Below are 230,686 nucleotides of genomic sequence, written 5' to 3'. Positions count from 1 at the left end.
ACCAATAAAAGGTGCTTTGCCAATTGCCATTAAAGCCAAAGAAGAAGGTTTTAAAGGATTTATTTTACCAAAACAAAATGCAAAAGAAGCTGCAATTGTAAGTGATTTAAAAATCTATGGAATAGAAAATATTACTGAAGTTATTAATTTTTTTGATGAAAAAGCCGAGTTAGAACAAACTATAATAGATTCACGCGCCGAATTTTATAAAGATTTAGACAATCCAGAATTTGATTTTTCTGATGTAAAAGGACAAGAATCTGTGAAGCGTTCTATGGAAATTGCAGCAGCTGGCGGACATAATATAATTCTTGTTGGACCTCCAGGAAGTGGAAAAACAATGTTAAGCAAACGACTATCTTCTATTTTGCCTCCAATGACATTACAAGAAGCGTTGGAAACAACTAAAATACATTCTGTTGTTGGCAAGGTAAAAGAAAGTGGTTTAATGAATCAACGTCCGTTTCGTTCTCCTCATCACACAATTTCAGATGTTGCACTTGTTGGTGGAGGGCAATATCCTCAACCAGGTGAAATTTCATTATCTCACAATGGCGTTTTATTTTTAGATGAATTACCTGAATTTAAACGTTCTGTTTTGGAAGTGATGCGACAACCTTTAGAAGACCGAGAAGTAACAATTTCAAGAGCAAAATTTACAGTAACTTACCCAAGCAGTTTTATGTTGGTTGCAAGTATGAATCCCAGTCCAAGTGGATATTTTAACGATCCCGATGCTCCAGTAACTTCTTCACCTGCTGAAATGCAACGTTATTTAAGCAAAATTTCAGGTCCACTTTTAGATAGAATAGATATTCATATTGAAGTAAATCCAGTTCCTTTTGAGAAACTTACAGAGGAGCGACAAGCTGAACCAAGCAAAATAATTAGAACTCGTGTTACAAAAGCACGCGAAAAACAATCTGAACGATTTCTAGAACTTGAAAATGTACATTATAACGCGCAAATGAGTGTCAAACAAATTCGAAAATTTTGTGTTTTAACGGAAGAGAGTAAAACACTCTTAAAAAATGCTATGGAAAGGCTAAACCTATCAGCCAGAGCTTATGATCGGATTCTAAAAGTATCAAGAACAATTGCCGATTTAGAAGGTGTCCCTGATATTTCTTCAAATCATATTTCTGAAGCAATTCAATATCGTAGTTTAGACAGAGAAGGTTGGTTGGGGTAAATGCTTTCCTTAAATTTCTTTTTAAAATATCACGATTCTTAATAATTTCTTATTTAAAATCTCAACCTCAAATAGGTGACTGATTGCGTTTTTTTTCACTTGAAATGCGAAATTTAAGAGTTATCAATGCGATCCAAAAATAAATTAGAGCTAATAACCATAAATGATTCCATTCGCTTAAAACTTCTGAAAAGGAGGCTTCCATTTGAGTTAATTTTACAAATCCATTCATTCCGGGTGTAGAAGGAATTAACTTTGCAAGTTGCTGGTAAAAGTTTGAAAAACCTTCAGTAGGAAATGACAAGCCACTTAACATAAGTGACGGCACTGATAAAAGCACTAAAAATACAATGGAATCTTCTCTTCTTTTAAAAAACGAACTTATAGCAATTCCTAAAAAAACCACTGAAAATAAATACGGAACTGAAAACAAGTAAATAAGAATCAATGAAGAACGAATTGGAATTGAAAAAATGGTATAAACTATTCCAATCTGTAATGGCAGTATTACTGCAAAAATTAGTGAATATAAAAAAGCTTTTCCTAGTAAAACCGGGATAGCTCCTCCGTTATGATGAAGTTCTGGGAAGTTTTTTTGTAATAAATTATCTTCTCTTCTAGAACCATTAATAATTCCAATTCCCATTAGTAAAACTAATTGAACTATTAAAGCTGTTAGCATTGGTATAATATAAGTTGCATAGCCCGAAGAGGCGTTAAATAAACTAGTTGAGATAATTTTAATAGGACTATAATTTTGACTAGCCACAGCTATTGAATTTCCTTTTGCCATTTCTTTTTTAATAACAATGCCTGCATTAAAATACCCGGTTGTTACCGAAACATCAACCAATACTTTTTTATAAAATATCATGTTTGAAGCATCAGCAAATGTGGTAATGGTTGTTTGTCTTCCTCTTCTTATATCTTTTCCAAAATCTTTAGGAATAATTACAATTCCCATCACTTTTTTAGCAAAGTAATCAGTTTTAGCTTGTTGTAAATCGGAATAAGTTGATATTGACTTAATGCCATCAGATGCATCTAGCATTGAAATATAATCTCTGCTGGCTTTAGAATTATCCTGATTTACAATTGCTACTGGAACTTCATGAATAACTTCGTTAGAATAGATATAAGTGTAAACAATAAGTATTACAAATGCAACTGAAAAAAAAGCACTTATTACTGCTTTGTCATATTTTATTGCTTTCCATTCAGTTGAAACTGTATTCCAAAATGAAGTTTTCGCCTGCTGGTATTTCTTGAAAAATGATTTCATTTTATATACGTTGTAGAAATGAGCCTTGTTTTAATAAATTTCTTAATTTTTTAGCTACTAATAAAACTGGAATAATAGTAAGAAGTACTAAAATTATGATTGGTTTAATCGAGTAAAATAACGGAAAGCCTCTTTGAGTTTGATCTAAAAATAGTTCGAAAAAATGTGTAAAAGGGAATATTTGACTCAACCATTGTAATACTTTTGGCATTCCAAAAATTGGAAAAGTTATCCCCGAAAATGATAAACTTATAGCGGCAAAACCAGAACCATAAGTTAAAGATTCTCTAAAGCTTTTACTTATTGAGATAAAGAATATAGCAACAGCCTGTGTTGAAATAATTAACAAAAGTAAAGCTACTAATACAGCCCATTTACTTCCAAATAAAGGAAAATCTTGAAATACAAACATGCTGAAGTACATTACTAATCCAACAAAGTAAAACCACAATGTATAAGGCAAGGTTTTACCCAATATTATAGTTAACAGATTTCCATTTCCAATGTTATATAATTTCTCTCCCTTTTTATATTTTAAGTCGGTACCAAAACAATAAATAGTTGTTAAAATAACGAATATTTGAAAAAATAAAGTTAAAAATCCTGAGTTTAAATAGTAAGAATAATTGGTGTATGGGTTTGATAAAATATGATTATTAGACGTTACTGGTTGAAGATTAACTTTTGCTTGTTTTATATACACTCCATTTTTTAATTGCTTTTTAATATTTAGCCCTGCAGAGAGTTCCCCAATAACGCGGTTAACAGCTTTAATTTCTAACCCTGATGGTAAAAGAAGACTACTATTATATTGATTTAAAACGTAAACTTGTTTTCCTTGGTTTAAATCACTTCCAAAATTTTTAGGAATGGTAACCAATCCATAGACTTTAAGTTGTTGGATTAAATTTTCACCCTCTAATTGACTTATAGGCTGATTGCTAACCTCTAGTTCTGGAGTTGCATTTAATTGGCTAATTACATTTCTTGAAACAGATGAATTATCTAAATCAACTACAGCAATTGGCAAATTTCTAGCAACACCTTCACTTAAAAGTGTATTAAAAAATAAGATGGAAATAAAAGGTAAAACAACCGAAAAAATGAAAATTGATTTGTTATGAAATAATAATCTAATTTCACGTTTAGCAATAAGAAGAAATGATTTCATTCTAATTTTTAAATTGTGAATAGTCAATTAAAATACTCATACCTGGGCGTAATTCAATTTCTTTATTAACAGGCAACGCTTTAATTTCAAACGTACGAATGTCAAAATCACCAGATGATTTGGTGGCATTCCAGGTTGCGTAATCTCCTAAAGCAGCTACATAATAAATTTTGAAAGTAACATCCTTATTTTCTAAAGCAGGAATAGTTGCTGTAAACTCAGATCCTTTTTTAAAATTGTAAAGGTTGGTTTCTTTTACATTTACAATAGCATATGAATTTGAAAGGTCAACCAAATGTGCAACAGGGTAACCAGCTCCAATTAATTCGCCTTCTTCAGGTAAAAAATTTAAAACTTCAGCATTTATTGGGCTGATAATAAATCGTTCACTTTTATAACTCTCCAATTCTATTATAGCACCTTGAGCTCTTCTTAAAAGAGCGTTTGCAGCTTCAATATCTTCTTTCCTCGCGCCTTTTAAGGCTAACTGATATTTGTTATATGCTGCATTTTTATCACTCAAGGAAGCTTCTTTTTTTGCCAAAACTTCATCTCTTTTTTGTTCAGAAACTACACCATCTTTAAATAAATTTTCAATACGTTCATATGTTTTTTCCATAACATTGACACCCGCAACAGCTTTTTCATAAATACTTTTGTATGCATTAATCTCTTCCTGTAAAGCTCCATTTTTTGCTTTTTTTACCTGTGCATTTGCAGCATCTTTAGCTGCATTTGCTTGCAACTCTTTTGCGTCGATCTCAGGACTTTCAAGAGTTGCTAATAACTGACCTTTAGTAACACTTGTTCCTTCCAAAACTTCAATCGTTTTTAAACGAGTTGGAATTTTGGAAGAAAGGTAAATTTCCTTCGCCTCTATTCGACCTTGCAATACCACTTCCTTTGGCTTGCTAATAAACCAAAGACTTATTAATAGCAACGTTGCAATAACAATAATGCTTATAACGGATTTTATATTATTTGATTTTTTCATTTCAATATTAAATTTGATTTAAAAATGTTTCTGTTTTTCCTAAACTTACCATTAACTCTCCATAAGCAATATTATAATGGTAGAGTGCGTTTAATTTGTGCAATATAATTTGGGTTTGTTTTAAAGTTGCATCTATAACTTCTAATGAAGTTCCTGTTCCTTCTTCAAACGCACGTACTCGCATAAACTTTAATCTTTCAGCTAATTTTTCATCATTATTCAAGCTTAAATATTGTTCCTGCTGTTTAGCCATTTCATTGTATAATTTTTCAGTATATGTATTTAGATTAAGTTGTGCTTGTTTTTCTAACATCTTTACTTGAGAAACTTTGTACTTGGCGGCTTTTATTTTGTGATCTCTTTGAAAACCATCAAACAAATCCCAAGTAACACCTGCACCAACAGCCCAATTGGTTTCAATTAAAGGCATGTTATCTTTCCATAACTTATGAGAACCCATTAATGCTACTTTAGGGTAATAGTCGCTTTTCTCAACCTTAACACCTACTTTGGCTAACTTTTTATTTTGTTCTAAAAAATGAAGCTGTTCATTACCTTGTAGCATTTGCTGTTGAAATTCATTTAATGAAGCCAAAATGGTTGGTTCAATAAAACTTGTTGAAGTTGAACTAAATGTTGAGCCTCCCACTAAATTTTTAATAGCTGATTTAGCCAATGAAACATCTTTTTGAGCAGCCAATAATTCTCTTTTTGCATTTGACAAAGCTACTTTAGCATTTAAAGTTTCAACTTCAGGAATAATACCATTTTCATATAATTTTTCAGCGTGGTGATAGTGAATTTTAACAGTTTCATATACTTTCTTTCTTAAGTTTTCGGCTTCCTTTGCCAGTTTTAAAGAATAGTAATAATTGATTAGGTTTACGGTTAAACTATTCTCTTTTATTTGATGATGATTTTGAGACAGTTCGAACTTAATTTCTGCAGCTTCATAGGCAGCCTTTATTTTTCCACCTGCAAAAATGGGCCAATTGATACTTGAGAATGCAAACCCAAAGTTTTTATCTTGTAATGTAATATCCCAATTCCCAAGAGTTTCTGCCGGATTGGAAATTTCCAATAAACCACCAGCTAAATCACGGGTATGATTTAAATCCACACTAATGTCTTTATCTAAATTCATATAAGTTCCAGAAATACTTATTTTCGGATAAAACAATCCTTTAGTTGCTTTCATTTCTTCTTTTGAAGCATTTACTTCATAATGAGAAGCTTTTAAGTCTCCATTTTTTTGAAGCATTAACTGATGAGCTTCTTTTAAGGAAAGGTCCTGCGAATAACTTATGTTACTACTTAATAATACTATTAAATAAATAAAACTTGTAGCTGATGTTAAAACTATTTTTTTGAAATAAAGTTTCATTAATTATCTTTTTTGAAAATGCTTAAAATATTAATTACTAAATAATCAATTACTGTAGTATTGAGTTCTTGATTTTCAAAAAAATTGGATCTAATAAATTGAATATAGTCAACTACATATACTAAAATATGATAATGTATTTGTGTGAGATTTGTACTTTTAGATATTTCTCCAGATTGAACTCCAATTTGTTTTATATTTTCTATAATATCGATAGTTTCTTTTTTTATCTCCCCTGTTAAAGTAAAATTATCATTATGAAGAAGTTGATAGAAAAATTTTGAAGCTATAGGTTCATTTAGAGCGAATAACAATCTGTTCTGTATAAAAGTTTCTAAAATTGAAGTAATGCTCGTTGGATTCAACCCAATTAAAAATGAAAGCTCGCTATTTAAAGAAGATACCTTATCAAAATACAATTCATCTATTAAAGCTTGTTTACCACTATATGTTCTGTATAAATAACCGCCACTAACCTTAGCACTTTTGGCTATCATTGCAATCGTAGTTTTTTCAATTCCACAATCAACGATTGTTTTCATCGTAGCATTTTTAATTCTTAACAATTTATCTTCATCAATTTTACGTGCCATATCTTCTTTTTTAAATACGGAGCAAATATATGAATAAATATTCATTCATTAATAAGTATTGTATTTATTTTCTTTCACCTTAAATTGAATTTCAAAAACAAAACGTCTTCAAAAAATTGAGATAAATGAATTTAATAACATCTAATCTGCATTTTCTATTTTATACTAAAAACTTTAATTAATGCTTAAAGAACAATTGCCGATTTAGAAGTTTAGACAGAGAAGGTTGGCTTGACTAAAATCATCTAATAATTAGTGCAAAATTAAATACCTCAAATTAAAAGGGGGTTTTTCCCCTTCATTTTTAGGCTTACACCCCTAACCAATATTAAACCTCAACCCTATATTTGCAATAGAAAAAGATTATATATTGTTCTGAATTATAGGAGAATTGCAAACAAAAAAACCATTCAAATTTGAATGGTTTTTTTTGCTATATAAACTACTAAAATTAGTATCTGTAATATTCAGGTTTAAATGGCCCTTCAACTTTTACACCAATATATTCTGCTTGGTCTTCACGTAAAGTTTCTAACTCTACTCCTATTTTAGCTAAGTGCAAACGCGCTACTTTTTCGTCTAAATGTTTTGGTAACATATATACTTCATTTTGGTAGGCATCTCTGTTATTCCAAAGTTCTAATTGCGCCAATGTTTGGTTTGTAAATGAATTACTCATTACAAAACTTGGGTGACCAGTTGCACAACCTAAATTAACTAAACGACCTTCCGCCAATACCAAAATTTCATTTTCACCAATAGTATATTTATCAACTTGTGGTTTGATTTCAACTTTTGTTGAACCATATTTTCCATTTAACCAAGCCATATCAATTTCATTATCAAAATGTCCAATGTTACAAACAATAGTTTTGTCTTTCATTGCTTCAAAATGTCTTGCTTGTACAATATCTTTATTACCTGTTGTAGTAATTACAATATCTGCATTACCAACAACCGAGTCTAATTTTTTAACTTCAAAACCATCCATTGCAGCTTGCAAAGCACAAATAGGATCAATCTCAGTAACCGTTACAATAGAACCTGCTCCTTTAAATGAAGCGGCAGTACCTTTTCCAACATCTCCATAACCGCAAACAACTACACGTTTTCCAGCTAACATTACATCAGTAGCTCTTCTAATAGCATCAACAGCGCTTTCTCTACATCCGTATTTATTATCAAATTTAGATTTGGTAACAGAATCATTTACATTAATTGCTGGCATTGGCAATGTTCCAGCTTTTACTCTATCATATAAACGGTGAACACCAGTTGTAGTTTCTTCTGATAAACCATTAATTCCTGCAGCTAATTCTGGATATTTATCTAACACCATATTCGTTAAATCTCCACCATCATCTAAAATTAAATTTAGTGGTTTTTTATCTTCACCAAAGAATAAAGTTTGTTCAATACACCAGTCAAATTCTTCTTCACTTAAACCTTTCCAGGCATAAACCGAAACTCCAGCAGCAGCAATTGCAGCAGCAGCTTGGTCTTGTGTTGAAAAAATATTACAAGAACTCCAAGTTACCTCAGCACCTAAATCAACCAAAGTTTCAATTAAAACTGCAGTTTGAATTGTCATATGTAAACAACCCGCAATTCTAGCCCCTGCTAAAGGTTTTTGCCCTTTAAACTCTTCTCTTAAACTCATTAATCCTGGCATTTCTGCTTCGGCTAAATGAATTTCTTTTCGTCCCCAATCTGCAAGATTGATGTCTTTTACCTTATATTTTACGTAAGTTGATGTTTCTGAACTCATATTTATTAAATTTGTATTTTTATTTAAAACAAGTTTAATTTTGTTTTAAAGTTTTGCAAAAGTACAAAATCCATTTGAGAATATAAATGCCTTTATATAAAACCATTAATGTAAATAAACATACAAAAGTTTTTGTGTGGAAAATTGAAGAATCTTTTGAAGAGCTTTCAAAAGGGATTTCTCTAACTGAAAGAAGTGAAAATAGATTGCTTTCTATGAAATCTGAATTGCATCGTCGTGGCTTTTTAAGTGTGCGTCATTTACTAATAGAAGCTGGTTATACCGACTTTGATTTGTATTATAATGGTAATGGAAAACCTCATTTAACTGATGGAAAACACATTTCTATAACACATTCATTTACGTTTTCGGCTTTAATAATTAGTGACAATGAAGTTGGTATTGATATTGAAATGAACCGAGAAAAAATAAAAATCATTCAACATAAATTTGTCAATTTTGAAAGAGGTTTTATTCACAAAGATGATGATTATATAGAGCAACTAACGGTTATTTGGGGTGCAAAAGAAAGTTTGTATAAAATTTTTCCTCACGGTGGGTTAACATTTAAAAACGATATTGATATTAATTCTTTTCAAATTGCTGATAAAAAAACTACCGGATATATTAAGGTTGAAGGCTGGGATAAAAATTATGATATTCGTTTTGAACAAATAGATGGTTTTACCTTAGTTTATGCTATAGATCCTTCAAAAAATGACTAAATCAGTTTTAGAACATATCAAAAAAGTTTCTGAAAAAGGTATAAAATTATTGGCTATTTTATTGGATCCTGATAAAACAACTATTAAAGAAATTCCTGCTATTTCAAAAAGAATAGAAAAATTAAAAGCTGATTTTATTTTTGTTGGTGGAAGTCTTATTGAAAACGGTATTACAGATCTTTTTGTTAAATCTTTAAAACAACATACTAAAATTCCTATTGTTTTATTTCCTGGAGATTATACCCAAGTTACTAATAATGCGGATGCTTTATTATTTTTATCCTTGCTTTCAGGTAGAAATCCTGAATATTTAATTGAACAACAAATAAAGTCTGTTCCCTTTTTAAAAAATTCAACATTAGAAATTATTCCTACAGGTTATATTTTAATCGATGGTGGTACAAATTCTTCAGTATTAAAAGTAAGTAAAACAACAGCTATTTCTCAAAACGACATTCAATTGGCGGTTGACACGGCTGTTGCGGGAATGTATAAAGGCAAACAATTAATATATTTAGAAGCTGGAAGCGGAGCCAAAACCGTTGTTAATGAAAAGCTAATTTCAGAAGTAAAAAAAAATATTTCAATTCCTCTAATTGTTGGTGGAGGAATAAAAACGAAAGAACAACTAAAAGCAGCTTATAATAACGGTGCTGATTTAGTGGTTATTGGAACCGCTTTTGAAAATAATATTGATTTATGAATGAAATTATAGACTTTTTTACTGGGCCTTATCAATCTGCAAGCACCATAAAAATTTTGTTAGAATTAATTGCCGCAATTTTTGGTGTAGCAAGTGTTTTATATGCTAAAAATGAAAATATTCTAGTATTTCCAACAGGAATTATAAGCACTGTAATTTATGTGTATTTATTATCAAAATGGAATTTATATGGTGATTTAATCATTAATATATATTATACTATTATGAGTATTTACGGCTGGTATATGTGGAGTAAAATAATTGATGATGAAAAACATCACATTCCAATTTCCAGAACAAATAAAACTGATAAATTGAAGGCTTTTGGTATATTTCTATTTACTTCCATATTTGTAATTATTGTATACCGATATTACAATGTAGTGCCAAACAATTTAAATTTTACTGAAAGCATAAACTATGCATATACAAATATAAATTCCGGTAGTCTGGAAAATTTTAGAAAAATAACTCCATTTTTAGATACATTTACGACAGGAATATTTTTTGCAGGAATGTGGTTAATGGCAAATAAAAAAATAGAAAACTGGACATTTTGGATTGCGGGTAATATAGTTTCTATACCTTTATATTTTATAAAAGGTTATGGTTTTACCGGCATACAATACACAATATTTTTAGTGTTAGCAATACAAGGATACTTAGAATGGAAGAAGCGCTTAAACAAGACGACATAAATATTATTAAGGTAGTGTTATTTGGACCAGAAAGTACGGGAAAAACAACTTTATCTAAACAACTAGCCAGACATTATAATACTGTTTGGGCACCAGAATACGCAAGAGAATATTTACAAGACAAATGGAATAACGAACGTAAAACTTGCACAAATAAAGACCAAATGCCAATAGCATATGGACAAATGAAACTTGAAAATATGCTAGCTAAAAAAGCTGATAAAATTTTAATTTGTGATACCGATCTATTGGAAACTAAAGTTTATTTTGAAGAATATTATAAAGGATCTGTTGATCCAAAATTAGAAGAAGCAACATTAAATAATAAATACGACTTATACTTACTGACATATATTGATACTCCCTGGGAAAAGGACGATCTAAGAGATAAACCACATAAGCGTTTAGAGATGTTTAATTCTTTTGAAAGCTCTTTAAAAAAACACAACAAGAATTATATTATACTTAAAGGTGACTTGAAATCAAGAATGAAATTTGCAATAAGCGAAATTGATAAAATATTAAAGTCAAAACAAAATTTACAAAGTTTTTCTGATAATTTATTTGATTTAGACTTACATTTTTTACATCAACAAGATCACAATTCTCCAATTCAATAATTATGAATACTGAGAAAATCATAAAAGAATTGAAATTTAAAGCTGTTAGAAGTAGCGGAGCTGGAGGGCAACATGTGAATAAAGTTTCTTCAAAAGTGGAGTTGATTTTTGATCTTCAAAATTCTGAAGAATTGTCTATTGAAGAAAAAGAATTGCTGCTTAAAAACTTAAAATCAAAACTTACCAAAGAAGGATTTTTTTTGTTACAATGTGATGAGAGCAGGAGTCAGCATAAAAATAAAGAAATTGTTATTAAAAGATTTTTAGATCTAATTACAAAAGGGTTAAAAGTTCCTAAAGAAAGAAAAGCCACTAAACCAACCAAATCTAGTATTCAAAAAAGATTAGAGAAAAAGAAAAAAACAGCCTACAAAAAGGCTTATAGAAAAAGACCTGATCTTGATTAATTTATTCTAATTCCTTCAATAAATTTTCAGCAGATTGTGTAGCTTTTTTGTAATGTTTTAAACCCCACTTTGAAAACACCAACATAAAAACTATTAGAACAGGAACATAAAAATACCATAGTTTATTCTCTAAAAACAAATCTTTATTACTTAGTAATTTACCTGAAATTGGTAATATGGTAATTATAAAAATAAAACTCAAATAAAAACCTACGCGCTGCACTAACCAAAATTGTTTTTTACTTCTTGCAAAATCAATTAAATTTTGTGCTATACTTTTATTGGAAATATTGATACGCTGCATTTTTTTAACTGAACGCATCGACTTAACTGGAAGAATTATAAGATACAACATCGAAAAGACTCCACAAACTACTAAATACCAAGTATCTAATTTATTAAAATGCACTAAAATGTAAAACGCAGATAAAAAGCAAATAACAGTTCCAACAGTTTCTGGAATTGAAATAGATTTTAATTTATTTTTATATTTTTCTTGAGTCATTTCAATAATTAATTTATCTGTTAATAATTGTTGCCTTTCCATTTTTTTAGACATTTCCTGCCATTCATTTCTCATCTCTTCTAATTCCATAATCTTACTATTTAATAATTTGTTCTTTTAATTTTTGCTTGATTCTATTTAAACGAGTCCCAACATTACTCACCGTAAATCCTGTAATTACACCTATTTCTTGATAGTTTTTCCCCTCCAAATACAGTAAAATCACACCTTTTTCAATAGTATTTAATTTTTTTATTTGAGCATATAAAACTTTAATTCGTTCTTCCATAATCGTATCTAATTGATCAATTTTATTTGAAAGAACTGAATTTAGCGAAACTCTATTTCCGTTTCTCTTTTCCTTTTTTAAATATGTAATTGAAGTGTTTAAAGCAATTCTGTAAAGCCAGGTGCTTATTTTAGAATTTCCTCTAAACGAATCAAATGACTTCCAAAGCTGATAAACTATTTCTTGATACAAATCTTTTTGATCTTCCTCATTTGAGGAATAAACCAAGGTGATTTTAAAAATAATCCCTTCATTCTCTTTAATTACTTTAATAAACTCTTTTTGTTTCTGCATCAAAAATTAATTATATCTAATTAGTATGGCTATGGCTTAATAAATCACAAAAATTTAAATATTTTTTAAAACTTAACTAAAATAAGTAAATATTAATTAGCTTTGCATCGTCTCAAAAGGGGTGCCTAAAACGGCTGAGATCAAACCCAATGAACCTGAACAGATAATGCTGTTAAGGGAAAAACTAAACACAAAAAGTGTTTAATGGAACAATAGTTAATTATTCATAACATCGATTAATTACCTCTTTTTAAATCGTTTTATTTTTAAAAAAATGAAACAATATTTAAAATTAAACTTTAAAAAAGTAAAAAACTTAGTAGCTTTTTTAATTATTGCATTTTCAATAAATGCGAACGCACAAGAACTATTTACGCTTTCAGGAAAAGTAACTGATGGAACCAATCCACTTCCAGGAGCAAGTATTCTAGTAAAAGGAACAACAAATGGTGTAACTTCAGATTTTGATGGAAAATTTTCAATTTCTCTAAAAAAAGGAAGTTATACGTTAGTCGTAAGTGCTATTAGCCAACCAAAAGAAGTAAAAGTAACTTTAACAAAAGATACTTTTATCTCAATAAATATGGCAGATAGTTTTGTAAATCTTGATGAGGTTTTAGTATCGGCAGTTCGAGTTAAATCCACATCTCCTGTTACCCACAGTAACGTTTCAAAAGAAGATTTGGAAAAACGTAATTTAGGACAGGATATTCCAATGTTACTAAATTATCTACCTTCTGTTGTTACCACATCAGATGCGGGAGCTGGTGTCGGGTATTCAGGAATAAGAGTACGTGGAAGTGACGCTACAAGAGTAAACATTACAATAAACGGAATTCCTTATAACGATGCTGAAAGCCAAGGTACTTATTGGGTAAATATGCCTGATTTCACCTCTTCCACAGAGAGTATGCAGTTACAACGTGGAGTTGGAACTTCTACTAATGGATCTGGTGCTTTTGGAGCGAGTTTAAATTTACTAACAGATGCTGTTTCAAAAGAAGCTTTTGGAGAAATCAGTAATTCTTTTGGTTCTTATAATACGAGAAAACATACAGTTAAATTTAGTACAGGTAAAATTAACGATCATATCGAATTTTCAGGGAGGCTTTCAAAAATAGATTCAGATGGATATATAGACAGAGCCTGGTCCGATTTAAAATCATATTTTTTACAAGCTGCATATGTAGATGATAACACCTTGATTAAAGCCCTAACATTTGGAGGGCACGAAAAAACGTACCAAGCTTGGTATGGTGTTACCACTGACGAAATGGAAACCTTAGGAAGAACATACAATCCATATACTTATGAAAATGAAATTGATAACTACAAACAAGATCACTATCAATTTCATTGGAACGAGAAAATTTCAGAAAATTGGGCTACAAATATTGGATTAAATTACACATACGGCCGTGGTTATTTTGAACAATTTAAAGATGGAGAAGATTTCGCTGATTATGATTTAACTCCAATTACTTTAGGAGGTGAAACTATTGACCAAACAGATCTAATAAGAAGACGTTGGTTAGATAATGATTTTTATGTTTTTAATGCAAATGCAACTTATAAAAACAGTGATTTAGAGTTTATTTTTGGGACTTCATTAAGCAATTATAAAGGGGATCATTTTGGAGAAATAATTTGGGCTGAATATGCCAGTAATTCTGAAATAAGAGATCATTATTATGATAGTGAATCCAAGAAAAATGATACCAATATTTTTGGAAAACTGACCTATAATTTAGACGATTTCTGGATATTATTTACTGATTTGCAAGCTCGTTTCGTAAAATTTGAAACTACTGGATTAACCTCTGATAGATATCCAATAAATGTTGATGAAAGTTATTCATTTTTCAATCCTAAAGCTGGTTTAACTTATAAATTGAGCAATAATAACAGTTTCTATTTATCTTATGCAAAAGCCAATAAAGAACCTAATAGAAATGATTTTGAAAATGGTGTAAATACCTCAGAAAAATTAAATGATTTTGAATTAGGATGGAGATTTAATAACCAAAACATAAAAGTAAATACTAATATTTATTATATGTTGTATAAAGATCAGTTAGTTTTAACTGGCGCCATTGATGATACCGGAGCACCATTAAGAGCGACTAGCGGAAAAAGTTATAGACTTGGTTTAGAAGTTGATGCTTCTATTAAGCTTTCAAATAAATTAACACTACAACCAAATGTTGCAATTAGTAGTAATAAAAATGTTGATTTTGTAACTTCTTGGAATGGAGAATTGGTAGATTTAGGAGATACAGACATTTCTTTTTCACCTAATTTAATTGCAGCAAATGCAGTTGTTTTTCAGCCTTCAAAAAATGTCCAATTTTCATTATTATCTAAGTTTGTTGGAGAACAATTTATGGGGAATATTGATAATTCAAACTCAAAATTAGATAGTTATTTTGTGAATGATTTTAATGCTTCCTACGAAATAAAACCAACTAAAATTGTAAAATCAATTGTTCTAAGTGCCTTAATAAATAACATTTTTAATACCGAATATATTTCAAATGGTTATTATTACACCTATGATGATACTTGGTCGGTTGCTGGGCAAACCACTACTTTAGATGGAGCTGGTTATTACCCACAAGCCACAACTAACTTTTTAATTGGAGCTACATTAAAGTTCTAAAAACAATAAACCGAGGCCAAGCCTCGGTTTATTTATACTTTACATAACCTGTTTTTCAGGTTATTTCGTCCATTTTATAATATTTTCTAATACGTTTTCTTACGTAAAAAAATCGTACTATTCCAATACAAAGAAGTATTGGTGCAATAATTAAAAAGTAATAACCAAGTGCTTTAAGTTCTTGTAAAAATTCTAATTTTAGTATAGCAAAACCAGAACTTAAAAAAACAATAAAAGTTCTAAAATAAGCCAAAAAAGTTCGTTCATTAGCCAGCTTTGTTCTTTCTAATGCTAAAAAATCTCTTAAAATAATTTTTTCCAACTTAAAAAGTTATTGTGACATTTTACCAGTTGCGCAACTTACAAACGATTTTGCCTTATGAATTATAGTATTTGAATCACCAACTTCTGGATAACCCATCATTGATAATTTATTTTTTACTTTGGTTAAAACAGAATTATCTTTAGTATCAATAGTAATTTTGGAAGCTTCTACATCTACAGAAACATCCGTAACTCCATCTATTGACAAAATTCCTTTTTTTATTGTATTGGCACAACCACCACATTTTAAATTTAATATTTCTAAAGTTGTCATATATTTTTATAATTTGAGTCGTTATTTATTTGACAAAATTACTACTTTTAAATTACTTATTAAATGTAATACTCCAAACACCTCTTAAATCTCCTTCACTATAGCCTGTTGCAATATCAAAAGGATAAATTGATTTTATAATAGAATCTGTTTGTACACTTAAAGTTTCATTCAGTTTTCCATGACAAACCAAGCAATTGGCTTTAATTTTTATTGGAGCATAAAAATGTTTTTTGTTGTCTAAATCAATTTCAACAATAGGCTCTAATTCTTTTTCTTCTGAAATTAGTTTTTGATATCTATAAATAATCTCCAATTCTCTTTCCGTTGGCTCTATTTTACAACTTCTTAATAAATCGGATGATCTTTTAATTGTCGCATCATATTTGTTAGAAAGTTCTCCTAAAATAACAGTAGCATTTTCTTTACAAAAAGGTACTGCTTGTGCTGGACCACCTTCTTTCATTTGGGACATTAATTGAGAACTTAACTCATTAAAACTTGCTTCTGCAATCTCCTTTCCTTTTGAAATATATTTTTGCTGCTCCTTTTCTGAAAAAGAATTATCACAAGCTACTAAAATTATTAATGAAAATAATATGAATACTTTTTTAATCATTTCTATAATTATTTAACAATTTTATTTTTGTTTTTAGCCCAATTCATAATTCCTCCTTGCAAATCTGCTACCTCACTAAAACCTTGGTTTATCATTTTTTTTGAAGCCGAAGAGGTTCTGCTTCCAGATCTACAATAAATAAAAATGGGTTTATTCTTATCAAATTTAGAAACTTGCTCTAAAAACGACCTATCAAAATAATTAATATTAACAGCGCCTTCTATGTGTCCTTGAGCAAATTCCTGTGGAGTTCTAATATCAATAATTGTTTGACTTTGTGATTTTTCTTTAAACTCTTTTGGTGATAATTTTATTATCGCTCCTTGTTGTGCTTTTGACTTTGTTGATTGGCTATTATTACAATTTAAACTTAAAACAGAAATAAAAATTAATAATGATAGTTTTAGAGTAGTTTTCATTTGTTTGATTTTTTTGCAAATGTAAATTTACATTTTAACTCATATAGTAACCTAAGTTACGGATTTTTTTAAATAAAAAAAGGGAGTTTTAAAAAACTCCCTAAGCATTAAATTAAAAAAGAACATTTACAATAATGTTGTTGGACAAACATAATCTGTTAGTTTTACACCAGTATCTTTAATATCTTTAAATCCACCTCTAACATCTGTCACATTTTTTACACCATTAGCTTTAAAAATTGATGCCGCTATTAAAGAACGATATCCACTTGCACAGTGTAAAACATATTCTTTATCTGGGTTAATTTCCGCAAAATTTGAATGAATAAAATCTAAAGGAAAATTCTCAACACCTTCCACATGTTCTGATAGGTATTCCGATTCTTTTCTAACATCTAATGGTACTTCTATTTCTCCTTTTTTTAATCTGTTAGCAAATTCAACTGCAGAAATTGATCCAATTTTATCAACTTCATGTCCCGCTGCAAGCCAAGAATGGATACCTCCACGCAAATACCCCAAGGTATTATCGTAACCAACACGAGAGAAACGTGTAACAACTTCATGCTCTCTTCCTTCTTCAGCAATAAAAATTATTTTTTGATTGATATTTGAAATCAAGGCTCCAACCCATGGTGCAAAACCACCTTCAACACCAATATACCAAGCTCCAGGAACTGTTCCTTCTTCTGCATACAATTCTTTTGTACGTGTATCAACAACTAATATATCATCTTGCTCACTCATTTCTTTAAATGAATCGGCATCAATTGGAGTTGTACCTCTTTTTAAAATTTCATCTATACTAGTATTTATACCTTTGTTCATACGAACATTATTTCCAAAGTACTGAGGCGCTGGCTTTAAACCAGTTGTAACTTCTTTAATAAATTCTTCTTTTGTCATATCTGCTCTTAAAGCATAGTTGGTTTTCTTTTGATTTCCTAAGGTATCAAAAGTTTCTGAACTCATGTTTTTACCACAAGCTGAACCGGCACCATGATTTGGATATACAATAATATCGTCTGGTAAAGTCATAATTTTATTTCGTAAAGAATCAAATAAATGACCTGCTAAATCGGCTTGAGTTAAATCTGATTTTACAGCTAAATCCGGTCTACCTACATCTCCTATAAATAAACAATCACCTGTAAACACATATGGTGTTTTACCATCTTCATCAATTAACAAATAAGATGATGATTCCATTGTATGTCCAGGAGTATGCAATAACTTAAGTGTAAGATCTCCAATTTTAAATTTCTCGCCATCTTTTCCTTGGTGAATATCATAATTTGGTCTAGCATTTGGTCCAAAAACAATAGTTGCTCCAGTTTTTTTTGCTAAATCAACTTGTCCAGAAACAAAATCAGCATGGAAGTGTGTTAAAAATACATATTTAATTTTAGCTCCATCCGCTTTTGCCATTTCTATATATGGTTCAGTTTCTCTTAAAGGGTCAATAATTGCTGCTTCTCCATTTGAATGGATGTAATAAGCCATCTCTGCCAAGCAGCCCGTAAATAATTGTTCTACTTTCATAATAATCTGATTTTAATATTATTAAACTTGATTGTAACTTTCCAAATCTACATGAAACACATTATCTTTTTGTAATCGAGGTTACATAGTTGATAATTTTAAGAATATTTTAATTATTTGTTTGTTTAAGATAATCAAAATATTTCACTTCAATATCTTTATTTTTTTTACTATCTTCATAAGTGTCTATGGCTTCCTGAATACTCATAAAACAGTTACTATAGCTTATTTTTTTCATGATTCCACTTTTATCCAAAATATCTCGAACAGGTCCTTTCATTCCGCTAAAAGCAATCTCGATATTCATCCTTTTATATTTATTTATTACATCTCTCAACATATAAATACCCGAACTATCAATACTATTAATGCTTTCTCCATCAATGATAATAAGTTTTATTTTATCCCCTTTTTCAATTACAAATTCTTCTAATTTATCTTTGAAAAATGCCACATTTGCAAAAAATATTTGAGCATCAAATCTTACAATTAAAATATCTTCCTTTACTTCCAACAAGCCTTCAAATCTTGAAACATTTCTATAAAAATGTGTGTCAGGAACTTTTCCCAAAATTGCAATATGTGGCTTTGTACTTCTATAAATTAACATTGCCATAGACAAGATAATCCCTATTAAAATTCCTTCTTTTATGCCAACCGTTGCAGTTACTATAAGTGTTGTATTCAAAATAATAAGTTCTCTTCTTGAATATCTTAATAATTGTTTTGGTACTGAAAAATCTAACAATCCAATTACCGCAACTATAATTATTGCACCAAGAACAGCTTTTGGTAAGTAATAAAATAATGGTGTTAAAAATAACAAGGTTAACCCAACAATTAACCCAGATATTATTGCTGCTAAAGGCGTTTTCGCTCCAGCCTGATGGTTTACAGCTGTTCTAGATAAACCTCCCGTTGCCGGATATGTTTGAAAAAAAGAGCCGACAATATTACCTAATCCAATTGCAATTAATTCTTGATTTGGATTAACTTTATAATCGTTATGTTTTAATTCAATTGCTTTTGCAACTGATATAGCTTCTAAAAAAGCAATTAATGATAATGTTAACGCAATTGGAAATAATTTAATTAATGTGTCTTTTTCAAATTTAGGAACAACAAAATCTGGTAATCCTTTTGGTATTTCTCCAAGTATTTGAACTCCTAACTGCTCTAAATGAAATATTCTAACAGCTAAAATACCTAAAACAACAACAACCAATGCTGCCGGTATCTTTTTCGACAATCGTTTAAAATAAAGCAAAATAAGTATTGAAATTATTCCTATTACAGCTGTAATCCATTCAATATCTTTTATATTTTGAAATGCATCTATAAGAATACCCTGAATTTTATTATCCCTTTGAATATTAACCCCTAATAAATGTTTCAATTGATTTAAGCCTATTATTAAAGCTGCCGCCGAAGTAAATCCACTTATAACAGGTCTCGATAAAAAATTAACCAAAAAACCCAACTTAAAAAAACCAAAAAACACCTGTAAAACCCCCATCATAAACGCCAAAAGAATAGCAAATTCAATAAAATGCTGAGTTCCAATTTGAGCCAATGCCACAACTCCAGAGGCTACTATAAGTGAATCCATTGCGACAGGTCCAACTGCTAATTGACGAGATGTTCCAAAAATAGCATACACAATTTGAGGAATCATTGCTGTATACAAACCGTAAATTGGGGGTAAACCCGCAATCATTGCATAAGCAATTCCTTGTGGAATTAACATAATTCCAACAGTTAAACCCGCCCCAAGATCTCCTTTTAGCCAAGCGTTTTTATAATTTGGAAGCCACTCTAAAATTGGCAAAATGTTTTTAAGATTCATTAACCTTCAACTTTTACGTTACACTCCTCAAAAACTTTAAATTCGCAGGGTTTATTAATTCTTTTATGAATTTCTGCAATAGCAGTATTTTTATCTTTAAAGAAAATATCCTTTCCAATTTTATCAATAAAACCTCCTTTTTCTAAAACATCCTGACTTATTATTTTTAATCCTGAAATATAAATCCCTCCCCTGTTTTTTTGCCATTTTAGAATTTCATTAGATAACCATTCTGCCGCCGCCAAATCAATAAAATTTATTCCTTCTCCTGCAATTAAAACATGCTGAATTTTATTCTCATCATAAAGTTTTGATAAGAAATCTGAAATCTTTTCTATTGAACCAAAATATATAGATCCATCAATTCTAATAATTTTTAAATTTGAACATTCAACAGCATCTAAATCCCTAATTTTATTTACAAATCTCTTTTCCTTATTAAGTGCAATTACGGCAATGTTTGGTTTTGAAGTTCTATCTAAATAAAAGAAAAAAGAAGTAATAATTCCGGCCAATAATGCAAACTCAAGATCAAAAAACAGCGTTCCTAGTAAGGTGATAGCTAAAATTATTAATTCTTTACCACTACTTTTATATACTTGTTTTATATGATGAAAGTCTATTAAGTTGTATCCCACCAATAAAATAATACCTCCCATTGCGGCTTTTGGTAAATAAGAAGCATAATTAGCCAGGAGCAACAACACTATCATTAAAAAAATAGATGCAAAAATAGCAGATAACGGGGTTTTTGCTCCTGCCTGATGATTAACACCCGATCTTGTAAATGAACCCGAACCCGCATAACTTGAAAAAAAACTGGCTACTAAATTCGATACTCCCTGACCTATAAATTCTTGATTTCCATCAATTTTTTGATGTGTATGTAAAGCAATTGACCTTCCAATAGCAACAGCTTCAATTAATCCTAGTAGGGCTAACACCATTGCTCCCGAGCTCAATGTGTTAACATTATCATAACTCAAATCTGGTATTCTAAATGGTGGTAAGTTTGATGGTATTTCTCCAACTGTTTCAATTCCATTAACATCGCCGCCTAATAAAATGGCCAAAACACTTCCTAATACCATTGCTATTAGCATATAATATTTTGACAAAGGTTTTATTAAAAACCTTATAATCAATGCAATAAATAATGTTCCGGTCGCTACAATAAAAACATACCAATTTGTTTCTGAAAGATGATTGGCTATATATGCTAATATCTCAAGAATTGTACTCCCTTGAGGTACTTTTATTCCAAATACATGTTGCAGTTGTTTAAAAGCAATTAAAATTCCTGCTCCAGCGGTAAATCCTATTATTACCGAATGAGAAACGAAATTTACTAATTTACCCATTCGCAGTATTCCCATCATAAATTGAAAGAAACCAGCTAAAAAGGTAAGAACTAAAGCCAGTGAAATATAGGTTTCTAATTCCGTTTCCGGACTTACAAACTTAACTAATGTTGAATAAACCACAATTGAAATAGCTGTAGTTGGTCCAGATATCAAGTGATATGAAGATCCAAAAAGTGCAGCAATTATTGGTGTTATCATTGCGGTATAAAACCCATAAACTGGTGGTAAGCCCGCAATCATTGCAAAAGCAACTGCTTGAGGTATAACAATAATTGTACCTGTTATTCCTGCAATTAAATCATCTTTCCAGGTCGTTTTGGTTAATGGTAACCAAATTAAAAAAGGGAATATTTTTTTTAAACTCATATAGATATATTTAGAGTTTTTAGTACTACAAAAGTAATATGATATTAATTTAGTATTGTGACATAAGTCACAATACATTTAAAACAATTCTCCCTGTGAAGTACCTTTAATTCTTCCTAAATGTTTATACGCTAAGTCTGTTACTTCCCGACCTCGTGGAGTACGCATAATAAAACCTTCTTGTATTAAAAAAGGCTCGTAAACTTCTTCAATTGTTTCTGAGTTTTCACCTACCGCAGTAGATAAAGTACTAATTCCAACAGGCCCTCCTTTAAATTTATCAATTAAAGTTGTTAAAATTTTATTATCCATTTCATCTAAACCATGTGCATCCACATTTAAAGCGTTTAAAGCATATTTTGCAATTTCAATTGTAATTGTACCATCACCTTTAATTTGTGCAAAATCACGCACTCTACGAAGTAGCGCATTCGCAATTCGAGGGGTTCCTCTACTCCTTCCTGCAATCTCTATTGCAGCTTCCATTGAAGTTGGCACTTTTAAAATGATTGAACTTCTTTGAACAATTGTAGTTAATAATTCTGTATTATAATATTGTAATCGGCTACTAATTCCAAAACGAGCACGCATAGGTGCCGTTAACAATCCGGAACGTGTAGTAGCTCCAATCAATGTAAAAGGCTCCAAATCTATTTGTACAGTTCTAGCATTTGGTCCAGACTCAATCATAATATCAATACGATAATCTTCCATAGCTGAGTACAAATATTCCTCCACAATTGGACTTAACCTATGAATTTCATCAATAAATAAAACGTCACGCTCACTTAAATTTGTAAGTAAACCCGCTAAATCCCCTGGTTTGTCTAATACAGGTCCGGAAGTAATTTTTAATCCAACATTTAATTCATTTGCTAAAATGTGTGCTAGTGTAGTTTTTCCAAGTCCAGGTGGTCCATGAAATAAAGTATGATCCAATGCTTCCTCACGTAAATTTGCAGCTTCAACAAAAATCTTTAAATTTTCTAAAACTTGTTCTTGTCCTGTAAAATCCTCAAAACTTAAAGGTCTCAATTTTTTTTCTACATCCAATTCTTCGGATGAAAAATGTTCTTTATCAGGATTCAAGTTTTCGTTCATAAAAACAAAGATAGCAGAAATAAAAAAACCTTTCTAAAAAAATTAGAAAGGTTTTCAATATATTATTTAATCTTTTAAGATTCCTCTTCGCCTTCGTATAACGGTACTACTTGAGATACAAAATCTTCATCGTGACCTGGTTTACTATAATCATATGGCCAACGGTGAACAGCTGGTATTTCTCCTGGCCAGTTTCCATGTATATGTTCAACCGGAGTTGTCCACTCTAAAGTATTAGATCTCCAAGGATTTTGTTCTGCCTTTTTTCCTTTGTATATACTAATAAAGAAATTTGCTAAGAATATGATTTGCGCAGCACCACCCAGAATTGCAAATAGTGTAATTACAATATTTACATCAGCTACGTCATCAAATAAAGGAAAAGCTGTATTTGAATAATATCTACGTGGTAAACCTGCCAATCCAATAAAATGCATTGGGAAGAAAACTCCGTAAGCTGCAACAGCAGTTATCCAGAAATGCCAATAACCTAATGTTTTGTTCATCATTCTTCCATACATTTTAGGAAACCAGTGATAAACTCCGGCAAACATTCCATAAATAGCAGATACACCCATTACTAAATGGAAGTGAGCCACAACAAAATAAGTATCATGAACATTAATATCTAAAGCGCTATCTCCAAGTACTAAACCTGTTAAACCTCCAGATATAAATGTAGAAACCAATCCAATTGAAAACAGCATTGCCGGATTCATTTGAAGGTTTCCTTTCCAAAGTGTAGTTATATAATTAAATGCTTTAACCGCCGAAGGAATTGCAATTAATAATGTTGTAAATGTAAATACCGAACCTAAAAATGGATTCATCCCTGAAATAAACATATGATGACCCCATACAATTGTAGATAAAAATGCAATTGCTATTATAGAACCAATCATAGCTCTATAACCAAAAATTGGTTTTCTGGAATTTGTTGATATAATTTCAGACGTTATACCTAATGCTGGTAATAATACAATATAAACTTCTGGATGACCTAAAAACCAAAATAAGTGTTCAAATAAAACTGGTGATCCTCCTTGATAATGTAAAACTTCTCCTTGAATAAAAATATCTGATAAAAAAAATGACGTTCCAAAACTTCTATCAAAAATTAATAATAAGGCAGCAGATAATAATACTGGGAATGAAACAACCCCTATAATTGCAGTAACAAAAAACGCCCAAATTGTTAATGGCAATCTTGTCATTTTCATTCCAACAGTTCTCAAATTAAGAACGGTTACAATATAATTTAAAGCTCCTAATAATGAAGAAGCTATAAATATTGCCATTGAAACTAACCAAAGAGTCATTCCCATACCTGATCCCGGAATTGCCTGAGGCAACGCACTTAAAGGCGGGTAAATAGTCCACCCAGCTGATGCCGGACCTGCTTCAACAAATAAAGAAATAACCATTATTACACTAGACAAAAAGAATAACCAATATGAAACCATATTTAAAAATCCAGATGCCATATCACGTGCTCCAATTTGTAATGGAATTAATAAGTTACTAAAAGTTCCACTTAATCCTGCTGTTAATACGAAGAATACCATTATAGTACCATGTATTGTTACAATCGCTAAATAAATATCTGGAGACATAACACCTCCATCTTGATGACGGCCTAAAAACGCTTCAATAATACTAAATGAAGTATCTGGCCAAGCAATTTGTAAACGGAATAACATTGACATGAATACCCCAATAACTCCCATAAAAATACCAGTAACTAAATACTGTTTAGAAATCATTTTATGGTCAGTACTAAAAATGTACTTCGTTACAAATGTTTCTTTATGATGATGATCTGACATAATATATTTTATTTTAGTAGTATAGTAGTTAATTTTTATTGAACAACTTGTGCCATTGTTTTCTGGTTGCTTAACCAAGAATTAAATTCACTTTCTTCTTCAACAATAATTTTCATTTGCATATTATAATGTGATGATCCACAGATTTTATTACATAACAATAAGTAATCAAATTCATATGGGTCTTCACCTTTTTCAGCTCTAATTTTATTAATCCCATCAACCTTAGTAATGGTCTTGTCATTTAACCTCATTTCTTCAGTTGTCATTGAAGGTGTAAATGCAAATTGAGTAACCATTCCAGGCACACAATTCATTTGAGCTCTAAAATGGGGCATATATGCAGAGTGTAAAACATCTTGCGAACGGAATTTAAATATTACTTTTCTTCCTTTTGGTAGATGTAGTTCTCTTACCGGAACATCATCTAACGCATTCTTATCTGTCATATCAACACCCATTGTGTTAATTCCTTTAATATTTCTAACATTTGCCAATCCTAATTCATTATCCTCTCCTGCATACCTAGCTTCCCATTGAAACTGTTTTGCATATACTTCTACAATTAACGGGTTTTCAGCATCTGAAGGATCCATAACATCAATCCAAACAGAAAGTCCGTAAAGAACTAAACCTGCAAGCACTACTGCTGGAATAATTGTCCAAATCATTTCTAATTTATGACTGTCGGCATAAAACAATGCTTTTCTTCCTTTTACACCTCTATATTTAAAGGCAAAATAGAATAATAAAAATTGGGTAATAGCCTGAACTACTAGAATTAATACCATTGTAACCATATACAACGTATCATATTTTTCTCCTTCAAGAGACGCCGAATCTGGTAATAAAATTGATGAATATTTCACAAAAGAAAATATCATTAATCCATAAAAGAAAATTCCAAAAGCTGCAAATAAAATACCTTGTGTATTATTATCTTTTTCTGTAGCAATTACACTTTTTAAATTTAATATACTTGCAACCTGCCATATAGCTACGGCAACAACAATTGCCAATAAGATGTAAAGTAATGCTGTCATTTTTTTATTTTGATTTTTTTAGTGGTGTCAAATATAAAAAAAATCCTGAATAAATTGAATTCAGGATTCCTTTCTATATTAATATTTTAACATTTAGTAATGAAATTGTTCGCTTTCTTTAATAAATGGGTTTCCTTTAGCTAATAATGGTGCTTTTGATAATGCCGTAAATACTACATAAATAAAAATTCCAAGAACTAATAATACTGAGCTTATTTCAGAAATCCCAATAAACCATTGATCTCCAACAGTTGCAGGCATCACCATTACATAAATATCTATATAATGTCCTATTAGAATTACAATACCAGTACAAACTATAAACCAGTTTACTCGTTTAAAATCACTATTCATTAAAACCAATAAAGGGAATACAAAATTTAACACTAACATTCCTAAAAATGGAATTTTATATTCATTAAATCTAGAGACGAAATAAGTAACTTCCTCTGGAATATCTGCATACCAGATTAACATGAACTGTGAAAACCATAAGTATGTCCAAAAAATACTGAATCCAAACATGAATTTTGCTAAATCATGTAAGTGACTATTATTTACAAATTCCAAATATCCTTTTCCTTTAAGGTATATTGATACCAATGCAATTGTTGTTATTGCAGAAACAATCATACTTGCAAATACATACCATCCAAATAAAGTACTATACCAATGTGGATCTAAAGACATTATCCAATCCCAAGACATCATAGATTCTGTTACTAAGAAAAATACTAGAAAAGCAGCAGAACGTTTAAATAATTTCGTATAATTACTAATATCTGTAGCATTGTCTTGTGCCAAAGTTAATTTTCTTGAATGTTGACGATACCATACCCATCCTGCCATATAAATTGCAGCTCTTATTAAAAAGAAAGGCACATTTAAATATCCTGCTTTATTTTGAATTAATTCATCATGAGCAACAACCTCAGGATCCATCCATACAAATAAATGATTCATATGTAAAGATGATAACACAAAAAACACAAACAATAAAATAGCTCCTACAGGTAAATAAGCTGTTATTCCTTCCATAACTCTAAATAACACAACCGACCAACCGGCTTGTGCCGCATGTTGAATTGCATAAAAAGCTAAGGCCCCTAATGAAATCATAAAAAAGAAAAATAGCGCAACATATAATGCCGACCAAGGTTTATTTTTTAAATAATGAAATGCGTGTTCAGCATGTGTATCATCAGAGTGAGCTGATTCAGTTTGTTCAGCACCATGAGCATCTGCCTCAACAACATGAGTATCAACATCATGATTTGCAGCAACTTCACCATGAGAATCATGGCTGTTTTGTAACATCACTTTAACATCTTCTACCGAACTTGGCGTAGACAAAAAACCGTAAGCAACACCAATTAAACCTAAAATCATTAAGGCAAATGAAAATGTTTTTAATTTACTTGAAAAGGTATACATATTAATAAATTCTATCTTAGTAAAAGTGTTATTTTAATAATTCTGTTCTTAACTCTTGAACATACATTGTAACTTGCCAACGCTCTTGAGCTGTTAATTGAGATGAATGTGATCCCATCATATTTCTTCCATACATTATAACATGATAAATACTACCTTCTGTTATATCTCTATCCTTATAATTTGGAATTCCTAAAAACTTATCTCTTTGAACTAATATCCCATCTCCAGCACCAGTTTTCCCATGGCAAGAAATACAATAAATATCGTACATTTTTTTTCCATTTGACAAATTGGCTTCGTTAACTTCCAAAAGGTTTTTAGAATTTAATTTTGCTGCTTCATACCCTTCATTTGAATTTTCATAATCATAAGGTACTTTTCCTCTTGCTATTGTTCCATCAACAGGAAGTTGAGTTGTCATTCCATTTGCATAATTAGGATTTTCACTATAAGTCTCATATCCTACAGATTTATACATATCTGGCATATATTGGTAATTTGGTTTTGATTTATCACTCCAACAAGATGATAACGTAAATAGGAAAACCAATACAATTGTAATTTTTAAAATGTTTTTCATTTTAATTAATGCTTTTCAGTTACTTTAATTTCAACAGTTCCTGTTTTTTCTAAAAATGATACTAAATCACTTTCATTCCCATCAACTGCAACCTCCATCACAAACATATCGTCCGTAGTTCTTGGATCAGGATTTTCAGCTTCTTTAAAAGGCCATAATCTACTACGCATATAAAAAGTAATTACCATTAAATGCGCCGCAAAAAATACACTTAGTTCAAACATAATTGGAACAAAAGCCGGCATATTTAGAAAGAAACTAAAACTTGGTTTCCCACCAATATCTTGTGGCCATTGTTCTATCATCATATAATTCATCATCCAAACTGCAAATGAAAAACCAACACATCCGTACATAAAAGCAGTAATTGCAATTCTTGTACCTTTTAGCCCCATTGCTTTATCTAAACCATGAACCGGAAATGGTGTATAAACTTCTTCAATATGATAATGAGCCGCACGAACTTCTTTTACGGCATCCATAAGGATATCATCATCATTATACATTGCTTGTATTACTTTTGAGCTCATAATTACTCTTTATTTTTTTAAGTTTTTAGCTTGACCTGCCCAATCATCACGTTTTGCTCTTCCTTTAAATGAATCTAAAATAGAATCTAGCAAATCATATTCAGTATCAGTCATTTTACTTACTTGTTCAAAACTATAAATTCCAATAGTATTTAATGTTTTTTCCAATTTAGGACCAACTCCACTTATCAACTTTAAATCATCTGCTGTTTGAGTTTCTTTATCAAATACTCCTAAAGTACCTAGTAAACTATTTTTATTAGCATTTGAATCAACTACAGTTTCAGTTTTTACATTTATAGCGCTTTTTGTAACTGTAGGAGCTGGATTTTTACCTCCTGCATCTCTATGTAATTTATAATTTTCTCCTGATGATTTCAATATAGATTTCACCTCTGCCTGAGCAATTACAGGGAAAGTTCTTGCATACAATAAGAATAATACAAAGAAGAAACCAATTGTTCCAACATAAATACCAATATCAACAAATGTTGGTGAGAACATTGTCCAAGATGATGGTAAATAATCTCTGTGTAATGAAGTTACAATAATTACAAATCTTTCAAACCACATTCCAATGTTTACAACAATTGAAATAATGAAAGAGAAAGTAATACTTGTTCTTAATTTTTTAGACCACATAAATTGTGGAGAGAATACATTACAACTCATCATTAACAAATAAGCCCACCAGTAAGGTCCAGTTGCTCTATTTAAAAATGCATATTGTTCATATTCTACACCTGAATACCAAGCGATAAATAACTCAGTAATATATGCACAACCTACTATAGAACCCGTAATCATAATTACAATGTTCATTAATTCAATGTGCTGTTTAGTAATGTATGCTTCTAAATTCGAAACTTTTCTCATTATAATTAACAAGGTGTTTACCATTGCAAATCCAGAGAAAACGGCTCCTGCCACAAAATAAGGAGGAAATATTGTTGTATGCCATCCTGGTATAATTGATGTAGCAAAATCAAAAGATACAATTGTATGTACTGAAAGTACTAAAGGTGTTGCTAAACCTGCTAACACTAAAGAAACTTCTTCAAAACGTTGCCAATCTTTTGCTCTACCAGTCCAACCAAAACTTAATAAACTATATATTTTCTTTTGGAAAGGTCTCACTGCTCTATCACGTAGCATTGCAAAATCAGGTAATAAACCAGTCCACCAGAAAACTAACGATACTGATAAATAAGTAGAAATGGCAAAAACATCCCACAATAATGGTGAGTTAAAGTTTGTCCAAAGTGTACCAAATTGATTAGGAATTGGTAATACAAAGTGAGCATTCCAAACACGTCCCATATGAATTACCGGGAACAATCCTGCTTGAACAACTGAAAAAATTGTCATCGCTTCTGCAGAACGGTTAATACCCATTCTCCATTTTTGACGGAATAACAATAAAACAGCAGAAATAAGTGTACCAGCATGACCGATACCTACCCACCAAACAAAGTTTGTAATATCCCAGGCCCAACCTACGGTTTTATTTAAACCCCAAACTCCAATTCCTGTTCCAATGGTGTATATAATTGAACCTATACCCCAAAGAAAGGCTAAAAGTGCAATTGTAAATGCTGTCCACCATAATTTATTTGCTTTACCTTCTACAGGAGCTGCTACTTCCACGGTAATGTCATGGTAGCTTTTATCTCCAATAATTAAAGGTCTTCTAATAGGTGCTTCGTAATGAGACGACATAATCTAATCTAATTATTATCTTTTATTAATATTTTATCCTTCTTGTATATTTCTAACCTTAACATGATAAACCACATTTGGTTTTGTACCAATGTGCTCTAATAAATGATAAGCTCTTTTATCTTGAGTTAAACTTGTAACAGTATCTTCTTTGTGATTGATATCCCCAAATACCATAGCACCAGTACTACAAGCATTAGAACAAGCTGTTTCAAATTCATTTGTATTTACTGGTCTACCTTCTCTTTTAGCTTTTAGAATAGTGGCCTGAGTCATTTGCATACACATTGAGCATTTTTCCATAACTCCACGAGAACGAACAGTAACATCTGGATTTAATACCATTTTACCTAAATCATCATTCATGTTATAATCAAACTCACTATTATTTGGATAATTAAACCAGTTAAATCTACGAACTTTGTATGCACAGTTATTTGCGCAGTAACGAGTTCCTACACAACGGTTATATGCCATTTGGTTTTGACCTTGACGACCATGAGATGTTGCAGCTACCGGACAAACTGTTTCACAAGATGCATGATTACAGTGTTGACACATTACTGGTTGAAAAGCAACGGAAGGGTTTTCAGATGGATCTTCTAATTCAGACATTGCTGTTTTATATCCAATTACTCCTTTTCCATTTTCTTTCTTTTCATTATCACCCTTAAAATCTTCTTCGTGAGAATAATATCTATCGATACGCAACCAGTGCATATCACGAGATTTTCTAATTTCTTCTTTACCAACTACAGGAACATTATTTTCAGCGTGACAAGCTATTACACAAGCTCCACATCCTGTACAAGCATTTAAATCAATAGATAAATTAAAATGATGCCCAATTGATCTATCAAATGAATCCCATAAATCAACAGTTGTGGCTTCAACTTCATTATGATCCAAAGATACCATTGGAACACTATTCCATTCCTTGGAATCTACATTATTATAGTCTTCAATTGTAGTTTCTTTAATAATATCACCTCTACCCATTAAAGTATTGTGTAACTGAACACAAGCAAATTCATGCTCTCCAGTAACAACTTTTAATGAAACATCCGATTGATAATTATTAAAGTCCTTATAAAATTGATAAGCATTCTTACCTGTTTGCATTTCAGTTTTTAAACCTTGAGTACGTCCGTAGCCAAGCGCTAATCCAATAGAACCTTTTGCTTGACCTGGTTGAATTAATGCAGGTAAAACTTCTGAAACCCCATTTACTGTAATTTCAACTAAACTTCCATTTAATGCACCATTTGCAACATTATGATTAACAGCACCAATTACTTCAGCATCTGCTTTAGAAATTGTTAAGTAATTATCCCAAGAAGTTCTTGTAATTGGGTCTGGAAATTCTTGTAGCCAAGGGTTATTTGCCATTTGACCATCACCCATTCCAGTTTTAATATACAAAGCAAGTTCTAAATCACTCCCTTTAACTTTTGCTAATTCTGAACCTGCAGCATCAATATCTACTTCATTGATAATAACTTCTTGTTCCTCAACTTCAGCTGTAAATACTCCATCATGTAAAGCTTGATTCCAAGATTTACCAGCTAATACTTCATCATTCCAAGATTCTTTTAAGAAATCATAATAAGTAGTAGAACTGCCAGTCCAAGCTAATAATGCATCTTGAAACTGACGTGTATTAAACAATGGTTTAATAGTAGGTTGCATTAAGCTATAGTGTCCCTTTTTAATAACAACATCTCCCCAAGACTCTAAATAATGTGGTGTAGCTAAGGCGTATTGAACAGCGTTTGCTGTTTCGTTATCTTGCATTGAAAATGCTATCGATAACTTTACTTTTTTCAATCCTTCAACAAAATCAGCTGAATTTGGTAAAGAATATACTGGATTTGCATTATTAATAATTACAGCACCAATTTTACCAGCATTCATATCTGAAATTAATTTTGCAACCTCAGCATCATTTCCTTTTCTAATATTTTTAGTTGCAACAACGTCAATTACTTCACTGTTAATAGCTTGGTTTATTGCCAATGCTAATAATTGTGCATTTTTATCCTGAATTCCAGTTAATACAACTGCTTTACTTCCTGCTTTTTTAATTTGAGAAACAGCTTTCTGAACTGCATTACTTAAAGGAGTAGCTTCTTTTGTTGAAATCCCTTTAACAACTGCATTGTATAATTTAATAAGTGCTAAATTTTGTTCAGATGGTTTTACCATTAAACGTTTATCTGCATTAGCACCTGTTAATGTCATATTAGATTCTATCTGAATATGGCGAGACATTTTTCCATGATTTGGAACACGCCCTTTTGCATATCCAGCTTCAAAACCTCCACCTTGCCAATCTCCCAAGAAATCTGCACCAATAGAAACAATAACTTCAGCATTTTCTAAATTATAATCTGGTAAAGCTCTAGTTCCATACATTTCTTCAAAAGCATCTAATGCTGATGATTCCGAAACTGCATCATAAACTACATGGTTTATTGTTCCAAAAGTTTCACCTAATTTAGTTACTAGCTTTTTTGTAGATGGACTCGCACAAGTTCCTGTTAAAACGGCAATGGCTAATCCAGACTCTTTAACTTCATTTAATTTTGAAATTATTTGAACGTCTGCATCTGCCCATGAAATTTCTGAACCATTTGCTTTCGGCGCTTTTAAACGAAGACTATCATACAATGACAAAACTGAAGCTTGCACACGTGCATTTGTACTTCCGTTTGCATCTTTATTAGGTTCTATTTTTATTGGACGCCCTTCTCTAACCTTTACTAATACATTTGCAAAATCAAATCCGTCAGCCATTGTTGTTGCATAATATTCTGCAACACCAGGAATAATATCATCTGGTTTAATTACATAAGGAATTGATTTTACCACAGGACCTTCACAAGCAGCTAACGATGCAGCCGCTGTTGTAAACCCAACATACTTTAAAAAGTCTCTACGCGTTGTTGATGAAGTTTCTAAACTCTCTTTATTACCTAAAAATTCATCCGTTGGAATTTCTTCAACAAACTCGTTCTGTTTTAACGTATCAACAATAGAGCTGTTTGCATTTAGCTCCTCAACACTTTTCCAGTATTTTTTGTTTGATGCCATTTTATATTCTGTTATTTACTTCGTAATTAATATTAATAGTGACATTTTCCACATTCTAAACCACCCATTTGAGCAGCTGTCACTTTTTCTACACCATACTTTTTAGCCAACTGATCGTGAATATTTTTGTAATATCCATTTTCTGTTAAATCAACTTCAGTATCTCTATGACAATCTATACACCATCCCATTGTAAGTGGTGAGAATTGACGCATTTCGTGCATTTCTTCAACAGGACCGTGACATTTCTGACAATCTAACCCTGCTACAGTTACGTGTTGAGAATGATTATAATAAGCAAAATCTGCTAAATTGTGAATACGCACCCATTCAATAGGTTTTTGTTCATACCCCTCTATGTACTTTACATTTTCTTTATCCCAACCAACTGCATCGTAAATTTTTTGAATTTCATTATCTAAATCTTCTTTAGAATGACCATCAAATAATTCTCCGTTATATTCTGAAATAGACTTATGGCAGTTCATACAAACATTAGCTGTTGGAATCCCAGAAGCTTTACTATGTTTTGCCGAAGAATGACAATACTGGCAATCTATTTTATTGTCACCTGCATGAACTGTATGAGAAAATGCTATTGGCTGAATTGGTTGATATCCTTCATTAACATCTATTTGTAACAACCACGCAAATAATAACCAAGCACCAGCTAACAATACAAAAATTACACCTAAGAAACGTAAGAAAGGGTTAAAAATCAACGATTTTAACATACTTCCCGTTCCCTCTTCACCTTCAACTACTTTTTTATTGGTAGTCGCAGCAACTATTAATGATAATAATAAAAATGCTAGAATTGTTAAACCAAGTGTAGGTAAAATTCCTATTCCAGGTTTGTTGAAAATTTCATCGTCTTTTGCTGATGTTGTAGTTGCAGCAGCAGGTTTTACATCACCTACAGCAAAATACTTTAATAGATCTTCAATATCTTCGTCAGATAACTGTGGAAAAGCTGTCATCGCAGCTGGATTGCTTTCCGAAACTTCTTTTGCCAATTTATCTCCAGATGCAACTAAAGCGTTATTATCCTTAATCCATAGCTTTAACCAATCAGCATCACGCTTATCCCCAATTTTCAAAAGCTCAGGACCTATTAATTTCCCTTCTAACTTGTGACATGCTGCACAATTTGCTTTAAAAATTTTCTTACCGCGTTCTACTCCTGGATCTACTTCTTGTGAAACAACAACTTCTTTTGAAGCTGCAGGTTCCCCTTTTGTGTAAGCTAAAATATCAACAATATCTTGATCAGATAAATGCGGATTAGCTGTCATTGGCAATTTATTGTTTTCTTCAAAAACTTGAATTGCTAATTTGTCTCCTGATTTAATCATTCCTGGACTATCTTTAATCCAGGCAATTAACCACTCTTGTTCTCTTTTTTCCGTTATACCCTTTAATGCAGGGCCTACTAATTTTTTATCTAATTTATGGCAAGCTGCACATGTAGACTTAAAGAGCTTTTCTCCATTAGCTACATCGCCCTCTTGAGCCGACAAATTAATTGAAAATAATAAAAGGAAAGCAAGACTATTAATGACTAATCTTGATAATGGACTGTGTTGTTTCACACTTTTCATACTTAAAAAAAATCTTTTCTTTCTTGTTTGGTACAATATTTTCATATAAAAATATATGACTTATGTCATTTTTTAAATGATTTGACAAAAGTACTATTAATAACTAAAACTAAAAATGTAAAAATTATGTTAAAGTTAATTTATATTGATTCTAAATAATAAAATTTAACATTTACATTAGAATGAAATATTATAAATTTGAAAAAAATAAAATTATTATGAATATTTTATCAAAAAAAATATTAATTGGGGCTTTTTTAATGTTTCTTTTAAACATTTCTTTTTCTTATTCTCAAAGTGAAAATGAGAAAATAAATAATTTGATTGAAAAAAAGAGAAGTTTTAATAAGCAAAACAAGAATTCTACTATATTTAAAATACAACTTTATAACGGAAGTGAGTCACAAGCCTATAAAATTAGAAATAGTTTTCAGTCTTCTTTTCCTGAATATAGAACAGATATTATATATAAATCACCTGAGTGGAAAACACAAGTTGGTAATTTTGAAACAAGGTTAGAGGCTGATCGCGCATTTTTAATTATTAAAGAAAAATTCTCTGGAGCAATTGTTTTAGAAGATAAAATTTAAACAACTCTATTCAATCTTTCAAATAAACGCTGTTTTAAACCTGTATAATTAACTACAGATTCTAAAATTTGCTCACGCTCATTTTCATCTTTAACATTTGTAATTAAAGAGTTGATTTTTTGTTCAATAAGTACACGGCGTAAATTATAAATTGCATCTAAAACCATTTTAGAAAGATCACTTTCTTTACTTTTAACAACAATATCTTTTCGGTCCCAATTACTTAATACATGTTTTTCATCATCCATTAAAATATTGGTTACCAATGTTGAAACTTCAGAATTTGGATGATTTACCAATACATCAACAGAAATACTTTCACTTTGATTTAGCTGATGAATTACATCATAATAAATATGCTTAAATGTTTCATCCGTAAATTCTATCTCATCATCTTGCAAATTCAAATAAATTTCTTTGGAAACCACATTTTGAAAATGTTCCTTTTTTAAAGAATGAAAATCGCCACTGGTTGAATCTTCCCCTGCAACGAAATCTACAAAATCCACTTCGTTATTTCCATACAACAATAAAATCTTTATAATTTCACGTTCATACTTTTTAAGTTCATCAACTTTTTCAAACTTTGAAGTTTTTTGAACTTGAAACGCTTCTGGGTACAAAACATCAAGTGGTGGTTCGTTTGGATCTGGTCTGTTGGGTTTATATGATGGTTTAGCAGCATCTCTTTTAACCTTGTTATTTATCTGAGCCAATTCGCTAAACAATACACTTTCTGAAATATCCATTATTCTGGAACATTCCTGAACATAAACTTCTTGCTGAATCCTATCTGGAATTTTTGAAATACTAATTACAATATCTCTAATTAATCCCGCCTTTTTAACTGGATCATTTTTTGCTTCATCCATTAACAAGGAAACCTTGAAATTAATAAAGTCTTGAGAATTATTATTTAGATATTCTTTTAACTCTTCATTTGAAACTTTCTTAGCAAAACTATCTGGATCATCACCATCAGGAAACATTAGAACTTTAACGTTCATTCCCTGCTCCAAAATTAAATCGATACCTCTTATAGATGCTCTAATTCCAGCTGCATCACCATCAAAAAGAATGGTAATATTTTTAGTTAATCTATTTATTAATCGGATTTGATTTTCAGTAAGTGCAGTTCCAGATGAGGCAACCACATTATGAATCCCCGATTGATACATAGAAATTACATCGGTATAACCTTCAACTAAAAAACAATTATCTTCTTTTGCAATGGTTTGTTTTGCATAATGAATACCATATAACACATTACTTTTATGGTAAATATCGCTATCGGGTGAGTTTAAATATTTAGCAGCTTTTTTATCTTGCGTTAAAATTCTTCCTCCAAACCCCAGTACCCTTCCACTCATACTATGAATTGGAAACATAACACGGCCTTTAAACCTATCAAATTGTTTGGTGCCATTTGACGCAAGGATATCTTGCTTAACAATTGTAAGACCCGTTGATTCTAAATGCTTAAGATTATAACCTTTATTTAGGGCTTCTGAAGTAAAAGCTTCCCATTCATTTAATGAATATCCTAATTGAAACTTTTTAATTATTTCATCGGTAAAACCACGTTCTTTAAAATAACTTAACCCAATTGCTTTTCCTTGCTCATTTTCAAACATAATATTTTGAAAATAATCTCGTGCATATTCTGAAACCAAAAACATACTTTCACGCTCATCTGCCTGATGCTTTTGCTCATCGGTTTGTTCAATCTCGTCAATTTCAATATTGTACTTTCTTGCTAAATACCGAATTGCTTCTGGATAAGAGTAGTGCTCTTGTTCCATTAAAAATGAAACTACGTTACCTCCCTTACCAGTACTAAAATCTTTCCAAATTTGTTTTACTGGAGACACCATAAATGATGGTGTTCGTTCTTCTGAAAACGGGCTTAATCCTTTAAAATTACTTCCCGACTTTTTTAACTGAACAAACTCACCAATTACCTCCTCAACTCGAGCAGTTTCAAAAACTCTATCTATGGTACTTCTGGAAATCAATTTTTAATTTGTGTTTTAAAGTTTTCTAAATTACAAAATTTAGATAAAAAAAGAAGCTCTCTAAAAAATCAAATTACTGTCCTTCTGAATTTATTTTCAGATTGACCTTTTCACGACTTTTTAAATAGCTTCTTTTAAAATATTTTATTTCTTATTAATATTAAGAAACTGCTTTTAACTTTTTTAAAGTTGACTTGTTAATTTTATCTTCAGCGTATTTCGCAGTTATTTTTAATTTGCTTTCTTCAGTTCCTGGCAATTCAAACATTGCATCTGTTAAAATAGCCTCACATAGTGAACGCAAACCTCTTGCTCCTAATCTGTATTCAACAGCCTTAGAAACAATGTAATTCAGCGCTTTTTCGTTAATCGTGAATTCAATGCCATCCATTTTAAACAATTTTTGGTATTGTTTAATAATGGAGTTTTTTGGTTCAGTTAAAATAGCTCTTAACGTATCTGCATCTAATGGATCCATATGAGTTAATACTGGTAAACGACCAATAATTTCAGGAATTAGTCCAAAAGTTTTTAAATCACTTGGAATTATATACTGTAAAAGATTCTCTTCATCAACTTTATCTACTTTTATAGATGCGCTATAACCAACTGCCTGACGATTTAAACGTTTACTTATTACTTTGTCAATGCCTGAAAAAGCACCACCAGCAATAAACAAAACATTTTTAGTATTTACCTCAATAAATTTTTGATCAGGGTGCTTTCTTCCGCCTTTTGGCGGAACATTTACTACAGATCCTTCTAATAATTTAAGCAATGCTTGTTGAACTCCTTCTCCTGAAACATCGCGTGTAATTGAAGGATTATCACCTTTACGAGCAATTTTATCTATTTCATCAATAAAAACAATGCCTCTTTCTGCTTTGGAGACATCATAATCTGCAGCTTGTAATAAACGAGTTAAAATAGTTTCAACATCTTCACCAACATAACCAGCTTCCGTTAAAACAGTTGCATCAACAATACAAAAAGGCACATTTAGCATTCTTGCAATTGTACGGGCAATTAATGTTTTTCCTGTACCGGTTTCACCAACAATAATTATGTTACTTTTTTCAATTTCTACTTCCTCCTCATCTTTTGATTCAGGTTGTAGTAAACGCTTATAATGGTTGTAAACTGCCACAGCCATTACACGTTTTGCTTGATCCTGACCAATCATATATTGGTCTATAAAAGCTTTTATTTCTTTGGGTTTGTTTACAATTAATTCAGAAGTTACGGTATTAGATTTGCTTTCTGCAATTTCTTCCATAACAATTCCGTGAGCTTGCTCAATACACTTATCACAAATATGCGCATCTAAACCTGCTATTAATAAATCCGTTTCTGGTTTTTTTCTTCCACAAAACGAACATTCTAAAACTTCATCTTTCGCCATTTATTCAATATATTAATTTATAGTTTAGAACTATTATTTTTACTTTCTGACTAATATTTCATCAATCATACCATATGTTTTCGCTTCTTCGGCTTTCATCCAATAATCACGATCTGAATCTCCATGAACTTTTTCCATAGTTTGACCAGAATGTTTTGAAATTATTTGATATAATTCATCTTTTAATTTCAATATTTCACGAGCAGTAATTTCAATATCACTTGCTTGACCTTGAGCCCCACCTAATGGTTGATGAATCATAATACGTGAATGCGGCAAAGCTGAACGCTTTCCTTTTTCACCTGCACACATTAAAACTGCCCCCATAGATGCAGCCATCCCTGTACAAATTGTTGCAACTTCTGGTTTTATAAATTGCATTGTGTCATATATTCCTAATCCTGCATAAACACCTCCTCCTGGAGAATTTATATAAATTGAAATATCTTTAGAATTATCAACACTTTCTAAAAATAATAATTGTGCCTGAATAATATTAGCTACATAATCGTCAATTCCAGTTCCTAAAAATATAATTCTGTCCATCATTAAACGAGAGAACACATCCATTTGTGCAACGTTTAATTGACGTTCTTCAATAATATATGGAGTAACGCTGCTTACTATTTTATCGTAGTACATACTACTTATTCCTTGATCTTTAGTCGCAAATTTTTTAAATTCTTTTCCGTAATTCATTTTATAGAGTTTTATAAAATTAAGGGTGTAAAGATAAGAAGTATTCATGAATTATTACCTAATTAAAAAATAGAATGAAATTTAACCAAATTTAGAATGATTTTATATAAGGATATTTTAATAAAATAGTTAAATTTTGTTATGCGCGCATAGTATTTATTTAGTATCTTTGATTAGGAATTTCAATATTGAAAAATTTTAAAAGCAACACACAATGAAATCGAAATTAACAGTAATCTTATTATTTATTTTTACAATAAGTATTTACGGACAGGAATTTGAAAATGGAACTATTGTAACGCAACGTTACGACACAATTACTAACGTGAAAATTAAAAAAGTTAGTGATTCAAAAAGCTTATTACACATAACTTATATTGATCAGGATGGCGCAGAGCAATCTCCTGAAATTGAAACTATTAAATGCTATTCCAGAGGGGCAGAAATTTTTTGTCGTATTTACAATTCTGGGGAAATGATTATGGCAAAACAACTAGTTGATGGTAAAAAATTAAACTTATATGAAAGAGATGTAGACGGTAGAGCAACTTTTTATATTGAAAAAGTATATGATGAATTAATTAAAGTACCTTCATCAAATAAAAAATTTAAAAAAGTTATTGGTTCATTTTTAAGTGATGCTCCACAAATTTCTGATAAAATTGCATCTCAGGAATTGAAAGACATTAAAGAAATTGTTAACCTTTATAATGAAGGTTAATCATTAGTTTTTAGTTTTAATGAAAAAGTCTGAAGGTATAAATCTTCGGACTTTTTTATTTTAAATCAACTTTGTTTTTAAGTATATTTGAACTCTTTAAAATTATGTCAATATGAAATTAGTGCACAAATTAATTATGCTTTTTTTGGGGTTAAATACAATTCTTACAGCTCAAACCAACAACAAACTTTTTAGCGTTTTAGATGTGCAACATTACAAACTTGCAATTGAAGTTAATGATTCTATCGACAGTATTGATGCTACAATGGACATTACAATTAAATTTAAACAACATACAGCACCATTTTATTTTGATTTAGTTAAAAAAGATTCAACTGGAAAAGGAATGCACATTGAATATATTCTACAAAATAACGATACAATTCAATTTACTCATTCGAATGATAAAATAAACTTAGCACCAAATAACATCAATACGGATAGTATTTTCAATTATAAAATAAAATATAATGGAATACCTAAAGATGGTTTAGTTATTGGTAAAAACCTTTATAACGATCGTACTTATTTTGGAGACAATTGGCCTAATCGAGCACATAATTGGTTTCCTTGTATAGATCACCCATCAGATAAAGCAACCATAGAATACATTATAAAAGCACCAAATCATTATCAAACTATCGCAAATGGTTTTCAAATTGAAGAAACTAATTTAGATAACAATTTAAAATTATATCATTGGAAAACTGAAGTTCCTTTACCAACCAAAGTTATGGTTGTTGGAATTGCTAAATTTGCGGTTCAAAATATTGGTGAAACTCACAATATTCCAGTTTCTACCTGGGTATATCCTCAAACTAAAGCAGCAGGTTTTTATGACTTTTCAATAGCTAAAGAGGTTCTAAATTTCTTTATTGAAAATGTTGGAGAATATCCATTTTTAAAACTTGCAAATGTGCAATCAAAAACTCGTTTTGGCGGAATGGAAAATGCTGGAAATATCTTTTATTTTGAAAAATCTGTAACCGGAAATCAAGATCATAAAGATTTAATAGCGCACGAAATAGCTCACCAATGGTTTGGAAATTCAGCAACAGAAATCGATTGGCCTCATATTTGGCTAAGCGAAGGATTTGCAACTTATTTAACCGATCTATATATTTTAAAAAGTGATGGAGAGGATGCTTTTAAAAAACGTTTAAACGAAGAACGTGAAAAAGTTTTAAATTTTTATAAAAAACAACAAACTCCTATTATTGATACAAAAACTAAAAACTATATGAGTTTGTTAAACCCAAATTCATACCAGAAAGGCGGTTGGGTTTTACATATGTTAAGACTTAAAATTGGTGATGAAAATTTTTGGAAGGGCATTCAAACATATTACAATAAATATAAGTTAAGTAATGCTTCAACTTCCAATTTTAAAAATATTATGGCTGAAGTTTCTAAACAAAATTTAGACAAGTTCTTTATGCAATGGTTAGAAAAATCGGGGCAACCGATTTTAAAAACAAGCTGGTTATATAGCCCTAATAAATTAAGGCTATTAGTACATCAAACTCAAGATTATACTTTTGAATTTCCTCTGGATATAGAATTAATTTATAAAGATGGATCTTCTGAAATAAAAACTATAAATGTTACAGAAAAAATGGCTCCTTACGCTATTGAAACAAATGGAGAAGTAACAGGCATAAAATTAGATCCAAATATGTCTTTATTATTTGAATCTTTTGTTGAATAATTAAAGTTGATTATTAACCTTTAAAACATTGACTTCTTTTTATTTAATAAATTAAAATTCAGGATTTTCAACGGGTTTTGTGAATATAAATTATATACCTTTTTTAGTTTAATTTAAGCTGTATATTTGCAAAAACTAAAAAAATGACTTTTGCCGATTTAAATCTAAACCGCTTTTTATTAGATGCCCTAGATGAAATGGGGTTTGTTACTCCTACTCCAATTCAAGAAAAAGCTTTCAATGTTATCATGAGTAGTAAAGATGTTGTTGGTATTGCTCAAACCGGGACAGGAAAAACCTTCGCATACTTATTACCTATATTACGACAACTGTCGTATTCTGAACAAAAATTTCCACGTGTTTTAATTGTGGTTCCAACAAGAGAATTGGTTGTGCAAGTTGTTGACGAACTCGAAAAATTAACTCCATATATAAATGTTCGGTTTACTGGTGTTTATGGTGGAACCAACCTTAATAAACAAAAACAAATAGTTTATCAAGGACAGGATATTATTGTAGCAACTCCAGGAAGATTGTTAGATTTAACTTTGGATGGTATCTTAAAACTAAAACAAATTCAGAAATTAGTTATAGATGAAGTTGATGAAATGATGAACCTTGGTTTTAGAGCACAATTAATAACTTTATTGGACTTATTACCTAAAAAACGTCAGAATATTTTATTCTCAGCAACTTTAACTAAAGAAGTAAATTCTTTATTAGATGACTTTTTTAAATCTCCAATAAAAATTGAAGTTGCAAGTAGCGGGAGTCCATTAGACACCATAAAACAGCTAGCGTATCCGGTCCCTAATTTTTATACAAAAGTGAGTTTCTTAGTAAATTTATTAAAAGATAAAGACACTTTTAATAAGGTATTGGTTTTTGTAAAAAACAAAAAACAAGCCAATATTTTATATGAAGAATTAGAAATTGCATTACCAAATGATGCCGATGTAATTCATTCAAATAAAACTCAAAATTACAGGTTACGCTCCGTTAAAAACTTTGAAATGGGATTTTTCAATATATTAATTGCAACTGATATTATTGCTCGTGGTCTGGATTTAACCGATGTAAGCCATGTAGTTAATTTTGACATTCCCGAAGAACCAGAAAATTATATTCACAGAATTGGAAGAACTGGAAGAGCAGAACAAGAAGGAATCGCAATCTCATTTTTCACAGAAGAAGAAGCTGATTATTTAGGTGAAATTGAATTATTAATGGTTAAAGAAATTGAGGTATTAGATTTGCCTGAAACTATTGAAATTTCCACAAGATTGATTGATGATGAAATACCTAAAGCGGAACTTGAGAGAAACAATGAAAAGAAAAGGGTTGAAGAGCCAAGAGGAGCTGCATTTCACGAGAAAAAAGAAAAAAACAGCCGTGTTAATTTAGGAGGTTCTTATAGAAGAGAAATTGCCAAAAAATATAAAAAACCCAAAACAAGAGGGCAAAAACGCAAGTAAATTTGTTCTCTTTTAGTTCAAAATAACCCATAAAAAAACTCCTTAATTTTAAAATTAAGGAGTTTTTTATATATAAATTATTCTATTTGTAAACTTCTTTTACAAAACTCTCATAATTCATTTCTTTCACTTTAAAAGTGATATTTTCTTTATAAAAAGTCAATAATTTTTGACTCATTAATTGCTCTTGTAAACGTTTAGCTTCCTCTTGATTGCTTAAAACCCTTTGAACAATATCATCCAATTCTTTTTCTTCAGGATTTAATTGTCCATATTGAGCCATTTGAGCTTTTACAAAACCTTTTGTAAAGTCTTTCAATTCTTCAAAATCAAGTTTTATTTCGTTATCTTTTAAAACTTTACCTTCAATTAATTGGTAACGTAATCCTTTTTCAGATTTTTCAAATTCCTCAGCAGCTTGTTCAGGAGTCATTGGTTTTTCACCAGCAACAGCCAACCATTTTTTCAAGAATTCTGCAGGTAAATCAAACTTTGTATTTTCAACTAAATATTCAGTTACAGCGTTTAATAATTGCTGATCTGCTTGCGTTTGAAATTGCTTTTCAGCATCTTCTTTTATTTTTTCTTTTAATTCTTCTTCAGATTTTACAATATCCGGTCCAAATACTTTGTCAAATAATTCTTGGTTAACCTCAGCAAGCTCAGTAACAGTAATTTCCTCTATTGTAAATGTTAATGGAATATCAAGATCGTGAATTTCATCATGTGACATTCCTAAAGCTCCCATTAATTTATGGTCATCATCAAAAAGTCCTTTTGATTTTAATTCAATTACATCACCAACTTTAGCACCTAAAAATTTCTTTTGATTTGCTTTTCCTTTAATTGAAGCTAATTCAATAGTTGATTTTTTTTCTAATTCTTTTTCTTCATTTACAAAAGTTCCTGCAATATTTACTCCCTCTACAACAACTTCTTGAGGAACAATCTTACCAAAACGTTTTTGAATATTTTCAACTTCTTTTCCTAATAATTCCTCATCAGCAATAATATTATACTGTGTGATTTTCTTTTTAGCAGATAAATCAACATCAAATACAGGAGCTAATCCTAATTCAAATTCAAATGCATAGTCTTCAGCATCCCAATTAAAATCGTCTTGCATTTTTGGCAATGGATTTCCTAAAATATCTAATTTTTCTTCAACTAAAAAGTTATTTAATGATTCTTGAAGTAATTTATTAACTTCATCAATCATAATAGATTTTCCATATTGTTTTTTTACCATTCCCATTGGCACTTGTCCTTTTCTAAATCCTGGGATATCCGCTTTTTTACGATAATCTTGTAAAATCTTCTCTACATTTTCTTGGTAATCTGCAGCTGAAATCTCAACTTTCACTACTGCGTTTAAAGCATCAACACTTTCTTTTGTAATATTCATCTTATGCTATTTTTTAACTTAAATAATTCAAAATTGGCTGCAAAAGTACTATTTTTTAAGCACTTGGCAAATATTTAATTCGTTCTATTTCAACTATTTTTCTTTACTTTCTTTCAAAAATGAATATAATATAGATTGAAATATGGATAACAATAAACTAAATAGTAATGCTGTCCAAAATCCGGAAACTGTAAACCCATCAACAAAATAACCTGCCAACAATATTATTACTGCATTTATAACAAGTAAAAATAAGCCGAGCGTTACAATGGTTGCGGGTAACGTAAAAAATATAAGCAACGGTTTTACAGTTACTCTTAATATTCCTAAAACAATTGCAACAATAATTGCACTTTTATATCCTTCAGTTAATGTAATTCCTGGTAAAAACTCAGCTAAAACAACTACAGCTATTGCAGTTAATAATATTCGCAAAATTAATTTCATGTGTTTATTCTTTATTGTTTTTTAATAGTCACATGTTGTTCGCTAATAATCATCCACTTAAATGATAAACTTTTTAACATGCTCGTTTCATCTTTTAATATTTATAATGAAATTTAAATTTAACTATAATTATGCCAAATTATTAATTAGGCTAAAAAGCTGACAACTTCGTGATAAAACTGGGTAGGATTCTCTGCATGAAGCCAATGTCCTGCATTTTTGACAGTTACAATTTTCGAATTTGAAAAATGCGCTGTAATTAGTGGAATATCTTCTTCTAAAATATAATTTGAGTTTTCTCCTTTTAAAAATAATGTTTCACCATCAAAATGAGTAAACGATGGTAAAGCTGCACCAACTTCGCTATTATTCTCTGTTAAACTTTGCAGATTAAATCTAAAAGCTAATTGATTTTTTGTTTTTCTAAATACATTTTTAAGTAAAAACTGTAAAATTCCAGGTTCCGAAATGTAAATTTTTAGCACATCTTCAATTTTATTTCTCGTATTTTGAATTGAAAAATTAACAGCATTTAAAGCTGCTAAAATATTTTGGTGATGTGGTTTAAAATATTTTGGGCCAATATCTGCAATTATTAATTTATCAACCAATTCTGGATAGGTGACTGCAAATAACATTACTACTTTTCCACCCATTGAATGACCCAATAAATGAACTTTTTCTAAATTATAATGAAGAATGTAATTGTATAAATCTTCAACCAATAATTCATAGTCAAATTCATCTGAATGAAAACTACGTCCGTGGTTACGTTGATCTATTAAATGCACTTCAAAATTTTCAGCAAATTTATTTCCTAGTGATTTCCAATTATCACCCATTCCAAAATACCCATGCAATATGAGTAGTGGATATCCTTCACCTAATATTTTTGAATGTAGCAATTCCATTATCTATTAGCTACACTTAATTTGTACTTATACATATTTATAACATTCTCCAAACCTAAATACAAAGATTCAGTTATTAAAGCGTGCCCAATTGAAACTTCTAATAAATTTGGAATATTTTCAGCAAAAAACTGAATATTATCCAAGCTTAAATCGTGCCCGGCGTTAATTCCTAAACCTAATTTGTTTGCCAAAATAGCACTTTCAGTATATGTTTTTATTGCTTCTTTATTTCCAAGTGCGTATTGTGTGGCAAAATCTTCAGTATACAACTCAATTCTATCTGCTCCGGTTGTTGCAGCAGCTTCTATAAGTTTAAAATCCGGATCAATAAAAACTGAAGTTCTTATTCCTTTTAATTTAAATTCAGCTATAACTTCCTGTAAAAAAGATTGATGTGTAATAGTATCCCAACCCGCATTTGAAGTAACCGCATCTATTGAATCTGGAACCAAAGTAACTTGTGTTGGACGAATAGCCAATACCATATCCATAAATTTCCGGATTGGATTTCCTTCAATATTAAATTCGGTAGTAACTATTTTTTTTAAATCGTATGCATCTTGATATCTTATATGTCGTTCATCTGGCCTTGGATGGATCGTAATCCCTTCTGCACCATATTCCTCAATATCAGAAGAAACTTTAACAACATTTGGATAATCTGCTCCTCTGGAATTTCGTAAAGTTGCTATTTTGTTAACATTTACACTTAACTTTGTCATTTCTAAAACCCTTTAAATTTAAATGAGTGCGCAAATTTACGAACTAAGAATATGTTTTTGGTTTTATTTTTGATTAATTTGTAGTATAATAACAAACAACATGGAAATAGCCCCATACATTTTAAAAGAATTTAAACCTTTCACCTTAGATAAAAAGGTTGGAGAAGTTAAGTCGTTTTTTTATAAAACCGCTTTTTCTCATTTTCCTATTGTAAAAAATAATATGCTAATAGGTTTAATTTCTGAAATTGACATTCAAGGAATTGATGAAGATGAAAAAGAAATTGGAGATTTTCAATATTTGTTTAACCTTTTTTTTACCGAGGAAACAAACAATTTATTAGATCTCCTAAAAGTTTTTGCTTCAAGTGAAGCAAATATAATACCTGCTGTTGACGATAAAAAAAACTACTTAGGGTATTTTGACTTAATTGATATTTTGCATCTTTATAATGGCACTCCATTTTTAAATAGTGAAGGAACTGTATTATTGTTAGAAAAAGAAATTAAAGATTTTTCATTTAGCCAATTATGCCAAATTGTTGAATCTAATAATGGGAAAGTTTTAGGAACCTATATTTCAGAAACATCTGCTACAACAGTAAAAATTACCCTTAAATTTAATGCGCAAGATATAAATGAGATTATTCAATCATTTAGACGTTACCAATATAATGTACTATCTAAGCATGAAGAAGATTATTATTTAGAAGATTTAAAAGATAGGTCTGAATACTTACAAAAATACTTAAACATTTAAGGATGAAGGTTGCTGTTTACGCACAATATTATAAAACTGAAGATCAAAGTTATGTTGAAGATTTATTTAAAATTTTCCACAAATATAATATTGACTATATTATTGAACATACTTATTATTTAGAATTAAAAAATCATATTAATATAGATAGTACAAAAACCTTTTCTTCTCACAAAGAATTAGATGATTCTTTTGATTTTATGTTTACAATTGGTGGCGATGGCACCATTTTAAGAGCTGTAACATTTGTAAGAGAATCAGACATTCCAATTGTTGGTATTAATACTGGTAGGCTTGGCTTTTTAGCAACCATTCAAAAAGAGAATATTTCTAATGCTGTAGAATTACTTCTAAAAAAAGAATACATTATTAAAAAACGTACACTTTTAAGTGTAGAAACTTCTCCAAAAATTGAAAGTTTAGCCTCATTAAATTTTGCATTAAATGAAGTTTCAGTAAGTAGAAAAAACACAGCTTCTATGATTACTATTAAAACTTTTTTAGATAATGATTTTTTAAATTCATATTGGGCAGATGGTTTAATAATTGCAACACCAACCGGCTCAACGGGTTATTCTTTAAGCTGTGGCGGACCAATTATAACTCCAGAAGCTAAAAGTTTTGTTTTAACACCAATTGCACCACATAATTTAAATGCAAGACCACTTGTAATACCAGAAGATACAACTATAAATTTTACGGTAAGCGGTAGAGAGGATGAGTTTTTAATGTCTTTAGATTCCAGAATTACAACCATTAATAATAGTACAGAAATTTCCGTGCAGAAAGCTGATTTTAATTTAAAAATGGTTCAATTCAAACAACAAACATTTATAAAAACGCTAAGAGACAAACTACTTTGGGGGCAAGATACACGCAATTAGTTTAACCGTTTACTTTAAAAAAGTAATACGGTTTATATAACAATATTTTCATTTATAAGCAGTTTATCAAAAAAGACTTTGTTTAACTTCTATAAGCAAATAGAATTAATTATATTTGCACGCTATTTTATATATGAAAAAATTAATTTTCTTTATCGCATTTATCTGTATCACAACAACTTCCATTTCTCAAATAAATGAAATTGGAATTATTGCTGGTGGTAGTAATTATATTGGAGATATAGGTCCGGAAAATTACATTAACCCAAATAATTTAATGGGAGGTGTAATTTATAAATGGAATAAAAACCCAAGAATTGCTTTAAGAGGTACCTTTACATTTGCAAAATTAACTTCAGATGATGCTAATGCGACCAATAATGAACGTCACTTAAGAGGAATTAGTTTTACAAATAGTTTAAAGGAAATAGCACTAGGCCTGGAGTTTAATTATTTTGAATATAATTTAGATGATTATAGCAAAACCAGAACTCCATACATATTAATAGAAATAGCCGCATTTAATTATAAAACAATAATTGATGGAACGGATCCTTCTAATTATGAATACGGAACAAATACATCATTTGCTGTGCCTTTTGGTATAGGTTATAAAACAAAACTATTTGGTGACTTTGCCTTAGCTTTAGAAATAAAAGCCAGATATACTTTTGTTGATGACTTAGATTATAATAACAGTGAAATACCATCTTTAAATTTTGGAAATCCAAATAGTAACGACTGGTATGTTTTTAGTGGATTTTCCTTAGTTTATTCTTTTGGAAGACCTGCATGTTACTCAACACCTTATTAATGGAAGCATTAAAAAATAGCATACTTAAAAATAAAGTACCAAATCATCTTGCCATTATTATGGATGGTAATGGAAGGTGGGCAAAACTTAAAAATAAACCCCGAGTCTTTGGACATAAAAATGGGGTTAGTTCGGTTCGTGAAACAATAGAAGGCTGTAGAGAATTAGGAATTAAATATCTAACATTGTATGCCTTTTCAACAGAAAACTGGAATCGCCCTAAATTAGAAGTTAAAACATTAATGTCTCTATTAGTTTCATCACTAAAAAAAGAATTAAAATCACTTCAAAAAAATAACATTCGTTTAAATACAATTGGAAACCTTTTAGATTTGCCCGAAAATGCAAGAAAAGAGCTAAATGAAGTTATTGAAAAAACAAAAAACAACACCGCTTTAACCCTAACTTTAGCTTTAAGTTATGGATCTAGAGATGAAATTGTTAATGTTATCAAAAATATATCAAAAAAAGTTGTTAATAATGAACTTCAGGTAGAAGAAATTAATGAAAATATTATAAATAATCATTTATATACGTTTTCTTTGCCTGATGTTGATTTTATGATCCGTACAAGCGGTGAAAAAAGAATCAGCAATTTTTTATTATGGCAAATAGCTTATGCCGAATTGTACTTTACAAATACACTTTGGCCAGATTTTAAGAAAGAAAATCTTTTTAATGCAATTGTAGAATATCAGAATAGAGAACGACGGTTTGGAAAAACCAGTGAACAAATTGAAAAAATCAATGACTAAATTAAAAATAGCCCTTTTACTTTTTACTGTTATTTTAGGTTTTAACTCAGCAAATGCTCAGGAAGAACAAAACAATAATGATAAAACTGTTGAAATTAAGAATGCAGAGATTACCAACGATACTATCAAAAAAGATACTATTACTCCCGTTAATTTAAATACTGCTTATGTTAAAGATAGCTCCTACGAACTTGGAGGAATTACTGTTAAGGGACTTAAAAAGTTTGAAGAACAAACTGTAAAAGTTTTTAGTGGTTTAAAGGATGGACAAGAAATTAAACTTCCAGGAGATAAACTAACAAGTGCTATTAAAAAATTGTATGAAACAAAGCAATTTAGCAACGTTGAAGTATATATCGCAAAAATTGATGGAAATGTAGTTTATTTAGAGATTGAAGTTGAAGAACTTCCTCAACTTAATAAAATCACAATTCAAGGTGTAAAAGAAAGTAAAGCTAAAGAATTACAAAAGGATGCTGAGCTTAAAAAGGGTGCTATGGTAACAGACAATTTAATTGTTACTACTACAAACTATTTTAAAAAGAAATATCAAGAAAAAGGATTCTTAAAAACTAAAGTTACTTTAGACACTAAAGCAGATACTTCAGATGTAAATATTGTTAATATGTTAATTCATATTGACAAAGGCGAAAAAGTAAAAATTAAAAATATAACCTTTGATGGGAATGAAGCATTTAGCGATAAAAAGCTAAGAAAGGCTATGAAAAATACTAAAAAATCAATGTTTGGTAGATTTTGGAAAGGCTCCAAATATATAGATGCAGATTTTAAAGAGGATTTAGAAAAAATAATTACTACTTATAGCGAACAAGGACATAGAGATGCCAGAATAATTGATCACTCAATGACTTGGAACGATGACAATACTTTAAACCTAAACTTAAAAGTAGAAGAAGGTAAAAAATACATTTTTGGAGACATTAAGTTTATTGGAAATAGTAAATATACCGATGAACAACTTCAAAGAATTTTAAGAATTGAAAAAGGAGACACCTATAATGGTAAAGTTTTAAAAGAACGAGTTACCGGAGATGGATCTCCAGATTCTGAAGATATTTCAACAGTATACCAAAATAACGGTTATTTATTCTCTAGAGTTTTACCTGTTGAAACTAGAATTAATAACGATTCTATTGATGTTGAAATTAGAATTTATGAAGATCAACAAACAAAAATCAGAAAAGTTACGGTTAATGGTAATGATAGAACTAACGACCACGTAGTTTATAGAGAAATAGCAACTAAACCAGGATATTTGTACAGTAAAAGTGATATCATTAGAACTATTAGAGAAATTGGACAACTTGGCTTTTTTGATGCTGAAGCAATAACACCAGATATTAATCCTAATTATACAGATAAAACTGTTGATATAGATTATACGGTTGCCGAAAAAGGGTCTAGCCAAATAGAATTGCAAGGTGGTTATGGTGGTGGATCTTTTATTGGAACTTTAGGATTGTCTTTTAATAACTTTTCAACTAGAAATATATTTAATAAAAAAGCATATAGACCATTGCCAATGGGAGATGGACAAACGCTTTCTTTACGTTTACAAAAAAGCAGGTATTATACAACATCTAGTTTTTCTTTTACAGAGCCTTGGCTAGGTGGTAAAAAACCAAGATCATTATCTTTTTCGGTTTACAATTCTAAACAATTTAGATATGATTATTTTTCAAATAAAGTAGATAAAAGCCAACGATTAAATATTGTTGGAGCAACAATAGGATTAGGACAACGATTACAATGGCCAGATAACTATTTTACATTATCACAAAGTATTAGTTACCAATTATACGATTTAAAAGATTACCCAATTTCAACATTTTCATTTTCGACAGGGCAATCAAATAACTTAGCTTATAATATTACACTAGGAAGAAGTTCAGCAGGACCAAATCCAATTTTTCCAAAATCAGGATCTGATTTTAGTATAGGAGCTAAAATTACTTTCCCATATTCTTTAGTGAATAATAAAGACTATTCAACGCTGGAAGATCAAGAAAAATATAGATGGTTAGAGTATTACAAAGCAAGTTTTAAAGGAAAATGGTACACTGCTTTAACCAAGGACGTAGTATTAATGACAAACGCTGAATTTGGTATATTAGGTAATTATAACAAAAAACTAGGAGATTCTCCTTTTGAACGGTTTTTTGTTGGAGGAGATGGAATGGCTTCATACCAATTAGATGGTAGAGAAACTATAGCATTAAGAGGTTACGAAAACGGAAGAATCTCTTCAATTGCAGGTGGAACTATTTACAATAAATTTCAAATGGAGGTTAGATATCCTATTACATTAAAACCTTCGGCTTCAATTTATGCTTTAGGGTTTTTAGAAGCTGGTAATTCTTATGATGGCTTTAGCAACTTCAACCCTTTTCAATTAAAAAGATCAGCAGGAATGGGACTTAGAATCTTTATGCCAGCCTTTGGTTTATTAGGAATTGATTTTGCTCACGGTTTTGATCCTTTACCTGGAGGCATTGAAAAATCTGGATGGCAAACTCACTTCATAATTGGACAACAATTCTAATGTAAATCTGTTATATTTGTATATGAATAATAAATTGGCACGGTTTTTTCTAAATACATTATAGATATGATAAAAAAAGTTCTTTTATTTGCATTTTTAATTTTAAGCTTTTCGTCAATAGCACAAAAAGCTCAAAGAATTGGATATATAGATATGGAATATATTTTAGAAAATATTCCTGAATATAATGAAGCTCAATCTAAATTAAATTCTAAAGTTATTACATGGCAAAGTAATATTGAAGTTCAACAAAAAGAAATAGAATCTTTAAAGTCTGAATTAAATATTGAAAAAGCCTTATTAACAAATGAATTAATTTTAGAAAAGGAAGAAGATATTCAAATTAAATCTTTAGAATTAAAACATCTTCAAGATTCATATTTTGGAACTGATGGAGATTTATTTTTTTTAAGACAACAATTGGTGCAGCCAATACAAGATTTAGTTTACAATGCTATTCAAGAAATTGCAGTTAAAAGAAAATATGATTTTGTGTTAGACAAATCAAGTGATTTAATAATGCTTTACACAAATAAGCAATACGATATTAGTGAATTAGTAATTAATAGCATTACAAGAACTAAAAAAATTGATGCAGCTAAAGAAAAACAAGCTGGTGGCAAAAAAGAAGATGGCACAAATGAAACTATCACTAAAAAAGACGAAAACGCAGTAAAAGTATTAAGCGAACGTGAAGCTAAAAAAGCTGAATTACAAAAAAGAGTTGCGGCTAAAAGAGCTGAACAATTAAAAAAACGTGAAGAACTTAAAAAAGCTATTGAAGAAAAAAGACAAAAAAGAATAAAAGAAATTGAAGACGCTAAAAAAGCAAAAGAAGAAAAAAACAAGAATAATTAATTTAAATAACACCAATAAAATGAAACAATTTAGAACTTTATTACTAATTGCAATAATTACTTTAGGATTTAATTCAATTCAAGCTCAAACTAAAGTAGGTCATATAAGTACTGATTTATTACTAAGTCTTATGCCTGAAACTAAAACTTTAAATGCTGATTTAGAGAAACTAAGTAAAACTTATGAATCTGAATTAAAAGCAGAAAATGATAAGCTTACTGCTAAATTAAAAAGATATGAAGCAGAAGTAGCTTCTCAAACCGACGAAGTAAATCAACAAAGACAAGTAGAGGTTCAACAAGATCAACAAAGTTTATATCAAGCATCTCAAATTGCTCAAGAAGAAATTAGAAAAAATAGAGATGAAAAGTTAAAACCAATTTTAGAAAAAGCGAGAAAAGCTATTGAAGATGTTGCCAACGAACAAGGTTTTACTTATGTTTTAGACGCTTCAAGTATTATTGTTGCTAATGGTACTGATTTATTACCAGCAGTAAAAACAAAGTTAGGTATTCAATAAAAAATTAAATATCATATAAAATTAAATCCCGCAATAGCGGGATTTTTTTATACATTTATAATTCAAAAATTTTATAATTTAAAGTGAATAATCAACCCATTGGTTTATTTGATTCTGGTATAGGTGGCACTTCAATTTGGAAAGAAGTTGTTAAGCTATTACCAAATGAAAATACCATCTATTTAGCTGATAGTAAAAACGCTCCTTATGGCGAAAAAACTACCGAAGAAATTATTGAATTATGTATTAAAAATACTGAATTTTTGATTTCAAAAGGTTGTAAGCTTATTATTGTGGCTTGTAATACTGCTACCACAAATGCCATTGATTATTTAAGAAACCACTACAGCATCCCATTTATTGGAATAGAACCAGCAATTAAACCTGCAGCACTTTACAGCAAAACAGGTGCAATAGGTATTTTAGCAACAAAAGGAACTTTATCCAGTAAACTTTTTGAAAAAACAACAAGAGAATACGCTAAAAATATTATTACAATAGAACAAGATGGTGAAGGTCTAGTTCCACTAATTGAAGCTGGAAAATTAAATTCAGCAGCACTAAATCAATTACTTTCCAAGTATTTAAAACCGATGCTACAATTTAATATTGATCATTTGGTGTTAGGCTGCACGCATTACCCCTATTTAATTCCACAAATAACAGAAATTATAGGTTCAACAGTAAATATTATCGATTCTGGTGAGGCAGTTGCTAAACAAACCAAAGCTATTTTAGAAAAAAATAATATGCTTTCAAATAATCAAAATATCAACATTCATCAGTTTTATACTAATACACAAACCGAAGTTTTATCGACAATACTAAGTGATGTTTCGCTAAATTTTAAGGTTGATAAACTAGATTTTTAAAAACCTTTATTTATACCAACTCGAATATTTTACATAATTATCAGCAATTCTATTTATTTCACCAGAAATTAATTCCTGACTGATATCTTTCACTTTTTTAGCAGGAACACCTGCATAAATAGTTCCAGACTCAATATGAGTGCCTTTTGTAACAACAGCTCCAGCAGCAATAATACTGTTACTTTCTACAACACAATCATCCATAACAATTGCTCCCATCCCAATTAATACATTGTCATGAATGTTACAACCATGAACCATTGCATTATGCCCTATTGAAACGTTGTTTCCAATATTTGTTGGATGTTTTTGATAAGTTGCATGTATCACCGCTCCATCTTGAACGTTCACCTTATTACCCATTTTTATATAATGAACATCACCTCTTATCACCGCATTATACCAAATACTGCAGTTATCCCCCATTTCAACTTCTCCAATAATTACAGCATTTTCAGCTATAAAGCAATCTTCTCCTAAAACAGGTTTATTGCCATTTAATTCTTTTATTATCATCTTTTAAATTCTAATTGCACTAAATAATTAAAACATTCTATTTGTTTTTCCACCACGTTCGTTCCAAAATTTTCTTGGACTAAAACAGCCAAAATCAAATCCTAAAGTTATTTGATGATAGCCCGCATCGTCAAATAATATTTCACCAGATTGTTTGGTATAAGTATACGAAATCATATATTTCTCAAAGTTAACCCCTACAATAGGAGTTAAATAATTTAACTCTTGGGTATCTCCACCATCAAAACCTCTTCTATAAGAAAAAGCGGCCCACAATTTCGCTGTTGGTAATTTTTTATACACCTTCATATTAAAATCAACAAATTTCTCATTGGTTCTTTCAATATATTGAATCATTATTGATGGCTCAATCTCTACTGTTTTACCATTTTTATAATAGTCAAAATAATAACCCAGCGACAATAAATATCGTCTTAAATTTAAGGATTCATAATCTGCATTGTACAAATTTCTTGCACTTAACATAATGTTTTTTGCCGTGAAATAAGCGAAAAAATCAACGTCATGAAAAGCCATACTAAAATCGGCATTAAAATAACCAGCACTTTTCACAAATTGATCAGCAATAGGATCATCAATTACAAACTCACTTATATCTAACTTACTACTAACTGTCATTAAAGAAAGTCCAAACGATAACTGACGTGAATATTCAAGACGCCCCAATTCTAAATGGTAAGCATAAGTAGCCTGAATTCCTTGCTGGCTATGATACCCGTTTTTATCATTAAAAACAATTAAACCCAGCCCTGCTTTTTCTCCAAATTTTGAATGAATATTTATTGTTTGTAATGATGGCGCATCTTTAATACCGCTCCATTGGGTTCTACCAGTTAATCTAATTTTACTACAATCTCTAAATCCGGCAGCAGAAGGATGCACCAAATAAACATTATCTGACAGATAATCTGAATAAATTGGAAGTGTTTCCTGAGCTTCAACTGAAAATCCAGAAATTAATAAACATAGAAAAATATAAACCCCGTAATTTTTCATTATTGCAAATAAACTACCAAATATAAAGTATTTATGGCGATTAAAATATTGTATGATTTAATAAAAAGTTAAAATTGAACCATTCAAACAATTATTATCTTATTCTGCATAGATTTATTAAATTTCACAAATTATCCATATTCTTTTAGAAAGTAAAGAACAACAAATGAAATATCATTTAACATGGTTTTAATATACTCTAATTAAAATTTTATAACTTTGTGAATTATTATGAAACAAGTATTTAAGAAAATATCAGCTATTTTAATGGCATTTGTAGTATTGTTTTCTACAATGTCATTTAGTATAAGTGAACACTATTGTGGTGATCACTTAGTGGATAGTGCATTATTTTCAAAAGCTGAATCTTGTGGTATGGAAATGCAAAAACCATCACCAACTGACAATTGTAATATTGATAAAAAAGATTGTTGTAGTGATGTTGTAAAACAATTTGAAGGTCAAACAAATTTAAAAACTGATCTTTCTAATTTAACTTTTGAACAACAAGTTTTTGTTGCCTCATTTATTTATTCTTATGTAAATTTATTTGAAGGATTAGACCAAAACATTATTCCTTTTAAAAATTATTCTCCCCCATTTATAGTCAGGGATATTCAAACACTTGACGAAGTATTCTTAATTTGATTTTAAGTTTTTAGTTAAAAACCCAATTAGCACTTCTAATTCGGGCTTGTTTTGCTGTACGTTTTTATAGCAATATTTATTTTACTAAATACTTAATATCAAATAGTTATGCTAAATAAAAGCATTAAATTTTTAATAGAAAACAAACTAGTAGCTGTATTATTATTAGCACTATTTATTGGATGGGGAATCTCAACAGCCCCGTTTGATTGGGATACCGGACTTATTCCTAGAAATCCTGTGGCTGTTGATGCCATTCCTGATATTGGAGAAAATCAGCAAATTGTTTTCACAAAATGGAGCGGAAGATCACCACAAGATATTGAAGATCAAATTACCTACCCTTTAACAACTTCATTATTGGGAATTCCTGGAGTTAAAACAATTAGAAGTTCTTCTATGTTTGGATTTTCAAGCATCTATATAATTTTTGAAGAGGATATAGAATTTTACTGGAGTCGCAGTCGGATTTTAGAGAAACTAAATTCACTTCCTAATGGATTATTACCAAATGATGTTCAACCTGCTTTAGGTCCAGATGCTACTGGATTAGGTCAAATTTATTGGTATACATTAGAAGGCCGGGATGAAAACGGAAATGTAACAGGTGGATGGGATTTACACGAATTGCGTAGCATTCAAGATTACTATGTAAAATATGGACTTTCGTCAGCATCAGGAGTATCTGAAGTTGCATCTATTGGTGGTTATGTTCAAGAATATCAAATAGATATAAATCCTGAAATTTTAAAAGAATACGGCATTTCTTTACAACAAGTTGTAAATGCAGCACGTAATAGCAATAAAGATATTGGGGCAAAAACCATTGAAATAAATCAAGCTGAGTATTTAGTTCGTGGATTGGGGTATATAAAATCTGCTGAAGATATTGAAAATACAGTGGTGACTTCAAAAGATTTCACTTCTATATTAATTAAGGATGTAGCTAAAGTTTCATTAGGCCCAGCAGAACGAAGAGGAATCTTAGATAAAGAAGGAGCTGAAGTTGTAGGTGGTGTTGTGGTTGCTCGTTATGGAGCAAATCCAATGGAAGTAATAACCAATGTAAAAAAGCAAATAGCAACAATTGGTGCTGGGTTGCCTTCAAAAGTTTTAAAAGATGGACGTACTTCTCAAGTAACTATTGTGCCTTTTTATGATAGGACTGAACTCATAAAGGAAACATTGAACACTTTAGACGAGGCATTAACCCTTGAAATTTTAATTACAATATTAGTAATTATCGTAATGGTTTTTAACCTTAGAGCTTCCATATTAATTTCTGGTTTATTACCTATTGCTGTGTTGATGGTTTTTATCTCTATGAAACTATTTAATGTAGACGCTAATATTGTTGCTTTGTCAGGTATTGCAATTGCAATTGGAACTATGGTTGATGTTGGTGTAATTCTATCTGAAAATATCATTCGACATTTGGATGAAGATCGTAATAAAACACCTATTAATAAATTAGTTTATAACGCAACTACAGAAGTTTCCGGAGCAATTGTTACTGCAGTTATGACTACCATTATAAGTTTTATTCCCATATTTACAATGATAGGTGCCGAAGGTAAATTATTCAGACCCTTGGCATTTACCAAAACAATGGCTTTAACTTCTTCTTTAATTGTAGCTTTATTTATAATCCCTGCCTTTGCCGCTTGGTTATTCGGTTGGAAACCATCCCTTAAAAAAGGAAAATCTATAGGTAGTATTGGTTTAATTATAGCTGGTATTATTGGAGTATTTGGTGGTTACTACATAGCTTTATTGCTAATTGCCTTTGGAATTTCCAACATTTTAAAATTAAGAAGAATTCTTTCTGATGAAAAGGCAAACCTTGTAAATATAATTATTTCATCATTTACTATAGTTGCATTTTTAAGTATTTATTGGCGACCATTGGGAGTTGATAATTCAATTTTTACAAACCTACTATTTGTTGGTGTTATCTGTTTTGGACTGCTGGGAGGTTTTATTTTATTTAGAAGGTCTTATGTGAGCATTTTAAAATGGGCACTAAACAATAAACTACTATTTTTAAGTATTCCAACTTTAATAATTGTTCTAGGTGTTGGAGTTTGGAAAAACACGGGAAAAGAATTTATGCCAGCCTTAAATGAAGGTTCCTTTTTATTGATGCCAACCTCCATGCCTCATTCAGGAATTGCTGAAAATAAACGTGTTTTACAACAATTAGATATGGCTGTTGCAACTATACCTGAAATTGAAACGGTAGTTGGTAAAGCCGGAAGAATTGAAAGTGCATTAGATCCAGCTCCATTATCTATGTATGAAAATATTATAATTTATAAGCCGGAATACAAACTAAATGAAGATGGAAAACGATTGAAATTTAAAGTAACTAATGGTAATTTGTTTGAAACAACTTCAGGCCAATTTATTGCATCAGGAACAAAAGTTGAAACCAATAAATTAATTGAAGATTCAGCTGGGGAGTATTATAGAAACTGGCGTAAAACTATAAATTCCGCTGATGATATTTGGAATGAAATTGTTCGAGTTACAAAATTGCCAGGAGTAACTTCAGCACCAAAATTGCAACCTATTGAAACTAGGCTAGTGATGTTGCAGACTGGTATGCGTGCGCCAATGGGGATTAAGGTTAAAGGACAAGATTTAGCTCAAATTGAAGCTTTTGGTTTAGAATTAGAAACTGTTTTAAAACAAGTTTCTGGAGTTAAAAAAGAAGCTGTATTTGCAGATAGAATTGTTGGAAAACCATACTTATTAATTGACATCAACAGAGAGAAATTAGTCCGTTATGGTCTAAACATTAATGATGTTCAAAGTGTTTTAGAAGTTGCTATTGGCGGTAAATTACTTACTCAAACTGTAGAAGGTAGAGAACGCTATGGAGTTAGAGTTCGTTACCCAAGAGAACAACGTACAAGTCCAGAAGATTTCGAAAAAATCTATGTTCCAACACCAAATGGGAACCCAATTCCCCTATCGGAAATTGTAACTATTAAATATGAACAAGGCCCACAGGTTATAAAAAGTGAAGACACTTTCTTAGTGGGTTATGTATTATTTGATAAATTATATGGCGAAGCTGAGGTAACGGTTGTTGAAAGAGCTCAGGCAGCAATTCAGGGTAAAATAGAGAGAGGCGAGTTAGCAATACCAAAAGGATTAAATTATCAATTTACTGGAACGTATGAAAATCAAATTAGAGCAGAAAAAACATTATCCGTTGTTGTACCTCTAGCATTGGTAATCATCTTTTTAATACTGTATTTCCAATTCCGTTCTGTAACAACTTCACTAATGGTTTTTACAGGAATTGCTGTTGCATTTGCAGGTGGTTTCATGATGATTTGGTTGTATGGAGAATCGTGGTTTTTAAACTTTGAAATATTTGGTATTAACCTTCGTAATTTATTTCAAATACATCCAATTAATTTAAGTGTGGCTGTTTGGGTAGGGTTTATTGCCTTGTTTGGAATTGCAACTGATGATGGTGTTGTTATGGCAACCTATTTAACACAAACTTTTGAAAGAAATGAACCAATAACTAAGCAAGAAATAAGAGCTTCTATTGTAGAAGCAGGTGAAAAAAGAATCCGCCCTTGTTTAATGACAACAGCTACTACAATACTGGCATTATTACCTGTGCTAACATCAACAGGTAGAGGGTCAGATATAATGATTCCAATGGCTATACCAAGTTTTGGAGGGATGTTAGTAGCCTTGATAACGCTATTTGTAGTACCCGTTTTGTTCAGTTGGAAAAAAGAAGTTTCATTAAAAAAATTAAACAATGAAAATTAAAATAGGATATATAATAGTATTTTTTATAACTATCTCTAGTTATGGCCAATCCATGAAAGAGTACTTAAATATTGCAGAAAAAAATAATCCCGAATTAAAAGCTATGCAATATAAATATGAAAGTGCTTTGGAGAAAGTAAACGAAGAAGGAAGCTTGCCTAATACAACAATTGGAGCTGGGTTTCTTATTCAAGAAGCAGAAACGAGGGTTGGTGCTCAAAAAGCGAAGCTTTCAGTATCACAAATGATGCCTTGGTTTGGAACTCTACAAGCTAAAAAAGAAAGCGCTTCTTTTAAAGCTGATGCACAATCAAATTCAATTGATTTATCAAAAAGAAAATTATTTCTAAACGTTAAAACTGATTATTTTCAATTGTATGAATTAAATGAAAAAGAGCGGATAATTAAAAAAAACATTAATATTCTTAAAACTTTTGAAGATCTAGCATTAAATGAATTGGAGAATAACAGATCCACAATGGTTGATGTGCTCAAAATTAGAATGGAAAAAAATGAGCTTTCTAATAAATTAAGTGAGATTGTAGAAAATTTAAAAACCGCCCAAATTACTTTTAATTTAATTCTTAACCGAGAAGAGAATCTTTTAGTGAACATCCCAAAGAATATTGAAATTATAGATGACAGTAATCTATTTAAAAAAGAAATGATTTCAGATAATCCACAACTATTGAAACTAGACAACCTGCAAAATGCAATAGAAAAAGCTGAATTAGTTTCTAAAAAAGAAGGACTGCCAACTATTGGAATTGGTTTAGATTATGCTATTGTTGAAAACAGGGCTGTTGAAAATTTATTGGATAATGGTAAAGATATCATTATGCCTATGATTACTGTTTCAGTTCCATTATTTTCAAAAAAATACAGTTCCAAGCAAAAACAATTACAATTAGATCAAAAAGCTATTGAAACTATCAAAATTAATGCAAAAAATCAACTATATACAATTTTTGAAAAAGCAAAAAGTAAAATGGTAAATGCTAAAACCTCAATTAAAACTCAAATTGAAAACATAAAAGAGGTTGATAATACTAAAAAATTATTATTTGTTGCCTATGAAACTTCAATAATTGATTTTGATCAACTTTTAGAAATTCAACAATTAAAACTAAAATTTCAATTAAAAAAAGTGGTTTCAGAAAAAGAATATGCAATTCAGAAATCGACTTTAGAATTTTTAACTAAAAATGAATAAGAAATGAGACTAAATTATAAAATATCTGGAATGACTTGCGATGGTTGCAGAACCAACGTTGAAAAAGCATTAAACAATGTAAATGGAGTTGAAAAAGCAACTGTTAATTTAAAAAATGAAGAAGCAATCATTGAAATGGAAAAGCAAATTCCAATTGAAATATTTCAAAAGGAGATTTCAAATAAATATACTATTAAAATAAAAGAACTTAAAGTAACAGAGATAGTTTCAAACCAAATTATTGAAAAACCTAAAAGTGGATTTAGGCAACTGCTCCCATTATTTTTAATTATTGGATATATCTCAATTGCTTCGCTGCTTATAAATAGAACTAGTCTTAACTTAAACTCATTTATGCTAGATTTTATGGGTTTATTTTACATTGTCTTTAGCTTTTTTAAGCTTTTAGATTTAAAAGGGTTTCCAGATTCTTTTAGTATGTACGATCCTATCGCAAAAAAAATTCCAATATATGGTTGGATTTATCCTTTCGTTGAAACTGCATTAGGATTGCTATTTTTATTGCGTTTTAAAATTGAATTAGCGCTAATTATCACAATTATAGTTTTAGTAATAACAACTATTGGAGTTACAAAAATATTAATCGATAAAAAATCTATCCAATGTGCTTGTTTAGGAACTGCATTAAAATTACCAATGACCAAAGCCACGTTTATCGAAAATGCTATTATGTTATTTATGGCATTTTGGATGTTATCTAACTAAAAAAAGAAATCATGAAAAAATATATAATTTACATTGGAATATTAGCTGCTGGCCTAGTTTTAGGCTGGTTGATATTTGGAAATTCTTCAACCTCGGCAGATAAACACAATCACGAAACTTCTGAAACAAAAAAACAACAATGGACTTGCTCTATGCATCCGCAAATTATTCAGCCAGAACCTAGTGATTGCCCAATTTGTGGAATGGATTTAATTCCCGCAGAAACTTCGGCAGATGGGCTAATTGCAAACGAGTTTAAAATGACTGTAAATGCAATGGCATTAGCTAATATTGAAACAACAGTAATAAGCACTATTTCAAATGAAGTAAGCGGTTTAATGCTTTCAGGAAAAATTAAGGAAAATGAAAAAACAAATTCAATTCAAACAGCTCACTTTGGAGGAAGAATAGAAAAATTATTTGTGAATTCTACCAGTGAAAAAATATACCGAGGTCAACAATTAGCATTGATATATTCTCCTCAGTTAGTTACTGCTCAAAAAGAATTATTAACTGCTTTAGAATCAAAATCACGAGATATTTCTTTATACAATGCCGTTAGAAATAAGTTAAAACTTTGGAAACTTTCTGAACAGCAAATTGATAAAATTGAAGCATCTAAAACCATTATTACAAACTTCCCGGTATATTCAAATGTGAGTGGAATTGTTACAAAAAAAATGGTTGAAGAAGGTAATTACGTAAAAGAAGGACAAAGTTTACTCATGATTTCAAATTTGAATACTGTTTGGGCAGATTTTGATGCTTATGAGAAACAACTTTCCTTAATAAAAGAAGGTGATGAAATAAGTATTACGACCAATGCAAATCCAAACAAAGAAATTAAAACCAAAATTTCATTTATTAATCCTGTTTTAAATACTTCAACCAGAACTGTAATTGTTAGAGCTGAATTAAACAACAGCAAAGGCAAATTAAAACCTGGAATGTTTGTAAAAGGTGCGTTGACACCTCAAGAAATGGATCAAAAATATTTACTCAAAATTCCTAAAACGGCCGTTTTATGGACAGGAAAAAGATCTGTAGTTTACGTTAAAAAACAAGGAAATGAGCCCATTTTTGAAATGAGAGAAGTTACATTAGGTAATGAAATTGCAACAAATTATGAGATTTTAGATGGGTTATCTGAGAACGAAGAAATTGTAACCAATGGTACTTTTACAGTGGATGCTGCAGCACAATTACAAGGTAAAAAAAGTATGATGAACAATGCTGGTGGAAAAGTAATGACCGGACACGAAAATCATATTGGAATGCAAGAGCCAATAAATTCAGAAGAAAGTAAAATAATGATTGAACGCCTTAAAGTATCTTCGAAATTTCAAGATCAACTTAAAATAGTATTTACAAATTACATTGAATTAAAAGAAGCCTTGGTAAATGATGATAGCAATTTAGCTCAAAAATCTGCTGATTTAATAGTTAGCAACTTAGATAAAATAGACATGAAATTATTAACAGATTCAAAATCTCATAATCTATGGATGTCACTTTTAAAAGAGTTAAAATCCTCTTCTAAAAAAATAGCAATATCAACAGATATTAAAAATCAAAGAACACATTTCATCACTTTATCAAATACAATTACAAAAAGTGTTACAATTTTTGGAGTTAATCAAAAAGTTTACAAACAATTTTGCCCAATGGCAAATAATGATAAAGGAGCTATTTGGTTAAGTACTGAAGAAAATATTGAAAATCCATATTTTGGTGAAATGATGCTGAAATGTGGTACTATAAAAGAAATAATAAATTAATAATTAAATATTTAACAAATGAGAAAACTAATTTTAGGAGTAGCAATTTTTGCTGCAATTGGCTTAACCACTGGATACAGTCAAACACACAAAGAAATAATGAAAACCGAGCAGGTATCCTTAAGTAGGATAACTTTTGGGGTTAGAGGTAACTGCAATATGTGTAAAAAAACAATTGAAAAAGCGGCAAACAGTGTTAAAGGTGTTTCAAAAGCAAATTGGAATAAAGACAAAAAAATGATAATGGTATCATTTGACAGCTCAAAAACCAATGAGATGGAAATTCAAAAAGCAGTAGCCGCTTCGGGTTATGATACCGAAAAAGTAAAAGGAAATTTAGATGCTTATAGTGGTTTACCAGGATGTTGTAAATACAACCATTCAATGGAAATGAATCAAAATACTGAAGCAAATAAAGAAGATCATAGTGGTCACAATCACTAAATATTAACTATTTAAGAAAATAACATTATGAAAAACACCTTAAAAAATATTGGACTACTTTTTTCATTTACACTACTAACATTTATAGTTTCTTGTGAGAAAAGTGATGATTTAATTAATAATGATGTTGCTGGGACCTACGAAGGTACTTTAACAATTGATTTAGGTAAAAAAACAGATAATTCTAAAACTACAAATAACATAGCTACAGCTATTGTTAGTATGGTTGGGGATCAAATTGAAGTTCATTGTTTTGGAGATAATTTTGATACTACAATAATGCTCGATATTTACGAGAATGGAAGTGATATTAGTGTTTGTTTAACAGGTACTGAATTTGAAAATATGTATGGACATATGGTGGGACAATCAAATATGAATGGGAATATGCAAAATATGGATTCTGAGTGGATGCAACATCTAAACAACGATCACCAATCTGGAGATGAGCATTTTGGTGGTTTTGATATGCAGCATCATTCTTTTAACTATACTTTTACAACAGACCACGGTAATTATCATTTTGAAGGAACAAAAAAATAATAATTTTTAAATAATAGAACATAAAAAAAGCCATTTTTAAGTTGAAAATGGCTTTTATATTTTAAATAACTATTAGAGTTCTCTTCTATTATCCTCAGAATTATTGTCTATTAATTTATTATAAGGATCTACTCCAACTTCAGTCGGTTTTTTATCAACAATAATACTTACTTTATTATTTATTGAAGTTATTTTATGCTTCTTTAGATAGAGTTCAACTTCATCTTTTTCGCCATCAATTTCTTCTTGATAAAAAATACCTATTTCAACATAATCTTCTAAAGGAAGTGACATTTCTGGCTTTTTCATTTTTTCGGTTTTAAAAGAAAGTGTATCTCCAACTTTTTCTCCATAGATACGTTTTCCTTTATCACTAAGTCTATATTTACTTACGTTAAACTCTATATCAACCTGATATTTTCCGTTTTCTAATTCAGTTGATTTCACATCTACAACTCTATTTTTATAGAGTGTAATTGTTTCAAACATGTCTTTAATTACATATTGTAACGAATCTGGTGTTGCTTGTCTTATATAATCAACCATTTCAATTGAAGTTGTGTAAGGAGGTTCTTGAAACTTCACTTTTTCAACATATTTTTTAATGGCTGCATTTAAATTTTCTTCACCTATAAAATCGCTTAAAGCATAAAAAACCAGAGAACCTTTTTTATAATGAATGTACATTTGACCATCATTATACATTAACGGACTTTCGCCTTTTTGTTCCAGCGTTCTACCTTGCAAATATTCATCTAAAGATTCTTTTAAATACTTACGCATTTTCTTTTTTCCATGTTGATGTTCCAACACTTTCAGCTTCACATAATCGGACATGCTTTCGGATAGCATTGTAGCACCTTTTACATCGGCTCCAATTACTTGATGCGCCCACCATTGATGTGCCAATTCATGCACTGTTATTGCAAAACCATAATCAACACCACCTTTATCAGAATCATCAACATCTGCAATAAAACCTACTCCTTCAGAAAAAGGAATTGTATTTGGAAATGATTGGGCAAAACTCCCTTCGGTTCTGGGAAACTCAATAATACGTGCTTGTTTATGTTGATACGGACTAAAATAGTTAGAATTGTAATCCAAAGAAGCTTTCATCCCTTCTAACATTCTGTCTAAATTATATTCGTGTCCTTTATGGTAATAAATTTCTAAATTAACATCGTTCCAAGTGTCTTTTTTAACTTCATATTTAGCAGAATTAAACGCGTAAAAATTTAATATTTTACTATCCATTTTATAGTGAAAATATCGTCTTCCATCTTCTTCCCATTCTTTTTGTAAATATCCTGGAGCAATTGCAATTTGATCTTTAGAAGTACTTACAGTTGCTTCAAAATCAATCCAGTCAGAATCTTTTGAAATATAAGTACCGCCCAAAGCTGATGAATCGGTTGGAAATGGTCTTAATTCATTTTTAGGCAACTCGTACTTTTCACGAACTTTATCATCTCTTAATTCTCCTCCGCTTGCATAACCCAAAGAAGGAAACAGTACTTTGTTGTTAATAAATGTTCCATTTTCATTTACATCTGAATGAACTCTAAGAAATGTATTTGGTTTGTTTTTTACTTCAAAAGTTAACTGTAAACTATCACCAGGCAATAATTCTTTTTCTAATTTATAAATATCAAAATTATGAATGGTATCCTCTAAAACTAGTGTATTCTTTTTATTAAAAGTAAAAGTGCTCGGGTATTTATTATGATTTAATAAAATACTGTCAATTTTCTCTGAAGATTTATTTACCATAATATAGGTTCCTGTTGCATTGAAATCTAATTCTTTTGGAAAAATATTCATGGCAACATTTACGGCAACAATTCTAGGCTGTGTTTTATTTTCAAACTTCCTATATTTTTTCTCCCATTCAACTTGTAATAATTCTCTTTCTTTTATTGAAGTTCTATCATTCAGCACATTGTTTTCGTAATAAATTCTGAAACCCAGCGATAAAAATGCAACTAAAAACACAACAAAACCAATTAAATAGGCCCCTTTAAATCGAGATTTAGCAATTGATAAACGTTCTTTAAATGAATGAGGCAAGCCTCTAACCCAAAATAAGGCTGAAACAATAAGCAATACAATCCCTGCAAAAACCCAATAAATTTTATAGGTCATATACCTACTAAAAAATGAACCATAACCGTTCATATCTGAATAAGAATAACCAGGTGCTTGGTTGTATTTAAATATAGATTGTTCTATACCTGCAAAACTTAAAAATGGTAGGCCTATAGAAATCACCAACAATATAAATAACCCTAAATAAGCATTGCCAACTAGTGTTTGAATAAACAATGCTAAAAATGCCCAAATTGCAAAATGAATAAATTTTATAATTAATAATTCATACAAATATTGGTCTATTTCAAAATTATAATAACCTCTATAAATTTGAAAAATAATTCCTCCAACCATAATTACAAAAAGCAGTACTACTTGCATTTTTAATAAGGCTACAAATTTTGATAGTAATAAGCTCCAATTTGGAATTGGAGTTACATCAATTAAATGGTTAGATTTTGCCATTTTTGCTCTTTGAACAAGCATTCCTGCATACAAAAAGGTAAGAATATTTATAAATAAAGAAAAGGTATTTCCAGGATATAATAACATTTGCCAAGTAGTTGGGTATGTTTTTGTCCCTGAAATTTCACCTAAAGAAATAGACATTATTAAAATAAAAATAAGTCCGACAAGTAAAATGCTTAAAAACGGCCAACTTTTTATAATAAATTTAAAATCTAAATTTGATAATTTCCAAGATGTTTTTAAATTTTGTATAAATGAAAAATCATACGAAACTTTTGGAAGTTCAATTCTAGTAATACCTCCAAAATTACTTTTTGTAACGCGTTCCGCCTTTTGTTTTTTAAAACTAAATGACAATGCATTTTGACTAAATGAGAAATATTTGAACACCAATCCAAAAATAACTGTTGCAATTGCCAACCATAATAAACGATTGTAAATAACAACTCCTTTAATAGGAAGTAATAATTCATTTTGTTCGGCAACAGTCCAATAACGTGTATAATAATTAGCCGCTTGAGACCCAAATGGGTCTAACATTGCAGAAAGGAATCTGTTATCAATATCGTTCAATAAACTTTCAGAAACACCTTGTATAAGCATTAACATTACAACAACAATAAATCCTGCCGAAATATTTCGAGTAAAAGTTACAGTTGCAAATACAATAGCACCAAACAAAAATACATTTGGAATTATGTAAATAAAATATGCTTGTAAATAAGATGCAAACCTAAAAGAGCTAATAATTTCTGAATTTGTACCTGGCAGTCTAAATCCAATAAACATTCCAAAACCAATAGCTAGCACAATTAGAGTAACTATTAAAAATGAGCTAAAAAATTTGCCAAATAAGTAATCTGATTTTGTAAACGGGTAAGAATATAAAATGGTGTGCATTTCACTTTTAAAATCTCTAAAAATAGACACACCTATTATTGAAGGAAATAAAAAGTAAATTAAAATGGTTAATGCATTAAACATTCCATTTAAATTTATTGGAGAGTTTACAATTTTTGAAGAGCCCGTGCTCATAGTAAGCGAGTCAAATATACCCGCTGAACTAGCTGTAACAAACATTGAAATTACAAAAAAGATAGCTAGATATATATAGAATGATGGTTTTTTAAACCAATATTTTAATTCGTGTTTAAATATTGTGGAAAACATATATGTACATTTAAATTGTTAAAAAAAGGACTTACTCTGAAACTAAATTTGCTTCATCTTCTTTTAAAGCGATAAAATACACATCGTCTAACTGAGGTTGTGCCTCTTTAAAATCTTCTGCTGGTTTTTCTAAAGAATGGACTCTAATATTTAGCGTATTATCTTGGTTATAGTTTGAAGATAATATGTTGAAATTTGCTTCCATTAATTCCAATTCGTCTCGTTCAATTACTTTAGTCCAAATTTGATCTTTCACTTCTTGAACACAAGTTATTGGAGTTGTATGTTTTAAAATTCTACCTCCATTAATAATTACCATTTCATTACATAATTCCTTTACATCGTCAACAATATGCGTAGAAAATATTACAGTACAATTTGTACCAACTTCGCGTAATATATTTAAAAACCGATGACGTTCTGCTGGATCTAATCCCGCCGTTGGTTCATCAACAATTATTAATTTTGGATTGTTTAATAATAATTGAGCAATTCCAAAACGTTGTTTCATTCCTCCAGAATAACCTGCTACGTGTTTTTTTCTAACTTCATATAAATTAGTAATCTCTAAAACTTCTTTAACTAACTTTTCTCTATCAAGTTTAGAACTTACTCCTTTTAAAGTGGCAAAATAATCTAATAGTTCTTCGGCAGACATTTTTGGATATACTCCAAAAGATTGCGGTAAATAACCCAACACTTTTCTTAATGCCATATTATCATCCAACACATTAATATCTCCAAAAGTTATGGAACCTGAATCTGGACTTTGCAATGTTGCAATAGTTCTCATTAAAGATGATTTTCCAGCTCCATTTGGACCTAATAGTCCAAACATTCCTGTTCCAATTTCAAGACTTAAATTATCTATAGCTTTTACTCCGTTTTTATAAGTTTTTGATAGATTTTGAATAGTTAATTTCATAGATGTTTTATTTTTAGGTTACAATATAAGTAACTTCTTAGTTTTATTTGTTACAAAAAAAGGTTACAAATAAAAAAAGCCATTTTCTTAAGAAAATGGCTTTTACAAATTTTATTTATAAAATAGTTTACAAATTAGCTACCAACCAATCCCCTACTTCACTTGTTTTATAAGACTTATTTTTACCTGATAAATCTTCAGTAACAACACCTTCATCCAATGATTTATTAACTACAGCTTTTATAGCTTCAGCTTCTTCTTTTAAACCAAACGCCATCTCAAACATCATTGCAGCAGATAAAATAGTTGCTAATGGATTTGCAATATCTAATCCAGTAGCTTGTGGATATGAACCGTGAATTGGCTCAAACAATTGATTTTCTGAACCAACAGAAGCACTTGGCATTAATCCCATAGATCCTGAAATTACAGAAGCTTCATCAGTTAAAATATCTCCAAATAAGTTTTCTGTAATTAAAACATCATAAGAATTTGGCCATTGAACCAATCGCATTGCAACTGCATCAACAAATTCATAAGAAACCTCAACTTCTGGATAGTCTTTTTCCATTGCTTGTACTGTTTCTCTCCATAATCTAGAAGTTTCCAACACATTAGCTTTATCAACACAACATAATTTTTTTGTACGTGTCATTGCTAATTCAAACCCTTTTTTAGCCAGACGTTGTACTTCAGCTCTTGTGTACACACAATTGTCAAAAGCAGTTTCTCCACCGTCTCTTCTTCCTTTTTCACCAAAGTAAATTCCACCAGTTAATTCTCTTAAAAAAACTAAGTCAGTACCTTCAATACGTTCTCGTTTTAAAGGCGAATTATCAATTAAAGAAGGAAATGTAAATGTTGGTCGAACATTGGCAAATAAGCCTAATTTTTTACGCATTTTTAACAAACCTTGTTCTGGACGAACTTTTGCTGAAGGATCATTATCGTATTTTGGATGACCAATAGCTCCAAACAAAACGGCATCTGCATTTAAACAGATTTCGTGCGTTTCATCAGGATATGGTTCTCCACAAGCATCAATTGCAGCTGCTCCAGTTAATGCAGGTGTCCAGTTAATATCATGTCCAAATTTTGTTGCTACAGCATCACAAACTTTCACAGCTTGATCAATTACTTCAGGACCAATTCCGTCTCCTGCTAAAAGTGCAATATTTAATTTCATTTTTTTTAAGCTTTTGGCTGTTCGATTTTGGCAATTTGCTCAATAAACAGCTATAATTTATATTAATTTAATTTGTATTTAAGCTAATAGCAAAAGGCTAAAAGCACTATCTAAATATTTAACATTCGTTGAGTGGCTTTAATTGCAGATACTGTTTGATCTGAATCTAAACCTCTTGTTATAAATCTTTTATCTTTGTTTTGCCACGTAATTATTGTTTCACACAATGCATCCGATGTACTTCCCGGTGGTATTCTTACCGCATAATCTACCAACTTAGGTAACACCATTTTTTTCTTTTTATATAATTTTCCAAGTGCATTCAAAAAGGCATCAAATTGTCCATCTCCTTGTGCATGTTCTTCAAAACGCTCCCCATCAATTAAAACCGAAACAGTTGTTGATGGTTGTAAGCCTTTTGAATGTGTTAAAACATAAGAATCAATAGTAATTTTTTCTTGAATTAAATTACTATTTAAAACATCTGATATTATATATGGTAAATCTTCTTTTGTAACTTGTTCCTTTTTATCACCCAACTCAATAATACGTTGTGTAACTTTCTTTAAATCTTCATCGTTTAATTCAAGGCCTAATTCCTGAAGATTTTTTTCAATATTTGCTTTTCCTGAAGTTTTACCTAAAGCATATTTACGTTTTCTACCAAAACGCTCTGGCATTAAATCGTTAAAATATAGGTTATTTTTATTATCTCCATCGGCGTGAATACCTGCGGTTTGGGTAAAAACATTTTCACCAACAACTGGCTTATTTGCCGGAACTCCAAAACCAGAAAATGCTTCAATTAACTTACTAACTGAATATAAAGCGGTTTCTTTAACCTGAATTTCAATCTCATCTTTAAAGAAATCATTTATTACTGCAACTACACTTGCTAAAGGAGCATTTCCAGCTCTTTCACCCATTCCATTAACAGTTAAGTGTAAACCGCTAGCTCCTGCTTTTATGGCTTCCATAACATTCGCGACACTTAAATCGTAATCGTTATGTGCGTGAAAATCAAAATGTGTATTTGGATATTTTGCGGTTATTTTAGAAAAATATTCATACGTCTCAGTATGAGTTAAAACGCCTAACGTATCTGGCAATAAGATTCTAACAACTGGTTGAGTTACTAAAAAATCTAAAAATTGAAACACATATTCCTGAGAATTTCGCATTCCGTTACTCCAATCTTCTAAATAAACATTGGTTGCAATTCCTTCTTTTTGAGCTAATTCAATAACTTCTTTTATTTCAGAAAAATGTTGTTCAGGTGTTTTTTTAAGTTGATGCGTTAAATGATTTAAAGAACCTTTGGTTAATAAATTTTGAACCTTTGCTCCTGCTTCTTTCATCCAATCTATAGACCTTCCTCCATCAACAAACGTCAATACTTCAACCTTATTAATATAATTGTGTTCACTTGCCCAACTAGTAATGTTTTTAACTGCTTGAAATTCTCCCTCTGACACTCTTGCTGATGCAATCTCAATTCTATCAACGTGCAATTCTTCTAACAAAAGTTTTGCAATCGTTAATTTTTCAGGTGAAGAAAATGATACTCCAGATGTTTGTTCTCCATCTCGAAGCGTAGTATCCATTATTTCAATTTTTCTTTTTTTCATTTTAAAAACAGTCGTTTTATGTAAAAAAGTATTTTATAATTTATTTTCAAACTGAGCTTGTTAAAGTTGAATCTAATTTCTGCTAATTAAAATATTTCGACAGGCTCAATATGACAAAGGTTTTGCTTTTTTAATTAATTATTTTAATGGCACCAATAAAAATATTGATTCCTGCCTTCGCAGGAATGACAAAACAACATTTAATTAAAACGGTCTTGTTGCAGCAAAGCTTTGAATTTCTTCTTTCATTTTTGTTAAATAGTCGATATCATCAAAACCATTTAACATATTTTGTTTTTTATAATCATTAATTTCAAAAGATTCCTGCTCTCCAGAAACTAAAATTGTAATCGTTTGTTTTGGCAAATCAATTTCGATTTCAGTTTTTGGATCAGCTTCAATTGCTGTGTAGATTTTATCTAAAAATTGAGCACTTACCTGAACTGGTAATACTCCAATATTTAAACAATTTCCTCTAAAAATATCTGCAAAGAAACTAGAAACTACACATCTAAATCCATAATCGTACACCGCCCAAGCAGCGTGCTCTCTAGATGAACCTGATCCGAAGTTTTTACCTCCAACTAGTATTTTACCAGAATACATTGGATTGTTTAAAACAAACTGTTCTTTTGGAGTATTGTCTGGATTGTATCTCCAATCTCTAAATAAATTATCTCCAAATCCTTTACGCTCGGTTGCTTTTAAGAAACGAGCTGGAATTATTTGATCTGTATCTACGTTTTCAATTGGTAACGGAACCCCAGAACTTTTTAATATTTCGAATTTATCGTAAGCCATATTATTTGCTTTTGGCTACTAGCTGTTTGCTTTTGGCTATTTACTAGTAGTATTTATTTTACTAATTAATTTATTTAAACTTCTTTTTAGCTGATCTACTTTACTTGCTAGATTGTTAATTTCTATTTCTGAAACCAATTTTAAATCATTCACAAGAATTAAAAAATATTCCAATTCTGCTGCTGAGCCATTTGAAATAACAAGAAATCTTTTAAACTCAACTTCACTTTCTCTTCCACATCCTTCCGCAATATTTGCAGGAACTGATGATGAAGCTCTTCTCATTTGACTTGCTAAGCCATATTGTTCATCTTTTGGAAAACTAGTTGTTAATTTATAAACATCCAATGTAATTTGATGTCCTAATTCCCAAACTTGATATTTTCTAAAATTTCTCAATGAACTAAAATTAAAGGCCAATAGCAAATAGCTAAAAGCCAACAGCTTTTATAACAACGTTCTAGGATCTGTTACAACTCCGGTTACCGCTGTAGCAGCTGCAACTAACGGACTTGCCAATAATGTTTTTGATCCTGGTCCTTGACGACCTTCAAAATTTCTGTTTGAAGTACTTACTGCAACTTTACCTGCAGGAACTTTATCATCATTCATTGCTAAACAAGCTGAACAACCTGGCTCACGTAATACAAACCCAGCTTCGTGGAAAATATCTAATAAACCTTCTTCTTTTATTTTTGCTTCAACAATATGTGAACCTGGCACTAACCAAGCTGTAATATTATCTGCCTTTTTTCTTCCTTTTACGATAGATGCAAATGCTCTAAAATCTTCAATTCTACCGTTGGTACAACTTCCAATAAATACATAATCTACATGTTTACCAATAATAGCGTCTCCTTCATTAAAGCCCATATATGCTAAAGACTTTTTGTAAGTAGCCACACCACCTTCAACATCTTCAGCATTTGGAATATGTTGTGAAATACCAGTTCCCATTCCTGGGTTTGTACCATAAGTAATCATTGGCTCTATTTCACTTCCGTCAAAAGTCAACTCTTTATCAAAAACCGCATCTTCATCTGTTTTCAATGTTTTCCAGTACTCCATTGCTGTATCCCAAGCTTCACCTTTAGGAGCAAATAAACGACCATTTACGTATTCAAAAGTCTTTTCATCTGGAGCAATAATACCTCCACGAGCACCCATTTCAATACTTAAATTACAAACCGTCATACGGCCTTCCATAGACATTTGCTTAAATACTTCGCCTGCGTATTCAACAAAATAACCAGTTGCACCTGAAGTTGTTAATTTTGAAATAATAAATAACGCTACATCTTTTGGAGTAACTCCTTTTCCAAGGCCTCCTGTAATGTTAATTCTCATTTTCTTAGGTTTTGGCTGCATAATACATTGCGAAGTCAATACCATTTCAACTTCCGAAGTACCAATACCAAAGGCAATAGCTCCAAAAGCTCCGTGCGTAGATGTATGCGAATCTCCACAAACAATAGTTGCTCCTGGTAATGTAATTCCGTATTCTGGTCCAACAACATGTACAATACCATTTTTTTCATCACCTAAACCCCAGTGAGAAATTCCCCATTCGGCTGAATTTTCTTCTAAAGCTTTTAGTTGATTTGCTGATAACGGATCTTCAACAGGCAAATGTTGGTTTATTGTTGGTGTATTATGATCTGCTGTAGCAAACGTACGAGACGGATATATTACTGAATTGTTTCTCTGTTTTAACCCTAAAAAAGCAACAGGACTTGTTACTTCGTGAATTAAATGTCTGTCAATAAAAAACACATCTGGTCCATCTTTAATTTTACGCACCACATGCGAATCCCAAACTTTGTCAAATAATGTAGAACTCATATTTTTTTAATCTTGTTTTGTCATTTACTAATTAGAGCTATTTTGTTAGCTCCAATTTTGAATTTGCAAATTTACAAAATAATGAGCGCTTAATAGGGATAAAATATAGAAACTCCCCAATTATTGTAAGATTAAAATCTTTTTAGGATATTATTTACACTTTACTTAAAAAAGTTAACTTAATCACAGCTATATTTAAAAATCTACAATCAAAAAAATGAGCGTACAATTTAAAGTGTAGTATATTTGCACAACTAAAAAATACATGAGCTATACACTTTTATCATCACCACTTCAAGGATTTACCGATTTTAGGTTTAGAAATGCTTTCAACAACTACTTTGGTGGTATTGATACGTTCTATTCTCCATACATTAGATTAAATGGAAAATTAGTAATAAAACGTGCTTATGAAAGAGATATTCTTCCTGAAAATAATATTGGTTTAGAAGTAATACCTCAAATTATAACCAATGATGCAGATGAATTTTTATTTGTTGCCAACTACGTACAACAACTTGGATATAAGGAATTAAACTGGAATTTAGGTTGTCCGTATCCAATGGTTACAAAATGCGGAATGGGTTCTGGGCTTATTAACGATGCTGAAAAAATTAACCAGATTTTAAACAAAATACATTCGGAATCTGATATTATAGTTTCAATGAAAATGCGTTTAGGCTATGAAAATACCGAAGAAATTTTAAATGTATTGCCAATTTTAGATACTTACCCACTTAAAAATATTGCCATACACGCTCGTATTGGAAAACAACTTTACAAAGGCGGTGTACATTTAGATGCTTTTCAAAAATGTATAGACCTTACAAAACATAAATTATATTATAATGGGGACATTACTTCGGTAGCCAAATTTAGGGAAATGCAACAGCGGTTTCCAACAATAGATTACTGGATGATTGGAAGAGGACTTATTGCAGATCCTTTTTTACCAAGTATGATAAAAAACAACACTACAGATTATCCTGAAAACAGGCTGGAGTTATTTAGAGCATTTCATGACACACTTTACCAAGGCTACGGAGAATCGTTATCTGGACAAACTCACTTACTTTTAAAAATGTATCATTTGTGGGAATATTTTTCAACTACTTTTAATAATCCTCACAAAACTTTAAAGAAAATTAAGAAGGCAAAAAATATTAAAAAATACGACCTAGCCATTAAGGAGATTTTTGCAACAGAGCGAGATTTAAGGTGATTTTTCACTAATATTTCATAAACTATTAAAAAAATTGCAAACTGATAAATAAAACAAAAACACGCTTTTATCCTGAAGTAAATAATGACCGTCTCAAATTAAAAATTTAATCCGAAATTAGGGTAGAAAAATATACTAATTATCAACTAAGTAAATCGTATATAATTATACCTACACCCATCCGGTAACAAATGAGTTAAAAAGTATTATCAAAAGTTACCCGCTTATTTTAATCTTTATTAAATTAGCTTTACTATGTCTTATCATTATTGTTTAACAATTAATACTTTTAAATTATGACACTATTTTTACAGGCAGCTTTAATAATTTTATTTCTTGTAACATTGTTATGGGTATGGAGTGTTTTTATTAAAAATGCAAGTATTGTCGATATTTTTTGGGGCTTTGGGTTTGTAGTTGTTAATTCGTTTTACGTATTTATGTCTGGGGAACTTAATGCTAGAAAAATATTGGTTTTAGTCTTGGTTAGCATTTGGGGGTTTAGGCTTTCCATTTATCTTGCAATTAGAAACATTGGCAAAGGAGAAGATTTCAGATATCAGGAATTTAGAAAAAATTATGGGCCAAAACGTTATTGGTGGTTTAGTTTTTTCCAAACTTTTTTATTACAAGGAGTCTTAATTATGATTGTTTCTTTACCTCTTTTAGGAATTAATTCTAGTGCCAATTCCGGGAACCTTAAGGCGCTGGATTACATAGGAATTGCGGTATGGCTTATTGGATTTACTTTTGAAGCTGGTGGCGATTTTCAGTTGGCGCGTTTTAAAAAGGATATAGCAAATAAAGGAAAAGTTTTAAATATAGGGTTTTGGAAATATACTCGACATCCAAATTATTTTGGTGACTCTGCAGTGTGGTGGGCATATGCCATTTTTAGTATCGCAGCAGGTAGTTATTGGCAGATTATAGGTTCTATTGTTATGACATTATTGATAATTAAAATATCAGGAGTCGCATTGCTTGAAAAAACTTTAAACCATACAAAACCGCAGTATAGAGAATACATCCAAAAAACCAATTCTTTTTTCCCATGGTTCCCAAAAAATAAATGACAATGGATTTTATCATTAAAAATAGTTGGTTTATACTTTTTGTAGTTTGGGGTTTACCATTAGGTTATTACAGGAGCAAATTCCGAAAAATAATCTATAAAACAGATAGTTGGATAATAAACATTCAACCATTTTTCTGAAAAGAAATTAAGGGTCTTTTTATAAATATCTATCCTGAAAATCTGAAATATAAAAGGTTTAGAAACTTCTACTTATTCTATCTGACTATCTATATATTGTTATTTATTGCTTATCTAATTTTTGATACAAATTTTAAAAAAAATGAGTTGAAAAGCAAAAAAACTAAATTTAAACATTCTAACATTATGTTTTTAAACTCTTGTTTTTCATCTTGTAAACCGTTATCTGCAATTTTGACCAAAATTAATCAATAATAAAATTATTTTCAAAATTATACAAAGATTGCTTACTGAAAATAAATTCAACAACTACCTTTTTCATGTAATTAAAACAATTGTTAGGCAACTAATTTATAGATGCCATGTTTGCAAATGTTGCAGGTGGATTTTTCACATTACCCAATTCCTTTAGCCTACGGAAATGAGAAGCGAGTGCACTAAAAACATTAGGCTTCAGGTTATATGTAAATCCATATTCTTCAGCAGTTGTTTTAATAATACCAGCAATGGCGGGATAATGTATATGACATATATTTTGAAAAATATGGTGCTCAATTTGAAAATCTAAACCACCTATATACCAACTGAATAGCCCGTTTTTTCTACCAAAATCTGATGTGGTATTAAGTTGATGTACCAACCAATCGTTTTTAATTTGGTGATCTTTATCAGTAATAACCTGATTTGTTCCTTCTACCACATGTGCCATTTGAAATACCGTGCTCATGATCATACCTGCGGTTACGTGTAAAACAATAAAGCCAATTATTATTTGCCAGAAAGTGAAATCTGTAAAATATAAGGGAAGGCCAAGAATAACTGCAAAGTAAACTATCTTAATGGAAATAAGTTTCAGCAGTTGCCAAGTTGGATTAACATTTTGCTCTCTGGTGATGCCTTTTTTGTTATACTCCAGCAATACTCCAATTTCACCAAACAATCTAGAAAATGTCATGAGACCATATAGTGGAAAGGCATAAATATGCTGAAAACGATGGTACTTTTTAAGTGGCCCATATTGGCACAAACGAATAATTTTTAAGTTAGAAATATCAGGGTCATAATTGTAAATATTGGTAAATGTATGATGCTTAATGTTATGCTGTATTTTCCAATTAAAAATATTGCTACCTAAAAGAAACATGGTAGACGAAGCGAGATCATTTACCCATTTTTTTGAAGAATATGCATGATGTACCCCATCATGCATAATTGACATTCCCACACCAGCTTCCCCAATACCCATAATAACAGCTAAAAGCAATGCAATCCATGGAGATAAAGGTCTAGTGAGCAACACGATAAAAGGCACTAAATAAATACTTAAAATAACAACCGATTTTAAATACATGTTAAAGTTACCATAAATAGACTTATTATTATCTTTAAAATAGGCGCGTACCCGTTTTCTCACCTGATAGGCAAACTCTCGTTCCTTAATGGTTTGCCTTACGAATTTAACACGTTCCATAATAGTAGTTTAAATTATAATTACACCTATTAATTTACTTAAAAACTACAACACTAAGAAATGATTTTGGTCAGTTTTAGAAAAAAAGTTGTGCATTTTTTAAATATTCTGATTATTACCTTCACAAAATTAATTATCTCCAATATTTCCTATATAGCCAAACATTATAGCAAATAATCAATGATACACATTAATATTTTTGGAATTTATAGTTTAACTCCAAATAGACCTTTTATATCTTGAAACGATTTAATAAATATGTATATCTGTTTCTTAGAAAAAGAGTTATTATTTCTTTGGGTAGAGGATGCGAAAGGTTAAGAATCTAAATTTAAGACTTTGTAAACTTAAGATGTATAAAATTTATTCTTACTTTTAAACTAAATTCAAATCAACATAAATTCAATAACCGAATTGCTGCAAGCTAAAATCTTTGATTTTCTAGTTGCGCAAATTATTCATAAGCCCTTTGCTCCATTATAGAACCAGGTATATAAACCAATTATGATTGAAATCTATTTTAAAAATAATATTATAAAAAAATACAAGTCTATTGATGAAATTGAATATTTACCAAAAAAAATATTTAGTATTCGCTTTATTGATTTCACTGATTCAAATTTGGAATTAATTTCTATAAAATTTAATCTTGATCTAACTTCTTTTGCCAAAAAAAAGGATTTAGAGATAAGTTCACATTATATTGAATCAACAGACCAGCTATCTTTGAACTTTAAGATTCCAAACTATTCTTCAAATAATTTTTTTATGGAAAAGGATATTTATATTTTAATCAAAAACGATATAGTATTTACATTCCTTTCATCTGAAATAGAAGAAAGTTTAAATCAGTTAACTCAATTTATTTATAATTTTGAAAACACAAAATTTAACACATATCATCAACTTTTTATTTTTCAAATTGGAGTAATCTCTGATTATTATGCCGATATTGTAGAGTTGATTTCCAAAAAAATTAAAGAACTTTTCCTAAAAACACTAAAATCTAAACAATTTAAGGAGAACGACTTGGATTATATTGCGGAATTAAGGTATAATAATCTACTTATAAGGGAATCTCTTTCTGAGTTTCAAAGAATTCTGCTACTTTTAAAAAAGAGTGATAAAAATGGAAAAGACACGTTTGGTGAAATTAGTGAAGAAATTGATGACCTTAGTGTAATAGCAGATTATTTACAATATAATTTTAATAGACTAGATGACTTAAATGGGAATATAAATAGTAAGATAGAATTAGAACAAAACAATATCTTTAAAATCCTGACTATAATTACTGTTTGTATTTCATTACCCACTTTAATTGTAGGAATCTATGGAATGAACTTCAAAAATATGCCCGAATTAAAATGGGCATTTGGATATCCAATTATAGTTATTGCTTTGATTTTAAGTTTTATTTTCCCTTTAATTTATTTTAAAAGAAAAAAATGGTTCTAACACAATAATAAAGTATAAAATGAAATTTAAAATAGCACTCTGTATTTTAATTCTATCGCTTAGTTTTTCTTGTAAAAAAACAGATAACAACACTATTTCAAAAAACACAGAAGAGGTTTCTTTAGTAGATTATGTAAACCCTTTAATGGGTACCGATTCAAAATACAGCTTATCAAACGGGAACACCTATCCTGCAATTGCAACACCTTGGGGAATGAATTTCTGGACTCCTATGACTTCAAAAATGGGTGATGGCTGGACTTATAAATACAACGAAAATAAAATAAGAGGTATTAAACAAACCCATCAACCAAGCCCTTGGATTAATGATTATGCCGCATTTTCCTTTATGGCTATAACTGGTGATTTAAAATATAAGGAAGAAGAAAGACAATCTTGGTTTTCTCATAAAGCAGAAACCGTAAAACCATATTATTATAAAGTTTATTTAGCAGATTATGATGTTATTGCTGAAGTTGCTCCAACTGAAAGAGCTGCGCATTTTAAATTTACGTTTCCAGAAGCGGACTCCTCTTATATTATGCTAGATGCTTTTTTTAAAGGTTCTATGGTGAAAATTATTCCTGAAGAACGAAAAATCATAGGTTATTGTAGAAATAATTCGGGTGGTGTACCTGATAATTTTCATAATTATTTTGTTGCTGAATTTGATAAAGATTTTGAAATACAACACACTTGGAAAGACGATTGGGAATTACAAGAAAACAGACTTAATAGTGAAGGAAAACATGTTGGTGCTATTATTGGTTTCAAAACAAAAAAAGGAGAAGTTGTAAATGTAAAAGTTGCATCTTCATTTATTAGTCCGGAACAAGCACAACTAAATTTAAATAGAGAAATAGGGAAAGATACGTTTGAACAAACCAAAGAAAAAGCACAATTAGCTTGGGAAAAAGAGTTAAATAAAATAAGAATAGAAGACGATAACATTGCAAATATTGAAACATTTTATTCTTGTTTGTATCGGGTTTTATTGTTTCCAAGAAAATTTTATGAATTTAACGAGAACAATGAAGTTGTTCATTACAGCCCATACAACGGAGAAGTGTTACCTGGATATATGTTCACAGACAACGGTTTTTGGGATACGTTTAGAGCCGTGTATCCATTTTTTAATATGATGTATCCAGAATTGAATGGAAACATTATGGAAGGATTGGCAAACACATACCGAGAATCTGGTTGGTTACCAGAATGGGCAAGTCCTGGCCATAGAAATTGTATGATTGGCTCCAACTCTGCTCCTATAATTGTTGATGCCTTTTTAAAAGGCGCTTTAGATGTGGATAGTGAAATTTTATTTGAAGCAATCATAAAAAATGCAACAATAGAGGAAGGTAGACCAAAAGGTTCAGTTGGAAGAGAAGGTTTAAATTATTATAATAAACTTGGATTTGTTCCATATAATGTTGGTATTAATGAGAATGCTGCAAGAACTTTAGAATACGCTTTTGCTGATTTCACCATTGCTAAAATGGCTGAAAAAATGGGTAAAAAAGACATTGCAGAAAAGTATTTCAAACAATCTTTAAACTATAAAAACGTATTTGATCCTTCAACAAATTTAATGAGAGGAAAAAATGAAGATGGCGCTTTTCAAACTCCTTTTAATCCCTTAAAATGGGGAGATGCTTTTACAGAAGGTAATAGTCTTCATTATACTTGGTCGGTATTTCATGATGTACAAGGTCTAATTGATTTAATGGGAGGAAACAATGCTTTTACTGGTCAACTGGATAATGTTTTTAATATGCCTCCAGACTTTGATGATTCTTATTATGGTGGAACAATTCACGAAATAAGAGAAATGCAAATTGTAAATATGGGGAATTATGCGCACGGAAATCAACCAATTCAGCATATGATTTATTTATATAATTACGCGAATACTCCTTATAAAACACAAGAAAAAATTAGAGATGTATTAACCAATTTATATGCAGCAACACCAGATGGATATTGTGGTGATGAAGATAATGGCCAAACATCGGCCTGGTATGTTTTTAGCTCTTTAGGATTTTATCCGGTAACTCCTGGCGTTGATCAATATGTAATTGGGAGTCCGCTATTTAAAAAAGCAATCTTAACTTTAGAAAATGGAAATACATTTATAATTAATGCTGAAAATAATTCAAGTAAAAATTATTACATTCAATCTACTAGTTTAAATGGCAAGAATTATTCTAATAATTTTTTAACTTTTGATGCCATTCAAAATGGAGGAGAATTTAAATTTGAATTAGCAAATGAGCCAAATAAAGAATGGGGAAGCCAACCAGAAAATGTGCCGTATTCTTTATCTCTTAAAAATAAATAATTTTAAGTTGCTAACTATTAAATATAAAGAAAAATGATTAACGGAAAGGAACCAAATCAACTTAGAAATGATTGTATTAAATTACCGTTTGTATTTGATACTGATAAAATGCTCGCTGAATTTAATACTTTAGATTTAGATAATTTTGAATACTATAATGTGATTCCTTTGAGGGCTCCTGCACATATGGTAGACCATACAATTCCTTTCCCGCAACCTTCAAATGATTATGCCGATGGTTCTTGGACAAATTGGCTTGATACTTCTTATTTGAAAAACTCGCCATACTTAATGAGTGTGATAGATACTTTTAGAAAAAATACTACAGTTACCTTGGTTAGATTACTGAGATTAGCCCCAGGTTCAATTGTTAAGGAACATACAGACCCTACTCTTGGATTAGAAATTGAAAAATCTGTTATAAGACTTACAATTCCAATTCTAAATAATGACAAGGTAACATTCTTTTTAAATGGGATTCCAGTTCCAATGAAACAAGGAGAATGCTGGTATTTAAGACTTACCGACCCCCATAAAATAACAAACTTCGGAGAAACGGAACGAATAAATTTAACTATAGATATGATTCCAAATAATTGGATTAGAAAAATTATTGAAACCTATTAATTTACATCAAATGAAAAAACTACTAATTCCTATGTTTTTAATATAACTATTCTTAAGCTCTTATTATAAAAATAAAGTTGAACAAATAACGGTTGTTACTTTGGCTAAAACTACCAAAAGTTGGAATGGAGAAAAATCATACTTTACACTTAAATGCAGGAGATCCAATTGCTGTTCTAAAATAATAAGTTTTCTTAAAAAATTAAAATGATTATATTTAAACATCAGAAAAACAGCATCTTTTATTTACCTATTATTCTTTGTCTAAACTATTAAAAAAATGAATTCAACAGTAAAAAACATTCTTGCAGTAATTGTCGGTTTAATTATTGGAAGCGCTATAAATATGGGTATTATATCAATAAGCGGTGCAATTATTCCACCTCCAAACGGAGCAGATGTGACAACTATGGAAGGTTTAAAAGAAACGATGCATTTATTTGAACCCAAGCATTTTATTTTCCCATTTTTAGCCCACGCTTTAGGAACCTTTTTTGGCGCGCTAATTACGGCTCTAATTGCTGCCAATTATAAACTGAAATTTGCATTAAGTATTGGAGTTCTTTTTTTAATTGGTGGAATTACAAATGTTTTTTTACTTCCTTCACCAACTTGGTACACAATTGTAGATTTAATTGGAGCATATATTCCAATGGCTTGGCTTGGTGGAAAATTGATTCAAAGAAAAAACTAAAAATACTATGAAAATATTAGGTTTGATAGGCGGAACAAGTTGGGTTTCTACAGTTGATTATTACAAACTAATCAATCAAGGAATAAATGAACAATTAGGTGGAAATAATTTTTCTGAATGTATCATTTATTCTTTCAATTTTCAGGACATTAGAAACAATCTTGATAAAAACGATTGGAATGCTATTTTAAAAATGGTTGTAACCGCTTGTAAAAAATTAGAAAAAAGTGGTGCCAAAGGAATTGTTCTTTGCGCCAATACAATGCATTATATTGCCGATAAAATACAAAGTGAAATTAACATTCCTATCATTCATATTGCTACTGAAACTGCCATTGAAATTAAAAAATCTAAACTTAAAAAAGTGGCACTACTTGGAACCAGATTTACAATGGAGTACGATTTTTTTAAATCTAAACTTAAAGAATTTGGAATTGAGGCCATAGTACCTAAAAATCCAGAAGACATAAATTTTATGCATTCAACAATTTTAGATGAATTAGGAAAAGGAATCATTAAATCTAAAACAAAAGCACTATACTTATCAATAATCGAAGAATTAAAACACGAAGGTGCGGAAGGTGTTATAGCTGGTTGTACAGAAATTCCATTGATTATTAATCAAACCGATATTGATTTACCATATTTTGACACAACGCTAATTCACGGAAAATCAGCAATTGAATTTGCATTAGCAGAATAACTAATTAATAAATTCTAACATCATAAACTTAAATTGAACAAGAAATTAGCATTCTAGGATTTAGCTGGTTAGGAATATCATTAGAATCAAATTTGGTCAAAAAAACATTTCCCATTAATATATCCATATCAAAATAATTATAACCTTTTACAAACTAAAAGATTATCGTATTTTTACCACTTAAACTTAAAAAGCAGAAATGTTTTCTAATTAATGAAAAAATTCTTTACCTCACCGTAACAATTAATTCAAGATACACAGATTTGCTTTAGATATTTTTATTATTTGAACATCATGTAATATGGATTACCAAAATAAAACAAAAGAAGAAATAATTGAGGAGCTCCGAGAATTACAGCAAAAGTACAACTCTCTTAAGGAGACTTCCAATAAAGGAGAAGAGCAGCTCTTTAAATATATTTTACAAAACTCCATATCTGTAATTTATAATTTCAATTTAATAACAGGAAATTACGATTATGTTAGTCCAGCAGTAATAGAAACCTATGGATATTCACCTGATTTCTTTACGTCGGGTAGCATTGTAAATGTATTTGAACAAATGCATCCTGAGGATGCCATAAAAATGCAAAGTTATGCAGAAAATATTTTCGCAAAAAATTTAAATGGATTCCCAACTACTGTAGAATATCGTTTTAATCATCCCAAAAAAGGCTACCGATGGATTAGTGACACACGAATTGTAATTTTAAATGATGATGGAATGCCATTTTCAATTATAGGTACAGCTTATGATATAACTGATAGAAAAGAGTCCGAAAATGAATTGGTAATTGCCAAAAATAAAGCCGAAGAAAGTGATAAATTAAAATCTGCATTTTTAGCAAATATGAGCCATGAAATAAGAACTCCAATGAATGGAATAATGGGCTTTGCTGAATTGTTAAAAACACCTAATTTATCGGGTTTTGAACAACAGAATTATATTAAAATTATTGAAAAAAGTGGAACTCGAATGCTTAATATTATTAATGATATAATAAGTATTTCAAAAATTGAATCTGGACAGATTGATATTAATTTAACAGAAACAAGCATAAATGAACACCTTGAATTTATTTACACCTTTTTTAAACCAGAGGTGGAAGCTAAAGGATTGCAACTATCTTATAAAAATCCACTGCCTTTAAATGAATCAATTATTAAAACCGATAAAGAAAAATTACTTGCTATCTATACTAATCTTGTAAAAAACGCTATTAAATTTAGCGAAAATGGTTCCATAGAATTTGGCTACAACAAAAAAGGCGAATATCTTGAGTGTTTTGTGAAAGATCATGGTATTGGAATTCCAAAAGAGCGACAAAAAGCTATTTTCAAAAGGTTTATTCAGGCAGACATAAAAGATACAATGGCGAGACAAGGTGCTGGTTTAGGTTTAGCTATTTCCAAGGCATATGCGGAAATTCTTGGAGGAAAAATATGGGTTGAAAGTGAAAAAGAAAAAGGATCAACCTTTTATTTTACAATTCCTTACAAAACAAGATTTAAGCCAAAAACCAAGAGTACAAATATTGTTACTAATGAAGAACTTGATCACAAAATAAAAAAACTAAAAATATTAATTGTAGAAGATGATGAGGCATCGGATTTACTTATATCGATTATGCTGGAAAATATAAATCGAGAAATTTTACATGCAAATAGTGGATTTGAAGCAATTGAAATCTGCAAAAAAAATCTGGATCTCGATTTAATTTTGATGGATATAAAAATGCCCGTAATGGACGGATATGAAGCTACCAATAAAATACGAGAATTTAACAACAATTCAATAATTATTGCACAAACGGCTTATGCACTGGAAGGTGATAAAGAAAAGGCTCTTAAATCTGGATGCAATGAACATATTTCAAAACCAATTATAAAAAACAATTTTATGTCTATACTTACAAAGTATTTTTCTAATTAAAAATAAATAAAACTATAAAATTAAATTGAAACAAGAAATTAGCATTTTAGGATGTGGCTGGTTAGGAATGCCCTTGGCATCTAGTTTGGTAAAAAAAGACTTTAAAATTAATGGCTCAACTACTTCCATTAACAAATTAAGAACACTTAAAAAGGAAGGTGTAAATCCCTATTTAATTGATTTAAGCAACCTAGAAAAAAGTAGTTCTGAAATTTTAAATGCTGAAATTTTAATTATTTCAGTTACAACCAAAAACATCGATAATTTTAAAGAATTAATTCAGCAAATTGAAAAATCTACTATAAAAAAAGTGTTGTTTGTTAGTTCTACATCCGTTTATAATAACGCTAATAAAACTGTAACTGAAGAAACACCAACCAAAGATTGTCCGTTAAAAACTATTGAGCAATTATTTACAGAAAACACTCATTTTAAAACAACTGTTTTACGATTTGGAGGTTTATTTGGTTACAATAGAAAACCTGTAAATTTTATTCCGCCAAACAGAGAAATTAAAAATCCGGAAGGATTTATAAATTTTATTCATAGAGATGATTGCGTTGAAATAATAGAACAAATTATTTTGAAAAATGTTTGGGGTGAAGTATTTAACGCTTGTTCTGATTCGCATCCAAAAAGAAGAGATTTTTACACCAATGAAAACCACAAATTAGGAAGAAAAACACCTTTGTTTGATGAAAACTCAATAAATGAGTATAAAATTGTAAGTTCCGAAAAATTAAAAATTCTATTAAATTATAGATTTAAATATTCAAACCTTCTTGACTATAAAGAATAAATTAACTTTAATAAGAATTAGTTAGAAAGAGAAACTAAAATAAAGATAGAAGTCAAAACAGTGAAAAATAGCGTAAATCTTGGCCTAAAAGAAAACTGGAAGCAATTTACAATTTTGGTAGTTGTAAATGCATTTGTTGGTGGTATGGTTGGTTTAGAACGTACCATTTTCCCAAAGTTTGCCGAAATAGAATTTGGGATTGCTTCTAAAACTGCTATTCTATCTTTTATAATTGCTTTTGGAATAACCAAGGCGATTACAAACTACTTTACAGGAAAACTAGCTAATAAATTTGGCAGAAAAAACTTATTGATTTTAGGCTGGCTCTTTGCTATTCCAATTCCATTTATTTTAATAACTGCAACTTCATGGAATTGGGTAATTTTTGCAAACATTCTTTTAGGAATCAATCAAGGGTTAACCTGGAGTAGCACCGTAGTCATGAAAATTGATTTGGTAGGTGAAAAAGACAGAGGTTTGGCAATGGGAATAAATGAATTTGCTGGTTATTTTGCAGTTGGAATTGTTGCGTTTCTTACTGGTATTATCGCTCAAAAATATGGAGTTACACCTTATCCATTTTATTTAGGTATTGGTATTTCTGTTTTAGGATTATTACTAACATTATTTTTTGTTAAAGACACAAGAAAGTTTGTTCATAAAGAACAACAATCAACTCAAACAAATAAATTAGGCAATGTATTTGTTGAAACTTCTTTTAAAAACAAAACATTAAGCTCGATTACCCAAGCTGGTTTAGTTAATAATTTAAATGATGGAATGATATGGGGCCTCCTGCCTATTCTTTTAATTTCTCTCAATTATGATTCAAAAAGCATTGGAATTATTGCTGCCATTTACCCTGCAGTTTGGGGGATTGGTCAACTTATAACAGGCCGAATGGCTGATCTTTATTCAAAAAAAAAGATGCTTTTTTGGGGAATGTTTTTACAAGGAATTGCCATTTTATTGATTCCTTATTTCACAGATTTTTATCAACTAGCAATTATAGCATCTGTTTTAGGTTTTGGAACAGCGCTCGTTTACCCAACGTTTTTATCTGCAATTGCAGATGCTACATCTCCAAATCAAAGAGCCGAAAGTATTGGTGTTTTTAGACTTTGGAGAGATTTAGGTTATGCTATTGGTGCAATTGTTTCTGGTATAATTGCAGATTTATTTGGCGTAGAATATGCTGTATTAGCTATAGGGATAGTTACCATTTTATCTTCATTTGTCATACAATTTAGGATGCCAAATAATCAAACCCTATAAATTGACTTTCCAAAATTCCCCTATTCAAAAACCCAACAATTAGTTGTACTTTTAAGCCTTCAACTGTTAAATAATTTAGGTTTCCTTTTCAAAATTATTATGATAAAAAGAATAAATAAAATATTAAAAGAGGTAGTAAATATATATCAAGAAAAAGCATTATTATCAAAATTATCAATTACAAACCAACATTTAATTGCAGAAATTCGTGATAAAAAACTTACCTATCTAACTAATAAAAAATTGGTAAATATCACATCAACTTGTAATGCCATAAAAGAGGCTAATTTACCTGGTATTTTTATTGAAGCCGGCTGTGCTCTAGGTGGTTCTTCAATTTTAATTTCGAAACTAAAGTCAAAAGAACGTCCATTCCTTATTTATGATGTTTTTGGAATTATACCGCCTCCCACAGAAGATGATACAAAAGATGTACACGATAGATACAAAACAATAACCCAAGGAAAATCTAAAGGGATTAAAGGCGACAAATATTATGGTTATGAAGATAATTTGTATGAAATAGTTAAAATCAATCTTCATAATTTTGAAATTGACAGAAAATCTGAGTCAATTTATTTAATAAAAGGTTTGCTGCAAGACACCATGAAAATTGAAGAAAAAGTGGCTTTTGCCCATATTGATGTGGATTGGTATGAGCCCGTTAAAACTTGTTTAGAACGTATTTTCCCAAATCTTGTTATTGGAGGCAGCATTATTTTAGACGATTACCATGACTGGGGAGGATGCCGGAAAGCAACAGATGAATTTTTGACTAAAATTGCTGGGGAATATATTTTAGATGATTCCTTTGGATCCATGAAAATTACTAAAATTGTTGTGTAAAAACTTTTCTCAGAACAAATTTTTATTCATCAATTTACCCGTTTTTATAAAAAAGAAGGTAAATACTCATTAACAAATGGTTAATTCTCTAAATTTCAGGTGCTAATTGTGAAAAATCATCGATTTCAGTTTGATTATTAAGAATTTCTTTCTTATTTTTAAATCTTTAAAAACCAACTGTTAACCTCTAATTTTTTTTTCTAAATGGAAAGTACAAAAAAAGATGATAAAAAATCTTCCTCATTTATTAAAGAATTTGCTTTGAAAAACTATAAAACCTATGTAGCACATTATGAATCTCGGCAATTAATACCAATTCCGTTTCATGAATTTTTGAAAAATTATAATTCGTAATTTGCTTCAAAATAAAAAGCTTCTCAAAAAATGAGAAGCTTTTTATTTTTAAATTCTACTTTGATACGTATACAAATCAAAATACCTTCCTTTTTTAGCTAATAATTCATCATGTTTTCCACTTTCTACAATATTTCCTTCTTCAATAACTAAAATTTGGTCTGCCTGTTGTATAGTACTTAATCTATGCGCAATTACAAAAGTGGTTCTGTCTTTCATTAAAGTATGTAAACTTTTTTGAATAAAAGATTCACTTTCAGTATCCAAGTTTGAAGTTGCTTCATCTAAAATTATAACTTTCGGGTTTGCCAAAATCGCTCTGGCAATTGAGATTCTTTGACGCTGACCACCTGATAATTTAACACCTCTTTCACCAATAACAGTTTCTAAACCATCATCAAACCTATCCGTAAACTCGTTTACATAAGCACCTTCTACAGCATTTAATAACTGTTCTTCAGTTGCATTAGGTCTTGGAAATAAGATATTCTCTTTAATAGTTCCTTCATATAAAAAATCATCTTGCAACACTACCCCCAACCTACTTCTAAAACTACTTAAATTAACAGTAGACATATCTATTCCGTCTATAGAAACTTTCCCTTCTGAAGGGTTTAAAAAAGTAGCAGCCAGACCGGCAATTGTAGATTTACCAGATCCAGAAGAACCAACCAATGCGGTTACACTTCCTTTTGGCGCTTTAAATGTAATATTATGCAACACTTCTTTGCCTTTTTCATAACTAAACGAAACATTTTCAAATATGATATCGCCTGTGATTTTATCTAATTGAACAGTTCTAACTTCAGGATTGTCTTCTTCTGTCATATTCATTAACTCCTCTGTGCGATCTAAACCTGCCATCGCTTCTGTTAACTGACTTCCAATATTACTCATTTGTACAATTGGAGCAATCATAAAACCTAAAAACAACGTAAAAGACACAAACTCACCATAAGTCATTGTATTTTTCATAATAAAATACCCTCCAATTCCCATTATCCCAGCTGATGCCAATCCTAATAAAAAAGTTGAAGAACTTGTCATAAGTGCAGTTGCGGTTAAACTCTTTTTTACATTTAAAAACAATTGCTCCACTCCTTTTTCAAAACTTTTATTTTCCTGATCTTCAGCATTAAAACCTTTTATTACACGAACTCCGTTTAAAGTTTCTGTTAACCTACCTGTTACTTCTGCATTAATTTTTCCACGCGCTCTAAAAATAGGTCGTATATATCCAAAAGCCTTAAGAGCCACCACTGCAAAAATTGCAACAGGAGCTAATACAAATAAGGTCATTAACGCATTTATTTTTAATAAAATTACCAAGGAAATTATTGCAGTAATAGTACCTCCTACCAATTGAACTAATCCGGTTCCAACTAGATTACGTACACCTTCAACATCTGTCATTACTCTAGAAACCAGCGCTCCTGATTTATTGTTATCGAAAAAACTTATGGGTAAGGTTAATAATTTTCTTTGAACTTTTGCTCTTAGCAGCGATATCAAATGTTGTGCCTCTACACTTAACAAACGTGTTAAAGAAAATGAAGTTACCGCCTGAATAAGAATGGCAGCACATACAATAATAATTAACGTAGTTAATGCATTCATATCCCTTGAAGGAATTACATCATCTATTAAGTTTTTACTTGCATAAGGCAATACAAGGCTGGACAAACTTTTAGCCATTATTAAAACCAACCCTATAAAAATAATTCTCTTTCTCGGCCAAATAAATTCTTTAAAGGCCCACCAAAATGATACTTTTGTTTTACTCATACTTCTTGTAGACGAATATTAAGCCAAAACTTTACAATTGCCAAATAGGCAGATAAAGTTATGAATTGATATTTTTATATATGTTTAAAATAATTATTTATTCTATCGCAAATTACTATAAAGTTCCCTATATTTCATAATTCATTTGCAAATACAATTTTATTTTATCTAATAGTTCACTCAACAAAGTAAGTAGGATCTATTTTAATATTATCTCATAAATATTGGTAAATTATGTTAAAAAAAATAGCGTCAAGTGCATTTATTTTTAGTCTCATATTTATTTCATCAGCTGTTTTTGGTCAAATAAAATTGCCGCCAATTAGTAATTTTAATGCTAACGATTATGGTGGAGGAAATCAAAATTGGAGTATAGATACTGACGAATTTCATGTGTATGTAGCAAATAACGAAGGACTCTTAGAATTTGATGGAATAAACTGGTATTTAAATAAACTTCCTAATAAGACCATAATTAGATCTTTAAAAGTTGTTGATGATAAAATATTTACAGGCTCATATGAAGAATTTGGCTATTGGACACGGTTAAATAACGGAAAATTAGAATATACCAGTTTAAGTAAAACTTTATTACCCTCTCAAATCGTATCTCAGTCTATTTGGGGAATTTACAAGGTAAATGACCAAATTTTGTTCAAATCTTTTGGTACACTATTTACATATGAAAATGGGAAAATCGAAATTTTAAAGGCAGATTGCACTATAATGGCTGGCTTTGTAATTGATAATCAATTTATTGTTCAAGGTATTGGAAAAGGATTACTTAAGTTAATAGGTAATAAATTAGAAGTCATTAAGAATACCGAGCAAATTGCAAATGATCGAGTACAATCTATTTGTTTATATAAAAATAATGAACTTTTAATTGGCACTTCTCTTCACGGATTATATACGTTTTCTAATAACGAATTAGTACAATGGGAAAACCCATTTAATAATTTATTAAAAGAACATCAATTAAATTCATTGCAATATTTTGAAGGTAAAATTTATGCCGGAACCATAAAAAAAGGAATCTATGAATATGATATAAATTTAAATACGTTTATTAATTTAACAGTTAAAAACGGCCTTCAAAACAATACTGTTTTAGCATGTACAATAGATTCTTCCAAAATTTTATGGCTCGCTTTAGATAATGGAATTTCAGCAATTCCAATAGATTTTTATGCATATTATTTAAATCCATTTAAAGAAGATATTGGAGCTGTTTACGACATTGTTCAATTAAATAATGAAGTTTTTTTAGCAACAAATACGGGAATTTATAAATCAACCTCAAAAGGAGTGAGTTTTATTGAAGGTTCTCAAGGCCATATTTGGTCGCTAAATTTAGTGGGAAATGAAATTATTTGCGGACATAATTCGGGAACTTATAAAATTTTAAACGACCAATTATCTTTGGTAAGTCCTAAAAATGGTGGGTATGTTTTTAAAATAATACCAGGATATCCAAACAAATACATACAAGGAAATTATTCAGGATTAACTATCTATGATAAGAATGGTGAAAATTGGCAAGTGAGTGACGTTAAAAATATTAATATTCCAATTAAAAATATTGCTTTTGAAAAATCGCATGTAGCCTGGGTGTCTCATGCTTCTAAAGGAGTTCACAGGGTGTCTTTTTCAGAAAATTATGATAAAATTTTAAAAATTGATGAACAGTACAATAGCTTTTTTAAAAATGTATACGATATAAAACTATATAATGTAGAAGGTAATATAGCATTTTATAGTGATGATAAATGGTATGCGTACAATTCTTTAGAAGATAAAATTGAAGATTTCAAATCACTTAATAAAGTACTTGGAAAGGACAAGAATTCTATTATTTTAAATAAAGATTCAGGTAGTTCAACTGTATTTAAAAGAAGTGATAACACCATTTTTATTAGAAAAAACATTCAGGATAGTTTATCCCAGATTTATTTACCCGTTAAATATTATAACGGTCGTTTAGTTCGTGGAGAAGGAGATCAAAGAGCTGTAGTTGTAAATGATAGCTTAATTTATATTTCCCTTTACAACGATATCTTAGTTGTGAATCCAAATAAATTGAGTCAGAACACTAAAATGAATGCACCTTCAGTAAGTAGGTTGTATTTAAACGGCAAAGAACAAAATTTACTTTCTGAAGTTTCCTTAGAACAAAAAGATACCGTTTTAATTGAGTTAAACTCACCCCTATTATCAAATAATTCCATCGAATATTCTTTAGGGAACAACCATTGGACAAGTACAAATGGTAAAATTGAACTTACTGGATTACCATATGGTTCAATTAATTTAACAATTCGTTCTTTTTTAAATTTTAAAGTATACAGCGATACAAAAACGATTAAATTATATATAAATTCTCCCTGGTATTTAGGTTTTGGGGGCGTTCTCATTTTATTAGCTTTTATTTCACTTGTAATATATTTAATAACCACCATAAATAAATATGTACTTATAAAGCACAAAAATTATTTAGATGAACAATTTAAACACGAACAAGAAATTCATAGAAAAGAAGAAGCGTTAAAAAATGAAATTAAATTAAATGAACTTCAAAAAAAGCAACATGAAATTGAGTTAGATTCCAAAACAAAAGAATTAGCAAATACTGCAATGGGTATGACTAAGAAAGATGAACTTTTAGAAACCATTAAAGGAGAGTTGCATTATTTTAAAAAGGAAATTATTAACAAACCTAAACTTGATAAATTACTGTCAACCATTAATAAAAACATAAACACTTCAAAAGACTGGGAAGTATTTGAATCTAATTTTAACGAAATACATGACTCATTTTTTAAATCATTGATAAAAAACCACTCCCAATTAACTGCAAAAGATCTAAAATTATGTGCTTATTTAAAAATGAATTTAACAACAAAAGAAATTGCCCCTCTTATGGGAATTTCTGCACGTGGTGTTGAAATTCACAGATATAGATTGCGCAAAAAACTAAATATTGATAACAATCAAAATTTGAACGAATATTTCATGAAAATCTAATTTTTGGTTAAATTAGATCACTTATCTATTAATTTTGACCATAAAAAAGCATAAAATTAAAATATTCACTACATCAATACTACATCAAAAAACGTTTTCGTAATATTTAGTTATGCATCATAAGCTTATATAAACATATTTAAAATTGCTATTTTAGAGGCTTTTTTTTAATGATGTAGTTAAGAAGTGGATATTTTTTATACTTCATAAAAATTAAAGATACATTTACTTTAATTAATTTAAAATTTCACACAATGAAGAACAAAGTAACATTTTTACTCCTTCTACTATTTAATTGTGCAACTATTTTTGCACAACAATTAAAAGTTACTGGAACAGTAAGTGATGAAAGTGGAAATCCACTTCCAGGAGCTTCCGTAATTGTAAAAAATTCAACAATTGGTGTCCAAACCGATTTTGATGGAAAATTCACAATAGATAATTTATCCAATTCAGCAACTCTTGTTATTAGCTATTTGGGTTACATTTCTATTGAACAAAATGTAAACGGACAAAGCACTATTAATGTAACACTTAAGGAAGATTCTCAAGCATTAAATGAGGTAGTGGTTATAGGTTATGGAAAAATGAATGTTAAAGATTTAACTTCTTCAATAACAACTATCAAGTCTGATGAAATTTCAAAAACGCCCACAGGTGCAGCAATGCAAGCTTTGCAAGGAAAAGTTGCAGGTCTCCAAGTAGTAAGTGTTGGTAGCCCGGGTGAAAGTCCAACAATTCGTGTTCGTGGTATTGGTTCTTATCCAGGAAGCGGAAGCACGTCACCTTTATATGTTGTAGACGGTATGTTTTTTGACAATATTGATTTTTTAAACACTTCAGATATTGTTTCTATTTCAGTATTAAAGGATGCTTCTGCATCAGCAATTTATGGTGTTAAAGCTGCAAATGGCGTTGTATTAATTGAAACTAAATCTGGTGGGTACAACCAAAAAACAGAAGTTGTTTATGATGGATATTCTGGTGTTCAGGTTGCACAAAATGTTTTAAAAATGGCAAATGCTGAACAATTTACAACAATGGCAATTGAATCCGGTTCTGCTGCTGACGTTAGTTTTATTAATAATGCAATGCAACGTTTTGGAAGAAGCAGAATTAATCCAAATGTACCAGATGTAAATACAGATTGGTATCAGGAAATTTTACGTGCTGCAACAATTCAAAACCATAGTATTAGCATTTCAGGAGGAAGTGAAAATGCTTCTTATGCAATTGGAACAAATTATTTTGCACAAGAAGGTGTTTTAGATACAAAAAATGAATATGAACGTTTTAACCTCCGTTCAAAAATAGCCTTTAAAGCTACTGATTGGTTAACTGTTGGAGGCAATATGATTTTGAGCAATGCAACAAAGTACAGTCCGGAGTCCAGTGCTTGGAATCAGGCTTATTTTGCAGTGCCAATACTACCTATTCATGACGAAGCAAATACAGAAGCTTGGCCAATTAATTATGCAAGTGCTCAAAGTATTGGATATAGGGGTGGTCAAAACCCTTTTCCTTCTTTGGACTACAATAATAACCGATCTAAAAACAGAAAAATATTAGCTAATTTTTATATGGAATTTAATTTAATTCCTAAAAAATTAACGTTTAAAACAACTTATAATCATAGTAATTCAACATTTAACACTAGAAATGTAGACTTGCCATATTATATTACAGACGGTTTTCAAAGACCAATTTCGGCAGTTACCAAAAGAGCAGAAAATTTTTCAAACCAAATTTGGGATAATGTACTTACATATACCAATAAATTTGGAGATCATGACTTAACGGTTATGGCTGGAACCTCTTTTAGAGATGATGCCTGGGATATGCTTACCGCCAGGGGAGAAGAAATTCCTTCAATTGATCAAGAAGTTGCCTGGTACATTAGTCAGGCAGGAACTATTAATGTTGATAGCGTAAATGATGGAGGAAGTAGACAATATGGGCTTTCTTATTTTGGAAGAGTTTCGTATAATTTCAACGACAAGTATTTATTATATGGAACATTAAGAGCAGATGGTTCTTCTAAATACCAAGAGAAATGGGGCTATTTTCCAACAATTGGTGCTGGATGGATACTTTCTGAAGAAGATTTCTTAAAAGAAAACGATATTTTAAATTATTTAAAATTACGCGCTAGCTGGGGACAACTTGGGAATAGCAATGTACCTGCAAGTGATGGCGCAAACACAACAAGTATAGTTGATACAGCAATTGATGGCGTACTTGTTTCCGGAACAGTATCTTCAAGTACTTTCTCTTCTTTAAAATGGGAACTTACGGAAGAAACAAATGTGGGGATAACTTCAAGATTATTAGATAATAGATTATCTATTGATGCCGATTATTTTATACGTGATACTAAGGAAGCGGTTATTCCTGTTGGGTTTCCACTAATTGCAGGAAGTGTAAATAAAAGTGTTGGTTCTATTAGAAATTCTGGTTTTGAATTAGCAATGAATTGGAACAGTTCTGTATCCGATAATTTTAAATATACCATTGGTGCAAACATTTCAACACTTAAAAATGAAGTGCTTGATTTATACGGACAAGAATATATAGATGGTGGTTCTGCAGAATTCCGTCAAAGATCTTACGTAGGTGAACCTTTACTTGCCTTTTATGGACGCGAAGTAGTTGGAGTTTATCAAAATGATGCACAAGTACAAGCAGATCCCGCTGCAGTAGCAAACGGATTGGTTCCAGGAGATTTAATTTACAAAGATCAAAATAATGATGGTTTTATTGATGATGAAGACCGTGTAGTATTAGGCTCTTATTTACCTTCATTTATGTATGGACTAAACATTGGTTTTACTTATAAGGATTTTGAGTTTTCAACAAGTATGATGGGACAAACAGGAAATAAAATTTTAAACCGTAAACGTGGTGAATTAATTTGGACTTCTGATGGGAATTTAGATGCTGATTTAGCAATTAATCGCTGGCATGGTGAAGGAACTTCTAATTCTTATCCATCATCCGCAGGATTAAGAAAAGGCTGGAATCAAAAAATGAGTGACTATTTTGTTGAAGATGGTTCGTTTTTTAGAATTCAAAACATCCAAATGGCCTATAATATTAAAACTATTAATATGCCAAATATAAGAGTTTCATTAACGGCAGAACGACCTTTTACTTCTTTCAAGTATAATGGTTTCAACCCTGAAGTAGCAAATGGTATAGACACGCAAACATATCCTATTCCAGCTGTATATACGCTTGGAGTGAATATTAAAATTTAATTCTTAAAAATATCATTATGAAATATAAAATTAATTTAACAAAACTCATAGCTGTACTTGCAGTACTATTTTTTACTACTGCCTGTAATGATAAGTTAGATGAGTTAGCAGAGAACAGATCATTTACTGAAGATATAGATTATACCATTTCATCAGACATGATTTTACCTCTTATTGGTGCATACTCAGAATTTCAATCTAGAGCCTGGGAAGAATTTCCATTAATTTCAGTTAGAGGAGATGATGTTAATGCAGGAGGATTAGGAGATCAACAAGACTATGCAGAAACAGATAAATTCAATTATAATAAAGATTATTGGATGTACAATTCTGTATGGCAAAACTATTATGGAGATATTTTAACAATGCATTCTGCAATGGAGCAAATTGAATTGTATAAAGAAAATGGAGCAAATGCAACAACTGCAAATCAGTATATTGCAGAAGCAAAAACACTCCGTGCATTTTTATTATTTCAAATAGCACGTGTTTGGGGAGACGTTTTTATCACTACAAGTTCCGATCCTTCTGAACTTCTTGTTGCAAATGTATCTTCTAAAGATGAAGTAATGCAACACATTTCTGACCAAATGGATGAAGCAATTTCTTTATTGCCAGATATGCGTCCAAATGAACGTACAGATATTAGAGGAGGAATTACAAAATATACAGCACTGGCAATAAAAGCACTGGCTAATCTTGAATTAAAAAATTATCAGGCTGTTGCAGATGCAACTTCAAAAATTATAACTTCTAATAAATTTGATCTTGAAATTGATTTTTATGAACTTTTTAAATTAGATGGAAAATTGAATAATGAAAATTTGCTTGAATTTCAATATTCTGACTTTGGTCAAGGAGCTGGAAGTACAAAAAGTTACTTATTTGCATTTTTTGGACCAGAAAACTGGACTCCAAGTATAACTGGTGCAGGAAGTGGATGGGGATTTTACGAGCCAAGTATAAAGTATGTTAAATTTATGCTTGATAGAAATGAAACAGTTCGTTTAGAAACAAGCGTATTATTTACCGATCGTGGTATCAATGAAATAAAAGCAGATCCTGCTTACGCAACATTACCAGCCTGGATTTCTAATACAACTAGAGATGGAGATAAAATAAATGATTATGCACGTGCTTTATTTGCAAGTGGTAAGCAGTATTTACCTTCCAACCAACTTACTTCAGGAAGAACAGATTATGGTACAAATAAAAACTTTACGTGTATCCGTTATTCAGAAATTTTGTTGATGCATGCAGAAGCGTTGACCCAAGGTGCTTCAGGTACAGGAATGACTGCGGATGAAGCTGTTAATGCTGTAAGATTAAGAGCTGGATTGGCTTCAATATCTGGTGTTACCAATGCGCAAGTAATGGATGAAAAATTTGCTGAACTAGCAATGGAATGGGGTACTCGTTATTATGATATGGTACGCCTTGAAAACTATAACGAGCTAAGTTATGATGGAAGAACTTTTTCAGAGGACAAAATATTCCTTCCTTATCCACAAGCTCAGGTTGACAAGTTGCCAATATTAAAAGGTAACTAATAAAATTTGATCACTAAAAACAAAAAAAATGAAAATATTAAAAAATATATTTCTTGGAATTCTAACCATTGTTCTTGCAACAGCTTGTAATGAAGGAATAGATGATATTACCAAAGTTGATCCGGGTGCAGATCTTTCTGCGCCAATAATTAAAATTATATACCCTTCTGAAGGAACTACTATCAAGGTCTTTGAAGAAGTTACATCAATAAATATTAAAATTGAAGTAACAGATGATATTGAAATTGCTGATATCTCTGTACTTATAGATGATTCTGAAATTACTTCTTATACTTCTTTTTTAGATTATAGAAGAGCTTTAAAAGAATTTACTTATGATAATTTAGTTGATGGAACTCATAAATTAACAGTTATGGCTACCGATTTAGAAGGTAAAATATCAACTAAAGAGATTAACTTTATCAAAGAACCACCTTATACATCAATGTTTGATGGCGAATCTTTATATATGCCATTTGATGGAGATTATATGAATTTAATAGGATTTGATTTTGCTTCTGAAATTGGAACCCCAGGATTTGCTGGCTCTAGTTACGCTGGCGCAAATGCATATAAAGGTGCTACAGATTCTTATTTAACATTACCCGCTCAAGAATTACTAAGTAGTGAATTTAGTGCTGCATTTTGGTATAAAGTTGACGCAAATCCAGATAGAGCTGGAATACTTGTTGTTGGTAATGATATTCCAGAAAACAGAAATCAAGGATTTAGATTATTTAGAGAAGGAAATACAACGGAGCAAAGAATTAAGCTTAATGTTGGAACAGGTGCAGGTGAAAGTTGGAATGATGGGGGCGTAATTGATGTAAATGCAGGACAATGGGTTCACGTAGCTTTTACTATTTCTCAAACAAAAAGTACCATTTATTTAAATGGGATTGAAATGAATTCAGCCGATTTACCTAATGGTATTGATTGGACAGGATGTGAAAATTTAACTATTGGTGCTGGAGGAGAAACATTTAGCTATTGGAATCATAAATCTGATAATAGCAATATGGATGAGTTACGCGTATTTAATAAAGCACTTTCTCAAAACGATATTCAATTAATGATAAATGCTTTCAATCCTTACTTTCCAAAGTATAGTGGAGAGTCATTTTACATGCCTTTTGATGGTGGTTATTTAAATTTAATTGGAAGCAAAGCAGCTGAAAAAATTGGGTCTCCTGAAATAACAAATGATTCTTATGAAGGATCAGGAGCTTATTTAGGAGCTTTAGACTCTTATATAACGTATCCTGCTGAGGGTTTATTAACCACTGAGTTTAGCACAACATTTTGGTATAAAGTAGATGCAAATCCAGACAGAGCTGGAATATTAGTTGTAGGAAATGACGTCCCTGAAAACAGAAATCAAGGATTTAGATTGTTTAGAGAAGGAAATGCAACCGAGCAAAGAATTAAAGCAAATATTGGATTTGGAACAGGTGAAAGTTGGAATGATGGTGATGTAATTGATGTTACGGCTGGAGAATGGGTACATATTGCACTTACTATTTCTAATTCAAAAAACACTATCTATTTAAATGGTGTTGAAGCAAGATCTTCAGATATGCCAGCTCCAATTGATTGGACTGGTTGTGAAAAATTCACAATTGGATCTGGTGGTGAAACCTTTAGTTATTGGGGACATGCTTCCGATGGAAGTGAAATTGACGAATTACGATTTTACAATAAATCCTTAACTCCTGAAGAAGTATCAGATGTTTCTGGAGGTGTTTATGTTCCTAAAAATTATGGTTCAACATTTTATATGCCGTTTGATGGAACAACTACTGAAGTTAACAACAATATAAATGCAACTGTTGTTGGTACTCCTGATTTTGCAGGTGAAAGTATTATTGGTTCAAACGCCTATGCCGGAGCTGTAGATTCATATTTAACGTTCCCAACGGATGGTTTGTTTGCAAATCAATTTAGTGGTGCTTTTTGGTACAAAGTAAATGCAGATCCAGATAGAGCAGGCATATTAACAGTTGGACCACCAATGAATGGCGTAGATAATGTATTAACATCTGGCTTTAGACTGTTTAGAGAAGGTAGTGGTACTGAACAACGAATAAAACTGCATCTGGGAACTGATGGCGGAGATGTTTGGAATGATGGTGATGTGATAGACGCTACTGTTGGAGACTGGGTACATATAGCTTTTACCGTTTCTGAAACTGAAACTTTAATCTATTTTAACGGTGTAGCAGCTACCAATAAAGGTGATATGACAGGTAAACTTATAGATTGGACAGGCTGTGATATCCTTTCAATTGGTTCTGGAGCACCTCGTTTTTCAGGATGGAATCATTTATCCGATATAAGTTATATAGATGATTTATTCCTTTTTGACAAAACACTTTCAGTTGAAGAAATTCAGACCCTAATGAATAACTAATTAGTTTTTTATAATAATTTGAGATTAGGTTTTATTTGAGGTTGCACACCTATTGTGTGCAACTTTAGATAAAAAAATAAGGAAATAATAATTTATGAATTTCTCAAAAACAATAGTTGCAAGTTTTGCATTTATTTTAATATGCAGTACAAGTTGTAACTCAAAAAAAGATAAGCATCCAAAAGATAACATTACTGAAGTTGCTTCAGATAATGAAGATCTTTTAACTTTAGTTCAAAAACAAACGTTTAATTATTTTTGGGAGGGTGCCGAGCCAACTTCTGGTATGGCACGTGAAAGAATTCACTTAGATAATATTTACCCTTCAAATGATAAAGATATTGTAACAACTGGAGGAACTGGATTTGGTTTAATGGCAATTTTGGTTGGCGTTGAAAGGGGGTTTATTTCTAGAGAAGATGCATACAACCGATTTATAAAAATTACTAATTTCCTTGAAAAATCGGATCGATTTCACGGAGCATGGCCACACTGGATAGATGGAAAAACTGGTAGAATTAAGCCTTTTAGTAATAAAGATACTGGTGGAGATTTAGTTGAAACTGCTTTTTTAGTACAAGGTTTATTAACAGTTTCCGAATATTTTAAAGATGGCAATGAACATGAACAAGAATTGGTTTCCAAAATTGATAAACTTTGGCGAGAGGTTGAATGGAATTGGTACACTAAAAACGGAGAAAATGTACTTTATTGGCATTGGTCTCCAACTGATGGTTGGGATATGAATTTTCCTGTAGGTGGTTATAATGAGTGTTTAATTATGTATGTTTTAGCCGCAGCATCGCCAACATATTCAATAACTAAAGATGTCTATGAAAAAGGATGGGCATTAAATGGAAATATTGTTTCAAAAGATTCTTTATATGGTGAAGCATTGGTTTTAAATTATTTTGAAGGCAATGATGCACCAATTGGACCTTTATTTTGGGCACATTATTCGTATTTAGGCTTAAATCCAAATGGGTTATCTGATCAATATGCTGATTATTGGAAGCTTGCACAAAATCAGGCTAAAATTCATTATAAATATTGTGTTGAAAATCCTGAAAACCATACAGGTTATGGAGAAAATGTTTGGGGTTTAACATCAAGTTATTCTATGAAAGGATATGCAGGACATAGACCTGGAAATGATTTGGGTGTAATTTCTCCAACTGCAGCGCTGTCTTCTTTTCCATATACTCCAAAAGAAAGCATGCAAATGCTGAAGTACTTATATAAAGATGCTGATAGTTTGGTGGGTAAATATGGACCGTATGATGCTTTTAGTATTGAACATAAATGGGTTTTACCAAGATATTTAGCAATTGATCAAGGTCCAATTCCGGTAATGATTGAAAATTACAGAACAGGTTTATTATGGAATTTATTTATGCAAAATAAAGACCTTCAAAATGGTTTGAAAAAATTAAATTTCAAAAGTAAGTTAATTCAATAAAAATAATGAAGAACATTTCTCTAATATTAGTTGTTATTTTATTTAGTTTTAATTCGTGTGGTGATGATGGCTATGTTTATGAGCCAATTGAATTTCCTACAGATCAAGAAAACCCAGATGAAACACCTTCTTTAAGTGATGAAGAATTGTTAGATTTAACTCAAAAAGAAACTTTTAAATACTTTTGGAATTTTGCTGAAACTAATTCTGGAGCGGCTAAAGAACGTTACCATCCAACTAATCCAACTTTAAACCAAAATGTAGTTACAACTGGAGGAACCGGTTTTGGATTAATGAGCATTTTGGTTGGAATTGAAAGAGGTTTTATAACCCGAGAAGAAGGCTTCAATAAATTACAAAAAATCTTAAATTTTTTAGAAAACGCAGATCGTTTTCATGGTGCTTGGTCGCATTGGATTGATGGAACAAATGGGAATGTAATTCCTTTTAGTGCAGATGATAATGGTGGTGATATTGTTGAAACTTCCTTTTTGGCGCAAGGTCTTATTTGTATAAAAGAATATTTTAAAACAGGAAATACGAGTGAAAAAACTTTAGCTAATAAAGCAGATGTGTTGTGGAAAGGCATTGAATGGAATTGGTATACTCAAAATCAAAATACTTTATATTGGCACTGGAGTCCAAATTTTGGATTTTCTAAAAATTTAAAATTAAAAGGATATAATGAAGTGCTTATAACCTATGTTTTAGGGGCAGCATCTCCAGATTATGCAATTTCTAAAGAAGTTTATTCAAATGGTTGGGCTTCTAATGGAGGAATTAAATCTGCAAATATTAAATATAATTATCCGCTTTTAGTGAATCACGCTGGATCCGCAGAATACGGCGGACCACTTTTTTGGGCACATTATTCTTATTTAGGATTAAAACCAAAAGGCCTATCCGACGAGTACGTGAATTATTGGAATGTTACTACAAACCACTCTAAAATTAATTATAATTATTGTGTAGAAAATCCATTAAATTATAAAGATTACGGTGCAGATTGTTGGGGGTTAACGGCAAGTTATTCCAGAAATTCAGACGGTAGTATTGGCTATGCAGCGCATAAACCTAACAACGATCTTGGTGTAATTTCACCAACTGCAGCATTAAGTTCTATGCCATACACACCAACAGAATCGTTAAAAGCACTCCGGTATTTCTATAAAAATAAAGACAAACTTTTGGGTCCTGCAGGATTTTATGATGCATTTAGTCCACAAAATAATTTTTGGGTTGCCAATGCTTATTTGGCAATTGATCAAGGCCCAATAATTATTATGATTGAAAATTATAGAACAGGACTTCTTTGGAATCTTTTTATGCAAAATGAAGATGTTCAAAAAGGGTTAAATAACTTAAATTTTAACTATGAATAAAAAAATAATTTTTAGCTGTTGCCTATTTCTTAGTTTTTTTGGTGCCATTTCACAAATTGCTGAAGTTTCTTTATTTGAAAAAAAACAATTTATTAAAGAGTTGGATACTTTGCAATATAGAATTATGTATCCTTTAAATTTTTCAGAAGAGAAAGTATATCCACTGGTACTTTTTTTACACGGCGCTGGTGAACGAGAAAGTGATAATGAAACTCAACTTACACATGGAAGTGCTCTTTTTTTAACGAATGAAAGCAGAACTAATTTTCCGGCAATTGTTGTTTTTCCTCAATGTCCAAAAAATGATTATTGGGCTAATTTAACAGCTGACAGAACTACCAAACCAATTACTTTTGAATTTAAAAATGGTGAAAAACCAACAAAATCTCTTGGTTTAGTAATAGGTTTGTTAGATGATTTATTAACCAAATCATACACCAATAAAAAACAGGTTTATGTTATGGGACTTTCTATGGGTGGAATGGGAACATTTGAAATTTTAAATAGAAAACCAACAACATTTGCCGCTGCAATTCCAATTTGTGGCGGAGGAAGTCCAGAAACTACAGCTTCATATGCAACAACTACAGCACTTTGGATTTTTCATGGAGCAAAAGACGATGTAGTAAGTCCGCAATTATCAATCGGAATGGTTTCAGGTATTTTAAATGCTGGAGGCAATCCAAATTTCACATTATATAGTAACGACAATCATAATAGTTGGGATTCCGCATTTGCAGAACCTAACCTATTACCTTGGTTATTTTCAAAAAAATAAAATTAAAAGATGAAAAACCTTATAAAAACAAAGCTTTCAATTAGTTGTTTAATTATACTTCTAACAGTTGCTTGTACCAATAAAACCCCAGAAGTAACAATCAATAGTAAACCTTCTTTTGAAGCGAAAGTAGATTCTATTTTAAGTTTAATGACGTTAGATGAAAAAATAGGTCAGTTAAATTTACCAAGTGCCGGACAATTTACAACCGGTCAGGCAACAAATTCAGATATTGGAGGTAAAATTGAAAAAGGACTTGTTGGAGCTCTTTTTAATATAAAATCGGTTAAAAACATTAACGAAATACAAAAAATTGCTGTTGAAAAAAGTCGATTAAAAATTCCTTTAATTTTTGGTATGGATGTTATTCACGGTTATGAAACAACATTTCCAATTCCATTGGGATTGTCTTGCTCCTGGAATATGCCATTAATTGAAAAAACAGCGCGTATCGCAGCAATTGAAGCAAGTGCAGATGGAATAAACTGGACCTTTTCTCCAATGGTTGACATTTCAAGAGATCCACGATGGGGACGCGTTTCAGAAGGTTCAGGTGAAGATCCATATTTAGGAAGTGAAATTGCTAAATCCATGGTTCTTGGTTATCAAGGTAATAATTTAAATAGCAATAACACTATTATGTCTTGCGTAAAGCATTTTGCATTGTATGGAGCTCCTGAAGCAGGTAGAGATTATAACACCGTGGATATGAGTAAAATACGTATGTATAACGAATACCTACCGCCGTATAAAGCAGCAGTTGATGCAGGAGTTGGCTCTGTAATGGCTTCATTTAATGAAATTGATGGAGTTCCAGCAACTGGTAATAAATGGTTGCTAACAGATCTTTTACGAAATCAATGGAAATTTAATGGTTTTGTAGTTACAGATTATACAGGCATAAATGAAATGATAGAACACGGAATGGGAGATTTACAAACTGTATCGGCCTTAGCATTAAATGCAGGTACAGACATGGATATGGTTGGTGAAGGTTTTTTAACAACTTTAAAAAAATCTTTTGAAGAAGGGAATGTTTCTATTGAACAAATTGATGCTGCTGTAAAAAGAATATTAACAGCTAAAAATAAATTAGGTCTTTTTGAGGATCCTTATAAATATTGTGATGAAAACCGAGCTAAAACAGAAATATACACTTCTGAAAATAGAAAATTCTCAAGAGAAGTTGCGGCAGAATCAATGGTATTATTAAAAAATAACGATCAGTTGTTACCTCTAAAAAAATCAGGTACTATTGCTCTAATAGGACCATTGGCAGATGCAAAAGAAAATATGGCAGGAACCTGGAGTGTTGCAACAAAGCAAGATCAATCTATTTCTGTTTTAGATGGAATCAAAAAAATTGCCGGTGACAATGCAAAAATTCTATATGCCAAAGGAAGTAATTTAGATCATGATGCCGAGTTTGAAAAAATTGCAACCATGTTTGGTAAAGAACTAAACCGAGATACCAGAACAGCAAAACAATTATTAGATGAAGCCTTAAAAATAGCTTCAAAGGCCGATGTTATAGTAGCTACGCTTGGAGAATCTGCAGAAATGAGTGGAGAAAGTACCAGCCGAACCACTATTGAAATTCCACAAGCACAAAAAGATTTATTACAAGCATTGATAAAAACTGGAAAACCAGTAGTTTTAGTGTTATTTACAGGAAGACCTTTGGTTTTAACAGAAGAAAATAATACGGTTAATTCAATATTAAATGTTTGGTTTCCAGGAAGTGAAGCTGGATTAGCTATTTCTGATGTTTTATTTGGAGCTGTAAACCCTTCAGGAAAACTAACCGCAACATTTCCAAGAAGTGTTGGTCAAATTCCAATTTTTTACAATCATAAAAATACAGGAAGACCTTTGGTAAATTCCGAAGGTAAATTTGAGAAATTCCGTTCAAACTACATTGATGAAAGAAATGAACCTTTGTTTCCATTTGGTTTTGGGTTAAGTTATACTACTTTTAATTATGAAGATTTAAAATTAAGCACTTCTAAAATTTCAAAAAACGAAACAATAGATGTTTCCGTAACTGTAAAAAATACAGGAAATTATGATGGTAAAGAAATTGTACAATTGTATATTCGAGATTTGGTTGGCTCAGTAACAAGACCCGTTAAAGAACTAAAAGGATTTCAAAAAATAGCTTTAAAAAAGGGCGAAACTAAAACCGTAAATTTCAAAATAACTGTTGAGGATTTAAAATTTTACAATTCAAATTTAGATTTTGTTGCTGAACCCGGAAAATTTGAAATTTTTGTTGGAACCAACTCAGTAAGTAATTTAAAATCAGAGTTTGAACTTATTAATTAAAGATTTATTTTCTATAAAAAACATTTAAAATGGTATTAAAAACCGAATTTAAAAAAACAGTTTGGGCAACTTTACTATTGATTTCATTTTTTTCATTTCAAATAAATGCACAACAAAAAACATATTGCAACCCTATAAACATAGATTACGGTTACACGCCAATTCCTAATTTTGCTGAACAAGGAAAACACAGAGCAACTGCCGATCCTGTAATAGTAAATTTTAAAGGTAAATACTTTTTATTTTCAACAAATCAATGGGGATATTGGTGGAGTGATGATATGTTAAATTGGAATTTTATTTCAAGAAAATTTTTATTACCGCAACATAAAGTTTACGATGAATTATGCGCTCCAGCAGTATTTGCTATGAAAGATGAACTATATGTTATTGGATCTACTCACAATCCAACGTTTCCTATTTGGAAAAGTAAAAACCCAACAAAGGATGAATGGGAAATTGCTGTTGATTCCTTAAAAGTTGGCGCCTGGGATCCTGGTTTTTTATATGACAATGAACTTGATAAACTATTTTTATATTGGGGATCAAGTAATGAATATCCGCTTTTAGGAACTGAAATAAATACAAAAACTTTACAATCTGATGGGCTTGTAAAACCATTAATATCTTTACATCCAGAAGATCACGGATGGGAGCGTTTTGGAGAATATAATGACAATACTTTTTTACAACCATTTATGGAAGGTGCTTGGGTAACTAAATATCATAATAAATATTACTTACAATATGGAGCTCCGGCAACTGAATTTAGTGGTTATGCAGATGGTGTTTATGTAAGTGAAAGTCCGTTAGATGGTTTTGCTTATCAATCTCATAATCCATTTGCTTATAAACCTGGTGGCTTTGCAAGAGGTGCCGGACACGGTGCAACCTATCAAGATAATTTTGGTAATTGGTGGCACGTTTCAACAGTTATTTTAGGTGTTAAAAATAATTTTGAGCGAAGAATTGGTATTTGGCCTGCTGGTTTTGATAAAGATGATGTTTTATTTTGCAATACGGCTTATGGAGATTATCCAACTTTTTTACCAACCAAAAATGCCAATCATATTGATGGTTTATTTAGTGGTTGGATGTTATTAAATTACAATAAACCTGTTCAAGTTTCATCTACATTAGGCGGTTTTCAGGCAAATAATGCTGTTGATGAAAATATGAAATCCTATTGGTCTGCAAAAACTGGAGCTAAAGGAGAATGGATTCAAACTGATTTGGGAGAGATTTCAACTATAAATGCAATTCAACTTAATTATGCCGATCAAGATGTAGCATTTTTAGGCAAAACATTGGATAAATTTCATCAATATAAAATTTACAGTTCTAACGATGGTAAAAGATGGAAACTACTTGTTGATAAAAGCGAGAATAAAACCGATGTTCCTCATGAATACGTTGAATTAGAAAAACCTATAAAAACTCGTTATTTAAAATTAGAAAATATAGCAATGCCAACAGGTAAATTTGCCTTAAGCGGTTTTAGAGTTTTTGGTTTTGGAAATGGAGAAAAACCTAAAGAAGTAGAAAAATTTATAGTTTTACGTGCAGATCCTAAAAAATATGGAGAACGAAGAAGTTCTTGGATTAAATGGCAACAAAATAATGACGCTGATGGCTATGTAATTTATTTTGGAAAATCTCCCGATAAATTATACGGAAGCATTATGGTTTATGGTGTAAATGATTATTTTTTCACAGGAATGGATAGAACCGATACTTATTATTTTCAAATAGAGGCATTTAATAACAACGGTATTTCTAAAAGATCGCCTATTGTAATTTCTGAATAATTTTAATAAGTGTCTAAAAAAATGAGTTAGAAATTTAACAGATTCCCGTGTTTTTTTAAACGGAAAAATTAAAGTAAATTTATTGTTTTTTATACTTTATAATTCCTTTTTAAAACCATGAGAAAAACACACTATTTTCTATTTCTTTTTATTTTTATAAACACACTAATTTCAGCACAAACTTCCCAAGAACAATTATTAATTAACACCTACAACAGGCCTTCACAAAGTTTAAATGGAACTTGGAATTACATAGTAGATCCATATGAAAACGGCTATTACAATTACAGAAGAGATGCTTTTGATCAACAAGAAAATCCAGATGTAAGTGCTTATTTTTTAAATTCAAAACCAAAAGACAGGTCTGATAGAATTGAATATGATTTTGATACTTCGAAAGAAATTCAGGTTCCCGGAGATTGGAATACACAAGACGATAAACTGTATTATTATGAAGGAACTGTATGGTATAAAAAATCGTTTGATTACACAAAAACCGACATAAATAATCGTGTTTTTATTTACTTTGGAGCAGTTAATTATATTGCAGAAGTTTATTTAAATGGTAAAAAAATTGGAATGCACGAAGGTGGTTTCACTCCTTTTAATTTTGATGTTACTAATTTAATAAATGAAAAGGATAATTTTTTAATTGTAAAAGTTGACAACAAACGTAAAAAAGAAGCGGTTCCAACTTTAAATACAGACTGGTGGAATTATGGTGGAATTACCAGAGATGTTAAAATAATTGAAACACCAAACACATACATTCAAGATTATTTTATTCAACTAAATCCTGATAACAACAAACAAATAAAAGGGTATGTAAAACTTAAAGGAGAAGACATTGCAAATAAAAAAGTACAAATTAATATTCCTGAACTTAAAATAAAAACTCAAGTTACCACCAATATAGAAGGAATTGCACCACTTGAAATTAAGTTGAAAAAAGTAACTTATTGGTCAGATACAAATCCATACTTATACAATGTTACCATTAAAGCTTCCCAAGATGAACTTACCGACCAAATAGGGTTTAGAACTATTAAAACAAGTGGACAAGACATTCTATTAAATGGTGAAAATATTTATTTAAAAGGTATTTCTATTCACGAAGAAAATCCAATTAAAGGTGGAAGAGCCAATACATTAGAAGATGCAAAATTATTACTGACCTGGGCAAAAGAATTGGGCTGTAATTATGTGAGACTAGCACATTATCCACATAATGAACATATGTTGAGACTTGCCGATCAAATGGGTATTCTGGTATGGGAAGAAAATCCTGTTTATTGGACAATTCAATGGGAAAACGAAGCTACTTATCAAAATGCCAAAAATCAATTAACTGAAGTTATTAGCAGAGATAAAAACCGAGCTGCAACTATTATTTGGTCAATGGCAAATGAAACCCCGGTTAGTGAAGCCAGAACTGAATTTTTAATAAAATTAATGAAAGTTGCTAAAGAATTAGATCCAACCAGACTTATAAGTGCCGCATTGGAACAAAATACCAACAAAAACAATTCTAATGTTATGCATATTGAAGATCCATTTGCTGATTATGTAGACATTTTAAGCTTTAATCAATACATTGGTTGGTATGTTGGTTTACCTGAAAGGTCTAAAGAGATTATTTGGAATATTAAACAAGACAAACCTGTACTTATTTCAGAATTTGGAGCTGGTGCAAAACAAGGTTTACACGGTGATAAATTAGATAGATGGACAGAAGAATATCAAGAATATTTATATGTAGAAACGTTAAATATGATAGATAAAATTCCTCAATTAAGAGGTTTTTCACCTTGGATATTGGTTGATTTTAAATCTCCAAGAAGACATTTACCTGTAATACAAGATGAATGGAATAGAAAAGGGCTTATTTCATCTGAAGGCAAAAAGAAAAAAGCCTTTTTTGTATTAAAAGATTTTTACGATAAGAAATAAAAAAATTGAAAAACTAAAATCATCGGTTTTCAAAAATAAATCACTCAAAAATCCATTTATGAATATGAAAAAATCAATCATTCTTTTTTTAATTTGCAGTTGCATTTCACTTCAAGTATTTTCTCAACAACAATTTAAAGCACTGCTCTTTACAAAAACGGCTGGATATCATCATGAATCCATTAATGAAGGTGTTACTGCAGTTAAAGCTTTGGCTGAACGACATAATTTTGGAGTAGAATGGCATGAAGATGCGAAAAAATTTAACAACAAATTTCTAGCACAATTTGATGTTATAATTTTTCTAAATACAACTGAAGACATTTTAAATGATGAACAACAAAATGCTTTTAAAGCATTCATCCAATCTGGTAAAGGTTTTGTTGGCATACATAGTGCTTCAGATACTGAATACGACTGGCAATGGTATACTAAATTAGTTGGAAGAATGTTTCATATTCACCCAGCTCAACAAACAGCAATGTTAGAAGTTACTGATAGCAATTTCCCCGGAATGGAAATTTTCCCTAAGCGATTTATGTGGACTGATGAATGGTACGAATTCAAAAAAGAAGAATACTCTAAAAATTTAAAAGTATTACTTACTATAGATGAAAACACCTATAATCCAAATGCACAATGGGGAGAAAAAATTGGAAAAGGTATGGGATACCACCCAATTTCCTGGTATCAGGATTATGATAATGGGAGATCGTTTTACACAGCTTTAGGTCATATTCCTTTAATATATAGCGACCCTTGGTTTTTACATCATATTTATGGTGGAATCTACTGGGCAGCAACTGGAAAAGGGATTAAAAAATAATATTTTACGATCAAATTACTCTTCTCAAATTTTAATAAATACTACCAAAAATTAATTATGATTAATTTCTGGTAGTATTTGTTTTATTTCAGTATTTTTACAAGTGTATTTTAAACACTTACTTATGAAAAACAGCATCATTTTACTCATTACAAGTATCTTATTACTTTCCTGTAACATTAAAAAAAACAATACAACTTTTGAAAACTCCACCAAAACTATTAAGGTTGAATTCAATTTAAATGCCGATAAAACTCCTTTTTATCAGGTTTTTTATAATAACAAAATTGTTCTCGATTCTTCTAAATTAGGGTTAATTAGAGAAGACGCTAATTTTTATAACAATTTAAAAGTCAAAAGTATTTCAGAATCCATTCCGGTTTCCGATACATATTCTATGGTTCAAGGAAAACAAAAAAACATAGAATACAATGCAAATAAATATATCGTTCATTTAGAAAATGAAACTGGAAATTTAATGGATATTATTTTTCAATTATCAGATGATGGCGTTGCTTTTAGATATCACTTTCCTGAAACTTCAGAAGAAAATAAAAAGATTACCGAAGAAAAAACAACTTATAATTTTAATGAGAGTACAAAAGCTTGGCTACAACCAATGTCTAAAGCAAAAACAGGATGGAGTGAAACAAACCCTTCCTATGAAGAAAATTATATGATGGACATTCCAGTAAATACGGCTTCTCCTATTGGTGAAGGCTGGGTATATCCAGCTTTATTTCATACAAATGAATCTTGGGTTTTAATTACCGAGGCTGGTTTGCATGAAAAATATTGTGGAACTAGATTAAAATATAACGATGAAATGGAAGCTTTACAAGTTACATTTCCACAAACAGAAGAAATTTTTCCAGAAGGAGAATTAAATCCTGAATCGAATTTACCTTGGTTTACACCTTGGAGAATTATTACAATTGGAAATTTAAATACTATTACCGAAAGTACTTTAGGTACGGATGTAGCAGATAAAGCCATTGAAATGGATACTTCATTTATAAAAAGTGGATTGTCTTCCTGGAGTTGGGTGCTACTAAAAGATGATTTTACAACTTTTGAAACTTCCATAAAATTTATTGACTACGCTTCTGAAATGAATTGGCCTTATTGTCTGATTGATGCAGATTGGGATACTAAAATTGGGTATGAAAAAATGGAGGAATTAACTAAATATGCGACTTCAAAAAACGTAAAAGTTTTGGTTTGGTATAATTCTTCTGGTTCTTGGAACAGTACACCATATCATCCAAAAAGCAAGCTACTAACACAAGAAGATAGAATTCATGAATTTACAAAACTTAATGAAATTGGTGTTTCAGGAGTTAAAATTGATTTTTTTGGCGGTGACGGACAATCTATGATTGCCTATTATCACGGTATCTTAAAAGATGCTGCTTCACATAAATTATTAGTGAATTTTCACGGGGCAACTTTACCAAGAGGTTGGCAACGTACATATCCTCATCTATTAACTATGGAAGCCATAAAAGGGGAAGAGTTTATAACGTTTGTTCAAGAAAATGCTGATACTGCACCAAGCCATTGTACTGTGTTACCATTTGCCCGAAATGCATTTGACCCAATGGATTTTACCCCAATGGTGTTAGATGTTATTCCAAATATTACAAAAAGAACTACAGCTGGTTTTGATTTGGCTTTACCTGTATTATTTTTATCTGGTATTCAACATATTGCTGAAATCCCTGAAGGAATGGCGAAACAACCTCAATATGTTATAGACTATTTAAAAGACATTCCAACAAATTGGGATGCTGCTAAATTTATTGAAGGTTTTCCTGGAAAAGATGTAATTATGGCTAGAAGAAAAGGCGATACATGGCATATTACAGGTATAAATGGTGAGAATATGGATAAAGAATTTACTATTGATCTATCTTTTATTTCTAAAGATGGCTTTATCATTTCTGAAAATGAAAATGGATTTGTTCAAAATACAATTACACCAGATGCCAAGCTATTAGTGAAAATGAAACCTTATGGTGGATTTGTGATGAAGTTTTAATTATGAATTAAACTCTTATGTCATACTGAGCATGTCGAAGTATTATAATTAGTTGAAATTAAAATCAACTTCGACACGCTCAGTTTAACATATTTATTATCATTTCGCACAAAATCAATTGAAATATTGCAATCACCCTTACCAAGAGGTTAAATTACTTTCTTCTTAATTCAAAAATACAATTACAACAAATTCTAAAGTATTAGAAAAAATGAAACTTCATCCTAGATTTATAATAAATTTTTAATATAAAATTCTTATGTCATACTGAGCCTGTCGAAGTATTATAATTCGTTGAAATTAAAATTAACTTCGACAGGCTCAGTATGACATATTTCACATAATTGTCAACGAAATACTCTAAAACCTATCAACATTCTGATTGATTTGTCATTGTGAACAAAACGCAATGAAGTGAAGCAATCTGTTCTTTAGGTTATTTATCAACAAGAAAAGAGACCTTTTAAAAGTGAAAATCACATTTCAAAAAGCCTCTTTAAAACCAAATCAAATATATCGTTAACTTATTTCCCGTTAAAGAAAATCATTACCGCTACAACTAAAGCCACAACTAAAACAGAAATTATTATATCTATTAAACCATAACTACTTTTATTTTTAATTTTTTCTACTTCTGAAATTGTTCCAAAAGTTAAATTTTCTACTTTTTCATCTGTTGGTGCTTTAGTAACTAAACTCACTACAATTGTAAGTACAATACAGAATAAGAAGAACCAAGCTCCAAAAGTTAAGAAGTTCATATCTCCAAGTTTAAATAAGAAACTACTTGTATCTAACGAACCTTTTATCAACTCTAATACAATTCTAAACGCAGCTACCACAAAACCAACAACTAAAGTCACAAAAGCACCTTGTGCATTAATTCTTTTATGGAAAATACCTAATAAGAACACCGCAGTTATTGGAGGCGCAATGTACGATTGAACCTTTTGCAAATATTCATACAACACTCCCGAAATATTTGCCATAATTGGAATCCAAATAATACCAATAATTACAACAACAACAGTTGCTATTTGTCCAGTTCGAACTAATTTTTTTTCTGACTCATTTGGTCTTAATTTTTTATAAATATCAACTGTAAATAAGGTAGAAACTGAATTAAATACAGAAGCTAAAGAACTCATTAAAGCAGCTAACAAACCAGCAGCAACTAAACCTCTTAATCCTGAAGGTAATAAATTACTCATTAATACAGGAAATGCCTGATCTGGACTGTCATATTCTAATTCACCTCTCATTTTTAAAGTCACTGCAATTACACCAGGTATTAAGAATAAAAATACTGGAAGTAATTTTAAAAGCGCACCAAAAATAGTTCCTCTTCTACCTTCTTTAATATTTTTAGCAGTTAAAGTTCGTTGCACTATATATTGATCAGTACACCAATACCAAACTCCAACTATAGTACTTGTAATAAATAAGGCCGGCCAAGGAAACTCAGGATCTGAAGCAGAACGCCACATATTTAAGTATTCTGGTGTTACCGTTTCTTTCATACTTTCCCAACCACCTACGTGTTGTAAACCTATAAATGTTAATGCTCCTGCACCTATTACTAAAATTATAGCTTGTAGTGTTTCTGTATAAACTACGGCTCTCATACCCCCTAAAACAGTGTATAAACCGGTTAATAATACCGTTGCAATTGCACCAGTCCAAAAATCAATTCCAAGTAAAGCAGAAACCACTATTCCACCTGCATAAATTGTAACCGAAATTTTAGTTAGTACATATGCTATAATTGAAAATACTGAAAGTATCCAGCGAGAGCGCGCATCAAAACGTTTTTCTAAAAATTCAGGCATTGTAAACACACCACTTCTAGCATAAAAAGGAAGGAAAACCCAACCCAAAAGCAACACTACCCAAGCCTGAATTTCATAAATAAGCATTGGTAATTTATTTCCTGCTCCCGCTCCTGCTAATCCAACAACGTGTTCCGATCCAATATTTGAGGCAAAAATAGATGCTCCAACTACAAACCAACCAACATTTCTACCTGCTAAAAAGTAATCTTCGGTATTTGCCTGTTTTTTTCGAACAACCCAAACAACGATACCAATCAATATTAGAAAGTAAATACTTATGGAAATCCAATCAAATGTGTCTAATGTTTTCATATTATTATTTTACAGAGAATTTAAATGAAGTAGTTGTTTTATATTTTTCTCCTGGATTTAATACCACTGACGGAAAGTCTTTCTGATTTGGAGAATCTGGATAGTGTTGAGTTTCCAAACAAAAACCTGTTCTATGCCCATAAGTTCCTCCCTGCTTATTAGGCAAAGTTCCGTCTAAGAAATTCCCTGTATAAAGCTGAATTCCTGGTTCATCCGAAAAAACTTCAAGTAACCGTCCGCTTTCTTTATGATAAGCAGATGAAGTTAATCTTATCCCTTCATTTTGATTATTTAAAACCCAACAATGGTCATATCCTAAACCTCTTTTAAGTTGCTCATTTTCTACTTCAATATCTTGCCCAACTGATTTTGCTACTCTAAAATCAAAAGGAGTATTCGCTACATCTTTCAATTCTCCCGTAGGAATTAAAATAGCATCAACTGGAACAAATTTATCTGCATTAATTGTTATTTCGTGATCTAAAATAGGCTTAGAAAAATCTCCGGATAAATTAAAATAAGAATGTTGCGTAAGATTAACAATGGTTTTTTTATCAGTAGTTGCTTCATAAGAAACTTCTAATTCATTATCATTAGTTAATTTATAAATAACCACAGTTTCCAAATTTCCAGGATATCCTTCTTCCATATCTTTACTTAAATAAGATAGTTTTAAAGAACCTGTATCTTCTAAAACTTCTGCAGTCCAAACTACTTTATCAAAACCTTTAACACCCCCGTGTAAATGATTTGAGCCATCATTTGCAGCTAAAGTATATTCAATTCCATCTAAAGAAAACTTACCCTTTGCAATTCTGTTACCATACCTACCAATTAATGCTCCAAAATATGGCGTGCTTTTTTGATACTCCTCAATTGAATTATAACCCAAAACAACATCTTCAATTTTATTATCCTTATTTGGAACTTTTAATGTTGTAATAATCCCTCCATAAGTAATAATGGTAACTTCCATTCCCTTTTCATTTTTCAAAGTATAACTCTCAACATTTATACTATCAGAAGTTACACCATAAGCTTCTTTTGCTATCGTTATTGGATTTTTTATTTCACTAACCATTTCATTACTTTTATCTTTTTTATTTTCTTTACACTGCACACTTATATAAGCAAAACTAATTAAGCTTAAAACTGCTAAGGATCGTTTCAATACATTCATAATAGTTGGTTTTAGTTAGTTAATTATAGACCGTGCTGAAACATATGGTAATAAGCTTCATTTGAATTAATTTTATCTTTAAATTCTCTTACTGTAGTTTTATCGTCAATTACTAATAATTCAATACCTGCAATATCGGCAAAATCTTCCATATATTCAGTTGTTACCACTTGGCTATATACTGTATGATGAGCACCTCCGGCTAAAATCCAAGCCGTTGCCGCCACTTCTAAATTTGGTTTTGCGTCCCATAAAACTCTCGCTACCGGCAATTTTGGTAAATCGCCCATTGGTTTTACTGCTTCAACTTCGTTTACAATTAATCTAAATCTATTTCCCATATCAACTAAAGAAGCATTGATAGCATTTCCAGCAGCAACATTAAATACCAATCTTGCAGGATCTTCCTTTCCTCCAATTCCCAAAGGATGTACTTCACAAGTCGGTTTTCCTTCAGCAATTGATGAACAAATTTCTAACATATGAGAACCTAAAACATATGATTTTTGAGGTGTAAAATGATATGTATAATCTTCCATAAAAGAAGTACCACCTTCTAAGCCATAGTTCATTACTTTCATGGCTCTAACCATTGCAGCTGTTTTCCAGTCTCCTTCACCACCAAAACCATAACCATCGGCCATCAAGCGTTGAACAGCTAAACCAGGTAATTGTTTTAATTCTCCTAAATTTTCAAAAGTATCCGTAAATGCCATGAAGCCACCTTCTTCTAAAAATGCTCTTAATCCTAGCTCAATTCTGGCCGATTCAACCAAAGAATCTCTTTGCGCTCCACCTTTTTTAATGGATGGAGTTAATTGATAAGAAGTTTCATAAATAGCTAATAAATCATTTAAATCACCTTCAGAAACTTTGTTGATGTGTTTTACAACATCAGACGAATCGTATCCATTTACAGTAAAACCAAAACGAATTTGAGCTTCCACTTTGTCACCTTCCGTTACGGCTACTTCACGCATATTATCACCAATTCTGGCAACTTTTAAATGCTGTAATTCATCCCAGCCTAATACAACTCTAGACCAAATTCCTAATTTTTTCTGAACACGTTCTTCTTGCCAGTGACCAACAACTACTTTGCGTTTTTTACGCATTCTAGACATAATAAAACCAAATTCTCTATCTCCATGAGCAGATTGATTCAGATTCATAAAATCCATATTAATTGTCTCCCAAGGAATTTCAGCATTGAACTGCGTATGCAGATGACATAAAGGTTTATTCAAAATTCTTAAACCACCAATCCACATTTTTGCAGGTGAGAAAGTATGCATCCACGCAATTATCCCAATACAGTTTTTTTTAGCATTTGCTGCCTGACAAACATTTAAAATTTGATCTGGAGTAGTTACTGTTGGTTTAAAAATTATTTTTACTGGAATGTGTTTAGAAGCATTAAATCCTTTTACAATTTGTTGAGAATTTTCTGCAACTTGTTTTAACGTTTCGTTTCCGTATAAATGTTGGCTTCCTGTTACAAACCAAATTTCTTTTTGAGATATATCAATCATTTGAAATAACTATTTAAATTTATTATTGACCGTAATACGAATTCTTTCCGTGTTTACGTTCGTAATGTTTTTTTATTAATGAATCCTTTAATCGAGGTGCATTTGAGTTTATTTGCAATGTTAAATAGGCCATTTGTGCAACCGTTTCCAATACTTTACTATTATAAACCGCTTTTGCAGCATCTTTTCCCCAAGTAAACGGACCGTGATTTCCTATCAACACCATTTCTACTTCTTTATGAGAAAGATTTTTATTATTAAAACAGTCCAATATTTGAATTCCTGTATTGTGCTCGTAATTTCCTTTTATCAACTCATCACTCATGGGAGGCGCGCAAGGAATATCTGTTGTTAAATGATCTGCATGTGTAGTTCCAAAAATTGGAATATCTAATTGAGACTGTGCCCAAGAAACTGAATACATTGCATGCGTATGTGCAATACCTCCAATATCATCCCAGTTTTTATATAAATATGCATGGGTTTTTGTATCGGATGATGGTCGCATTGTTCCTTCAATTATATTGTTATCAAAATCCAAAACCACCATATCTTCTGGCTTTAAAACTTCGTATGGAACTCCACTTGGTTTTATTGCAAAAACACCATTTTCTCTATCAACTGCGCTCACATTTCCAAAAGTGTAAATTACCAATCCCAAAGCATTTAGCTCCATATTGGCTTCATAACACTCTTGTTTTAAGGCTTTATATTTGGAACTCATGGGCTAACTTTTTAAGTGAATTATTTTCTATAAATGAACTTAGTTCTGTATAAGACTGCATCAAATCTTTGTAGGCTTCAATTTTAGCTGGCTCAGGGAAATATTCAGCTTCAAAATCACTTCCCATTTTTTTACTAGCCTCAATTACATTTGGATAAATACCTGCTGCAACTGCTGCATAAATAGCTGCACCCAAAGCTGGAGCCTGATCAGATTCTGCAACTTTAATAGGTTTATTTAAAACATTTGCTAACGTTTGCATAATAAAACCTGATTTTCTAGCCACACCACCAATTCCAATTACACTGTCTATTTTTACTCCTTCCTCTTCAAACCTATCCACTATTTTTTTAGAACCAAAACAGATTGCATTTACCAAAGCTTTAAAAATATGTGGTGCTTTTGTCCCTAAAGATAAATTAGACATTGCTGCTTTTAATTCCTGATTAGCATCTGGAGTTCTTCGTCCGTTTATCCAATCTAAAGCTGTTGGAATACTTTCTGACAAGGGAATTTTTTCAGCTTGCTCACTCAATATTTTTATTAAATTTGAATCAATTTCTTCTTTTAATTGTTTTTTTTGTGATTCAGTTAAAATTTGAGAATTCAATACCAAATTCTCAATCGGCCAATCCAAAACTCCTTTAAACCAGGCCAATAAATCACCAAAAGCAGACTGACCAGCTTCTAAACCAACTAACCCTGGAATAACAGAACCATCAACCTGACCGCAAATACCTCTAACAGTTTTAGTTCCAATAACTTCTTTAGGAGAAACAATAATATCACAAGTTGAAGTTCCCATAACGCGAACCAATGTGTTATTATCTATTTTAGCCCCAACCGCTCCAGAATGCGCATCAAAAGTACCAACAGAAATAACTGTGTTAGTGCTTAATCCAAGTTTTTTCGCCCATTCAGTGCTTAAATTTCCAGCAACAACATCTGAAGTATAAGTTTCATCATATAAGTTTCCCCGAAGTTTTGCTAAATATGGGTCTAATTGACGTAAAAATTCTTCTGGTGGTAACCCATTCCAGTCTTCGTGCCACATTGCCTTATGCCCTGCTGCGCATCTACTTCTTTTAAAAGTTTTTAAATCTTTATTATCTATTAAAAGATAAGTCATTAAATCACAGTGCTCTAACCAAGTAAAAGCTGCATTTTTAACTACTTCATCTTCTCTTATAACGTGTAATATTTTTGCCCAAAACCATTCCGATGAATAAATTCCTCCTTCATATTTGGTAAAATCTTCACCTCCCCAATTTGATGCCAATTCATTTATTTCATTGGCTTCACCAATTGCAGTATGGTCTTTCCATAAAACCATCATGGCATTCGGGTTGTTTTCAAAACCTTTTACTAAAGCCAATGGAGTTCCATCTTCAGTTACAGGAATTGGAGAAGAACCAGTAGTATCAATACAAATTCCTTTTATGAGCTCTGGATTTACTTTTCCATTTTTTACAACTGATTTTATGGTATTCTCTAGTCCCTCAATATGATCTAATGGATGTTGACGGAATTGATTTATAGCTGCATTGCAGTATTCATTATTTTTCCATCTTTGATAATAGTGAACATTTGATGCTAATTCCTGTCCTGTTTCAGTATCAATAAGAACTGCTCTAACAGAATCTGAACCATAATCTAATCCAATTACATAATTTTTCATTTCATTTTCTTTATACACTGATACAAATATAACATATTTTTTAACAAGTGTAAATAAAACACTTGTTAAATTTGTTCAAATGTTAGTATTAATTCATCAATAATTAAATTTTAGTTGCTTTATACACTGTTTAACCTTTTTTCTCTCAAAAATGGTTACCTCACATTATATTTCAAAATAGTGAAAGAATTTGGTTGTAAGTTTACCTCTGCTCTACTTCCTTTTAATTCAAACTCAGTTTCTTTTGGGCTTATCTTATTTGGTGCTATAAAAGAGTTTTCATCTACCAATTTTTCACTAGTTAAAATTGTAATTGTTCCTTTTGAATTCAATCTTTTATCAGATAAATTAACAATTACATTTTGAGAATTATTTGATGTATTTACCAATTTAATAATCACCTCTTTTTTATCTGCATCTTTCGCTGCTGTTGCATATAAATTTTCCTGACCTGTTAAAGGTTTACCGTCTTTAGTTATAGAAAGCAAATCAGTTCCTTTATTGGTTGCATACATTTTTTGAACCTGATAATTTGCCGTTCCATAGGATTGCAAATTGTTAAACCAAATCATATCTGGAGCCCATTGAAAGGCATCAATATGAGCCATTAAAGGTGCATACGATGTTAATTGTACAACCTCTGCATTACGCTCTAAACCAGTCATAAAAGCAGCTTCAGAAAGCGCTGCTTCCCAATTGTTTTCCTTCGGACCATCTTCTACTTCTTTTGGGTGAGCTGCATATTCACCTGCAAATATTTTTGGTCCGTTTCTATTGTAACTATCATATCTATTTGCATTTTCTCTAAACCATTCTGGACTTCTATAATAATGCTCATCAATAATTTCAGCATTTAATTTTTTCAATTCCTCCATTCCATATTCAAAATAATCTCCATCAGGGAAAGGTCCGCTTCCCGAGACAATAATTATTTCTGGATATTTAGCTTTAATTGCTTTTTCAAAAACTTTATATCTTTCAATATAAGCTGGTCCCCATTGCTCATTACCAACTCCAATATATTTTAAATTGAACTTTTCTGGGTGCCCCATTTCGTTTCTAACTTTACCCCAAGGAGTATTAATTGAACCATTTGCAAATTCAATTAAATCTAATGCATCTTGTACATAAGGAGCCAACTCTTCCATTGGAACTAATTCTCCTGTGTTAAACTGACAAGCAATACCACAACTTAAAATTGGCAATGGCTCTGCTCCTAAATCTTCTGAAAGTTGGAAATATTCAAAAAAACCTAATCCAAAACTTTGGTAGTAATCTGGTGCTGGTTTGTGAGCAAACTCGGTATTCCATCTGTTCACTAAAATCTCTCTATCTATAACTGGGCCCACTGTTTTTTTCCATTGGTAACGACGTGCTAAAGTTCTACCTTCAACAATACAACCACCCGGAAAACGCAAAAAACCTGGATCCATATCTTCTAATAATTGTACCAAATCTTTACGAAGACCTTTTTTTCTTCCTTTCCAGGTATCTACTGGAAATAAAGAAATCATATCTAAATCAATTTCCCCAGTTCCTTCAAAAGTGATTTTAAGTTGTGCTTTTTCTTCTGTTTTTGAAGCTATAAGTTGTGCTGTATAATTTTTCCAATCTGTTGAAGTTGGAACAATATTAGTTTCACCTAAAACAACTCCTTCTTTATCAATAAATTGAATGCTTATTTTTTTAATATCTCCACTTCTTTTTAATGCGGCTATGTAAAAATTGTATTTAGCATCTTTATGAATTCCCATTCCACGAAATCCCTCATTTATTAAAGCATATCCTTTATCGCTATTAATTTTAACTCTGCAATAATTTCTATTACTTGGATTTCCTACATATTTAATTGCAGAAGCAATGCCAGATTTTAAATTGAATGAATGCTTGTTGCTATTAGGCTGAAGCCATCCCATAAAGGGATTTGTAAATTCAAATGAGCGGTTCTTAATCATTTCAGCATACAATCCACCATCAGCTGCAAAATTGATATCTTCAAAAAAGACACCATACATAGTTGGCTGTATTTTAATCCCAGTATCTTTAAAATCAACTACTAAATTGGTTGTTTCTTTAGAAGATGCAGTAGTTTTAGAAAAAGTTTCTTTTTCACCTTTTTCATTACAACTGAATAAACTACCAACTGTTATAGCAACTAAAAGAGTGTATTTTAAAAACGATTGTTTCATCTCATTAACTTTTAATAAAATTCAAATATTGGTTTTCCGATATCATCAAATTTCACTTCCATAACTCTTGCATGTCTATTTGGATCGTATAAAGGATCACCCACAATTTCGTCATAGTCTCTAGCATGATAAATGCTTAATGGCGTTTCTCCATCTTCTGCAACAGTAAAGCTGTTATGCCCTGGTCCGAATATTCTCTTTTCATAATCCGTCTCCAATACAGGGTATCTCGATTTTTTCCAAGAGTTTCTGTTTAATAAATCAGATACTGAATCTGCTTCCATCATACCCATGCAATAACAAGCACCGGTAGCACTTGCAGAAAATGTAATATATATTTTACCTTTATTTTTTATAACTGCAGGACCTTCATTTACCCAAAAATCAATTCTTTCCCAATCATAATCAGGTGTTGTTAACATAAATTGAGCTGTCTTTAGCTTAATTGGCGATTCCATTTCAGCTAAATATAAATTTGAGGCAGCAAACTGTCCGCCTGTTTTTTCAGCCCAACAGAAATATCTTTTTCCATTATTTTCGAAAACTGTTCCATCTAATGAAAAATCAATGAATGTTTTGTTATCACCATCTGCTGGTTGCATTTGTCCTAGTTCAATCCATTCATCTTTTAAAGGATCTTGACCTTTACATTCAATTACGTATGGTCTTAATTTCCAGATATCATCAACTTCACTTGCCGCAAAATAAACGTACCATTTTCCATCTAAATAATGAATTTCTGGTGCCCAAATATGCTGACTCATTGGTCCCGTTTTGTGTTTATGCCAAACATTAAATGTTTCGGCTTCTTGCAATTCATTTATCGACTTAGCTCTTCTAAGCTCAATAACATCGTATGATGGCACTGAACCCGTAAAATAATAATAACCGTCAGTGTGTTTATAAATAAACGGATCAGCACGTTGTTCAACAATAGGCTTATTTGTTGCTGTTTTTTCCATTTTATATATTCAATTTAGTTTTAATGGTTTCATAGTATTCATCGGTAATTTTATAGCGGAACATTAGTAAACCCATAATTACATGAAATACACCAGGAATAATAGTTAGCATAAGTGCAAGACCAAGCAATGTTGTTTCGCTTTGCACACCATCTGGAATATATTCAAAAAAGTCTAACAAATATCCAACTGCTGCTCCAGCTACTCCCATTCCAGCTTTTTGAGCGAAAGAAATTCCTCCAAATGATAATCCTGAAACTCGTTTGCCAGATTCTGCGTGACCGTAATCTACGGCTTCTGCAATCGCTGACCAGAATACTGGTGCATGTAAATCAACCACAAAGGATAGTATAAAATATAATACATAAGCTAAAACCATATCACCCGGTTTAATGGCAAAGAACATCACTAAACTAATAGCTCCAACTGCAAGCTGTGTGTATTTAAAGAGTTTTACTTTACAATAGCGTTTAGTAATATATGTAGATACTGGCATTGCTAAAATTGCAGCAGTAACACCAGTTGCCATGAAAGTAGACTGCACGCTAGCATCACCTCCAAGAAAATACTTTGCATAGAAAATAGCTACAGAACCACGAATTACATAACCTACTGTTCCTGTAAAACAAACGCCGAATAAAAGAGTCCATTGACCATTTTTAATCAATAATTTAAATTGTTCTGATAGCGGTTTTTTATCTACTACATGTTCAACTCGTTCTTTTGTTGTAAAGAAACTAAATAAGAAGAGAAGTGTTCCCAAAAGTGCCATTAATCCCATTGCTAACTGGTAACCTCTGGCTAAATCATTTTTACCTAAAGTTTCTGCCATAATAGGAACTACGATTGAAACAAGAAAGGCTGCTATTTTTGCAAAGAAAAGTCGATAACCGTTTGCAGATAATCGTTCTTTTGGATCACTTGTCAATACACCTATTAAGGATATGTATGGAATTGTAACCGAAGTAAACATAAGGGTTACAAAAATATACGTGACATAAGCATAAATCAATTTACCAGCATAATCAAATCCCGGAGTTGTAAATGTCAAAAAAACTGAGATACCAAAAGGCACTGATAGGTACAGAAAATAGTGTCTGTAGCGTCCCCATCTTGTTGTGAATTTATCGGTAATAAGTCCCATAAGCGGATCGGAGATCGCATCAATTAGCCTTACCAAAAGAAACATTAATGCCATGTCTGTGGGTTTTAAACCATAAACATCGGTATAGAAAAACGTAATAATTAGGAACATTGAAGAAATAACGACGTTCACTGCTGCATCTCCTGATCCATATCCTATTTTTTCAAGTATGCTTAACTTTTGATTGTTAGATTTCATAAATTATTTTCTAAATATTTTAAATATTCAACAGTTAAGCGTCAATCACTTCTGTTATTAATTAGTTTAATTTTTCTCTTTTTCTTTAATCCAAACTTTCATTTTGCCAATACCTCTATTGGACCACGCGTAATATGGTATTGCTGTCATATTTTTTGTTTGAATTGTATTTACTCCTTCTAAAAGATTATTTTCTTTTTTAACTTCAAAAACTTCATTTTTATCAATTCTAATGTTGTAGAAATTTTCTGGATTGTCAATTTCTTCAATAGCATAAACAATTGGACCAACTTCTAAAGCAATTTTATTTTTATTTTCTAGTACTTTTGAATTGGTAATTACTTCTTTTACTTTCATAGGAAAATCCAATTCAATTTGATCGTTTTTTTCCCAATTTCTCGTGATAGTAACATAACCTTCGTTTTCTTGAACAGCAACTTTTTCTCCATTAACTGTTACATTTATTATTTTTTTTGAAGGTTTTAGATAGCTGTACAAATCGCCCGAAAGAACTTCATTTCTTGCCCAGCCAGGTACTCGTAATTTTATGCTAAAATTCGTTTCAGTTTCAGGATGTATGGTTACAGAAACTTTTCCATCCCAAGGGTAATTTGTGTTTTGTGTAATTTGAATGTTGTTATTTTTCAATGCAATTGACGCTTCATTTGAAGCATATAAATTCACATAAATTTCATCGTTAGTTTTAGAATAAATCAAACCAGGAATTGAAGGGATAAACCTTATAACATTTGTTGGACAACAAGAACAATCAAACCAAGATTGACGAGTGCAAGATCCTCTATTAGACTTATAAACACCATCAGACTCTAGAGCATTTGGATAAAAGAATTGTTGGCCATCTAATGACAAACCAGAAATTAATCCATTATAGAGCGTTCTTTCAATTACATCAAAATATTTTACATCTCCAGATAAATTATGAAGTCTGTGATTCCAATACACATCTCCAATAGATGCGCAGGTTTCATTATAAGCAGTTAGATTTGGTAATTCATAATTTTCTCCAAAAGCTTCACCATCATGTCTTGCTCCAATACCACCGGTGATATACATTTTTTTGTTCACCATATTTTCCCATAGATTTAAAACTGCTTTTTTATAGGCTGTATCCTTTTTTATAGCAGCTATATCGGTCATTGCAGCATACATATATACTGCACGCACAGAGTGACCTACAACTTCGTCTTGTTCTGTAACTGGAATGTGATCTTGGGAATAAGGACCGAATAATTCATGATTTTCTGGATTCCCACGATTGTCTAAAAAGTATTTTGCTAAGTTTAAGTAGTCCTCTTTTTTTGTAATTTGATATAATTTTATCAATCCAGATTCTATAATTTGATGCCCAGGAACTGCCTGAATTTTACCTTCTCCATCACCAAAAGTTTTTACCATTAAATCTGCATTTTTCAATGCTACATTTAAAAAGTTTTTCTTTCCAGTTGCTTCAAAATGAACCGTCGCAGCCTCATATAAATGACCCGCATTGTAAAGCTCATGACTCATAAATAATGACTCCCATTTTTTTCCTTCATCAACTTTTACCCAAGGAGCAGGTGGTTTGGCAGGATTAATAGTTCTCCAAGTTGTTAAATAACCATCACTTTCCTGACCAATTTTAACAATATTAATTAAAGAATCTAATAATTTTTCAAGTGGTTTATTAGGTGCACTTATTAAAGAATTTGAAGCTCCTTCAATTATTTTATACACATCTGTATCATCAAAAGGCATTGCACCTTTCACAGTACCTTCTAACTTTTTTCCTGCAATCAGGAAATTATCAAAACGTCCTTCTTCTTCACATTTGTTAATTGCATAATCAATAGTTTTTTCCTGAACTCTTTTTATAATTGGCAGCCAAAATTCATCTGTCAATTTCACATGTTGAATATTCACTGATGCAATAGGATATCCTGTTTTTGTTTCTTCTACTTCAACCTTTTCCTTCTTATCTGTTTTACAATTAAACAGTAAAAGTGAAAATGCTATAATTAGTATGTTTTTTGATAATTTCATATTTAATCCATTGGTTTTACTATTGGCCATCCATCTACCCAAGACATTTCCTTTACAATCAATTTCGGTTTTCCATTATCACTAGCATCATATCCGTGCATAAATGTATAATCTTTACCATCAAAAGTGAACACGCTATTATGACCAACACCATACCAGTTTTTGTTACCTTCAATCACTATAGATCCACCACCTTTATTAAGTTCTTTTCCGTCTTTATCAACATATGGTCCAGTAACAGATTTTGAGCGACCAACCACTAATTTGTAAGTGCTTTTTTCTCCACGACAACAATAATCCCAAGATAAAAACTGATAATAATAGTCACCCTTTTTAAAGATAAAAGGACCTTCTAGAGCTGCGTTACCTGGATCTGAATCTTCTAAACCGCTTTCTCTGTCTCGCCTTGCTATGGTTGTCCATTCTTCTGGTTGTGCAACTTCTTTTAAGTTGTCATTCAATTTTACCATTTTTAATCCGCTCCAAAACGAGCCAAATGCTAACCATGGTATTTCGTTTTCATCAAAAATTAAATTTGGGTCTATTGCATTCCATAAATCTCTGTTTGGTACCGATTGAATGACAATCCCTTGATCTTCCCATTTGTAATTTTCCTCTTCTGGGTTTAAAGTTGAATTGGTTACTAATCCAATTGCAGAGGTGTTTTTACCAAAAGCTGACACTGAATAATACAAATAATAAGTCCCCTTATGAAGCGTAATATCCGGAGCCCATATATGTCCATTAAAACCTGGTGCTACATCTAAAGCCCATTCAGGTGATTCTGCAAAAACAGGAGCCGCCTGTGTCCAAGTTTTTAAATCTTTAGAAGTAAAACTTGTAATTCCTGGTCCGGTGCAAAATAGATAAAATGTATCTCCTTGTTTAGCAACTACAGGATCGTGAGTAATTGGTCTTTCTTGAGCACAAGAAACTGAAACCACAAAAATTGCTAATAAAAAAAATATGGTTTTAATAAATTTTGAATTGATTTTCATTAGTATTATTTTTAAATTTTTACTGAATTCCTTCTGAAGTCATCACAATTCGCTGCATTGTTCCATCTTCATTGTAATGCAGCTTATCTATACAAACTGAACGTCTAAAACTTCCTCCATTTGGTTGAATACTACCATTATGATAAAAAAAGTAAGGTTGTCCTTTAAACTCAATAATTGCCTGATGGTTTGTGTTGCTATTTCCAGCAACTTCATTTAAAATACCTTTAAATTCCCAAGGCCCGTGTATAGATTTGCTCATCACATAGGCTATTTTTTCAGGAAATTGATACGCATAAGATAAATAGTACCATTCTCCTCTTTTATGTATCCAAGGTGCTTCTGTAAAGTTTGGCAATTCAATAGTTTCTATTGGTCCATCCAACTCAATCATGTTCTCTTTTAACTTCGCATAATGACATACTGTATTGCCCCAAAATAAATAAGCCTGACCATCGTCATCAATAATTACAGACGGATCAATATCATCCCAACTAATATCAGTATGTGTTGTCATATCATTGGTAATTATGGCTTTCCCTAGAGCATCTTTAAAAGGTCCTATTGGACTATCGGCAACCGCAACACCAATTGCTTTACCTTCAATAGTAGCATGTGAAACTGTTACATACCAATAAAATTTACCATTTCGTTCAATTACTTGTGCAGCCCATGCATCACCTGATGCCCAAGAAAAATCAGATGTTTTTAACGGAACTGGATGCTCTTCCCAATTAACCATATCAGATGATGAATACACCAACCATTCATTCATTTTATAAAAATCGAAATCGTTTGGAGCCTCATCATGACCAGCATACAAATACACTTTATCATTAGAAACAATTGCAGCAGCATCTGCTGTGAATTTATCTTTAATTATTGGGTTATTTATTTTTAACGGCTTTTCAACTTTTGCAGGTTGTTCTGAAACCGAAACCTCTTCAGCTTTTTTAGAATTGCAAGCCGCAAAAAGTAGCATAGACACTATGAATAAAAAAATATGTTTCATCATTTTTATTTTATAATTCTTCTTCGTTTAAAGAATCAATCGAAAGAAGATAATTTTAATATAATTTCTTTGCCCAAACAGGACGACCAGTTGGTGTAAATCCTGAATAAGTTTTTGTTGTTTTTCTAGGAGAAGCTTCCCAATCCCATGCATCGGAAACATTAAATTGATTTCCATTTATAGTGATAATTTCGTTTACGCTATCGAAAGACCAAGTTCCAGTAACACCGCCACCGCTAAATTTATTATTGCTTGTTAAAGATACATTCACAGATTTTTGGATTACTTTATATTGGTAATCCATTGTAATTTGCTCCCAAGTACCAACCATTGAAGCCTCTAAAATATCAGTTTTTGGAACAGCAGCATATCTTTCCGGAGCTACTACTGGCCATCCATCATCCGTCCATTGAATACTTCTAACATGCCCCATCATAACAGCATTTGAAACATTAATTCCAGATACATTTTCAGGTAATCTAGCTTGTGAAGCATAAAACCACTCTTTAGTATCAGGATTTTGAAATACTGAACAGTGTGCAAATCCAACCCAACCTGTATGATTGTTAAATGAATAAGGATGTGTTACCATAGGCCAACTTTCGGCACCTTCTGTAACATTACCACCGTCTATTCCAAAGTAAGGACCTGTAATATTTGAGGAACGCACAACTCTTGTGTTATAGGCAACAGATAACTCATCATATGCTAAAAACAAATAGTAGTATCCTGTATCTTCATTATAAATAATTTCCGGACCTTCAGATGCTTGCCAACGACTATTACCTCTTTTTGCTATTTTAATTCCATAATCTTCAATAGTCTCTAATTTATAGGGCTTACCAGTTTCGGGATTTAATTTTAAAGCAGCAATTCCTGAATGCCAGGAACCATACACTAACCAATGTTCTCCCTCTGGTGTAATAACCATACTAGGATCTATTGCATTAAATTTAAAATAACCGCTCCAATCGTTTCCTCCAGTTCTTGTATACGTTTCCAGCCCGTCAGGTTCAGAACAAACCACCATTCCTTTATCTTCCCATATATTTGAAGCTAAATCATCTGATTCTGCCAAACCTATAAAGGCACGTTCACTCCAAGAGGTATTTGTGTCTGTTCCAACAATGGGATTTGTTACTACAATGCTATAATACAATCTAAATTTATTCCCTACTTTTTGAATATAAGGAGCCCAAAAACCATAGTCCGGGTTTTCTATTGGAGGTAAAGCCGGATTCATTCTAGCTCGTTTATTATTTAAAGAATCTTTTACCCAAGCAGGTGCAGCTTGAAAAGCAGCTCCCATATAATCCCAATTCACTAAATCTTTAGATCTTCTGTATGGAAAATGCCCATGTCCATCGTGGGCATTTCCATAGGAAGCATCCGTTTGGTACATATAATAATAGTCTCCATCTTTTGCCACTGTTGGGTCATGTACATTCGCCAAATTCCATTTTGAACGGTCGTTCCAAGAGGCAATTGGTGTATAATCATCTGCATAATCCGGTCCAGGAAAAGTTTCTGGAACAACAACAATTGGATCTGGATCCGGATTTGGGGTAGGTTCTAAATTATCATCACCTGAACAACTACTTATTGATAGTATCAATAAATAAAATATAGAAATTGATATTAGTTTTAAATATTTGTTCAAGTTTTTCATAAAAAATCTAACTATTATTTACCTTCTAAAACAATTACAGAAAATGCTGGGATTTTTACTGTAAGAATTCCCTTTTTAACTTTAAAATCTTTAAAATCAGCAGGCTGAACTTTAGTTGGATTCTGAAAAGTATTATGATCTTGTAATTTTGATGAACTTAGAATTGTTCCTGTAATTTTTTTAATTCCTAAGTTTTCAATATTTATTTCAACTGTATTTTCCTTTTTAGAATCAATATTCGCTAAAGAAATATGGATTAGACCATCTTTATCTTTTGACGTAGAAACGGACAATGCAGGGATTTTTTCTTCACCTAAAGAATAATCTACATTTTCAAATGATGTTGGTAACAACTGTGCATCATGATGAACTTTGTACATTTTCATTACATGATATGTTGGCGTTAAAATCATTTTTTCTTTATCCGTTAAAATAACTGCCTGTAACACATTTACTACCTGAGCAACGTTAGCCATTTTAACTCTGCGTGCATGATTGTTAAAAGTATTTAATGTTGTTGCCGCAATCATAGCATCTCTCATTGTATTTTGTTGAAATAATACTCCATTTGCTATTTCTGGTTCTGTATCATACCAGCCACCCCATTCATCAACAAAAAGTGCAACTTTTTCTTCAGGATCATACTTATCCATAATCGCAGAATGTTTAGTAACTAATTCTTCCATTTTGGTTGCCTCTTTCATTGATTTAAAATAAATTTCTTCATTAAAATCTTTTGAAGGTCCTTTTACTGTCCAATCAATTACAGCATAATGATGCAAAGCAACTGCTTCCATTAAGTGATAAGGAACATTTTTCATTAAAACTTCCGTCCAATTATAATCTTCACTTGAAGCACCTGATGCAATTCTAACAATTTTATTATCGTTAGACCAACTAGACATAAATGTGGCATATTTTCTATATACATCAGCATAATATTCTGCGGTCATATTACCACCACAGCCCCAAGCTTCATTTCCGATACCCCAATATTTTACATTCCAAGGTTCTTCTCTTCCGTTCTCTCTTCTCCAATCAGCCATAGGACTTATTTGTCCGTGATTTGTATATTGCACCCAATCTGCTAGTTCTTGGACAGTTCCACTTCCAACATTACCTGATAAGTAAGGTTCAGCTCCTAAGCTTTCACATAAATTTAAAAAATTATGTGTCCCAAAGCTATTATCTTCTGTGGTTCCACCCCACCAAAGGTTTACAATTGTTGGTCTATCTTCCTTTGGTCCAACACCATCTTTCCAATGATAGGTGTCCGCAAAACAACCGCCTGGCCATCTTAAATTAGGAATCCCCAATTCTTTAAGCGCTTCAATTATATCATTTCTAACTCCATCGGTATTTGGAATAATTTTGTTTTCCTCACCAACGTAAAGGCCTTCATAAATACAACGTCCTAAATGCTCAGCAAAATGGCCATATATATGTTTGCTAATTATGGGTGCGTTATCATCACTATTAATTGTAACTGTAGTCGCATTATTTTGTGAAAAAACACTAAGTGTTCCAATTAAAAAAATAGCTAAAGAATTTGAAATTATTCTCTTTATTTTTATCATACTATTTGCTTTTAAAATTATATGGCAAGTTATAAAACTTGCCATATAAAAAATTAACTCAATCTAACAAATTCAAATTAAATTTTATTATTAATAACCGTCATTTTGCATTGTTCCCGGGTTATTATCCATTTCTAATTGTGGAATTGGAAAATATTCTCTACCTGCTTTATAAGTATCATATTCATAATCTCTAGATTTTAACCAATCTAATTTTGATGAATTTTGCAACCAACCCCATCTTCTAACATCATCAAAACGGTGACCTTCCAAAGCAAACTCTAACAACCTTTCATGAGCTATTTGATCTCTCATTTGTTGTTGAGACATTCCTGGTTTTGTTGTTGCTAAATCTGGTAAATTTACACGATCTCTCACCATTTGAATATAAGTATATGCCGTTGCAGTTGCACCTGTTTCATTTAAACTTTCAGCGTACATCAAAAGCACATCAGCATAACGCATGATACGTTCATTAATTCCAGATCTCCAATCAAATTCATCTGGTTGTCCTCCATCAGAATTTTGGTATTTTCTACAGAACAAATCATTTAAATCTCCTTGATTACCTCCATAAAAAGTTGCGAAATCCTGTCCGTATAGCATCATGCCTTCTGGCTTGTTATAAAACATTGTTGCGTCTAATCTAGGATCAACTTCATCATCAACAGTTTTTTCAATATGAAAATCATCAAATAATGATCTTGTTGGCTGAACATCTGTCCATCCAAAACCTCTAGGTCCATAAGTAATTGCTCTAGCAGATGTTTTTCCCCATCCAGAGGCAGGAGCTCCACCCCAACCTAAATCTACACCACCAGCATCTCTGCTGAATTGAACTTCAAACACAGATTCTGAATTATTTTCATTCACATCTGTGAAATTATCTCTATAATTAGCTACTAATGAATATACATTTGAATCAATAATTTTTTTAAAGGTATCTCTTGCATTTGCAAAATCATTTGTAAATAAATATGCTTTTCCCATATAAGCTAAGGCTGCACCTTTTGTTGCTCTACCTGTTTCTCCTGCATCTGCACCAGAAACACTATTATATGATGCCGGCAACATTTCTGAAGCCATTTGCATATCTGAAATTACCTGAGCCCAACCATCTGCATTTGATTTTTGCTCATTGTATATTTCACTATTGTTTAAAGGTAAAGGAACACTTTTAAACATATTTACTGCATGAAAGAAATATAGGCCCCTTAAAAAATAAGCTTGCCCTAAAATTCTGTTTTTTAATGCTTCATCCATTTCAATTTCAGGAACATTTTCTAAAACTTGATTTGCTCTGTAAATACCTTGATAATAAGTTTCAAACGCCCATCCATAAATAGCGGCATCTGCAACACTAGAATTAAATCTTCCAACATTAAACATTGCTCCCCAAGGGCTTTGACTTCTACAATCATCACCTTTTAAATCTAATAAAAGCGGAGTACTTCTCATATACGTCCCATCGGTAAGTAAACTACCGTAAGCGGCATTTACACCTTTAAGTGCATCATCGTCTGTTTTCCAAAAAGATCCTTCAGTATATGTATTTGGATCAACTTGAATTAAATCTGATTCTTCAACACAACTCGCAGTAACAAGCGCAATTGAAAGAAAAACAAGTAGATAATATAATTTGTTATATTTCATTTTTTTATATTTTTAAATTTATTTATCGTCTAATTAAAAGTCAACTTCTACTCCAAACATAAAACCTCTTGGATTTGGGAAAGAACCGAAATCAAAACCTCTTGAAAATAACCCGCCATTATTAAAATCTGGATCATAACCTTTATAATTACTAATTGTTAGTACATTTTGACCAGAAACATAAACTCTTGCTCTTTGTACTATTTTAGTATCTTTTAATGGAACAGTATATCCTAATTCAAGTGTTTGAAGTTTGATATAATCACCGTTTTCAATAAAACGATTTGAAAGTCTGTTGTTTCCATTAGGATCTCCAATTATTGGTCTTGGAATATTTGTATCCGTATTTTGAGGTGTCCAAAAATCTAACATATCTGTATGGTGGTTTACATAATCTCCTAACATTAAATCATGATATGTTCCATTTATTACTTTATTTCCTCCGCTTCCCTGGAAGAAACAAGAAAAATCAAAATCTTTATAAGAACTACTAAAGTTTAGCCCAAAACTATATTTAGGAATTGAAACTCCCTGGAAACTTCTGTCATCATCTGTAATTAAACCATCATCATTTAAATCTTTGTATTTAATGTCTCCAGGAGCAGCTGAAGATTGAAATGCATGTGCATCAATTTCTGCTTGATCTTGAAAAATTCCTTCAACTTCATATACATACAACTCTCCAATAGATCTACCTACTTCAGTTCTTGAACCAGTACCATTTATTGGGTTACCATCTAAGCCAATTTTTAATACTTCGTTTTTAAGAGTACCTAAATTAGCAGAAATATTGTATTTAAATTCATTGTCTGAATTATTATAACCAACAACAAATTCGAAACCATTATTTTTAACTGCAGCGGCATTTGTAGTTATACTTGCTGGAAAAGAACCTGTAGAAAATGGTAGCGGTACATCAGCTAAAAGATTTGTCGATTTTTTTTCGAAATATTCAACAGTTACATTTAACTTATTATCCAACATTCCTAACTCAATAGCAGCATTTATTGTTTCAGTATCTTCCCATTTAATATTAGGGTCTTTTAAAGATACAGCAGTAGTTCCTGGAGCTAAATTGTTACCAAATGCATAACTGGCAAAACCATTTACTGTACCTGTATAACCGTAATTTGCAATTGTATTATTCCCTAACTGCCCATAACCTCCTCTAACTTTCATAGTGTTAATAACCTCAGGAAGATTTATAGAAGTTTCATTATGTACTTTCCAAGCACCTGATACCGAGAAATAATCCCCTGTATTGTTTTTAGATGGAAATAAAGAAGATCTATCACGTCTAAAATTAGCTGTTAATAAATATCTGTCATCATAAGAATAATTTAATCTAGAAATATAAGAAAGAGAAGTAATGGTACTTTCATATTCTCTTGCCGAAATATCATCAGCATATTCTATATGGCTAATTTCTCCTGGCTCAAATCCAACACCTCTTGAAATATGATTATAATGATCAAATCTTTCTTGAACCCAACCTAATAAAACATCAAATTTATGTTTTTCAATTTCTTTTGAATAGCTTAATAAATTATCAACAATTGTTCTTGTTTCATTTCCACTTGTTAAATCTAAAGCTGATTCTTCATTGGTTGTTAAATAATACCAACCTAAATCACTTGGTGGGTTAAAAAATTTTGTTTGCCAGTCTAATTGATCGGCACTTGCTCTTAAAGTATATTTAAGGCCTTCTATAATTTCATATTCCCCCCAAACATTTCCAATAAATCTATTTCTTTGATTACTATTATCAATTAAGTTATTAAAACCAATAACATTTAAAGTAATAGCTCTTTGAGTTAAGTTATCTGCTCCACCATATCCACCTAGTCTATTTTCATCATATACTGGCATAGTTGGTATTGCCTGAAGCAATTGAATTACTGATGAAGTACCTGGCAGGTATTCATTAAAATTTTCTTTATCAGATTTTGTGTATCCAATTTTTGCCCCATATCTAAATTTACCTTTTTCACCATTTAAATTTAATGTAGTAGATAAACGATCGTAATTTTGAGGTGTTTCAAAATAACTCGAATTATCAAAATAATCGATATTCATACTATAATTTAAACTTTCAGCTCCCCCTGCAAAAGTTAAGGAGTGATTTTGAATAATTCCTGTTTTATAAGCTTCATCTTGCCAATCTGTATCAACGTTGTTAATATACAATGGACTTGAAGGGTCATTTCCAGGCACTACAGACAAGCCTGCATTTATCTCAGCAGCACTTGTAATAGTTTGATATCCAACCCTATCTGTTAAAGATAAATTATTTGGTACATTTTGAAAACCAACAACTGATTTATATCTCAAATCAATTTTTCCTGTTTTTCCTTTTTTAGTGGTAATAATAATTACACCATTTGCACCTCTTACACCGTAAATAGCTGCCGATGATGCATCTTTTAAAACTTGCATAGATTCAATTTCTCCCGGAGCAAAATCATAAGGAGAATCTACAATCATCCCATCAATAACAAATAATGGATTGTTATTATTAAATGAAGTAATTCCTCTAATTTTAATATTAACAAAACCACCTGGCTCTCCTGAAGATTGAACAGTTACCCCAGCAACTTGTCCTTGCAACATTTTACCAACATCATATGAAACCGTTTTTTTAGCCTCATCCACATTTACAACGCTTACCGCACCTGTTAAATCTGATTTTCTTTGAGTACCATAACCAACAACCACGACCTCATCTAATGAAGTAGTATCATCTTGTAAAGAAACATTCACTACGATTTGATTCCCTACATTAACCTCTTTATTTGCAAAACCGATATAAGAAAACACAAGTACATCGTTTGAGGATGCATTAATTGAATATTTTCCATTAAAATCGGTAACAACTCCATTTGATGTTCCTTTTACTAATACATTAACACCTGGTAACGGAGCTCCCTCACTTACAGATGTAACAACTCCCTCTATTACCTTGCTTTGCTGTGCCAATAGATTATTTGTGTACATAAACATAATTACAATTGCCATAAGCCACTCTTTTTTAGGCCAATATAACTTGTAATTAAAAAATAATTGTTTGATTGCTATCATACTATTTGGTTTAAATTAAATTATAAGTGTAATAATTACATTTGTAAAATAATGAAAAAAAAATAACATAACCTAATTTTTTTATATAAATGTTTTATCTACACTTGTAAGTCTGTTTCTTGTCAAAACTTAATAAAAACAACTCTCTTTTTATTATGAATATTTTATGTAACTTTATATCTTAGCCCAAAATATTTGTACATGTTAAAGAATTACAGTGCTGAAGATAAGGTCTTACTTGCGGTAGATTGTATAATTTTTGGTTTTGATAATGAAGATTTAAAAATTCTTTTAATTAAAAGAGATTTTGAACCAGAAAAAGGAAAATGGTCATTAATTGGTGGATTTTTAAAAAAGAATGAAACTTTAGACAATGCAGCAACTAGAATTCTTCATAGACTTACTGGGGTTCATAATATTTATATGGAACAATTTTATGCTTATAGTGAAGTTGATCGTGACCCTGTAGAAAGAACTATTTCCGTTTCTTATTATGCATTAATTAATATTGAAAATCATAATGAAGAATTAAGTGAACATTTTAATGCAAAATGGTTTAGTCTATCTAAGGCTCCAAAATTAATTTTTGATCATAACGAAATGTTAGAGAAGGCCATTAGAAGGCTGCAAAGAAAGGCCAGAATAAAACCAATAGGTTTTGAGCTATTACCAGAAAAATTTACAATGCTTCAACTTCAAAAATTATATGAAGCTATTTTAAATAAAAAAATAGATAAAAGAAATTTTATCAATAAAATAAATTCTTTGGATATTTTAATAAAATTGGATGAAAAAGATATGACTTCCTCTACAAAAGGATCATTTTTATATAAGTTTGATCAAGAAAAATACGATGACAAACTTATGAGCGACTTTTATATTAAATTGTAATATTTCGAAATTATTTTTCTAATTATTAGAAGTCTAATTAGATTTTTTACTTTGCTGAATTTATTTTAAATCAGTTTTAGAAAGAACCTAAATCCAGTTTGGGAAAACTTAATTTATTGTACTAAATATTTTTCAATTAAATTACTAAAAATTTTAACATTTATTGGCTTCGATAAAAAATCATCACAACCCACAGAAATTGCTTTCTCCCTTTCTTCTGTTGCTGTGTATGAAGTAAGTGCAATTATTGGCAGATTATGGCGAAACTCTTTTATTTGAGCTGTTGATTCATATCCATTCAGTATTGGCATTTTCAAATCCATTAATACCAAATCAATTTTATCATTAATTTTACAAAATTCAATAGCTTCCAATCCGTTCTTAGCGTGAAGTATATTAATATTTAAATTCACTAATTCATTAAGTAATGCTTCTACATATAGAAAATTAACTTCTTCATCTTCAACAACTAAAATTGTATTTTTAATATTACTTTTCTTTTTATCTGATTCATCATCTATAAATACAGGTTTATAAGGGATTGTGACTAAAAAAGTAGCGCCTGCTCCTTTTTCAGATTCAAGCCTTATATTACCACCCAATAATTCTATATTTTCTTTTACAATTGACAGCCCTAATCCAAGTCCTCCAGTTTTTTTAGATAAGTCTTTTTCAGCTTGAGAAAAACGTTCAAAAATTGACTCATGTTTTTCTTTTTCAATTCCGATTCCAGTATCTTTTACATAAATCTCTAGTTGGTTATTTATTAAATGATAGCCCAACTCTATATTTCCTTCATTTGTAAACTTCAATGAATTTTCTAAGAGATTACTTATTACCTTATTAAGTTTTGTTTTATCGGTTAAGATTGTACTTCTTCTGTCAGACAACTCATTTTTAAGATATAAGGGTGTTCTATTTTCCTTAGCTTTAATATCAAAAATTGAAAATAGCTCCATCATTAAATCATTTAGACAAATTTCATTTTCTATAACTTTAATTTGTTTAGTTCCAAGAATTGATATGTCTAAAATATCATTAATAATTTGAAGTAATTGTTGTCCACTGCTTTGAATTATTTTAACATAATTCTTCCTTTTCTCATCTGATAAATTAGGCTTATTTAATAAATTTGAAAAACCCAAAATTCCATTCAACGGAGTTCTAATTTCATGTGACATGTTGTTTAGAAATTCAGTTTTTAAATAGTTACTTTCTTCAGCTTTTTCTTTGGCAAGTTGTAATTCCTTTTCAACCTTTTTTTGTTCAGTTATATCAACTTCAATTCCATCCCAACAAACCAAACCATTAATATTTCTCGGTTTGGATACAAAATATGACCATCTAATACTCCCATTTGGATTAATTACCCGAGCTTCAGTTTTAAAAACAGACATTTTATCTAGCGACTCTTTTTCCTTTCTCGTTAATTCATTTATATCATCTTTGTGTATTTTGTCATAAATTAAATTGGCGTTTTCTAAAACTTCAAATGCCTCACAGCCGTATAATTGTGAAACGGCATCACTTACATAATTAAATTTTCTTTTTGTATCATTAAGCATAATTACTTGATATAACATACCATTTACCAGGTTATTAGCTATTAATTTTAGCTTTTCTTCACTTTCTTCTGATTTTTCTTTAGCAATCTTTAGTTCAGAGTAGCTTTCTTTTAATAAGTTGTTTGTACTTACTAATTCCTTATTTTTATCTGATATGTTTATTGTTAAATTATTAGCCATTCTTTCGGCAAGTGAAATAGTACTTAGCAATGAGAATATTAGAAAGCTTAATAAAAAACTAAAGGCAATTCCACTTAAAAGAACAATAAAATTTACTGATGTAAAAAAAGAGTTTTTAGGTTGTGAAAATTGTAATGTCCAATTCTTATCATTTAATTCAACAGGCAATAGAAGGGTACTTGTTATTGATTTACTTCTACTCTCTTCATTAATTTTGGAACTGTCAAATAATAAAAATTCATTTGAAATACTATCCCTGTCATATATTTTAAGATCAATTTTATGTGGCTTATTAACATCAAGATTTCCAATTACACCTTCCATAAAATCATTCATCCTAAATGAAATAGCCGCCCAACCTGCAATTGCATCTCTTCTGTTTTTGACAGTATTAATAGGTAGGTTTTTCTTATAAATAGGAGAATAAATAACAATTCCTGGTTGAGGTTCACTCGAGCCTTCCTGAATAAGAGTTACTTTATCAGTTAAAATAACCTGATTTGAATCTCTTGCTTTTTCAATTGCAAATTTCATTAAAGGGTTAGAAGAAACATTGAAACCTAGCGCTTTAAGATTTCTATCTATTAATGGTTCAATATAAACTATAGGTGTATATGTTTTATGAATTCTATTTGGAAAAATAGCATAATTTTTACCTAATTCTTGACTAAAACGGGCAATATGCTTTTCTAATTTAAAATCGGGAACACTTTCTATAAATGCAACCCCTTGAAATCCATTTAAATGTTCTGCAACCTTACTTTTTTCAACAAAGTTTCTCCAGTCATTCCTTGTAATGGTATCTGAAGACATAATATATGACGAACTTGTTCTTGAAAATTGAATATAGACATTCAGCCTATTTTGAATTTTAGCCTTTATATCATTTGAACTTATTTCTAATTCCTGCTTAGTACTTTTGTCATTTTCTTTTTTAACATAGTAAGTTACTATAACTGATATAATTATACCAACTATAAAAATACTTAAAGATTTTAAAAAAGATTTTTCCTTAAACATTAAACCTGTAATTAAGTTTTATCTAATTTTTTTTTCAAACATAAACAATTTAATTTAAAAATTGGATAATGCTATTTTAATAGTACATATAAGACTCGAAAAAATAATCATAACTGTAAATACACCTAATTTAACAACGGGTCATGTTTTCTAATACTACTTGAATTTTTATTTTTTTATAAAATTATTTTTTAAGATTTAATTGAAGAAAAACCAGAAAATAATCCGATATGTATTTCAATTTAATCATTAAGTTAAACCAACATCAAAGACTAAAATAATAAAGATTCCAAATATTCTGATATCAGAATATTTGGAATCTTTTTGTGTTTTTTCAATCGTGATTTGTCACCATATTGAACAGTAGACAGTGCTTTACTTTTATGGAACCTTTAATGAGCGGTTAGAGCAATATGCACTTCTTGGGAGTAATAATTTGTCCTTTTTTATTTCCATAATTAAATCCGGGAGATAAGGTATTAATATAGATTTTCTCCTTTGATTCATCTGTATTGCTTAATGTATTTTTAATTAATGTTAAACATGATTCTTTCGTATTTTGTTTTAGAGCTGATGATTTCATACTATTTAAATTGAGGTATTTATAATTAATCTTAATATAACCGTTGTGGGGCTTTAGGCATGAAGCTAATCTAGTTGTGGGGCACTTATTTAGTTATTTACTAATAAAAATATGAGTGAAGTAATTTTTCCCTTTGCTATCGGACTTCATTGAAACTCCGAAATAAGTGAAATTGGGATTCTCAATTACTTTCCTGTGTGAAGCACTGTCTAACCAACCGTTAACAACTCCATGAGGAGTAGTATAACCATAGGCAACATTTTCACCTACTGCTTTGGCATTGGAGTAGGTAATTAAATTTTGTGCGCGTTGTGAAAAATTATCATGACTTGCTTGTCCCTCAGAAATCATATAACTGGTATGTTCATTGGCTTCAGATGAAATAGCCTCCATTAAATCTAATTTAGAAAGATTTATGCTTTCTCTATGGGCATTAACTAATCTTAATATTTCTGATTCCATCTCAGAATAAGTTGTCTTGGTAAGAACAATTTCATTAGTTGAATGCTCAAAATAAATACCATCATCTTCTGGTGAACAAGAAAACAATAAAAAGCTAAAAGCTACAAAGCTTACGTTCTTAATAAATACCAATAATTTTAAAAGGGTTGATTTAAATGGGGTTGATTTCATAGTGACATCGTTTTAATAGTAACCGAAAATTCTATTAGAAAACAATCTTTAAAAAAGGTAGGGTATTGTTCCTTCTATGGTACAAATATATATCAATTTTTTGTTAAAAAAAATAAAAAGACGGTTTATTTACCATTTATGAGCTAAAACATACCATTTATTTGTGATAATAAACCATTTATTATGTTTTAAGTACTTGTAAATATAGTTTGTTATACCATTTATTATGTAAAACATACCATTTATTACCAAATATGAACCCGCAAAATCATTATTTTTATCATTTTTTAATGATTTATGTTTATTTTAGGGAACAAAATTCTTTAAAAAATATATAAAAAATCAAACAAAAATCTATGAGTTTATAATTTTAGAAAATTTTTGAGTAATAAAGATAACAAATCGTTGATTTGGGCTTCATTTGAAGAATTAAAACCCAGTTCGTGTCCAAATTAAATATTTGAATCTTGATTTGGTATATCCTTAAGCTCTAAACCAAATGATTTTCTGAAAGTAAAGTCATCTATTACATTCGTTTTTTAAATAAAGTCGAAAAACACAAACATTGATTATTATAAAAAATGAAATCAACCTTAATATTCTTGTTTCCTTGATTTTAAGAAGAGGTTTGAAAAGTCAGTGAAAAATTATTAATATTTAAAGAAAAAGACTGTTAATAAAAAATAAACCGCTTTTTGTAAATTATGGAAATAAAAGAAAACTGATTAAAAGAAGGTAATGTTTTCTAATACTCTTTAAAATTTTATACTTTTTATAAAATTATTCTTTCAGCTTTAATTGAACAAAAACCGGAAAATGATCCGATGGGTATTTCAATTTATATGAATTATTTAAAGTTGCATATTTTTCAACCTTTATTACGTCAGAATTAGAAACGAAAATATAATCGATTCTTTTGGATGCCATTTTATTATAATTAAATGAATTGAAGGTTCCTTCCTGTCCATATGGTGCAACCGAAGAAATCTCTCTGGAATCTTTCATTTTAGTTTTTAAGTTTGAAATAGCTTCTGAATTTGGTTCTAGATTAAAATCTCCGATTAACATAACAGGTAAATTTTGCGAATTTAAATTTTCAATTCTATCTAAAATAAGATCCAAACTTTTTACACGAGCAATAGCTCCCATATGATCAAGATGGGTGTTAAAAACCCAAAACTTTAAACCAGACTCTTTATGTTTAAATAATCCATAAGTGCAAATTCTTGGTAAAGCTGCATCCCAACCTTTTGAAACTTTCTTTGGTGTTTCTGAAAGCCAAAATGTTCCGCTTTGTTCCAATTGAAATTTATTTTTTTTATAATACAATGCTGAATATTCACCTTCATTTCCTCCATCTCTTCCTTCTCCAAAAAAGTTGTAATTTTTCAATCCCTCATTTAAATAGGTAACCTGATGTGGCAATCCTTCCTGAATCCCAAAAATATCTGGAGCATAAAATTTCAACTGAGAAACTAAATAATCTTTACGATTTGGCCATGCATTTTCACCATCAGATGCAACATCTAATCGAATATTATAAGTCATAATTTTTAATTCTTGACCAAAACCCATTGTAAAAAATAATGTTCCAATTATTACTAAAAAATATTTTTTCACTCTTATTACTCTTTATTAATTTTTAATTCAACTGATGGAATATACCAAACATTTTTTTTGCAAATCTACGCCTCCAGACATCTCTTCCTGAACAACTCTATCAATTATATATACACCTGTTTTCGCCATTTCTTCAAAAGTAAACAAACCATTATTTGGAAAGTTTATTCTTGTTCTGTGGATATTAAATTTATTAGAAAATTTCCTTCCGAAGGCCTCTTCCACACCTTCTTTACCTATCATAAAACCTAATAGTCCTCCCCAAGTTGAAGTTGGATTATCCGCATCCCAACCAGCCAAAACACCAATTTTAATAGTTTCTTTTATAGCTCCTTCGCCATATAACAAACTTATAATACTTGATCCAAAATTGATTCCAGCTGCAAAACAGCCATTGCAATAAATATCTTTTGAAGTAATATTGTAACCATCAGCTTGCTCTACTTGATATCTTTCATAAAGCCCATCTCTAGTTTTTTCCCAAGGTGTATTTTGATTGTAATTTTCTTTTACAAAATCGAACATTTTTGCAGCGTAAGAATAATTTGGTAACGTTTTACGAGCTTCAGTAGCCATCCAATTAATTTTTTCTTTGATTGATAAATCTTCATCTACATAAGAAGCTAATGAATACATAAATACATAAAACTCTGAAATCCATTCAGCATTTTCTCTTGCAGTAGTTTGGATTGGTAATTTTGCCATTTTTAAAGCAATATCGGGTCTAGATGGTGCAAAAAACCCAAAAATCTCAGTGGTTAGCTGGGCGTCAATCATTTCATAATAATTTGAATAAATACTATCAGAAGTAAATTTAGGATCACTGGTTTCCGGTGGCACAAGTCCTTTAACCATTAAATCCAACGCTTTTTGGTTTGAAACCCACAAATAATTTTCTTCTTCAGATTTTATATGTTTTAACCAGCCATTTCTAATTTGTTCTCCAGTTAACACACTTGTTTTATTTGTGTATAACAAATATTGATACATAAATTCTAAATCGGTATCATCATCAGACCCCCAAACACTATCTACATCAGCAAAAACAAAGTCTATATTCTTAGATAAGTTACTAGGAATTCCTTGCCCCCAAATACTTGGTTGATCCGGTTTCCCCCAATTATCTCTTGTATAAAAATCACCTGTTTTAATCTCTCCAATATCCCCAATTTTATCCATTTCGGTAACCAAACCTGTCCAATTAGCGATACATTCTCCTAACCAAAAACCATACAATTTATTGGCATAATCATCTCTTGAAATAATTTTATCGGTTAATTTAGGAGCATAAAATTTGTAAGTAAATGTAGAATCTACAAGTGTGTTTTTTGTAAAATTTTGGTTTAAATTTTCTTTTTGTTTACAAGAAATTAAAACTAAAAAGATTAAAATTATTTGAATTATTTTTTTCATATAAATTTTAATCTACTTTAAAATTTAAACCTTTCGTATATCCTTTATTAACGTAATTATTTTTATACAAGCTGTTTTCTAAAAACTGATTTAACGCTTTTTGAACTTTTATAATATCCGGTCTGTTTTCTCGCATTTTTGCAAAAGACGAACGATCACTATTTGCATAATCTGTAATTATAAAATAATCTTCAGGTTGCTTAAAATTCATAATTCCACTTAAGTTATTCATTTTTTTATAGGGCCAGAAACACCAATTAACCTCATTTTCATCTAATAATGATCTAAAATCATCAACCCATTCATCTGTGTTTTCACCAGTTTCTCCAATATAAATTGGAACTTGATTTTTATCTCTAAAATCTAAATACGTTTGAATTGCTTCTTGGTTTACATCAAACCAATATTTATGAAATTCGTACACTACATTATCATCTACAAGTTCTTTAAAAACATCAAAATTTCCGCTCCAATTAGAACCGTTTAGAAAAATAGTATGCTCTTTATCTACTACGCGAATCTCTCTAACTATTCGCTCATAAAGTATAACTAGCTTATTATTTAAATCTTCTAATTCATCATTAAAATAATGAGCAATTGGCTCGTTTACAATATCATAACCAATTATTACTGGTTCATCTTTATATTTTTTAGCAATATCCACCCAAATTTTCGTCATTAAATCTTGTGAAGATTTACTTTTTAACAAATATGGATATCCGTAACTATCATCAATATTATCACCAGTTTGTCCTCCAGGAGCACAATGCATATCTAATAAAACATATAATTTTTCTTGTCGGCACCATTCAATTAATCTGTCAAAATATTTAAATCCTGAGTTTCTTTCGCTCATATACAAATCATCGGTAAACATTTTATAATGAAAAGGCAAACGAATATGATTAACTCCAATACTTTTTAGGTATTTAATATCATCATGAGTTATATAATTATTTAAAAATCCTTTCCAAAAAACCTGTAAACTATCTGGCCCCACCAATTCGTATAATAACTCATCTATTTTACGCGGTGCGTTTACCTGATTCATTTTAAACATATATCCTTCAGGAACTAACCAGTTCCCTAAATTTGTTCCTTTTAAATTTATGGAATTTCCTGTTTCATCTACTAATTGAGTTCCATTTGTTTTTACAAAACTTAGGGCGTTTTTAACAGATTTTTTATCAGTTTCGGTTACTATTTCCTTACAAGAAAAACTTAAAGTAATTAATGTGATTGCTACAAAGGCGGTTAGATATTTTTTCATTTTTAATTGTTTTTTTCATTACTAATTCTTTTTACTTCATTTAAAAGTAAAGGAAATGCCGGCTGCGTCATTCCGTGTCCATATCCCTCTAATTCATACAATACTGTTTTAGTATGACCTACAATTTTCATCATCCTCATGAGGTATGCATTTTCTTCATATCTACCCAACATCTCCAATTCACGGTCTCCTGTTATTAACAGTAAAGGTGGAGCATCTGGGCGCACATGGTATAAGGGTGCCAAATCATCTATAATAGGTTGAGTTCCTGCAATTCCTCGTTCTTCACGAACTGTAAAATGAGTAATTGCATGACCACTAAAAGGTATTAAGCCAGCAATAGTATTTGCATCTATATTATGAACAGCAAGCCATCTTTTATCCAATCCAATCATACTTGCTAAGTAACCACCAGCTGAATGGCCCGAAACAAAAATTAACTGGTCATCTCCACCATATTTTTTAATATTTTTAAAAGTCCAGGCTACTGCTGCAGCGGCATCTTCAATATAAACAGGAGCTTTCACCTTTGGATACAAACGATAATTGATGCCAATAATAGCTACTCCATTATTTTTAAGCTCCTCTGGAATTTCTTTCTGCCAACCAGTTAATCCGCCTCCATGAATCCAAACAATTGTAGCAAAATTTTTTTCATTTTTTGGATAGTAAATATCCAATACACAACGATTATTTATATATTGGTTTGATTGATTTATGCTATCGTTATAATAATGAATATTTTGTTTTAGTTCGTATTCAATTTTTTGCGAAAAACTTTTTGCCCCAACTCCAAATACAAATAATATGAATAAAATACGTTTCATTTTTTGATGATTTAAATTTTTATATTTTTATATTTTTAGAATACTTACCACCAACTTTCGCTATATAAATTCCAGATGGTTTATCTTCTAAAGAAATTAGAATTTTCCCATTATAAACTTGATATTTTTTTTCTGAAATTAAATTGAAATTTATCGTGTAAATTGAAATGCTTACTTCTTTTTGGTCTAGTGGCGTGCTAATTTCAAATTGCCCATTTGTTGGATTTGGGTAGGCAATAATCTCGTTAAATAAATCAACAGTTTTTGAAAAGACACCTTCACATGTTTTAGAGGATTTCACATGAATTATATCACCATGTTTTACCTCAATATTAAATTTAGAATCAGCTGAATTTATAACATTTTCATCGTTTACTAAAACATCAAAAGGACCAGTTCCTTGTGTCATTTCAATAGTTACAATTTTTGAAGTTACAGTTGCTTTACCTGCAACTAAATTCGATTCAGGGAGTTGAATAGTGTAACATTGCTCAAATGTACTGTCTGAAATTGTAATACACATATTATAGAAGCCAGGAGCTAAATATTCAATTGTTTTATTAGATGTAAATGGATAGTTTACACCATCTATATTAACATTATAATTATAAGTTTCATTGGTTTTAATACTTATTTTTCCATTATTTTTATCCGGACAAGTTTCTCCAATAACTTCAATATTAAAATTATCTGATTGAATTACTCCTTTTTTATAAATATCTATCCAATTAATATTGAAACCCGCATCTTTTATAAGTATTTTTAAAATATGTTCTCCTTCAGTAAGTTGAATTTCATTTGAAATAGTTTGCCAATTCTGCCAACCTCCAGTGGCTGGAGTATTCATAATTACTTCAGATATCCCATCAACTTGAACATCTATAACCCCAGTATTTGTTCCAGCTATTCGTGCTGCAATTTTATAAGTTCCACTTTCTGAAACATTTATTTTATACTCAGCCCAATCGTTATTATCTGTCCATCCTAAATTTAAAAATCCATTAGTATCTTCAGTGATTTCGGCAAACAAACCATTCATTAAATAATATTCTTCAGCCTCAATTTTTCCAGGAATTTGAAAGTTATAATTTGCGTCATATACAGGTATTTTCGTATACACTTCACCCAATTCTGTTAGTTCACCATCAGCTCCATATAAATCTATAAAGGGATATACATTTGGGCCAGAATTTGTTCTTCCAATAAACCAAGAATAGCGATACACATCTGGATTACGCTCTAAAAAGTTAATAGTCCCAGCTAAATACTTTTTTTGTTCCTCCACATTCTGGACTGGATTTGAAGAATCCCAGGAAGCAATTTCTGTAACCCAAATTGGTTTGTTATATTTTCTAGCCTCATTTACATATCCAACAATTGAATTTCCGCTGCCGTACCAATGCAATGCGATATAATCAACATTACAATCGGTACAAGCAACAAAAAAACTATCCAAATATGCAAAAGGATTATTGTAAGTTGTTCCATTTTCTTCAACACAATCACCGCAATAATTTACGGCTGGACCAACTGTTTTTATATTATTTGATTCAGCAATTTCCTGAAATTCTATCCAAGCTTCTGCCGCTTCGGTAGGCGTCATTTTTGCCTGGTCTATAAAATTGGGTTCGTTAAAACCTAAAATATATTTTACATTTGAATCTTGATTTACCCAAGCATTAACATTACTAATTCCTTGAGCATTCCAAGCCATTGGCGTGAAATCGACGCCATAGTTTTGATACGTATTTTTAATTGCACTATCCGGTTCTGAAGCCCAATTATACCACCAAGAAATAGTTGAAGAAAAATTTTGCATATCATTTATAGAATGATATCCATATGCAACACCTCTTTTATAACTTTTTGTTTGGGAATTAATATGCAAAATAAAAAAAAACAGGAGCAGGAATACTCCCGTTTTTTTAATTAACCAAACTTTATTATAAAAATAACAAATAGGTTTCAACAAATTATTTAAAATTAATTTTAAAAATTTGCTGTTGTGTATCATAAATCTAGTTTCAATTAAAATATTAGTTCTTCTAAATTATAATAAATTTGAAAAAAGTTTTCTCATTACCAGTTTAGGTTTTCTATCTACTGTAAACAAACCCCAATGTTTTTCAGGCTCAAGTGGTTCGGCCGATCCCTTCCAAGGCTCGTCAAAAGCTTCAAAAACAAACGTTAAAATATTTTCTTCTAAACACCAGTTAACCAAATCATTGTAATAAATTTCTTGCAATTCTTCACTTACATTACTTGGACAAATACCTCTTCCATTAGAATTGGTTGCCCAGCCTGCTTCTGTTATTACTACTGGTTTGTTTGGATATCTATCAGCAATAGTATGGTAATTACTTTTTGTATATTCCAACGCTTCATGAATTTTCTTATATTCCCAAACCGGATAAGTATGAATAGATATAAAATCAACTTCTTCAACCAAATCTTTTAACTTATCAATCCAAGGAACATAGTTTTCACAAAAAGTAACGGGTTGCTTAGCTCCTTTTTTAATTATTTTCACATAATCAATAACACTTTGAACAGGTACATAATGATCTGTCCAGTCAACACATGCTTCATTTCCTGCAGATAAAGAAAATATAATATCTGGATATTGATTTGCCAATCGAATTAATTTTTGAATTTGAACCAAATTCATCTTCTTATTTTCAATTAATTGCTCTTCTGAGTAAGAACCTCCCCAAGGGCATCCAAAATTATTGACTTCGGCTACAATATAAGCCCCAAGCATTACTTTAAAATTGAGTTTCTCCTTTTCAATTACTTCTAAAACAATATCGGAATGTTGATCACAATCATATAATCGAATATATTTCCAATGATTTTGAAGCATAAGAAGATCTTCTTTTATTTCTTCATAACTTGGATAAGATCCTCCTGGTTTTTGTCCTTCTCTAAACCCAGAATAACAAATTGCTTTCCCTGGTTCTATATCTAATTCTTTTATATAATTCATTTAGTTGTAGTAATCTAATTAGTATTTAAGATTTTCATCTTTATCCCAAATACCCCAATATGCGCCAACATCTCCTTCAGCTCCCGTTTTCCAAGACTCATCAAACGATGAAAAGTAGAACACATCAATATCTTCTGCTTCAGACCATTGTTGGGTATTAATAAAATATTTCATAGCGTTTTCAAATGAGGGAACAGCTCCATGAAAAACTTGCCCTTTATTTGTCCAACCTGTCTCTGTGATAATCACTTTTTTTCCATTTGCAGCGCTCATCGCTCTACGGTACATATCTTTCATATATAATAAAGAATACTCCAATTTACAGCCTTCCCAATAAGGGTAACAATTGGCAAGCACCACATCACAAGCCTCCGTAATTTTTGGACGGTGTTCAAACTCGTAATAAGCATCAACATATCCTACAGGAATCTCAGGAATAGCTTCTTTAACTTCATTTATAAATGCCAATAATTCTTCTTCTGTTAAGTCACCTCTGTACATAACTTCATTCCCAACGGCAGCAATATCAACATATCCTTTTTTGGCTATCTTAATAAGATTCGCGATTTCCCTTTTATTAATTTCATCATCACTACCTAACCAAGCACCAACTAAGGTTTTAATACCATATTCATGTGCTATTTGTGGAATTAATTCATTTCCATCAGTACAAGAAAAAGATCGAATCCATTTTGTATATGGCTTGATAATTTCCATTCTTCTTCTTATTTGTTCTTCTGTAATAATATCACCTGGTTGTTGACCTTCTTCATAAGGACTAAAGCATAAACCATGCATTCCATTATTTAAAGCCTTTGAAAAAAAACTTTGTAATTCTTCTTTGGATTTGTTCTCGTGGTTTATTCCTGCTAAGGATAATATTTTTTCTTTTCTAACTGACATCTTTTATGGTTTTAAATCTCTTGTACTTCTACTTTTATGAGAAACACTTTTATAAATTTCTTTCACTATATGGTAAGCTTCTTTCTTATTTCTATCAATATCTACAACTCCCCAATACTCCTCATTTGGGGTTCCATCATAAGGAACTCCACTACTATTTGGAGCCCAACCTCCAGGGTCAAGCATATCATTATTTCCGGCTTTCCACAATTCATCAACAAATGCGAATAAGGTTACGCCTGAACATATATCGGGAGCACTAAAAGCTCCTTTCAAAATTTTCTTGGTAGCATCAGCCTGAGCTCTTTCATTTAAACCTTGGTTATAACTATCTTTTGAAATGGTCATATAACTATCTGCTCCAGCTTCAGAAAAATACATTGGTTTAGAACTTGCAGCACTCCATTCAGGAAAAATACTTTCTGGATTGTCCCATCGATAAATATTTATTCCCCACACATCAATATTTTCAGCTAACAAAAGCGCTTGTTCATCAGGTAATTCTCCATGTGCAGTTGCAACTGGATGATTTTTATCTGTTTTATGAATTAAATCAGCAGCATTATTTAAAGCTATATACCAGTTTTTTATATCACCATCAAACCATTCTGGATGGTAATTATATTCGTTCCCTAATTCCCAAAATAATATGGCTTTGTGATTTTTATAAGTGTTTATGTAATCTATAAATGAGCCTGAAAGGATATCAAAATTTCCATTTTGGTTGAATCCAAAACCAATAATAACCTTGAGCCCAGCTGCATTTATTTCATCTAAAATAGCTTTTTCTTCAATTGGTTCATAAACACGAATAGTATTGATATCAGCTTCAACCATTAAAGCTAAATCTTCCGATAAATTATTGAAACTTCGTTGATCACTTCCTTTTGGAACCGGGTGATAACAGATTCCTTTAATTACATACGGAATTTCATTTACCAATATTTGTCGACCAGAAATTGTAACAACCTCTTTTTTATTACTTTTTTCACAAGAAAGTAACACAATAGAAATAAGTATTAAAAAGTAAGATTGTATTTTAAAGTTCATATTTTTATTCAATTTTCACTTCAGATATTTCATACAATAATTTTTCTCTATTATGGAGTATATGTTAACCCTTTACATTTTTCAACCAACTCTTTTACTTGTTCATGAGTTATTTCTCCATGCGTAATGTATGGGTATTTAATTAATGGATGTTCTACCATAAAACCTTGGTATTCTCTTATTTCAGCTTCATCGCCTTCGGTAACAATTCCTCTAATCCAATTTGGAAAATATTCCATTAAAATTTTACGCGTTTGTTTATTATTCCAGTATTCTAGAAAAAAGGTATATTCATCAAATGCTAGAGGAACTATTTGTGTTGATTGTAAATTAACAGTTTCAGACAATTTTATATCTCGAGAAGAAGCTGCTGCTGAAATAACATACTCACCACTTTCGGCAATCCACATATTTCTTTTTGCATCAAAATAAGAAAAATCACGACTTTCTAATTTAAAGCTCACTGTTTTTTCTTCATCTGGTTTCAGTTCAATTTTTACAAATTTCTTTAATTCTTTTTCAGGTCGTTTTAAGGTGCTTTTTGTATCTGAAACATACAATTGAACAATTTCTTTACCTTTAACTTTTCCTGTATTTTTAACTGTCATACTCACAGTTAAACCTTCTTTATCCGTAGTGTTTTTTGAAGACATTTTTAAATCGCTGTATTCAAAAGAAGTATACGATAAACCATATCCAAAAGGAAACAACGGTTCAATTTTTCTTCCATCATAATAACGATATCCAACAAAAATTCGTTCGCCATAAAGCACATCTCCTTGTTCTCCTGGGAAATTAAAAAATGCAGGAGTATCCTCTAAACACATTGGAAATGTTTCTGCTAATTTTCCTGAAGGATTTACTTTTCCAAATAAAACATCTGCAATTCCACCAGCACCAGCTTGACCTCCTAGCCAAGTTTCTAATACACCAGAAACCCTGTTTAACCAAGGCATAGTAACTGCGCTTCCATTTGTAAGAACAACTACTGTGTTTTTTTGAACAACAGCTATTTCACTAATTAATTTATTATGAGATGGGGGCATATTAATATGCGTTCTATCAATTCCTTCTGATTCATATTGCAATGGCAAACCTGCAAATACCAAAACAACATCTGCTTCTGAAGCTACTTTTTTAGCTTCATTTATTAATGAAAAATCATTATCATCAGCTAAATTATATCCTTGAGCGTAGGTTATTTCAATATCGTTCCCATATTCCTTTTTAATAATCTCTAAGGCATTGTCAAGTTTGGTTGGTCGAACTTGTGAACTTCCATTTCCTTGGTAACGCGGTGCAGCAGCAAACTCACCAATAATAGCGGCTTTTTTATATTTATCTTTTGAAATCGGTAATATATCATTCTCATTTTTCAATAAAGTAGCAGCTTCAGAAGCCACTTTTCTTGCGAATGCGTGGTCTTTTTCAACATTTAATTCCACCCCTTCTTTTTGAAATGATTTTGCTTTAAAAACAACCGTTAATATTTCTTTTACTAAGGCATCAACAACTGCAATATCTAATTCGCCATTTTTAATAGCTTCCACTGTAATGGCATTATTTACCGGACTTACTTTAGGCATTTCAATATGCATCCCTGCTTTCATTGCTTCAACTCTATCAATAACCGCAAACCAATCTGAAATTACAATTCCTTTAAAACCCCAATCTTTTTTTAGGATATCGGTTAACAAAAATGAACTTTGGGTTCCGTATTCACCTTGAACTCTATTGTAACAAGCCATTACCGTCCAAGGTTGTGCTTTTTTTACTGCAATTTCAAAAGGTGTTAAATAAATTTCATGTAAGGTACGATTGTCCATATTAGAGTTGTTGTACATACGCATCGTTTCAACATTATTAGCCGTAAAGTGTTTTAAAGAAGTTCCCACTCCTTGGCTTTGGACTCCATTAATAAATGCAGCTCCCATTTCACCAGATAAGATTGGGTCTTCAGAAAAATATTCAAAATTTCGACCACCTAAAACAGAACGTTTGATATTTACACCAGGGCCTAATAATACATTTACATTTTGGGTTTGTGACTCTTCTCCGAGCGTTTGACCAACTTTATATACTAAATCTAAATCCCAAGTAGCAGCAAGAGCTGATGCCGTAGGAAAACAAGTTGCCTGCAACTGATCTCCATAACCTGGTTTATTGGTTGCTGGTGCACGACGTAAACCATGAGGACCATCAGATAACCAAATCCAAGGAATATCTAATCGTTCAATTGGCATTGTACTCCAATCATCACGACCTGAACATAATGCTACTTTTTCTTCAATAGTTAATTGAGAAATCAACTGCGTTATTTTGTTTTGTATGTCAATTTCTTGTTGAGTTTGCGCTTTTAAATTCATAGTAATTAACACTAAGAATGAAATTAATACTGTTTTTTTCATATTTATTCTTTAAGTATTTATTCGAAAATAAATAGGAGGTTTTTAATCTTTTATAGTAATCAATAAAGTCAGCCTTCAAAAAATTAAAAGACTCATTTTATTTCTTTACTTCTTCTAACTTCAGTTCTGCACGACGCTTATCTAATGCTTCTTTTATTTCACGAGCCCGCTCTTCTGTTATATTATACCGCCAAACTAAAATTATGGCAATTAAAGCAGCAACTATAGGTATAATTATATCTGCTAAACGCAAATTGGTAATCGTTTCTACTGATTGAACTTTAATGCTTTCATCAAAACCAACCAATTGTAAAACAACACCACTTGTAAGCATTGCCAATGCTGTTCCTAGTTTTACCATCCACCAATATACAGCACCAAACATTCCTTCTCTACGTTCTCCGTTGTTTAATTCGTCCAAATCACAGACATCTGCTGTCATTGACATCATTAATGTAAACAATCCACCAATACCAAAAGAAAGGAAAGGGATAGGCATAAACATTAACCAAGGATTTGCAGGGTTAAATCCCCACCATTTTAAAAGATAACCTACAATTGAAAGTAAAGTAGCGATTACAAAAGCTTTTCGTTTTCCTATTTTTTCAGAAATTTTGGTAACAACAGGAATTACTAAAAACATGGTAGCTAAAGCACTTACAGTTCCAAACCAAGCAGGCCATGAACCAGCGGCATCTGTATCTCCCTGAAATAAATAATAAACAATTATAAAGAAGGAAAACTGAGCAATTGTTTGAAATCCATTAAAAATAAAGAACGTAGCTCCACACAATTTCATAAACTGTTTATTTTTAAGAGTTAATAAAATTCCTCTTATAAACTCTTTTGTATTTGCTGCCAATTCGCTCTTTGAAAGGTTTTTCAATTTACTTTTATCAACTTCCATTTCTTTGTTGAATAGCGCAGGTAAAATTCCTAAAACCATACACAAACCACCAACCCAAATAGCCATTACTTTAGCTCCTTCAGGCGCGCTTTCGAATAACGATTGATCGTAAATAATAACCCAAAACCAAGGTGCAATTACCCAGGCCATTTGCCCCATAAATTGTGACACTGCCATTAACCGAGTACGCTCGTTATAATCGGGTGTCATTTCATAACCTAAACCAATTAATGGTGTTGCAAAAATGGTATAACCTATGTAAAAGAAAATGGATACAACCAAGAAATAAAAGAAATTATACATTTCAGAATCCTCAGGATTTAACTGCCACATAATCATATATGCAATTCCAGAAATAACACTACCTACAAGTATATAAGGTTTTCTTCTACCCCATTTGGACTTTGTATTATCTGAAATAAACCCCATAATTGGGTCAGTAAGTGCATCTAAAAATCTAGGTAATGCACCTAACAAACCAGCTAAAACTGGATTCATTCCTAAAGACATTACCAACACAACCATAAAAACACCTAAAGCGGCAGGAAATAATTGATTGGCTAAATGCCCTGACCCAAATGCTAATTTCTGGCCTAAGGGAACAATATCTTCAGGTGCTATTTTAAAATGTTTCATCTTGTTTGGTTTTAAGTTTTGGTTTGGTTTGGTTTATTTAACTATTTTTAGTTTACAATTTCATAGCGTATTATTGAATTTTTATAAATAAATGTAATCTTCTTTATTTTTCTTCTTTTTCACTTGCTGAAGGAGGCACTAATACGTGTTGCATCAATGCATTTTTATCTCCATTATATGTTTTGGTAATAACTATACTATCTCTAGTTAACCCTTCAAAAACGCCTGCATCAACCAATTCCCAAATTGCATATTTTGCTTGTCCTTTTAAATTGATTAAGCCAAAATGATTTTCAGAACCAATAGGGTTTCCGGAATCTTTCCATTGTTCATCAAAAGCTTCAAAGTAGAATAATGAAATTTTTTCTACGTTCGTCCATTCGCGCATCATTTTATAATACGAACCGGCTTTGTATTCATCTGCAGCTCTTGAACTTTCCTTTCCATAATGACCATCTGAGATTGTTGTCCAGCCAGATTCACCAATATGAATTGTTTTGGTTGAATCTATACTTTTTACATACGCTGAAACATCTTGATATTGTTTTTTTGCAAATTCAAGGGCACGTAACATAGCTGCATCTACTTTTTCTAAATCGGTAAAACCTTTTTCATTATCCGGAACTTCCCAAAATTGAGGATTGTAATAGGTATTATGCATCGGATACGTATGCATTGAAACATAATCAACTGTCTTAATTAATTTTTCCAAATCTGGTGTTCTATAGCTAGTATCTCCGCCTCCCCAAGATGCGAAATCATCAGAACTTGTTACCCATAAATCAAAAGGAAGTTCTCCTTTCTTTTTTAGTTCTTGTAAATGGTTTACCCATTTCAAAATTACACTTGGCTGCACATAATAACTTGCTGCCCATTTTACCATAGCTTCATTTCCAACGGCTATTATTTTTACAATTTCCGGATATTTATTTGCCAATTCAACAGCTGTTTTTATTTCAACAGCGTTTCTTTCGCTTTCTAAATTGTGATCTGGTTCTAATTCTGTCCATGCATTTTTACAATCAATCCAAGCGCCCAGCATCACATACATTTCAAAAGTTGGATCTTCTTTTTGTAACTCACTAATTGCTGCCAATAAATTTGAAGCTTGTGCTAAATGAACATTGTAAGTTCTTAATATTTTGACATTCATAGCTGCCAAAATTTTCATATCCTCTTTCAACTCAGGAATAGTAGGTTGAACATCACGTGTTACTTCCCGATAACCTCCATAAGAAATTGCCAAATATTCAGGATTTCCTAAAATATCAGCGGCTGTTAAATTTGTTTCTATTTTTTTTGGTTTTTTAGCACAAGAAAACAACACAGTTAATACACTAAAATAAATTCCTATTCTTATAAAATTCATCATCACTTTTATTCTTTATAATAAAATTGTTTTTTAAATAATTCTTTTGGATTGCCCCCTATTTGAAGTTCAAATTCTCCTTCTTCAACTGTCCAAGTATTGTCCATTCCTATAAATTTCAAATCTGCTGATTGAATTGTAAATTCAATGGTTTTGGTTTCATTAGGTTGTAAATTTATTTTTTCAAAGCGAATCAGTCTTTTTGAATCTGGTGCTACAGATGCTACTAAGTCTTTTAAATACAATTGAACCACTTCTTTTCCTTCTCGATTTCCAGTATTTTTAATTGAAACTGAAATTTTTAATGCTTCATCTCCTGATAAAGTATCTTGTTCAATCACAAAGTTTGAATATTCAAAAGAGGTGTACGAAAGCCCGTGTCCAAATTCGAACTGTGTATAAAAGCCATCATAACCCCAATTTACATCTCTTATATCTGCTTTTTTATGATAATATGTTACCGCATTCCCCGAATATTTTGGATATGTGTAAGGCAATTTTCCACTTGGATTGATGTGCCCAAATAACACATCTGAAATTGCGCGCCCACCTTCTTGACCTGGATAATAGCCCATTAAAATACCATCTGCAAGCGGCTCAATTTCTCTTATAATTCTTGGACGCCCTTGAACCATTACTAAAATGATTGGTTTTTTATAAATTGCTAACTTTTTTACTAGTTCTTGTTGTGCTTTTGGCAAGTCTAATTCATTGATGTCTGAAGGCTTTTCTGTTGCAGGTAATTCTCCAATACAAACAACAATATAATCTGCATTTTTAGCTTGTGAAACAGCTTTTGAAGTATTTATATCTTCGGTATAATTGGTTCCTTCAACATAGGTTACATTTTTGGCTCCAACTTCTTTTTCAATAGCTTTTAAAATGGTTAATTTACTTGGATCATTGTACTTTGTATCCTGACCTAAAAAGGTTCTAGACCAAGCTCCATTTAACAAATTCATAGAATTTGCTGCATAACCAGTTACCAATATTTTCTTTCCTTTTTCTAAAGGTAAAACAGCCTTATTATTTTTTAATAAAGTAATAGCTTCAGCAGCTGAATTGTAATTTGCTGCTATATGCTTTTCACTTCCAAAATCAGGAAAATCCTTTGGATTGTTATATGGTTTATTAAATAAATTTAAGTGAAATTTGAGGTTTAGTATTCTCGTAACAGCATCATCAATTCTTTCCATTGATATTTCGTTATTTTCAACCATTTCAACAATATAATCCACCACATCAATATCATAAGGATTCATCAGCATGTCTAAGCCCGCATTCACAGCCATTTTTGTTGCTTCACGCTTGCTCGTAGTAACTTCATGTGCTTCAATCAAAAATTCTACATCACTAAAATCTGATATCACAACGCCTTTAAATCCTAATTCTCCTTTTAAAATATCAGTTATATAGTGTTTGTTAATATGACAAGGAATACCATTTACAGCATTAGAGCTAATCATAACACTCACAGCTCCTTCATCAATTGCTTTTTTAAATGGTGGAATAAAATACTGTCGTAAACTATTTTCAGGAATAATGGCATTTGCTCTGTCCTTACCATTTCTTCCTGCTCCATAGCCAATAAAATGCTTTAAGCAAACTGCAGAACTTTCAATATTTTGAAGATTTTCGCCCTGAGAACCTTTTAAATAAGCCACTCCCATTTCTGAAATCAAGTAAGGATCTTCTCCAAAACTTTCTGAAATTCTGCCCCATAACGGATTTATAGCTACGTCAATATTTGGATTAAAATTCCAAGGTAAAGATGCTGCTCTTGACTCATAAGAAGTTATTTCTCCATTAGTTGCTGAAAGTTCTCTATTCCAAGTTGCAGCCAAGGCAATTTGATGTGGAAAAAGTACAGATCCTTTTATATAATTAGCACCATGAATATTGTCAATTCCGTAAAGTACAGGAATTCCCAAACGCGTATTTTTTAAACTTGCATCTTGTATTTTTTTTACAATTTTATACCATTCACCTCTACCAGCTAAATACTGCGGTGTATTATGAATAGATCCAACCCCATAATCTACTATAAACTTTTGAAACTTTTTTTCATCAAATTCCGCACTATCGCGTTCATCCCAATAATCCCCTTTCAAAATAGAAGGCAAACCTATATTTAACATTTGACCTACTTTTTCATTTAAGGTCATTTTTAACAACAATGAATCTACTTTCTTTTCTATTATACGCTCATTATCCATTTTTAAAACGTTTTTTGGTTGTTGTTTATCACAACTAAAAATTAGTGAGGCTATAATTGTTAAAGAAATTAGTTTTTTCATAAATTAATTTTACTTAGCTAAATACACTACGATTTGACTAATTTCTCCTGTTCTTTCAAAAACCTTTTTACTTATTTCTAAATCAAGATTTAAGCCTTCAAATTTAAGATTTTGACCTTCATTTAAAACTACTTTTAATCCATCTTGCTCAGCTAATTTATAGATAACTGGAATTTGACAATACGTAAAACAAAGTGAATCTTTTTCCAATTCAATTTCTTTTAATTCTTTATGAATAGAGGTATATGCGAAAATTTTTGGTTCTATTAAGAATTCTCTTTTTCTTAACAAACGAGGATTAAACAGTAATTTCCCTTCCTTTACAAAAACTCCTAATTCACCAAATCTACTTAAAACATCTTCTTTTACCTGTCCTGTCATTCCTGGTTGTTGCGCTCCTTTTCCACCTGGAGTATGAGAATATGGATCTGTTGGAAATGCACCATACAATTCAGGTGATTTATGCACCCCAATTCCTTCGTTAATTTCGTAATAATGATCTAACAATTTACCAATAGTAACTTCACTTTCTTTATTTGAAACAGCCATCAAACAGGTTTCCTGAACACTTAATAACAATTTAGAAACCATGTGCCAATAAATAGAACCCAACCCTTCGTAACCAAAGAAAGTTCCAGATCTTCCAGTAAATGATTTATGATTAAAAATTTCTTCAAAAATATCCAACACTAATTTTGAGTCTTTTTCTACAAGCAATTGATATTTTTCTTCTGGCAATTGTGAAAGTGCTGTTTTAAGACTATTTGCGTTATTGAAATTTCCATTAAAATGATAATTTCCTAGCACATCTTTTTCTATAACTTGGGTATTTCCTTCTTTTAAAAGCTCCTGCAACAATAATGATTCTTCAACTTTTTTAGCAGAAATGTTGTTTTTATCACTAAATCTTGGCAATTCTTTGTTAGGATATAAAATATAACTGTATTGATCTTCTCTAAATAATGCACTACTTTTTAATGCATCTAAAAGCTCTAAAGAATCCTTTCCTGAAATATAACCTGAACTTAAAACCGCTACCTGACCTTCTAACATTTCAGGTAAATATGAGATTGCTATTTCTCGTTCGTTTTTTACCGTCATCAAATTGTATGCATGGTACAAATTATCTGCTCTTTTATTCGCTGCAATTGTATGATCAATAAATTGAAGGGTTATTTTTGTAAAATTTAAAAGTGCCTTTTTTGAAATAATTTCTTTATTACTTGAAAATCCATTTTCATAAATAGAAGTTCTAAAATTACTTCCAGCATTTCCAAGGCCATCTAATACCGTTTTTCTATCAATATCTGAAATTTTTCCATCTAATAATTGTCTGTTATTGACTAAAGTTGCCGATACTTCATTAAAAAATAATGCTAATTCTTCTGAAATTTCAACCTCATCTATAGTTGCATTTGAAACAATTTCTTTAAAGAAATTTAAAAAACGACGCAAGTAATACAATGTAACCATTGAAACTCCATTTCCTACTAAAGCATTATTCGCATCATTCCATTCAGGTCTTTGAGTATTCATCCAAATACCACCTTCAGGAATAAAATTTGACACTTTTGCCAATACTGTTGCCAATAATTTCTCAACTAAATTCACTTTATAAATAAAGTAATTTTCATCCCTTAACAGGGCTCCATCGGCTCCTAATTCTTTCTTTTTTCTATTGATATCTTCATCTAGTTCAAGGTCAAATTCAATAGTATCTTTTGGGTTTGTTAAAATAGCATCGTAACTTTTTATTTTATAAGGCACATTTGCGTATACAAAAAGCTCTTGATTAAAGTAGCTTACTAATTTAGCTGGATAATGCTTTTCAATAAATTCTAAAAACTTTAATAAGTAAATAATTTGATGATCTCCCCAATATCCAATATATGACCAAGGATTGTCTGGCTCAATTGTTTCCCAATCAAAACCATCTTTTGTAACACGATAAGGATTGTAACCATCAAATGTTGTGGCGTTTAAAAACTTATGAATCATACTCTCAATAAACTCTGGATATGAGTGTGCCAACGCTTCCCAGTTTTGAAAAATATCTCTCCAGTTCCCTTCGTAGTCCAATATTTTTGAGCCATCAACTTCACTTCTTGTATTGATAGAGAATTTGTTCCAAGGTCTGCTTGGATCTCCGTGTCGTCTGCTAAATTTCAACGGCATATATTCAATACAAAGCCTTTTAAAATTTTTATCCAGATCGTTTTCTGCCAATTCTTTTAAATAACTAAGTGTAAATTCTTCTGGAAGTCCTTCTAAAATATTTCCTTTTTTCTTATGTACTTTTTTATTGGCGTTCGCCATGTATTTTATAAAATCCGATTTTTCAATTTTATAATTATCATCAAAAATACCACCTCTCATAATATTGAAAAGTGTATTTGCAAAATGCCTAGTATTAATTAATTTATCATCTGTTAACTGTAAACCATCTGAATTTCCAGCAAGTTCTTTTAAATTTTTAGTACCATTATCAATATCTTGTTGAACAATTTCAATCAGATTTTTTTCATTTTTAATTGACTCTTTAATTTTATTAATAGAAACTATGCTTTGATTTACATCGGCCATCATCATCCAAGATTTTTCAGTTTCAGGTTGCAAGGTTATATCAGTACACGTAAAATAAGCGCCCTTTTCTGCCTTTACATTAACTTCTTGTTTTATTGCTTTTCCTTTTCTAAAATTATCTAATTGTAAAGATGACAATAAATACGTTGGATTTTCAATTCCAAAAGACCAAACTATGTTTGCTTTTAATGCTTCGCTAGGTTCCGCTTTATCTACAATAATGGCACTTAAAGCAAAAATTCCCAATCCTGAATCTGCTTCCAATTCACATTTTTTATAAGCATCAACTAAATTACTACTTGCATTTTGCAAATCTGCTGAAACACCATAAGGCAATATATTCTGGATACCGTCTAATACGGTAAGCTGGATTGATTTGCCGGTATTGTTAACCAATGTTGATTTTTTTACAAAACCAAATTTGTCACTTGAATTCCAATGGTACTTATAGGTAACTCCTAAATCGTGATTAATTTCTTCAAAAATCACTTTGTTTCCAAAGTTGTTTTTATATAAATTTCTGGTTATTTTATAAACACCTTCATATCTTTTTGAAAATGGTTCCCATAAATATGTTTTGCCTTCAACATGAACCTGAACAATTGTTTTACTTCCTGTAATTTCAGCCGATTCGGTTATTTTATCATCGGTATAATAAGGAAACAATGAATTGTTACTATTTTTTCTACCTGCAGATAATCCACCATTACTGGATATAAACATCCAATGGTTTGAGTTACTAACAATACTCATAAAAAAAGGTCTCATTTCGTCAACATTCGAAATCTTGTAATAGCTTTCTTCCCCGGCTATTACTAACTTTCCTTTTACTTCATTTGCCTCAAAAGAAGCTTCCTTATTTCCTATATACATTGTATGTTGTTTACTCATATTGTGTTCAATTTTAATCTAAAACCCTTATTGAAATTTTATAAACAGTTTTATATATTCTATCCTTTTTATCTTTAATTTACTTTAAATGGAATATTAGCTGTTGCAGCATGTTCATGCCCATCATCAACATACCCAAACAATCTATACGCTCCTTTTTCAGCAGCAACTTTAAATTTTAATTTACCATCTTTATCACTTACAACAGTGAATTCAACTGCTTCTGGTCTATTTTCAAAATCTCCACCATCTTGTAAATCAGCACTTTCTTGTAAAATTTCCCAACGGTAATTTAATTGATCATTTTCAAAATCCTTAACTTTCAAACTTGCCAAATATGCTGTATTAGCTTCTAAAACTACATTTTCATATGCAGTTTTATTATTGATGGTAAATAACTCAATTTGCGGTGTTATGTTTTCGGGCCAAGTTCCATTCCATATATAATGCATTACATCAACAGATTCAGTTTCTTTCCCATCTTCTAAAAACACGCCATACCAAGTTGGTGTACGTTCTTGTTTTTGTCCCCATAAAAACACATATGAACCAACACATTGTAACGAATCAGCCTCAATTGCTACTTTATATCTTTTTAAGTAATTCGCTGCTTTTAATGTGCTATTTTCTTCAATTGGTGCATTCCATACTGTTTTTGGAACTTCCCAATGTCCAGTTGCTCCCCATTCTGTAACCATATAAGGTCCATCCCAACCAAAATCTTTAATTTGCTGAGGTAATTCAACTATTTTACCATACATCTGCACAGAAAGTAAATCTAAATCTGTACATCGTTCTTTAATTAAATCTATTTCACGTTGAGAAATTCCAGCTAACGTTGAAGTGGTTAAATGATTTAGATCAACTTCATGAATCATTTTTGAAATATCATTAACAGCATCCCAAACTTTAGGATTTGTTGCACGTAAATTGAGTTCATTCCCAATTGCCCAAATAAATAAAGCAGGATGGTCTTTTAAAGCTATTACCTCTTGTTTAATTCTGTCAAATTGCTCTTTTACAGCAATTGAATCGTTATAATCAAAACCATGGCGTTCTCTGGCTACTTCAATTCCCATAGTTACCATTAAACCATTTTTTTGAGCTTCATCCAATACTTCTTTCCCAGTTTGTTGTCCGTTCTCTGTTCTCCATGTTCTAAAAGAATTCCCTCCATGTTTTGCAACTGACGCAATTTGTCCAAATTCAAGTCCTGCTCCTTTGATATAAAAAGGCTCATTGTTTACATATAACTGAAACTTTCCTTCCTCTTTTTTCAACTCAACTTTTGCAGGTTCGTTATTGTCAACCATCGCTTTTTCTATTTTTGTTTGCTTTAAATTACAACCAACAAAGACTGTGATACAAATAACAATTGAAACTATGGTTTTTAATTTATTTTTAATCATTGTCTAATTTTTTACTAATTCTAATTCAATTTGTTCTAATGATTTTCCTTTGGTTTCAGGTAATATTTTTAGTAAAACAAAGAACCCAAGTACCGCAATAACTCCAAATATTAAGAAACTCATAGCGTTTCCAAAGTTTGATAATTCCCAAGGAAATACTTGCTGTACAACCCAGCTTATAAATGAATTTACAAAGCCGATTACTCCAATTGCTAAACCTCTATATTTATTAGGAAATAGTTCTGACAGCATTACCCACATTACTGGGCCTAAAGAAAATGCAAAACAGGCAATAAAACCTAAAATACCAATTAGTACCAAGGTTGCATTTATATTTGTTGCCGCCTCTAAAATTGCTCCTTCATTTTTAGCATATACTTGATTTCCAAGAGCTGATTTCATATCGTTTTTAAAATCGATATCATTGTCATAAACCTTGTTTGCAACAGCGGTTAATTTACCAGCTTCAATATTTTCAAATTGTGCAATTTCGTTTGAAGTTAATTGATAAGTTGCTTGGTTAAAACCATAAGCACATACCAATAAACTAATCGCTATTCCTGCTATTCCTACTAATAACAAGGGTCTTCTTCCCATTTTGTCAATTAAGAATATTGCAATGATAGTAAAAAATACCGTAGTTAAACTCAATAATATTCCAGAGGCAAAAGAAGCATCTGTTCCAATACCTGTTTGTTTAAAAATAGAAGTAGCATAAAAATAAACAGCATTAATACCTGTTATTTGTTGTAATATACCCAACACCAAACCAACAATTAAGATAAATCGTAACGACGGTTTTAAAAGTTCCATTATTGAAACTTTTTCTTGTTTCTGGCTTTCATTAATATTTTTTTCAATCGATTCAATTTCAACTTTTGCTAATTGCTCACCATATAGTTTATTTAACACGACTTTAGCTTCCTGTAATTTTCCTTTTGAACACAACCAACGTGGACTTTTAGGTACAAAAAACATAAATAAAAAATATAATATTGCTGGAATAAATTCAACACCCAACATCCATCTCCAAACATTTTCGTCGGTCAAAAAGGAGTTTCCAGATGTGTTTAATTTATTGAAATAATAATTACTTAAAAAAGCAGCGAAAAAACCAAGTACTATATTTAATTGTTGAATTGAAACTAGTTTTCCTCTATTTTCTGCCGAAGAAATTTCAGCTATATAGGTAGGTGCTAAAATAAGTGCTGCTCCAAATGCCAAACCACCAATCATCCTAGCTATATATAGCATTTCATACGAAGATGCATAAGCCGAAGCTAATGCCGAAATGGCGTATAAAAACGCTACTGCAATTAATATTTTTTTTCGACCAATTATATCACTCAATCTCCCTGAAATCAACATGGCAATCATTGCTGCAAAAGAAGGAGAGCTTACTACCCATCCCATTTGACCATCGCTTAAATTAAATTCTGGCCCTGCATAAGACATAACACCTGAAATAATTCCTGCATCAAACCCAAATAAAAATCCTCCTAAAGAAACTACAAATGCTATAAATACTACTTTTTTTGACATACTTAAAATCTTTTAACAGTTCTATTTTGAAATTAGTTCAAAACAATTGTTTGTATTGAACGAGCTAACATATTTAAATTAGTCGTTTTTTTATCAACCGTAAGCATATAATCAATTGCTTTGTCACTTTCATTTAAAGCAACAATTATTATACTTCCATCTATATTTTTAAATGAAGTTGCACTTAAATGATTTGCCGTAGTTCCTGTTGAAATTCTCTTCGCTCCTGGTCGAATAAATTTTGAGAAATGACCGATGTAATAATACGAATTGGTAAATGTTAATTTTCCAGTTTGAGTATCTCCATGAACAGGTGCAAAACAAAGATTACCTACATGATTTGGGCCTCCGGTTTCATCTAACAATATATTCCAGTCAGTCCAAGCAACGGTTCCATTGTTAAAATCGTTGATCATTGCTTTTCCATAGCGTTCTGCTAATTTTGGATCTTCAATTCTTGATACATCATATTTTTCATTGCACCCCTCAGTAAAAATTAATTTTTTATCTGGAAATGCATCATTTACTGCATCAACATTCTTATACATTGGAGTTCCATCTTTCCAATCTTCATACCAATGAAAACCAGTTCCCCAAACATATTTACTTGCTTCCGGGTCGCTAAGAATAACATTTGCGCGCTCAAATAATAAATCACGATTATGATCCCAAACAATTAATTTTTTATCAGCTAAACCTTCTTTTTCTAAAGCTGGTCCTAAATAATTTTTAACAAAATCGCGCTCTTCTTCAGCAGTATAAATACAAGATTCCCAAATTTGAGTAGCCATTGGTTCGTTTTGAACACTTAAACCCCAAATCGGAATACCTTCTCTTTCATATGCTTTAATAAATTTTGTGTAGTAATTAGCCCAAGATTGAGCAAATTCTGGTTTTAATTTACCCCCATTTAACATTTCTCCATTCGTTTTCATAAACGATGGCGGACTCCAAGGGCTTGCGTACATTGTTAGCTCTCCTCCTGCCGCTTCAATTGCTAATTTTGTAAATGGAATACGAAATTGTTTATCATGTTCAATACTAAAAGTTTTTAAATCTGAATCACCTTCTTCAATATAAGTGTAACTTCCACTTGAAAAATCACAACTATGAATAATGGTTCTACCTAAAGAATAACCTATCCCTTTATCAACACTATAATAAGCTTCCATAAAAAGTTTTTGCTGCTCATTATCCAATTTATAAAAAGTTTCAGCAGCAGCATCAGTTAAAGCCGCCCCAATACCCAAAAATGTTTGATGTAATTTTGAAGTATTTATAAATATTGACGCTTCGGTTTCTAATGGCTGATTAAAATTAGAAAATGACAAATTTTGAGACGTTAATTGCAATTTAACATCACTCGTTGCAGTGGTTGAATAAACTGCACTTTTAGTTATTTGTAAATTAGCAACTTTCTCTTCGTTGCTTATGAGTAATTTATCATTGTTTTCCTGTTGTTTTTCTCCACAACTACCAATTAAAAAAAGTAGTATTAAAAACATTGAACTATTTTTAATAAAATTTTTAAAATTCATATTAATTGTTTTACTACGATGCTTAAAATGGTTATACATCTTCAAAAGTTTTTAGTTGTTTCATTAAAAGCATTAAACTAAATTTAGTCTAACGCACACATTTTTAATTTTTTATTGATAAACTCTAACATAATCTATTTCCAATGTGGACGCCACAAAATTTGGGTCGATAGAAAACCAACTACCACCCATAGCAACATTTAAAATTAAAAATTGATTTGCAGTATACGGCCAGGTTTCGCTATTTTTTAAAGCCGGACTGTATTTATAATGTTCCTTTCCATCAACTGAAAACACAATTTCCTGATCATCCCATTCAACTACATACACGTGAAATTGTGTTGATACGTCAGCTAAATATTGTGCACCGTGATTTGTTGTATTCCCAAAACTAGACGGAGTATGCATTGCACTTTGAACATTTCCATGATTATGCCCCCAATGTTCCATAATATCTATTTCTCCACAAGCAGGCCATCCAGCAGTTCTTATATTTGAACCTAACATCCAAATTGCTGGCCAGGTACCTTCACCTATTGGTAATTTTGCTCTTACTTCAACTTTTCCATAAGTAAAATCAAATTTACCCTCTGTTAACATCCTTGTTGAAGTATATTCAGCACCTTCATAATTTTCTCTTTTGGCTGTTATCTTCAACATACCTTCTTCAATAATTACATTCTCACTTCTATTAGTATAATATTGTTTCTCACCATTTCCCCAACCATTATCTCCTCTTCCAATATCATAACCCCACTTAGAATCATCTGGGCTTCCATCTGTATCAAATTCATCAGAAAAAACTAAATCTTTAAATTCCGGACGCGCCACATAAACTTTAATCTGTTGGAAAGAATTAATAAAATCACCTGTTTTGGAATATGCATAAACATAAACTGAATAAGAGTTTGTACTTCTTTGCGAATAAGTATACTCAACAGTTCCTGTTGAATTAGTAACCGTATCTCCATTCCCAAATCTAAATTCGTATGAAATTGCATCTGTCGCATTGGCAACACACTTAATGATTCCTGACCCATCCCCTTCGGGATTATTTTCATTTACACCTTCCAATGTAATTGATAGGGTTAAATTTGATGGAACAACCTTCTCAGGAACCTGCTCAATAATTGGATCGTCTTCATTACCACCTCCACAAGAAAATAGCAATAATAAGGCTAACCCAAATACCGTAATTAATTTATAATATTTGAAACTTTTTTTCATACTATTTTTAACAAAAATGCTTTATTAATTTAAAAAAAAAGAGGGTAAATATTTACCCTCTTATCATTTTAACAATAAAAAAAGGACTATCTAAAAAAGAAAGTAATTTTCCTTTACAGGAATTCTATATTTAAATAAAGAACCTTTAAAATTCATTTACTCAGGTACAAAAACAAATGTCCAACCAGTTCCGTATGTTTCACTATTGCTTAAATAAAGAACCATTTTGTCTTCAGTAAGTTCAACAATTGAATACACTCCATCCGCATTACCTGCATCTGAACCTAGCATTTTAGCTCCACTTACAGTTAAGGTTTGGTTTGCAACATCCAACACAAAACTTCCTAATTCACTTGCACTGCTACTAGCATCTCCATAATGAGTGAAATTGGCTGCGCCATCTAAATCAAAATGCATTTTTCCAGCTGCATCTCCAGGAGGACAGCAGTCTCCACCTGCATTCCACCATAGTGACCATGCATTATCTGTACTACCAGGAGCAGACATAAACCACCACATTCTACCGTCAGGATTAGGACCTCCATCAAACACCCATGTTTTACCAGCTGCCGTGTCTTCACTAACTAAATCGTACCAATCTTGATCTAAAGCATTGTCTAACTGGTCAATTTGTACATCAATTGTTTTAGAAAAGAATTCAGCTCCTAATGTTCCTGTAAAAGTAAATGTAGCAGTTCCAGGGATAGGATAAATAAATGTTACTTTATCCGTTAGGGCTTTACCTAAATTATAATCCCAATAACCATTAATACCTGGCGTTACTAAATCTAGTGTAATTTTATTTCCACCAGGCGTACTTTGAGTAGCTATTAACTCAACTCCAGCAACATCTGTAGTGTTTTTCAAAAATTCCTCTTCAACTATTGTATCACAAGCTGAAACTGTCAGCAAAAGTGCTACAAATAAAAGACTTATTATTTTATAAATTTTCATATCTCTAATTTTATTAAGTTATTAATATTACCACCCAGGGTTTTGTTCGTAAACACCATTGGCTAATCTCATTTCTGTTTCTGGGATTGGCACCAAGCCTTTTGTTTCTGCTCTATAGTTCGCTTTATAAGTAGCATCTATTCCAGAATTTCTTACATTAATAGTACTGTTAAACGCAGTCTCAACATCTCCCCAACGAACGATATCAAACCAACGTAAACCTTCAAATGCTAATTCATGCATACGTTCTTGCTTTAAAGCTTCTAAGGAATATCCTACAGCATCTAATCCTGCTCTAGATCTTACAGCATTTAAACCTTCTGCAGTACCTGTAATTTCAGAATGCATTAGTAATACATCAGCAAAACGCATAAAAATAAAGTCTTGTGCGTGCATTAATTGCATATCAGCATTACCCCAGTTATATAATTGTACAAACATTCCTTTGGTAGCTCCTTCAGGATCTTGATGTTGAATAGCAATGTATTTTTTATTAAAGAATCCTGTTTCGTGATCTCCTTTATCTGCTTGATAATTCCCAGTTCCTTGATCACTATTCCCTAATTCAAGAATAGAACCTACTTTTCTTGGGTCGTTATCATCCCAACTATTCCATAATTTAGGATTTATAGTACCCCAACCCCATCCTTCACCAAAAGGAGTCATTGAGTTTCCACGAATACCTGTAAACAAGGCTAATCTATTTGTATAAATATTTCCATTATCCCATCCCCAGTCTCCAAAAGAAAACCGTTGAACAAACATAGTTTCATAATTTCCTGATCCAAAAGTTGGAGAATGTCCATCTTGACCAACCCAAGCTAAACCTTCAGTTTCTGCCCAAGGCAATGCAGAAGTACCTGCGCTTGTGTTCACATAAGAATATGGCCATAAGTTTCTAAAATCAGGTGTTAATTGATATCCACTTCTACTAATACAATCATCTAAATAAGCTGTTACATCAGAAGCACTTAAAGTACCGCCATCAACTAATGGTAATACATCAGTTGATTGCCCCATCATATTTGTCATATATCCTGTGTAGAATAAATATACACGTGCCATATAAGCTTCAGCTATCCATTTATTTGTATGTCCATAATCAGACGTAGGAATCTCTGAAAAAGATTTTTCTGGCATTGTTTCAATTGCTTGTTTTAAATCTGACGCAATTTGAGCAAAAGTTTCTTGGTAAGAAGCTCTTGGAGCATCTCTAGGAGTATCAAGTGCAATAATTAGCGGCACACCTCCAAAGAATTTAGCCAATCTAAAATAGAAAAATCCTCTCATAAATAATGCTTCTCCAATAGCTTGATTTTTAAATTCTTCAGCTAGTTCCGGAGTATCAAAAAACGTTGAAAAGTCAGCTTCAGCAGTTTTCTCAATTATGGCATTTGCTCTTGAAATTCCATTATAACATTGTGTCCACATATCACGATATGTATCTTCAGCAGGGTCTTCAAAATTATCTACCCATTTCGCTGATTTATCATCTGGTCCACCACCACCTAACATCATATCTGACATTAAGTTTGCAGCTAAAGATTCATTACTATGTACATTTGCAGTATATATTGCATTATATACACCAGCCATTGCTTCCTCAATGTCTTTAGGAGCTTTATAATAACTCTCTAAACTTTTTCCATATAGGTTTTTAGTATCTAAATCTTTCTCACAGCTGGTTATAAAAACCATGCCTACGAAAGCTATAAAATATATTACTTTTTTCATTATCTTCTTTTATTTTAAATTAAAAATCAACACTTAATCCAAACATCACTGTTCTAGCCTGTGGATATAATCCAAGATCTACACCTGAAGCCCAACTTGCGTCGTGTCCAAAACGTACCTCAGGATCCATTCCGTCATACTTTGTAAACGTATGTAAATTACTTACAGCAACATATAATTTTGCATTTGAAATTTCTTGAAAATCAGCAAGCATATCTCCAAATTCATATCCAAAAGTTAAATTATTAATTCTTAAATAATCAGCATCGTGCATAAATATATCAGAAATAAAATTTGTATTTCTATTAGATGAAGAACTTAGACGTGGCATTGTATTAGATGTTCCTTCACCATGCCAACGATTAAATACATCAGAAGTATAGTTTTGCGTAAAATTATCTGCAAATGATCTATATGATTGCATTACCTGCATTCCAAATTTTCCAGTTAATGTTGTATTTGCATAGAAGCCTTTATAAGCAAAATTTAATTGAAGACCCATTTCAAAATCTGGATTTGGATCCCCTAAAAATACTTTATCGTTTTCATCTATTGCACCATCTTGATTTTGATCCACAAAACGAACATCTCCCGGACGTTGGTCTGCAAAATACGGAGTTCCACTTGGAGTTACATAAGCATCAACTTCATCTTGATTTTGTAAAATACCATCCGCTTTAAATCCGTAAAAGTATCCAATTGGTTGCCCAACTTGTACTCTTGAAATATAAGAAGTTCCTTGTGATAATACATGACTTGGGCCTAAAATAGAACCATCAGTATTTGCAATACGGGTTACTGTGTTTTTATTATGTGCTCCTGTTAAGGTAGCTCCATATTTGAAATCTCCAATTTTATCTTTCCAATTTAAAACAAGCTCAACACCTTTATTTTCAATATCTCCACCATTAATAAATGGAGCACCAGCACCTGCTGTTCCTTGAATTGGAGCCACTAGCAACCAATCTTTAGTTGTTTTGTTATACCAATCAAATGTTACTCCCAATCTTGAATTTAATAAATTAACATCAAAACCAATATTTAACTGTTCTGAAGTTTCCCAAGTAACATCAGGATTTACAACTTTTTCAGGGTATGCTGTTGTTCCAGACACAGGTTTTGTATCACCAAAGAAATATCCTGGAAATGCATATTTAATTTGAGCTGAATAAATGAAGTTATCAATTGATTGATTTCCATTTTGTCCCCAACTTGCTCTAACCTTTGCAAAATCTATAATATTTGAAGTACTTTCCATAAAGTCTTCTTTTGTTAGAATCCAACCTGCTGAGAATGATGGAAAAGTACCCCATCTATTTCCTTTCGCAAAATTGGATGAACCATCAGCACGAACAGTTGCAGACATTAAATATTTTTCTTTGTAATTGTACTGAGCTCTTGCCATATACGACATTAAACCTCCACCACCGGCAGCCCAATCAGCTCCCCAGGTATTTATATCATTAATAGATTCTGGACTTTCAGTATTGTTAATATATGCATACTGTGATTGCCCTGGGAATAATAAATTATTTCTTGAACCACCAACCTCAGTATTAATTTGATTTTGAAGTAATTCCGTACCAATCAATGCATCAACTTGGTGATCCCCAAATTGGCGCTTGTAAGAAACTGTATTTGTCCAAGTATAGTTATTTCCAAGATATTGACTTTGTTGAGCACCATTTACATCATCGCTGTATAATCTTCCTAATCCATAAGTTGGATTCATTGATCTGCTATGTCCAAACCAAGAATCAATACCATAAGAAGATCTAAATTTTAAATCTTTTATTGGTTCAACTTCTAAAAATACGTTTCCTATTATTTTGTTTCCTTTTCCAGAATTGTAATTATGACGATAATACATTACTGCTAAAGGATTTGTTTGACCTACAGCAATACCTTCTAAAGTTGGTGAAAATCCAAATTCATTAACATTGCTATCAATAGACTGTTGCCAATATGCCGGCATAAAAGGATTTTGAACTAAAGCATTGTGTAAATCATTCCAATAAATATTACCAGTTGCAACACTTCTGTTTTCTTCATTTGTATATGTAAAGTTTTCACCTACAGTTATAATGGCATGTTCATCATTCTTTTTTAATACCATTTGAGTATTTAACCTTGTAGTTAATCTTTTATAACCTGCGTTGGTAATATCTCCACCAATCATACCTTTTTGATCCAAATACGAAACACCTAATGAATAAATAATATCTTCACTACCACCAGTTATGTTTAACGCATAATTTTGAACTGGAGCATCTTGGCTGGTCATTTCATCAATCCAGTTAGTTCCTTCCCAACCGTTTTGTACTCTATCCCAAATTTCTTGGCCATACTGTTCGTCAAGACCTGGATAATTTTGTCTTAACCAGTCATTATTCTGAAGCATCGCTTCCCAATTATTTGGAGCTAAACCATCATTAACGCGACCTTCATCCATAATATACATATACTCTTGTACATTTAACGGGTCTAAGTTTTTGTAGATATTTTGAACACCATAATAGCTATCAAAACTTATTTTTGCAGGACTGTCTTTTCTACCTTTCACTGTTGTAACTAAAACAACTCCGTTTGCAGCACGAGAACCATAAATAGCAGCAGAAGCAGCATCTTTAAGTACATCAATAGTTTCAATATCGGATGAACTCAAGTAATCAATATTACCAACGGCAACACCGTCAACAATATATAATGGGTTTGAGTTTCCAATAGTACCTAAACCACGAATGGTTACTCTGGTACCAGCACCAGGCTGACCACTATCTCTAGTAATACTAACACCAGCTGTTGTTCCTTGCAAGGCTTGCATTGCTGTTCCTGTATTAAGAGCCGCAATATCTTCTCCTTTTACATTAACACCAGCACCTGTTATTAAGGTCTTTTTTTGAACACCATAACCTACAACTACTACTTCTTCTAGGTTTTGAGTGTCTTCATCTAAAACTACATTTAATTGCTCAAAATTTGCAACAACAATTTCCTTTGTTGAAAAACCAATATAAGAGAATACTAAGGTCTCTCCCATATTAATGTTAGATAAAGCAAATTCACCGTCAAAATTTGTCGTAGTTCCAAGAGATGTCCCTTTTTGAATAACTGAGACTCCCGGAAGTGGGGTACCATTTCTATCAGAAATAGTACCTTTAATTTCATTTGTTTGTGAGTATATCGAAATACTGACAAAACATAAAAAAATTGATATTAAAATTGATTTCATATAAATTATTGAATTAAGTTTATATAAAACTACTACTAATTTTAGCTCACTTTTAAAAAGCTACCTATACAAAAAACATACATTAATTAAATATAGCACTATTAATTTACCATAGTTTACGATTAAAATAGCACACTTCTTTCAGTGTTTACAGTAGTTTCCATAATTTTTTAAGACGCTTTATAAATCTTAAAAAAATGTTAAATTAAATTAACTAAAACCTTGTAGTTGGCCAAATGTTGTGGCAATGTTGTGGTAGCTTTTAATTTTGTAGCAGTAATTAAATCTCCAAAATGTACTCAACGAGACTCTTTTCATGATTTAACTCCATTTTTTTTCTAAGCCTATACCTTTTTATCTCAACACTTCGAGTGGAAATATTTAACAATGGAGCTATTTCTTTAGATGATAAGTTTAAACGTAAATATGCACATAAACGTAAATCATTTGGGGTTAAAGACGGATGAACACTTTTTACTTTTTTCAAAAAATCGCTATCGGCATTATTGAATGCTTCTTCAAACATTTGCCAATCATTATTTTTAGTAAGATTGTTATTAATAATTTTTAGAACAGGCTTAACTCTGTCTTTATCTTTAATTAAAGATAATTCTTCTTTAATTTTATTTAATAGTTCATTCTTTTTAATATTACTCATTGTTGATGATGAAAGCTCTCTTGTTTTGCTATCAATTTCATGTTGTAGCTTATCATTCCTTAATTTCATAATCTCTTTCTCACTTTCTAATTGAACCATAAAAAATTCACGCTGCTTTTTATCCATTAGCGTCTTTTTTTGCTTTGAATAATAATATCTGTATAGCGCATGAATTAATAAAAACAACCCGATAAATATAATCGAGTAAACCAGTATAAATTTATTAGATAGGTACCACGGACGCTCAATAGTAAAAGAATATGTTGCAATATTATTGGATACATTATTTCCTATTTGAGAATTTACTTTAAAAGTATAATTTCCATAAGGCAAGTTTTTAAAAGACACTTCAGAATCGGTACTCCACTCACTCCAGTTATCATAAAAACCCTCTAACTGATATTGAAAATTTATCTGAGTATATTTATCAAATTCCGGAACACTAAATGTAAAATCTAAATTATTCTCAATTGATTTAAGTTTACTTTTTTCTATTAAAGAAATGGGGATTTTTTCACTATCGATGGTGCTTTTTTCGATTGAATTTATTGTTACTTCAAAATTAGAATTATTTAATTTATCCAGATTTAAAATAATATACCCTCTGGTAGTTCCAAAAAGATAGAACTGATCGTTTAAATGAATCATACTTTCAAAGCCTGCAATATTTCTTCTCAAAGAAGCTGGTAAAAATATTTTTGTGCTTTTTAAATCATCGTTTAATTTACCTGGAGTAAAATACACAATGCTTTTATCCGTAAAACCCCAAAGCTTATTTGTTTTATCATCTACTATTAGTTTACCAGAAACAAATTCATCATTTTTCAAAAAATCTTCTGTAAGAACAGAATCTTTTTTGAATACCTCTTTTTCATTATTATACTTAAATATACCATTATTAGAAGCGTATAATATTTCATTATTATAACTAGAAATTGTTGACTTGAGTCCTTTAGGAGCGCTATTTACAATAGTATAATCCAAAACTTTTGAAAAATCTTTATTTAACTTAAGTTTAAAAACACCTTTATATTCATGATTTACCAAAATACTTCCATTGTCTGTAAATTCGAAAAATCTACTGGTTGGATCAAAACCTGCTATTTTATTTCGAAATTTCCAACTATTATTTACTTTTTCCAACACATTAAGTCCATTATAATAACCCTGAATTAAAAGGTTCTTATTATTCATTACCGATTTTATTTCCATGGTACCCATAATGTCAGTTATTAAAGAAACCTTATCATCTTTTACTACAAAAGTTCCTTTATTATGGCCACAAAAAAGCGTGTTATCATAAACTTTTAAACACCAAACTTGTCCATCTGTTTTATCAATAAAATTAAAATCACCCTTATTACCCAATTTTTTATAAAACAGCCCCTGATTTGTTCCTAAATACAAATTATCATTATATATGGCAGACGTATAAACAGAACCTAATTTACCTTTAAAATCGTTATATATTGCAAATGGAGAATTATAATTTATTACACTAATACCATTGTCTAAACCAAGCCAAAGATTATGATCTCTATCTTCATACATAGCTAAAACTGTATTATTATTTAGCCCTTTTTCCTGATTTATTTGACTTAAAACATTTCCATTTATATCCAATCTATAAATCCCATTGGAAATTGTTCCAAGCGCTATACTCCCATCTGACAATTGCAAACTACTATAAACAAAAACATTAGAAATAATATCATTGGAAGAAATATCCCATTTTAACAATTTATTTTCCTCTAAGTAATAAAACCCTTTTTGTTGTGTTTGCAATAAAACTAAGTCATCCACTTTAAAAACATTTACTAAAATATTGTTCTTTAAAATTGTATGATCAGAAACCAAAACCGGCTCTCCATTCTCAATTTTAAAAACACCTTCATTAATTTTTTGGAAATAAATACTCTTATCAACTTTAAAAACTTTTGGAAGTCGCGTTTTTGAATTAATAATATTAAAAGATTTATTTACAGTATTATAAATGTAAATTCTATTTAATGACTGAAACAATATCCAATTATCATAATCAATTATATTCCAAAAATCTTCTTCTACTAATGGCACACTTAACGTTTCACTTAATGAAGTATAGGCTAAACTACCAAAATCATTTTTTTCCCAAAAACCAAACTCCATATAACTACCCGTGTAAATTTTATTATCACTAACATTTACAGAACGCATTACGGTATTATTTGGTGATTGATATAAACGCCATTTGGAACCATTAAACTCTAATAAACCACTGTTATTTGCAACATATATATTTTTATTATCAGTTTGAGAAATAGCCCAATTTTGATTTTGGGCTCCATATGCTTCCTGTGAATAATTTTCTATTGGAGGTAATTCCTGAGCAAACACACAAAATTGAAAAATAAATAGTAGTGCAATGGAGAAATATAATTTACTTAATTTCATATTGAATTCATTAAAAAAAGTATAAGTACAATAATACAATTTTTATAGTAAATATATTTTAAAGCTTCAACTTAAACCCGTTTTTAGAATCAATCTAATAATCGAGCTTACAATTTAAAGGCTAAACTTTAAGAATTAAAAAAGTAATAATTTAGATTTGTAGGTATTCTTTTATAAATAAATTTCTAGTAAAACTGCACTGCCTGATTCAATTTTCAGTTGCTTTGTAGTTGCCGGTAACAATATGCTTTCACCTGTTTTTAAATTGTATAATCTGTTATTGCTTTGAATACTGAAAACACCTTCCACACACATATAAATCACAAATGAATCCAGATTTGTATAGTCTTTTTCTAATACGCCTTTTACAGTAATAATATTGGTTTTAAAATAAGGTGAATAAACTAATTCACTAGAACTATTTATTTTATTAGTATAGTTTGTTTTATAGCTGTCGTAAAAATTAAAATCAATTGCATCAATTGCTAAATCTGTGTGTAATTCTCTCTTTTCTCCAGTCTTAGCATCTATTCGATCATAATCGTAAATTCGATATGTAATATTAGATGTTTGTTGAATTTCAGCCAATAAAACACCTGCTCCTATCGCATGAACTCTACCTGTTGGAATATAAAATGCATCTCCTTTTTTAACTTTTTCAATATTTAAAATCTCAGTTAAGGTTTCATTATTTAGATGCTTCACATATACTTCTTTTTCAACTTTCTGATTAAAACCAACTATCAATTCTGCTTCATCTTCAGCCTGCATCACATACCACATTTCATTTTTTCCAAATGAATTATGACGTTCTTTTGCCAATGCATTACTGGGATGCACTTGAATAGATAATGGTGTTTTTGCATCAATAAATTTTATCAATAGAGGAAAATCATTTCCAAAAATATCATATACTTTATTTCCAACAAAATCACCTTTAAACTTCTTCATCAATTGTTTTAAGGTTTGGCCTTTTAAGAATCCTTCTGCTACTTCAGTTTCATTTTCAGGCACATCAGAAATTTCCCAGGATTCACCTATAGAATCTTCTTTATAATTTTTATTTAAAACTGTTTTTAACTTATCTCCACCCCAAATACGATAACTGTAAACTGGTTGAAATTTTAAGGGATATAATTGCATGTTTTCTATATATTATTATAAATTTAATTTACGTTTTTACTTAATTATTTTTACTATTAAATAATTATTTGGGTGAATTGTTGTTTCTCCAAATAGTACTTTTTCATTGAAGTTTAATTCAATTTTTATTGAAGATTCGCTAAAATTAAAGTAACATTTAACCTTATCTCCTTGATATTCTCTAATAAAAAATATACAATTGTTTGAAATAGATAATTCCTCATAGTTACCGTATTGAAAAACTGGTTGAGAATTTCGTAAAGCAATCAATTTTTTATAGGTATTCAAAATTGAATTTTCATTTTTCTCCAAACTAGTAACATTTGTATGTTTATAGTTTGAATTTACTTTAATCCAAGGAGCAATATTTGAAAAACCAGCAAATTCAGTATCATTCCATTGCATTGGACTTCTGGATTTATCTCTATTATTCTCATTTCCAACTCTTAAAGATTTTTCTTCAGAATCACCTTTTTCTCTAGACAAATTATAATGTGTACGACCTTGAACATCCTTAATTTCATCAATTGAATTGGCTTTTATATTTTCCATTCCAATTTCCTCTCCGTAATAAATAAATGGAATGCCTTTAGCCGTAATCATTAATGCGGCTAATGATTCGGCTCTTTCAGGGTTGTTTTCTGCCAATCTACTTATTAAACGAGGCATATCATGGCTTCCAAAAAATAACGTTGGGAAATTAGTCATATTTTTTTCCATGCTTTGCAATTCGTCAAAAACACGTTTTGCTGAAAATTCTTTTATGCTCCCAAAATTAAAATTGAATACTACATCTAATAATTCCGTTCCCTGATATTGTTTTAATACCTCAATTTTATCACTTCCTATTTCACCAACAATAAAGCGATTGTCAAATTCACTTACTGTTTCCCGCATTATTTTCATGGCTTCTTTTACACCTTTTTGATTGATATCATATAGATGCTCCTGTTCTCCTTTTTCATTTATTGGATTATTTAAATTGATTCCATCAGTTGTTAAAAAATTTATAACATCCAATCGAAATCCATCCGCTCCTAACTTCAACCAAAATCGCACTACTTCTTGAATTTCTTCAACAACTTTTGGATTTTCCCAATTAAGATCAGCCATTTTTACATCAAATTGATGGTAATAATATTGGTTTGTAGTATTGTCCAATTCCCAAGCTGATCCTCCAAAAAATGATTCCCAGTTATTTGGTTCATCTTTCCAAATATAGTAATCTCTATATGGATTTTCTTTTGATTTTTTTGACTCCTGAAACCATTTTGATTCAGTGGAAGTATGATTTACCACTAAATCCATAATTATTTTAATATCTTTTTTATGAGCTTCATTTAAGAACAATTTAAAATCTTCTAATGAGCCATACGTTGAGTCAATTTTGTAGTAATCTGAAACATCATATCCATTATCTACTTTTGGTGATTGAAGAAATGGTGTTAACCAAATACCTTTAACTCCTAAATTTTGAATGTAATCTAATTTTGAAGTCAACCCTTTAAAATCACTAAAACCATCACCATTACTATCCTTATAACTAGGCATGTAAATTTCATAAAAAACAGTCTCTTTCCACCAAGTTTTTTCTAACACAATTGCTCTTTCTTCATTACAAGATAACATGGTGCCTATGAATAAAATTAATACCGTTAGTTTTAGGTTGCTCATTTATTAAATTATTTCTTTTAGTCAAACTTTAGCTGGTTAATAGTCATACCTTCAAATTCAATATTGAAATTTTCAGATTTAGCAGAAAAAGCCTCAATTGGTTTTTTCGGAAAAAACAGTTCTGTCATAACGGTTTTTCCATTATTGTAAAATATTTCAATTGAAGTTTTATCCAAAAGTACTCTAATATCAATATTTTTTAATTCTTCCTTAATTGGAGCAATTGAAATTATTGGTGCAAATTTATCTGAAAAGGAAATATTTCCTGATTTCATTCTATCAAGAAAGAAGAATTTTTCTTTATTGTTAACTCCAAATTTCAAAGAATCTCCAACAGCATTAAAAAACGAAAAAGTGTAAATATCTTTCTGTAAATCCTTAATTTTAAAATGAATGTCTAAACTAGAAAAGTCAAGTTCTGGTTTAGTAATAAGTACTGTTTCACCTTCAACATTAAAATCACCTTTCTTAATTGATTTTGAAATGTAATTATTTATTTCTTTAACTGGCTGTGATGTTATTCTGTAGTGATCATCATTTTTAACCAATTTAAGCTCTCGCACAATTGTCATACTACTGCGCCATTTGTTAGTGGGCACTTTTTCTGCATACTCCCAATTTGACATCCACCCTAAAAACAACTTTCTACCATCTTTCTCAGGCATATTTGACCAAGTAACTCCCGCATAATTATCTCTCCCATAGTCAATCCAAAATACATTTTCATTAACTAAGTCCTTTTTAAAAAAGGGATCCAGAATAAAAGATTTACCATTAAAATCTCCAACAAAATATTGCGTTCCAGTTCCTCCATTAGGTCCCCCAGAAACAATACTTTGAATTAAAACCCATTTTATTTCATTGGTTCCGTCCACAGTCATAGGAAAAAAATCAGGACATTCCCAAACACCTCCATGAGCTCCAATATCTTTGCCGAAATTTGATAAATATTTCCAGTCTTTTAAATTTTTAGAACTATAAAACATTGATTTATCTCCTGCTGCTAATACCAAAACCCATTGATTATGAATAGTATCCCAACTAATTTTTGGATCTCTAAAATCTTTAATTCCTGGATTTTTTATAACAGGATTTCCCAAATATTTAGCCCATGTTATACCTTCATCTAAAGAATATGCAATTCCTTGACTTTGATAATCAATTTTACCTTCTTTTTCCAGTTTAGGATCATGATAAGTAAACATGGCTATCACAGGTTTTTCTGAACCACTTGAAAAGCCAGATGTATTATTAATATCTACTACAGCACTTCCTGAAAAAATATAGCCTTTTTCATCTGGATATAATGCTATTGGCTGTTCTTTCCATGCTACTAAATCTGTGCTAATTGCATGTCCCCAATGCATGGGTCCCCAAACAGCAGAATCAGGGTAATGTTGAAAAAATAAATGATAGTTTCCATTAAGGTAAAACATACCGTTTGGATCATTCATCCAGTTTTGCTTAGGTGTAAAATGAAATTTTGGCCTATACAATTCTTCTTCAGTATATTTCCTATCCATTTTTTGTGAAACTGTTTTTTTGTCTTCAGTAAAATTGGTACACTTTGTTAAAGTAAATAAAACGAACCCTACTATTGCTACCGTAACAAACCATGCTTTAATTTTATTCACTTTATTACTTTTTTAATTAAATTTTGAAAAATCAGGATCCATTTCTGGAGTTCGAAATCCAGCAACCTCATTAGCCATCAATATAAAAACGTTCCAGCATAATCCACGTGTTGATGGCCACCAAGAATCTGTTGTCTCCCATTTTGTTGGAATAAATTCTTTGCTATATGGCCAATTGGGATTTAGATTAATTTCAGCCCAAGCCCTATTTTCCATAAGTGCTTCTGCTTTTTTCCATCCGTGTCTTAAACCAACAACATATCCGCAATATTCAGCACGCATCCAACTTCCACCGTTGTAATACATCCCATCTCTAGCTCCATTTTTATAATTAGATACTCCAAACTCTCTAAAAGGCTGATAATCTGAAGTTAAATAAGCATATCCTTTTTCATCATCTGTTAATCTTATACATACCGGAGCTGTTGTTCCATATTCTGGAAAAGGTGAGTTTGAAACTTTATTAAGAATTGGAGTTTGTTCGAGATGATTAATTACCATCTCATCAGTTAACATAGGCCTGTTAAATAACCACAAAGAAAAAAATTCCGGTTCTAAGTCCGTAAAAGTTATAATATCCGGATATTCTTTGTCAAACACCATATGCTTTCTTGCTGTATCATAAAAGTCTAAATATGCTTTTTCAGCTTTTTCCAAATATGAATCTGAAATATCATACCCCAACTCTTTGATGGTACGAAGCGCAATAGCAAACATTCCTTGGTTTACAGCTAAATCACTTGTTTTTGGATTGTATTCATTGATGTCAATTTGACTTAAGGTAAAATGAGAAGAACATATACCATCTCTATTCTCATCAAATTCATTTAGTACATAAGAAACCGCTTTATCAATTTTCTCTCTTGGCAGTGTTACGCCAAAACGTCTTTTGTTCATCATTGCCCAAATTAAAAATTGAATGGTTGCCTCGTTGTCTTTAAATTCCACAGTACCCATATATGGTGTTATAATGGTTGCTATGGCACCTTTTTCGTTTTGAGTTTTTGCCCATTGATTCCATATTTCAAGATTCAATTCTTCATTATAACTTGAAACTATCGAAAAAAATGAATCTCTATTGTACATATCAGGTGCATAGTTCATATTAGGCACATTCAACGGTGTAAAATCATGTATAGAAGTAATCCAAGTTAGCATATTGAAATTTGCATATAACATTTTCTCTATCAAACTTCCTTTAAATTCTTTAGCTTCGGCTAAACGAGCCTGTGAAGAAATTACAAAATCGTGATGATTTACCCAAGGTTCCACAAAAACATAGGTAGTTTTAGTTACCTTCTCTCCCATATTCATTTTATTATAGGGCTGTATTAAAGGTTGATGTTCAACAATCTGTAAATCTTTAATTTGAAGGGAATATTTTTTTCCTGATTGAGATCCAATAAACATAGAAACACTATCGTGCTCTATATACGGAACCATAATACTTCCTTTAAAAAGTGTCCATTCATTTTCTTGAATTGGAAATTGATCAATGTATTTAATTCCATGTTCCAATTCCACGGTTTTTATGCCGTTCTTATTTCTAAAAAGTTTTACGGCTATTGGAGAATTTCCTTTAGCTAAGAAAGAAACTGTATATATTTTTTGGTCTGTTAAAGGCGTTATAAATTCAATTCCTGAGCGATTAGAAGATTCACCATTAAGTGTAATTATATCTGCGTTTTTGTTAATAATAACCTCTCCAACATTTTTATAAGCATCCTCAAGCTTTAAAACCATTTCTTTACTGGTATCTAAATTGTATAGTTCTCCAAATGTTTGTTTGATAAAATGTTGGTTGTTTTTTCTTTCTAACAATGTTGCTACTTCTACTAATGCAGGATCAGGTAGCATTCTCATACCTACAAATCCACCACCATGTCCGTTAAAACGACGCCTGGTTGTTCTTGTATAGTGATTTTTATAACCCGCATCCATTAAAAACCCAACCACTAAATTATTTGGAGTTACAAAACCTGCTGATGGATTCATTTCGTGAGCGAAACCTCCTGGAAAATCATCGTGCTCAAAAGTTACATATTTTGAAGGTGCTTCTGCTGGTTTTGAAGTTTCTTCCAATGTAAAATACAAAGTTGGAATACCTGATTGAAATAAATCAACTGTTTTTTTAACTACATTTTGATTAATAACTTCATATGTAACCGTAATTAATAAGTTCAAATCAAAATCTGACAAATAAGTTGTTTTTGATAATTTTATTTGATGCTCATTTCCTATCCATTCAGAACCTTTCCAAGCAGCAATTTCGGTTGTTTCACTTAAATCTAGATTTGCAACTTTTAGTGAAAACTCTTCTGTATTATGTAACAATAACTGATTGCCGTTGTAAATATCTACACTAAACCCTTGCTGTTCATTTCCGATGACTTTTAATTTGATATTTTGACTAAAAATGCTTGTTCCAATGAAAAAAAAGAAAAAGAAAATTTGATATTTGGTATTTTTTTTCAACATATTCAACTTTTTTAATAATGAGATTATACAACCTCTTCCTAATTATAAATTTTTAGTTTTCTTCTGAATATCTATAGTCAATTACAATATCATTGGCATATAATTTTCCGTCTTTTTCTAAAATTTCAGCATCCTGAGGAACTAAAACTAACAAAGATGAGTTTTCTTTACTTATTTTAAAAGTAAAACTATCTTTTACATTTTTAGCAATAAACGCTCTTTTAATGGCATCATAAATCTTAAATTCTTGTTCTCCTGTATTAATTGTTACTTCCTTTTCTTCAGGGTTTGGATTGTAATATAAGTAAGATGGAAAGGCTTTTTCTTTGTAAAAATCAGTTGCCAATAAATCTAATTGAAGAATGTTTTCCACATTGGTTTTAGAAATAATTGCACCTGCAATTCCAACATGTCCGCTTCCATAAACACTAAATTGAGATACTTTTGGATTGTCTTTATTCCAATGCATTCCATCTCCAATTGCTACCGGAGCTTCAAGATGCTCGTATTGCTCATAATGTGCTTTTTTTATAAGACCTTCATAAGCTATTACACCTTTAGTATGATGTTTCTCTTCAGGAATAGTTTGGTGTTTATCTGGAATTTCATTAGGGTAAAATAAACGAGATGCATTGGCTGCATTTAACATCCATTTCCCAATAGTATTTGCATACCGTTGATCGTAACGTACCATAGGAACTAACGGCCACATGGTATCATAGGTGTTCATTAAGAATCCAAATCCTCCATGGTCAACAGTACTTCCAACAATACCTGAAACATCATAACCATTCCAATTATCTACCAAAACTCCCCATCCTTCTCTGCAAACAGATGAACCATCAAAAGTCCAGTCTAATATTTTTGAAAAATCATAGTTAGTTCCTTGCTCAGCATTCAATCTTGCTGCAACATAAGCTCCAAATGGCATTAATATTTCATAAAATCGATTCTCCTTTTGATTTAAAAGTGCTTCCAAAGAAGATTTTGCTCCTTCTAAATATTTAGGCTCCTTAAATTTTTGATATGCTGAATATAATACAAACGCGTGACCTGCAGCAACATCTTCTTGTGCACAAATCCAATTTTTTGTAGGCTCCATAGTTGCATAATTAAAAAAGGAATAAGCATAATTCCCATCTAATACAGCATTAGCTTCATAAAATTTATCGGCAACAGAGCGAAGTCTTGGTTCATACCCTTTTTCTTCTGGGTAAAAATCAGCTACTGCATAAAACATGACATTTGGATATACATCGTACCACCAATCTCTTGCATAACCTCCTCCTAATTGAGCAACTTCAGGACACGTATTATTCATCATAATATTCCATTCTGTTTCCGAATTGAAATAATTTTTCAGCATTCCAACATAGTTTTCTCCATTTTGTTGAGATTTATCAATACCTACTAAACTACCTCCTAAAACAGATCCTATGCTCGCTAAAGACTCGTGAAAAATACCTTCATAATGTTCAGTTCCTTGCCTAACATCTCCCATAGCCGTATAGATCCCAAACGTTTCTTGATCAATATTCTTACGAGAATTATCTTTCCAAATTAATGGCCAGTACTCACCTGTTTGATTAGGGTCATATACCAACTTGTCATAATTCTTTGCCATTTCATTGAAATCAAGAATTTTAAATGGTTGTGGTAAATTTGGCATCTCTTCAACTCTATGAATTGATTCTTGCTGAACAGGTGATGCTATGTCAAATTTAGATGGACTACAGGCAATTAGAAATAAACTATAACTAACTCCAAAAAAAATATTTTTATATCTATTATTTACGCTCATTTATAAGTGTATTTTGTTGTTTTATTAATTGTTTAGCTATAAGTATTGAGAGTAATTGAAGTACCCCAATAATCAATAATGCATATCTTAAAGCAATGTCAGTATTTATATAAAAAGCGATCACCAAAAAAGTGCTGGCTCCAATAAAACGACCTACAAATAAACCAAACTCATGATTTAAAATATAAGAAAATTCATTTCTATTTTCTATTTCTGAAAGTATATCTATCACTTTTAATTGAATTGGGAAATACGCAATATCCAGTACAGGTCTTGCTATTAATAATAAAAACATGAATATGATAACACCTGTTGTATTAAAAAGAAGCCCGTTAAAAAATGATGCTAAGAAAAAACAAATAAGTCCTACAGAGAATATTATTAATCTATGCTTTGGTTTAGATATTTTACCTAAAATAAGCATTATTACCGCTGATATAACTGCCCCAATAGATATTGCCGAACCTAATGCTCCTTCAGAATTAAAGAATTTCATCATCAACATTGCGGGCGCAGTAACTATAAACCCTTGCGCCAATCCTTTTAAAACAGCCAATTGCAGCATTTTTTTCCAGAGGTTATGGAATGTAAAATATAAAAATTTTTCACTCTTGGGTTTTTCATATTTTCCAAAATGAAAAACAATGGAAGCTAAAATTGTGATTCCAAAAACAATGGTCGTAATCACCTTGTAAGCTGCATTAACACCATCATTGGCAACTTTACCTTCACCCTCATTTCCACTTATTAAAAACCAACCAATCATTACTGGAACAACAGATGCAATAATTGTATACAAAAATGTTTCTAAGCCATAATAAAAATTTCGAGTTTTATCTTTAGTTGTTGCAAGCACTAAATAATCTCTATTTGCCCAATATAAACCAAAAGACATTCCCATAATTAAACCAGCTATCGCTATTCCTGTATAATTAATTTCTTTCAAAGACATCATAAAAACCATAGAAACACCACTTAAAATCATTCCCAAAGAAAATAATCTTTTGATATTAATTTTGTTTAATAAATAGCCATTTATAAAAAATGTAATTGGAATACCCGCATAAATAGCCAATTGATATAAAATAACTTTTGATGGATCATTTGAATTTCTCATAATATAAGATGCTACAAATATATCAATCACAGGAAGTACAAAGGCATAAATTGTATTTGTAAGTATCAATATTTTTGCACTTCTTGTAAAATCTTTTAATCCTACTCCTCCTAATTTCCTCATTATTGTTCTAGTGTTTTTAAAATTTTATTAATTGAAAAACTCGCCGAACAAACAAATTCATCTGATGCTCCATAATATATGTTTACGATATCTCCATCTACTTTATGACCATTTGTAAAAACTACATTTCCAAAAAATCCAGTTTGTTCATAGTCCGCAATTGGTTCCATAATAGGTTCTTCTGATCTTGCAATTACTTTTGAAGGATCCTTTAAATCTAATAATATAGCACCTAAACAATATCTATGTTCTGTCGTTGCACCATGGTAGATTTCTAACCAACCTTTTGCTGTTTTTATGGGTGCAGCTCCTGCCCCTAATCGTTTGCTGTCAAACTTTCCTTCACGTGTTTTGGCAATACATTTATGATTCCCCCAATGAACACCATCTGGTGATTCTGCTAACCATATGTAATTACCTCCTAATTCAGGGCTACTAGGTCTATGCAAAGCATAGAACATTCCATTAATTTTTTCTTCAAAAATGGCACAATCTTTATTGTGTGGACTAAAAATCATTCCTTTTTTCTCAAAACTTTTCCAATTCTTAGTTGTTCTTAAGCCTACCCCTACACCATTTGGTGAAACCATTGTATAGCTAAGATGGTAGGTGTTATCTATTTTAGAAACCCGGCAATCTTCTATTCCAAAGGACTCATAATCTCCTTCACCAAAAATGGAAGGATATTCTTCTGATTCTTTAAAATTAATTCCGTCCTCACTAAAAAGCAATCTTAAATGAGAAATTGTTGTTAAATAATCCATTCCATCATAGTTGATGACTCTTGCATCTGAAGCATCTAATTTCGGATCATCTAACTTAAAGTTTAAAATTTCAATACTTCCTTTGTTGTTATAAATAGGAACAGATAGCATTCCCTCATTTTGAACTGTCCTTTCTGCTACACGCACTAAAAGACCAATTTGCCCATTAAATTCAAATACTCCAGGATTCAATAAACATTCAATAATCATGTTATCATTACTAGGTTTTAAATCTTTGGGAGCTAATAAAGGATTTTGTTTATATCGATTTGCAATATCTGTCATATCTATCTTAATTTAGTATTTTGTAATATACAAAAGTGTTTTTAGGTTAATAAAAAAAAGAGAAGTAGTAATTAAAAAATTAACTACTTCTCTAAAGACTATTTACCAAACTTAATGTTTATTTATTAAACATATTAATAACCAACATTTTGCGTAATTGTTCCACCAGACTTATCGACTTCCCCTTGTGGAATTGGGTATACATAATTATGGTCTTGAAAATTTCTTCCAAGTGAAGTCAGCACTGTTTTTGCCGTTTCCCATCTTTTTAAATCGTTAAATCTTTGAGACTCAAAGCCCAATTCTACTCTTCTTTCATGCATTAACCACCCTTTAATTTCTGAGGCACTTGTTGAACTTCCTCTGTTTGGCAATGTTCCTGCAGGAATCATAGAACCATCTGCAGTAGGACTGGTTCTTGCTCTTGATCTTATTTGATTGATTATTGCAACTGCACCAGCATAGTCTCCATTTTCATTTAAAGCTTCTGCCTTCCAAAGTAGCACATCTGCATACCGCATAAATATTTTATTGCTTGGTGAATCGTCATTCCCTTTGTTATCCCCAACAGTATTTCCTAAAATTTTTGAAACATTTTGATTCGGTACATCTACGGTATACAATAACCTTGGATCATTTGCTTCAAAAGAATTTATAAAGTCATCACTTGGAGCTATAAATCCCCAACCGACTAAGGCACAAAGTCCGTTACCGTTTCGTGGGTTTTGACTAGAAACGTGATCATACGCAAAAATCACCTCATCGTCAGAAAATTCTTTACTTACATCAAAACTATCGAAATAATTTGCATTTAAACTGTAAAAACCAAGTGCTTCCAATTCAGATACCAATGAAACTACTTCAGACCAGTTTTCATTATACAATGCTGCTTTAGCTTGCAAACCAATAACAGCTCCCTTTGAAACTCTCCATGGTTGTGACGGATCTGGATATTTAGTATTTGGTAATAATGTTTTAGCTTCAGATAAATCAGCATTTATTTGAATCCAAATTTCATCAGACGGTACTCTAACCGCTACATCAAAAGCTTCTTCAAATGACTGTAAAGGTGCTGTTAATAATGGTACATCACCAAAATTATTCACTAAATCAAAATAGTAAAAAGCACGTAAAAAATAAGCTTCTCCTAATAGTTGATTTTTTCTAGAATCACTAATTCCAACCATTTGAGTTATTTCCGTATTTGTTAAATAACTTATGGCAAGGTTCACTCTATTGATACCTTCATAATCATACAACCAAATTCCGTTAAATGCTCCATTGGAAGGAGTAAAACTAAAATTACTTAATTCATCCATCCAAGCCTGATCACCATCTGGATTCCATTTTTTATTCATATCATTAGAAGCAATGTCTTGTAAAATAAAATCATTTCTAAGCACTGCTCCTCCGTCCCAATCCCAATTTCCAATAAGATTCAAACTACTTGCAAGAAGTTGGTATGATGAACTTACTGAAGATTCTAACGTATTTATTGTAGGGTTTGCATCAATCTGGTCTAAGGTAAGTAGCCCTATTGGATCCTGTGTTAATTCATCATTACAGCTTATAAAAGTTGCAATTAAGAATACTAAGATTATACTATTATATATTGTTTTCATAAATAATTCTTTTAAAATATTAAAACTTAAGATTTACGCCAAACAAAACCGAAGTTGATGACGGATAGGTTCCCATATCCATTAAATCTGTTGATTCTGGATCTAATCCTGAATAATTTGTTGATGTAAATAGATTTTGACCAGATACATAAAAGCGAACGTCCTGAATGCCCTTTATAGGTTTTAAAGTATATCCAATTTCAACATTTTTAAGTCGAAGATAAGATGCATCCTCTACAAAAATACTAGATACTTTGCTACTTCCATTGTCTTCAAATGCAACTCTAGGTATTGTATTACTGCTTCCTTCACCATCCCAAGCTCCTAAAATATTTGTAGTATAATTAAAAGGACGCGTATCATAATCTAATATTTTTTTTGCATCATTGTATCTGTCTACTCCTTCTACACCTTGAAAAAGAAAAGAAAAATCAAAATCTTTATATGATGATGAAAAAGAAATTCCATAAGTAAGATCAGGTATTGGACTTCCAATAAATTTTCTGTCGTCAGAGTTGATTATCCCATCATTATTTAAATCTTCAAATTTAATATCCCCAGGTTTTACATTAGGATTTAATGTACCACCTAAATAGCTATCAATTTCATTCTGATTTTGGTATATCCCAACCATTTTATATCCATAATAAGCATTTAAGGATTGCCCTACTTCTGTTTTTGTTACCTGCCCAATAAGGCTAGGTACATTTGGATGCAATTTTTCAACATTGTTAGTCAATGTTCCTAAATTTGCATTCACACTGTATTTAAATTCTTTGTCAGAATTTCTATAATTTACAGAAAGTTCAAATCCTTTGTTGCTAACTTCTCCTGCATTTACAATAGTAGGAGCTACATTTCCAACAATACTTGGCAAACCAATTGGCAATAAAATATCCGTTGTATTTTTTACAAAATATTCTGCAGTTATGGCCAATTTATTGTTTAATAAACCTAAATCAACACCAATGTTTGTTGATGCAGAACTTTCCCATTTTAAATCCTCATTTCCATAACGATTCACCACAACTTTACCATCTGTTTGACTAATTAAAGTTAAAAAAGCATAATTATCAATCTCTTGGTTCCCCAATTTACCCCAACCTGTTCTTAATTTTAAATTAGAGATCCAATTAACATCTTTCATGAAGTCTTCATCCGAGATTTTCCATCCAGCAGAAACAGAAGGGAAATATCCCCAACGATTCTTTTCTGAAAAACGTGAAGAAGCATCAGCTCTCATATTTGCTGTAACCATATATTTGTCAGAAAACACATAAGAAGCTGATCCAAACAAAGAAAACAATGACCATTCTGATGCACTTCCTCCATTCCATAAATCGGCAGATGTACCACCGTAATCAATATATCTAAATGTATCATCTGTAATATCAAAACGAGCTCTGCTAGCACCAATTGAAGAACTGTAATTATCAATAAATTCAGTTCCTGCAAGTAAACTCAGGTCATGTTTATCATTAAATACTTTAGTATAATTTAAGGTATTGTTGAAAGTAATTGTACGTGATTCACCTCTTTCTTCATTCAAATTATTTGGTCGATTTTGTCTTCCCAATCCTTGATCGGTATCATTACCTCCACCATCGTCATCACCATAATTTTCTCCAAACGATTTGTTATGAATAAATGATAAATCAACCCCAATGTTGGTTCTAAATTTCAACTCTTTATCTTTCAAAAAAGAATATTCTGCATACACATTTCCAAATGTTCTAAAATCCTTTCTAACATCATCCGTAAAATAGGCTAATGCAATAGGATTTGAAGCCCATTCATATTTATCACTTTCCCATCCTCCATTATCTCTATCATTATGTACATAAAATGGTAAATCCGTAAATGGATCCTCCACAGAATAAGTAGGGTCATTTACATCTTTGTAAACTCCAATTACTGGAGGTCTTAACAATGCATGTCTTATAATACCTGGCGCATCTCCTTTTGAAGATAATTTATCTTGTGTAGCATATGATAACTGAAGATTTGTTCCAATTTTGAAACGATCAGTTATATTGGCATTTATATTAGTTCTATAATTTAATTTTTGGTATTTATCATTGTCATAAACTACAATTCCATCTTGTCCATAATAACCCAAAGACATTAAGAATTGAACTTTATCACTACCTCCACTAGCTGTTAATTGTAAATTTTGAGATTTTCCAGTTTCAAACAATTCATTTAACCAGTCTGTATTAGAAAAATCAGCTCTACCTTTATCTGCAGTATATGGATTGTTACCTGACCTGTCTGAATTGTTCCACGCTTTTTCGACAGTATTCATGTACTGTTCTGCATTTAACATGTTTGGAAGATTCGAGGCGTTTTGCATTCCTGTAAAATAACTTACATCAATACTTGTTTTTCCTACTACCCCACTTTTTGTAGTAATCAACACCACACCACCAGAAGCTCTTGATCCATAAATTGCAGCAGCCGAAGCATCTTTTAAAACTGTCATTGTTTTAATATCTGCCTGATTTAAAAAACTGATATCCCTTGACGGAATTCCATCCACTACATATAATGGATTGTTATTTCCTATTGTTCCTTCCCCACGAATTCTAACTTCAATAGGATCACCAGGCGCACCAGTACTTGAGGTAACTTGTACACCTGCTACTTGCCCTTGCAAGGCTTGAGCAACATTTGTAACCCTTGTTTTTTCAAGATCCGCCATATCAACTATTGAAACAGCTCCCGTTAAGGTAGATTTTTTTCTTGATGAATATCCAACAAGTACAACTTCATCCAATGATTGTGAATCTTCAAGTAAAACAACATCAATTTGGCTCATTCCATTTACAGGAACCTCTTTTTTTATATATCCTACATAACTGAAAACTAAAATTGGATTTGTTGTTACACTTGTTAGTGTATATTTTCCGTCAAAATCAGTTGAAGTTCCATTATTAGTTCCTTTTTCTACTATATTTACTCCTGGCAAGGCACCAGAAGCATCGGTTACCACACCTGTAATTGTTTGTGCAATTAACGAACTTCCAAAAAGTAACATTGCAACAAATAACAAGTTATAAATAAAATGTTTTTTTACCATAATAATGTATTTAATTGGTTCATAAATAGATTTGTTTTTTTCATTGTTTTAATTATTTGGTTAAATTAAGGTCTCATTAAGTTACTCACTATAACGATGTAGTACAAAACTAAGAGATAGTACAATTAACCATGTACACTATCTCACCAATAATGTACACTCAATTATAACTATTTAACTAACAGTATGTTAATATAATTAAAAAGTGGATTTATATTTTATTTGGTAATTTTTTGGAGTGATGTCATACATCTTTTTAAACTCTCTGTAAAAGTAGGATCGATTATTAAAGCCTGATTTATAACAAACTTCCGAAACCGTTAGGGTACTTTTTTGTAACAATTCTGCAGCGTGTTTTAATCGAATAGTGCGAATTAAATCTCCAGGAGAAAAACCGAATAATTGCTTAATTTTTCGATATAAATGAGAACTACTCATTCCTAATTCTTTTTCTAAAAAAGAACTTTGTAGATTTTCATTATTAATATTTGACTGAATTAAATCCAGTAGTTGTTGCATAAAATCTTTTTCGTCTGGTTGAACTGGAAGACTCGTTAAATTTTCATCAAACGTTCCTTCTTTAAAATGATTTTGAATCAGTTCTTTTTCTTCTAATAATTTTTGAATTCTTACTAGTAAATGTTCAGGATAAAAAGGCTTTGGAATGTATGAATTTGCGCCACTCTCTAATCCTTCAATACGATGTATTACAGAGCTCTTAGCTGTAAGTAAAATAAAGGGAATATGACATGTTTTAATATTCTTTTTAATTTTCCTACAAAGTTCCAAACCGTCCATCTCTGGCATCATTACGTCACTAATAATAATATCGGGAATATTAGACTGAACAATTTCCAATGCTTCAACTCCATTAGATGCTGTTAGAATTTTATATTCTTCTTTTAACATTTCATTGAGTAGCGCTTGTATTTCTTTTTCATCTTCAACAATTAATACTACTTTTCTTCTATTTAAAATAGCCTCAAGTGTTGAAACTTTATTAAAAGTATCTTCAGCATCTCCATAAGAATCTTCAAGAATATTTTGAAGGTGATGTGAAATTAATATCTGTGTTTCTTCATTATCTAATTCCTGATCATTAAAAGCATCTTTACCACAAGGTAACAAGACTCTAAAAGTTGTATGTTTATTTTCTTTGCTATCAGCAATTACCCTTCCCTTTAATACAGTAACCAATTTTTTTATATATGATAGCCCAATACCCGTTCTGAATAAATCGCTAGGTGCTCCTCCAGTTTTGTCTGCTAAAAAAAATCGATCAAATATTGAATCTAATTTATCTTTTGGGATTCCCTTTCCCGAATTAACTACTTTTATATTCAGCACTTTTGTTTGAATACCTTCAATAAAAAATTCTAAATTAATTTTACCATTATCAGGTGTGTATTTAAAAGCGTTAGACAGCAAATTAAAAATTATCTTTTCAATTTTATCTTTGTCAAACCAACCTTCTAATTCTGGTGGTATTTCTAAATTGTAATTAATATTTTTTTGTAAGGCCCACTCATCAAATAACTCTGCTATCTGTTCCACTAAATTTACAAGGTCAAAATGTTTTACACTTACTTCCAAATAATCAGATTCAGCCTTTCTAAATTCAAGTAATTGCTGGGTTAAAAAAAGTAATCTAGATGAGTTGCGTTGAATCATTTTAATAAATCGCTTATTTTTTTCATTGATATCTATAGATTCAGAAAGTTTTTGAACAGGACCTACAATTAATGTTAAAGGGGTTTGAAATTCATGGGCAATGTTTGTAAAAAAATTAAGTTTGTTTTGATGTATTTCTTCTTCTCTTTTTTGAAAAATAATATTTTGCCTAAGAGATTGTTGCTTATTATAATAACTTAATACAAATAGAATAAAAAGAATTAATAAGATCGCATATAGCATAAATGCTACGGTTGACTGCCAATAAACGGGATTCACACGAATATCAATTGCGTGAACTGGCTGGCTCCAAACACCATCACTATTTGACCACTTTATCCATAATGAATATGCTCCTTTTGGAACATTTGTAAAGGAAATAATTCTTCGGTTGTTAATTGTCTTCCAATCCTCATCAAAATTATTCAATTTATAAGAATACTCGCATTTTTCACTATTTATGAAAGTCAAAGCAGCCAATTCGACATCAAAAAAATTTTGATTGTGCTCTAATACAATAGAAGGAACTATTTTTGAATTTGGAGAAACTACCAAACCTTGATAATAAGGAACTTCTTGATTTTGTCCACTAATTTTATCAATAAGAATATTTGGAACAACGGTAGATTCCTCAATTTTTGAAGGTAAAAAATAATTAAATCCTTTTATACCACCCATAAAAACAAAATCTGATTTAAGATCTTGATAATAGGCTCCATCTGCGAATTCGTTATTTTGTAAACCTTCATTTGTTGTATAATTGATAAATTTAGATTTATCAACTATGAAATTAGACAATCCAAAATTTGTACTTATCCAAAGATTGGATTTTTTATCGGAAACAATTCCATGAATTGTATTATTTGGAAGCCCTTCTTTTACCGTAAAACTTTTAAAAACGGCCTTATCTTCTTTTTCAAAATCTTCCAATAAATTCAATCCAAAACTTGTACCTATCCAAAGTCTGTCATTGGAATCAATATTTAAACATAAAATATCATTGCTTGATAAACTTTTTTGATTATTCTTATTGTTTTTATATGCTTTAAACAATCCTGACTCTTTATTAAAAAGATTTAAACCACCTAGCCTTGTCCCTATCCAAAGTTCATGTTCATTTTTTGGAACTATGGAGTAAATTATATTACTACTTATTGATCCGTCTAAACCATTATCTGCAAGATATCTTTTAAAGTCAGTTACCTTTAATTTATCACCAGAACGCTCAATTTTAAAACGAATCATTCCATAACCATTAGTTCCAAGCCATATAAATCCGTTTTCATCTTGATATATTGCATACGTGGATTTAAATAATTCGCATTTCTCATTGCCTTCAATTTCTAACCAATCGATAAGTTTAGATTTTTTTAAATCATAAATAGTAATTCCAACGCCATCAGTTCCTATAAAAATTAAGTTATCCTTTCCTTTAGAAAGTGAGAATACTGCATTATTTATTAAGCTATTACTTTCATTAAAAGTTTCATGTTGTAAAGGTTCATTTAAATTTTCATAAAAATTATAAGGAAATCGGAATAACCCTTTTCCCTTTGTTCCAACCCAAAAAGAATTCCCTTCATCTTTCAGAAAAGACCTAACAATACCGCCATCCAATTCAGGTACTTTTGTTTTTGAAATTAAATTGAATGACTTTCTAAGTGGATACATTTTAAAAATTCCATCACCATCAGTACCAGTCCAAATAATATTTTCGCTTCCCTGCGTTAATGTTGTTATTTTTTGATTTTTCAGATGCTTCAACCACAATTTATCAATTGTAGCTCCTGTGTTGTTAATTAAAAAATAGTCTGATTTATTCGAAACCACAACACCTTCCGTTGTTTGCCCAATTATTTTTTGAAGACCTGTTCCATTTATTTTTTGTTTGCTTTTGTCTTGCAATGAAAAAATTTCGAAATCTTCTGTATTTGAAATGATACAAATTTTTTGATTTGTCAAGATTCCAAATTCTCTAATATTATCCAAGACCAATTCTACTTGCAAAATGGTAATCTTATCTTCAATTGTATCAAGAACTACCTTATACAATTGGTTGTTTTCAAATAAAATCAATAATTCACCCGTTGAAAGGAACTCCATTTTTTTAACTGAGTTCTTAGGAAGTTTATTAGCTTTCAACAATTGAAAATTAGTACCATCAAAAAAACCAATTCCCCAATCCTTTACCATGCAGAACACCCTTTTTGAGGCATCAAAAGCAATATTGAATTCAGATTCTGTTAAAGGAGGGTCGTTTTTTCTAGAAAAGTAAAAGCGTTTAAATATATCATTTTTCTTGTCATATCTATTTATGCCATGCATTGTTAATACCCATATTTGACCTTTATTATCTTCTCCAATTTTTAATATAACCTGATTACTCAGGCTATTCTCATTAGCTAACTCAGGTCTAAATATTTTAAAATTACCTCCATCATATCTATTCAAACCGTCCCAAGTACCAATCCAAAGTAAGTTTTCAGAATCTTGAAATATGGTATTTACAGAACTGTTGGAAAGTCCTTTGGTATTATCTAATTGTTCAATAAAATAATTTACCTCTAAATTTTTTGGTGATTCTTCAAAATTTAAATTGGTAGTATCGTTAATTTCAACATTAACATCTAATTGAAGGTTTGATGGAGTTATACTTAAATCAATTGATGCTTGTTTATTATTGCATGAAATAACAAGTGAAGTTAAAATAGCAAAAAACAAAATTTTAGTTTTCAAACTTTAAAATTAAAGACTTTTCAAAAATATCTTGTTTTAGCTTAGAAACCTAAATAATTCATTAATTATCTGAATAACTAAAAATTTTAATTTTTTAGATTCTAAAAATAAAGTTTGAAATGAAAGTATTATTTACCAAAATTCATATAAACTAATTATGTGAAAAATACCTTTTTTAAAATAGCTGATTTAAAAAAATTCAACAATTTTTTTAAGAGTTATAATAATGAAACTTGTTATAATTGTGAATATGTTAAAGGTTTCAAGAATATACGCGAAATATCATTCATCGCATTCTTATACTCTTCTAGTTTAACAATTCGCTGCCATTCAGGATGTGGGCCAAACTTAGACCAAGCTTTTTCATGTTCTTCCTTATTCTTAAATGCTAATAAATATGTTAAGCAAGGCATTTGATTACCCGAAATGTTTTCACCAAAAAACACGGTATTAAGTCCTACATCATTAAAAATGGCAAACTCACTATCGTTAAACATTTTTACTTTTCTACGAAGCGCATCTTCATTATGACTTTCGTAAATGCGTAATTCAAAAAATTCCGAATCATCTGCTGGTTTATCTAAATTAGGAAATCCTGAAACAGACCTAATAAATATACTTTCAATTCGCTTAAACGGAGTCTTTTCTGATGGTGTTTCCCAATACGTTTGTGCGTCTAATTTAAACTGAGTATCATTTTTTAAGGCATCTGTAACATCTTGATGCGCTTGCATATTTTGATAAGATATCAATAAGTATATTTTCTTTGGCAAAGTTTCACCCGATTCTTCAAATGCTCCAACATTGTTTACACCTTCACGATTTAAAGCGGGAATAAGCGCCTTTTCAAAATAATCATGCAATATATTAGCTGGCTTAAAAAATTCCATTTCATAAACCCGAAGTTCATAAATTTCGTTTTGACCATAGGTATATTTAAAAAAGAAAAGCACAAAAATAAATAGGATTGGTCTTAACATAATAGAAGTCTTTAATTTTAAATATGAAAAAAATAAAGATACTAATTTTAATACATATTGTTAAGCATAAAAAAAGCTTCATATCTCTATGAAGCTAAGTTAGTAGCGGGGACTGGACTCGAACCAGCGACCTTCGGGTTATGAGCTTTGACATCTTTACACCATATTTTATCTTTTTACTTCATTATCAATGTATTAACTAATTGTAAATTTTATTCATACTCAATTAAAACCATCTAGAATCAAACTATTCTGTACCTATTCTGTACCCCTTTTTAAATTATTTTATTATCTTTACATAGTATAATTCTTAAGAATATGTGAAAATTCAAAAATATTAAGAAGATAAATTCTGTACCCCTTTTTTAATTATTATTTATTCTACTCAAAATTAATTTTATGGCAGCAATAAAAATTGTTAGACGAAAAAATAAGCAACGGAAAGATGGTACCGCTCCTTTAGCATTACGAATTAGTCAAGATTACAAAACTAACTATTGTTTTATTGGTCAATATGTTTTAGAAAAAGATTGGGATGAGGAGAAATGTAGAGTTAAACGTTCACACCCCAATTCTAAAAAGCTTAATAATTATTTATTAAAAAAAATGACTGAAGCCAATGATATTTCTTTCGACGTATATAATCGAATTTCCAGTAAAGAGCTAAAAAAGAAAGTTGTAGGTCTAGGTGGGCAAAAATCATTTTTTGCAGTTGCTGCAGAAAGAATTGAAAACAAATATAATCAAAATATATTTTCAGTTGCAAAATCAGAATTATCCATTCTTTATAACATAGAAGAATTTGTTAATTTAAAAAGCTCCTCAAAAAAAACAGATGTAATAAATGCTATAAAGAACCGTAGAAAAGAAAGAATCAGTAAAGGTAGAAAACACGAGTTTAATCTTCTGAATGCTGTTGAGTATTTTGAAAAAAATAAAACCCTAAATTTCCAAGATATTGATGAAACCTTTATAAAAAAATATAAAAGTTTTTGCACCATATATCTAAAACAAAAAACTCGAACAATTTCAAATCAACTTATTTTTATTCGTACCCTATTTAACATAGCAATAAAAGAAAACAATATTGGTGCTAAGTTTTATCCCTTTGCCAATGAAAAGGAGAAAATCAGAATAGGATCAAGTAATAAAATTGGGTTAACTATAGAAGAAATTGAGCGTATTGAAACTTTAAATTTTGAAAAATTGTCTTCAATTTGGCACACTCACAATGTTTGGCTTATAGCATTCTATTTTGCAGGTATTCGCATTTCTGATATTGTTCAATTAAAATGGTCCGATTTTAAAAATAATCGACTTTTTTATGTTATGAATAAAAATGAAAAACCAATAAGTTTAAAAATTCCTGATAAAGCAGCTGTTATTCTAGAAAATTATAAGGAAAACCGTAAACAAAATAACGGTTATGTTTTTCCTTTTTTACAAAATACTGATTCCAATAATACAGAAGATATTTTTATTAAAACAAGAAATGCAACAAAACTATTCAATAAATACTTAAAGAGAATTGCACTTCAATGTAATATCAAAAAAAATCTAACTAACCATATTGCTAGACATAGTTTTGGTAATATTGCGGGAGATAGAATACACCCGTTAATGTTGCAAAAATTATATAGACATAGCGACTTGAAAACAACACTTAACTATCAAGCCAACTTTATTCATAAAGAAGCAGATGAAGCTTTAGATAGTGTTATAAATTTTTAGAAATGACTCGTCATAAAAAATTTACAGTTTAATTACTTAATCTTATTATAAAATTACAATTGAAATTTAATCCTCCAATTCCTCTAAAGTTTGTTTTTTTTAAGTTATGGTTGTTTTTCATAAGAATAAAATCTTGATTAGTTCTTGATTCTCAGTTTGACAGGCAAGTTTTATTTTATAATTAAATTTTGACCTCTAATTATTATAATTATTTGGCATTCGAAATTTAATTACTATGGAAGACAAAACTGTTATTACTCCAATTGTTATTATGTCATTCAAGGTAAAACAAATGAGCAATACCCCACAAATAATCGCTCCAGAGCAGTATAGTTAATATTTCGCCATAATCTAAAGATACTAATACTCCTACCCTTTGTCTTGAGTGAATTGTGTATGTATGCGTTGATAGATAAAAATTTGATTAACACCCTAAACTAAAGGGGGTAAATAGCTGCGATGATTACAATATTTTATCATTGTAATTCATTGATAATATTTTCTTGGTAAAAGCCTCTATATCATTACATCGTTTAAATTATTAATTTTATACAAACATTTGATGACACTTATTATTGGTTACCCTTATAATTATGTTTTATGGAACTAAATGGAACGTATTGCGAACACCTTATTACCTGCACGGATGTTTGTGGTTTGTTGTGTTTATTCTTATGGAAACGGATTTAAAAGCGCAAAGGCAAAAAGTAAGTTTTTTTATTTACTCAATTTTAAAATTCGAAAGGCTCCTTGAATTACTAACACAAAAACAATTGTACCAATAATTAAATCAGGTTTAGAAGAGTTTAACCAGTTTACTAACAGCCCTGCTGAAATAACACCTAAATTGATAATCACATCGTTTGAAGTGAAAATCATACTAGCTTTCATATGTGCTTCTTCTTTGCTTTTTGATTTTTGTAAAATGTAAAGGCAAATTCCGTTTGCGATTAATGCAAAAATCGAAACAATAATCATTGTTGAAAAATTGGGTAATTTTTCCTCTCCAAAAAATCGTCTTAATACTTCAATAAAGCCAATAACTGCCAATGTAATTTGGAAATAGCCTGCTATTTTTGCTATCCGTTTTTTCTTTATCACTGTTCCTCCAACTGCAAACAGACTAATTCCGTAAACAAAGCTATCTGCTAGCATATCTAAACTATCAGCAACAAGGCCCATTGATTTTGAAATAATTCCAGTTGTCATTTCAATAATAAAAAAGGCAAAATTTATGATAAGTACAGACCAGAGCAATTTCTTTTGACTCTTGTTTTCTTCGAAATTTACTTGTTCAGTATCTTCAGTTGAAATCTTCTTTCCTCCTAAATTTAAATCAATAACTGATTTCTCAACGAGATCTATTTCTCCAGTATGAAAAACTGTCAATTTTCGATTAGGTATGTCAAATTTCAAATTAGCTATTTCGGAAATTCCATACAATTTCATTCGGATTAGGTTTTCTTCTGAAGGACAATCCATTTTGGTAATTTCAAATATTGTTTTTTTCATAATAATTAACAACAAGTTTTATTTTCTTGAATTGGTGGACAAAGTACAGTTCCGTATGAACAATACACACAGCAATCACCTTGATTTGGTTGAGAATTGTTTTACTCTTTTACATTAATTTCTTAAAAAAAAATAAACAATCAGATTAATCCCAACTCATTCTTTGTAATCTAACTGCATTTAAAATTGCTAATAAAGCCACTCCTACATCTGCAAAAACTGCTTCCCACATTGTTGCCAAACCACCTGCTCCCAAAATCAGTACAATGACTTTAACACCAAATGCTAAAATGATATTCTGCCAAACAATTTTTCGTGTAGAACGACTTATTTTAATAGCTCTAACAACTTTTGAAGGTTGGTCTGTTTGAATAATAACATCTGCTGTTTCAATAGCCACATCACTACCTAAACCACCCATTGCAATACCAACGTTACTTGCTGCTAAAACAGGTGCATCGTTAATACCATCACCAATAAAAGCTACTTTATTTTCGGGATTTTTCTTTAAAATTTCAACTTCATTCAATTTATCTTCTGGTAGTAAACCACCTTTAGCATTTTCAATATTCAACTCTTTAGCTACTTGTTGCGTAATGGAATCCTTGTCACCAGAAAGCATCATAATATTTTTGATACCCACTTTATGTAACGCAGTAATCGTTTCTTTGGCATCCTTCTTTAATTCATCTGCTATGACCACATAACCTACAAATTGATTTTCGATTGCTACCAAAACGATAGATTCTACAATAGATTCCGTTTCAGATGGAACATCAATATTATTGGTAGTCATTAAGGCTTTATTTCCTACTAAAACTGTTTTACCATTTACAATACCTTTTAAACCTTTACCTGCAATTTCAGAAACGTCTTGTGTTTCAAAATCTTCTCCTTCTGCTTTATACTCTAAAATTGCTTTTGCAATTGGATGTGTGGATTGCTCTTCCATCGCCATTAAGTATTGCATAAATTCGGTCTCATTCCAATCGATTGCTTTTACTTCTTTGATTTTGAAAACACCTTTGGTAACTGTACCTGTTTTGTCCATTACCAAAGTATTTATTTTGGTCATTACATCTAAAAATGAAGCACCTTTAAATAAGATTCCATTTTTTGAAGCTGCTCCCAATCCACCGAAATAACCTAATGGAATTGAAATCACTAACGCACAAGGACAAGATATTACCAAGAAAATTAATGCTCTGTATAACCAATCTCTAAAGACATAATCATCTACAAAAAAGTAAGGTATAAAAGTAACACCAATAGCTAAAAACACAACAATTGGTGTGTAAATACGAGCAAACTGTCTGATAAATAATTCTGTTTTAGATTTACGTGCTGTAGCATTTTGAACCAAGTCTAATATTCTCGCAATAGAACTGTCTTCAAACTTATTGGTTACCTCAACTTCAATAACGCTTTCTAAATTAATACTACCTGCGTACACCTTTGCTTCTTTCTGAATTGAATCTGGTTTGCTCTCGCCTGTTAATGCTGCGGTGTTTAGAGATGCTTTTTCAGATAATAAAATACCATCCAATGGAATTTTTTCACCAACACGAATTTGAATTTTCTCTCCAATATTTACATCTTCTGGCGAAACACTCGTGTAATCACTATCACGAAACACATTGGCTTCTTTTGGGCGAACATCCAATAATGCTTTGATATTTCCTTTTGCTCTATTGACCGCTGCATTTTGGAATAATTCACCTACTGCATAAAACAACATTACTGCAACCCCTTCTGGATATTCTCCAATGACAAATGCTCCAATAGTAGCAATAGACATTAAAAAGAACTCTGTAAAGAAATCCCCTTTTTTAATACTTTTCCAGCCTTCTTTGATTACTGGAAAGCCTACAGGTAAATATGCGATACTGTACCAAGCAATACGAATCCAATCCTTAAAAAAGGAAACATCGAAATAATCTAATCCTATTCCAATAATAAGCATTGTAAAACTTATGATTGCAGGAACATAGGCTTTTAAACTATTTGATGTACTCCCGTGATTATGACCATCATCGTGACTGTGTTCATCTTTAGATTTGGGTTTTAAATCTCTTAAAATAACTTTCTTCTTTTTCATCAAGTTTTGTTTTAACAACAACTTTTGTTTTGTTGAATTGGTGGACAAGGAACTGTTCCATATGAGCAATACACACAACAATCACCTTCTCTTGGTTTGAGAACTGTTTTGCAATTCTCACATTCATAAAAGAATTGACAAGCATTTGTTGGCATATCTTCTTCTTTTTTATGACCACAATTAGGACAAGTGATTTCTGATTTTAAAATCGTTTTCATTAATTTTCTTTTTATACCGATTACTTTATATCTTTTTAAAATTATTACTTTAATTATTAATATTTATATCCAACGTCTTACCTTTTTTAAATACTCTAAATATTCATTTTCAAATTCTCGTTTTAAAAATGCTTCTTCTAGTCTTATTTGTGTGTTGATACTTGTTGTGGATAATGAGATTACTAATAGTGTAAAGGCATTTGGAATTAACAGAAACAGCCCAATATTAGCAATTATAATTCCAAGGAAAATTGGGTTTCTTGAAATTGAAAATAATCCTTTTGTTATTAATATTGTCTTGTTTTTCTCATCTATCCCAATTCTCCACGAATTAGCCATTTGTGATTGAGCAATCCAAACTACGATTAGAGAAATAATTAAAAATCCCCAACCTACTTTAGATAAAGTGTCATTTTCTAAATACCAAAAAGGAAGTAAATACTTGTACCATTCAATTTTAAAAGCATAAATACTTACAACGATTAGCTCCAAAAAAGAAATTATTGAAAATATTTTACCATTATAACCGTGTGCATCATCTGTTTTGTTGAAGGTTAAGGGATTTATCCCCGTTTTTTTCCAAAGTAGTAAAGACCTTAATACAAAGACAAGTAAGAAATAAACTATTAAGTACATAAATAAATACATTGATTCTTATTTTAACTTTTGTTATTACAAAATTGTTATAAAAATCAATGCAATGGAAGTGCAATTATTATCCACTACACTTATCACAAATACCCTTTACCACTAAGTTTACATTTTCTGAAATAAAACCATCAGGAACTGTTATTTTCGGAATTTTGTTTTCCGTTAGACAAATAGTTTTGTTACAGTTTGTACAATGAAAGTGCAAATGCAAATCAGTTTCAATTTCACAATTACAATCCTTTTCACACAGTGCATACTTTGTTATTCCTGTGCCATCATCAATTTGATGGACAATGTCTTTTTCTTCAAAAGTTTTAATTGTACGGTATAAGGTAGTTCTATCTGCTTTTTCAAAAGCATTTTCTATATCACTCAATGTTACTGCAACCTCTTTTTCTACTAGGAACTTATAAATTAACATACGCATTGCAGTAACGCGTATGTTTTTTGATTCTAGTATTTGTTCTATTGTTTCCATAATTAATGTTCGTGTTCAGCTTCACCTTTTTTCATTTCAGCAATGAGGTAGTAGGCGTTATTATAAGCAAATTTTGTTTTTGCTTTTACCTCTTCAGCAAATTTAATTGACACCCAATTATCACTTTTTTCACCAATAAATACTTCTATAGGTTTAAAGCTCCATTTGTTATTTTCTTTTTCTACAGAGAAAACATAAAATTTATCTCCATCATTGATGACAGCACTTTCAGGTAATGCTTTTGTTTGGGCACTTTTAACTTGTATTTTACCTTGAATATACATTCCTGGAATTAAGTTTCCTATTTTATTTTCTATTTCTGCGTGCAGGTGAACTGCCTTAGGGTTGTCTTCAAAAGTTTTTCCTACTGAATTTATGGTTGCTGTTAATTCCGTATTGGGTATTGATTGTACCATAAAGCTAACTTTTTGTCCTTTTTTTACTTTATACACATCTTTCTCAAAAACCATAAAATCTGCGTGTACGTATTTTGTATTTACAATTTCAAATAAGTCGGTTTGAGGCTCAACATATTGGCCAATTTTCACCTCTACCTTTTGTACAAAGCCTTCAATTGGGCTGCGCAAAGTGATTTGTTGGGCAATTGAGCCATTGCGAATTGAAGCTGTATTGATATTTAGTAATTGCAATTGCGCTGTCAAACCATTAACCATTGCTTTTGAAGCATTGTATTCTGCTTCAGCCTTTTGGAAATTAGCACCAGAGCCTACACCAGCATCATATAATTTTTGTTGACGTTCATAATCTTTTTTTAGAAAAACACTATTACTATAGGCATTTAAGTAATCTGTTTGAAGTTTTATAATATTAGGATGTGAAAGGTATGCTACTACTTGATTTTTATTTACTTTGTCGCCTTCAATGACTTTAATAGCTACTACATTAGCACCTACAACAGAAGTTATAGCAGCTTCATTTTGTGGTGGTACTTCTAAGGAACCATTCACTTCAATATAGCCACTCATATTTCGTAATGTAAGCGTATCAGTTTTCATTTTAAGTGCTTCAAACTGTTGTTGAGAGAGCATTACTTCTTCCTCATCGTGTTCTTTGTTTACTTCAGTTTTAGGTTCTTTATTTTGTGAATGATCATTATTCACGTTGTGTTTTTCTTTATTGCCACAGGCAGTACTAAAAATGACTATTATTGCTATAGTTAGGATTTTATATAATCTATTTTTCATTGTCTTATTGATTAAAAAATTGTAATTGAAATGTACTTTGTAAATAATTGATTAATGCTTCTTGCGCTTCTAGTTCAGATTGAATGGCTTCTTTTATCAATTGCGTAAATGCCGTATAATCAATTTCCCCTTCTTTGTATGCCAATAAAGCACCCGATTTTTGTTCTTTTGTTACTACGAGTACTTTATTTTTATAAAACTCCCAAGTAGCTTTCCATTTTTTATAATTCTCGCGTGCTTGTACATATTTCGATTGTACTTCCCTTTTTTTGAATTGCAGATTTGTTTCAGCAATTTCCTTTTCTATTTTAGTCGTTTTTATTTGGGCTTTGTTAGTGCCGGATAAAAAGGGGATTGAAATACCAGCTTGATAGCTATAAAACCCTGAATTACCTTCAACTTTAAGTAAACCACCTTGCAGATTGAATTTAGGTAAATTATTTGTTTTAGCAGCTTTGAAATTTGCTTCTGCTTCACTTACTCTATTTTGTGATATGCTATATAAAGGATGTTGTTCAATTTGAAAAGTATTATTGTCAGTATCCAAACTAGCTTTAAACTCATCTGAAACGGTATAGAGTTCCTCTGAAATTAACCATAGATTTAATTGCTGTAATGCAATTATATAATCACTATAAGCTTGTGCTTTTTTACTTTGTATTTGTAAAGCTTGGTTTTTAGCTGCCGAATACTCTAATTTTGAAATCGCTTCTACTTCATAATTTAAAGCTACTGCTTGTTCAAAGTTGGTGTAAATTGCATCTAGCTCATAAAAAAGATTGTATTTTCTTTTCATTTGGTAACAATATGCCCACGCTTTTTTTACTTCCAATTCTAATTCCAATTCAGATAATTGATAGGCTTTTTGTGCTAATTGAATACGTTGTTCCTGTAATCGTTTTTTTGCACCTATCCCAAATATGTCTATGTCGGATTGACCAAAACCAATAGTGGTATATATTCCATTTTCTTTGTTAATTTCTTCTCCACCTGTAAAAATTTCCGTTGTTCCAAAATCGTAAGCCGCAGCTTTTAGTTTTTGTTGCTTTGTAATTTCTAATTGTTTTTGCTTTAAAAGAGGGTAGTTGAATTTCGATAATTTAACAGCTTCGTCTAAAGAAATTTTGGGAAGCGTATTTATTTTCTCTTGTGAAATTACCTGTGTTGGAATGGCTAATGTAAATACCAATAAAGCTGTAGCTATTACCGCCTTTTTATTCATCTTAAATTTTAAAGAATTATTTTCTACCCAATGGTATAATATAGGTAATACAAATAAAGTTAGTAAGGTAGAGGTTAACAAGCCACCAATAACTACAGTTGCTAATGGACGTTGTACTTCTGCACCAGCTGAAGCAGAAACAGCCATTGGTAGGAAACCTAGAACATCTGTAAATGCTGTTAACATAATAGGTCTGATTCTTCTTTTTGTACCTTCTAATATTCTGTCTTTTAAATTGGTTACACCTTCATCCTTTAACTCGTTTAGACCACTTACCATTACTAAACCATTTAAAACTGCAACACCAAATAGGACAATAAAACCTACACCTGCTGATATACTAAATGGCATATCACGTAACCATAAAGCTATAACACCACCAATGGTTGCCATAGGAATTGCGATGTAAATCATTAATGTTTGCGGTAAGGATTTTAGGGCAAAGTATATTAAGATAAAAATGAGTAATAATGCAATAGGTACAACTGTTTGTAAACGATTACTAGCACGTTCTAGATTTTCGAAAGCACCACCATAACGAATAAAATAACCTGATGGTAATTCTAATTGCGCATCTAATTTTGATTTTAACTCTGTAACTAGTGATTTTACATCACGGCCTCTTACATTAATACCTACATAAGTTCTTCTGTTTGTATTATCTCTGCTTATTTGCATAGGTCCTGCTTTATAGGATATTTCAGCAACTTCACGTAGAGGAATTTGAGCACCTGAAGGCAAGTTGATAAACAAATTTTGAACGTCGGTAATGTCTTTTCGGTTTTGAGCGTTGAGACGTACTACCAAATCAAAACGTTTCTCACCTTCAAAAATCACACCAGCGTTTCCTCCTGCAAATGCCGATTGCACCATTTTGTTGAGGTTGTTTATTTGAAGCCCATATTGTGCTAATTTATTTCTATTGTAAACAATGGTCATTTGTGGTAAACCTGTAGTAGCTTCTGCTTTCATATCGCCAATACCTTCAGTACCTGCAATAATTTTAGCTATTTCTTCAGCTTTTTGAGATAGGATGTCAATGTCTTCTCCATAGAGTTTAATTGCAATGTCCTCTCTAACTCCTTCGAGCAATTCATTAAAACGCATTTCGATAGGTTGTGTAAACTCATAATTTACACCAGGAACGATTTCAACCGCTTCTTTCATTTTATCAATCAATTCATCTTTTGTTTCAGCTGTTGTCCATTCGCTTTTAGGTTTCAGAATTACAAATACATCCGCTAAATCCATCGGCATTGGGTCTGTTGGTATTTCGGCTACACCAATACGACTTACAATTTTATCAACCTCTGGAAATTTTGATTTTACAATTTGCTCTATTTTAGTGGTAGTTTCAATAGTTTCTGTAAGTGAACTACCAGGTTTTAAAATAGCATGAAAAGCAATATCACCTTCATCGAGTTGTGGAATAAATTCTCCGCCCATTCGTGTAAACATAAAGACGGCTAGTGCAAATAGTCCTATCGCAACACCAATTATAAGTTTTCCTTTTTGCAAGGCTTTTTCTAATAATGGTTGGTATTTGTTTTCTACCCAATGCACAAATTTATCACCATATGATTTTTTATCTGATTTAGGAACTCTTAAAATTAAAGCAGACATCATTGGCACATAGGTTAGGCAAAGTAACATTGCGCCAATCATAGCGAAAATAAAGGTTAACGCCATTGGTTTGAACATTTTACCTTCAATACCTTGTAAGGCTAAAATTGGTAGAAATACTATAAGGATGATCAACTGACCAAAAAAAGCTGCATTCATCATTTTTTTAGATGCTGAAGATGCTATGCTATCACGTTCTTTTGAGGATAACTTTTTCTTTTTAAGTATTTGTGATGCGATTAAGAATACCGTAGTTTCAACTATAATAACAGCACCATCCACAATAATACCAAAGTCGATTGCTCCTAAACTCATTAAGTTAGCCCAAACATCAAAAACATTCATTAAGATAAATGCAAATAATAAGGACAATGGAATGGTTGATGCAACGATTAAACCACCACGCCAATTACCTAACAAGAAGATTAGTACAAATATTACAATTAATGCACCTTCAGTAAGATTAGTTGCAACAGTAGAAGTTGTTTCGCCTATTAATTTGCTTCTATCTAAAAGCGGTTCAATAACTACACCTTCAGGTAAAGATTCTTGAATTAGCTCCATTCTTTCCTTCACATTGTCTATCACATCATTGGAATTAGCTCCTTTAAGCATCATTACCAAACCACCCACAACTTCGCCTTCACCATCTTGTGTTAAAGCACCGTAACGAATGGCAGCACCAAATTGTACTGTAGCAATATCATTAATAGTAACAGGAATATTATTAACTGTTTTTACCGTAATTTTTTTAATATCTTCTAAACTACGCACCAATCCTTCACCACGAATAAAATTAGCTTGATGATTTTTTTCGATATAAGCACCACCAGTATTTTGGTTATTTGCTTCAAGAGCTTCAAATACATCAGCAATAGTTAAACCTATCGACTTTAAATCGTTAGGATCAACAGCTACTTCGTATTGTTTTATTTTTCCACCTATAGCATTTACTTCTACAACACCATCAACCATTGCCATTTGGCGTTGTACTATCCAATCTTGCATTGTTCGTAAATCGGAAATTGAATATTTATCCTTAAACGCTGGTTTTACTTTTAATGTATATTGATATATTTCACCTAATCCTGTTGAAATAGGACCCATTTTAGGTTCTCCAAAACCTTCAGGGATTTGTTCTTTTACTTCATTTAGTTTTTCTGCTACTAATTGACGAGGTAGATATGTTCCCATATCGTCATCGAAAACAATGGTAACAACTGATAAACCAAAACGTGAAATTGAACGAATTTCTTCAACATTTGGAAGGTTACTCATTGCAACCTCCACAGGATAGGTGATTATTTGTTCAATATCTTCTGTCCCTAAATTCGGGGACTGTGTAATTACTTGTACTTGATTATTTGTAATGTCTGGAACGGCATCAATAGGTACTTTGGTCATACTCCAAATACCTGCTCCAATAATGGTAAGCGTAAGCAAACCAATAATGAATTTGTTATTGATTGAAAAATCAATGATTTTATTTATCATAAAAAATGTATTAATTCAGTTAAACTATTTGATATTAGCCATTATTAAAGCTAAAAATCAAAATGATAAAAACCTTTTATGGTTCTTTTGAGGATATAGTTATCCTTTAAAAACTGAATTAAACTTGGGGTGGTTGTAGGATAGTAGGATAGTAGTCTTTTTCCAATCTATATAAAAAATGAATTTCTTCTGCAGCAGTAAATGTACTTAAAACATCATAATCCATTATATTAAAATTTGTAAAACTAATTTGGCAACATTGACAACTGCAAAATGGCGAACAAAAATCACCTTCTTGATGTTGATGGTTATCATCCATATCTTGCGAAATTTCTGTTTTCACTTGATAATTTGGTGATTCATAATCTTCGCAAGGCACTAAATTAAGTGCAAAGATGTAAATTGATAATATAGCTGCTATAAATTTCACTTAGACAAAGATATAAATTATTTTATGCAATGGTTGTGCAAAAAAACGAAATTTAGGTATATGGGTGTTTAGTTGTACTTTATGTAAACCGATTTGTTGGCTGTAGGAATTATGAGACCCTTCGAGAACCCTTCGACAAGCTCAGGGTGACATATTTTATTAGAAATACTTCCGGGAATGAGGGTGTTATTTACCTGTTATTTTTCTTAATTTTTTATTTTTTTCTTTATAAAGAGCAGCTAAATCGATTACTTGAAGTGAATATTTCCCTAATGGATTGTACATTGTTAAATTATTAATATAACTACGAATATTGTTTATAGCTATGCTTAAGCCTGAGATATGAATTAAATCTTCTTTTTGTTTTTGAGCAATTATTTTAGCTTCATTAATTTCAAATATTGAAACCCCTTCAATAAACATTTTATATCCTGGTAAGGCGTTTTTAATGTTGTTGATTTCAATTTTTACAATTATGAAAATTTGACCGTATTTTATATTTTTAATGATATAGAAGGCATATTTTTACTAAAGGTTTTAGTAAAATAGTTGGCTTTTTTGTTAGGTGAATAAAATTAAAGATACAGGTCACAAAAAATACCAATATATACTATTTATAAAAATAGTATATTTGTCCCTATGCAAAAAAACAATCACATAAAAGCATTTTTCTTTTTAGGGATCTTCTCTATGCTTTTATTGCATCAAGGATTGGCTCATTGGCATCATGAACACGACATTGAACGTACATCTAAGATAGTTGCGCATAGCGATGCACACAATCACCATCACGATGTTCCAGAAAAAGAAAGTCATAACAATTGGTTTTTAGATTTGTTTTTGGAAATACATGTGCATTCAGTAGTAGCTAATGAAATACTGATAATAAACGAAAGGAGCATAAAACAACTCGATGTTAAAAAGGATATAAGTACTTATTTTTCTGATTATTATTCTATTAGTTTTATAGATTATGATAAAGTCGAAAAAATAAAGGACTATCAACCACCCAATAAATATTTAAACTCATATCGCTCTTCCCTCGATTCACGAGGCCCACCAAGTTTAGGTTAATCGTTTAGGGATACTTACTTCTGAGTTAGTAGTCCTTTTTATAAATTTAGATTAAACCTAAAAATTACAAACAATGAATAAACTAATAGTATTCGCAATTTGCGGATGCCTGTCCTTTGTTAGTGGTTTCTCTCAAACTAAAAATTTAGAGGAATTACTTAACCAAATAAAACAAAACAATACCGAGTTAAAAGCCTATCAATCTTTTATCGATGGGCAAAACTTGCAAAATAAAAGTGGTAATAATTTGCCAGACCCACAGCTTTCGGGTTATTATTTACCTTTTAGCGAACACCAAGGTAAAGATTACACCGAATTTGAAATTTCACAATCCTTCGAATTTCCAACGGTGTATGCTGCTCGAAACAAGTGGAATGCATTAAAAGAAGATCAGTTTCAAACAGCATTTACCAAAAAACGACAGGAAATTCTTTTAAAAGCAAAACAAGGCTTAATTAACTTCTATATACTTCAAAAGCAAAAAACTATTGAAGTCCATAGAAAAAAACAAAGTAAACAAGTACACGAGCAAATGCAAGAACTGTTCAACAAAGAACAGGTAGGCATTTTAGACCTCAACAAAGCCAAATTAGCTTGGATTCAAGAACAATTTGTAGTAGAACAATTAGAAGCTGAAATCCAAAATCAAATTACGGTTTTGCAAACTTTAAATGGTGAGCAATCGCTTGAATTGGATAACTTGCAATTGGATATTCCTTTTGAATTACAAACCATTGAAACACTATGGACAGAGAAATTGAAAAAAGACTCCAAACTTTTGGAGTTGCAGGCTAATGAAGCGTCAGCACTACAAAATGTAACACTCGAAAAGAATAAAATTTTACCCAACCTTGCTTTAGGCTATAATTACCAAGGTGTAAATGGCGACAATTATTCTGGTGTTTATGGTGGTTTGTCCATTCCGTTATGGAGCAGCAAAAACAAAGTGAAGGCAGCACAAGCAAATTATGAGTACCAACAATCCAGTTCGCAAGTGGTTAAGCAACTATTGTATGCAAAATTGCAACAGGAGTATAATCAGTATCAATTGTTGTTAAACAAATACACCGAATATCAAAATACCATTGAGAATCTGAACAGCGAAGATTTGCTTTTCAAAGCTTATAATTTAGGCGAATACTCCTTTTTAGAATATTATATGGAAGTGCAGTTTTATCGGAATGCAACAGACAAAATGCTGCAAATGGAAAAAGAATTACAGCTTTTACAAGCACAATTATTAATACATCAACTTTAACAATTTAAAAATCTAAAACAATGAAATCAATGATTCACGAACACCTTAAAACAAATAAACTTATTGTGAGTAAAACAGTATCAAAATATCTAATGGCATTATTGGTAATATCAGCAATAAGTTTTTCAGGATGCAGAGACACAAAAAAAGAGAAAACAGAAGAAGAACACGGACACTCTCACGATGACGATTCAGACCACACACACGAACACGAAGAAGTGAAACAAGAAGAATTTACAGTAGGTAAAGATTCTTTAAAAACTGAAGAAAAAACGCATACTCACGAAAACGGAGAAAAACACCACGACCACTAAAATTAAAACAAATGAAGAAGTATTTAATAATTGTACTTGCCTTAACGGCAATAGCTTGTAAGCAAAATAATGAAGATAATCACGCCCACAATCCAGACGGAAGTCACGTAGGCGAAGAAATACCTCGAATGGATTATACCATTTGGACAGACCAAACCGAGTTGTTTGTAGAGTTTCCTGTACTCATTGTTGGGCAACCCAGCAAATTTGCAGCGCATTTTACGGTAATGGACGGACACCAACCTGTGCGTGAAGGGTCGGTTACAGTAAGTTTAATAAAAGGAGACAAAGGCATTCGTGCCACAGGAGAAAGTCCGTCATCCCCAGGAATATTCTCTCCCATCATTCAGCCAAAGGAAGCGGGAATACATCAATTGGTATTCGACCTTTCTACACCACAATACACCGATAAAATTGTGATTAAAGATGTAATGGTGTATGCCAATTTAGATGAAGCCAACAAAGCAATTGACGATGCAGGAGATGATGGTTCCATTTCCTTTTTAAAAGAACAGGCTTGGAAAATAGATTTTCAAACCGCACCAGTCATTAAAGGTGAAATTTATGATGTGATTAATACTTCAGGTGTTTGGACACCTGCACAGGGTTCAGTAAAAACATTGGTCGCAACTGCCAATGGTACAGTAAATTTTGCCACAACTAACCTAACGGAAGGAACGGAAGTTAAGCAAGGTCAATTACTTATGAATGTAAGCAGCAAAGGATTAACAAGCAATAATTTAAGCGCAGAAATAGCTAAAGCCAAAGCGAACTACGACCAAGCCACATCAGAATACGACAGAAAAAAGGAACTTTACGAGAGTAAAATTATTCCAAAGTCTGAATTTGAAAAAGTAGAGAGTAACTACAACATTGCAAAATCGCAATACCAATCTCTTGCTTTAGGTGTGTCTGATGGTAGCAAACAAATTAGAGCCCCTTTTAATGGGTTTATAAGAAGTGTAAATATTGCTAATGGCGATTACGCAGAACAAGGAACCGTTTTAATAAGTGTAGCGACCGAACAATCAAAAGTTCTAAAATCGCAAATAGCACCTACTTATGGTTTAACGATGCAAAACATTAAAGGTGTTTGGTATCAAACTGAAGAAGGTCAATGGAAAAGCATTAGAGATTCAGAAGGAGAAATACTATCCATATCTAAAGATATTGAACATAATAATCCACTTATTTCGGTCTATGCTCAAGTAAATGATCCTATTAAAGTTCCAAATGGTAGCTTAACCCAAGTACAAATTGCTATGGGTAACGCAATTCAAAACACAATGATTCCAGTGAATGCATTGTTGGAGGATTATGGAAGTTATTCGGTTATGGTTCAGCTTTCAGGAGAAAGTTTTGAAAGACGACCTGTTAAAATAGGAAAACGTAATGGCAAGAATGTAGAAATTCTACAAGGCCTAAAAGTTGGCGAAGTGGTAGTAACCATAGGCGCATATCAAGTTAAAATGGCTTCAATGTCTGGTTCTACACCTGCACACGGTCACGAACATTAAAAACGAAGAGAAATGTTAAACAAAATATTATCAATTTCACTTCAAAACAGATTGCTCATTTTATTGGGAGCAGTTGCATTGAGTGTGTTGGGTATTTATTATGCACGTACAATGAACGTGGATGTATTCCCAGACCTAACAGCACCAACGGTAACCATCCTTACCGAAGCCCACGGAATGGAATCTGAAGAAGTAGAAAAATTAGTAACCTATCAATTAGAAACTGCCTTAAACGGTTCGCCAAATGTAAGGCGAATTCGTTCATCATCAGCAGCAGGTATTTCCATTGTTTGGGTAGAATTTGAATGGGGAACCGATATTTATCGCGCACGCCAAATTGTTAGTGAGCGAATTCCGATGGTACGTGAGAATTTACCCGAAGGTATTGGCGCACCAACAATGGCACCTATTTCATCTATTATGGGTGAAATAATGCTCTTGGGTGTTACTTCAGATAGTTTGTCGCCAATGGAATTACGAACCTTATCAGATTGGACAATTAGACCACGTATTAAGGCGATTGGTGGTATTGCAAATGTGGTGGTCATTGGTGGCGATTACAAACAATACCAAGTATTTGCCAATCCTGAAAAGATGAAGCATTATAATGTAAGTCTTTCCGAATTGTTAGAAAACGTACAGGAAGCAAACAAAAATGCACCTGGTGGTGTAATTAACCAATATGGGAATCAATACATCATTAAAGGTAGCGGTAGAGCTTATGCGTTAGAAGATTTACGGGAAGCAGTCTTAAAACAAGTCAATGGTCAAACCATAAAAATTAAGGACGTGGCGACTGTGAAAATTGGAGCTGCCGATAAAATTGGTGATGGTTCATTAAATGCGAAACCAGCAGTTATTTTAACCATTTCAAAACAACCTGATGTAAATACGTTGGAACTGACAGACCTTTTGGATGAAGCCATTGCCGATTTACAAACAACGTTGCCAAAAGGTGTAACTATCAAAAATCACATTTTTAGACAGTCTGATTTTATAGAAGCATCCATTAGTAATTTAAATTGGACCTTACTGGAAGGTGCATTCTTTGTAATGATTATCCTTTTCATCTTTTTAATGAATTGGAGAACAACTTTAATATCATTATTGGCAATTCCAATTTCATTATTGGTATCCATTATCATTTTAAAATGGTTAGGTTATACTATTAACACAATGAGTTTGGGTGGTATGGCAATTGCTATTGGTGCTTTGGTAGATGATGCCATTATTGATGTGGAGAATGTATATAAACGCTTACGAGAAAATATTAAAAAGCCGAAAGCAGAACGACAATCAACAATTACAGTGGTGCGTGATGCATCAGTAGAAATACGAAGTTCAATTATAATTGCTACCCTAATTATTATTGTATCATTTATTCCATTATTCTTTTTAAGTGGAATGGAAGGGCGCTTATTACAACCGTTAGGTATTGCGTTTGTGACTTCGGTTTTAACATCATTAATAGTTGCGGTAACCGTAACACCAATTTTATGTTCTTATTTGTTAAAAAATGAAAAACTACTCCTCAAACGTTCAGAAGGTACGCGTGTTGAACGCTGGTTACAGAAAAAATATGGTAATCTGTTGCAACGAGCCACTAATATTCCAAAAACAATTATTGGAACTACAGTAATTGCATTTATCATTAGTATAGTAGTATTAACCCAATTAGGAAGAAGTTTTTTACCCGAATTTAATGAAGGCTCTTTAGTAATTAGTGTTGTTGGCCCACCAGCAATGTCTTTAGAAGAAAGTAATAAAACTGGGAAATTGATAGAAACTCTTTTATTGGATTTACCAGAAGTAGAAGTTGTTACTCGAAGACAAGGAAGAGCAGAATTAGATGAGCACGCGCAAGGCGTAAATGCTTCAGAAATTGATGTGCCTTTTATTCTGAAAGATAAAACCAAAGAAGAATTCTTTGAAGAAGTTCGAAGCAAATTAAGCATCGCACCAGGTGTAAATATAACATTGGGACAACCTATTGCACATCGCATTGACCATATGTTATCAGGTACACGTGCTAATATTGCCATCAAGATTTTTGGTTCAGATTTACAACGCTTGTTTGAAGTTGGTAAAAGCGTAGAACAGAACATTAAGGATATTGACGGATTAGCAGATGTTGCGGTAGATCAACAAATTGAAGTGCCACAAATTCGTATTAAACCAAAACGCCAGATTCTCGCAGCATATGGAATGACTGTTGGCAATTTAATGGAACAAGTAGATATTGCTTTTGCCGGAGAAGAAGCAGGCGAGATTTATGAAGGTCAGCACTATTTCGATTTAATAGTTCGCTACGAAAAACCTTTTAGGAATACTATTGAAAACATCAGTAATACTTTAATAAGTCTTCCTAATGGTGGGCAAACCATATTAGGTGAATTAGCAACCATTCAATCTGTAAGTAGTCCAAACACCATTAATCGTGAAGATGTACAACGTAAAATTGTAGTAGCTGCCAATGTACAAGGCAGGGATATACACAGTGCAGTAAATGAAATTAAAGAAGTTGTTGCAAACAATGTAACTATGCCAGAAGGGTATCGAGTAGAATATGGCGGACAGTTTGAAAGTGAATCCAAAGCATCATTGTTGCTTTTAGTAACAGCAATCATTGCAATAGTTATTATTTTTCTATTACTATATTTTGAATTTAAAGATGTAAAATTAGCATTTGTCGTATTAATTAATTTACCACTGGCATTGATTGGTGGAATATTAATTGTGTACTTCACATCAGGAATCATCAGTATTGCAGCAACTATTGGATTTATTAGTCTATTTGGTATTGCAACTCGTAATGGTATTTTATTGGTGTCACGTTATGAAGATTTAAGAAAAGAAGGTATGCAAGGATTTCAGTTAATAAAGACAGGAGCTTTAGATAGGTTAAATCCTATTATAATGACCGCATTTACAACAGGTTTAGCATTAATTCCTTTGGCTTTAAAAGGGGGAGAACCAGGCAGCGAAATTCAAAGCCCAATGGCGGTAGTTATTTTAGGAGGTTTGTTATCAGCAACTATATTAAACTTGGTTGTAATTCCTTGTGTATATCAATTAATAATTCGTAAACCCAATATTGAGTAATCTGTTTTAATTAAAGAAAAGGCTGTGTAAAATAAGCACAGTCTTTTTTTATATTACTGATTTTAATAAATTTGGAATTATTTACCTGTTATTTTTCTATATTTATTAATGATTTTAGCAAAACCTTGTTCAATTTTTCTAAATTCTTGCTCATCATTTAAACTTTCCCAGTCAAATTTAGTGTCTCGGTATAAATATATGGGCTGGCCTATATTATTCCAGTAATATTTAAATCCTATAAACTCAAATTCTTCATAGGTGCTTTTCCATTTTTCGAATAGTACTTTAAGTTCTTCTTTACTATAATTAATTTGAATCTCGCATCGGTGGTAATCTAATATCACATCAATTTTATCGAAATAGCTTTCGCATCTTGATAACCAATAACCTTCTGATGCCTCAAAAGGTTTGAACTTTTTGTTCAAAAAGTATTTGTTCATCATTACACATCGTTCAATTTCTAATTCTTCATTTGTTTTTATTATATGAATATCAAACGAGGTGCTTTTAGATCTTTCGCAGATTTTCAATTTTTGAGCCATTGACAATTTCTCTAATTTCTGTAATAGCATCATCAAATAATGCTTTGTCATCACCACAAGACCAATCATCTTCTTCTCCTTTTTGATTTAAACTTGTATGGTGAATAAGTACGCCCATTTCTCGATTGTTAATTTCTGAATAATCGTATAAATTCATTGAGCCTACAATTAATAATTGCCCATTAAAATAGCATTTGCAATGAATATTAGGATGGTGTAATAAGTTGAGATTGTTGAGTGAAATTAACTTCATCTTTTCTTTTTCAGATAATTTATTTTCACGATAAATTAATGTTATTTCAACATTGTTTTTATCCGCAGTTTGAAGTGATTCATAAATATTATCTGATGTTTGAATATAGGGTACAACTAGAATTAATTCTTTTTCACTTTCTTGAATTAATTTAGGTATCCAATGGTTTAATTTTGGGGTGTTTAAAAAAATGGCCATTGTTATTATTTACTATAAAAAATACTTAATTAGTAGATTTATTTTTCTTAATTTTTTTATTTTTTTCTTTATAAAGCGCAGCTAAATCAATTACTGGCAATGAGTATTTTCCTAATGGATTGTACATTGTTAAATTATCAATATAACTACGAATATTGTTTATAGCTATGCTTAAGCCTGAGATATGAATTAAATCGTCTTTTTGTTTTTGAGCAACTATTTTAGCTTCATTAATTTCAAATATTGAAACCCCTTCAATAAACATTTTATATCCTGGTAAGGCGTTTTTAATGTTGTTAATTTCAACTTTTACAAATATGTATATTTGACCATTGTCTTGTAATTTATGTGCAAAGTCGAAATCAATTTTATAATTCCCAAAAGTTTCAGTGATGTTGGTTGTTTCTTCGTTTGGTTCAATAAAATTATAGTTACAATTTAATACAAAAAAATCGGTTTGTACTAATGGCGATTTGGTTATTTTCATTACAAAAAAAATTAAGCGGATTGGTAATCTACTGTACTAAAATTATAAGGTTTAGCTGTGTTTTTTATACGACTTGGCAGGGTGTTAAACGGTTTGTTTTTTATAATTTTTATATAATCGCCGTTGTGCGACTGGTAAAATTTATTCAAATACTGAGAGATGTCATCTTCAGAAATTTGAGAATTAATTTCACCTTCTAAGCCAATATTAAACTCAATATTTAGAACATCTTTCATTTTTGCCAAGGTTAAAAAGTTTGGCATTTTATTCCCTCTAAATAACTGGGTAATATAACTTGCTGAAGTTCCAATTGCCTCGGCTAGTTCTTTTCTATTACCATTGTTTTTATCTAATTCTTTTTGAACAATTGATAAAAATTTAGAGACTAATATTTTGGCTTCTACTTCCCATTTGTCTTCTTTATTTTCAAAGTTAAATATACTGTCAAATTCATTGTGCATTTCTTTCAATGATCTCGTATTCATAGTTTGAAATTTTGTTTATTATGTGTGTGGTTTTTGGAGAGTTTTTTTGTGTTTTCTTTTTCTCAAATAGCTCAACGGCTACAACTGTAAATGTTTTATCATCTTGGGTAAATTCTTTACAATAAATTCTATCATTAGAACGGCCTTTAAAAAATTTCATTGCGGTTACACTTTTAGCCTTTTTATTGATATTTTCTTTATCATATAAATCAGGTACTCTTAACTGGTTTAGGATGATGCCAACCACATGGTTGAATTTCTTTTGATGCAATTTTGCATACGCTAAAATGGTTTCAAAATTTTCAGCATCAACACAAACACATCGTTTCCCATCGCTACTTTTTCTAATTATTATTGCTTTTCTACGCACAAAATTAAGCTATTGGTTAATTATTTCAAAGTTTTTAGCAATTTATTAACAGTAAATTGTTAATAATAATTGATTTGTAGTTGGTTAACTGTTTCTTTTTCATAGTTTTTATAATATACATGTTAGTTTATTCTTTCTTTTCGTATAATAAATCCTGATTTAAAATTTTATTTACTGCCTGCATATCTTGAAATGTAGATTTTGCTTTGCTAATAATTAATTGAATTATTTTATTTGAAACCTCCATTTGTTTCATTAATCCTATTCCTACTATATAATCTAACAGTAAAGAAATGTACAGTAATTCAAACTGGGAAAAAATATTATTTTTTGTATTATTTCTATGTACTAAATAATCTCTGTTTCTAACTATTTTTTTGATATACCCTTTAATATCTTTTTCGGGAATATTGGTTATTTCAATTAACAAATCCTTATGTTCAAAAAAGTATTTTTCAGCTGATGGATTTTTATGTTTATTACCGAAAATTGAGCTGAATGCTTCAAAAGCAGCGTATGAATTAGTAAATCTTCTACTATGACTTGTTTTAATAGAAAGTAGGTTTTCAATTATTATATCAGAACAATAAGCAACATCCTTATTTGTAAACCAATGTTTAATAATGTTTGAAAACTCATCTTTTATTTTCCAGTAATCAATGTTAATGTAACTGGAAATATTATTTTTTGTATAGTCATTTTTATAGTATAATGATGCCCAATAACCACAACCTAAACATTGAAAACTAAATGATTTAAACTGAGCGGATTTTCCGTAAATAAAATAAAATAGTTTTTGAAATGTATTGTAGAGTTCAATAGCTTCAAGAATGGATACTTCAATTGTAGATTTAAAAGTTACATAACCAACATTATCCATTCTAAAAAATTCTTGATTGGATGTATGGGTAGTAGACTTTGTAACTGTAATATTTAAATTTTCATTAATGTTTGTAGAAAGTTTTATGTCTTCTTGCTTTTCCAGTTTTTGCTCAATAGAGTTATACAGATGCATTCCTCTAATCCAATTGACAATGGCAGAATTATCAATTTGAAAATGTTTTATTTTTAATCCAATAGGGTCTATTGGATGATGACCACTAACAAAGGTGTATTTTGGTTGATAGGTTAACGTTTCAATCATACCTGTTGAACTATTTCTAATTAAACAATTCACAAAAGTTAAATGACCTAAACTTGTAAATTCACCATAAATAATTGGAATAAGTGATGCTGTATTTTTAATTGTTAAATTGGTTGTAATGTAAACCTTATCATCTATTAATTCTAATAAACAAAAGCATTTATTAGCTTCATCAGATTGTAAGAAAACCTCACCGTAATATTTATTTTCTTTAAACATTTATTTATAATGAATACATTTTGATTTATGAGTTTTCAATAATCTCTATTTCATCTGGAGCTAAGTTATACAACTTGTACACCATTTGATCAATTGTTTTTTCGGTTTGGTTAATTTGAGTTTGTAACTCTTGGGCTTTTTTCTTGTTGTCCTCAAAGAGTTCTAACCACTCAAACTCGTCTTTTTTGGTAAGCGGTGTGCCACCTGCTTTTTTAATGGCTTTGTTGAGTTCTTTTATAAAGTCTGCAAAGTCTAACTCGTGCCAGTTTTCGAGTTTTCGGGTTAGTTTTTCAATTTGTGTACTTACTGAAAAGTACTTTATAAACTTATTAGTATAATCATTCAATTCTTTGTTTAAATCAAGTAATGAAACGACTAACTTTTTGAATTTTTCTTGTTCCTCAACAGTTATTTTTTTTACTGGTATTGTTCTAATGTCAGATAAGGTTAATTGAGAAAAATCATCCTTTGAAGCAGTCGTTGAGCCTTTAGTTTTCATAAATGAAAATAACTTACTATTGATTAAAGCCAATAAGTAATGTATTTCGTAATTATCATTTGTTATTTTAAGATTATAAATATCTTTTTTATTGACAAACTCATCACTTACAAGTGAAGCCATAATTCTAAATTGTCTATTTATTAATCTGCGTATAATTATTCTTTCATCTTGGAAAAAAGAATAATCTTTTGGCTTCTCTCTTAAATTATCGCTGTAATGTACCCAAGAAAATTCTTCAGACTTCTGATACCTTCCCAAATATCCAGTAAAGTATTTTTTATACCCTTCAATATAATCATCACTAACATCATTTGAATTTGGTAAAATCCCTCTTATGGAATCACTAATATCATCGAGAGTAATTGTGTCTTTAACTATTTTTGGTTGAAGAGTGTAGAAAAAAGGATTTAAAACAACTTTTAAAGAATCCAATTGCATCCAAAACTTGGATGGAAGCAATAATAAATTTCTTTCTTCAATTAAACTGGTATCGAATTTTTCACGGGCTCCAAACTCTAATACTCTTGAGTAATATTCTTCTGATTTTTCATTATTGAATACATAAATACCTGTATCAACATAGGCATCTTTAAAGACATCATAAGGAAGTTTAATACCTATTTCTAATTTCAAATTCGAGGCAATAAACTTTCTTGTACTATTATATTTATCACCTGTTTGCCACGAAACAGGAATTATGTAGCTACTATAAGAAGATTCTTTTGTAATTCTACTTGCTAATTCTATGAATGAAGTATAAATATCAAAATTTGATTGAAAACTAATAAAATTGTTAGTTATATATTCTCTAACGGATTCAGACAATTTAGCACCATAAGGTGGATTTCCAATAATTACATCAAAGCCTTGTTTTACATCAGCAGATTGCTTCGTCGTGCCTCCTCGCAATGACGGATTGAATATCTGTGGAAATTCTTGTTGCCAATTAAAGGCTTTATCGCCTGCTACGGTTTTGCTATCAATTAATGAGTTACCACATTTAATATTGTTGCTTAAATCGTTGAGTTTTCGTCGTGGTTGTGCAGTACGTAACCAAAGCGATAGCTTGGCTATTTCTACGGATTCTTCGTTAAGGTCAACCCCATAAATATTGTTTTCTAAAATAGTGTTTTCTATATCGCTTAATATAAGGCCACCACCCAATACTTTTGCTTTTAGCTCATCGATGTAACGGTGTTCTTTAATGAGAAAATCTAATGCTTGGTTTAAAAATGCTCCAGAACCACAAGCAGGGTCGCAGATAGTAATTTGAAGTAACCACGCTCTGTAGTTATCTAAAACTTCTAATAGTTGCTTTTTGGTGTTTTGGTGTGTTCCCTTTTTTATCTCGAAATAGGCTTCTTCCTTAAAACCTAATTGGTCTTTTTTCTCTTGGCAGAGTTTACCAACGGTATTTTCTACAATGTATTTGGTAATGTATTTTGGTGTGTAGAACACGCCATCTTTTTTGCGCTTGCTCTTTTGCTTATCGAACTCGCCACCTTCAATTTCGGCATTAACGCTTTCTATTTCGTTAAGTGAGTTTTCAAAGATGTGACCTAAAATATTGACATCTACTTGACTGCTAAAATCGTATTTAGCGAGTTTGTAGGTGTGTTTATAAAGCAAGTCGTCATCAATCTCCAAACTATCGAGAATGGCATCTGGTTTAAACAATCCGCCATTGTAGGCATAGATTTCTGCTCTTGAGGTTGTGCCTTTTCTACCTTCATCCAAGAAATGAAAGTATTGTTTAAAGAGGTTATATAATGGACGTTCGTCTCCAAAATCGATGTCGGCTTTCCACTTATCCAGAATTTGGATGGTTGAATTTGGTGGTAACAGGTCTCTATCTTCTGCAAAGAAAATGAACAGGAAACGGTCTATGAGTTTCTGTGATTTTTTGAATAGGGGTAGTTTTACGTTTTTTTCGAGTGCTTTTAGTTCATTACTATCGTCTTCATTATGAGATTGCTGCGCTTCGCTCGCAATGACATTTTGTTTTAGACGTTTGGCATTTCGTTTTACGAGGTCTCTAAAGAGTTCGCGTTTAAATACGGAATAGTCGTTGTAAAACTGTTTGGTAATCTTGTCTTCCTCTACTAAAGAAGCTTCTTTTATGGTTAGCGGTAGATTGTTAAGAATGTTATCCTTTTGCAAGCACAAGTACATTAAGGCAAATTCTTCGGGTGCTAATTGAAAGAGATTGAACTCTAAAAACTCGGTAGCATCATTGATGTAAAATCGCAACTTCTCAAAATTGGATGTAATGACATACACACAGCCTTTTTGATTGGCTTTATAGTCGAATGCCTGTTTACGGATGCTTTCTAAATCTTTGGTATTGGTTCCTTTTAGCTCAATAACTCCAATAGCTTTTGTTTCCTTTAAAATGGCTCCATCTGCTTTACCTGCGCCTTTTTGGTTTTTAAACTCGGTAGTGATATTAAAATTAGGCTTTGGATTTAGTGTATAATCCAAGACAATGACAAACAGCTCGTCAAGAAACTTAGCCTGGTACTGTTCTTCTTTAGAGTTTTTAATGTTCTCCTGAATTGTAGCATTGTGAAAATACTTGGTGTATTTCTTATAGGCACGCTCTACTACTGAATTATCTTGTTGCGCCAGATATGTTTTTAATACTGATGTTTGAAATAATGCCATTAAATACAGATTGAATTAAAAAAATGTAGTTAAACTACAGACGCAATTATTTTGTATAAAAATAAGGTTAAATTATTATTTAACAAACATTAATTTGTACTTAATTGTTCTTATTTGTTAATACTGTTATTACTTTAATTATTTTTTAAAAGGCATTCGAATTTTTATTACTATTGATGATAAAATAGTAATTATACCTATTGTTAATACCGAATATTGAACCCCAAATATATCGGCAATTATACCAGATATAATTGCTCCTATGGCATAACCTAAATCGCGCCATAACCTAAAAACACCAATACTTTCAGCTCTTTGATTTGGATTAGTGACATCTGCGATTGCAGATAAAAAGGTAGGATAAACAAGTGCTGTTCCCAATCCTAAAATAGCTGCAATACTTGATAATTGATAAAATTCGGTAAAAAATGGTATGGCTATAATTGCCAAACCTTGTAAGAGCATTCCCCAAAAAAGCATTCCTTTTTTAGAATAACTATCAGCCATTTTACCTGTAAAAAGCTGACCAATTCCCCAAACAGTTGGATAAATTGCAGCAATTATCCCAATACTATTGGGATTGTAGTTTAAGGTAATTAATAAAATTGGTAGTAGCCCCCATATCATTCCATCATTTAAATTATTAACTAGCCCAGCTTGCGTAATGGCACTTAATGTCTTGTTTTTAAAGGTAGTTTCAATAAATACGTTGTTTAATTTATTAGTTTGTGTAGTGGCTTGTTCAATGTTAACGAATTTTCTTGTATCATTTACAAATACTACAGATAGTATTAAACCAATTATAGAAATGCCAATTCCCAAATAAAATGGGTAGGGAGTTACTCCATATTTTTGAGCAATATACCCTGTTAGATATGCTACTACACCTACGGCAAAATAACCCGCAAATTCATTTATTCCCATTGCGAAACCACGATCTTTTTCACCTACAAGATCTATTTTCATTACTACTGTACTGCTCCAAGTTAAACCTTGATTTATACCTAATAAAATATTGGCAAATATTACCCAATTCCAAGTTGTTGCATTGATTAATATAAAGGGAATTGGAAGTGCAATTATCCAACCAATTATTAATAAATTTTTTCTGCCAATTTTATTTGCAAGTTTACCTGTAAAGTAGTTTGTAATTGCTTTTGTTATGCCAAATGCTACAATAAATGAAAGAATTGCTGTTTTTGAAGCAACACCAAATTCAATTTCAGCAAATTTTGGAAATATGGTTCTCTCTAAACCAACCATTCCACCTACAAATGCGTTTACAACAACTAATATCGCGAATTGAGACCAGTTTTCTTTAAGGCCAAGTTTGGTATTATTGTTCATATTTATAACTATTTACAATTAAATTTACTGGTTTAAAAATACTCTTATAAAAGTATTTTATTGAATTAACCCAATTAGTACAATTTGTAAAACAGCAATACAAGTTTGTTAACCGAAGTTTAATAAGTTGAAAAACTAAATTTAAAGGCTGTTTAAAAAATTAAAATCCTCTTTACTCATATTTTGATGATATTCAGTTACTATTTATTGAATAGAGTCAAAATTAATCCAAACTAACTTCTTAGTATGAAATTCTGAAATAAATTCAGAATGATGGATTTCAATATATTTTAAACAGCCTTTTACTGTAAAACTTATCTCTTATATAAGACTAGTTTTTTGTGCCTTGGAAATGAAATTCTCCATTTTCCATTTTGAACGTATATTCAAAAGAGTGGTTTTGCATATTAAAACCTCCAAAATGTTCATCACCATCTTGATGTTCATTATTTAAATGTTGCATCCATTGTGAACCCATATTTGACATATTTCCATTCATATTCCCTTGTCCCATCATATGACCATACATGTTTTCAAAATCAGATCCAGTTAAACATGTATTTATCATATCTCCATCTTCAAAAAGATTTAACATAATTGTGGTGTCAAAATCATCGTTAAAACAATGAACTTCAATTTGATCCCCTACCATAGTTACTTCTGCTATAGCAGTATTATTGACTTTTGAACTACTTGATTTACCAGCTATACTGGTGGTTAATGTACCTTCATAAATGCCTTCAACATCATTATAAATTACATCATCATTTTTATCACAAGCTGTAAACAACAATCCTATTGCTATTACTAAAATACTTGCTATTCCTTTATTTTTATTTATTTTCATTTTATTATTTTTTAATTATTTATACTGTATTTATTGCTTATTTAAAAGTAACTATAGCATTTATAAAAACGCCTATTTTGAGTTACTTAAAATGGTTTGAATTATATATTAGTGTTGCGTACCAACACTACTACTTTAAATCAAATTCTAAAGCATTGTATAAAAATTAATACATCTTTAAAAATTAATGGAGGTGAGTAATTATGATATTCACCCCTATTGTTTGTAAGACCTACTAATTTTTCAAATAAATTAAAATAATTATTTGAATTGAAAAAGGAAGTTTGAATGCTAAAATTTGAATCAAGATTCTTTTTAAATATTGAACCTTGCTTTAATTCCAAAACGTTTGCACAACAACTCGATTTAGATAAAGATGTATTATGGTTTTCCAATTTACAAATTGGCATATCCATCTCACATTCTTTTGCATTACCGAAAACTGAAAAACTCTTAAGTTTACCCTGACAATAATGCTGATCAATTAACACAAAAGAAGATGAAAACAACACTAAGGTTGTCATTAAAATTGCCGATATTTTGAGCGGTATATTTTTCAATTTTAAGTGCTGATTTATACTATCAAAAATACGCAAATGCGGCAACCCTATATGTTACTTAAGTTACATAACTAGTTGTCTTT

168 protein-coding genes and 1 pseudogene (1 of these 169 cut by a window edge) are annotated in these 230,686 nt (G+C 30.9%); 57 read left to right on the top strand and 112 right to left on the bottom strand.

From position 1 onward, the window contains the following. Nucleotides 1-1,192 carry the 3' portion of a YifB family Mg chelatase-like AAA ATPase gene (locus CHB63_RS13120; RefSeq protein ID WP_089378921.1) on the top strand. The gene continues 344 nt to the left of window position 1, outside the view, so 1,192 of the gene's 1,536 nt are visible here — the last part of the coding sequence; its start codon lies off the left edge, out of view; the stop codon is at nt 1,190-1,192. Nucleotides 1,193-1,259: 67 nt separating this feature from the next. On the opposite strand, the gene CHB63_RS13115 is transcribed toward CHB63_RS13120, so the two are convergent. The 6 genes from CHB63_RS13115 to ahcY form a co-directional block, all read right to left on the bottom strand. Next, nucleotides 1,260-2,474: an ABC transporter permease gene (locus tag CHB63_RS13115; protein ID WP_089378920.1), complete on the bottom strand. Its 1,215-nt coding sequence runs from the start codon at nt 2,472-2,474 to the stop codon at nt 1,260-1,262. Nucleotide 2,475: 1 nt separating this feature from the next. Further along, nucleotides 2,476-3,645 carry an ABC transporter permease gene (locus CHB63_RS13110; protein WP_141107313.1) on the bottom strand — a complete coding sequence of 390 codons (1,170 nt, stop codon included), beginning with the start codon at nt 3,643-3,645 and terminating at the stop codon, nt 2,476-2,478. A 1-nt stretch (nt 3,646) separates the two neighbouring features. Next, nucleotides 3,647-4,639 (bottom strand): HlyD family secretion protein, encoded by a 993-nt coding sequence (locus CHB63_RS13105; protein ID WP_089378918.1) that lies wholly within the window; start codon nt 4,637-4,639, stop codon nt 3,647-3,649. Nucleotides 4,640-4,646: 7 nt separating this feature from the next. After that, nucleotides 4,647-6,023, bottom strand: coding sequence for a TolC family protein (locus tag CHB63_RS13100; RefSeq protein ID WP_089378917.1), 1,377 nt, complete (start codon nt 6,021-6,023; stop codon nt 4,647-4,649). Next, on the bottom strand, nt 6,023-6,616 hold the full coding sequence (locus CHB63_RS13095) for a TetR/AcrR family transcriptional regulator (protein WP_176420369.1): 594 nt from the start codon (nt 6,614-6,616) through the stop codon (nt 6,023-6,025). Before CHB63_RS13095 ends, CHB63_RS13100 begins: the two co-directional genes overlap by 1 nt. A 451-nt stretch (nt 6,617-7,067) precedes the next feature. Further along, nucleotides 7,068-8,384: an adenosylhomocysteinase gene (ahcY, locus tag CHB63_RS13090; protein ID WP_089378915.1), complete on the bottom strand. Its 1,317-nt coding sequence runs from the start codon at nt 8,382-8,384 to the stop codon at nt 7,068-7,070. Nucleotides 8,385-8,470: 86 nt separating this feature from the next. On the opposite strand from ahcY, the gene CHB63_RS13085 reads away from it, so the two are divergent. Genes CHB63_RS13085 through arfB form a run of 5 tightly spaced genes read left to right on the top strand, consistent with a single transcriptional unit; the run spans nt 8,471 to nt 11,537 of the window. After that, nucleotides 8,471-9,109, top strand: a complete 639-nt coding sequence (locus CHB63_RS13085) for a 4'-phosphopantetheinyl transferase family protein (RefSeq protein WP_089378914.1) — start codon at nt 8,471-8,473, stop codon at nt 9,107-9,109. Beyond that, a complete protein-coding gene (locus tag CHB63_RS13080; RefSeq protein WP_089378913.1) occupies nt 9,102-9,812 on the top strand; it encodes a geranylgeranylglyceryl/heptaprenylglyceryl phosphate synthase in 711 nt (236 codons plus the stop codon). Before CHB63_RS13085 ends, CHB63_RS13080 begins: the two co-directional genes overlap by 8 nt. Next, on the top strand, nt 9,809-10,510 hold the full coding sequence (pnuC, locus tag CHB63_RS13075; RefSeq protein WP_089378912.1) for a nicotinamide riboside transporter PnuC: 702 nt from the start codon (nt 9,809-9,811) through the stop codon (nt 10,508-10,510). The genes CHB63_RS13080 and pnuC overlap by 4 nt, the downstream gene beginning before the upstream one ends. Beyond that, nucleotides 10,480-11,130, top strand: a complete 651-nt coding sequence (locus tag CHB63_RS13070; RefSeq protein ID WP_089378911.1) for an AAA family ATPase — start codon at nt 10,480-10,482, stop codon at nt 11,128-11,130. Before pnuC ends, CHB63_RS13070 begins: the two co-directional genes overlap by 31 nt. A 2-nt stretch (nt 11,131-11,132) precedes the next feature. Further along, nucleotides 11,133-11,537, top strand: a complete 405-nt coding sequence (gene arfB, locus CHB63_RS13065) for an alternative ribosome rescue aminoacyl-tRNA hydrolase ArfB (RefSeq protein ID WP_089378910.1) — start codon at nt 11,133-11,135, stop codon at nt 11,535-11,537. 1 nt (nt 11,538) lies between these two features. On the opposite strand, the gene CHB63_RS13060 is transcribed toward arfB, so the two are convergent. Together CHB63_RS13060 and CHB63_RS13055 are read right to left on the bottom strand one after the other, a co-directional pair. Beyond that, a complete protein-coding gene (locus tag CHB63_RS13060) occupies nt 11,539-12,132 on the bottom strand; it encodes a hypothetical protein (protein ID WP_089378909.1) in 594 nt (197 codons plus the stop codon). A 7-nt stretch (nt 12,133-12,139) separates the two neighbouring features. Then, a complete protein-coding gene (locus tag CHB63_RS13055; protein WP_089378908.1) occupies nt 12,140-12,625 on the bottom strand; it encodes an RNA polymerase sigma factor in 486 nt (161 codons plus the stop codon). Between the two features lie 274 nt (nt 12,626-12,899). Between CHB63_RS13055 and CHB63_RS13050 the strand changes: the two genes are divergently transcribed. Further along, nucleotides 12,900-15,284 carry a TonB-dependent receptor gene (locus tag CHB63_RS13050; RefSeq protein WP_089378907.1) on the top strand — a complete coding sequence of 795 codons (2,385 nt, stop codon included), beginning with the start codon at nt 12,900-12,902 and terminating at the stop codon, nt 15,282-15,284. A gap of 55 nt (nt 15,285-15,339) precedes the next feature. Here CHB63_RS13050 and CHB63_RS13045 read toward each other — a convergent pair whose 3' ends face one another. The 16 genes from CHB63_RS13045 to CHB63_RS17255 all read right to left on the bottom strand — a co-directional run bounded on the left by CHB63_RS13045 (nt 15,340) and on the right by CHB63_RS17255 (nt 34,968). Further along, entirely contained in the window at nt 15,340-15,606 is a 267-nt protein-coding gene (locus tag CHB63_RS13045) for a DUF202 domain-containing protein (RefSeq protein ID WP_089378906.1), read from the bottom strand. A 9-nt stretch (nt 15,607-15,615) separates the two neighbouring features. Continuing rightward, nucleotides 15,616-15,882 carry a heavy-metal-associated domain-containing protein gene (locus CHB63_RS13040; RefSeq protein ID WP_089378905.1) on the bottom strand — a complete coding sequence of 89 codons (267 nt, stop codon included), beginning with the start codon at nt 15,880-15,882 and terminating at the stop codon, nt 15,616-15,618. Nucleotides 15,883-15,934: 52 nt separating this feature from the next. After that, complete coding sequence (locus CHB63_RS13035; RefSeq protein WP_089378904.1) at nt 15,935-16,501, bottom strand: Tll0287-like domain-containing protein; 567 nt, start codon at nt 16,499-16,501, stop codon at nt 15,935-15,937. Nucleotides 16,502-16,509: 8 nt separating this feature from the next. Beyond that, the gene (locus CHB63_RS13030; RefSeq protein ID WP_089378903.1) at nt 16,510-16,920 is read right to left on the bottom strand and encodes a rhodanese-like domain-containing protein; all 411 of its coding nucleotides are present in this window, start codon (nt 16,918-16,920) and stop codon (nt 16,510-16,512) included. A gap of 126 nt (nt 16,921-17,046) precedes the next feature. After that, nucleotides 17,047-18,462 carry an MBL fold metallo-hydrolase gene (locus CHB63_RS13025; RefSeq protein WP_089378902.1) on the bottom strand — a complete coding sequence of 472 codons (1,416 nt, stop codon included), beginning with the start codon at nt 18,460-18,462 and terminating at the stop codon, nt 17,047-17,049. Nucleotides 18,463-18,571: 109 nt separating this feature from the next. Continuing rightward, nucleotides 18,572-20,308, bottom strand: coding sequence for a SulP family inorganic anion transporter (locus CHB63_RS13020; protein WP_089378901.1), 1,737 nt, complete (start codon nt 20,306-20,308; stop codon nt 18,572-18,574). Next, nucleotides 20,308-22,038 (bottom strand): SulP family inorganic anion transporter, encoded by a 1,731-nt coding sequence (locus CHB63_RS13015; RefSeq protein ID WP_089378900.1) that lies wholly within the window; start codon nt 22,036-22,038, stop codon nt 20,308-20,310. The genes CHB63_RS13020 and CHB63_RS13015 overlap by 1 nt, the downstream gene beginning before the upstream one ends. 78 nt (nt 22,039-22,116) lie before the next feature. Next, nucleotides 22,117-23,139 carry a Holliday junction branch migration DNA helicase RuvB gene (ruvB, locus tag CHB63_RS13010; protein WP_089378899.1) on the bottom strand — a complete coding sequence of 341 codons (1,023 nt, stop codon included), beginning with the start codon at nt 23,137-23,139 and terminating at the stop codon, nt 22,117-22,119. Between the two features lie 74 nt (nt 23,140-23,213). Beyond that, nucleotides 23,214-24,965, bottom strand: a complete 1,752-nt coding sequence (locus tag CHB63_RS13005; protein WP_089378964.1) for a cytochrome c oxidase subunit I — start codon at nt 24,963-24,965, stop codon at nt 23,214-23,216. 35 nt (nt 24,966-25,000) lie between these two features. After that, a complete protein-coding gene (locus CHB63_RS13000; RefSeq protein ID WP_089378898.1) occupies nt 25,001-26,008 on the bottom strand; it encodes a cytochrome c oxidase subunit II in 1,008 nt (335 codons plus the stop codon). Between the two features lie 93 nt (nt 26,009-26,101). Then, nucleotides 26,102-27,442: a quinol:cytochrome C oxidoreductase gene (locus tag CHB63_RS12995; RefSeq protein ID WP_089378897.1), complete on the bottom strand. Its 1,341-nt coding sequence runs from the start codon at nt 27,440-27,442 to the stop codon at nt 26,102-26,104. A gap of 28 nt (nt 27,443-27,470) precedes the next feature. After that, nucleotides 27,471-28,025 (bottom strand): c-type cytochrome, encoded by a 555-nt coding sequence (locus tag CHB63_RS12990; RefSeq protein WP_089378896.1) that lies wholly within the window; start codon nt 28,023-28,025, stop codon nt 27,471-27,473. 5 nt (nt 28,026-28,030) lie between these two features. Continuing rightward, nucleotides 28,031-28,555 (bottom strand): DUF3341 domain-containing protein, encoded by a 525-nt coding sequence (locus CHB63_RS12985; protein ID WP_089378895.1) that lies wholly within the window; start codon nt 28,553-28,555, stop codon nt 28,031-28,033. Between the two features lie 9 nt (nt 28,556-28,564). Then, complete coding sequence (gene nrfD, locus CHB63_RS12980) at nt 28,565-30,274, bottom strand: NrfD/PsrC family molybdoenzyme membrane anchor subunit (protein WP_089378894.1); 1,710 nt, start codon at nt 30,272-30,274, stop codon at nt 28,565-28,567. Between the two features lie 33 nt (nt 30,275-30,307). Further along, nucleotides 30,308-33,367 carry a TAT-variant-translocated molybdopterin oxidoreductase gene (locus tag CHB63_RS12975; protein WP_089378893.1) on the bottom strand — a complete coding sequence of 1,020 codons (3,060 nt, stop codon included), beginning with the start codon at nt 33,365-33,367 and terminating at the stop codon, nt 30,308-30,310. Between the two features lie 32 nt (nt 33,368-33,399). After that, nucleotides 33,400-34,968 (bottom strand): c-type cytochrome, encoded by a 1,569-nt coding sequence (locus tag CHB63_RS17255; protein ID WP_245856972.1) that lies wholly within the window; start codon nt 34,966-34,968, stop codon nt 33,400-33,402. Between the two features lie 218 nt (nt 34,969-35,186). On the opposite strand from CHB63_RS17255, the gene CHB63_RS12965 reads away from it, so the two are divergent. Beyond that, a complete protein-coding gene (locus CHB63_RS12965) occupies nt 35,187-35,558 on the top strand; it encodes an SPOR domain-containing protein (RefSeq protein ID WP_217898416.1) in 372 nt (123 codons plus the stop codon). Here CHB63_RS12965 and dnaG read toward each other — a convergent pair. The 3 genes from dnaG to clpP form a co-directional block, all read right to left on the bottom strand. Beyond that, complete coding sequence (gene dnaG / locus CHB63_RS12960) at nt 35,555-37,573, bottom strand: DNA primase (RefSeq protein ID WP_089378891.1); 2,019 nt, start codon at nt 37,571-37,573, stop codon at nt 35,555-35,557. The genes CHB63_RS12965 and dnaG overlap by 4 nt on opposite strands. 160 nt (nt 37,574-37,733) lie before the next feature. Further along, a complete protein-coding gene (gene clpX / locus CHB63_RS12955; RefSeq protein WP_089378890.1) occupies nt 37,734-38,975 on the bottom strand; it encodes an ATP-dependent Clp protease ATP-binding subunit ClpX in 1,242 nt (413 codons plus the stop codon). 39 nt (nt 38,976-39,014) lie between these two features. Beyond that, a complete protein-coding gene (clpP, locus tag CHB63_RS12950; protein WP_089378889.1) occupies nt 39,015-39,674 on the bottom strand; it encodes an ATP-dependent Clp endopeptidase proteolytic subunit ClpP in 660 nt (219 codons plus the stop codon). Between the two features lie 214 nt (nt 39,675-39,888). On the opposite strand from clpP, the gene CHB63_RS12945 reads away from it, so the two are divergent. The 3 genes from CHB63_RS12945 to CHB63_RS12935 all read left to right on the top strand — a co-directional run bounded on the left by CHB63_RS12945 (nt 39,889) and on the right by CHB63_RS12935 (nt 43,578). Beyond that, nucleotides 39,889-40,395, top strand: coding sequence for a hypothetical protein (locus tag CHB63_RS12945; RefSeq protein ID WP_089378888.1), 507 nt, complete (start codon nt 39,889-39,891; stop codon nt 40,393-40,395). Between the two features lie 112 nt (nt 40,396-40,507). Next, complete coding sequence (locus CHB63_RS12940) at nt 40,508-42,103, top strand: M1 family metallopeptidase (RefSeq protein ID WP_089378887.1); 1,596 nt, start codon at nt 40,508-40,510, stop codon at nt 42,101-42,103. Between the two features lie 143 nt (nt 42,104-42,246). Beyond that, the gene (locus tag CHB63_RS12935; protein ID WP_089378886.1) at nt 42,247-43,578 is read left to right on the top strand and encodes a DEAD/DEAH box helicase; all 1,332 of its coding nucleotides are present in this window, start codon (nt 42,247-42,249) and stop codon (nt 43,576-43,578) included. Between the two features lie 82 nt (nt 43,579-43,660). On the opposite strand, the gene tig is transcribed toward CHB63_RS12935, so the two are convergent. From tig to CHB63_RS12915, 4 genes are all read right to left on the bottom strand, one after another. Continuing rightward, nucleotides 43,661-44,983: a trigger factor gene (gene tig / locus CHB63_RS12930; protein ID WP_089378885.1), complete on the bottom strand. Its 1,323-nt coding sequence runs from the start codon at nt 44,981-44,983 to the stop codon at nt 43,661-43,663. Nucleotides 44,984-45,076: 93 nt separating this feature from the next. Beyond that, nucleotides 45,077-45,430 (bottom strand): phage holin family protein, encoded by a 354-nt coding sequence (locus CHB63_RS12925; RefSeq protein ID WP_089378884.1) that lies wholly within the window; start codon nt 45,428-45,430, stop codon nt 45,077-45,079. 146 nt (nt 45,431-45,576) lie between these two features. Beyond that, nucleotides 45,577-46,341, bottom strand: coding sequence for an alpha/beta fold hydrolase (locus CHB63_RS12920; protein WP_089378883.1), 765 nt, complete (start codon nt 46,339-46,341; stop codon nt 45,577-45,579). Beyond that, nucleotides 46,341-47,066, bottom strand: coding sequence for a pyridoxine 5'-phosphate synthase (locus tag CHB63_RS12915; RefSeq protein WP_089378882.1), 726 nt, complete (start codon nt 47,064-47,066; stop codon nt 46,341-46,343). The genes CHB63_RS12920 and CHB63_RS12915 overlap by 1 nt, the downstream gene beginning before the upstream one ends. A 100-nt stretch (nt 47,067-47,166) precedes the next feature. Here CHB63_RS12915 and CHB63_RS12910 point away from each other — a divergent pair, with 100 nt between their 5' ends. The 8 genes from CHB63_RS12910 to murI all read left to right on the top strand — a co-directional run bounded on the left by CHB63_RS12910 (nt 47,167) and on the right by murI (nt 55,092). Next, nucleotides 47,167-47,826 carry a CBS domain-containing protein gene (locus CHB63_RS12910; RefSeq protein WP_089378881.1) on the top strand — a complete coding sequence of 220 codons (660 nt, stop codon included), beginning with the start codon at nt 47,167-47,169 and terminating at the stop codon, nt 47,824-47,826. Nucleotides 47,827-47,828: 2 nt separating this feature from the next. Further along, nucleotides 47,829-48,710: an NAD kinase gene (locus CHB63_RS12905; protein ID WP_089378880.1), complete on the top strand. Its 882-nt coding sequence runs from the start codon at nt 47,829-47,831 to the stop codon at nt 48,708-48,710. Nucleotides 48,711-48,843: 133 nt separating this feature from the next. Next, complete coding sequence (gene porG / locus CHB63_RS12900; protein WP_245856970.1) at nt 48,844-49,524, top strand: type IX secretion system protein PorG; 681 nt, start codon at nt 48,844-48,846, stop codon at nt 49,522-49,524. After that, nucleotides 49,524-50,279 carry an isoprenyl transferase gene (locus CHB63_RS12895; protein ID WP_089378879.1) on the top strand — a complete coding sequence of 252 codons (756 nt, stop codon included), beginning with the start codon at nt 49,524-49,526 and terminating at the stop codon, nt 50,277-50,279. Before porG ends, CHB63_RS12895 begins: the two co-directional genes overlap by 1 nt. After that, the gene (bamA, locus tag CHB63_RS12890; RefSeq protein ID WP_089378878.1) at nt 50,272-52,842 is read left to right on the top strand and encodes an outer membrane protein assembly factor BamA; all 2,571 of its coding nucleotides are present in this window, start codon (nt 50,272-50,274) and stop codon (nt 52,840-52,842) included. The genes CHB63_RS12895 and bamA overlap by 8 nt, the downstream gene beginning before the upstream one ends. A 66-nt stretch (nt 52,843-52,908) precedes the next feature. Beyond that, complete coding sequence (locus CHB63_RS12885; RefSeq protein WP_245856968.1) at nt 52,909-53,700, top strand: OmpH family outer membrane protein; 792 nt, start codon at nt 52,909-52,911, stop codon at nt 53,698-53,700. Nucleotides 53,701-53,719: 19 nt separating this feature from the next. Further along, nucleotides 53,720-54,220, top strand: a complete 501-nt coding sequence (locus CHB63_RS12880; RefSeq protein WP_089378960.1) for an OmpH family outer membrane protein — start codon at nt 53,720-53,722, stop codon at nt 54,218-54,220. An 83-nt stretch (nt 54,221-54,303) separates the two neighbouring features. Next, complete coding sequence (murI, locus tag CHB63_RS12875) at nt 54,304-55,092, top strand: glutamate racemase (protein WP_089378877.1); 789 nt, start codon at nt 54,304-54,306, stop codon at nt 55,090-55,092. A gap of 6 nt (nt 55,093-55,098) precedes the next feature. On the opposite strand, the gene CHB63_RS12870 is transcribed toward murI, so the two are convergent. Together CHB63_RS12870 and CHB63_RS12865 are read right to left on the bottom strand one after the other, a co-directional pair. Continuing rightward, entirely contained in the window at nt 55,099-55,608 is a 510-nt protein-coding gene (locus CHB63_RS12870; protein WP_089378876.1) for a gamma carbonic anhydrase family protein, read from the bottom strand. Between the two features lie 27 nt (nt 55,609-55,635). Beyond that, entirely contained in the window at nt 55,636-56,625 is a 990-nt protein-coding gene (locus tag CHB63_RS12865; protein ID WP_089378875.1) for a PorP/SprF family type IX secretion system membrane protein, read from the bottom strand. Nucleotides 56,626-56,856: 231 nt separating this feature from the next. On the opposite strand from CHB63_RS12865, the gene CHB63_RS12860 reads away from it, so the two are divergent. From CHB63_RS12860 to CHB63_RS12830, 7 genes are all read left to right on the top strand, one after another. Further along, nucleotides 56,857-57,273, top strand: a complete 417-nt coding sequence (locus CHB63_RS12860) for an HYC_CC_PP family protein (RefSeq protein WP_089378874.1) — start codon at nt 56,857-56,859, stop codon at nt 57,271-57,273. A gap of 108 nt (nt 57,274-57,381) precedes the next feature. Next, nucleotides 57,382-61,071 carry an efflux RND transporter permease subunit gene (locus tag CHB63_RS12855; RefSeq protein WP_089378873.1) on the top strand — a complete coding sequence of 1,230 codons (3,690 nt, stop codon included), beginning with the start codon at nt 57,382-57,384 and terminating at the stop codon, nt 61,069-61,071. After that, the gene (locus CHB63_RS12850; RefSeq protein WP_089378872.1) at nt 61,061-62,284 is read left to right on the top strand and encodes a TolC family protein; all 1,224 of its coding nucleotides are present in this window, start codon (nt 61,061-61,063) and stop codon (nt 62,282-62,284) included. The genes CHB63_RS12855 and CHB63_RS12850 overlap by 11 nt, the downstream gene beginning before the upstream one ends. Nucleotides 62,285-62,287: 3 nt before the next feature. After that, the gene (locus tag CHB63_RS12845) at nt 62,288-63,010 is read left to right on the top strand and encodes a heavy-metal-associated domain-containing protein (RefSeq protein WP_089378871.1); all 723 of its coding nucleotides are present in this window, start codon (nt 62,288-62,290) and stop codon (nt 63,008-63,010) included. A gap of 11 nt (nt 63,011-63,021) precedes the next feature. After that, nucleotides 63,022-64,788 (top strand): efflux RND transporter periplasmic adaptor subunit, encoded by a 1,767-nt coding sequence (locus tag CHB63_RS12840; protein WP_089378870.1) that lies wholly within the window; start codon nt 63,022-63,024, stop codon nt 64,786-64,788. Between the two features lie 18 nt (nt 64,789-64,806). Further along, nucleotides 64,807-65,232 carry a heavy-metal-associated domain-containing protein gene (locus tag CHB63_RS12835; protein WP_089378869.1) on the top strand — a complete coding sequence of 142 codons (426 nt, stop codon included), beginning with the start codon at nt 64,807-64,809 and terminating at the stop codon, nt 65,230-65,232. Nucleotides 65,233-65,259: 27 nt separating this feature from the next. Then, complete coding sequence (locus CHB63_RS12830; protein WP_089378868.1) at nt 65,260-65,775, top strand: hypothetical protein; 516 nt, start codon at nt 65,260-65,262, stop codon at nt 65,773-65,775. Between the two features lie 72 nt (nt 65,776-65,847). Here the strand turns inward: CHB63_RS12830 and CHB63_RS12825 are convergent, their stop codons facing one another. The 7 genes from CHB63_RS12825 to leuC form a co-directional block, all read right to left on the bottom strand. Continuing rightward, nucleotides 65,848-69,504, bottom strand: a complete 3,657-nt coding sequence (locus CHB63_RS12825; RefSeq protein ID WP_089378867.1) for an ABC transporter permease/M1 family aminopeptidase — start codon at nt 69,502-69,504, stop codon at nt 65,848-65,850. Between the two features lie 31 nt (nt 69,505-69,535). After that, nucleotides 69,536-70,429 carry an ABC transporter ATP-binding protein gene (locus CHB63_RS12820; RefSeq protein WP_089378866.1) on the bottom strand — a complete coding sequence of 298 codons (894 nt, stop codon included), beginning with the start codon at nt 70,427-70,429 and terminating at the stop codon, nt 69,536-69,538. Nucleotides 70,430-70,556: 127 nt separating this feature from the next. After that, on the bottom strand, nt 70,557-71,615 hold the full coding sequence (gene leuB, locus CHB63_RS12815; protein WP_089378865.1) for a 3-isopropylmalate dehydrogenase: 1,059 nt from the start codon (nt 71,613-71,615) through the stop codon (nt 70,557-70,559). A 110-nt stretch (nt 71,616-71,725) separates the two neighbouring features. Then, a complete protein-coding gene (locus CHB63_RS12810) occupies nt 71,726-73,243 on the bottom strand; it encodes an alpha-isopropylmalate synthase regulatory domain-containing protein (protein WP_089378864.1) in 1,518 nt (505 codons plus the stop codon). A 204-nt stretch (nt 73,244-73,447) separates the two neighbouring features. After that, nucleotides 73,448-74,044 (bottom strand): 3-isopropylmalate dehydratase small subunit, encoded by a 597-nt coding sequence (gene leuD / locus CHB63_RS12805; RefSeq protein ID WP_089378863.1) that lies wholly within the window; start codon nt 74,042-74,044, stop codon nt 73,448-73,450. A gap of 36 nt (nt 74,045-74,080) precedes the next feature. After that, nucleotides 74,081-74,443, bottom strand: a complete 363-nt coding sequence (locus tag CHB63_RS12800; protein WP_089378862.1) for a four helix bundle protein — start codon at nt 74,441-74,443, stop codon at nt 74,081-74,083. Between the two features lie 48 nt (nt 74,444-74,491). Next, the gene (gene leuC / locus CHB63_RS12795; protein WP_089378861.1) at nt 74,492-75,886 is read right to left on the bottom strand and encodes a 3-isopropylmalate dehydratase large subunit; all 1,395 of its coding nucleotides are present in this window, start codon (nt 75,884-75,886) and stop codon (nt 74,492-74,494) included. Nucleotides 75,887-76,151: 265 nt separating this feature from the next. Here leuC and CHB63_RS12790 point away from each other — a divergent pair, with 265 nt between their 5' ends. Both CHB63_RS12790 and CHB63_RS12785 read left to right on the top strand, forming a co-directional pair. Then, the gene (locus CHB63_RS12790; protein ID WP_089378860.1) at nt 76,152-77,108 is read left to right on the top strand and encodes a tRNA dihydrouridine synthase; all 957 of its coding nucleotides are present in this window, start codon (nt 76,152-76,154) and stop codon (nt 77,106-77,108) included. Nucleotides 77,109-77,404: 296 nt separating this feature from the next. Continuing rightward, nucleotides 77,405-78,181, top strand: a complete 777-nt coding sequence (locus CHB63_RS12785; RefSeq protein ID WP_176420367.1) for a DUF1295 domain-containing protein — start codon at nt 77,405-77,407, stop codon at nt 78,179-78,181. A 486-nt stretch (nt 78,182-78,667) separates the two neighbouring features. On the opposite strand, the gene CHB63_RS12780 is transcribed toward CHB63_RS12785, so the two are convergent. Next, entirely contained in the window at nt 78,668-79,792 is a 1,125-nt protein-coding gene (locus tag CHB63_RS12780; RefSeq protein WP_089378858.1) for a fatty acid desaturase family protein, read from the bottom strand. Nucleotides 79,793-80,296: 504 nt separating this feature from the next. On the opposite strand from CHB63_RS12780, the gene CHB63_RS12775 reads away from it, so the two are divergent. The 10 genes from CHB63_RS12775 to CHB63_RS17185 all read left to right on the top strand — a co-directional run bounded on the left by CHB63_RS12775 (nt 80,297) and on the right by CHB63_RS17185 (nt 90,819). After that, nucleotides 80,297-81,250 carry a CorA family divalent cation transporter gene (locus tag CHB63_RS12775; protein WP_089378857.1) on the top strand — a complete coding sequence of 318 codons (954 nt, stop codon included), beginning with the start codon at nt 80,297-80,299 and terminating at the stop codon, nt 81,248-81,250. 19 nt (nt 81,251-81,269) lie between these two features. Then, entirely contained in the window at nt 81,270-83,588 is a 2,319-nt protein-coding gene (locus tag CHB63_RS12770) for a GH92 family glycosyl hydrolase (protein ID WP_089378856.1), read from the top strand. Between the two features lie 33 nt (nt 83,589-83,621). Then, a complete protein-coding gene (locus CHB63_RS12765; protein ID WP_089378855.1) occupies nt 83,622-84,215 on the top strand; it encodes an aspartyl/asparaginyl beta-hydroxylase domain-containing protein in 594 nt (197 codons plus the stop codon). Between the two features lie 280 nt (nt 84,216-84,495). Then, a complete protein-coding gene (locus CHB63_RS12760; protein ID WP_089378854.1) occupies nt 84,496-84,909 on the top strand; it encodes a hypothetical protein in 414 nt (137 codons plus the stop codon). A gap of 7 nt (nt 84,910-84,916) precedes the next feature. After that, nucleotides 84,917-85,612 (top strand): aspartate/glutamate racemase family protein, encoded by a 696-nt coding sequence (locus tag CHB63_RS12755; RefSeq protein ID WP_089378853.1) that lies wholly within the window; start codon nt 84,917-84,919, stop codon nt 85,610-85,612. 301 nt (nt 85,613-85,913) lie between these two features. After that, nucleotides 85,914-87,545 (top strand): PAS domain-containing hybrid sensor histidine kinase/response regulator, encoded by a 1,632-nt coding sequence (locus CHB63_RS12750; RefSeq protein ID WP_089378852.1) that lies wholly within the window; start codon nt 85,914-85,916, stop codon nt 87,543-87,545. A gap of 25 nt (nt 87,546-87,570) precedes the next feature. After that, nucleotides 87,571-88,344 carry an NAD(P)-binding domain-containing protein gene (locus tag CHB63_RS12745; RefSeq protein ID WP_245856966.1) on the top strand — a complete coding sequence of 258 codons (774 nt, stop codon included), beginning with the start codon at nt 87,571-87,573 and terminating at the stop codon, nt 88,342-88,344. 60 nt (nt 88,345-88,404) lie between these two features. Further along, the gene (locus CHB63_RS12740) at nt 88,405-89,619 is read left to right on the top strand and encodes an MFS transporter (protein WP_245856964.1); all 1,215 of its coding nucleotides are present in this window, start codon (nt 88,405-88,407) and stop codon (nt 89,617-89,619) included. A 99-nt stretch (nt 89,620-89,718) separates the two neighbouring features. Then, nucleotides 89,719-90,465, top strand: a complete 747-nt coding sequence (locus CHB63_RS12735; protein ID WP_089378851.1) for a TylF/MycF/NovP-related O-methyltransferase — start codon at nt 89,719-89,721, stop codon at nt 90,463-90,465. 204 nt (nt 90,466-90,669) lie between these two features. Then, nucleotides 90,670-90,819, top strand: a complete 150-nt coding sequence (locus tag CHB63_RS17185) for a hypothetical protein (protein ID WP_176420365.1) — start codon at nt 90,670-90,672, stop codon at nt 90,817-90,819. 48 nt (nt 90,820-90,867) lie between these two features. Here the strand turns inward: CHB63_RS17185 and CHB63_RS12730 are convergent, their stop codons facing one another. Further along, entirely contained in the window at nt 90,868-92,604 is a 1,737-nt protein-coding gene (locus CHB63_RS12730; protein ID WP_089378850.1) for an ABC transporter ATP-binding protein, read from the bottom strand. A 234-nt stretch (nt 92,605-92,838) separates the two neighbouring features. On the opposite strand from CHB63_RS12730, the gene CHB63_RS12725 reads away from it, so the two are divergent. From CHB63_RS12725 to CHB63_RS12670, 12 genes are all read left to right on the top strand, one after another. After that, nucleotides 92,839-95,628, top strand: coding sequence for a helix-turn-helix and ligand-binding sensor domain-containing protein (locus tag CHB63_RS12725; RefSeq protein WP_089378849.1), 2,790 nt, complete (start codon nt 92,839-92,841; stop codon nt 95,626-95,628). A gap of 254 nt (nt 95,629-95,882) precedes the next feature. Then, on the top strand, nt 95,883-98,885 hold the full coding sequence (locus CHB63_RS12720; protein WP_089378848.1) for a SusC/RagA family TonB-linked outer membrane protein: 3,003 nt from the start codon (nt 95,883-95,885) through the stop codon (nt 98,883-98,885). A gap of 17 nt (nt 98,886-98,902) precedes the next feature. Next, entirely contained in the window at nt 98,903-100,435 is a 1,533-nt protein-coding gene (locus CHB63_RS12715; RefSeq protein WP_089378847.1) for a RagB/SusD family nutrient uptake outer membrane protein, read from the top strand. Nucleotides 100,436-100,463: 28 nt separating this feature from the next. After that, nucleotides 100,464-102,845: a LamG-like jellyroll fold domain-containing protein gene (locus CHB63_RS12710; RefSeq protein WP_089378846.1), complete on the top strand. Its 2,382-nt coding sequence runs from the start codon at nt 100,464-100,466 to the stop codon at nt 102,843-102,845. Between the two features lie 94 nt (nt 102,846-102,939). Continuing rightward, complete coding sequence (locus CHB63_RS12705) at nt 102,940-104,304, top strand: glucoamylase family protein (RefSeq protein WP_089378845.1); 1,365 nt, start codon at nt 102,940-102,942, stop codon at nt 104,302-104,304. A gap of 5 nt (nt 104,305-104,309) precedes the next feature. Further along, nucleotides 104,310-105,686: a glucoamylase family protein gene (locus CHB63_RS12700; protein ID WP_089378844.1), complete on the top strand. Its 1,377-nt coding sequence runs from the start codon at nt 104,310-104,312 to the stop codon at nt 105,684-105,686. Beyond that, the gene (locus tag CHB63_RS12695; protein WP_089378843.1) at nt 105,679-106,464 is read left to right on the top strand and encodes a carboxylesterase family protein; all 786 of its coding nucleotides are present in this window, start codon (nt 105,679-105,681) and stop codon (nt 106,462-106,464) included. The genes CHB63_RS12700 and CHB63_RS12695 overlap by 8 nt, the downstream gene beginning before the upstream one ends. A gap of 9 nt (nt 106,465-106,473) precedes the next feature. Continuing rightward, nucleotides 106,474-108,789 carry a beta-glucosidase BglX gene (gene bglX, locus CHB63_RS12690; RefSeq protein ID WP_089378842.1) on the top strand — a complete coding sequence of 772 codons (2,316 nt, stop codon included), beginning with the start codon at nt 106,474-106,476 and terminating at the stop codon, nt 108,787-108,789. Nucleotides 108,790-108,818: 29 nt separating this feature from the next. After that, on the top strand, nt 108,819-110,597 hold the full coding sequence (locus tag CHB63_RS12685) for a discoidin domain-containing protein (protein ID WP_089378841.1): 1,779 nt from the start codon (nt 108,819-108,821) through the stop codon (nt 110,595-110,597). Nucleotides 110,598-110,714: 117 nt separating this feature from the next. Continuing rightward, nucleotides 110,715-112,547 carry a glycoside hydrolase family 2 protein gene (locus tag CHB63_RS12680; RefSeq protein ID WP_089378840.1) on the top strand — a complete coding sequence of 611 codons (1,833 nt, stop codon included), beginning with the start codon at nt 110,715-110,717 and terminating at the stop codon, nt 112,545-112,547. Nucleotides 112,548-112,611: 64 nt separating this feature from the next. Further along, nucleotides 112,612-113,373, top strand: a complete 762-nt coding sequence (locus CHB63_RS12675) for a ThuA domain-containing protein (protein ID WP_217898415.1) — start codon at nt 112,612-112,614, stop codon at nt 113,371-113,373. A 124-nt stretch (nt 113,374-113,497) separates the two neighbouring features. Next, nucleotides 113,498-115,414, top strand: coding sequence for a glycoside hydrolase family 97 protein (locus tag CHB63_RS12670; protein ID WP_089378838.1), 1,917 nt, complete (start codon nt 113,498-113,500; stop codon nt 115,412-115,414). Between the two features lie 524 nt (nt 115,415-115,938). Here CHB63_RS12670 and CHB63_RS12665 read toward each other — a convergent pair. The 15 genes from CHB63_RS12665 to CHB63_RS12595 form a co-directional block, all read right to left on the bottom strand. Next, the gene (locus tag CHB63_RS12665) at nt 115,939-117,558 is read right to left on the bottom strand and encodes a sodium:solute symporter (protein ID WP_089378837.1); all 1,620 of its coding nucleotides are present in this window, start codon (nt 117,556-117,558) and stop codon (nt 115,939-115,941) included. Between the two features lie 4 nt (nt 117,559-117,562). Then, on the bottom strand, nt 117,563-118,738 hold the full coding sequence (locus CHB63_RS12660) for an aldose epimerase family protein (protein ID WP_089378836.1): 1,176 nt from the start codon (nt 118,736-118,738) through the stop codon (nt 117,563-117,565). Nucleotides 118,739-118,761: 23 nt separating this feature from the next. Further along, nucleotides 118,762-120,270: an L-arabinose isomerase gene (gene araA / locus CHB63_RS12655; protein WP_089378835.1), complete on the bottom strand. Its 1,509-nt coding sequence runs from the start codon at nt 120,268-120,270 to the stop codon at nt 118,762-118,764. A 22-nt stretch (nt 120,271-120,292) separates the two neighbouring features. Next, on the bottom strand, nt 120,293-120,994 hold the full coding sequence (locus tag CHB63_RS12650) for an L-ribulose-5-phosphate 4-epimerase (protein ID WP_089378834.1): 702 nt from the start codon (nt 120,992-120,994) through the stop codon (nt 120,293-120,295). Beyond that, nucleotides 120,978-122,672, bottom strand: coding sequence for a ribulokinase (locus tag CHB63_RS12645; RefSeq protein ID WP_089378957.1), 1,695 nt, complete (start codon nt 122,670-122,672; stop codon nt 120,978-120,980). The genes CHB63_RS12650 and CHB63_RS12645 overlap by 17 nt, the downstream gene beginning before the upstream one ends. Nucleotides 122,673-122,827: 155 nt before the next feature. Further along, a complete protein-coding gene (locus CHB63_RS12640) occupies nt 122,828-124,861 on the bottom strand; it encodes an alpha-L-arabinofuranosidase C-terminal domain-containing protein (RefSeq protein ID WP_089378833.1) in 2,034 nt (677 codons plus the stop codon). Nucleotides 124,862-124,872: 11 nt separating this feature from the next. Next, nucleotides 124,873-125,823 carry a glycoside hydrolase family 43 protein gene (locus CHB63_RS12635; protein WP_089378832.1) on the bottom strand — a complete coding sequence of 317 codons (951 nt, stop codon included), beginning with the start codon at nt 125,821-125,823 and terminating at the stop codon, nt 124,873-124,875. A 1-nt stretch (nt 125,824) separates the two neighbouring features. Further along, complete coding sequence (locus CHB63_RS12630; protein ID WP_089378831.1) at nt 125,825-127,165, bottom strand: MFS transporter; 1,341 nt, start codon at nt 127,163-127,165, stop codon at nt 125,825-125,827. A 66-nt stretch (nt 127,166-127,231) separates the two neighbouring features. Next, nucleotides 127,232-129,205: a glycoside hydrolase family 127 protein gene (locus CHB63_RS12625; protein WP_089378956.1), complete on the bottom strand. Its 1,974-nt coding sequence runs from the start codon at nt 129,203-129,205 to the stop codon at nt 127,232-127,234. 2 nt (nt 129,206-129,207) lie between these two features. Continuing rightward, nucleotides 129,208-130,203, bottom strand: coding sequence for an arabinan endo-1,5-alpha-L-arabinosidase (locus CHB63_RS12620; RefSeq protein ID WP_089378830.1), 996 nt, complete (start codon nt 130,201-130,203; stop codon nt 129,208-129,210). A 19-nt stretch (nt 130,204-130,222) separates the two neighbouring features. Then, a complete protein-coding gene (locus tag CHB63_RS12615) occupies nt 130,223-131,215 on the bottom strand; it encodes a glycoside hydrolase family 43 protein (protein ID WP_217898414.1) in 993 nt (330 codons plus the stop codon). 55 nt (nt 131,216-131,270) lie between these two features. Next, nucleotides 131,271-132,830 (bottom strand): arabinan endo-1,5-alpha-L-arabinosidase, encoded by a 1,560-nt coding sequence (locus CHB63_RS12610; RefSeq protein ID WP_245856962.1) that lies wholly within the window; start codon nt 132,828-132,830, stop codon nt 131,271-131,273. Between the two features lie 68 nt (nt 132,831-132,898). Further along, the gene (locus tag CHB63_RS12605; protein WP_089378955.1) at nt 132,899-134,461 is read right to left on the bottom strand and encodes an alpha-N-arabinofuranosidase; all 1,563 of its coding nucleotides are present in this window, start codon (nt 134,459-134,461) and stop codon (nt 132,899-132,901) included. A gap of 90 nt (nt 134,462-134,551) precedes the next feature. Beyond that, complete coding sequence (locus CHB63_RS12600; RefSeq protein WP_089378827.1) at nt 134,552-136,114, bottom strand: RagB/SusD family nutrient uptake outer membrane protein; 1,563 nt, start codon at nt 136,112-136,114, stop codon at nt 134,552-134,554. 33 nt (nt 136,115-136,147) lie between these two features. Continuing rightward, nucleotides 136,148-139,192: a SusC/RagA family TonB-linked outer membrane protein gene (locus CHB63_RS12595; RefSeq protein ID WP_089378826.1), complete on the bottom strand. Its 3,045-nt coding sequence runs from the start codon at nt 139,190-139,192 to the stop codon at nt 136,148-136,150. A gap of 201 nt (nt 139,193-139,393) precedes the next feature. On the opposite strand from CHB63_RS12595, the gene CHB63_RS12590 reads away from it, so the two are divergent. Further along, nucleotides 139,394-140,083: an NUDIX hydrolase gene (locus CHB63_RS12590; protein WP_089378825.1), complete on the top strand. Its 690-nt coding sequence runs from the start codon at nt 139,394-139,396 to the stop codon at nt 140,081-140,083. Between the two features lie 113 nt (nt 140,084-140,196). Here the strand turns inward: CHB63_RS12590 and CHB63_RS12585 are convergent, their stop codons facing one another. The 35 genes from CHB63_RS12585 to CHB63_RS12420 form a co-directional block, all read right to left on the bottom strand. Continuing rightward, nucleotides 140,197-142,848, bottom strand: a complete 2,652-nt coding sequence (locus tag CHB63_RS12585; protein ID WP_089378824.1) for a CHASE domain-containing protein — start codon at nt 142,846-142,848, stop codon at nt 140,197-140,199. 403 nt (nt 142,849-143,251) lie between these two features. Beyond that, the gene (locus CHB63_RS17060; RefSeq protein ID WP_141107312.1) at nt 143,252-143,431 is read right to left on the bottom strand and encodes a hypothetical protein; all 180 of its coding nucleotides are present in this window, start codon (nt 143,429-143,431) and stop codon (nt 143,252-143,254) included. A 93-nt stretch (nt 143,432-143,524) separates the two neighbouring features. Further along, a complete protein-coding gene (locus CHB63_RS12580) occupies nt 143,525-144,064 on the bottom strand; it encodes a CAP domain-containing protein (protein ID WP_089378823.1) in 540 nt (179 codons plus the stop codon). Between the two features lie 780 nt (nt 144,065-144,844). Then, nucleotides 144,845-145,684, bottom strand: a complete 840-nt coding sequence (locus CHB63_RS12575; RefSeq protein ID WP_245856960.1) for an endonuclease/exonuclease/phosphatase family protein — start codon at nt 145,682-145,684, stop codon at nt 144,845-144,847. Nucleotides 145,685-145,711: 27 nt separating this feature from the next. Then, nucleotides 145,712-147,097 (bottom strand): ADP-ribosylglycohydrolase family protein, encoded by a 1,386-nt coding sequence (locus CHB63_RS12570; protein WP_176420363.1) that lies wholly within the window; start codon nt 147,095-147,097, stop codon nt 145,712-145,714. Nucleotides 147,098-147,104: 7 nt separating this feature from the next. Beyond that, nucleotides 147,105-148,367 carry a glycoside hydrolase family 5 protein gene (locus tag CHB63_RS12565; protein ID WP_089378822.1) on the bottom strand — a complete coding sequence of 421 codons (1,263 nt, stop codon included), beginning with the start codon at nt 148,365-148,367 and terminating at the stop codon, nt 147,105-147,107. A gap of 2 nt (nt 148,368-148,369) precedes the next feature. Next, nucleotides 148,370-149,194, bottom strand: coding sequence for an alpha/beta hydrolase (locus CHB63_RS12560; protein WP_089378821.1), 825 nt, complete (start codon nt 149,192-149,194; stop codon nt 148,370-148,372). A gap of 19 nt (nt 149,195-149,213) precedes the next feature. Continuing rightward, the gene (locus tag CHB63_RS12555) at nt 149,214-151,082 is read right to left on the bottom strand and encodes a glycosyl hydrolase (protein WP_176420361.1); all 1,869 of its coding nucleotides are present in this window, start codon (nt 151,080-151,082) and stop codon (nt 149,214-149,216) included. Between the two features lie 162 nt (nt 151,083-151,244). Next, entirely contained in the window at nt 151,245-152,180 is a 936-nt protein-coding gene (locus CHB63_RS12550) for a glycoside hydrolase family 17 protein (protein ID WP_217898413.1), read from the bottom strand. A gap of 18 nt (nt 152,181-152,198) precedes the next feature. Beyond that, a complete protein-coding gene (locus tag CHB63_RS12545) occupies nt 152,199-153,083 on the bottom strand; it encodes a glycoside hydrolase family 17 protein (RefSeq protein ID WP_089378819.1) in 885 nt (294 codons plus the stop codon). Between the two features lie 3 nt (nt 153,084-153,086). Further along, entirely contained in the window at nt 153,087-154,133 is a 1,047-nt protein-coding gene (locus CHB63_RS12540; protein ID WP_141107311.1) for a glycoside hydrolase family 2 TIM barrel-domain containing protein, read from the bottom strand. A gap of 50 nt (nt 154,134-154,183) precedes the next feature. Further along, nucleotides 154,184-156,541 carry a glycoside hydrolase family 3 C-terminal domain-containing protein gene (locus CHB63_RS12535; RefSeq protein WP_089378818.1) on the bottom strand — a complete coding sequence of 786 codons (2,358 nt, stop codon included), beginning with the start codon at nt 156,539-156,541 and terminating at the stop codon, nt 154,184-154,186. A 97-nt stretch (nt 156,542-156,638) separates the two neighbouring features. Then, the gene (locus CHB63_RS12530; RefSeq protein ID WP_089378817.1) at nt 156,639-158,084 is read right to left on the bottom strand and encodes an MFS transporter; all 1,446 of its coding nucleotides are present in this window, start codon (nt 158,082-158,084) and stop codon (nt 156,639-156,641) included. A 103-nt stretch (nt 158,085-158,187) separates the two neighbouring features. Next, the gene (locus CHB63_RS12525; protein ID WP_394335315.1) at nt 158,188-159,453 is read right to left on the bottom strand and encodes a glycoside hydrolase family 17 protein; all 1,266 of its coding nucleotides are present in this window, start codon (nt 159,451-159,453) and stop codon (nt 158,188-158,190) included. An 8-nt stretch (nt 159,454-159,461) separates the two neighbouring features. After that, nucleotides 159,462-161,750 carry a glycoside hydrolase family 3 N-terminal domain-containing protein gene (locus CHB63_RS12520; RefSeq protein ID WP_089378815.1) on the bottom strand — a complete coding sequence of 763 codons (2,289 nt, stop codon included), beginning with the start codon at nt 161,748-161,750 and terminating at the stop codon, nt 159,462-159,464. A 9-nt stretch (nt 161,751-161,759) separates the two neighbouring features. Beyond that, on the bottom strand, nt 161,760-165,224 hold the full coding sequence (locus tag CHB63_RS12515; RefSeq protein ID WP_089378814.1) for a hypothetical protein: 3,465 nt from the start codon (nt 165,222-165,224) through the stop codon (nt 161,760-161,762). Between the two features lie 74 nt (nt 165,225-165,298). After that, the gene (locus CHB63_RS12510; RefSeq protein WP_245856957.1) at nt 165,299-166,633 is read right to left on the bottom strand and encodes a glycoside hydrolase family 2 TIM barrel-domain containing protein; all 1,335 of its coding nucleotides are present in this window, start codon (nt 166,631-166,633) and stop codon (nt 165,299-165,301) included. A 3-nt stretch (nt 166,634-166,636) separates the two neighbouring features. After that, on the bottom strand, nt 166,637-168,175 hold the full coding sequence (locus tag CHB63_RS12505) for a sugar porter family MFS transporter (protein ID WP_089378813.1): 1,539 nt from the start codon (nt 168,173-168,175) through the stop codon (nt 166,637-166,639). A gap of 32 nt (nt 168,176-168,207) precedes the next feature. After that, the gene (locus tag CHB63_RS12500) at nt 168,208-169,680 is read right to left on the bottom strand and encodes a glycoside hydrolase family 30 protein (RefSeq protein ID WP_089378950.1); all 1,473 of its coding nucleotides are present in this window, start codon (nt 169,678-169,680) and stop codon (nt 168,208-168,210) included. Nucleotides 169,681-169,824: 144 nt separating this feature from the next. After that, nucleotides 169,825-170,940, bottom strand: a complete 1,116-nt coding sequence (locus CHB63_RS12495) for a glycoside hydrolase family 16 protein (RefSeq protein ID WP_089378812.1) — start codon at nt 170,938-170,940, stop codon at nt 169,825-169,827. Nucleotides 170,941-171,096: 156 nt separating this feature from the next. Beyond that, nucleotides 171,097-171,894, bottom strand: coding sequence for a hypothetical protein (locus CHB63_RS12490; RefSeq protein ID WP_089378811.1), 798 nt, complete (start codon nt 171,892-171,894; stop codon nt 171,097-171,099). A gap of 27 nt (nt 171,895-171,921) precedes the next feature. Beyond that, nucleotides 171,922-173,628 carry a RagB/SusD family nutrient uptake outer membrane protein gene (locus tag CHB63_RS12485; protein WP_089378810.1) on the bottom strand — a complete coding sequence of 569 codons (1,707 nt, stop codon included), beginning with the start codon at nt 173,626-173,628 and terminating at the stop codon, nt 171,922-171,924. 19 nt (nt 173,629-173,647) lie between these two features. Next, on the bottom strand, nt 173,648-176,860 hold the full coding sequence (locus tag CHB63_RS12480; protein ID WP_089378809.1) for a SusC/RagA family TonB-linked outer membrane protein: 3,213 nt from the start codon (nt 176,858-176,860) through the stop codon (nt 173,648-173,650). A gap of 280 nt (nt 176,861-177,140) precedes the next feature. Then, a complete protein-coding gene (locus CHB63_RS12475; protein ID WP_089378808.1) occupies nt 177,141-179,951 on the bottom strand; it encodes a helix-turn-helix and ligand-binding sensor domain-containing protein in 2,811 nt (936 codons plus the stop codon). Nucleotides 179,952-180,122: 171 nt separating this feature from the next. Then, entirely contained in the window at nt 180,123-181,094 is a 972-nt protein-coding gene (locus CHB63_RS12470) for a type I phosphomannose isomerase catalytic subunit (protein ID WP_089378807.1), read from the bottom strand. Between the two features lie 36 nt (nt 181,095-181,130). Further along, nucleotides 181,131-182,768: a glycoside hydrolase family 13 protein gene (locus CHB63_RS12465; protein WP_089378806.1), complete on the bottom strand. Its 1,638-nt coding sequence runs from the start codon at nt 182,766-182,768 to the stop codon at nt 181,131-181,133. A 17-nt stretch (nt 182,769-182,785) separates the two neighbouring features. Then, complete coding sequence (locus tag CHB63_RS12460) at nt 182,786-184,402, bottom strand: glycoside hydrolase family 32 protein (protein WP_245856955.1); 1,617 nt, start codon at nt 184,400-184,402, stop codon at nt 182,786-182,788. 12 nt (nt 184,403-184,414) lie between these two features. Next, entirely contained in the window at nt 184,415-186,880 is a 2,466-nt protein-coding gene (locus CHB63_RS12455; RefSeq protein ID WP_089378805.1) for a hypothetical protein, read from the bottom strand. 52 nt (nt 186,881-186,932) lie between these two features. Further along, nucleotides 186,933-188,681 (bottom strand): hypothetical protein, encoded by a 1,749-nt coding sequence (locus CHB63_RS12450; RefSeq protein ID WP_089378804.1) that lies wholly within the window; start codon nt 188,679-188,681, stop codon nt 186,933-186,935. After that, nucleotides 188,668-189,921, bottom strand: coding sequence for an MFS transporter (locus CHB63_RS12445; protein WP_089378803.1), 1,254 nt, complete (start codon nt 189,919-189,921; stop codon nt 188,668-188,670). The genes CHB63_RS12450 and CHB63_RS12445 overlap by 14 nt, the downstream gene beginning before the upstream one ends. Then, a complete protein-coding gene (locus tag CHB63_RS12440; RefSeq protein ID WP_089378802.1) occupies nt 189,921-190,970 on the bottom strand; it encodes a glycoside hydrolase family 130 protein in 1,050 nt (349 codons plus the stop codon). The genes CHB63_RS12445 and CHB63_RS12440 overlap by 1 nt, the downstream gene beginning before the upstream one ends. Before the next feature lie 134 nt (nt 190,971-191,104). Then, the gene (locus CHB63_RS12435) at nt 191,105-192,592 is read right to left on the bottom strand and encodes a RagB/SusD family nutrient uptake outer membrane protein (RefSeq protein WP_089378801.1); all 1,488 of its coding nucleotides are present in this window, start codon (nt 192,590-192,592) and stop codon (nt 191,105-191,107) included. Nucleotides 192,593-192,611: 19 nt separating this feature from the next. Next, nucleotides 192,612-195,671, bottom strand: a complete 3,060-nt coding sequence (locus tag CHB63_RS12430; RefSeq protein ID WP_089378800.1) for a SusC/RagA family TonB-linked outer membrane protein — start codon at nt 195,669-195,671, stop codon at nt 192,612-192,614. A 198-nt stretch (nt 195,672-195,869) separates the two neighbouring features. Continuing rightward, on the bottom strand, nt 195,870-200,078 hold the full coding sequence (locus CHB63_RS12425; RefSeq protein ID WP_089378799.1) for a hybrid sensor histidine kinase/response regulator transcription factor: 4,209 nt from the start codon (nt 200,076-200,078) through the stop codon (nt 195,870-195,872). Between the two features lie 236 nt (nt 200,079-200,314). Beyond that, a complete protein-coding gene (locus tag CHB63_RS12420) occupies nt 200,315-201,058 on the bottom strand; it encodes an NIPSNAP family protein (RefSeq protein WP_089378798.1) in 744 nt (247 codons plus the stop codon). 399 nt (nt 201,059-201,457) lie between these two features. On the opposite strand from CHB63_RS12420, the gene CHB63_RS12415 reads away from it, so the two are divergent. Further along, entirely contained in the window at nt 201,458-202,789 is a 1,332-nt protein-coding gene (locus CHB63_RS12415) for a tyrosine-type recombinase/integrase (RefSeq protein WP_089378797.1), read from the top strand. 717 nt (nt 202,790-203,506) lie between these two features. Here the strand turns inward: CHB63_RS12415 and CHB63_RS12410 are convergent. From CHB63_RS12410 to CHB63_RS12370, 10 genes and pseudogenes are all read right to left on the bottom strand, one after another. Next, entirely contained in the window at nt 203,507-204,301 is a 795-nt protein-coding gene (locus tag CHB63_RS12410) for a cation transporter (protein WP_089378948.1), read from the bottom strand. Nucleotides 204,302-204,306: 5 nt separating this feature from the next. Beyond that, nucleotides 204,307-204,393 (bottom strand): annotated as a pseudogene (locus tag CHB63_RS17440) (GDCCVxC domain-containing (seleno)protein); the annotation flags it as partial. A 53-nt stretch (nt 204,394-204,446) separates the two neighbouring features. Continuing rightward, nucleotides 204,447-206,399 carry a heavy metal translocating P-type ATPase gene (locus CHB63_RS12405; protein ID WP_089378796.1) on the bottom strand — a complete coding sequence of 651 codons (1,953 nt, stop codon included), beginning with the start codon at nt 206,397-206,399 and terminating at the stop codon, nt 204,447-204,449. Nucleotides 206,400-206,410: 11 nt separating this feature from the next. Next, nucleotides 206,411-206,617, bottom strand: a complete 207-nt coding sequence (locus tag CHB63_RS12400) for a GDCCVxC domain-containing (seleno)protein (RefSeq protein WP_089378795.1) — start codon at nt 206,615-206,617, stop codon at nt 206,411-206,413. Nucleotides 206,618-206,680: 63 nt separating this feature from the next. Continuing rightward, nucleotides 206,681-207,265: a methyltransferase family protein gene (locus CHB63_RS12395; protein WP_089378794.1), complete on the bottom strand. Its 585-nt coding sequence runs from the start codon at nt 207,263-207,265 to the stop codon at nt 206,681-206,683. 67 nt (nt 207,266-207,332) lie between these two features. After that, entirely contained in the window at nt 207,333-207,746 is a 414-nt protein-coding gene (locus tag CHB63_RS12390; protein ID WP_089378793.1) for a Fur family transcriptional regulator, read from the bottom strand. 2 nt (nt 207,747-207,748) lie between these two features. Further along, the gene (locus CHB63_RS12385; RefSeq protein WP_089378792.1) at nt 207,749-208,951 is read right to left on the bottom strand and encodes an efflux RND transporter periplasmic adaptor subunit; all 1,203 of its coding nucleotides are present in this window, start codon (nt 208,949-208,951) and stop codon (nt 207,749-207,751) included. Nucleotides 208,952-208,955: 4 nt separating this feature from the next. Continuing rightward, nucleotides 208,956-213,290, bottom strand: coding sequence for a CusA/CzcA family heavy metal efflux RND transporter (locus tag CHB63_RS12380; protein ID WP_089378791.1), 4,335 nt, complete (start codon nt 213,288-213,290; stop codon nt 208,956-208,958). 118 nt (nt 213,291-213,408) lie between these two features. Beyond that, entirely contained in the window at nt 213,409-213,720 is a 312-nt protein-coding gene (locus tag CHB63_RS12375) for a DUF6660 family protein (RefSeq protein ID WP_089378790.1), read from the bottom strand. Nucleotides 213,721-213,906: 186 nt separating this feature from the next. After that, nucleotides 213,907-214,143 carry a hypothetical protein gene (locus tag CHB63_RS12370; RefSeq protein WP_089378789.1) on the bottom strand — a complete coding sequence of 79 codons (237 nt, stop codon included), beginning with the start codon at nt 214,141-214,143 and terminating at the stop codon, nt 213,907-213,909. 216 nt (nt 214,144-214,359) lie between these two features. Between CHB63_RS12370 and CHB63_RS12365 the strand changes: the two genes are divergently transcribed. From CHB63_RS12365 to CHB63_RS12345, 5 genes are all read left to right on the top strand, one after another. Beyond that, nucleotides 214,360-214,794 (top strand): hypothetical protein, encoded by a 435-nt coding sequence (locus CHB63_RS12365; RefSeq protein WP_089378788.1) that lies wholly within the window; start codon nt 214,360-214,362, stop codon nt 214,792-214,794. A 73-nt stretch (nt 214,795-214,867) separates the two neighbouring features. Continuing rightward, nucleotides 214,868-216,052 (top strand): TolC family protein, encoded by a 1,185-nt coding sequence (locus CHB63_RS12360; protein WP_089378787.1) that lies wholly within the window; start codon nt 214,868-214,870, stop codon nt 216,050-216,052. Between the two features lie 20 nt (nt 216,053-216,072). Beyond that, nucleotides 216,073-216,366 (top strand): hypothetical protein, encoded by a 294-nt coding sequence (locus CHB63_RS12355; RefSeq protein WP_245856951.1) that lies wholly within the window; start codon nt 216,073-216,075, stop codon nt 216,364-216,366. Nucleotides 216,367-216,377: 11 nt separating this feature from the next. Next, on the top strand, nt 216,378-217,883 hold the full coding sequence (locus CHB63_RS12350) for an efflux RND transporter periplasmic adaptor subunit (RefSeq protein ID WP_089378786.1): 1,506 nt from the start codon (nt 216,378-216,380) through the stop codon (nt 217,881-217,883). A gap of 12 nt (nt 217,884-217,895) precedes the next feature. After that, complete coding sequence (locus CHB63_RS12345; RefSeq protein ID WP_089378785.1) at nt 217,896-220,985, top strand: efflux RND transporter permease subunit; 3,090 nt, start codon at nt 217,896-217,898, stop codon at nt 220,983-220,985. Between the two features lie 77 nt (nt 220,986-221,062). Here CHB63_RS12345 and CHB63_RS12340 read toward each other — a convergent pair whose 3' ends face one another. The 10 genes from CHB63_RS12340 to CHB63_RS12295 all read right to left on the bottom strand — a co-directional run bounded on the left by CHB63_RS12340 (nt 221,063) and on the right by CHB63_RS12295 (nt 230,603). After that, nucleotides 221,063-221,515 (bottom strand): hypothetical protein, encoded by a 453-nt coding sequence (locus CHB63_RS12340; protein WP_141107310.1) that lies wholly within the window; start codon nt 221,513-221,515, stop codon nt 221,063-221,065. After that, entirely contained in the window at nt 221,493-221,978 is a 486-nt protein-coding gene (locus tag CHB63_RS12335) for a phospholipase D-like domain-containing protein (RefSeq protein WP_089378783.1), read from the bottom strand. The genes CHB63_RS12340 and CHB63_RS12335 overlap by 23 nt, the downstream gene beginning before the upstream one ends. 25 nt (nt 221,979-222,003) lie before the next feature. Then, nucleotides 222,004-222,465, bottom strand: a complete 462-nt coding sequence (locus CHB63_RS12330) for a hypothetical protein (protein WP_089378782.1) — start codon at nt 222,463-222,465, stop codon at nt 222,004-222,006. Nucleotides 222,466-222,476: 11 nt separating this feature from the next. Then, the gene (locus CHB63_RS12325) at nt 222,477-222,950 is read right to left on the bottom strand and encodes a helix-turn-helix domain-containing protein (protein WP_089378781.1); all 474 of its coding nucleotides are present in this window, start codon (nt 222,948-222,950) and stop codon (nt 222,477-222,479) included. Further along, nucleotides 222,916-223,320: a hypothetical protein gene (locus tag CHB63_RS12320; protein ID WP_089378780.1), complete on the bottom strand. Its 405-nt coding sequence runs from the start codon at nt 223,318-223,320 to the stop codon at nt 222,916-222,918. The genes CHB63_RS12325 and CHB63_RS12320 overlap by 35 nt, the downstream gene beginning before the upstream one ends. 127 nt (nt 223,321-223,447) lie before the next feature. After that, entirely contained in the window at nt 223,448-224,683 is a 1,236-nt protein-coding gene (locus tag CHB63_RS12315; RefSeq protein WP_089378779.1) for an ApeA N-terminal domain 1-containing protein, read from the bottom strand. A gap of 25 nt (nt 224,684-224,708) precedes the next feature. Then, entirely contained in the window at nt 224,709-227,849 is a 3,141-nt protein-coding gene (locus CHB63_RS12310; protein ID WP_089378778.1) for an Eco57I restriction-modification methylase domain-containing protein, read from the bottom strand. Between the two features lie 138 nt (nt 227,850-227,987). Then, complete coding sequence (locus CHB63_RS12305; protein WP_089378777.1) at nt 227,988-229,196, bottom strand: MFS transporter; 1,209 nt, start codon at nt 229,194-229,196, stop codon at nt 227,988-227,990. Nucleotides 229,197-229,527: 331 nt separating this feature from the next. Then, complete coding sequence (locus tag CHB63_RS12300) at nt 229,528-230,043, bottom strand: hypothetical protein (protein WP_089378776.1); 516 nt, start codon at nt 230,041-230,043, stop codon at nt 229,528-229,530. Nucleotides 230,044-230,183: 140 nt separating this feature from the next. Beyond that, on the bottom strand, nt 230,184-230,603 hold the full coding sequence (locus tag CHB63_RS12295; protein WP_141107309.1) for an HYC_CC_PP family protein: 420 nt from the start codon (nt 230,601-230,603) through the stop codon (nt 230,184-230,186). Between the last annotated feature and the right edge of the window lie 83 nt (nt 230,604-230,686).

This window comes from Lutibacter flavus (assembly GCF_900188355.1).
Taxonomy (GTDB): Bacteria; Bacteroidota; Bacteroidia; order Flavobacteriales; family Flavobacteriaceae; genus Lutibacter; species Lutibacter flavus.
The sequence above is the reverse complement of the archived record's forward strand: the minus strand, read 5'-3'. Positions and strand labels throughout refer to the sequence as shown.

What these genes read in the sequence shown, in the direction of transcription:
- CHB63_RS13115 (WP_089378920.1), bottom strand. Translation starts at nt 2,474, where the DNA reads ATGAAATCATTTTTCAAGAAATACCAGCAGGCGAAAACTTCATTTTGG.
- CHB63_RS13110 (WP_141107313.1), bottom strand. Translation starts at nt 3,645, where the DNA reads ATGAAATCATTTCTTCTTATTGCTAAACGTGAAATTAGATTATTATTT.
- CHB63_RS13105 (WP_089378918.1), bottom strand. Translation starts at nt 4,639, where the DNA reads ATGAAAAAATCAAATAATATAAAATCCGTTATAAGCATTATTGTTATT.
- CHB63_RS13100 (WP_089378917.1), bottom strand. Translation starts at nt 6,023, where the DNA reads ATGAAACTTTATTTCAAAAAAATAGTTTTAACATCAGCTACAAGTTTT.
- CHB63_RS13095 (WP_176420369.1), bottom strand. Translation starts at nt 6,616, where the DNA reads ATGGCACGTAAAATTGATGAAGATAAATTGTTAAGAATTAAAAATGCT.
- ahcY (WP_089378915.1), bottom strand. Translation starts at nt 8,384, where the DNA reads ATGAGTTCAGAAACATCAACTTACGTAAAATATAAGGTAAAAGACATC.
- CHB63_RS13085 (WP_089378914.1), top strand. Translation starts at nt 8,471, where the DNA reads ATGCCTTTATATAAAACCATTAATGTAAATAAACATACAAAAGTTTTT.
- CHB63_RS13080 (WP_089378913.1), top strand. Translation starts at nt 9,102, where the DNA reads ATGACTAAATCAGTTTTAGAACATATCAAAAAAGTTTCTGAAAAAGGT.
- pnuC (WP_089378912.1), top strand. Translation starts at nt 9,809, where the DNA reads ATGAATGAAATTATAGACTTTTTTACTGGGCCTTATCAATCTGCAAGC.
- CHB63_RS13070 (WP_089378911.1), top strand. Translation starts at nt 10,480, where the DNA reads ATGGAAGAAGCGCTTAAACAAGACGACATAAATATTATTAAGGTAGTG.
- arfB (WP_089378910.1), top strand. Translation starts at nt 11,133, where the DNA reads ATGAATACTGAGAAAATCATAAAAGAATTGAAATTTAAAGCTGTTAGA.
- CHB63_RS13060 (WP_089378909.1), bottom strand. Translation starts at nt 12,132, where the DNA reads ATGGAATTAGAAGAGATGAGAAATGAATGGCAGGAAATGTCTAAAAAA.
- CHB63_RS13055 (WP_089378908.1), bottom strand. Translation starts at nt 12,625, where the DNA reads ATGCAGAAACAAAAAGAGTTTATTAAAGTAATTAAAGAGAATGAAGGG.
- CHB63_RS13050 (WP_089378907.1), top strand. Translation starts at nt 12,900, where the DNA reads ATGAAACAATATTTAAAATTAAACTTTAAAAAAGTAAAAAACTTAGTA.
- CHB63_RS13040 (WP_089378905.1), bottom strand. Translation starts at nt 15,882, where the DNA reads ATGACAACTTTAGAAATATTAAATTTAAAATGTGGTGGTTGTGCCAAT.
- CHB63_RS13035 (WP_089378904.1), bottom strand. Translation starts at nt 16,501, where the DNA reads ATGATTAAAAAAGTATTCATATTATTTTCATTAATAATTTTAGTAGCT.
- CHB63_RS13030 (WP_089378903.1), bottom strand. Translation starts at nt 16,920, where the DNA reads ATGAAAACTACTCTAAAACTATCATTATTAATTTTTATTTCTGTTTTA.
- CHB63_RS13025 (WP_089378902.1), bottom strand. Translation starts at nt 18,462, where the DNA reads ATGAAAGTAGAACAATTATTTACGGGCTGCTTGGCAGAGATGGCTTAT.
- CHB63_RS13020 (WP_089378901.1), bottom strand. Translation starts at nt 20,308, where the DNA reads ATGAATCTTAAAAACATTTTGCCAATTTTAGAGTGGCTTCCAAATTAT.
- CHB63_RS13015 (WP_089378900.1), bottom strand. Translation starts at nt 22,038, where the DNA reads ATGAGTTTAAAAAAAATATTCCCTTTTTTAATTTGGTTACCATTAACC.
- ruvB (WP_089378899.1), bottom strand. Translation starts at nt 23,139, where the DNA reads ATGAACGAAAACTTGAATCCTGATAAAGAACATTTTTCATCCGAAGAA.
- CHB63_RS13005 (WP_089378964.1), bottom strand. Translation starts at nt 24,965, where the DNA reads ATGTCAGATCATCATCATAAAGAAACATTTGTAACGAAGTACATTTTT.
- CHB63_RS13000 (WP_089378898.1), bottom strand. Translation starts at nt 26,008, where the DNA reads ATGACAGCATTACTTTACATCTTATTGGCAATTGTTGTTGCCGTAGCT.
- CHB63_RS12995 (WP_089378897.1), bottom strand. Translation starts at nt 27,442, where the DNA reads ATGTATACCTTTTCAAGTAAATTAAAAACATTTTCATTTGCCTTAATG.
- CHB63_RS12990 (WP_089378896.1), bottom strand. Translation starts at nt 28,025, where the DNA reads ATGAAAAACATTTTAAAAATTACAATTGTATTGGTTTTCCTATTTACG.
- CHB63_RS12985 (WP_089378895.1), bottom strand. Translation starts at nt 28,555, where the DNA reads ATGAGCTCAAAAGTAATACAAGCAATGTATAATGATGATGATATCCTT.
- nrfD (WP_089378894.1), bottom strand. Translation starts at nt 30,274, where the DNA reads ATGTCGTCTCATTACGAAGCACCTATTAGAAGACCTTTAATTATTGGA.
- CHB63_RS12975 (WP_089378893.1), bottom strand. Translation starts at nt 33,367, where the DNA reads ATGGCATCAAACAAAAAATACTGGAAAAGTGTTGAGGAGCTAAATGCA.
- CHB63_RS17255 (WP_245856972.1), bottom strand. Translation starts at nt 34,968, where the DNA reads ATGAAAAGTGTGAAACAACACAGTCCATTATCAAGATTAGTCATTAAT.
- CHB63_RS12965 (WP_217898416.1), top strand. Translation starts at nt 35,187, where the DNA reads ATGAATATTTTATCAAAAAAAATATTAATTGGGGCTTTTTTAATGTTT.
- clpX (WP_089378890.1), bottom strand. Translation starts at nt 38,975, where the DNA reads ATGGCGAAAGATGAAGTTTTAGAATGTTCGTTTTGTGGAAGAAAAAAA.
- clpP (WP_089378889.1), bottom strand. Translation starts at nt 39,674, where the DNA reads ATGAATTACGGAAAAGAATTTAAAAAATTTGCGACTAAAGATCAAGGA.
- CHB63_RS12945 (WP_089378888.1), top strand. Translation starts at nt 39,889, where the DNA reads ATGAAATCGAAATTAACAGTAATCTTATTATTTATTTTTACAATAAGT.
- CHB63_RS12940 (WP_089378887.1), top strand. Translation starts at nt 40,508, where the DNA reads ATGAAATTAGTGCACAAATTAATTATGCTTTTTTTGGGGTTAAATACA.
- CHB63_RS12935 (WP_089378886.1), top strand. Translation starts at nt 42,247, where the DNA reads ATGACTTTTGCCGATTTAAATCTAAACCGCTTTTTATTAGATGCCCTA.
- tig (WP_089378885.1), bottom strand. Translation starts at nt 44,983, where the DNA reads ATGAATATTACAAAAGAAAGTGTTGATGCTTTAAACGCAGTAGTGAAA.
- CHB63_RS12925 (WP_089378884.1), bottom strand. Translation starts at nt 45,430, where the DNA reads ATGAAATTAATTTTGCGAATATTATTAACTGCAATAGCTGTAGTTGTT.
- CHB63_RS12920 (WP_089378883.1), bottom strand. Translation starts at nt 46,341, where the DNA reads ATGGAATTGCTACATTCAAAAATATTAGGTGAAGGATATCCACTACTC.
- CHB63_RS12915 (WP_089378882.1), bottom strand. Translation starts at nt 47,066, where the DNA reads ATGACAAAGTTAAGTGTAAATGTTAACAAAATAGCAACTTTACGAAAT.
- CHB63_RS12910 (WP_089378881.1), top strand. Translation starts at nt 47,167, where the DNA reads ATGGAAATAGCCCCATACATTTTAAAAGAATTTAAACCTTTCACCTTA.
- CHB63_RS12905 (WP_089378880.1), top strand. Translation starts at nt 47,829, where the DNA reads ATGAAGGTTGCTGTTTACGCACAATATTATAAAACTGAAGATCAAAGT.
- porG (WP_245856970.1), top strand. Translation starts at nt 48,844, where the DNA reads ATGAAAAAATTAATTTTCTTTATCGCATTTATCTGTATCACAACAACT.
- CHB63_RS12895 (WP_089378879.1), top strand. Translation starts at nt 49,524, where the DNA reads ATGGAAGCATTAAAAAATAGCATACTTAAAAATAAAGTACCAAATCAT.
- bamA (WP_089378878.1), top strand. Translation starts at nt 50,272, where the DNA reads ATGACTAAATTAAAAATAGCCCTTTTACTTTTTACTGTTATTTTAGGT.
- CHB63_RS12885 (WP_245856968.1), top strand. Translation starts at nt 52,909, where the DNA reads ATGATAAAAAAAGTTCTTTTATTTGCATTTTTAATTTTAAGCTTTTCG.
- CHB63_RS12880 (WP_089378960.1), top strand. Translation starts at nt 53,720, where the DNA reads ATGAAACAATTTAGAACTTTATTACTAATTGCAATAATTACTTTAGGA.
- CHB63_RS12870 (WP_089378876.1), bottom strand. Translation starts at nt 55,608, where the DNA reads ATGATAATAAAAGAATTAAATGGCAATAAACCTGTTTTAGGAGAAGAT.
- CHB63_RS12865 (WP_089378875.1), bottom strand. Translation starts at nt 56,625, where the DNA reads ATGAAAAATTACGGGGTTTATATTTTTCTATGTTTATTAATTTCTGGA.
- CHB63_RS12860 (WP_089378874.1), top strand. Translation starts at nt 56,857, where the DNA reads ATGAAACAAGTATTTAAGAAAATATCAGCTATTTTAATGGCATTTGTA.
- CHB63_RS12855 (WP_089378873.1), top strand. Translation starts at nt 57,382, where the DNA reads ATGCTAAATAAAAGCATTAAATTTTTAATAGAAAACAAACTAGTAGCT.
- CHB63_RS12850 (WP_089378872.1), top strand. Translation starts at nt 61,061, where the DNA reads ATGAAAATTAAAATAGGATATATAATAGTATTTTTTATAACTATCTCT.
- CHB63_RS12845 (WP_089378871.1), top strand. Translation starts at nt 62,288, where the DNA reads ATGAGACTAAATTATAAAATATCTGGAATGACTTGCGATGGTTGCAGA.
- CHB63_RS12840 (WP_089378870.1), top strand. Translation starts at nt 63,022, where the DNA reads ATGAAAAAATATATAATTTACATTGGAATATTAGCTGCTGGCCTAGTT.
- CHB63_RS12835 (WP_089378869.1), top strand. Translation starts at nt 64,807, where the DNA reads ATGAGAAAACTAATTTTAGGAGTAGCAATTTTTGCTGCAATTGGCTTA.
- CHB63_RS12830 (WP_089378868.1), top strand. Translation starts at nt 65,260, where the DNA reads ATGAAAAACACCTTAAAAAATATTGGACTACTTTTTTCATTTACACTA.
- CHB63_RS12825 (WP_089378867.1), bottom strand. Translation starts at nt 69,504, where the DNA reads ATGTTTTCCACAATATTTAAACACGAATTAAAATATTGGTTTAAAAAA.
- CHB63_RS12820 (WP_089378866.1), bottom strand. Translation starts at nt 70,429, where the DNA reads ATGAAATTAACTATTCAAAATCTATCAAAAACTTATAAAAACGGAGTA.
- leuB (WP_089378865.1), bottom strand. Translation starts at nt 71,615, where the DNA reads ATGAAATTAAATATTGCACTTTTAGCAGGAGACGGAATTGGTCCTGAA.
- CHB63_RS12810 (WP_089378864.1), bottom strand. Translation starts at nt 73,243, where the DNA reads ATGAAAAAAAGAAAAATTGAAATAATGGATACTACGCTTCGAGATGGA.
- leuD (WP_089378863.1), bottom strand. Translation starts at nt 74,044, where the DNA reads ATGGCTTACGATAAATTCGAAATATTAAAAAGTTCTGGGGTTCCGTTA.
- leuC (WP_089378861.1), bottom strand. Translation starts at nt 75,886, where the DNA reads ATGAGTTCTACATTATTTGACAAAGTTTGGGATTCGCATGTGGTGCGT.
- CHB63_RS12790 (WP_089378860.1), top strand. Translation starts at nt 76,152, where the DNA reads ATGAGCTATACACTTTTATCATCACCACTTCAAGGATTTACCGATTTT.
- CHB63_RS12785 (WP_176420367.1), top strand. Translation starts at nt 77,405, where the DNA reads ATGACACTATTTTTACAGGCAGCTTTAATAATTTTATTTCTTGTAACA.
- CHB63_RS12780 (WP_089378858.1), bottom strand. Translation starts at nt 79,792, where the DNA reads ATGGAACGTGTTAAATTCGTAAGGCAAACCATTAAGGAACGAGAGTTT.
- CHB63_RS12775 (WP_089378857.1), top strand. Translation starts at nt 80,297, where the DNA reads ATGATTGAAATCTATTTTAAAAATAATATTATAAAAAAATACAAGTCT.
- CHB63_RS12770 (WP_089378856.1), top strand. Translation starts at nt 81,270, where the DNA reads ATGAAATTTAAAATAGCACTCTGTATTTTAATTCTATCGCTTAGTTTT.
- CHB63_RS12765 (WP_089378855.1), top strand. Translation starts at nt 83,622, where the DNA reads ATGATTAACGGAAAGGAACCAAATCAACTTAGAAATGATTGTATTAAA.
- CHB63_RS12760 (WP_089378854.1), top strand. Translation starts at nt 84,496, where the DNA reads ATGAATTCAACAGTAAAAAACATTCTTGCAGTAATTGTCGGTTTAATT.
- CHB63_RS12755 (WP_089378853.1), top strand. Translation starts at nt 84,917, where the DNA reads ATGAAAATATTAGGTTTGATAGGCGGAACAAGTTGGGTTTCTACAGTT.
- CHB63_RS12750 (WP_089378852.1), top strand. Translation starts at nt 85,914, where the DNA reads ATGGATTACCAAAATAAAACAAAAGAAGAAATAATTGAGGAGCTCCGA.
- CHB63_RS12735 (WP_089378851.1), top strand. Translation starts at nt 89,719, where the DNA reads ATGATAAAAAGAATAAATAAAATATTAAAAGAGGTAGTAAATATATAT.
- CHB63_RS17185 (WP_176420365.1), top strand. Translation starts at nt 90,670, where the DNA reads ATGGAAAGTACAAAAAAAGATGATAAAAAATCTTCCTCATTTATTAAA.
- CHB63_RS12730 (WP_089378850.1), bottom strand. Translation starts at nt 92,604, where the DNA reads ATGAGTAAAACAAAAGTATCATTTTGGTGGGCCTTTAAAGAATTTATT.
- CHB63_RS12725 (WP_089378849.1), top strand. Translation starts at nt 92,839, where the DNA reads ATGTTAAAAAAAATAGCGTCAAGTGCATTTATTTTTAGTCTCATATTT.
- CHB63_RS12720 (WP_089378848.1), top strand. Translation starts at nt 95,883, where the DNA reads ATGAAGAACAAAGTAACATTTTTACTCCTTCTACTATTTAATTGTGCA.
- CHB63_RS12715 (WP_089378847.1), top strand. Translation starts at nt 98,903, where the DNA reads ATGAAATATAAAATTAATTTAACAAAACTCATAGCTGTACTTGCAGTA.
- CHB63_RS12710 (WP_089378846.1), top strand. Translation starts at nt 100,464, where the DNA reads ATGAAAATATTAAAAAATATATTTCTTGGAATTCTAACCATTGTTCTT.
- CHB63_RS12705 (WP_089378845.1), top strand. Translation starts at nt 102,940, where the DNA reads ATGAATTTCTCAAAAACAATAGTTGCAAGTTTTGCATTTATTTTAATA.
- CHB63_RS12700 (WP_089378844.1), top strand. Translation starts at nt 104,310, where the DNA reads ATGAAGAACATTTCTCTAATATTAGTTGTTATTTTATTTAGTTTTAAT.
- CHB63_RS12695 (WP_089378843.1), top strand. Translation starts at nt 105,679, where the DNA reads ATGAATAAAAAAATAATTTTTAGCTGTTGCCTATTTCTTAGTTTTTTT.
- bglX (WP_089378842.1), top strand. Translation starts at nt 106,474, where the DNA reads ATGAAAAACCTTATAAAAACAAAGCTTTCAATTAGTTGTTTAATTATA.
- CHB63_RS12685 (WP_089378841.1), top strand. Translation starts at nt 108,819, where the DNA reads ATGGTATTAAAAACCGAATTTAAAAAAACAGTTTGGGCAACTTTACTA.
- CHB63_RS12680 (WP_089378840.1), top strand. Translation starts at nt 110,715, where the DNA reads ATGAGAAAAACACACTATTTTCTATTTCTTTTTATTTTTATAAACACA.
- CHB63_RS12675 (WP_217898415.1), top strand. Translation starts at nt 112,612, where the DNA reads ATGAAAAAATCAATCATTCTTTTTTTAATTTGCAGTTGCATTTCACTT.
- CHB63_RS12670 (WP_089378838.1), top strand. Translation starts at nt 113,498, where the DNA reads ATGAAAAACAGCATCATTTTACTCATTACAAGTATCTTATTACTTTCC.
- CHB63_RS12665 (WP_089378837.1), bottom strand. Translation starts at nt 117,558, where the DNA reads ATGAAAACATTAGACACATTTGATTGGATTTCCATAAGTATTTACTTT.
- CHB63_RS12660 (WP_089378836.1), bottom strand. Translation starts at nt 118,738, where the DNA reads ATGAATGTATTGAAACGATCCTTAGCAGTTTTAAGCTTAATTAGTTTT.
- araA (WP_089378835.1), bottom strand. Translation starts at nt 120,270, where the DNA reads ATGATTGATATATCTCAAAAAGAAATTTGGTTTGTAACAGGAAGCCAA.
- CHB63_RS12650 (WP_089378834.1), bottom strand. Translation starts at nt 120,994, where the DNA reads ATGAGTTCCAAATATAAAGCCTTAAAACAAGAGTGTTATGAAGCCAAT.
- CHB63_RS12645 (WP_089378957.1), bottom strand. Translation starts at nt 122,672, where the DNA reads ATGAAAAATTATGTAATTGGATTAGATTATGGTTCAGATTCTGTTAGA.
- CHB63_RS12640 (WP_089378833.1), bottom strand. Translation starts at nt 124,861, where the DNA reads ATGAAACAATCGTTTTTAAAATACACTCTTTTAGTTGCTATAACAGTT.
- CHB63_RS12635 (WP_089378832.1), bottom strand. Translation starts at nt 125,823, where the DNA reads ATGGAAAAAACAGCAACAAATAAGCCTATTGTTGAACAACGTGCTGAT.
- CHB63_RS12630 (WP_089378831.1), bottom strand. Translation starts at nt 127,165, where the DNA reads ATGAAATCTAACAATCAAAAGTTAAGCATACTTGAAAAAATAGGATAT.
- CHB63_RS12625 (WP_089378956.1), bottom strand. Translation starts at nt 129,205, where the DNA reads ATGAAATTATCAAAAAACATACTAATTATAGCATTTTCACTTTTACTG.
- CHB63_RS12620 (WP_089378830.1), bottom strand. Translation starts at nt 130,203, where the DNA reads ATGAAAATCAATTCAAAATTTATTAAAACCATATTTTTTTTATTAGCA.
- CHB63_RS12615 (WP_217898414.1), bottom strand. Translation starts at nt 131,215, where the DNA reads ATGAAACATATTTTTTTATTCATAGTGTCTATGCTACTTTTTGCGGCT.
- CHB63_RS12605 (WP_089378955.1), bottom strand. Translation starts at nt 134,461, where the DNA reads ATGATAAAAATAAAGAGAATAATTTCAAATTCTTTAGCTATTTTTTTA.
- CHB63_RS12600 (WP_089378827.1), bottom strand. Translation starts at nt 136,114, where the DNA reads ATGAAATATAACAAATTATATTATCTACTTGTTTTTCTTTCAATTGCG.
- CHB63_RS12595 (WP_089378826.1), bottom strand. Translation starts at nt 139,192, where the DNA reads ATGATAGCAATCAAACAATTATTTTTTAATTACAAGTTATATTGGCCT.
- CHB63_RS12590 (WP_089378825.1), top strand. Translation starts at nt 139,394, where the DNA reads ATGTTAAAGAATTACAGTGCTGAAGATAAGGTCTTACTTGCGGTAGAT.
- CHB63_RS12585 (WP_089378824.1), bottom strand. Translation starts at nt 142,848, where the DNA reads ATGTTTAAGGAAAAATCTTTTTTAAAATCTTTAAGTATTTTTATAGTT.
- CHB63_RS17060 (WP_141107312.1), bottom strand. Translation starts at nt 143,431, where the DNA reads ATGAAATCATCAGCTCTAAAACAAAATACGAAAGAATCATGTTTAACA.
- CHB63_RS12580 (WP_089378823.1), bottom strand. Translation starts at nt 144,064, where the DNA reads ATGAAATCAACCCCATTTAAATCAACCCTTTTAAAATTATTGGTATTT.
- CHB63_RS12570 (WP_176420363.1), bottom strand. Translation starts at nt 147,097, where the DNA reads ATGAAAAAAATAATTCAAATAATTTTAATCTTTTTAGTTTTAATTTCT.
- CHB63_RS12565 (WP_089378822.1), bottom strand. Translation starts at nt 148,367, where the DNA reads ATGAAAAAATATCTAACCGCCTTTGTAGCAATCACATTAATTACTTTA.
- CHB63_RS12560 (WP_089378821.1), bottom strand. Translation starts at nt 149,194, where the DNA reads ATGAAACGTATTTTATTCATATTATTTGTATTTGGAGTTGGGGCAAAA.
- CHB63_RS12550 (WP_217898413.1), bottom strand. Translation starts at nt 152,180, where the DNA reads ATGAATTATATAAAAGAATTAGATATAGAACCAGGGAAAGCAATTTGT.
- CHB63_RS12545 (WP_089378819.1), bottom strand. Translation starts at nt 153,083, where the DNA reads ATGTCAGTTAGAAAAGAAAAAATATTATCCTTAGCAGGAATAAACCAC.
- CHB63_RS12540 (WP_141107311.1), bottom strand. Translation starts at nt 154,133, where the DNA reads ATGAACTTTAAAATACAATCTTACTTTTTAATACTTATTTCTATTGTG.
- CHB63_RS12535 (WP_089378818.1), bottom strand. Translation starts at nt 156,541, where the DNA reads ATGAAAAAAACAGTATTAATTTCATTCTTAGTGTTAATTACTATGAAT.
- CHB63_RS12530 (WP_089378817.1), bottom strand. Translation starts at nt 158,084, where the DNA reads ATGAAACATTTTAAAATAGCACCTGAAGATATTGTTCCCTTAGGCCAG.
- CHB63_RS12525 (WP_394335315.1), bottom strand. Translation starts at nt 159,453, where the DNA reads ATGAATTTTATAAGAATAGGAATTTATTTTAGTGTATTAACTGTGTTG.
- CHB63_RS12520 (WP_089378815.1), bottom strand. Translation starts at nt 161,750, where the DNA reads ATGAAAAAACTAATTTCTTTAACAATTATAGCCTCACTAATTTTTAGT.
- CHB63_RS12515 (WP_089378814.1), bottom strand. Translation starts at nt 165,224, where the DNA reads ATGAGTAAACAACATACAATGTATATAGGAAATAAGGAAGCTTCTTTT.
- CHB63_RS12510 (WP_245856957.1), bottom strand. Translation starts at nt 166,633, where the DNA reads ATGATTAAAAATAAATTAAAAACCATAGTTTCAATTGTTATTTGTATC.
- CHB63_RS12505 (WP_089378813.1), bottom strand. Translation starts at nt 168,175, where the DNA reads ATGTCAAAAAAAGTAGTATTTATAGCATTTGTAGTTTCTTTAGGAGGA.
- CHB63_RS12500 (WP_089378950.1), bottom strand. Translation starts at nt 169,680, where the DNA reads ATGTTTTTAATACTACTTTTTTTAATTGGTAGTTGTGGAGAAAAACAA.
- CHB63_RS12495 (WP_089378812.1), bottom strand. Translation starts at nt 170,940, where the DNA reads ATGAAAAAAAGTTTCAAATATTATAAATTAATTACGGTATTTGGGTTA.
- CHB63_RS12490 (WP_089378811.1), bottom strand. Translation starts at nt 171,894, where the DNA reads ATGAAAATTTATAAAATAATAAGTCTTTTATTTGTAGCACTTTTGCTG.
- CHB63_RS12485 (WP_089378810.1), bottom strand. Translation starts at nt 173,628, where the DNA reads ATGAAAAAAGTAATATATTTTATAGCTTTCGTAGGCATGGTTTTTATA.
- CHB63_RS12480 (WP_089378809.1), bottom strand. Translation starts at nt 176,860, where the DNA reads ATGAAATCAATTTTAATATCAATTTTTTTATGTTTTGTCAGTATTTCG.
- CHB63_RS12475 (WP_089378808.1), bottom strand. Translation starts at nt 179,951, where the DNA reads ATGAAATTAAGTAAATTATATTTCTCCATTGCACTACTATTTATTTTT.
- CHB63_RS12470 (WP_089378807.1), bottom strand. Translation starts at nt 181,094, where the DNA reads ATGCAATTATATCCCTTAAAATTTCAACCAGTTTACAGTTATCGTATT.
- CHB63_RS12465 (WP_089378806.1), bottom strand. Translation starts at nt 182,768, where the DNA reads ATGAGCAACCTAAAACTAACGGTATTAATTTTATTCATAGGCACCATG.
- CHB63_RS12455 (WP_089378805.1), bottom strand. Translation starts at nt 186,880, where the DNA reads ATGTTGAAAAAAAATACCAAATATCAAATTTTCTTTTTCTTTTTTTTC.
- CHB63_RS12450 (WP_089378804.1), bottom strand. Translation starts at nt 188,681, where the DNA reads ATGAGCGTAAATAATAGATATAAAAATATTTTTTTTGGAGTTAGTTAT.
- CHB63_RS12445 (WP_089378803.1), bottom strand. Translation starts at nt 189,921, where the DNA reads ATGAGGAAATTAGGAGGAGTAGGATTAAAAGATTTTACAAGAAGTGCA.
- CHB63_RS12440 (WP_089378802.1), bottom strand. Translation starts at nt 190,970, where the DNA reads ATGACAGATATTGCAAATCGATATAAACAAAATCCTTTATTAGCTCCC.
- CHB63_RS12435 (WP_089378801.1), bottom strand. Translation starts at nt 192,592, where the DNA reads ATGAAAACAATATATAATAGTATAATCTTAGTATTCTTAATTGCAACT.
- CHB63_RS12430 (WP_089378800.1), bottom strand. Translation starts at nt 195,671, where the DNA reads ATGGTAAAAAAACATTTTATTTATAACTTGTTATTTGTTGCAATGTTA.
- CHB63_RS12420 (WP_089378798.1), bottom strand. Translation starts at nt 201,058, where the DNA reads ATGTTAAGACCAATCCTATTTATTTTTGTGCTTTTCTTTTTTAAATAT.
- CHB63_RS12415 (WP_089378797.1), top strand. Translation starts at nt 201,458, where the DNA reads ATGGCAGCAATAAAAATTGTTAGACGAAAAAATAAGCAACGGAAAGAT.
- CHB63_RS12410 (WP_089378948.1), bottom strand. Translation starts at nt 204,301, where the DNA reads ATGAAAAAAACAATATTTGAAATTACCAAAATGGATTGTCCTTCAGAA.
- CHB63_RS12405 (WP_089378796.1), bottom strand. Translation starts at nt 206,399, where the DNA reads ATGAAAAAGAAGAAAGTTATTTTAAGAGATTTAAAACCCAAATCTAAA.
- CHB63_RS12400 (WP_089378795.1), bottom strand. Translation starts at nt 206,617, where the DNA reads ATGAAAACGATTTTAAAATCAGAAATCACTTGTCCTAATTGTGGTCAT.
- CHB63_RS12395 (WP_089378794.1), bottom strand. Translation starts at nt 207,265, where the DNA reads ATGTATTTATTTATGTACTTAATAGTTTATTTCTTACTTGTCTTTGTA.
- CHB63_RS12390 (WP_089378793.1), bottom strand. Translation starts at nt 207,746, where the DNA reads ATGGAAACAATAGAACAAATACTAGAATCAAAAAACATACGCGTTACT.
- CHB63_RS12385 (WP_089378792.1), bottom strand. Translation starts at nt 208,951, where the DNA reads ATGAAAAATAGATTATATAAAATCCTAACTATAGCAATAATAGTCATT.
- CHB63_RS12380 (WP_089378791.1), bottom strand. Translation starts at nt 213,290, where the DNA reads ATGATAAATAAAATCATTGATTTTTCAATCAATAACAAATTCATTATT.
- CHB63_RS12370 (WP_089378789.1), bottom strand. Translation starts at nt 214,143, where the DNA reads ATGTTTATTGAAGGGGTTTCAATATTTGAAATTAATGAAGCTAAAATA.
- CHB63_RS12365 (WP_089378788.1), top strand. Translation starts at nt 214,360, where the DNA reads ATGCAAAAAAACAATCACATAAAAGCATTTTTCTTTTTAGGGATCTTC.
- CHB63_RS12360 (WP_089378787.1), top strand. Translation starts at nt 214,868, where the DNA reads ATGAATAAACTAATAGTATTCGCAATTTGCGGATGCCTGTCCTTTGTT.
- CHB63_RS12355 (WP_245856951.1), top strand. Translation starts at nt 216,073, where the DNA reads ATGAAATCAATGATTCACGAACACCTTAAAACAAATAAACTTATTGTG.
- CHB63_RS12350 (WP_089378786.1), top strand. Translation starts at nt 216,378, where the DNA reads ATGAAGAAGTATTTAATAATTGTACTTGCCTTAACGGCAATAGCTTGT.
- CHB63_RS12345 (WP_089378785.1), top strand. Translation starts at nt 217,896, where the DNA reads ATGTTAAACAAAATATTATCAATTTCACTTCAAAACAGATTGCTCATT.
- CHB63_RS12335 (WP_089378783.1), bottom strand. Translation starts at nt 221,978, where the DNA reads ATGGCCATTTTTTTAAACACCCCAAAATTAAACCATTGGATACCTAAA.
- CHB63_RS12330 (WP_089378782.1), bottom strand. Translation starts at nt 222,465, where the DNA reads ATGAAAATAACCAAATCGCCATTAGTACAAACCGATTTTTTTGTATTA.
- CHB63_RS12325 (WP_089378781.1), bottom strand. Translation starts at nt 222,950, where the DNA reads ATGAATACGAGATCATTGAAAGAAATGCACAATGAATTTGACAGTATA.
- CHB63_RS12315 (WP_089378779.1), bottom strand. Translation starts at nt 224,683, where the DNA reads ATGTTTAAAGAAAATAAATATTACGGTGAGGTTTTCTTACAATCTGAT.
- CHB63_RS12310 (WP_089378778.1), bottom strand. Translation starts at nt 227,849, where the DNA reads ATGGCATTATTTCAAACATCAGTATTAAAAACATATCTGGCGCAACAA.
- CHB63_RS12305 (WP_089378777.1), bottom strand. Translation starts at nt 229,196, where the DNA reads ATGAACAATAATACCAAACTTGGCCTTAAAGAAAACTGGTCTCAATTC.
- CHB63_RS12300 (WP_089378776.1), bottom strand. Translation starts at nt 230,043, where the DNA reads ATGAAAATAAATAAAAATAAAGGAATAGCAAGTATTTTAGTAATAGCA.